Origin of the sequence: Streptomyces sp. NPDC004539 (genome assembly GCF_040610055.1) — a bacterium.
In the GTDB taxonomy this organism is placed as follows: Bacteria; Actinomycetota; Actinomycetes; order Streptomycetales; family Streptomycetaceae; genus Streptomyces.
In genome coordinates, this window is record NZ_JBEXLS010000003.1 from 1 (window position 1) to 230,686 (window position 230,686).

Genomic DNA, 230,686 nt, shown 5'->3' on the forward strand with positions numbered 1-230,686 from the left:
CGAGCCGCCGAGCCGCCGAGCCGCCGAGCCGCCGAGCCGCCGAGCCGCCGAGCCGCCGAGCCGCCGAGCCGCCGAGCCGCCGAGCCGCCGAGCCGCCGAGCCGCCGAGCCGGGGTGAGAGCGTGGGGCGCGGGGAGCCTTGAGAAGGGTTGCTGGTACGGAAGCCTCCGGACGATCGTGACGACCCCGGGCGCCCGCCCCGTACCGTCCGCCCCAACCCCCGTCCCGCCCCGCGGCGCCCGCCTTGCATTCGGCGGAGTCGCCAGGTCTGCTCGCGCCACCGCCACCGCCACCGCCACCGCCACCGCCACCGCCACCGCCACCGCCACCGCCACCGCCACCGCCACCGCCACCGCCACCGCCACCGCCACCGCCACCGCCGGCCCCGCCTTCCTGGCCCCGGCCGACCGAACCCCCGGCCCGCCCCGCTCCCGGCGCCTCCCACCCCCCGCACTGTCCGTCCCGGTGCCATCTCTCCCTTGTCCCCGCCCTGGCGCCTGCCTCACACTCTGTGGAGACGCCCCCGCCCCCCGCCCCCCCGCCAGCCGAGCCCCCGGCCCGCCCCCGGCACCCCTCCCCCCGCTGTCCCTCCCGGCTCCGTCTGCCCCTTGTCCCCGCCCCGGCGCCTGCCCCACACTCCGCAGAGACGCCCCCGCCCCCGCCGCACCGCCTCCCCGGCCCCGCCTGCCGAGCCCCCGGCCCGCCCACCCGGCGCCCGCCACCCCACCCCCACGTCCATGTCGGATTTCCGCCAGCCGAACCCCCCGACTGCCCCCATGCTGGACGTATGCAGAACGGGATGCACACCGACCGGGACCGCTGTGTGCGGGCCGTGCAGTCGAAGGACGCGCGGTTCGACGGGTGGTTCTTCACGGCGGTCCACACGACGGGGATCTACTGCCGGCCGAGTTGCCCGGCCGTACCGCCGAAGCCGCGGAACATGACGTTCTACCCGAGCGCGGCGGCGTGCCAGCAGGCCGGGTTCCGGGCGTGCAAGCGGTGCCGGCCGGACACGAGCCCCGGCTCGCCGGAGTGGAACCACCGTGCCGACGCGGTCGCCCGCGCGATGCGGCTGATCGCCGACGGCGTCGTCGACCGCGACGGCGTGACCGGCCTCGCCACCCGCCTCGGCTACAGCACCCGGCAGGTGGAACGCCAACTCCTCGCCGAACTCGGCGCAGGCCCCCTCGCGTTGGCGAGGGCACAGCGTGCCCAGACCGCGCGCATCCTGATCGAGACCAGCGAACTCCCCATGGCGGACGTGGCGTTCGCGGCCGGCTTCTCCTCGATCCGCACCTTCAACGACACCGTCCGCGAGGTCTTCGCCCTCTCGCCCACCGAACTCCGCTGCCGTGCGCCGAAGTCGGCGAAGGGCACCCCGGGCGCCCTCCAGTTGAGGCTGCCGTTCCGCGCCCCCCTCAACCCCGACAACCTCTTCGGCCACCTCGCCGCGACCGCCGTACCCGGCGTCGAGGAGTGGCGGGACGGCGCGTTCCGCCGCACCCTGCGCCTCCCGTACGGGCACGGCATCGTCGCCCTCACCCCGAACCCCGACCACATCGCCTGCCGCCTCACCCTCAGCGACCTGCGCGACCTGACCGTCGCGACGAGCCGCTGCCGCCGCATGCTGGACCTCGACGCCGACCCGGTCGCGGTGGACGACCAGTTGCGCACCGACCCGGTCCTCGCCCCCCTCGTCGACAAGGCCCCCGGCCGCCGGGTCCCCCGCACGGTAGACGAAGCGGAGTTCGCGGTCCGCGCGGTCCTCGGCCAGCAGGTCTCCACGGCGGCGGCCCGCACCCACGCCGCCCGCCTGGTCACCGCGTACGGCGACCCCGTGGACGACCCCGAGGGCGGCCTCACCCACCTCTTCCCGACCCCCGAGGCGCTGGCCGGCCTCGACCCCGAGACCCTCGCGATGCCCCGCACCCGCCGCACGACGTTCACCACCCTCGTCTCCCGACTCGCGGACGGAACACTCCACTTGGGGCCGGAGAGCGACTGGCCGCAGACCCGGGAACGGCTCCTCGCGCTCCCCGGCTTCGGCCCCTGGACCGTCGACGTCATCGCCATGCGCGCCCTCGGCGACCCGGACGCCTTCCTCCCCACCGACCTCGGAGTCCGGCGCGCCGCCCAGGAGTTGGGCCTGCCCGCCACCCCGGCCGCCCTCACCGCACACGCCGCCGCCTGGCGCCCCTGGCGCGCCTACGCCGTCCAGTACCTCTGGGCGACCGACGACCACCCCATCAACTTCCTGCCCGCGTAAGGATGTCCCCATGAAGCACCACAAGGTCGTCGACAGCCCCTACGGCCCGCTCACCCTCGTCGCCGACGACGGTGTCCTGTGCGGCCTCTACATGACCGACCAGCGCCACCGGCCGCCCGAGGAGAGCTTCGGCCCCCGCGACGACACGGCCTTCGCCGAACCGGAGGCCCAGCTGGAGGCGTACTTCGCGGGCGAGTTGAAGGAGTTCACCCTCCAACTGCGCCTGCACGGAACCGAGTTCCAGCAGTCGGTCTGGTCCCAGCTCCAGGCCATCCCCTACGGCGAGACCCGCACCTACGGCCAACTGGCCGAAGCCCTCGGCAACTTGGGCGCCTCCCGGGCCGTCGGCCTCGCCAACGGCAAGAACCCCGTCGGCATCGTCGTCCCCTGCCACCGGGTCATCGGCGCCTCCGGCGACCTCACCGGCTACGGCGGCGGCCTCGACCGCAAACGCCGTCTCCTGGACTTCGAACGCGGCACGGCACTGTTCTGAACGGCCCGTCCGGGCAGGCGTGTTCCGGCGGACCTGTGCCCGACAGGCCCGCCGGGCACGGGCCGAGAGAAACCCCGCCCGCCCCACGCGACCGGTCTGCCCCGCCTACCCCGCCCGCCCCAACTCCCGCAGCAGCCGCGGCAACGCCGTCCCGATCGGCTCCCGCACCACCTCGGCCGCGACCTCGTCGTACGGCGTCGGCTCCGCGTTGACGACCGTCAGCCGGGCCCCGTGCTCGGCGGCGACGCCGACCAGAGCGGCGGCGGGATGGACCTTGAGGGAGCTGCCGACGGCGTAGAAGACCTGGCACGCCTTCGCGACGGCGAGGGCGTCGCCCAGGACGCCCGGGTCGAGGTGCTCGCCGAACATGACCGTCGCCGACTTGAGGACGCCGCCGCACTCCAGGCACGGCGGATCGTCCTCACCGGCGTCGAGCCGGGCCAGGGCGTCCTCCATCGGCCCGCGCACACCGCACTTCGTGCACACGAACTGCCGTGCGGTGCCGTGGAGTTCGAGGACCTTGCGGGCGGGGAGCCCGGCGAGCTGGTGCAGCCCGTCCACGTTCTGCGTGAGGACCCGCACCGGTACGCCCGACCGCTCCAGCTCGACGATCGCCCGGTGCGCCGCGTTCGGCTCGGCCCGCAGCGTCGCGCCGTCCCGCCGCATCCGCCACGAACGCCGCCGGATCTCCGGATCGCCCATGTAGTACTCGTACGTGACGAGCTTCTCGGCCTCCGGGTCGCGTCGCCACAGCCCGTTCGGCCCCCGGTAGTCGGGAATCCCGGAGTCCGTACTGACACCTGCACCGGTGAGGATCGCGACGAGCGGCTTGGTCATGGCCCGAGCGTAGGACCCGAGCCCGACCCGGGCGACCGGATATCCGGACCGGCTCACGCTCCCCAGCACCGGCCCGCCCACGCTCCTCGGCACCGGGCCCGCCCCAACCCCCTCGGCATCCCCCCCAGCCCGGTGATAGCGTCACGCCATGGCAAAGGTCTCCGTCTCCCTCGACGCCGAACTCGTCGTCGAGGCCATGGTGCTGGCCGGCGTCGGCACCCCGCAGGACGCCGTCGAACTGGTCCTGCGGGACTACATCCAGCGCGGCCACCGCACGGAGGCCCGAGTCGCCGAACGGGACGAGGCGCTGCGCGAGATCGACGTCAGGCCCAACACCGAGCAGGGCTAGGCCGGTTCAGGACGCCGGCAGCCCGTTCTCCAGCTCGGCCGTACCGGTCCCCGCCAGCGCGTCCAGCGCCGCCAGTACCCGCAGCCCGAGTTCGCCGGGGAGATGCGTCGCCAGTTCCTCGCGGGGGACGAGCCGCCAGGAGAGCAGCTCCTCCTCCTGGAGCCGGATCGACTTGAGCGCCTCCTCGTCGAGCACGCCACCGTCGTACACATAGGCCACCAGCGGCGGGCGGGCGGTGCCGGGGACCCAGTCGACCGCGAGGAGACGGCCGAGGGGGCGGTCGAGGCCGATCTCCTCCAGGGTCTCGCGGCGGGCGCCCTGCCGGGGGGTCTCGCCGGTGTCCGACTCGATCGTGCCGCCCGGAAGCGCCCAGCCGTCACGGTAGTTGGGCTCGACGAGCAGCACCCGCCCCTCGGCGTCCCGGAAGAGCGCGGCGGCGCCCGCGAGGACCCGGGGCAGGGAGGCGATGTACTCGGCGTAGTCAGAGGTGCTCATCCCGGAAGCGTATCCACGAGCGAACTCCCGCACCCGTCCGACGAGTTCGTGTTCCCGACACCTTGTGCAACCGTTTCCCGCGTTTCTCCGTCGGCACGACCGCAGGCACGACCGCCTGCACAACCACCGGCATGACCGTCGGCACGACCGCCGCACGGCTCCCGCACAGCCCTCCCTCAGCCGGAATCCAGGCTTCGGACATGGCATGACTCCGGGGGCGTCCGCCGGTTAAGGTCACTGCGGCGTGACCGGTGCGGGGATGGGAGACAGGTGGCGGAGGCTTCGGAGCGGGGCGCGCGGCGCGTGCTCGTCGCGGCGGACAAGTTCAAGGGCTCGCTGACGGCCGTCGAGGTCGCCGAGCGGGTGACGGCCGGGCTGCGCACGGTGGTGCCCGGCGTCGAGGTCGAGGCGCTGCCCGTCGCGGACGGCGGCGACGGCACCGTCGCGGCGGCGGTCGCGGCCGGCTTCGAGCGTCGCGCGGTACGGGTCGCCGGCCCCCTCGGACACGAGGTGGAGGCCGCGTTCGCGCTGCGCGGTGACACCGCCGTCGTCGAGATGGCCGAGGCCAGCGGCCTCCAGCGGCTCCCGCGCGGCGTCTTCGCCCCCCTGACCGCGTCCACCTACGGCTCCGGCGAACTCCTGCGCGCGGCCCTCGACGCGGGCGCCCGCACGATCGTCTTCGGCGTCGGCGGCAGCGCCACCACCGACGGCGGCGCGGGCATGCTCTCCGCGCTCGGCGCCCGCTTCCTCGACGCGGACGGCGAGCCCGTCGCCCCCGGCGGAGGCGGCCTCACCGACCTGGCCCGCGCCGACCTGACCGGCCTCGACGCCCGCCTCCAGGACGTCGACCTGATCCTCGCCAGCGACGTCGACAACCCGCTGACCGGCCCGAAGGGCGCCCCCGCCGTCTACGGCCCGCAGAAGGGCGCCTCCCCGGACGACGTGGAGGCCCTCGACGCCGCCCTCACCCGCTTCACGGAGGTCCTGGAGACCGCCGTCGGCCCCCGCGCCCTCGAACACGCCGCCGCGCCCGGCGCCGGAGCGGCCGGTGGAATCGGTTACGGCGCGTTGCTGCTCGGCGCCCGTTTCCGCCCCGGCATCGAGGTCATGCTCGACGTCCTCGGCTTCGCCCCCGCCCTCGCCCGCGCCGACCTCGTCATCACCGGCGAGGGCTCCCTCGACACCCAGACCCTGCACGGCAAGGCCCCGGCCGGGGTCGCCGCCGCCGCCCGCGCCGCCGGCAAGGACGTCGTCGCCGTCTGCGGCCGTCTCGCCCTCACCCCCGAGGCCCTCACCGGCGCCGGAATCCGCCGCGCCTACCCCCTCACCGAGGTCGAACCCGACGTCTCCCTGTGCATCGCCGAGGCCGGCCCGATCCTGGAGAAGGTGGCGGAACGGATTGCCCGGGACTTGCTGAGCTGAGGCCGGGCCCGGCTGGGCCGAGGCTGAGCCGAGCGGCCGAGCCGGACGCGAGTTGATCACCGGATCACCGGATCACCTGATCACGGGATCAGAGGACTTCGGGGCTGTCGGATCGTACGACCATCACCTCGCGCGACCGGCTCGCCCCCCCGCCGCACCCGCCTCCGACCGCACCCGCCCCTCCACCGACACCCGCACCCCGCACCCCTACCCCCGCCCCACCCCGATCCCGTCCAGCTCCACCCCCGCCCCCTCCGGCAGCTCCAGCCCCGCCGCCGCCAGGTTCTCCCGCAGATGCCCCACCGACGACGTCCCCGGGATCAGCGCGATCGCCGGGGACCGCCGCAGCAGCCACGCCAGCGCCACCTGCTGCGGCGACGCCCCGAGCCGGGCCGAGACGTCCGACAGGGCCCGCGACTGGAGCGGGGTGAAGCCGCCGAGCGGGAAGTAGGGGACGTACATGATCCCCTCCGCCGCGCACCGGTCGACGAGCGCGTCGTCCTCCCGGTGGGCCAGGTTGTAGTGGTTCTGGACGGTCACGACCGGCGCGATCCCCTGCGCCTCGGTGAGCTGCGCGGAGGTGACCGTGCTGAGCCCGAGATGCCGGATCAGCCCCTCCTCGCGCAGCTCGGCGAGCGCGGAGAACGACTCCGCGACGGACTCGTCGTCCGGCCCCGCCTGGGTACCGAAGCGCAGATTGACGACGTCGAGCGCCTCCACACCGAGGTGCTCCAGGTTCTCGTGGACCTGTTTGCGCAGCTCAGCCGGGTCCCGGACGAGGTTCCAGGAGCCGTCGGGGCCGCGCCGGCACCCCACCTTGGTGACGATGCGCAGCTCGGCCGGGTAGGGGTGCAGCGCCTCGCGGATCAGCTCGTTGACGACCGTCGGGCCGTAGAAGTCGGCGGTGTCGATGTGGGTGACGCCCGCGTCGACGGCCGCGCGCAGCACCGCGACCGCGGTGTCGGGGTCCTTCGGCGGGCCGAAGACCCCGGGGCCGGCGAGCTGCATCGCGCCGTATCCCATCCGGGTCAGGGTCAGGCCGGCGGCGGGGGTGATCGTCCCGCCGGGCAGGGAAGTGGACATGCCGGTTCACCTGTTTCTGTATGCGGTTGCTGTCCGTCGATCGTGCGCCGGACGCCCCGTCCGTGGTTACGCCCCCGCGTTCCTGGGGGTGACAGGACCAGGCACCGGGGCGCGGGACGGCCGTACGGTGGGGCCATGGACGAGAACGCGCTCGGCGAGTTCCTGAGGGCCCGCCGCGCGCTGGTGCGGCCCGAAGACGTGGGGCTGCCCGGCGGCGGCCTGCGCAGGGTGCCGGGGCTGCGCCGGGAGGAGGTCGCGCTGCTCGCGGGGATCAGCGCGGACTACTACCTGCGCCTGGAGCAGGGCCGTGACCGCAACCCCTCCGCGCAGGTCCTGGAGGCCCTCGCGCGCGTGCTGCGCCTCGACGCCAACACCACCGCCTACCTCCTCGGCCTGACCCGCCCCCGCGCCCGCACCGGACGGCCCGCCGCCGAGCGGGTCCCCGACAGCCTCCGGCAGCTCCTCGGCACCTGGGACCGCCACCCCGCCTACGTCCAGAACCGGCTGACCGACGTCCTCGCCGCCAACCCGATGGCCGTCGCGCTCTCCCCGAAGTACCGCCCCGGCGGCAACCTGCTGCGCTCGCTCTTCCTCAGCCCGGCCGACCGCGAGAACCACCACGACTGGGAGCTGATCACCGAGGAGGCCGTGGCCGTCCTGCGGGCCAGGACCGACGCCGACGACCCCCGCCTGCACGCCCTGGTCGAGGAACTGTCCCGCGGCAGCGACCGCTTCCGCACCCTGTGGGCCCGCCACCAGGTCCGGCGCCAGATGGAGCACGCGATCAGGATGCGCCACCCCCAGATCGGCGAACTGGAGCTGTACAAGCACAAACTCTCGGTCGACGGGTACGACAGCCTGTCCCTGGTCGTCTTCCACGCCGCCCCCGGCAGCCGCAGCGCCGAACTCCTGGACATCCTCGGCAGCCTCAGCGCCCCCGCGCCCCAGGAACGCTGAAACGCCCCGGACCTCTTCGGTCCGGGGCGCCTCGGCGTCGTACGCGGGAAACGCGCGGCAAGCGGTTACGGCAGTTGTGCCGTGCGGGCCTCGCGGCGGTTGTCGCGGAAGTTGTTCACCCGGCGGGCCGTGGCGAACAGGGGGATGACCGCGCCCATGACGAGCTGGAGCGCGCAGCCCGTCTGGAGGAGGAGCTGGCCGCCGGGGGCGCCGAACGCCCAGGCCGCGAGCATCCCCATCGACAGGACGATCCACGCGAGCATGGCGCCCGCGAGCGGTCCGCGCGGCTTGGGGTACTCGACGCGGCTCACCATCAGCCAGGCCGTGCCGACGATGGCGAGAACTGTCGCCACGAACGGCAGCTCAAGCAGGACGATCGCGACGACCGTCAGCGCGCCGAACGGTGACGGCATGCCCTGGAACATGCCGTTCGCGGGCGTCACGCACGAGAAGCGCGCGAGTCTCAGCACCACCGCGAGCAGCACCACGACCGCGCCGACCGCCGCCACCCGCTGGTGGGCGTCGTTGGCGACCATGCCGTAGACCAGGACGAAGTACGCCGGGGCCAGACCGAAGCTGACCAGGTCGGAGAGGTTGTCCAGCTCCGCGCCCATCGGGGACGAGCGCAGCTTGCGGGCGACGAGGCCGTCGAACAGGTCGAAGACCGCCGCGCACAGCATCAGGATGACGGCGGTGGCGGCGCTGCTGCGCGCCATGCCGCTCTCCTGGCTGCCCGTGAGGTGCGGGATGAGGATGCCGGTGGTGGTGAAGTACACCGCCATGAAGCCGCAGGTGGCGTTGCCGAGCGTCAGGGCGTCCGCTATCGACAGCCGCAGCGAGAGGGGCATCTCCTCCTCTTCGTCGGCGTCGTCGGCCTCCGGCACCCAGCCGGTCTGCGTCTCAGGGTCAATCACGGTCAAGACGAGTCACCCCCGCCACGGTCTTCTGCCCGACCTCGACGGCGACCTCGATGCCCTCGGGCAGGTAGACGTCCACGCGCGAACCGAACCGGATCAGACCGATGCGCTCGCCCTGCTCGACCTTCGTGCCCTCGGGGACGTAGGGGACGATGCGGCGGGCGACCGTGCCGGCGATCTGGATCATCTCGATGTCACCGAGCTCGGTGTCGAAGTGCCAGACGACCCGCTCGTTGTTCTCGCTCTCCTTGTTGAACGCCGGGACGAAACCGCCCGGTACGTGCTCCACGGAGGTCACCGTGCCCGACAGGGGCGCGCGGTTGACGTGCACGTTGAGCGGGCTCATGAAGATCGCGACCCGGGTACGCCCGTCCTTCCACGGCATGATGCTCTGCACCACGCCGTCGGCGGGGGAGATGACCCGGCCCGAGGCGATCTCGCGCTCGGGGTCGCGGAAGAACCACAGCATGCCCGCGGCGAGCGCGGTGGCGGGTACGGCGACGGCCTTCGCGGCGCCGGAGCGGCGGGCGCGCAGGAGGCTGACGGCTGCGGTGGCGACGGTCGGGAGAAGCCACGGCGATGCTCCGCGCGCAAGGCGTACGCCGGCGAGGCTGTCGCGAGGTGCAGAGGTTTGGCTGTGGGGCATGGATGACCTTCGTAGCGGATGATGCCGCGCTCTGAACGGGGGACGGCGGCTTTCCGGCGATCGTAGCGGTTCAGGACCACAACTGGGTAAGCCAGGAAGACGAGTCGGCGGCTGAGAGCGATTGACGGGGTGTGACCTTCTTCTCGAAGAAAACACCCCCAACCGGTATATCTAGCCCTGGAACCGATACTCTTCGAGCAGTCGTCGGCCGATGATCATTTTCTGGATCTCGGCGGTGCCCTCACCGATCAGGAGCATCGGCGCCTCGCGGTACAGACGCTCGATCTCGTACTCCTTGGAGAAGCCGTAGCCGCCGTGAATCCGGAAAGCGTCCTCGACCACCTCCTTGCAGTACTCGGAGGCGAGGTACTTCGCCATCCCGGCCTCAAGGTCGTTTCGCTCACCCGAGTCCTTTTTGCGTGCCGCATTGACCATCATCGCATGGGCGGCCTCGACCTTGGTAGCCATCTCCGCCAGCTTGAACTGGATCGCCTGGTGCTGGGCGATCGGCTTGCCGAAGGTGTGGCGTTGCTGGGCGTACTGGACACCCAACTCGAAGGCACGCTGAGCGACTCCGCAACCACGGGCCGCCACATTGACGCGGCCAACCTCGACTCCGTCCATCATTTGGTAAAAACCTCGGCCGGTCTCCCCGCCCAGCACCCGGTTCGCCGGAATCCGCAGGTCAGACATGACCAGTTCGGTCGTATCGACGCCCTTGTACCCCATCTTCTCGATCTTCCCGGGGATCGTCAGACCCGGACGGACCTCCCCGAACCCGGGCTCCTTCTCCACCAGGAACGTCGTCATCGCCTTGTGCGGCTTGACCGGCGCCCCGTCCGGACCGTGTCCTTCGTCACTTCGTACGAGAACCGCCACCAGGGACGACGTACCGCCGTTCGTCAGCCACATCTTCTGACCGTTCAGGACGAAGTCGTCACCGTCCCTGACCGCTTTCGACGTGATCGCCGACACGTCGGAACCGAGCCCCGGCTCCGACATCGAGAACGCCCCCCTGACGTCCCCGGCGGCCATCCGCGGCAGGAAGTACTCCTTCTGCTCCTCGGTGCCGTGCTGCTTCAGCATGTACGCCACGATGAAGTGCGTGTTGACGATCCCGGACACCGACATCCAGCCCCGGGCGATCTCCTCCACGCACAGCGCGTACGTCAGGAGCGACTCGCCCAGACCGCCGTACTCCTCCGGGATCATCAGCCCGAACAGGCCCAGCTCCCGCAGGCCGTCCACGATCGCCTGCGGATACTCGTCCCGGTGCTCCAGCTCGGTCGCGACCGGGATGATCTCCTTGTCGACGAAGTCCCTGACGGTGGACAGGATCTCGTTCTGTACGTCCGTGAGGCCGGCGGTCTGCGCGAGGCGTGCCATGTCCCTCAGCCCTCCTGAAGTTCCGGGCGGCCGGGCTGTTCGCCGCCGCGCTCCTTGATGTACGTCTCCGTCGGCACCATGACCTTGCGGCGGAACACGCACACCAGCGTGCCGTCCTGCTTGTAGCCCTTGGTCTCGACGTGGACGATCCCGCGGTCGTCCTTCGACTTCGACGGCCACTTGTCGAGGACCGTCGTCTGCCCGTAGAGCGTGTCGCCGTGGAAGGTCGGCGCCACGTGCCTCAGCGACTCGATCTCCAGGTTGGCGATCGCCTTGCCCGAGACGTCCGGTACGGACATGCCGAGCAGCAGGGAGTAGATGTAGTTGCCCACCACCACGTTCTTGCCGAAGTCCGTCGTGTTCTCGGCGTAGTTGGCGTCCATGTGGAGCGGGTGGTGGTTCATGGTGAGGAGGCAGAAGAGGTGGTCGTCGTACTCGGTGACCGTCTTGCCGGGCCAGTGCTTGTAGACCGCCCCGACCTCGAACTCCTCGTAGGTGCGCCCGAACTGCATCTGCGTCACGCCTCCGGGATCTCGAACTTCGACGTCCGGGTCATGCCCGCCGCCCTGCCCTTGCCCGAGACGACCAGCGCCATCTTGCGGCTCGCCTCGTCGATCATCTCGTCGCCGAGCATCGCCGAACCCTTCTTCCCGCCCGCCTCGGACGTGTAGTACTCGTACGCGTCGAGGATCAGCTCGGCGTGGTCGAAGTCCTCCTGCGACGGCGAGAAGATCTCGTTCGACGCCTCGACCTGGCCCGGGTGCAGCACCCACTTGCCGTCGAAACCGAGGGCCGCGGCACGGCCGGCGACCTCGCGGTAGCCGTCGACGTTGCGGATCTGGAGGTAGGGGCCGTCGATCGCCTGGAGGTCGTTCGCGCGGGCCGCCATCAAGATCTTCATGAGGATGTAGTGGTAGGCGTCCGCCGGGTAGCCCGGCGGCTGCTCGCCGACCACGAGCGACTTCATGTTGATCGACGCCATGAAGTCGGCCGGACCGAAGATGATCGTCTCGACACGTTGACTGGCCTGGGCGATCTCATTGACGTTGTTGAGCCCCTGGGCGTTCTCGATCTGCGCCTCGATGCCGATACGGCCGACCTCGAACCCCATGGTCTTCTCGATCTGCGTCAGCAGAAGGTCGAGCGCCACGATCTGCTGCGCGTTCTGGACCTTCGGCAGCATGACGCAGTCAAGATTGGGGCCCGCTCCCTCGACGACCGTGACGACGTCCCGGTACGTCCACTCGGTCGTCCAGTCGTTGACGCGCACGACCCGCGTCTTGCCCGTCCAGTCGCCCTCGTTGAGGAACTTGACGATGGTGTGCCGCGCCTCGGGCTTCGCGAGCGGCGCGCACGCGTCCTCCAGGTCCAGGAACACCTGGTCCGCCGGGAGGCCCTGGGCCTTCTCCAGGAAGCGCGGGTTGCTGCCCGGCACGGCGAGACAGGAGCGGCGGGGGCGCAGGCGGTTGACGGGCGTCATGCGGGGACCTCCAGGGGGTCGAGCCGGTTCGCTTTGCGGATCTCGTCGACGATGCGGCCGATGATCCCGGTGATGTCGAAGTCCTTCGGGGTGAAGACCGCGGCCACACCTGCGGCCCGCAGCTCTTCGGCGTCACCGCTGGGGATGATGCCACCGGCGATCACCGGAATGTCTGTGGCACCGGCCACACGCAGCCGTTCCAGGACATCCGGCACCAACCGGGCGTGCGATCCGGACAGGATCGACAGGCCGACCGCGTGCACGTCCTCCGCAAGCGCCGCGTCCACGATCTGCTCGGGCGTCAGCCGGATGCCCTGGTAGACCACCTCGAACCCGGCGTCCCGCGCCCGCACCGCGATCTGCTCGGCGCCGTTGGAGTGGCCGTCGAGACCCGGCTTGCCCACCAGGAACCGCAGCCTGCCCGAGCCCAGGTCCCGTGCGGTGACGTCGACCCGGCGGCGCACCTCGGCGAGCGCCGAGCCCTCCTCCACGGGGACCGCCACCGGCGCCGACGAGACGCCCGTCGGCGCCCGGAACTCGCCGAACACCTCCCGCAGCGCGCCCGCCCACTCGCCGGTCGTGATCCCCGCGCGGGCGCACTCCAGGGTGGCCTCCATGAGGTTCTCCGTGCCCTGCGCGGCCTCCTTGAGCCGGTCGAGGGCCTGGCGGACCGTCGGGTAGTGGAACGGGTCGCCCATGCCCTGCCGGTCGGAGGACTCCTGACGGGTCGTCCGCCACTCCTCGACGGCCGCCACGACACGTTCCTCGACAGCCGGATCGACTGTCTGGATCGCTTGACCGAGATCGGCGGTGAGTGGATTGGGCTCGGTCGTGTTGAACGCGTTGACGCCGACGATCAACTCTTGACCGGACTCGATACGCGCCCGGCGCTCCGCGTGCGACGCCACCAGCTGCGACTTCAGGTACCCCGACTCCACGGCCGCCATCGCGCCGCCCATCTCCTGGATGCGCGCCATCTCCGCGAGGCAGTCCGCGACCAGCGCGTCCACCTTCTTCTCGACGACGTGCGACCCGGCGAAGATGTCCTCGTACTCCAGCAGGTCGCTCTCGTGCGCCAGCACCTGCTGGATGCGCAGCGACCACTGCTGGTCCCAGGGCCGCGGCAGCCCCAGCGCTTCGTTCCACGCCGGCAGCTGCACGGCCCGCGCGCGGGCGTCCTTCGACAGCGTCACCGCGAGCATCTCCAGGACGATCCGCTGGACGTTGTTCTCTGGCTGCGCCTCCGTCAGCCCCAGCGAGTTGACCTGCACGCCGTAGCGGAACCGGCGCTGCTTCGGGTCCTCGATGCCGTACCGCTCCCGCGTCACCTGGTCCCAGATGCGGCCGAACGCCCGCATCTTGCACATCTCCTCGATGAAGCGGACACCCGCGTTGACGAAGAAGGAGATCCGGCCGACGACGTCCCCGAACCGCTCCTCGGGGATCTGCCCCGAGTCACGGACGGCGTCCAGCACGGCGACCGCCGTGGACATCGCGTACGCGATCTCCTGGACGGGCGTCGCCCCCGCCTCCTGGAGGTGATAGCTGCATATGTTGATCGGGTTCCACTTCGGCATGTGGTTGACCGTGTAACAGATCATGTCCGTCGTCAGCCGCAGCGAAGGCCCCGGCGGGAAGACGTGCGTCCCCCGCGACAGGTACTCCTTGACGATGTCGTTCTGCGTCGTCCCCTGGAGCAGCTCGGGGTCGGCGCCCTGCTCCTCCGAGACGACCTGATAGAGCGCCAGCAGCCACATCGCGGTCGCGTTGATCGTCATCGAGGTGTTCATCCGCTCCAGGGGGATGTCCTGGAACAGCCGCCGCATGTCCCCGAGATGGGCCACCGGCACGCCCACCCGGCCGACCTCGCCGCGCGCGAGGATGTGATCGGGGTCGTAGCCGGTCTGGGTCGGCAGGTCGAAGGCGACCGACAGACCCGTCTGCCCCTTGGCGAGGTTGCGGCGGTACAGCTCGTTGGACGCCTCGGCGGTGGAGTGCCCGGCGTACGTCCGCATGAGCCACGGCCGGTCCTTCTGGCGCTCTGTCATCGGATGCCCTCAGACGTTCCGGAAGCGGTTGATGGCGTCGATGTGCCGCGCGCGCTTCTCCTCGTCGCGCACGCCGAGCCCTTCCTCGGGCGCCAGGCACAGGACGCCGACCTTGCCCTGGTGCGCGTTGCGGTGGACGTCGTGCGCGGCCTGGCCGGTCTCCTCCAGGGCGTACACCTTGGAGAGTGTCGGGTGGATCTTGCCCTTGGCGACCAGGCGGTTGGCCTCCCACGCCTCGCGGTAGTTCGCGAAGTGCGAGCCGATGATCCGCTTGAGGGACATCCACAGGTAGCGGTTGTCGTACTCGTGGTTGAAGCCCGACGTGGACGCGCAGGTGACGATCGTGCCGCCCTTGCGGGTGACGTAGACGCTCGCGCCGAAGGTCTCGCGGCCCGGGTGCTCGAAGACGATGTCGACGTCCTCGCCGCCGGTCAGCTCGCGGATGCGCTTGCCGAAGCGCTTCCACTCGCGCGGGTCCTGGGTGTGCTCGTCCCGCCAGAACTTGAAGTCCTCGGCGGTCCGGTCGATGATCGCCTCCGCGCCCATCCGGCGGCAGATCTCCGCCTTCTGCGGGCTGGAGACGACACAGATCGGGGTGGCGCCGCCGGCCAGCGCGAACTGCGTGGCGTAACTGCCGAGTCCGCCGCTCGCGCCCCAGATCAGGACGTTGTCGCCCTGCTTCATCCCGGCGCCGTTGCGCGAGACGAGCTGCCGGTACGCCGTCGAGTTGACCAGCCCCGGCGAGGCGGCCTCCTCCCAGCTGAGGTGGTCCGGCTTCGGCATCAGCTGGTTCGACTTGACGAGCGCGATCTCCGCGAGGCCGCCGAAGTTCGTCTCGAAGCCCCAGATGCGCTGCTCGGGGTCGAGCATCGTGTCGTTGTGGCCGTCGGACGACTCCAGTTCGACGGACAGGCAGTGCGCGACGACCTCGTCACCGGGCTTCCACGCGTTGACGCCGGGCCCGGTGCGCAGGACGACGCCGGCGAGGTCGGAGCCGATGACGTGGTACGGCAGGTCGTGGCGCTTCGTCAGCTCGCTGACCTTGCCGTACCGCTCCAGGAAGCCGAACGTCGAGAGGGGCTCGAAGATCGACGTCCACACGGAGTTGTAGTTCACGGACGACGCCATGACCGCCACCAGGGCCTCGCCCGGCCCGAGTTCGGGCACGGGGACCTCGTCCAGGTGCAGCGACTTGCGCGGGTCCTTGTCGCGGGTCCGCATCCCCGCGAACATCTCCGTCTCGTCCTTGTGCACGGTGATCGCGCGGTACGACTCGGGCAGCGGGAGGGCGGCGAAGTCGGCGGGGGTGCTCTCCGGCGACTGGATCGCCTCCAGGATGTCCTTCACGGTCACGGTGTTGCCTCCGGCGGTGTGCGCCCCTGAGGGGAGGGCGCGGTGAGGGTGCTGGCTTGTGAGGTGCGGCGGCGCTTTGTGGCGCGGGAGGTTGCCTGTGACGCAGGCGTCCGGATGCGCGGCGACGTGGTGCGCGGGGACAACCGGCGGACGGCTGTTCGCCGTGCGCCGGCCACCCGGACGACTTCAAGGTATGGCACCCCGTGTCACCCCGCAAGGCACTCGGTGCCAGGAATTGCGCTCAGGTGAAATCTTTACTTGACAAGTGAGCGATGATCGATCAGGTGGGGGTTCGGAGGTATGGGAAAACATGCCCTGACATGCCAAAACGGCCACCCCTGAGGGTGGCCGTCGTCACAGAGGTGTGCCCGGGTCAGCGTTCCTTGAGCGCCTGCTCGATCGCTCGCATGACCTCGTCCAGCGGCGCGTCCGTCCGCGCGACCGTCACCAGGACCTCGCCCTGCGCGGAGAGTGCCACCGGGGACGCCGCGCCGGCGGAGGAGGGGGGAACGGCCGCGCGGCCGAGCCCGATGCCGGTGCCGAACGTACGGCGCACGATCGCGAACGCGTGGTCGAGCTGCGCCTCCACGTCCCCCTGGCCGCCCGCGCGCAGCCAGCGCCGCAGGACGTGGTTGTGGGCGGTGACCACCGCGGACGCGGCGACCTCGGCGAGCAGCGGGTCGTCGTTCGCGTCGTCGTCGTGCGCGTGCTCGTCGAAGTGGCCCAGCAGATAGCGCGTGAACAGGCGCTCGTAGCGGGCCACCGAGGCGATCTCCGCCTCGCGCAGGGTGGGCACCTCGCGCGTCAGCTTGTAGCGGGCGACCGAGATCTCCGGCCGCGCCGCGTACATCCGCATGACCTCCTTGATGCCGCGGCACACGGTGTCGAGGGGGTGCTCGTGCGCCGGGGCGGCGTTCAGCACCGCCTCCGCGCGGACCAGGGTGTCGTCGTGGTCCGGGAAGATCGCCTCCTCCTTGGAGCGGAAGTGGCGGAAGAACGTACGGCGCGCGACCCCGGCGGCTGCCGCGATCTCGTCGACGGTGGTCGCCTCGTAGCCCTTCGTCGCGAACAGCTCCATCGCGGCTGCCGCCAGTTCTCGGCGCATCTTGAGCCGCTGGGCGGCGGCACGGCTGCCCGCCGCACTCTCCGGCGCGTCGGACGGGGCGGGGGTACGGGAGGACTTGGCGGGCTGGGACATGACCCGAACGTACTGCATGCGCGCAGCTCGATGCGCAGGTCCGGGGTCCGCCCGGCCTCCGGAACCGAGCAGTCCGCCCCAGTCCGCCCGTCCTCCGAAGGGATCAGCGCCTGGCATGTTCGCGGAAGCCGCGGCCCGTCTTGCGGCCGAGGCACCCCGCGGCGACCAGGTGCTCCAGGAGCGGCGCCGGCGCGAGGCCGGGGTCCCGGAACTCGCGGTGCAGGACCTTCTCGATGGCGAGGGAGACGTCCAGGCCGACGACGTCCAGGAGCTCGAAGGGGCCCATCGGGTAGCCGCCGCCCAGCTTCATCGCCGCGTCGATGTCGTCAAGAGACGCGTAGTGTTCCTGCACCATCTTGATCGCGTTGTTGAGATACGGGAACAGCAGGGCATTCACGATGAACCCGGCCCGGTCTCCACAGTTGACGGGATGCTTCTTGATCGACGCACAGACCTCGTCAACAGTTGATCGGGCATCCTCGGCCGTCAACACTGTACGGACGACCTCGACCAGCTTCATCGCCGGCGCCGGATTGAAGAAGTGCATCCCGACGACGTCCTGGGGCCGCGACGTCGCCCGCGCGCACGCGATCACCGGCAGGGACGACGTCGTCGTCGCCAGCACCGCCCCCGGCCTGCACACCTTGTCCAGCGTCGCGAAGAGCTGCTGCTTGACCGCGAGATCCTCCGCGACCGCCTCCACGGCGAGATCGACGTCCGCGAACGCGTCGTACGAACCGGCCGGCGTGATCCGCTCCAGCGCGCCCGCCGCCGCCTCGGGGGTGAGCCGGCCCTTGTCGACGGACCGGGCGAAGGACTTCCCGATGCGGGCCTTCGCGGCGGCGGCCTTCTCCTCGGTGCGGGCGGCGAGGACGACGTCGTACCCGGCCTTCGCGAAGACCTCGGCGATACCGGACGCCATGGTCCCGGACCCGGCGACGCCGACGGAGCGGACGGGGCGGCCGGGGACGCCGGAGCCGCCGGGGGCCGGGGTGAGGGCGTCGGGGACGACGGCCGGGCTGCCGGGGGCCTCGTACGTGTAGAAGCCCCGGCCCGCCTTGCGGCCCGTCAGGCCGGCCTCGCTGAGCTGCTTGAGGATCGGCGCGGGGGCGTGCAGCCGGTCGTGGGAGGCGGCGTACATGGCGTCCAGGACGGTGCGCGCGGTGTCGACGCCGATCAGGTCGAGCAGGGCGAGGGGGCCCATGGGCAGACCGCAGCCGAGCTTCATCGCCGCGTCGATGTCCTCGCGGGAGGCGTAGCGCGCCTCGTACATCGCCGCCGCCTGGTTGAGGTAGCCGAAGAGCAGGCCGTCCGCGACGAACCCCGGCCGGTCGCCGACCGCCACCGGCTCCTTGCCCAGTTCGACGGCGAGTCCGGTGACCTGTGCGACGGCCTGCGGGGCGGTCAGCACCGACGAGACGACCTCGACGAGCTTCATCGCCGGTGCCGGGTTGAAGAAGTGCAGCCCGAGCACCCGCTCCGGACGTGCCGACTCGGCCGCGAGCCGGGTCACGGACAGGGCGTTGGTCCCGGTCGCGAGGATCGCGTCGGGCCGGACGATCGCGTCCAGCTCACGGAAGAGCTGCTGCTTGATCTCGTACGACTCCGGCGCGACCTCGATCACCAGGTCGGCGCCGGCCGCCTCGCGCAGGTCGGTGCCCGTGCTGACCAGGGCGAGGGCGTCCGCGCGCTGCCGTTCGGTGAGCCTGCCGCGGGCGACGGCGCGGGCGGTGGAGGTCTCCAGGGCGGCGAGGCAGCGGGCCGCCTGGGCGGCGCTGATGTCGATGCCGATCACCCGGCGGCCGGCCTTGGCGAGGACTTCGGTGATACCGGCGCCCATCGTGCCGAGGCCGACGACGGCGACGGTGTGCAGGGGCGCGGGGGCGTCCGGAGAAGAGGCGGAGGAAGCAGAGGAAGCAGAAGAGGGGGACAGGGGAGTGGCCATCGAGGGACTCCAGGGAAGAGGTGACGACTGGGAGAGCGCCGGGTGCGCCGAAGGGCGCGCGGGGCGCGGAAGGTGCGGGTGATGCCGGGCTGCGAGCGCACACGCCCGGGGCCGCCGACGAGGGGCGCGCACACGCCCGCCGGTCGTACGGCGTCCTGCTGGAATCGACCGGCCCTGTCCCGGAGCCGGGTCGTGCTTCTCCCGGCGGCTGCGTCACCAGGCCGTCAGGAGGAGATACACGGGAGGGTGTCCCGCTCGTCTGAGCTTAACCGGTGAGTAACGAGCGCGCCAGCCCCCGGAGCAGGCGGACTTCGCGAACCGGCTCCCTTCCTGGTCGTACCCCGCCTACGCTCGGAATCATGGACGAGGAGTCGCGATCGCTCACGGAGCGCTTACGGCGGGAGTCGGGCGGGGGCGCGCTCTTCGAGCGGCTCGCGGGCGCCGACGACCCGGACGTACTGGCCGGCGTGCTGACCGAGCCCGGACAGCCGCTGTGGGCGCGGGAGCTGGCCGCGTTCCGGCTCGGCCTCGCGGGCGACCGGCGTGCCTTCGAGGCGCTCGTCCTCCTCCTCAACCACCGCGACCCCCCACGCTGCGCCTCCGCCGCGTACGCGCTGGCCCGCCTCGGCGACCCCCGCACCGCCCGCGCCGCCGCCGCCCTCGCCACCAACGAACTCCGCGTCGCCTACGCCCTGCACCCCGTCCGCCTCCTGGCCGCCCTCGCCGCCCCCGAATCCGCCCCGGCCCTGATCACCACCCTCCGCCGCCGCCTCACCCCCCACGACCCGTACCGGCGCGTGGCCCTGGCCTGCGTCGAGGGCCTCGGAGCTCTCGGCGACCCCCGCGCGCGGCCGGTACTGCGGGAGGCGCTGGCCCATCCGGCACTGGCGGAGGCGGCGGTGCTGGCGCTGGGGAGGATTCCGGGGGAGGGGTGAGGGGCGTGCATTCCGCCCCGGCCCGCGGCGCCCTCTCGACGAACCTCGCCCTCCCGGCGCCTCCATGCCCCGGGGTGTCAGCCGCCCACCTCCCCCACGTACCGCACCTCGGGCACCAGCGCCCCGCCCGCCTCGAACGGCTCCTCCGCGCCGTCCGGGTGCAGTCCCGCGCGCTCGTAGAACCGGCGCGCGCGGGTGTTGCCCTTGAGGACCCACAGGTACAGCCGGGTGTACCCCCGGGCGGCGAGTTGCCGTACGGACTCCTGGAGCAGTGCGTGGCCCACGCCCGAGCCGTGGTGCGCGGCGTCGACGTAGAGGGCGTACAACTCGGCGTCGTCGGTGCGGAGTTCACCCTCGCGGTAGGGGCCGTGGCAGGCCCAGCCGGTGACCGTGCCGGCCTGCTCGGCGACGAGGTTCACGACGTTCTCGCCCGCGTTCTCGAAGTGGGCGCGGCGGCGCAGGACCTCCTCGGGGAGGGAGAGGGCGTCCAGGTGGGCCTGCGGCATCAGGCCCCGGTAGGCGGACTGCCAGCCGCGGACCCGGAGTTCGGCGACGCGCTCGCAGTCGGCGAGGACCATGGGGCGGACCAGGGGCGGCGTCATCGCGCGACCACCGCCAGCGCCTCGATCTCCATGAGGAACTCGGGCCGGACCAGGCCCGCGACCTGGACGGCGGAGGCGGCGGGGAGCCGGTCGTCGGGCACATGGGCGGCGCGGGCCTCGCGGATGGCGGGCATGTACGCCATGTCCGTGACGAAATAGGTGAGTTTGACGACGTCGTCGAAGGTCGCGTCCGCCGCGGCCAGGCAGCGGCGGAGGTTCTCGAAGACCTGGCGGGCCTGGGCGGCGGGGTCGCCGGCGCCGACCGGCTCGCCCTTCTCGTCGAGGGCGAGCTGACCGGAGACGGCGACCAGGCGGCCGGTGCCGGTGACCACGTGCGTGTACTGCGCGGCGGGGGCGACGCCTTCGGGGGCGGTGATACGGGTCAGATCGCTCATGTGTCCATCATGGATCACGGGTCTGACAACGCCCCCGGCCGGTGGCTCAGCCCCGGAACCCCAGCAGCCCGTGCAGCGTCGAGCCGTGCGCCGACGGCGCCGCCACCTTGCTGGTCAGCGGCTTGGGGTCGGGCAGGGCCGCGCACACCGCGTCGACCGGGCCGCCGGAACGCGGGACCGTGCCGTCCTTCAGGTAGGCGGCGAGGTGCTTGTCGAGGCACGCGTTGCCGCTCAGCGTGATCCCGTGGTTCCCGCCGCCCTCCTCGACGACGAGGCTGGAGCCGCGCAGCAGCGCGTGTGTGAGCGCGCCGCCCTCGTACGGGGTCGCCGCGTCGTTCGTCGCCTGGAACAGCAGGACCGGCGGGAGCTTGCCGTTGGCCACGTTCACCGGGCGCAGCGACCGCTGCGGCCAGAACGCGCATGCCGCGTTGTACCAGGCGTTGTTCCAGGTCATGAAGGGCGCCTTCTCGTACGTCGCCCAGTTGTCGGCCCGCCACTGCTCCCAGTCGCGCGGCCAGGCGGCGTCACGGCACTGCACCGCGCTGTAGACGCTGAACCCGTTGTCCCCGGACGCGTCGACCGCGGCGAAGTTCTCGTACGCCTCGACCAGCGGGTCGGCGTTCTTCGTGTTCACGTACGCGGCGAACGCCTCGGCCAGGTAGGGCCAGTAGCCGTTGTAGTAGCCGCCCGGCAGGAACGTGTCCTCCAGTTCGGAGGCGCCCACCTTGCCGTCGGCCGGCTTCTTCGCGAGGGCCGCGCGCATCGCGTACCACTTCGCCTCGATCCGCTCCGGGTCGGTGCCGAGGTGGTAGGTGGCGTCGTACTTCGCGATCCACGCCATCAACGCGCGGTGGCGGTCGTTGAAGGCGAGGTCCTGGGAGAGGTTGTCGTCGTACCAGACGCCCGTGGGATCGACGATCGAGTCCAGCACCAGACGCCGCACCCGCTCCGGGTACAGCTTCGCGTAGACGGCGCCCAGGTAGGTGCCGTACGAGTAGCCGAAGTAGTTCAGCTGCCGGGAGCCGACGGCCGCGCGGATCGCGTCCATGTCGCGGACGGCGCTCACGGTGTCGATGTACGGCAGGAGCTTCGCGTACTTCTCGCCGCACGCCTTCGCGAAGGACTTCACGCGCGTGAGGTTGGCCCGCTCGATCGCCTCGGTGGCGGGCACCGAGTCCGGGCGGACGGGGTCGAAGTACCCGGGCTTGCAGTCCAGCGAGGGCGTCGACCTGCCCACCCCGCGCGGGTCGAAGCCGATGACGTCGTACTGCGCGGCGACGTCCTTCGGGAGCGTCGAGGCGACGAAACCGGCGAGGGACAGGCCGCTGCCGCCGGGGCCTCCGGGGTTGACGAGCAGGGGGCCCTGGGAGGTCTTCGCGGTGTGCGGGACCCGGGTGAGGGCGAGGGTGATCAGCTGCCCGCGCGGGTTGTCGTGGTCGAGCGGCACCTTCAGGGAGGCGCACTGGAGCGTCGGGTGGTCGGTCGTGCCGCAGCTCTTCCAGTCGAGCTTCGCGGCCGGCGCGGGGGTGGCCGGTGCCGGACCGGACGGCACCGGAGCGGCCTCGACGGGCGCGGCGGTGAGCGTCGCGGCCACGACGGCCGCGGCACCGCACAGTACGGCTGCGCGTTTTCTCATGGAGCCTCCCAGGGACTGCCGGGACCGTGTGGGTCGACGGTCCCCGCGGCATCGTCCCGGGATGCGCGGCCGGAGGAACGCGTTCCGCCGATAGTTGACCCGATCGGATCGCGCCGGGCCCCCGGACGCCGCTCACATGAGACTGAGCTGGACCGGTTCCGCCGGTTCGGGTTCCTCCGCGCTCTCCGGGAGCTCCGGTGGTCGAGCGGCGCGGCGCGGCATCCCCGCGCGCGTGGGGCCGATGCCGTACTCCCGGGCCAGTTCGTGGACCTGACGGGTGATCCGGCGCTGGTACCAGGTCGGGGCGTAGGCGCCGTCCGCGTAGAGGCGGTCGTAGCGGGTCACCAGATGCGGGTGGTGGCGCGCGAGCCAGCTCATGAACCACTCGCGCGCGCCGGGCCGCAGATGGAGCGTCAGCGGCGTCACGGACGTCGCGCCCGCGGCGGCGATCGCGCGTACGGTCGTCCGCAGCCGGTCGGGGTCGTCGCTCAGGAACGGCAGCACCGGGGCCATCAGCACCCCGCACCCGAGCCCCGCCCCGGAGAGCGCGCGCACGACGTCCAGGCGCCGCTGCGGCGAAGGGGTGCCGGGCTCCACCGAGCGCCACAGCTGTTCGTCCAGGAAGCCCACCGAGACGGAGACGCCGACGTCGGTCACCGAGGCGGCCTCGCGCAGCAGGTCGAGGTCGCGCAGGATCAGCGTCCCCTTCGTGAGGATCGAGAACGGGTTCGCGCGGTCCCGCAGCGCCGTCAGGATGCCCGGCATCAACCGGTAGCGGCCCTCCGCGCGCTGGTAGCAGTCGACGTTCGTGCCCATCGCGACGTGCTCCCCCTGCCAGCGCGGGGAGGCCAGTTCGCGGCGCAGCACCTCGGGGGCGTTCACCTTGACGACGATCTGCGTGTCGAAGCCGATGCCCGTGTCGAGGTCCAGGTAGCCGTGCGAGCGGCGGGCGAAGCAGTACACGCACGCGTGCGTGCAGCCCCGGTAGGGGTTCACCGTCCATTCGAACGGCATGCGCGAGGCGCCCGGCACCCGGTTGAGGACCGAGCGGGCCCGGACCTCGTGGAACGTGATCCCCCGGAACTCGGGCGTGTCGAAGGTACGGGTGGTCACCGCGTCCGCGCCGAACAGGGCGGGGTCCGCCGCCCGGCCGTGCTCGCCGGGCTCCTGGGTGAGGTTCTGCCAGCGCATGACGCCTCCTGGGTAGCACTGACCCCAGAATAGAACACTTGTTCCCATGATCGTGCGCGTGCCGTTTCCGATCGCTTTGGGACCCCCGATTTGAGCGGCCGACCGGCGGGGTGGTTGGCTTGTCCTGACCCCGATAAACAGGCCCTGGAGGAACACATGGCGCAGGTCGAGGCCACCACCGAGCGCGTCGTCGCGGCGGACCCGGAGACGGTGTTCGACACCCTCGCCGACTACAGCGGCCCTCGCGCGAAGCTGATGCCCGAGCAGTACAGCGAGTTCGAGGTGCGCGAGGGCGGCGACGGCGAGGGCACGCTCGTCCACTGGAAGCTCCAGGCCACCAAGAAGCGTGTGCGCGACTGCCTCCTGGAGGTCACCGAGCCCACCGACGGCGAACTCGTCGAGAAGGACCGCAACTCCTCCATGGTCACCGTCTGGCGCGTCACCCCCGCCGGTGAGGGCAGGGCGCGCGTCGTCGTCACCACCACCTGGCAGGGCGCGGGCGGCATCGGCGGCTTCTTCGAGAAGACCTTCGCCCCCAAGGGCCTCGCGCGCATCTACGACGCGCTGCTCGCCAACCTCGCCGCCGAGGTGGAGAAGTAGAACGCCGGTCCGGGCGGACAAGTTCCGCCCGGTCCACGGCCGTTGATCGAATTCACCGGTTCGAGTGGTTGTTCCCCCGAACCCGGTCGGCGCCGTAACTCGTCGCGCTTGCCAGGAGTTGTCGCTTTACGCGGGAATTGTGGCAAGTGCGACGAGGGGAGCGGTACGTGGGCGGGATCACTCTGGTGCAGGAGGGGCCGGCGGTCGCCTCGCCGCCCGCCGCCGCGCCCCCACCCCCGCGCCGGGACGAGGGGCTCAGCCCCCGCCGGGTGCGGCTCGTCTTCGTCGGCCTCATGCTCGCGCTGCTCCTCGCCGCGCTGGAGCAGATGATCGTCGCCACCGCCCTGCCGAAGATCGTCGGCGAGCTGCACGGCCTCGACAAGATGTCCTGGGCGATCACCGCCTACCTGCTGACCTCCACGGTCGGCCTGCCCGTCTACGGCAAGCTCGGCGACCTCATCGGCCGCAAGGGCGTCTTCCAGTTCGCGATCGTCGTCTTCGTCATCGGCTCCGCCCTCGCCGGCCGCGCCCAGACCATGGACCAGCTGATCGCCTTCCGCGCGGTGCAGGGCGTCGGCGCGGGCGGCCTCATGATCGGCGTCCAGGCGATCATCGCGGACATCGTGCCGCCCCGGCAGCGCGGCCGGTACATGGGCCTCATCGGCGCCGCCTTCGGCCTCGCCTCCGTCGCCGGCCCCCTCCTCGGCGGCTACTTCACCGACCACCTCTCCTGGCGCTGGTGCTTCTACTTCAACGTCCCCTTCGGCCTCGTCACCCTCGCCGTCGTCTCCGTCGTCCTCAAGCTGCCGAAACCCACGGCCCGCCCCCGGTTCGACGTCCTCGGGACGCTCCTGCTCGCCGCCGCCTCCACCTGCCTGGTCCTGCTGACCAGCTGGGGCGGCACCGAGTACGCCTGGGGCTCGCGCACGATCCTCGCCCTCGGCGCGGGCGCCGTCGCCGCGAGCCTGCTCTTCCTGCTCGCCGAGCACCGCGCGGCCGAACCCCTCATCCCCCTCAGGCTGTTCCGGGACCCCGTCTTCAACGTCACCGCGCTCATCGGCCTCGTCGTCGGCGTCGCCCTGTTCGGCGCGGCCAGCTACCTGCCGACCTTCCTCCAGATGGTCGACGGCGCCTCCGCCACCGAGTCCGGCCTGCTGATGCTGCCCATGATGGCCGGCATCGTCATCGCCTCCGTCGTCGCCGGACAGGTCATCACCCGCACCGGCCGCTACCGGCTCCACCCGATCCTCGGCGGCGCCCTGTCCGTCGTCGGCATGTGGCTCCTGTCCCGCCTGGAGACCGACACCCCCCGGCTGCACTACAGCGTCTGGATGGCCGTCCTCGGCGCCGGCATCGGCCTGGTCATGCCCGTGCTGGTGCTCGCCGTGCAGAACTCCGTGCGCCCCGCCGACCTCGGCACCGCCACCAGCGCCAACAACTACTTCCGGCAGATCGGCGGCAGCGTCGGCGCCGCCGTCTTCGGCACCCTCTTCGCGAACCGGCTCGCCGACGCCCTGCGCGAGCGCCTCCCCGCGCACGCGGACGGCGCCCCCACCGGCGGCGCCGAATCGATCACCCCGCAGCTCGTCCACACGCTGCCCCCGGCGCTGCGCGACGCCTACATCCGCGCCTACGCCGACGCCATGCCGAGGATCTTCCTCTACCTCGTGCCGGTGCTGCTCGTCGGCCTGTTCCTCGCCTTCTTCCTCAAGGAGAAACCCCTCGTGTCCCACAACGAGACGGAGACCGAGCCCCTCGCCCTCCCGTCGGCCCGCGCGACCTACGCCGCCGGCATCGCGGTCTGCGGCACCGTGCAGCATCCCGACGGCACCGTCGTCCCGCGCGCGGCGCTCACCCTCATCGACGTCGCCGGACAGCAGATCGGACGCGGCGCGAGCGGCGACGACGGCCGGTACGCGCTCGCCACCCCCGGCCCCGGCGCCTACGTCCTGATCGCCGCCGCCGGCGGCCACCAGCCGCAGGCCGTCTCCGTCACCGTCGGCGAGCGCCCCGTCGACCTCGACATCGTCCTCGGCGGGGCCGGCCGCCTCGCCGGGACCGTCGTCACCGCCGACGGCGCCCCCGTGCGCGACGCCACGGTCACCCTCACCAACGTCCACGGCGAGGTCGTCGCCGCCACCCGCAGCGGACGCGAGGGCGGCTACACCATGACCGAGCTGGTGGCCGGCGAGTACACCCTCGCCGCGAGCGCCCCCGCCTTCCGGCCCGCCGCCCTGCCCGTCACCGTCCAGCAGGCCCGCGAGACCCGCCAGGACGTCGAACTCGCGGGCGGCGCCGTCCTGCGCGGCACCGTGCGCGCGGGCGGCGGCCGGCCCGTCGAGGACGCGCGCGTGACCCTCCTCGACGCCGCCGGGAACGTCGTCGACACCCTCACCACCGGCCCCGACGGCGCCTTCCGCTTCGTCGACCTGTCCTCCGGCGAGTACACCGTCATCGCCGCCGGATACCCCCCGGTCGCCACCGTCCTCCAGGTCGCCGGCGGCGGCCGGACGGAACGGGACCTCCAGCTCGGGTACGAGGACTGAGGGGCGCGGGGGGCGCGCGTGGGCCGCCGGAGCCGTGAACAGGCCGTCGTACGGCGGGCGAACGCCCTGCCGGGCGGCGTGTGCGCCCGGCGGCGCCCCGGTCGCACCAATTCCAGCATTGCCGCACATCCCGGCCCGCCGCCCCCGTACCGTGGTGGCTGCGGGACAGATCTTGCGAAGCTCTGCGGAGAGAGGGCCTGGGCCATGGACCGTGGCACCGAGCGGGACACGCCTCCCGGCCCGGGACGCGTCCCGCTGGCCGTCGTCGTGGTCGACGACGCCGGTCTCGTCTCCCACTGGAGCACCGGCGCGCGCCGGCTCTTCGGCGTCCCCAAGGACGAGGCGATCGGCCGGCCCGCGCTCGACCTGCTGCCCGTCGCCGGCGCCCTCCCCGACCCCGACGACACCCCCGAACCCGCCGGATACGACGTCCTCGCCGCGTACGACGGCCACGGCGCCCCGCTCGACGCGGAACTCGGCTACCCGTCCTCCGGGCGGGCCCGCATCAGCGTCCCCGGCGAGGACCGCGCGGACGTCCTGTGGTGGGCCTACCCCCTCTTCGGCCCCGGCGGCGAACGGCTCCTGGTGCTCGCCGCCGACGCGGCCGTCCTCCACGACGACATCCCCGCGGACCAGGCGTGCGTCGAGCGGATCTCCCCGGGCTTCGCCCGGCACACCGAGTTCGACGCCGCCGACGACCTCGCCCGCCGGCTCCCCGAGATCCTGCCCAGCATGAGCGTGGGCGAGAGCGCCCGGATCGTCTCCCAGGTCCTCGAACTCGGCTACCCCATCCTGGAGTTCAGCCAGAACGAGAAGGTCCCCGTCACCCCCGACTGGGGCGTCTCCCGGCGCGCCGAGCGCAAGGTCCGCCGCGACCGCGCCGCCCGCGCGGTCGCCCAGGGCCTCCCGGTGCCCGACGAACTCGCCGACGACGGCGAGGACCTGGAGTACGTCGCCGTACGCGAGCGCCTGGAGTTCCTCAACGAGGTCAGCGGGAAGATCGGTACGTCGCTCGATCTCGCGCGGACCATCGTCGAGGTCAGCCGGGCCGTCGTGCCCAGGTTCACCGACGTCGCCGGGACGTACCTGCGCGAACAGGTCGTCGCCGGCGAGGAGTTCGACGAGGGCGTGCCGGACACGCGCACGATGTGGCACCGCGTCGCCCTGGAGCACACCGACGAACCCGGCCGCTGGGACGACGTCGTCCCCGTCGGCGAGGCCATGCCGTTCCCCGCGCACACGCCGTTCTTCCAATGCATGACCACCGGTGAGCCCGTCCTCGTCCCCCGGATCGACGAACAGATGGGGCACGCGATCGCCTCGCAGTTCGACAAGCGGGACATCCGGCCCCTCATCACCGGCCGGTCCATGCTCGTCGTCCCGCTCAAGGCCCGCAACGTCGTCCTCGGCTTCATGATCCTGCTGCGCCACCCGGCGCGCACCGAGTTCAACGACATGGACCGGGTCACCGGCGCCGAACTCGCCGCCCGCGCCGGGCTCGTGCTCGACAACGCGCGCATGTACACGTTCCAGGAGGCCGTCGCCGAGACCCTCCAGGACAGCATGCTGCCGCACATCGCGCCCCGCATGGCCGGCTGCGACATCGCCACCCGCTACCTCCCCGGCACCCAGCTGGGGCGCATCGGCGGGGACTGGTTCGACGCGGTCAAACTCCCCGGCGCGCGGACCGCGTTCGTCGTCGGCGACGTCATGGGACACGGGCTGAACTCGGCCGCGAAGATGGGCCAGCTGCGGACCGCGATCCAGACGATGGCGGGCCTCGACCTGCCGCCCGCGCAACTGCTGCGCAACTTCGACGACCTGGCCCAGCGGCTCGGCGGGGACTACCTCGCGACCTGCCTGTACGCCGTGTACGACCCGATCGCCGGTGAGCTGAACATCGCCAACGCCGGGCACATCCCGCCGGTGCTGGTCCGCGCCGACGGCGGCACCGAACTGCTCGATCTGCCGACCGGCGCGCCCGTCGGGGTCGGCGGGGTGCCCTTCGAGGCCGTCCGGGTGCCGGTCGGGCCCGGCGACCGGCTCGTCATGTGCACCGACGGGCTCGTCGAGGTCCGCGGCGAGGACATCGGTGTCGGCCTCCAGACGCTGTGCGAGTCCGCCGCGCACCCCGCCGCGTCCATGGACGACGCCTGCGACACGATCATCCGGGCGCTCAACCCGCGCGGCGGGCGCAAGGACGACGTCGCGCTCCTCATGGCCCGCCTCAACGGCATCGAGCCCGACGACGTCGCCGAGTGGCGGCTCGCCCCCGAGCCGGTCCAGGTGCGGCGGGCCCGCGCCGTCGCCGCCGAGCAGCTGTACGAGTGGGGGCTGGCCCGGCTCGTCGACACCACCGTCCTCCTGGTGAGCGAGCTCGTCACCAACGCCGTCCGGCACTCCCCGGGGCGGGCCGTCGTGCTGCGGCTCGTCCGGGGCGAGACGCTGCTGTGCGAGGTGGACGACGCGGGGCACGAGCTGCCGACGCTCCTCGACGCCGGCGGGACGGACGAGGAGGGGCGAGGGCTGCGGGTCGTGAGCACGCTGGCCCGGGAGTGGGGGGCCAGTCGGTCGGGAGCCGGGAAGAGTGTGTGGTTCGAGCTGACGCTGCCCCGGCGGTGAACGGGGGCCGCTGTCAGGGGAGTTGATGCCGCCGCGTTCTTGTGGGCGGGGGTCCGGCGGGGTAGACCGTATCCGGCCGTCGGGTGGCGGCGGCCCGGGGTCTGTCCTGGGGAGTCGGGCATGAGTGTGACGCAGCGGTATCGGGAGTCCTGGGAAGGGTTCTGGCGGGAGGCCCCCGAGGACGAGGGGGCGGTGTTCTGGGACGCGGAGGCCGGGGCCACCGTCGCGGGGCATCTGCCCCTGTTCGAGCCCCATCTCCTCGACGCGGGGCTGCCCGTCGTCGACCTGGGGTGCGGGAACGGCACCCAGACGCGGTTCCTCGCCGGGCGGTTCGCGCGGGTGATCGGGGTCGACCTCGCGGAGGCGGCCGTCGGGCGGGCCCGGCGCGCCGACCCCGAGGGCGTGGCCGAGTACCGGGTGCTGGACGCCGTCGAGAAGGGGGCGGCCGAGCGGCTGCACGGTGAGGTGGGGGACGCGAACGTCTACGTCCGGGGAGTCCTGCACCAGTGCGGGCCCGAGGACCGCCGGCCGCTCGTGGAGGCCCTCGCCGTGCTGGTGGGGGACCGGGGGAGAGTGTTCCTCGTCGAGCCGTCCGAGGCCGCCGGGGCGATCCTCGGAGGGCTCGCCGGACGACCCGAGGGCCCGCCCGCCAAGCTCGCCCCCGTCTTCCGGCACGGCATAGCGCCGGGAGCCGTCCCGGACACCGCCGTCCCGGAGTACCTGACGTCGGCGGGGCTCGCCGTGCTGGAGCTCGGGCGGGCGCCGCTCAGGACCACCGAGCACACGGCGGACGGCGAGCCGGTCGTCCTGCCGTCGCAGTGGGTCGTGGCGGGCCGCCCCGCCTGAGCATCCCCGTGAAGGACGGTCCCCTTCGGAGCCGCCCGCGCCCTTGCGTGGCGTGGATCACACCCCCGACAGTGAGCAGGTGCCGGGGGTGTTTTCCGTACCCCCGGCCGACGACCGGTCCCCGGATGGGAGGATGTGGCCCCATGACCGCCGGGTGGTGCGCGCGCACAGGAAGGGCTGCGATGTTCGCGGCCGTCTGTGTGGTGCTCGCGGCGCTCGGCCACGTCCTGATGGCCGGCCGGGGCCTGCCCGTGTGGTCGCTCGGTGCCGCCTTCGCCGTCACCGCCGCCGCCGGCTGGACGCTCGGCGCGCGCGAGCGGGGGACGCCGCTGATCGTCGCGGCCGTCGTCGCCGTCCAGGCGGCGCTGCACCAGGGGTTCTCCGCGGTGCAGAGCGGCGGGTCCGGCGCGGCGGGTGCGGGCGGCACGGCCGGTATGGCCGACATGCACATGGACATGGGCATGGGGATGCCCCACATGGACATGTCCCACGACGTCCACGACGGCACGGGATCGCCCCTCGCCGACGCCTCGACGGCCTCGTACGCCTCGTACGGCATGCTCCTCGCCCACCTGCTCGCCGCGCTGCTGTGCGGGCTGTGGCTGGCGTACGGGGAGCGGGCGGTGTTCCGGACGCTGCGGGCGGCCGGCGCGCGGCTGGCGGCCCCGCTGCGGCTCGTGCTGGCCGTGGCCGTGCCGCCGCGCCGGCCGAGTCCGCCCCGGCGCCGCCCCACGGAGGTGCGGGCGCCGAAGCAGCGGCTGCTCGTCCACTCGCTCACGTCCAGGGGTCCGCCCCGGGGATGCGCTGTCGCCTGACGACAGCCGGTGCCCCGAGCCGCCCCGGTGCGCCTCGGGTGACGGCCGTATGCGGCCGTGTCCCCCTTCACCGGGCCGCGCGTGCGCGGTCCCGGACGTGACCTCGAGAAGGACACCCCGAAGTGACTCTCTCCACGCTGCCCTCGTCACGCCCCGAGCCGGACGCCTCGACCACCGACGCCTCCGTCACCGCGTGGGCGCTCTCCGCGCGCGACGGCGACCCCGTCGCCGTCGACCGCTGGGTGCGGGCGCTCTACCGGGACGTGCTGCGGTACGTCCGCCACCTGAGCGCCGACCCCCAGGGCGCCGACGACCTCGTCCAGGACACCTTCGTGCGGGCCCTCGCCGGCCTGCACCGCTTCGAGGGGCGCTCCTCCTCGCGCGCGTGGCTGCTGACGATCGCCCGCCGCGCGGTCGTCGACAGCCACCGCAGGGCGGCCGTACGGCCCCGGCTGTGCGACTCCGACGCGTGGGAGGCGGTCGTCGTCCCCGGCTTCGAGGACGGCGTCGTCCTGCTCGACCTGCTCGCGGCGCTGCCCCGGGAGCGCCGGGAGGCGTTCGTGCTGACGCAGATCGCGGGCCGGCCCTACGAGGAGGTCGCCGCCCTGAGCGGCTGCCCCGTCGGGACGGTGCGCTCCCGGGTCGCGCGCGCCCGCGCCACGCTGGCCGCCTCACTGGCCGAGCGTCCGGCGGACGCCGTGGCGTAACGTGACGCCCCATGAAGATCCTGATCAGCGCGGACATGGAGGGCGCCACCGGGGTCACCTGGCCGGCGGACGTGCGGCCGGGTTCCCCGGAGTGGCAGCGGTGCCGGGAGATGTTCACCTCGGACGTCGACGCGGCCGTACGCGGCTTCTTCGACGGTGGCGCCGACCATGTGTTGATCAACGATGCGCACGCCACAATGCGCAATCTTCTGCTTGAGCGTCTTGACGAACGTGTTGACATGTTGACGGGCCGTCACAAGGACCTGTCCATGGTTGAGGGGGTCCAGTACGGCGACGTCGACGGCATCGCGTTCGTCGGGTACCACGGCGGCGCCGGCATGGAGGGCGTCCTCGCCCACACCTACCTCGCCAACACCATCACGGGCGTCTGGCTGGACGACGTCCGCGCGAGCGAGGGCCTCCTCAACGCGGCCGTCGTCGCCGAGTACGGCGTCCCCGTGATCCTGGTGACCGGCGACGACATCACCTGCGAGGACGCCCTCGGCTACGCCCCCGAGGCCCTCAAGGTCGCCGTCAAGGACCACGTCTCCCGGTACGCGGCCGTCTGCCGCACCCCCGCCCGCACGGCCGCCGACATCCGCGCGGCGGCCCGCGAGGCGACACCCCTCGCGGTGCGCCACGACCCGGTGAACGCGGGCCCGCACACGATCGCCGTCGAGTTCGACGCGGAACACCTCGCGTCGGCGGTGACGGTCGTCCCCGGCGTGGCACGCGTGGGGGAGCGCAAGGTCGCGTACACGAGTGCGCACATGTACGACGGTATCCGGACGTTCAAGGCGGTCACGACGATCGCCGCCGCCGCGATCGAGGAGCAGTATGGCTGACCAGCAGGCGCGGGACGAGGTCGTGGGGTTCACCTCCGACCTGATCCGCTTCGACACCACCAACCGGGGCGGCGGCGACGCCCGGGAGCGGCCCGCCGCCGAGTACGCGGCCGGGAAGCTCGCCGAGGCCGGCCTCGAACCCGTCCTGCTGGAGCGCACCCCGGGCCGCACCAACGTCGTCGCCCGCATCGAGGGCACCGACCCGTCGGCGGACGCCCTCCTCGTCCACGGCCACCTCGACGTCGTCCCCGCCGAGGCCGCCGACTGGAGCGTCCACCCGTTCTCCGGCGAGGTCCGCGACGGCGTCGTGTGGGGGCGCGGGGCCGTCGACATGAAGGACATGGACGCGATGGTCCTCGCCGTCGTCCGCTCCTGGGCGCGCGAGGGCGTCCGGCCCCGCCGGGACGTGGTGATCGCGTTCACCGCCGACGAGGAGGCGAGCGCGGAGGACGGCTCCGGGTTCCTCGCGGACGAGCACCCCGGCCTCTTCGAGGGGTGCACCGAAGGCATCAGCGAGTCCGGCGCGTTCACCTTCCACGACGGCACCGGGCGCGAGATCTACCCCATCGCGGCGGGCGAACGCGGCACGGCCTGGCTGAAGCTGACCGCGCGGGGCCGCGCCGGGCACGGCTCGAAGGTGAACCGCGAGAACGCCGTCACCCGCCTCGCCGCCGCGATCACCCGCATCGGCGAGCACGAGTGGCCGACCCGCCTGACCCCCACGGTCTCCGCCGCCCTCACCGAACTCGCCGCGCTCTACGGCATCGAGGCCGACCTCGACGACGTCGACGCCCTCCTCGGCAAGCTCGGCCCCGCCGCGAGCCTCGTCGAGGCGACCGTCCGCAACAGCGCCAACCCGACGATGCTGGACGCCGGTTACAAGGTCAACGTCATCCCGGGCGAGGCCGTCGCCTACGTCGACGGACGCTATCTCGCGGGCACCGAGGACGAGTTCACGGCGACCCTGGACAAGCTGACCGGCCCTGACGTCGATTGGGAGTTCCAGCACCGCTCGGTCGCCCTCCAGGCGCCCCTGGACACCCCGACGTACGCCGGACTCCGGGCCGCCGTACGGGAGTTCGCGCCCGAGGGGCACACCGTGCCGTACTGCATGTCGGGCGGCACCGACGCCAAGCAGTTCTCCCGGGTCGGCGTCGTGACGTACGGGTTCACGCCGCTGAGGATGCCGGTGGGGCTCGACTACCAGGCGCTGTTCCACGGCGTCGACGAGCGGGTCCCCGTCGAGGCGCTGCACTTCGGCGTCGACGTCCTCGACCGCTTCCTGCGCACCGCGTGAACGGCCCCCTGCCGTACGGCACCTGGCCCTCGCCCGTCACCGCCGCGCTCGCCGCCGCGCACGACGGCCGCCCCGACCACGTCGGCTTCGTCGGCGACGAGGTGTGGTGGACCGCGCCCCGCCCCGCCGAGGACGGCCGCCGCACTCTGGTCCGCCGCCGCCCGGACGGCACCGAGGAGTCCGTGCTGCCCGCGCCCTGGAACGTCCGCAGCCGGGTCCACGAGTACGGCGGCACCCCCTGGGCGGGCACCGTCCACGAGGGGCGGCCCCTCGTGGTGTTCACCCACTTCGCCGACCAGCGCCTCTACCTGTACGACGGCGGCGAACCCCGCCCGCTCACCCCGCCCGGCCCGCGCTGGGCCGATCCGCTGCTGCTGGCGGAGCGGGGCGAAGTGTGGTGCGTGAAGGAGGAGTTCACCGGCGACCGGCCCACCGACGTCCGGCGCGTCCTGGCCGCCGTCCCGCTGGACGGGTCCGGTGCCGTGCGCGAACTCACCGACGACAGCAGACGGTTCCTCACCGGACCGAAGCTGTCGCCGGACGGGCGGCGCACGGCGTGGCTCGCCTGGGACCATCCGAGGATGCCCTGGGACGGCACCGAACTGCTGGTCGCCGAGGACGGCGGGGAGCCCAGAGTCGTCGCCGGCGGGCCCGAGGAGTCCGTCGCCCAGGTCGAATGGGCCCCGGACGGCGGCCTGTTGTACGTGTCCGACCGGAGCGGCTGGTGGAACCTGTACCGGGACGGCCGTGAACTCTGCCCGCGCGAGGAGGAGTTCGGCGGGCCGCTGTGGACGCTCGGACAGCGCTGGTTCGCGCCGCTCGACAACGGGCTGATCGCCGTCGTGCACGGGCGGGGCGCGGCCACGCTCGGCGTCCTCGACCCCGCCACCGGGGACGTCACCGAACTCGCCGCCCCCTGGACCGAGTTCGCCCCCACGCTCGCCGTGCGCGGCGACCGGGTCGTCGGGATCGCGGCGAGCACGCGCAGCGGGTACGAGGTCGTCGAGACGGACACCGCGACCGGGCGGACGCGGGTGATCGGCGCCGCGCACACGGACGCCGTCGATCCCGGGTACTGCCCGAAGCCTGCCGTACGGACCTTCGCCGGGCCCGGCGGGCGGGAGATCCACGCCCAGGTGTACCCGCCGCGCCACCCCGAACACACCGCCCCCGAAGGGGAGTCGCCGCCGTACGTGGTGTGGGCGCACGGCGGGCCCACCAGCCGGGCGCCGCTCGTCCTCGACCTGGAGATCGCGTACTTCACCTCCCGGGGCATCGGGGTCGTCGAGGTCGACTACGGCGGCTCCACCGGGTACGGCAGGGAGTACCGCGAACGGCTGCGCGGGCAGTGGGGCGTCGTGGACGTCGAGGACTGCGCGGCCGTCGCCCTCGCGCTCGCCGAGGAGGGCGCCGCCGACCGCCGGCGGCTCGCGATCCGGGGCGGCAGCGCCGGCGGCTGGACCGCCGCCACCTCGCTGACCAGCACCGACGTCTACGCCTGCGCGGCGATCCGCTACCCCGTCCTCGACCCGGCCGCGTTCGCCGACGGCGGCACGCACGACATGGAGTCCCGCTACCTCGACGGGCTGATCGGGCCCCGCGAACGGTTCGCGCAGCGGTCGCCGGCCGACCACGCGGAACGCGTCACCGTGCCGTTCCTGCTGCTCCAGGGCCTCGACGACGTGGTCTGCCCGCCCGCGCAGTGCGAACGGTTCGTGGCCCGCGTCCGCGTCCCCCACACGTACCTCACCTTCGAGGGCGAGGGGCACGGCTTCCGCAGGGCATCCACGACCGTACGCGCCCTGGAGGCCGAACTCGCCCTGTACGCCGAGGCGTTCGGGTTCCGTACCGAGAAGGAACAGACACCGTGGACGAGTTGACCCGCCCCGAACGCCTCGCCCCCGGCGCCCGCGTCGCGATCGTCGCCCCCAGCGGGCCGGTGCCCGGGGAACGCCTCCAGGCAGGTCTCGACGTCCTGCGCGGCTGGGGCCTCGACCCCGTCGTCGCCCCCCATGTCCTCGACCGCCACACCGAGTTCCCCTATCTCGCGGGCACCGACGCCGACCGGGCGGCCGACCTCCAGGACGCCTGGTGCGACCCGGCCGTCGACGCCGTGCTGTGCGCGCGGGGCGGATACGGCGTCCAGCGCATGGCCGACCTCCTCGACTGGGACGCGCTGCGCGCGGCCGGCCCGAAGGTGTTCGTCGGCTTCAGCGACATCACCGCGCTGCACGAGGCGTTCGCCCGCCGCCTCGGCCTCGTCACCCTGCACGGGCCGATGGCCGCCGGCCTCGACTTCCTGAAGAACCCCGACGCGCAGCACCATCTCCGGTCGACCCTCATGGCCCCCGAGACGGTTCAGACCCTCACCGCGACCGGCGGCGGCGCGCTGGTCGGCGGGCGGGCCCGGGGCGTCCTCCTCGGCGGCTGCCTCTCCCTCCTGGCCGCCGACCTCGGCACCCCGTACGCACGGCCCTGCGCGCGCGGCGGGCTGCTGTGCCTGGAGGACGTGGGGGAGGAGACGTACCGCCTCGACCGCTACCTCACCCAGCTGCTGCGCGCCGGCTGGCTCGACGGGGTGCGGGGCGTGCTCCTCGGGTCCTGGGCGGACTGCGACGCCTACCCCCTCGTCCGGGCCATGCTCCTCGACCGGCTCGGGGGGCTCGGGGTGCCGGTCGTGGAGGAGTTCGGGTTCGGGCACGGGGCCGGGGCGCTGACCGTGCCGTTCGGGGTGGCCGGGACGCTCGACGCGGACGCCGGGACGCTCACGCTGGAGGCGCCCGCGCTGCGGTGAGGGGCGCCGCTCGCCGTGCGGATACCGGCCGGCGGGCGCACGCTGGTCGCATGAGCCCGAAGACGACCTCCGAGAGCGGGGCGAAGAAGGGGGCCGGCGGCCTGCTGACACCGGGGCGGATCGCCGTCGCGGTGCTGGGTGTGCTCGCCCTCGTCTTCATCTTCGAGAACACCCGCGCGACCAAGATCCGGCTGCTGATCCCCGAGGTCACCATGCCCCTGTGGACGGCGCTGCTGGCCACGGCCGTGGTGGGGGCGCTGTGCGGGGCGTACTTCGTGAGACGGCGCCGCTAGGGGGCGTCGTACGCTGGTCCGATGCCCCATGCTCAGCGCTACCTCGCCGAAGGCCCCCGCGTGGGGATACGTCACTTCACCTACGGGGACGGAACCGAGTTCACCACCCGGGCCCGGGAGAGCAAGGAGCTGCACCAGCCCTGGCTGTACCCGCCGGAGAGCGCCGCCGCGTACACGGCGTACGCGGCGCGGCTGATCGAGGACCCGTCCAAGGCCGGGTTCCTGGTGTGCACCAGGGACGACGGGGCGATCGCCGGGTACATCAACATCAACAACATCGTCGAGGGCGGCTTCCAGTGCGGGGCGCTCGGGTACGGGGCCTTCGCGCACGCCGCCGGACGGGGGCTGATGCGTGAGGGGCTCGACCTCGTCGTCCGGCACGCCTTCGGGCCGATGCGGCTGCACCGGCTGGAGATCAACGTCCAGCCGGGCAACACCGCCTCGATCGCCCTCGCGCGCGGCGCCGGGTTCCGGCTGGAGGGGCTGTCCCCGAAGATGATCTACGTCGACGGCGCCTGGCGGGACCACGAGCGGTGGGCGATCACCGTCGAGATGCGGGCTTGACGTTGATCTTCATGGTGTCCAGGTCGGTCACCTTGGACTTCAGCCCGGTGAAACCGTGGCCGAGCGCCCGCAGCGTCGTCTCCGCCCGGTCCTCCGCGATCGCCCCGGCCATCTCCTCGCCGTCCGCCGCGTCCGACACCACCACGTACCGCATCGAGAAGTGCTTCAGCGGACGCGGCTCGTAGGTGAGGGAACCCTCCTCGGTGAACCGCATGCTGGACAGGCCATGGTCGGCGGCCTCGGCGAGCAGCCGCTCCCGGGACTCCTCGGTCAGTCCGTCCCACGTGCCCCGGACGATCACCCGGTAGGTGTGCTGCTCGCTCATCGGTCGCCTTCCGTTCCTGTAGACCGGCCGACTCTACGGCCGTCGAGCCGGACCGCCCACGGAATTTCCGGCGCCCGCCCCACCGCCGGTCACGTCACTTCCGGCAGAGCACCTCGCCGTGCAGGACGGCGAACCAGGCGTCTTCCTGCCGCCCCCACTCCCGCCACGCCTCCGACACGGCCGCCAGCTCCTCCCGCGTCGCGTGCCCGCCCCCGGTCGCGCGGTCGGCGTACGCGGACGCCAGCGTGCGGTCCGCCCACAGCCCGCTCCACCAGGCGCGCTCGTCCGGCGTCGAGAACGTCCAGTTCGCCGAGGTGGCCGTGATGTCCGTGAAGCCCGCCGCCAGCGCCCACGACTTGAGACGCCGCCCGGCGTCCGGCTCGCCGCCGTTGGCGCGGGCCACCCGGCGGTACAGGTCGGACCAGGCGTCCATGCCGGCCGAGGCCGGGTACCAGATCATGCCCGCGTAGTCCGAATCGCGGACGGCGACGAGACCGCCCGGCTTCGTCACCCGGCGCATCTCGCGCAGCGCCTGCACCGGGTCGCCGACGTGCTGGAGGACCTGGTGGGCGTGGACGACGCAGAACGTGTCGTCCGGGAAGTCCAGCGCGTGGACGTCCGCGACCGCGAAGTCGACGTTCGTCAGACCCCGCTCGGCGGCGGTCGCGCGGGCCTGCTCCAGGACGCCCGGAGCCTGGTCGACACCCGTGACACGGCCGTCCGGGACCAGGGCCGCCAGGTCGGCGGTGATCGTGCCCGGACCGCAGCCGATGTCCAGGACCTTCATGTGCGGCTTGAGTGAACCCAGCAGGTATCCCGCCGAGTTGGCGGCGGTCCGCCAGGTGTGCGAGCGCAGGACGGACTCGTGGTGGCCGTGGGTGTAGACGGCCGTCTCCCGTGCCTTCGGCATGGCTGTGCCCCTTCGCGTCGTCGGGCCGGTGCGGACTTCACCGTAACGCGCTCATCCGTATGTTGGGACGATGTGTATCGCCATGTGGACTGACGGACCGTCAGTCCAGGTTCGTGATAACGGTTTGCCCTGCTGGTCGCGGAGCCGCAGAATGCGTTTTCATGGGACATCTGGAAGCCGCGCACCTCGAGTACTACCTCCCCGACGGGAGGGCGTTGCTCGGCGACGTGTCCTTCCGGGTCGGAGAAGGGGCGGTCGTCGCCCTCGTCGGCCCGAACGGCGCGGGCAAGACGACCCTGCTGCGGCTGATCTCCGGCGAGCTGAAACCGCACGGCGGCTCCGTCAACGTCGGCGGCGGACTCGGTGTGATGCGCCAGTTCGTGGGCTCCGTACGGGACGAGACGACCGTTCGCGACCTGCTCGTCTCCGTCGCCCCGCCGCGCATCCGGGAGGCCGCCGGCGCCGTCGACCGCGCCGAGCACGCGCTCATGACCGTCGACGACGAGGCCGCCCAGCTCCAGTACGCGCAGGCCCTCGCCGACTGGGCCGAGGTGCGCGGGTACGAGTCCGAGACCCTGTGGGACATGTGCACGACCGCCGCGCTCGGCGTGCCCTACGAGCGGGCCCAGTGGCGGCAGGTGAGCACGCTCTCCGGGGGCGAGCAGAAGCGGCTCGTGCTGGAGGCGCTGCTGCGCGGCACCGACGAGGTCCTCCTCCTCGACGAACCCGACAACTACCTCGACGTCCCCGGCAAGCGGTGGCTGGAGGAGCGGCTCAAGGAGACCCGTAAGACCGTCCTGTTCGTCTCCCACGACCGTGAACTCCTCGCCCGCGCCGCCGAGAAGATCGTCTCCGTCGAGCCGGGACCGGCGGGCGCCGACGCCTGGGTGCACGGCGGCGGGTTCGGCACCTACCACGAGGCGCGGCGCGAACGCTTCGCCCGCTTCGAGGAGTTGCGCAGGCGCTGGGACGAGAAACACGCCCAGCTGAAGAAGCTCGTCCTGACACTCCGTCAAGCCGCCTCCATCAGCCACGAATTGGCCTCCCGCTACCAGGCCGCGCAGACCCGGCTGCGGAAGTTCGAGGAGGCCGGGCCGCCGCCGGAGCCGCCCCGCGAACAGGACATCACGATGCGGCTCAAGGGCGGACGCACCGGGGTACGGGCCGTCACCTGCAAGGGACTTGAGCTGAGCGGCCTGATGAAACCCTTCGACCTGGAGGTCTTCTACGGCGAACGCGTCGCCGTCCTCGGCTCCAACGGGTCCGGGAAATCACACTTCCTGCGGCTCCTCGCCGGGGAGGAGGTCGCGCACACCGGGGAGTGGAAGCTCGGCGCGCGCGTCGTACCCGGGCACTTCGCGCAGACCCACGCCCACCCCGAACTCCTCGGCCGCACCCTCCTCGACATCCTGTGGACCGACCACGCGCAGGACCGGGGCGCCGCCATGTCCCGGCTGCGCCGCTACGAGCTGACCCAGCAGGCCGAGCAGAGCTTCGAGCGGCTCTCCGGCGGCCAGCAGGCCCGCTTCCAGATCCTCCTCCTCGAACTGCGGGGCTGCACCGCCCTGTTGCTCGACGAGCCGACCGACAACCTCGACCTGGAGTCCGCCGAGGCGCTCCAGGAGGGGCTCGAAGCGTTCGACGGGACCGTCCTCACCGTCACCCACGACCGCTGGTTCGCCCGCTCCTTCGACCGGTACCTGGTCTTCGGGAGCGACGGGAAGGTACGCGAGACGGCGGAGCCGGTGTGGGACGAGCGCAGGGTGGAGCGGGCGCGGTAGGGCGGCGCGGCAGAGGTGCGGACGGGGCCGGGCCGGTGAGGGGGCGTACGGCTCACCGGCGCCCTTCCGGCCGGCCCCGTCCCGGGTTTGCGGGGCGGGGGCCGGGGCAGGCGGAGTGACGTGCTTCGGACCGGAGGCACTCGGTGGAGCCCCGCGCCAGGCGGCTCCCGGCCGGCCGCGGGCCGCCCGGGACGCGCTCCCCGGTGAACCGTCCCAGAGCACCGGCAAGGGAGTTGCGACGCACCATGCGACAACACGCGAGCGCCAAACGCCATCCGCACGACGACGCCCCCGACACCGCCGCGGCCTTCCGCGCACTCGCGGACCTCCCGGCGGGCCACGACCACGACCGGCTGCGCGCCGAGATCGTCGAGGCGTGGCTGCCGATGGCCGACCGCCTCGCCGGCCGGTTCCGCAGCCGCGGCGAGAGCCTGGAGGACCTCCGCCAGGTCGCCGCCCTCGGCCTGGTCAAGGCCGTCGACCGGTACGACCCCGCGCGCGGCAACGCCTTCGAGAGCTACGCCGTCCCCACCGTCACCGGCGAGATCAAACGGCACTTCCGCGACCACCTCTGGACCCTGCACGTCCCGCGCCGCGTCCAGGAGCTGCGCAACCGGGTCCGCTTCGCCCGCCAGGACCTCGCCCAGGAACTCGCCCAGAGCGGCGGCCGGCCGACCGTCGCCCAGATCGCCGAACGCGCCCGGCTCAGCGAGGACGACGTCCGGACCGGCCTGGAGGCCCTCGACAGCTTCACCGCGCTCTCGCTGGACGCCGAACCGCCCGGCGCCGAGGACGGGTACTCCCTCGGCGACGTCCTCGGCGCACCCGACCCCGCGCTCGACGTCGTCGTCGACCGCGAGGCCGTGCGCGGGCGTCTCGCGGCGCTGCCCGAGCGGGAGCGGGCCATCCTGTACATGCGGTTCTTCGGGGACATGACGCAGAGCCGGATCGCCGAGCGGCTCGGGATCTCCCAGATGCACGTCTCCCGGCTGATCAGCCGTTGCTGCGAGCGGGTGCGCCGGCAGGTCCTCCAGGACGCCGCCTGAGCCGTCGTTCACCCGGTCGGGTGGAGCGGCTGCGGCCGAACGAGGGTGCACGCGCGCGTGGCGCCGTGCGGCGGGCTGTGATGGGTGTACGTCCCGCGCACCCGTCGCGTCCGTCGCATTCCGTCGCACCCGTCGTACCAAGGAGTCCCATGCGCCGCAGCGCCCGTGTCCTGTCCGCCGCGGTCCTCGTCGGCGGGGTGTTCGCCGTGACACCGGCCGCCGCCGCGGACCCCACCGCCGAGGTCACCCCGGCGACCGTCTCCCCCGGCTCCACCGTCACCGTCTCCGTCACCTGCGACCCCGTCGGCGGTACGGCCCCGGCGACCCTCGACGCGACGTCCCTGGCGTTCGCCGAGGACACCGTGAGCCTCCAGCAGGTCCCCGGCGGCGCTCCCCAGGGGCCCGGTGGCGGTCCCGGACCCGTCTACCGGGGCACCGCGCGGATCGCCGGGCCCGGCGAGTTCACCGGCCTGGAGGGCACCGGTCCCGACTCCGCGTGGACCGTCGACGGCACCTGCCCGGCGGGCCGGGGGGCCCACGGACGCGCCTGGAGCGCCACCTTCGACGTCTCCCGCGCGGGCGGCGGCGGACCGGCCCCCTGCACCCGGCCGCCCCAGCAGCCCTGGCCCGACTCCTGCCCCCCACCGGCCGTCCAGCACGGGGTGAAGGCGGGCGCGGGCGGTACGTTCACCGACTCCGTGCCCGCCCTGGTCGCCGGGGGGCTGTTCATCGCGGGGGCGTTCGCGGCGGCGGGCCATCGGCTGTGGCGGAGGGGGACGGCGGCGGGTGGGTGAGGGAGGTGCGGCCCGGCGGGAGCGGTGCGGGGGGCGGTGACGGGGGCAGTGACGGTGTGCGGTTCGGCGCCGGTGGCGGTTCGGGAGGCCGTGGCGGCGGGCTGCCGCGCGCGGGCGCCGAGAGCGGCGGCGGTGACGGTGGTGGTGGCGATGTGGGCCGCGCCGGGAGCGGTGGCGACGGGGGCCGTGACAGGGGCGGTGGCGGCAGTGGGCACGGCACCGTCCGGCACGGCCCTCCGACGCCCCCCGACGGCCTCCCCGTCCCCCCGGTGCTCGCCGGCGTGCTCGCCTCGGCGGCCTCCCGGGCGGCGGCCGAGCCGGTGGGCGGGGGAGCGGCGGTGCTGGAGGCGGCGCGCGGGTACTGGGGGCGGCGCGGGGTGGGGGACGACGCCGCGCGGGTCGTCGTCGCGCCCGGGGCGCCGTCCCTGCTGCTGGCGCTGACCGCCGCCCTGGGCGGGGACGTGCTGGTGCCCCGGCCGTGCGCGGCCTGGTGGGCGCCGTACGCGCGGCTGCTCGGGCGGCCCGTGTTCCATGTGGCGACCCCCGCCGAGTGCGGGGGCGTGCCCGACCCGTACGCCCTCCTGGAGACCGTCCGCAGGGTCCGCGCCGAGGGCGGGGAGCCCCGGCTGCTCGTGCTGTCCGTCGCGGACGACCCGACGGCCACCGTCGCCCCTCCGGAAGCCGTCCACGAGGCCGTGGAGGCCGCCGAGGGGGCCGGCCTGCACGTCGTCAGCGACGAGACCTGGCGGGACACCGTCCACCGCCCCCGCGACACCGTCCTCGTCAGCCCCGCCGAGATGCTCCCCGGACAGGTCACCGCCGTCAGCGACCTTTCGGGCGCCCATCTGCCGGCCGGCTGGCCCGCCGCGATCGCGAGGCTCCCCGGCACCCCCGCCGGGCACGACCTCCACGCGCGCGTGCTGGACGTCCTCACCGCGCTCGGCGCCCGCGTCGCGACCCCGGTCGCGGCAGCCGCCGCCCGCGCACTGGAGGAGCCCGCGGAACTCACCGCGCGCCGGGAGGCCGTCGTACGCCTCCACGCGCGCGTGGCGGACGCCGTGCACCGGACCGTCGTCACGGCGGGCGCCCTGTCCCGGCCCCCGCGCGCGGGACGGCACGTGTACGTCGATCTGGGCCCCCTGCGCGACGCGCTCGCCGCGCGGGGCGTCGGGGACGCCCAGGAGCTGGAGGACCACCTGACCGCCCGGCTCGGCATGCCCGCGCCCGGCGGACACCGGTTCGGCGACGACCTCGGCGCGCTGCGCGTCCGCCTGTCCACGGGCGCGCTGCTGGGCACGACGGACGCCGAACGGGCGGAATGCCTCACGTCACCCTCGCCGTTGGAACTGCCACACGTGCACCGCGCGTTGACGCTCGTGAGGTCGGTCTTCGACGGCCTCGGCGACGACGCTCAGCGATGGGAGCCTCGATGACGCAGCAGTCCGAGTCGACAGCGTCCACGACCGCGCCGGACACCCCGGACACCCCGGACACCCCGGACACCCCGGACACCCCGGACACCATGGTCCCGGCGGACCCCTCCTCCCTCGCGCCCCCGTCCCCGCCGCTCGCCGAACCCCGGCCGCTCGGGGAGCGCAGGGTGTGGCCGCGGGCGTTCCACGACCGGCTGACCGCGCCGCTGCCCGGCCTCAAGGCCCTGGCCCGCTTCGCCCGCGAGGGCTCCGTACGGCCCGGCAGGGACGGCCTCGCGGACGTCACGCGCGTCCCCGTCACCCCCGGTGCCCCGCCCCGCGCGGACGCCGGGACGATCGCCGTCACCTGGGCCGGACACGCCAGCTGGGTGGTGGGCGTCGGCGGGCTGACCGTCCTGACCGACCCGGTGTGGTCGCGCCGCATCCTCGGCACACCCGCGCGGATCACCCCCGTCGGCGTCCCCTGGGAGACCCTCCCGAAGATCGACGCCGTCGTCATCAGCCACAACCACTACGACCACCTCGACGCGCCCACCCTGCGCAGACTCCCGCGCGACACCCCGGTGTTCGTGCCGGCCGGCCTAGGCGCCTGGTTCCGGCGGCGGCGCTTCTCGCGCGTGACCGAGCTGGACTGGTGGGAGGCCGCCGAACTGTCCGGGGTGCGCTTCGACTTCGTCCCCGCCCACCACTGGTCCAAGCGCAGCCTCACCGACACCTGCCGGTCCCTGTGGGGCGGCTGGGTCCTCACCGCGCCCGACGGACGGCGCGTCTACTTCGCCGGGGACACCGGGTACGGCCACTGGTTCTCCCGCATCGGCCAGCGCTACCCGGGCATCGACCTCGCCCTGCTGCCGATCGGCGCCTACGACCCCCGCTGGTGGCTCAGCGACGTCCACTGCGACCCCGAAGAGGCCGTACGCGCCGCGCGGGACGTCGGCGCGCGCCGGATGGCGCCGATGCACTGGGGGACGTTCGTGCTGTCCGCGGAGCCCGTCCTGGAGCCCCTCACGCGCGTGCGGGCCGCCTGGGAGGCGGCGGGGCTGGACCGCGCGGACCTGTGGGACCTGCCGATCGGGGGGTCGAGGACGCTGGCCTAGCGGGGCCCGGCGGTTTCGGGCTCAGTGCGCCTGGGAAGGCCCCCGCAGCCGCCGCCACAGCATCGGTGCCGCGCTGATCGCCACGGTCAGCGCGACCGCCGCGACGACGCCCTCCCAGGGTTCCGCGAACAGCGAGCCGCCCAGGATGCCGATCAGCTGGTAGGTCACCGCCCACGCGAGACAGGCCGGCAGGTTGCCCCGGACGAAGCGGCGCAGCGGCCAGTCCGCGAGGAGACACGCCAGCATCACCGGGAGCCGCCCGGCGGGCACCAGCCGGGACAGCACGAGCACGGCGACGTTGTGCTCGGCGAGCCGCTCCTGCGCCTGCGTCAGCTTCTCCTCCGGCGCCCGCGCGCGGATCGCCGCCAGCCAGCGCGAGCCGTTCCGCGACCGCATCCCGCGCCGCCCCAGCCAGTACAGCGCCGCGTCCCCGCAGAACGCCGCCAGGGACGCCGTCACGAACACCAGCGCCAGCGCGAACGGCGCCGTCTGATGGAACGCCACCACGGCCGCCGAACTCACCAGCGCGCCCGTCGGCACCACCGGGACCAGCGCCCCGAGCAGCACCAGCAGGAACAGCGTCGGATACCCGATCGCCTGCTGCGCCGACTCGGTGGGCGCGTTCGTCGCACCCGCCGCCAGCCACCCCCAGCTCACCGAGCGACCTCCGGGCGCACGCTCTGGCCGTGCAGCAGCTTGTGCACGGCGACCTGGGGCGCGCGCTCGGCGGCCAGGCGCACGAACTCGTCACCCGGCGCATGGAACTCATGGGGGCGCACGGCATCCATCCCGATCGGCCAGTACGTGCCGTAGTGCACCGGAATCGCACTGCGCGGGCCGAGCAGCGCGAGCGCCTGCGCCGCGCGCCCCGCGTCCAGATGCCCCTCCCCGAGGTACGGCCCCCAGCCGCCCACCGGCAGCAGCGCCACGTCCACCGGCCCGACCTCCTTCGCCATCGACTCGAACAGCCCGGTGTCCCCGGCGAAGTAGGTCCGCGCCTCGCCCTCCACGACGTACCCCAGCGCGGGCGCGCGCTGCGGGCCCACCGGCAGCCGCCGCCCGTCGTGCCGCGCCGGAACGGCCCGCACCCGGACGTCGCCCACCGTCGTCTCGTCGCCCGGCGCGACCTCGCTGACGTGCAGATGGGTCAGGCGCCGCAGACCTGGGACGGCGCGCGGCGCGCCCCGCGGCACCAGCAGGCGCGTGCCCGGCGCGAGACGCGCCAGCGACGGGATGTGCAGATGATCGGAGTGCAGGTGGGAGACGAGCGCCAGGTCCGCCCGCGCCGCCTCCTCGGGCGGCGGCGCGCCTCGGCGGCGACGCAGGTGCGCGAGCCGGGAGGCGAACAGGGGGTCGGTCAGGAGGCGCATGTTCGAATCCGTGATCGTGCAGGTGGCGTGACCCCACCAGGTGATCTCCACCGGCACCCCTTTGCCTCCTTCGCGCGACTCCCCCGAAGCCTACGGGCAGGAGTAGGGTCGGCGGCGAAACCCGGAGGTGAGGGGGCGCCATGGGACCGGTGCGCGTCACGGCGATCGCGAGTCTGACGCCGCTTCAGGAGCTCGACGACGACCCCTTCCTCGTGGACTCCCGCACCCAGCACGCGATCTGCGCCCGCTGGGCCGAGGAGCGCGGCTGGACCGTCGTCCGCGAACTCGTCGTCAGCGGACTCCGCGCCGACCACTGCGTCCTGTGGGACGGCGTCCGCCCCGGGGCCGACCTGTTCGTCGCGCCCAGCGCGCGCGTCCTGGAGAGCGCCCTGTCCTCCGTCGAGGAGTTCACCGCCGAGTGCGCGCGCCGCGGCGTGCGGGTGGAGACCGTCGGGGGCGCGGAACCGGCGTACGACGCCCAGATGAAGGCCCGCGTCCACCGCAGACTGTCGATGCCGACGGCCGGGTACGACGGGCGGTGACGCCTTCCGCGCCGGGCGTTGTCGGTGGCGTGTGACAGGCTGGAGCCGTGAACAGCGCAGGGCGTTGGCGGAAGGCCGCGAGTCAGGCGGGACGCAGTGTCACGGTGTGGGCGGCGTCCACGCTCACCATGCTCGTCCTCGCCGGAATCCTGCCCGACTTCCGCCTCACGTCCAACGACGGCGACAGCGCCACCCGCATCGCCGTCACCGCCGGAGCCGGGGCCGCCGTGTTCGGTGTGCTCTCCGCGATCGCCTGGCCCGTCCTGGTCCGCCTCCTGCTGCTCGTGCCCGCGCTCGTCCTCGGCCTGCTCGTCTTCGCGCTCAACGGCTCGCTGCTGCTGCTCGCGCTGCGCGTCAACCCCACCGCGCAGGGCGCCGCCGCCCCCGAGACCGCCGTCATCGTCGCCGCCGTCATGTCGGCCGTCGCCTCGGCGACCGGCGGCGCGCTCGCCGTGCGCGACGACGACGCCTACCGCCGCCGCCTCTACCGCCTCGCCGACCGCCGCAGGCGCGGCGGCCCGGCCGGCCCCCACACCCCGGGGACGGTCTTCCTCCAGTTCGACGGCGTGGGCCACGACCTGCTGCACACCGCCGCCCACACCGGCCTCATGCCGACCGTCGCCCGCTGGCTCGACGGCGACGGCGGCACCCACCGCCTCACCCCCTGGCGCACCGACTGGTCCAGCCAGACCGGCGCCAGCCAGCTCGGCATCCTGCACGGCTCCAACCACGACGTCCCCGCCTTCCGCTGGTACGAGAAGGACACCCGGGAGGTCATGGTCTGCAACCGTCCCACCAGCGCCGCCGAACTCCAGCGCCGCGCCGTCGAGCGCACCCGCGACACCGGCCTCCTCTCGGCGGACGGCGCGAGCCGCGGCAACCTCTTCGGCGGCGGCGCCGACGAACAGGCCCTCGTGCTCTCCGTCGCCGCCCGCCGCCGGCGCGAGAACCGCTCCCGCGCGGGCTACTTCGCCTACTTCTCCGACCCCGCCAACGCCGTGCGCACGCTCCTGTCGTTCGCCGCCGAGGTCGGCCGCGAACTCGGCCAGTCCACCCGCGCGCGGATGCGCCGCAAACGCCCGCGCGTGAAGCGCGGCGGCCTGTACCCGCTGGTCCGCGCGTTCGCGACGGTCGTCGAACGGGACGTCGTGGTGGCCGCCGTCATGGGCGACATGCTCGCCGGGCGGACGTCCGTCTACGCCGACCTCGTCGCCTACGACGAGGTCGCCCACCACTCCGGGCCGCTCAGCCGCGACGCCGAGAAGGTCCTCGCCCGCCTCGACCGCTCCCTCGCCCTCATCGAGAAGGTCGCCGAGCACGCGCCGCGCCCGTACCGGATCGTCGTCCTCTCCGACCACGGCCAGAGCCCCGGCGAGACGTTCCAGGCCCGCTACGGCCTCACCCTCGGCGACCTCGTCCGGGCGGGCAGCGGACTGCCCGTGCCGCGCCGCGCCGAGCGCACCCACAGCGGCGCCGAGGCGCGCGCCGCCGTCCGCGCGGCCCTGCGGCGGCCCGTCGAGGAGCGCGGCGAGCGCCACCGCCCCTCGCGCCGCTCCGAGCCGGTCGTCCTGGCCTCCGGGAACCTCGGCCTGATCTCCTTCCCCGACGTCCCCCACCGCATGACGAAGGAGGAGATCGACGCCCGCCACCCCGCCCTGCTGACCACCCTCGCCAACCACCCCGGCATCGGCTTCCTCCTGGTGGCCAGCGCCGAGCACGGCGGGGTCGTCCTCGGGGCGCACGGCGCGCAGGTCCCGGTCGCCGACCTGACGGACTGCGCGGGACCGCTCGCCTCCTTCGGGCGCGGCGCCGCCGACGCCGTCCGCCGTACGCACGGCTTCCCGCACACCGCCGACGTCATGGTCAACTCCTTCCACGACCCGGCCGACGGGGAGGTCCTCGCCTTCGAGGAGCAGATCGGGTCCCACGGCGGGCTCGGGGGCGCCCAGGGGAAACCGTTCCTGCTGTCCCCGCGCGCGCTGTCGGAGCCGGTCGGGGAGGGGGAGGAACTGGTGGGCGCGGAGCAGGTGCACCGGGTGCTGCGGCGCTGGCTCAGGGAGGCGGACGGGCCGCAGGTGCCGGTACAGGACGTGGACGGGGACCGGCAGGCGGCGTAGGGGAGTGCGGGCGCGCTGAACCGTACGAAGGCGCGCGAGTGACGTCGTACAAGCCGAAAATGGGCTGCGAACCTCCGCGGAGCCTCCCCACACTGTCCTCGTGCAAGCAGCCGTCACCGTCACCCCGTCCCGCCTTCCGGAACTCCTCCTCGGGCTCGCCACCGTGCGGCCCGTGTTCGTGTGGGGTGCTCCAGGCATCGGAAAGTCCTCCCTGGTACGGGAGTTCGCCGCCTCCCTGGGCCTGGAGTGCGTGAGCCTGCTCGGCACCCAGCTCGCCCCGGAGGACCTGATCGGGGTGCCGCAGATCCGGGACGGCCGCTCGGTGTTCTGCCCGCCGGAGTCCATCGCGCGCGACGAGCCGTACTGCCTGTTCCTGGACGAGCTGAACGCGGCCACTCCCGATGTGCAGAAGGCGTTCTACTCGCTGATCCTCGACCGCCGCATCGGCGGCTACGAACTCCCCGAGGGCTCGATCGTCGTCGGCGCCGGGAACCGCGCCACCGACAACGCGCTCGCCCGCCCCATCGCCTCCGCGCTGGTCAACCGCCTCGCCCACGTCCACCTGGAGGTGTCCGCGAAGGACTGGCTGGTCTGGGCCGCGGGCGCCGGCATCCACCCGTGGATCGTCGACCACCTCACCGACCGCCCCGACCACCTCTGGTCGAAACCCCCGAAGACCGAGGAGCCGTTCTCCACGCCCCGCTCCTGGCACATGCTCTCCGACGCCCTGCACTCCTTCGGCCAGGGCCTCGACGAGGACACCCTCAAGGTCCTCGCGCACGGCACGCTCACCCCCGCCCACGCGACCGCGTTCAGCGGGTACGTCAAGATCGTGCGCAGCCGCTTCGGCATCGAGGCCGTCCTGCGCGGCGACGCCCGCTGGCCGCACCGGATCGAGGACCGCGACCTGCTGTACTACCTCGCCGAGTCGTTCCGCGAACGCCTCGTCAAGGAGCTGCCCGCGAACAAGGAGCACGTCTCGGCGAACGGCCGCCAGACCGCGTACCGCGCGAAGGCGCTGCTCGTCCAGCTCGCCGAGATCTCCGTGGAGATCGCCCAGGGCGTCATCGCCTCCGACGCCGACGGCAACCCCGTCCTGCCGTCCTGGTTCCTCGTCGAGGCGGCCCGCGACATGCCGCGTCTCGTCGAGGCCCGCTCATGAGCCGGGGGAGCCGGCAGAAGAAGCGGGACGTCGCGGGGGAGGCGTTCGCCGAGGGCATGCGGATCATGCGGGCCAACCCGGCGCTCAACTCCGTCCCCCTGTCCACCTGTCGGCGCGAGGACTGTGAACTCGCTCCCCGGGAGGGCCTGTTGCGCGTCGAGTCCGACGGCGTCGCCCACGCCCACCCCACCCGGCTCGCCGAACCCGCCGAGTGGGCCTGGGCGTTGGCCCACGCCGCCCTCCATCTCGGCTTCGGCCACCTCCCCGCCGCGCGCGGCGCACGCGTGCAGCCGGACCGCTTCGACCTCGCCGCCCGCTGCGCGGTCGTCAACCGCTTCCTGCTCAGCTTCCCCGTCGGCCGCACCCCCGACGACCTGCCCGCCGCCTACCCCGACGGCGACGAGGAGCAACTCGCCGCCCGCTGGCGGCGCGACGGCGTCCCGCTCGCTTACGAACGCTGCGGCACCGCCGGGAGCGAACCCGACCAGCTGCTCCTCACCTGGTACCACGCCTACCAGCAACCCCCGGACTGGCAGCCGGAGTTCGCGCACGCCCTCACCCGCACCATGAGCGCCGCCATGGACGTCGCGGGCGGCCGGCGCGACAGCGTCACCGGCGAGCGGGCGCCCCTGCGGCCCTGGCAGCGCGCCCTGAGCTGGTTCATCTCCTCCTACCCCCTCCTCGGCGGCATCGCCTCCGGCATCACCCTCGTCGCCGACGCCGAACTCGCCCGCGCCCACAGCATCTCCGTCGCCGCCGTGAACGCCGAGGCGGGCGAGATCTACGTCAACCCCCTCGTCCAACTCGACGACGAGGAATGGCGGTTCGTCCTCGCCCACGAGATGCTGCACGCCGCCCTGCGCCACGCCGACCGGTGCGGACCCCGCGACCACTACCTCTTCAACGTCGCCTGCGACTACGTGATCAACGGCTGGCTGCGTGAGATGCGGGTCGGCGTCATGCCCGAAGGGCCGCTGTACGACGCCGAGTTGGCGAGCCTGTCCGCCGAGGAGGTGTACGACCGGATCGCGGGCGACCTGCGCCGGATGCGGCGCCTCGCCACCTTGCGCGGCAAGGGGCTCGGGGACATGCTCGGCGCTCCGCTCGGGCCGCCCGGCGACCACGTCGACCTCGACGAGTTCTACCGGCGGGGCCTGTGCCAGGGGTTCGAGCTGCACGGCCGGCAGGAACGCGGGCTCCTGCCCGCCGGGCTGGTCGAGGAGATCCGCGCGCTCAGCCATCCGCCGCTGCCCTGGGACGCGCAACTCGCGCGCTGGTTCGACGAGTTCGTGCCACGCCCCGAACCCGTGCGGACGTACTCCCGGCCCTCCCGGCGGCAGGCGGCGACCCCCGACATCCCGCGCGCCGGACGGTACTTCCCACCGGAGGAGATCGCGCGCTGCACGTTCGGCGTCGTCCTCGACACCTCCGGCTCCATGGACCGCACCCTGCTCGGCAAGGCGCTGGGCGCCATCGCGTCGTACGCCGAGGCGCGGGACGTACCGGCCGCGCGCGTGGTGTTCTGCGACGCCGCGCCGTACGACGCCGGGTATCTGCCGGTGACCGAGATCGCCGGGCGGGTCCGGGTGCGGGGGCGGGGCGGGACCGAACTCCAGCCGGGGATCGACCTGTTGCGGCGCGCGGACGACTTCCCGGCGGGTGCGCCGGTGCTGATCATCACCGACGGGTGGTGCGATGTGCTGCGGGTGCGGCGCGAGCACGCGTATCTGCTGCCGCAGGGCCGTCGGCTGCCGTTCACCGCGCGAGGGCCGGTCTTCCACGTCCGCTGAGCGGGGAGTGTGATCGGATAGGGGCACGGAATCCCGGACTCGGGACCGACGCGACAGCGAAAGGATCAGCCGTGGCCACCACGCGCACCGCACACACCGTCTGGGAAGGCAACCTCGTCGAGGGGAACGGGACCGTCTCCTTCGACTCCTCCGGCATCGGCTCGCAGGCCGTGTCGTGGCCGTCGCGCGCCGAGCAGGCGAACGGCAAGACCAGCCCCGAGGAGCTGATCGCCGCCGCGCACTCCAGCTGCTTCTCCATGGCCCTCTCGCACGGCCTGACCGGCGCCGGCACCCCGCCCACCCGCCTGGAGACCAAGGCGGACGTCACCTTCCAGCCCGGCACCGGCATCACCGGCATCCACCTCACCGTCCGCGGTGAGGTCCCCGGCCTCGACGCGGACGGCTTCGCCGCCGCGGCCGAGGACGCCAAGAAGAACTGCCCGGTCAGCCAGGCGCTCGCGGGCACGACGATCACCCTGACGGTCGAGTCCGTCTGAACGACGGCGACTTGAGAGCGCGCGGGTTCCCTCCGGGGGCCCGCGCGCTTCGCCGTACGACGCCGGCGCCGCGCGATGCCGAAGCCGCCCGGCCGCGCCCGTGCAGCCCGAGGTCTCACCAACCCCCGCCCCCACAGGCCCTCTTGACAACCCCCCGCTCAAGTTTTGTGCTGGAAGCCGGAGGTCCGGGCGGAAGGGGGACGGTGATGGGACGGCCGGTCGGGATCGATCTGGGGACCACGAACTCGGTGGTGGCGGTGCTGGAGGGCGGAGAGCCCACGGTCGTCGCGAACGCGGAGGGCGCGCGGACGACGCCCTCGGTGGTGGCGTTCGCGAAGAACGGGGAGGTGCTGGTCGGGGAGGTCGCCAAACGGCAGGCGGTGACGAACGTCGACCGGACCGCGCGGTCCGTCAAACGCCATATGGGCGACGGGAGTTGGCGGTTCCCCGAACAGGGCTCGATCGGCGGGAAGCGGCTGCGCGCCCAGGAGCTCTCCGCACGGGTCCTCCAGAAGCTCAAGCGGGACGCGGAGGCGTACCTCGGCGAGGACGTCACCGACGCCGTCATCACCGTCCCCGCCTACTTCGACGACGCCCAGCGCCAGGCCACCAAGGAGGCCGGCGAGATCGCGGGGCTCAAGGTCCTGCGCATCGTCAACGAACCCACGGCCGCCGCCCTCGCGTACGGGCTCGACCGGGGCGACGAACAGACCGTGCTCGTCTTCGACCTCGGCGGCGGCACCTTCGACGTGTCGCTCCTGGAGATCGGCGGCGGCGTCATCGAGGTCAAGGCCACCAACGGCGACACGCTCCTCGGCGGCGACGACTGGGACCAGCGGATCGTGGAACACCTCGCCACCCGGTTCAAGGGACAGCACGGCGTCGACCTCGGCAAGGACAAGATGGCCGTCCAGCGGCTGCGCGAGGCCGCCGAGAAGGCCAAGATCGAGCTGTCGTCGGCCACCGAGACGACCGTCAACCTGCCCTACATCACCGCCTCGGCCGAGGGCCCGATCCACCTCGACGAGAAACTGACGCGCGCTCAGTTCCAGGAGCTGACCGCCGACTTGCTCGACCGCTGCCGCACCCCCTTCCACCAGGCCGTCAAGGACGCGAAGGTCAAGCTCGCCGCCGTCGACCACGTCATCCTCGTCGGCGGCTCCACCCGGATGCCCGCGGTGTCCGACCTGGTCCGGGAGCTGACCGGCAAGGACCCGCACAAGGGCGTCAACCCCGACGAGGTCGTGGCCCTCGGCGCGAGCCTCCAGGCGGGCGTCATCCGCGGCGACGTGAAGGACGTCCTCCTCCTCGACGTCACCCCGCTGTCCCTCGGCATCGAGACCAAGGGCGGCATCATGACGAAGCTCATCGAACGCAACACCACGATCCCCACCCGGCGTTCGGAGATCTTCACGACCGCCGTCGACAACCAGCCCTCCGTCGGCATCCAGGTCTACCAGGGCGAACGCGAGATCGCCGCGTACAACAAGAAGCTCGGCGTCTTCGACCTCACCGGACTGCCGCCCGCCCCGCGCGGAATCCCGCAGATCGAGGTCGCGTTCGACATCGACGCGAACGGGATCATGCACGTCTACGCGAAGGACCTCGCCACCGGCCGCGAGCAGAAGATGACCGTCACCGGCGGCTCCGCGCTGCCCAAGGACGACATCGACCGCATGATGCGCGACGCCGACCGGTACGCGGACGACGACCGCAGGCGGCGTGAGTCCGTCGAGACCCGCAACCAGGCCGAGCAACTCGTGTACCAGACCGAGAAGTTCCTCCGGGAGAACGAGGAGAGCGTGCCCGCCGACACCCGGGCGGAGGTCTGGGCCGCCGTGGCTGAGCTGAAGACGCTGCTCCAACGGGAGCCGGAGACCGCCGAGTTGCGGGCCGGGGTGGAGAAGCTGTCCGCCGTCAGCCAGCGGATGGGGCAGGCCATGTACGCGCGGGCCGGGGAGACGCCGCCCGGTGCCTCGCCGGACGGCGGCGCCTCTCAGGAGGACGGTGTGGTGGACGCCGAGATCGTCGACGACGAACGGGAGGGAGGCCGGGAGGGAAACCGGGAGGGAAAGGGCGGAGCGGCGTAGGAACGGCTTGCTGAAACACGGGTGGGGGAAACCGCCCTCAGGTGCGTACAGTGGCCGAAAGAGGTGCGAACAGGGGGAGCGGGACATGAGCAGCAGAGCACCGGCCGACGCCGAGCAGATGATCGCGGAGGCCCGCAAGGCGTTCTTCGTGATGTTCGCCTTCGTGGCCCTCGTCTGGCTGATCCAGCTCGCGAACTTCGCGGGCGACTACCGGCTCTCCCGCGAGTACGGCATCGTCTCCGGCGATCTCGGCTCGCTGACCCACATCGCCAGCGCGCCCTTCCTGCACTGGAACTGGGCGCATCTGGAGAGCAACTCGGGTCCGTTGTTCGTCTTCGGCTTCCTCGCGGCGTACCGGGGTGTCGCGAAGTTCCTCGTGCTGTCCGGGCTGGTCGTCGTGGTCAGCGGGACGACCGTCTGGCTGTTCGAGGCCGACCGGGTCTCGACCGTCGGCGCGAGCGGGCTGATCTTCGGGTACTTCGGGTACGTCGTCGTCCGGGGCCTGTTCGACCGGCACCTCATCGACAGTCTGATCGGCGTCGTCATGGGCGCGTCGTTCGCGTATCTCCTGACCGTCGCGGTGCCGGGCACCCCCGGCGTGAGCTGGCTCGGGCACCTCGGGGGGCTCGTCGGCGGGCTGCTGGGGGCGTGGCTGCTGCGGGACCGGCGGGCCAAGGCGGTCGAGGCACCTCAGCCGGAACCGGCGCTGGGCCCGGCACCGGCCACCACCCCCGCGGTGACGGACGGAGGCGGGGCGGGCGGGTCGAAGAAGAAGGGGGCCCTGCCGGCGTCGTCCGCAGACAGCCCCCGGGCCGACCTGCACAAGGAACTCAAGGACCTGGGGTTGATGTAGCAACCGGCAGCAACCGCTTGCCGGAATTTTCACACGGACCCCGTCCTCACCCCTTCCGCCCCACCCCCGCGTACACCGGCACGATCCCCTCCGCCTGCACCGCCACGTCCTCCGGGTCCGGCCGCCACCCCGACACCGGTATGACACCGGGACCGAGCAGCTCAAGCCCCTCGAAGAACCGGGCGAACTCGGGCAGCGAACGAGGGTGGAACGGCGTCCCGCCGCGCCGGAACTGCTCGGCGGCCTGCGCGATCGCCTCCGGGTTGAGGTCGGGCGTCACCTGGGACAGGATCAGCCAGCTCCCCGGCGCGAGGGCCGCGACGTACCGCTTCACCAGGGCGTACGCGTCGTCGTCGAGGTAGTGCGTCAGCGCGACCAGCGACAGCGCGACCGGCCGGGAGAGGTCGAGCGTGCCGGCGGCGCCGGCGAGCAGGGCCGCGTCGTCGCGGGCGTCGGCGTGCACGTAGTGCGTGACACCTTGCGGGGTCCCCCGCAGCAGCGCCTGCGCGTGCCGCAGCACGATCGGGTCGTTGTCGGCGTACACCACCCGCGCCTCGGGCGTGACCCCCTGCACGACCTGGTGGAGGTTCGGCTCGGTGGGGATGCCGGTGCCGATGTCGAGGAACTGGCGTATCCCCGCCTCGGCGGCCGTCCGCACCGCGCGCTGCATGAAGCGCCGGTTGGCCCGCGCCCCGCGCACGACGGTCGGGTCGACGGCGAGGATGCGGCGGGCCAGCTCCTCGTCGACCTGGTAGTTGTCCTTGCCGCCCAGCCACCAGTCGTAGACACGGGCCGGGTGCGGGCGGGTGGTGTCGATGCGGACGGGCTCGCCGTCGGGACCGGTCATGGTCGGGGCCGCTTTCAGTACTGGTCGCGCACGGCGCGCAGGATCGACTGGGTGCGCTGCGCCGACGCCGCGTGGGTCGTCATGTGGTCGAGGACTTCGAGGTGCGCCGAGACCTCCTTGCGGGAGTCCAGGTACAGCGCTCCCGTCAGGTACTCGGTGACGACCATGTCGGGCAGTTCCGGCTCGGCGAAACGGAACAGGGAGAACGGCGCGTACGTCCCCGGATGGGGGCCCGCGGCGAACTCGGCGACCTGGAGCGTGACCTTGTCGCGCTCGCTGAACTCCAGGAGCCTGTCGAGCTGTTCGCGCATCACCGCGCCGTCGATGCTCACCGGGCGGCGCAGCACGGTCTCGTCCATCACACACCACAGGTGCGGCGGGTTGGCGCGCTCCAGGAGGGTCTGGCGGGCGACGCGCAGCGTGACATGCCGCTCGATGGTCTCCGGGGTGGTCTGCCCGACCGTGCCCGCCTCCAGGACCGCGCGGGCGTAGTCCTCGGTCTGGAGGAGCCCCGGCACGAAGTGCGGCTCGTAGGAGCGGATCATCCGCGCCGCGCCCTCCAGGCTGACGTAGAGGCTGAACCACTCGGGCAGCACGTCGTGGAACCGCTGCCACCAGCCGGGCCGGTTGGCGTCCTCGGCGAGCATGACGAACGCCGCCGCCTCGTCGTTCGGGACGCCGTACGTCTCCAGCAGGACCTGGACGTAGGGGATCTTGAGGGCTACCTCGGCGGTCTCCATCCGGCGGACCGTGGCGGGCGCCACCCGCAGGGCGCGGGCCGCCTCCTCCCGGCCGAGACCGGCCGTCTCCCGCAGCTCCTGGAGCCGTCTGCCGAGTACCACTTGGCCCACGGTGGGCGCGGGTCGCCGCTCACTCACGCCACGTCTCCCCTACGCGTCGAGAACTGTGTGCAGTGTGTCATGTTCCGGTGTGCGTCTCACGGGTGTGAAGAGAGATTCAGGGGCGAGACTGTGGGTGCATGATGTGTGACATATCGTACGCCTCTTGTGCGGTGCGTGACATATCGCGTACCAGAGATTTACCTTCCGGACACTGGTTCACAACCTGACGGCATGTCAGGGAGCCGACGCCTGAAGGTACTTCACCGTCGCCGGGTCGGCCGGCAGGAGCGTCTCCACGGCCAGCTCGGCGACCGTCACGTCCAGCGGGGTGTTGAACGTGGAGATCGACGACACGAACGACAGGGTCCGCCCCTCGTGCGAGATCCGCAAGGGCAGCGCGAAACTCGGCGCCCCCGGAGCGGGCTCCGCCTCCGCCGCCCGCTCCGGCACCGGGTACGCGGCGACCTCGTCGTACAACTCCCGCAGTTTCGGCGAGCGTTGGAGCGCGAACTGGCGTTCCATCTGGTGCAGGAGATGCCCGCGCCACTCACGGAGGTTCAGGATGCGGGGCGCGAGGCCCTCGGGGTGCAGGGCCAGGCGCATCGCGTTCAGCGGGGGAGCGAGCAGGGTCTCGGGGAGACCGTCCAGCAGCATCGCGATGCCCCGGTTCGCCGCGACGACCGTGTAGACACCGTCCACCACCAGCGCGGGGTACGGCTCGTACCCCTGGATCAACTGCTCCAGGCCCGCCCGCACCCCCTCCAGCGCCGGGTCGTCGAGCGGGGTCTCGGGGAAACGCGGGGCGTAACCCGCCGCCAGCAGAAGGGCGTTGCGCTCCCGCATCGGCACCTCCAGGTGCTCGGCGAGCCTCAGCACCATCTCCTCGCTCGGCCGGGAACGCCCCGTCTCCACGAAGCTGATGTGCCGCGCCGAGGAGTCCGCCCGCAGCGCCAGCTCCAACTGGCTGACCCGGCGCCGCTCCCGCCAGGCCCGCAGCAGCGGCCCCACCCCTCGGCCGGGGGTGGCGGAAGGAGGCTCGGCACCACTCGCGACAATGGTCATGGGTACGACCGTAGCCGAACGCCCGTACCCGGAAACCGGTTGCGGAAAAGGGGAGTCGAGTCGATGACGGAGCCGTGGAAGCCGCGGTCGTTCGAGGCCGAGGCCGGTTACCGGGCGCGGGTGCGCGGCTGCCTGCTGGGCGGGGCCGTCGGTGACGCCCTCGGCTACCCGATCGAGTTCCGCTCCCTGGACCGCATCCGCGCCGACCACGGACCGCGAGGTGTCACCGGCTACGTACCGGACGGCCAGAACGCCACCGGCCGGATCAGCGACGACACCCAGATGACCCTCTTCACCGTCGAGGGCCTGTGCCAGATCAAGGAGAGCGAACGCCTCGGCCGGCGCACCGTCGACCGCACCCGCGTGATCCGCTGGGCCTACGACCGCTGGCTGCACACCCAGCAGGCCGTCCTCCCCGACGGCGGCCCCGCCTACGACGGACCCGCCGGCGGACTCGTCGGTGAACCCTGGCTGTACGCCCGCCGCGCCCCCGGCAACGCCTGCCTCTCCGGCCTCGGCGTCCCCCACTCCGACACCGGCTGGTCCGAACTCGGCAAGCCCGGCCGCGTCAACCCGAACTCCAAGGGCTGCGGCACCGTCATGCGGTCCGCGCCCTTCGGACTGACCGGCGCCGAACCGGGCGCCGCCTTCGGGTTCGCCGCCCGCTGCGCCCAGATCACCCACGGCCACCCGACCGGCTACTACGCGGCCGGCGCCCTCGCCGCGATCGTCGCCCACCTCGTGAACGGCGAGTCCCTGGAGGCCGCCGTCCTGCGCACCCTGCGCCTCCTCGCCCCCTACCCGGGCCACGAGGAGACGGGCACCGCCCTCCACCGCGCCCTCGACCTCGCCTCCTACGACACCGCCCACGCCTCCCAGGTCGAGGAGCTCGGCGCCGGCTGGGTCGCGGAGGAGGCGCTCGCGATGGCGGTGTACGCGGCCCTCGCCGAACCCGACGTGGAGAGCGCGCTGCTGCTGTCCGTCAACCACTCCGGCGACAGCGACTCCACGGGGTCGATCTGCGGCAACCTCCTCGGCGCGCTCCACGGCGAGGGGGCGCTGCCGCACCGGTGGGTCCGCGAGGTCGAGGGACGGGCCCGGATCGGGGTCCTCGCCGACGACTTCTGCGCGGAGTGGGCGGGGGTGGCCGGGTAGTGGCAGGCTGAAGGGGAGACCGGGCGAAGGGAGCCGTGCCATGTCCGCCGAACCGCTGTCCCAGAAGGAGATCGAGGAGCGGCTGGCCGATCTGCCGGGCTGGTCCGTCGAGTCCGGCCGCCTCACCCGCGCCTACCGGCTCCCCTCCCACGCGGACGCCGCCGCGTTCGTCGCCCACATCGCCCGCGTCCAGGACGAACTGAACCACCACTCCGAACTGACCCTCGGCTACAACACCGTCCGCCTCACCGTGTCGACACACGACGCCGGGGGCGCGCTGACCGGGAAGGACTTCGAGCTGGCGGACCGGGTGGAGGGGGCGGCGGGAGGGCGGGGGGCTGTGTAGTGCATCACGCATCACGCGGCACGCATCGCGCGGCACACGTCATGCAGCACACACCACATGTCACGCCTCACGCAGCGCCCGCCTCGCGCGGCGCACCTGATGCAGCACACATCACACATCACGCACCACACATCACGCACGACAACACCACCAAGGGGGGCGCCCGCACCATGCTCGACTACGACAAGGAAGCCGAACGCTACGACGCCCTGCGTGGCGGTGAACCCCGAGCCGAGGAGGCCGCCGGGGCCGTGCTGCGGCTGGTGCCCGAAGCCGCGCGCACCCTTCTCGACCTCGGCTGCGGCACCGGCATCGTCACCCGCCGCCTCGCGGAGGACCGCCCGGCGCTGAAGGTGACCGGTGCCGACCTCACGCACGGCATGGCGCGGCACGCGGCGGCCCGGATCCCCGGTGCGATCGTCCTCGGGGACAGCCGGCAACTCCCGTTCCGCCCCGGTACGTTCGACGCCGTCACCAGCGTCTGGCTGCTCCACCTCCTGCCCACCCCGGACGACGTCCGCCGCACGGTCGCGGAGTGCGCGCGCCTGCTGCGCCCCGGCGGGGTGTACGTCACGACGGTCGACAAGGGCCCCTCCCACAACGTGGGCAGTGACATCGACGCCCTCCTCGCCGCCCGCCCCGCCTCACCGGTGGCGGACAGGTCCGAGCTGGTCGAGGCGTACGCCGCCGAGGCGGGCCTGCGTCCGGCGGGGGAGACCCGGTTCACCGGCCGGGGACAGGGCCGCAGCCCGCGCCGCGCGATCACCGACCTCCGGCGAGGCTGGTTCATGACCCTGCCGCCGGGCCACCCCCTCGCGGACGGCTTCGAGCGACGGCTGGCCGAACTGCCGGACCAGGAACGACCGCGCCCCGACCCGGAGTTCAGACTGCGGGCGTTCGCGAAAGCGCCGTAGAAACCCGGGCCGACCCGGCAACTCCCGTATCCCCGGCGGCGACTGACGTGGCGGAACCCGTCCGTCCCTACGGGAGGTACCCCCACATGCAGCACCCGCACCGCACGAAGCACACCCCCCGCCACAGACACCGCCTCGCGCTCCTCGCCGCAACGGCCCTCACCGCGACCGGACTTGTCACCCTCGCCCCCCACCCCGCCGGCGCCGCCACCGCACGTCAGGTGGAGGCCCTCGACCGGGGTGTGGTGAGCGTGCACACCGATGCCGGGAACCTGGTCGGCTGGCGTTGGCTCGGGACCGACCCGAACGACATCTCCTTCAACGTGTACCGGGCCGGCACGAAGGTCAACTCCACCCCGGTCACCGGCTCGACGAACTACTTCCACTCCGGCGCCCCCGCCCAGGCCGACTACACGGTCCGCGCGATCGTGGGCGGCGTCGAGCAGGCCGACTCGGTGCACGCGGTCCAACTCCGCACCGGATACAAGGACGTTCCGATCTCCCCGCCCGCCGGCGGCACCACCCCCGACGGCGTCGCCTACACCTACGAGGCGAACGACGCGTCCGTCGGCGACCTCGACGGCGACGGCGCGCTCGACTTCGTCCTCAAGTGGCAGCCCACCAACGCCAAGGACAACTCCCAGTCCGGCTACACCGGGAACACGATCCTCGACGGGATCAAACTCGACGGCACCCGCCTGTGGCGCGTCGACCTGGGCCGCAACATCCGCTCCGGCGCGCACTACACGCAGTTCCAGGTGTACGACTACGACGGCGACCGCAAGGCCGAGGTCGCCGTGAAGACCGCCGACGGCACGGTCGACGGCGGCGGCACGGTCATCGGCAACTCCGGCGCCGACTACCGGAATTCGAGCGGCTACGTACTGTCGGGCCCCGAGTACCTGACCATGTTCAACGGGCAGACCGGGCGCGCGATGCAGACCGTCGACTACGTTCCGGCACGCGGCACGGTCTCCTCCTGGGGCGACTCGTACGGCAACCGGGTGGACCGGTTCCTCGCCGGTACCGCCTACCTGGACGGCGCCCGGCCCTCCCTGGTCATGGCGCGCGGCTACTACACGCGCACGGTGATCGCGGCCTGGGACTGGCGGAACGGGACGTTCACGCGCCGCTGGACCTTCGACACCAACTCCTCGACCAACACCGGCAAGGGCTACGACGGCCAGGGCTCGCACAGCCTCTCCGTCGGGGACGTCGACAACGACGGCCGGGACGAGATCGTGTACGGCGCGATGGCCGTCGACGACAACGGCAACGGGCTGTGGACGACCAGGACGGGCCACGGCGACGCCCAGCACCTCGGCGACCTCGACCCCGCGCACGCGGGCCTGGAGTACTACAAGGTGTCCGAGTCGTCGAGCCAGCCGGCCGCGCTGTACATCAACCCCGCGAACGGCTCGGTCAACTGGTCCCTCGCCGCCTGCTGCGACAACGGGCGCGGGGTCGCCGGGGACATCTGGGCGGGCAACGACGGCGCCGAGGTCTGGTCGGCCTCGGACGGTTCGATCCGGGACGAGGGCGGCGCCACCAAGGGCCGCAAGCCCTCCAGCACCAACTTCCTGTCCTGGTGGGACGGCGACACCGTCCGTGAACTCCTCGACGGCACGCACATCGACAAGTACGGCACCGCGTCCGACACCCGCATGCTGACCGGCTCGAACGTCCACTCCAACAACAGCACCAAGGCGACCCCGGCGCTGTCCGGCGACATCCTCGGCGACTGGCGCGAGGAGGTCGTCTGGGCGACCTCCGACAACACGGCCCTGCGGATCTACTCCACGCCGTACGAGACGTCCACGAAGATCACGACCCTGCTGCACGACACCATGTACCGCACCGGGCTGGCCTGGCAGAACACCGCCTACAACCAGCCCCCGCACCCCAGCTTCTTCATCGGCGACAAGATGCCGACGGCGCCGCGGCCGACGGTGTACACGCCGTGACGCCGCGCTAGTCCGGCACCCGTGCCGAGGCGGGCCGCTCCCACGAGAAGCGGCCCGCCTCTTCACACACCGAAGGTCACTGCACGGAAGCTCACTGCACCGAAGGCGCCGCAATCTCCTTGCCGTTCTCGTCGAGCGTCCGCGTCTGCCAGTACGTGTCCCACTTGTCCCCGACCTTCTCGGGAACCTTCCCCGCCGGGTAGCGGGACCAGCCCTTCTCCGGCTCCTGGCTGTTCGCGACACACGCGCTGCCCGCGTCGCCCACCGCCAGCACCGGGTACTCGCCGTCGGAGCAGATCGACTCCTCGATCGAGCAGCCGGTCAGCAAGGCGCCGGCCAGCCCGGCGAGGGCGAGCAGCGGCAGAAGGCGGTGGCGTGACATCGAGACTCCCTGGTCGGTGGATGCGACCAGCTTGCCGGGGACGCCACCGCCTCCTCATGAGTAGCCGTACTCATTCCTGATGGGCGATCAGACCACCGTACGGTTCAGACCACCGTGCAACTCTGGTCCCCCACCTTGAACGCGGCCGGTTTCCCGTTCGTCCCCGACCAGCTCGCCGTGAACCCGAAGCTCACGGCCGCCCCGGCGGCGACACCCCCGTTCCAGCCGACGTTCTTCGCGCTGACGGCGGCCCCGGACTGCGTGTACTCGGCGTTCCAGATCGCCGACACCACCTGCGAGTTGGGGAACGACCAGCCCAGCGTCCACGAAGTCCACGCCGAGGAACCGGTGTTGGTGAGTTTCACGTCCGCCTGGAAGCCCCCGGACCACTGATTGGTGATCGTGTAGGTGACCGAACAGGCCCCGGTGGGCGTCGGATCGCCACCCCCGCCCCCGCCTCCGCCGCCCCCACTGGTGTCGGACGTGTCCCCGTAGATCACACCCCGCCCGTTCGTGGACACGTACACCCGCCCGTACACGCGCGGGTCACCGGTGATCGCCGCCCCGGTCCAACCCCACTGGTGGGCATCGTCGTTGACCCGGACCCAGCTCACGCCCTTGTCCGTCGACCGGAAGATCCCGCGCACCCCGCCGATCTTCGCGCTGGTGAACAGCGTCTGGTACGAGGCCCCGGTCGCCGCCTTCCCGAAGCCGACCGTGTCGGCCTGTTCGACGTTCGACAGCTTCGTGAAGGTCGCCCCGGAGTCGGTGGAGTGCCACAGCCCGTACGCCGAGTCGCTCGCGCCGCCCGCCAGCCAGATGTCGCCCTTCACTCCGGGCAGCGCCTTGAAGCGGACGCTGTCACCGCTCGGCAGCCCGGTCGCGGCGGACGCCGTGAAGGTCGCGCCGCCGTCCGAACTGACGTAGAACTTGCCCGACTTGAACCCGTAGAAGGTCCGCGCGTCGACGCGGTCCGATTCGACGATCGCGCCCGCCGGGATGCCGCTCGACGCCTGCCAGGACGTACCGAACCCGGTCGTGTACTGCACGCCGGTCCCCGCCGGGGACCACACGAAGCGGCTGCCGTCGGAGCCCGCCGCGACCGTGCCGCCGCCGCTCACGCCCGAAGGGTCGGTCCCCGCGAACCAGTTGGCGCCGTTGTCGGTCGAAAAGGCCACGTGCGGACCGGAGTCGAGGTTCCCGACGCGCACGAACGTGTTCGGGTTCGTCTCGGCGAAGTCGAGGCTCGTGGTCGTCGTGAAGTTCGGCTGCGTGAACATCATCGGCGGTACGGCCGTCAGGCTCGTGTGCCGGAACCCGCCGACGTCACCGAGCGCGCTGAGCAGCGGGGCGCCGGCCGGCGGCGAGGCGAGGTCGTTGACGGCCGTCTCCTCCAGGCCCTGCACCATCGGCTTGACGGTGAACTGGCCGCCGGAGTCCCAGTTTCCGAGGTTCTCCGTGCCGTAGATCGTCGCGCCCGTCCCGTACATCATCCGGGCCGAGTTGAACGGGTCGATCTCCAACGCCTCGGTCATCCAGCCGAGTTTGGGGGTCTGCTCGGGCGGTGACGGGTTCGCGCCCCAGGTCAGCCAGGGGGAGGAGGAGACCTCCATGGTGAAGCGGTTCGCGCGGTTGGGGTACGACGTGTAGTCCCACGCCTTCGTCCAGGTCGCCCCGGAGTCCGTCGAACGGAAGAACTGCGTGTCCGGCCACCAAGAGCTGTACGCCGTCGCCATGACCGTACCCGGCTTCTGACGGTCGACTGTGAGGCCGCTGAAGCCGTAGTAGGTGTCGGCCTCGGCGACCGGGCTGATGTTCGTCCAGGTGCCCGTGGCCGTCGCGTACCGCCACAGCTGGCCCTTGCCGCCGTCGTACGGGCCGCCCTTGTCGCTGTAGGCGAGGTACAGGTTGCCGTTCGCCAGCACCCCCTTGTGCGGGAGGTAGCCGGTCGGCTGGCCGGTGAGGCGGGACCAGGTGGCGCCCGCGTCGGTGGAGCGGTAGACGGCGTTGTCCTTGTCGGCGACGCCCACGTAGATCGTGCGGGTCGCGTTCCCCGACGTCCCCGTCGACTCGTCGAACGTGACCCAGACGACGCCCTGGTTGTCGTTCGCGTACCCGCTCGTGTCGGTCGAATCCTGCACGTAGTTACCGGGGTTGGGGAACGCCGTCACCTGCGCCCAGGTCACCCCGGAGTCCGTCGAACGCCACAGCCCCTTGCCGCTCGGCGCCGCGAGGTACAGCACGCTGTTGCGGTTGGGGTCCACGGCGAGGCGCTCGCCCATGCCCCGGCCCGGCATGTTGCCGCCCAGCTTGAACGGCAGGTCCGTCTTCTGCCAGGTCGCGCCCCGGTCGCCGGAGCGCAGGACGGCGCCGTTGCCGGGGTCCCAGCTGTTCGTGTACGTGCCGACGGCCGCGTACACCTTGTTCGCGTCGACCGGGTCCGCCGCGAGGCTCGCGACGCCGGTGTGGCCCCAGTCCGTCCAGCCGACCGAGTCGAGCAGCGGCGTCCAGGTCTTCGAAGACTCCTGCCAGCGGTACGCGCCGCCGATGTCGGTGCGCGCGTAGGCGAGGTTCTTCTCCTTGCGGCTGAACACGATCCCGGGGACGAAACCGCCCCCGTCGATACGCGCGTTCTTCCAGGTGTACGACTCCGCCGCGAGCGCCGGCGCGGCACCGGGCGCGGTGGCGAGGGCGGACGGAGCGCCCGCGAGCAGCCCGGCGGCCAGGGCCAGGACGGTCGTGAGGATGCGGGTTCTTCGCACGGTGGGGGTTCCTTCCTCGTGCTGCCATGTGGGGGAAGAAAACGGGTACGACCGGGCGACCCCCTGTGCGGGTGGGGGTCGCCCGGCGGTTACACGGAGCCTCAGCGGGGACTTATTCGAGCAGCTCCGCGTACGAACCCAGGGCCAGTGCGATGTCGGCCTGGGCCCAGAACCGGTGGTACGTGAACGAGGGCGCCGCTCCGCCCGCGAGATACGCCTCGATCTTCGACCAGTTGGGGTCGTTCTTGTAGAAGGACCGCAGCGAGATGAACGTCGAGGACGAGTTGATGGTGTCGCCGTTCGGCATCTTGCCGCTCCAGCCGCTCGGGACGTACACGCCGTCGTCGAAGCGGTTGTAGTCGGCCCGGGTCTCCGGGGTCGCGATGCCCAGGCTGTCCTGGTAGTGCGACCACATGCCGTCCAGCAGCGCCTTGGCGACCGTCTTGGCCTGGGCGTGGCCGGACTTGGCGGCGTAGTACGTCAACGCCCGTGCGTACGCGCCCGCCACGCCGACGTCGTTGGTGTAGTCGACGACGTTGACGTGAAGTCCCGCGTTGGCGCCCGGAGTCGACGCGTTCCAGGTGTCGGGCTGGCCGGACCAGGAGAGCGTGCCGGGGAACCGGTAGGTGCCGTCGGGGTTGACGGTCGTCTGGGACAGCGCCCAGGTCACCCACTTGTCGAGGAGCGCCTTGGCGGTCGCGTTCCCGGTCTGCTGGTAGTACTCGGCGACCCGCTCCATCGACCACGCCTGGAAGCCGAACCACTGGTTGGACGGCGGGTCGTGGTAGACGGGCTGCTGGTCGTAGTACATGCCGTAGAAGGTCGACGTGCCGGCCGGGGGAGTGGCGTACCGCCCCGCCCAGCTGTTCGTCGCGCCACCGGCGATGGCGCCCTCGTTCGACTGGAGCCAGCGGTAGAACTCCAGCTGCCGGGTGAGCGAGGTCGCCCAGTCCGCCGAACCCGTCGCCGACTTGGGCTTCAGCGGCGCGTACGCGCTCAACGCGTAGGCGGCCAGGGGGTTCTGGTAGCCGCCGTGGGTGTGGCTGGAGCCGATACGCCAGGCCCAGCCGGCGCTGGCGTCGGTCGCGCCGCCCCACGCGTAGTACCAGGACATCAGGTAGTGCGAGGAGTTCTTGCCGGAGCCGGCCGCGCAGGCGGACGGACCGACACAGTTGCCGATCTTCTTGAAGTACTTGTCATACATCGAGTACCGCAGATAGTCGCCCATCTTCGCGGCCTTGCCGACGGCCGCCGAGACGTCCGCGCCCTTGCCCTGCTGCTTCGCCCAGACGTCCGCCCAGTACGCGGCCTGCACGGCGCGCGCGTCGGCGTCCGGGGCGTTGGTGAACTTCCACTGCTTCGCGTAGGAGGCGTCACCGGTGAACAGGTCCAGATAGCCGTTCGTGCCGCCGTACTTGAACTGGTCGCAGGTCGGCTGCGGCACGGTCTCCCACACGGATTCCTGCGAGCCCCGCTGGAAGGTGTTGATGTACGAGGGGCCCGTGTCCGTAGGTCCGGCCTCGCACTTGCCGGGCGCGTTGCCGTACCCGTAGACGTTGTCCACGTCCTGGAGCCAGTGCATGCCGTAGACGTCGTCCGTGCCGTACGCGGACTTCAGCTCGGCCGCGATCGGGTCCTGGCCGACCGACACCGAGGTGTCGAGGCGGGCCGGGTACTCGTTCGGGGTGTCCAGCTCGGGCGCGTAGGTGGCCGGCTTGGCGGCGTTGTAGAAGGAGTTCGTCGGCTGGTCGGCGTGGGTGGGGATCATGTACTTCTCCATGAGGTCCCACGCCCCGTTGAACTTCGTCCAGTCGCCGGTGATCCTGCCGTACGTCGCCTGGAGCCACAGCAGATAGCTGTACGCCTCGGACGTCGTCTCGTGGCCCTGGTCCGGCGCCTCGACGATCAGCGTCTCCACCGAGTGGTACGGGATGCCCTCGGGCGAGAAGTAGCCGTTCGCCGGGTTGGTGACCTTCCCGTACAGCTCCAGGAACCGGGCGTCGTACGTCTTCTGCCCGGCGATCTGGGTCGCCGTGACCGTCGCCTTCGCGAGGCCGGCCGCCGTCGAATCGAAGGCCGCCGCGCCGGTGCCGGTCGCGTTGCCGGTGATCGTCACCGTCTGCGGGGTGCTCCAGTTCGACGAGGTGAAGGTGAGGGCTGCGCCGCCGGTCACCGTGAGGCCGGTGTTGCCGGAGACGCGCGCGGTCGCCACCGTCACGTTCGACGAGGGCTGCGTCGACAGCCGCAGCGTGTACGTGCCCGTCTTGCCCTGCTGCACGGCGAGCTGCGTCACCGACGCGACGACCGCCGGGCCCGAGGCCACGGTGATCCCGACCGGCGTCGAGGTCCCGGCCGCGCCCAGGCTGTCGTACGCCTTCGCGACCAGGGAGTGCGCGCCGACGGCCAGGCCGGTCGCCGAGAACGTGTACGGCGCGGTGGTGTCCGTGCCGAGGAGGGTCGTGTCGTCGTAGAACTCGACCTTGCTGATCGTCGCGTTGTCCGCGGCGGCGGCCGTCGCGGCGAGCGGGACGGCGGTGCCCTGCGTGTAGATCGCGCCCGCGGTGGGGCTGGTCAGCACGGTGATCGGCGGCTGGTGCGCGCCGACGCAGGCGGTGCCGTTGATCGTGAAGCCGGCCGGCGCCGTGTTCGTGCCGGAGTAGGTGAACTGGGCGCCGGTGGTCACCGCCGCGCCGGCCGCGATGTTCGCGTTGTACGTGGCGTTCTGGACGGAGACCGTGCTGCCGGACTGCGTCCAGGTGCCGTTCCAGCCGTTCGACAGCTTCTGGTTACCGGTGTACGCGTAGCCGAGCGTCCAGCCGTTGATGGGGTCGGTACCCCGGTTGGTGATCGTCAGGTCGGCGGTGAAACCGCTGCCCCAGTCGTTCGTCTTGTAGTCGACGCTGCACTGAAGTGCCGCTGCCTGTGCGGTACTCGTGAGCGTGGTCAGGGTGGCCAGCGGGAGCGCGAGGGCCGCCAGGACGGCGGTCCACAGGCGCCGCGTCCTACGGCGTCTGCGTCGTGGGTCCATGTGCTGGTTCCTCCTTGCGGCTCGGGGAGTGCTCGGCGGAAGTGGGGGAGGAGCAACAAGCCTTGAACCAGTGGGAGCGCTCCCATAGTGGGGAAGGGGGTGTCTTCGGTCAAGGTGCTTGAAGAGTCGAAAAGATTCGACGCCCGTTCATTGAGGGAAAGTCAGTGACTCCCCTGTTCTTTACCGGGCCTTGCCGCTAGCTTCGTTGACACCAGTGGGAGCGATTCCATCAGTCGGTGCGTCCGCCTTGACGTGCCTGAGCTGCAAGGAGTCGCTCATGCGACACCCCCCGCGTTCAGTACTTTTAGCCGTCGCCGGCGCGGGCGCCCTCGTCGGAGGAGCGCTGTGGCCGGTCGTCACGGCCCAGGGAGCGGCGCCCGTCTGCACGGTGGACTACTCCGTCACCGGACAGTGGGACGCCGGCTTCCAGAGCGCCGTGAAGATCACCAACAACGGTGCGGCCGTGAGCGGTTGGACGCTCACGTTCGACTTCGCGAGCGGCCAGAAGGTCACCCAGGGCTGGAACGCCAAGTGGTCCCAGTCCGGTTCGACGGTGACCGCGCTGAACGAGTCCTACAACGGCACCCTCGGGACGGGGGCGAGCGTCGACACCGGGTTCGTCGCGTCGAAGTCGGGCGCGAACGGCGTACCCACGGCGTTCAGGCTCAACGGCGCGCTCTGCAACACCGATACGCAGCCCACGCCGACCCCGACACCGACGCCTCCCCCGGGCGGCGGTACGGCCCCCGAACTCCGCGTCTCCGGCAACAAGCTGGTCGACGCGTCCGGCACGGCCCGCAGGCTGCTCGGCGTGAACCGCTCCGGCGGCGAGTTCATGTGCGTGCAGGGCAGGGGCATCTGGGACGGTCCGGTCGACGACGCCGCGATCAAGGCGATCGCCGACTGGAAGGCGAACACGGTCCGCATCCCGCTCAACGAGGAGTGCTGGCTGGGTACGTCCAACATCCAGCCCGCCTACGCCGGGGCCAACTATGTCAACGCGGTCAAGGACCTCGTCGCCCGCGTCAAGGCGCACGGCATGACCCCCGTGGTCGAACTGCACTGGACCTGGGGCCAGTACACCGGGAACTCCGCCGGATGCGCCGACGTGCACGCCAGTTGCCAGAAGCCGATGCCCGACATGCAGTACACGCCCGCCTTCTGGACGTCCGTCGCGAACACCTTCAAGGCCGACCAGTCCGTCGTGTTCGACCTGTTCAACGAGCCCTACCCGGACCGCGCGACCCCCACCGCCACCCAGGCGTGGCAGTGCTGGCGCGACGGCGGGACCTGCCCCGGCATCGGCTACGAGGTCGCCGGCATGCAGGACCTCGTCGACGCCGTCCGCGCGACCGGCGCCCGCAACACCGTCCTCGTCCCCGGCCTCGCCTACTCCAACGACCTCACCCAGTGGCTGACGTACCGGCCGGCCGACCCCACCGGCAATCTCGCCGCCGCGTGGCACGTCTACAACTTCAACTCCTGCGCGAACGCCGCCTGCTGGAACTCCCAGCTCACCCCGGTCGCCGCCCAGGTCCCCCTGGTGGCGGGGGAGATCGGCGAGAACACCTGCTCCCACGGATTCGTCGACCAGGTCATGAAGTGGTTCGACGACCGGGGCCTGTCGTACCTGGGCTGGACCTGGAACACCTGGGACTGCTCCACGGGGCCGGCGCTGATCACGAGTTACGACGGCACGCCCACCGCGTACGGCACCGGGCTGCGCGACCACCTGCGCGCCCTGAACGGCTGAACCCCCCAAGGAAACGAGAGACACCCGCACCCCGAAGAGAAGGAAACCCGCACTCATGAGCCGTAGCAGAACAGCGATGCTCGCCGCCCTGGCGCTCGTCGCCGGCGCCTCCGGGACCGCGCTGGCGATGGTCCCGGACGCCGGATCGATCGCCGCGATCCCCTGCACCGTCGACTACCAGGTCCAGAGCCAGTGGAGCACCGGCTTCACCGCCAACGTCGTCGTCACCAACAACTCGGCCGCCAAGTCGAGTTGGGCCGTGAAGTGGTCGTACGGCGGCAACCAGCAGGTCACCAGCGGCTGGAACGCGAAGGTCACCCAGGCCGGGACGGCCGTCACCGCCGCCAACGAGACGTACAACGGGACGCTGCCGACCGGCGGTTCGGTCAGCTTCGGGTTCCAGGCGTCCTACAGCGGCAGCAACGCGCTGCCCACGACGTTCACGCTCGACGGCGTCACCTGCAACGTCGACAGCGGCACCGGCGGACCCACCGACCCCGGCACCCCCGGACCCGGCACCGGCTCGCGCGTCGACAACCCGTACGCGGGCGCCAAGGTGTACGTCAACCCGGACTGGTCGGCCAGGGCCGCGGCGGAGAGCGGCGGTTCGCGGATCTCCAACCAGCCCACCGGCGTCTGGATGGACCGCATCGCCGCGATCACCGGCACGACCGGCGCCCGCGGCCTGCGCGCCCACCTCGACACCGCGCTCACCCAGAAGGGCAGCGGCGAACTCGTCGTACAGCTCGTCATCTACGACCTCCCCGGCCGGGACTGCGCCGCGCTCGCCTCCAACGGCGAACTCGGCCCGACGGAGATCGACAAGTACAAGACGCAGTTCATCGACCCGATCGCCGCGATCCTCGCCGACCCCAAGTACGCCTCGCTGCGGATCGTCAACACGATCGAGATCGACTCGCTGCCCAACCTCATCACCAACACCGGCAGCCGGGCCACCGCCACCCCGGCCTGCGACACGATGAAGGCCAACGGCAACTACGTGAAGGGCGTCGGCTACGCCCTGAACAAGCTCGGCGACATCCCGAACGTCTACAACTACATCGACGCCGGGCACCACGGCTGGCTCGGCTGGGACGACAACTTCGCCCCGTCCGCGCAGCTCTTCGCCCAGGCCGCGACCGCCGAGGGCGCGACCGTCGACGACGTCCAGGGCTTCATCACCAACACCGCCAACTACAGCGCGCTGAAGGAGAACAACTTCTCCATCAACGACAACGTGGCCGGCAAGTCGGTGCGCGAGTCGAAGTGGGTGGACTGGAACCGGTACACGGACGAGCTGTCGTACGCGCAGGCGTTCCGCAACCAGCTGGTGTCGGCCGGGTTCCGCTCCAACATCGGCATGCTGATCGACACCTCCCGCAACGGCTGGGGCGGCACCGCGCGGCCCGCCGGACCGGGCGCGCAGACCAGCGTGGACACCTACGTCGACGGCGGGCGCTACGACCGCCGAATCCACGTCGGGAACTGGTGCAACCAGTCCGGTGCCGGGCTCGGCGAACGCCCGCAGGCCGCTCCCGCCGCCGGGATCGACGCGTACGTGTGGATGAAGCCGCCGGGTGAGTCCGACGGTTCCTCCTCGGCGATCCCGAACGACGAGGGCAAGGGCTTCGACCGCATGTGCGACCCGACGTACACCGGGAACCCGCGCAACAACAACCACATGTCCGGGGCGCTGCCCAACGCGCCGCTGTCCGGGCACTGGTTCTCCGCGCAGTTCCAGCAGCTGATGCAGAACGCGTACCCGCCGCTCGGCTGACCTTCCCCGCCTCGCGTCCGCCGGGGACCCCCCTCTCGCCCCCGGCCCCGGCGGACGCGGGTTCCACAGCCGGGCCGTGCCCCTCCGGCCGCTCCCGCCCCTACGGAGCGGCCGGGCCCAGGGGTTTTGCGGTTCCGGCAATTTTTTGCCGTCCCGGCAAGAGAAGTGGCCCCTTCCCGGTGCGGCGGCGCACGCTGGCGCCATCACCGAGGAGAGGCTGACCGGCATGGCACACCAGCACCACCACCACGGCACCGGCCACCAGGGCGACACCGGCATCGACTGGGCGGACATGGCCCACCACCTGGAGTCCCAGGCCGAGTTGTACGCCCCCTGGTACGAGCGCGCCCTCGCCTGGCTCGGCCGGGAGATCACCGAACCCGGCCTGATCGTGGACGTCGGCAGCGGCCCCGGCGTCGTCACCGGCCTGCTCGCCGAGACGTTCCCCGGCGCCCGCGTGATCGCCGCCGACGGCTCGCAGCCCCTCCTGGACCGGGCCCGCGAGCGCGCCGAACGCCTCGGGTACGGCGACCGGTTCGCGACCCTCGCCGGTGAACTCCCCGGCAGCCTCGCCGAGTTGGACTACCCCGCCGACCTGCTGTGGGCCGGTCGCAGCCTCCACCACCTCGGCGACCAGCGCGCCGCGCTCGCCGCCTGCGCCGAGCGCCTCGCCCCCGGCGGCACCCTCGCCCTCATGGAGGGCGGCCTGCCGACCCGCTTCCTGCCCCGCGACCCCGGCTTCGGCCGGCCCGGTCTGGAGTCCCGCATCGAGGCGCTCAGCGCGGACTGGTTCGCCCGGATGCGCGCGGACCTCCCCGGCTCGGTGGCGGAACGCGAGGACTGGGCGGCCCTCCTGACCTCGGCGGGCCTCAAGCACACCCGCACCCGCAGCTTCCTCCTCGACCTCCCGGCCCCCGTCTCGGACCGGGCCCGCGCCTACGTCACCGAGCAGTTCACCCGCGTCCGCGACGGCATCGGAGAACACCTCGACGCCGAGGACCGCGAGACGGTCGACCGCCTCCTCGACCCGCGGGACCCGGGGAGCATCCAGCGCCGCCCCGACCTGTACGTGCTGGCCGCCCACACGGTGCACACGGCGGTCAAGCCCGCCTGACCCGGCGGGACTTGACTTCGAGAGCACTCGAAATGGTGGACTCCCCCTCGTTCACGCACGACACAGGGGGTACACCATGACTCGCACAGCACTCATCACCGGCGGCGGCAGCGGTATCGGCGCCGCCGCCGCCCGACAGCTCCTCGCCAAGGGCTGGCAGGTCGCCGTCACCGGCCGGGGCGAGGACCGCCTCGCCGCCTTCGCGAAGGAACTCGGCGACCCGGAGGGCCTGTTGACGCTCCCCGGCAACGCGGCCGAGTACGCCGACGTCCAGCACGCCGTCACCAAGACCCTTGAGACGTACGGCCGTCTGGACGCCGTCGTCGCCAACGCCGGTATGGGCACGCACGACACGGTCGCCGAGGGCGACCCCTCCGGCTGGCCGGAGATGATCCTCACCAACGTGCTGGGTCCGGCGCTGCTGATCCGCGCCTCGATCGACGCGCTCAAGGAGACGAAGGGCCGGATCGTGCTGGTCGGCAGCGTCGCCGGGTTCGTCCAGACGCCGGGCAACCTGTACGGGGCGACGAAGTGGGCGATCACCGCGCTCGCCGAGAACACGCGCCGCCAGGTCACCGACTGGGGCGTGGGCGTCACCCTGATCGCGCCGGGCCGCGTCGAGACGCCGTTCTGGGACAACTACGGCGGCCTGCCGCCGGGCCACCTCCTGACGGCGGACCAGATCGCCGACTCGCTGGTCTGGTCGCTGGACCAGCCCGACGGCGTGGACGTCAACACCATCGTCGTCCGGCCGATCGGCCAGCCCAACTAGCGCGAAAGGGGCGGGACTCGGAAGTCCCGCCCCTCGACGCGCGTCACCTCAGGCGAGGTTGAACTCCGCCGGGTCCGGGCCGATGCGCCGGTCCTCGTTCAGCGCGCTGATCGCGGCCAGGTCCTCGTCGTCCAGGGAGAAGTCGAAGACCTCGATGTTCTCCTCGATCCGGGACGGGGTCACCGACTTGGGGATGACCACGTTGCCGATCTGGAGGTGCCAGCGGAGCACGACCTGGGCCGGGGTACGGCCGTGCTTCTGGGCGATCGCGACGATCGCCGGGACCTCCAGGAGGCCCTTGCCCTGGCCGAGCGGCGACCACGCCTCGGTGGCGATGCCCTGCTCGGCGTGGAACTCGCGCAGCGCCCGCTGCTGGAGGTGGGGGTGCAGCTCGATCTGGTTGACCGCCGGGATCACGGACGTCTCCGCGATGAGGCGCTCCAGGTGGCCGACGGGGAAGTTGGAGACGCCGATCGCCTTGACCCGGCCGTCCGCGTACAGCTTCTCGAACGCCTTGTACGTGTCGACGTAGAGGTCGCGGGCCGGGGTCGGCCAGTGGATCAGGTACAGGTCGACGTAGTCGAGGCCCAGCTTGCCGAGGGACTCGTCGAACGCGCGCAGCGTCGAGTCGTAGCCCTGCTCGGTGTTCCACAGCTTCGTCGTGACGAAGAGCTCCTCGCGGGCCACACCCGAGGCGGCGACCGCCTTGCCGGTGCCCTCCTCGTTGCCGTAGATCGCGGCCGTGTCGATGGAGCGGTAGCCGGCCTCCAGGGCGGTGGCGACCGCGCGCTCCGCCTCGTCGTCCGGCACCTGCCACACGCCGAAGCCCAGCTGGGGCATCTCGACGCCGTTGTTCAGGATGATCGGGGGGACCTTGCTGCTCACGCGCTCTCGATCCTTAGGTTGTCCGTCAGGGATGCTTCCATGGTCAACGGTCACGGTACGCGGCGCATTCCTCCCGGGGGAACCCGGCTCAGGACCCGTACAGCGCCTCGACCTCCTTCGCGTACGCGTTCTCGATCGCCTTGCGCTTCAGCTTCAGCGACGGCGTCAGCAGGCCGTGCTCCTCGGTGAACGGCTGGCCGAGGATACGGAACGTCCGGATCTGCTCGGCCTGCGAGACCAGCGTGTTCGCGGCGACGACCGCCCGGCGCACCTCGGCCTCCAGATCGCCGTCGCGCACGAGTTCGGCGGGGGACAGGCCGTCCGGCTTGTCCCGCATCCGCAGCCAGTGCTCGACGCCCTCCATGTCGAGGGTGATCAGCGCGGCGACGAACGGCCGGTCGTTGCCGACCAGGACGCACTGGCCGACCAGCGGATGGTCGCGCACCCGCTCCTCCAGCGGGCCCGGCGAGACGCTCTTGCCGCCGGAGGTGACCAGGATCTCCTTCTTGCGGCCGGTGATCGTCAGATAGCCGTCCGCGTCGAGGGCGCCCAGGTCACCGGTGGCGAGCCAGCCGTCGTGCAGCGCCTGGTCGGTCGCCTTCGGGTTGTTCAGGTAGGCGGGGAAGACGTTCTCGCCGCGCAGCCAGATCTCGCCGTCGTCCGCGATGTGCACGGTCATGCCCGGGATCGGCTGCCCGACGGTGCCGTAGCGGGTGCGGCCCGGCGGGTTCGCGGTCGCAGCGGCCGTCGTCTCCGTGAGGCCGTACCCCTCGTAGATCTGTACGCCCGCGCCCGCGAAGAACAGGCCGAGGCGGCGGTCCATCGCCGAGCCGCCCGACACCGCCTGCCGGACCCGGCCGCCCATCGCGGCCCGCACCTTCGCGTACACCAGCTTGTCGTAGATCTGGTGCTGCATCCGCAGCCCGGCGGACGGCCCGGGGCCCGTCCCCCACGCCTTCGCCTCCACGGCCTCCGCGTACGCGACAGCGATGTCGACGGCCTTCTCGAACGGCCCCGACCGGCCCTCGCGCTCCGCCTTGCGGCGGGCGGCCGAGAAGACCTTCTCGAAGATGTACGGCACGGCCAGGAAGAACGTCGGCCGGAACGCGGCCAGGTCGGGCAGCAGCACGGCCGCCTGCATCTGCGGCTGATGACCGAACCGCACCTTGGCGCGCAACGCCGCGACCTGCACCATCCGCCCGAAGACGTGCGCCAGCGGCAGGAACAGCAGCGTCGCCGGCTCGTCGCCGCGCCGGGAGCGGAAGATCGGCTCCCAGTAGCGGATCACGGTGTCGGCCTCGAACATCAGGTTGCCGTGGGTGATCACGCACCCCTTGGGGCGCCCGGTGGTCCCCGAGGTGTAGATGACGCTGGCCACCGCCTGCGGGGTGACGGCCTCGCGGTGGCGGTGGACCACCTCGTCGTCGAGGTGCGCGCCGCCGTCGTACAGCTCCTGGACGACGCCCGTGTCGAGCTGCCACAGCTCGCGCAGGGCGGGGAGGCGGTCGATGACGGTGGCGATCGTCATCGCGTGGTCCTCGTGCTCGACGACGGCGGCCACGCAGTCGCTGTCGTACAGCATCCAGTAGCACTGCTCGGCGGACGACGTCGGATACACCGGCACCACGTGCGCGCCGATCGTCCACAGCGCGTAGTCGAAGAGCGTCCACTCGTAGCGGGTGCGGGACATGATCGCGACGCGGTCCCCGAACCGGATGCCCCGGGCGAGCAGGCCCTTGGCGAGCGCCAGGACCTCGTCGCGGAACTCGGCGGCGCTCACGTCGCGCCACGCGCCGCCCTCGTCGCGGCGGCCCAGCGCGATGTGCCGGGGGTCCTCCTCGGCGTACCGGAACACGGAGTCGGCGAGGCCGCCGACGGGGGGTGGCAACGCCAACGCAGGGTTGGTGAACTCGCGCAACCTCGCACCCCGCTTCTTCCCGGCCGTTTTGCGCGGTGAAAGCTACCCCACAGGGACGAAAGGCGGGAGGGGGGTGAAAACGGAGTACTGCTCAGGTAGGGGCCGATCGGGGCGGGACGATTCGTGTACGGGGTGCGATAAGGGGCGAGGAACTGACGGTTCGGTAAGTGTCGGTGCCGCAATCTCCACGGAATCTGCGCGCGAACGGTCACGGTCGGTGCAGGCGTACGCCGCCCGCGAGGATCGCCGCGGCCAGCGCGCCGGCCGCCTCCGTCGCCGCGGGACGGCCGCGGCCGTGCACCAGGACGAAGTCCACCGGGCCCAGCTCCGGCAGCCCGAACCGGTCCGGCACCCGGACCAGCCCCGGCGGCAGCACCTTCCGGGAGTGCGCCATCACCCCGAGCCCCGCGCGCGCCGCCGCGATCAGCCCGTTCAGGCTGCCGCTCGTGCACACGATCCGCCACGCCCGGCCCTGCCGCTCCAGCGCCTCCAGCGCGAGCGCCCGGGTGATGCCGGGCGGCGGGTAGACGATGAGGGGGACGGGACGCTCCGGGTCGAGCCGCAGCCGTTCGGCGCCGATCCACACCAGCTCGTCGTGCCAGACCAGCTCGCCCCGGGGGTCCTCCGGGCGGCGTTTGGCGAGCACCAGGTCCAGCTTCCCGGCGGCGAGCCGCTCGTGCAGGGTGCCGGACAGCTCGACCGTCAACTCCAGGTCGACTTCCGGGTGTTCGTAGCGGAAGCCCTCCAGGATCTCCGGCAGCCGGGTCAGCACGAAGTCCTCCGACGCCCCGAACCGCAGCCGGCCCCGCAGCCGGGTCCCGGTGAAGAACGCGGCGGCCTGCTCGTGCACGGCCAGAATCCGCCGGGCGAACCCGAGCATCGCCTCGCCGTCCTCCGTCAGCTCGACGGAGTGCGTGTCCCGGGTGAACAGGGTGCGTCCGGCGGCGTCCTCCAGGCGGCGGACGTGCTGGCTGACCGTGGACTGGCGCAGCCCGAGGCGGCGGGCGGCCTGGGTGAAGCTGAGGGTCTGCGCGACGGTGAGGAAGGTGCGCAGGTGGGAGGGGTCGTACATGGACGCAGCGTACGCGCCTATCGTGATCGGCGATAACAGTGAGAGCGGTATGACGGATTCCCGATCACGGGCGGGAGGAGGACCATGGAGAGGGGCGTACCGGCCCCGCGGAACCAGTTGACGAACGCGCACGTGGAGCACAGTTGAAACGCCTGCGACGGCCCCTGCGGATGCCGATCGACCCCTACATCCTCCTGCTGCTGGGCACGGTCGGCCTCGCCGCCCTCCTCCCGGCCCGGGGCCAGGCCGCCGACGCGGTCTCCGGGGTCTCCACCGGAGCCATCGCCTTCCTCTTCTTCCTCTACGGCGCCCGCCTCTCCACCCGCGAGGCGATGGACGGCCTGCGCCACTGGCGTCTGCACGTCACCGTCCTGGCCTGCACGTTCGTGATCTTCCCGCTGCTCGGCCTCGCCACCGGCGCCCTGGTCCCCACGATCCTCACCGACCCCCTCCACCAAGGCGTCCTCTTCCTCACCCTGGTCCCCTCCACCGTCCAGTCCTCCATCGCGTTCACCTCGATGGCCCGGGGGAACGTCCCGGCGGCGATCTGCGCGGGCTCCTTCTCCTCGATCATCGGCATCGTCGTCACCCCGCTCCTCGCGGCGGCCCTGCTGGGCGGCGCGGGCGGCTTCTCGGCGGACTCGCTGCTGGAGATCGTCCTCCAGCTCCTGGTGCCGTTCCTCGCGGGGCAGCTGACCCGGCGCTGGATCGGCGGGTTCCTCACCCGGCACAAGAGGGTCCTCGGCCTCGTCGACCGGGGCTCGATCCTCCTGGTCGTCTACTCCGCGTTCAGCGAGGGCATGGTCCGGGGCATCTGGCACCAGGTCAGCCCGGCCCGCCTCGGCGCGCTCCTCGTCGTCGAGGCCGTGATCCTCGCGGTGATGCTGGCCCTGACCTGGTTCGGCGGCAAGGCCCTCGGCTTCGGCCGCGAGGACCGGATCGCCATCCAGTTCGCCGGCTCCAAGAAGTCCCTGGCCTCCGGCCTGCCGATGGCGAGCGTCCTGTTCGGCGCCCAGGCGTCGCTGGCCGTCCTGCCGCTCATGCTGTTCCACCAGATGCAGCTCATGGTGTGCGCGGTGATCGCGAAGCGGCGGGCACGGGACGTCACGGAGGACCCGGCCGCCACATCCGACCGGGAGACGGTGACGGCGGGCTAGCCACCGCCGTCGGCCGGCCTCACCCCTGGGGAACCTCCGCCCCCACCAGGACCCGCTCCGCCCCCGCGTACACGTTCATCGACGCCCCCCGCAGGAACCCCACCAGGGTCAGCCCCGTCTCCTCGGCCAGGTCCACCGCGAGGGACGACGGGGCCGATACGGCCGCCAGCATCGGGATGCCGGCCATCACGGCCTTCTGGGCCAGTTCGAAGGAGGCCCGTCCCGAGACCAGCAGGACGCACCGGGACAGGGGCAGGTCGCCGTTCTGGAGGGCGCGGCCGATCAGTTTGTCCACCGCGTTGTGCCGGCCTACGTCCTCCTTGACGTCCAGCAGCTCTCCCGCCTCGGTGAACAGGGCGGCGGCGTGCAGGCCCCCGGTCCGGTCGAACACGCGCTGGGCCGCCCGGAGCCGGTCGGGCAGTTCGGCCAGCAGCTCGGCGCCGACCCGCAGCGGCGGGTCGTCCGAGATCGTCCAGTGCGCGGTGGTGCGGACGGCGTCGAGGCTCGCCTTTCCGCACAGGCCGCAGGACGACGTCGTATAGACGTTGCGCTCCAGCGTGATGTCCGGCAGGACGACGCCGGGGGAGGTGCGGACGTCGACGACGTTGTAGGTGTTGACGCCGTCGGCGGTCGCGCCCGCGCAGTAGACGATGTTCTGGAGGTCGGCGGCGTGCGCGAGGACCCCCTCGCTCACGAGGAATCCGGCCGCGAGCGCGAAGTCGTCGCCCGGGGTGCGCATCGTGATGGCGAGGGGCTTGCCGTTGAGCCGGATCTCCAGCGGCTCCTCCGCCACCAGCGTGTCGGCCCGCGCCGACACGGCGCCGTCCCGGATACGGACCACTCTGCGGCGTTCGGTGACTCGTCCCATGCCCTTCATTGTCCCGCAAGCCCCCGGCCCTGCGGAAACGATCGGTCCGACCGTTCGGCGCTCGGCGCATACCGTTCACCGCATACGGTCGACCACGGGGTTCTCAACACCCGGCGGGATTCCTACGGTTCCGGATTCATGAGTCCCCCTGTCGCACCGCCCGGCTGGAGCCGCTGGCTCGTCCCGCCTGCCGCTCTCTCCATCCACCTCTCGATCGGCCAGGCGTACGCCTGGAGCGTGTTCAAGCCACCGCTGGAGTCCGCGCTCGACCTCAGCGGCACGCAGAGCGCGCTGCCGTTCCAGCTCGCCATCGTCATGCTCGGACTGTCCGCCGCGTTCGGCGGCACCCTCGTCGAACGCAACGGCCCGCGCTGGGCGATGACGGTCGCCCTGGTCTTCTTCTCCACCGGGTTCCTGGTCTCCGCGCTGGGCGCCGCGACCGGGCAGTACTGGCTGATCGTGTTCGGCTACGGCTTCATCGGCGGCATAGGACTCGGCATCGGCTATATCTCCCCGGTGTCCACGCTGATCAAATGGTTCCCGGACCGGCCGGGCATGGCCACCGGCATCGCCATCATGGGCTTCGGCGGCGGCGCGCTGATCGCCTCGCCGTGGTCCGCGCAGATGCTGGAGTCGTTCGGCTCGGACAGCGACGGGATCGCGCTCGCGTTCCTCGTGCACGGGCTGACGTACGCCGTGTTCATGACGCTCGGTGTGCTGCTCGTGCGGGTGCCGAGGCCCCGGGAGGCGGTCGCCGAGACGGCGGCGGCGAACGTTGTCACCGGGCCGCAGGTCTCCGCCGACAGCGCTGTGCGCACACCCCAGTTCTGGTGCCTGTGGGTCGTCCTGTGCATGAACGTGACCGCCGGGATCGGCATCCTGGAGAAGGCCGCGCCCATGATCAAGGACTTCTTCGCGGACACGTCCCAGACGGTGTCGGTGACGGCCGCCGCCGGGTTCGTCGCCCTGCTGTCCGCCGCGAACATGGCGGGGCGCATCGGCTGGTCGTCGACGTCCGACCTGATCGGCCGCAAGAACGTCTACCGCGTCTACCTGGGCGTGGGCGCGCTGATGTACGCCCTGATCGCGAGCTTCGGCGACTCCTCGAAGCCGGTGTTCGTGATCAGCGCGCTGGTGATCCTCTCCTTCTACGGCGGCGGCTTCGCCACGATCCCCGCCTATCTGAAGGACCTGTTCGGCACCTACCAGGTCGGCGCGATCCACGGCCGTCTCCTCACCGCCTGGTCCACGGCCGGCGTGCTCGGCCCGCTGATCGTCAACTGGATAGCCGACCGGCAGGAGGAGGCCGGCAAGAGCGGCGCCTCGCTCTACACCCTCTCCCTGTTCATCATGATCGGCCTGCTCGCCGTCGGCTTCGTCGCCAACGAACTCGTCCGGCCGGTCCACCCCCGCCACCACGTCACCACCACCCCGAAGGAGGCCGCCGATGTCGGAGCCCGACAGCAGCCCGAGTCCGCCTGACCGGCGTCCGCTGATCGTCTTCGCCTGGCTGTGGGTGGGGGCGCCGCTGGCCTACGGCCTGTACGAACTCGTACAGAAGGCCACGAAATTGTTTACCGGCTAGTACTCGCCGTTACGGCTCCGGAGCGCCCGCAGTTGTGAGGGAAGCTGACAACAGGTGCGCCGGAATCCTGTCGCTTCACCTGTCGGCGTACCCGTGAGTCACTGATCAGACTGGGGAATCCCGCTACCCGAGGCCACGAGGGGACCCCAGATGAACGGCTCTCGCATCGCCGCCGTAGGCCACTATCAGCCCGCCAGGCTGCTCACGAACGCGGAGCTGGCGGGCATGGTCGACACCAGTGACGAGTGGATCACGTCACGGGTGGGCATCCGCACCCGCCATATCGCGGGCCCGGACGAACCCGTCGACGAGCTCGCCGCGCACGCCGCCGCGAAGGCCCTCGCGGCGGCCGGGCTCGGTCCGGAGGACATCGACCTCGTCCTCGTCGCGACCTCCACGGCCGTCGACCGCTCGCCCAACATGGCCGCCCGGGTCGCGGCCCGCCTCGGCATCCCCGGGCCCGCCGCGCTCGACCTGAACGTCGTGTGCGCCGGGTTCACCCACACCCTCGCCACCGCCGACCACACCATCCGCGCGGGCGGGGCGAAGCGGGCGCTGGTCATCGGCGCCGACAAGATGTCCGAGGTCACCGACTGGACCGACCGCACGACCTGCGTCCTCGTCGGGGACGGGGCGGGCGCGGTCGTCGTCGAGGCGTCCGAGGAGTCCGGGATCTCGCCCGTGCTGTGGGGTTCGGTGCCGGAGATGGGGCACGCGGTGCGGATCGAGGGGCAGCCGGCGCGGTTCGCGCAGGAGGGGCAGAGCGTGTACCGCTGGGCGACGACCCAGCTGCCGCCGCTGGCCCGGCAGGCGTGCGAGCGGGCCGGGCTCGGGCCGGAGGACCTCAAGGCGGTCGTCCTGCACCAGGCCAACCTGCGCATCATCGAGCCCCTCGCGGAGAAGATCGGGGCGGTGAACGCGGTGGTGGCACGGGATGTCGTGGAGTCGGGGAACACGTCGGCGGCGAGCATTCCGCTGGCGTTCTCGAAGCTGGTGGAGCGGGGGGAGGTCTCGAAGGGGGACCCGGTGCTGTTGTTCGGGTTCGGGGGGAATCTGTCGTACGCGGGACAGGTGGTGCGCTGCCCCTGAGGGGTCGGGGCCAAGGAGTTCGGGGGCCGGGTTTTTTCGCGCCGTAGACTGTAGACGAAAGACAATCGATACTGGCTTCCCTGCCCAGGAGGGGGACCGCGATGTTGTCGTCCGGACTGCCGCACGGCTCGGTGCCCCGGCTGGAGCGGCCCGGTCCGCTGCGGGACCGCGTCTACGAGGCGCTGCTCGAACTGATCATCACGCGCGCGCTGCGGCCCGGCCAGCACCTCGTCGAGAGCGAGCTCGCCGGGCACCTCGGGGTCTCGCGCCAGCCCGTGCGGGAGGCGTTGCAGCGGCTCAACACCGAGGGGTGGGTGGACCTGCGGCCCGCGCAAGGGGCGTTCGTGCACGAGCCCACGGAGGAGGAGGCGGACCAACTCCTCACGGTCCGCACGCTGTTGGAGGCCGAGGCGGCCGGGCTCGCCGCCGCCGACCCCACCGAGGCGGGGCTCGCGGAGCTGCGCGAGATCCAGGAGCTCGGGCTCGCCGCCGTCGCCCGTGACGACGTCGACGCGGCCGTCGCCCTCAACGCCCGCTTCCACACGGCCGTCATGGAACTCGCCGGCAACACCGTCCTCGCGGAACTCGCCGCGCAGGTCGACCGGCGGGTGCGCTGGTACTACACGCCGATCGCCCGGCAGCGGGGGCGCAAGTCCTGGGACGAACACCGGGAGTTGATCGCGGCGATCGCGGGGCGGGACGGGGAACTGGCGACGCGGCTGATGCGGGAGCACACGGAGCATACGCGGCGGTCGTATCACGCTCGGGAGAAGTAGGGGCGGGAGAGGCGGGGCGGGTGCGGTGGGCGGTGCGGGGGCCGGCCGGGGCCGGTGGCGGTGACGCGGGTGGTGTCGGGGGCGGGCGCGGGCCGTGGTCGTCCGCGGCGCCGGGTGTCTGCGTGCCGTCGTCGTTCGCCGTGCCGGGCGGCTACTCCTCGCGTGCGCCGGCCACTTGGACCCACACGCCCATCTCCTGCTGCTCGACCCGGGTGACGGCCGCTGCGAGGCGGCGGTCTCTCGACTCGGGGTCGTCGTACGGTTCGTTGCCCGTGCGGTACAGGCGGCGTTCCGCCTCGACGGCCTCGCGGGCCTGGCTGAAGCGCAGGTAGTCGTCCTGCCAGTGGAAGACGGAGCGCAGGCCGGTGAGGATCACGACCAGGCCGCCGAGGACCGCGGGGACCTTGGCGTCGCCGGGGGAGAGGACCGCGCTGACGGGGATCGCGGCGGAGAAAACGATCTGGAGGCACTCCGAGATCCGGTAGTACGTACGGGCCTTGGCGGCGGCCTCGCGGTACCAGTCGTACGACGCGTTCGCGAGCGTCATCGCGTACCCCGGCCGGTCGGGCTGGTCGGATCGGTCGGGCCCGTCGGGTGTCCCCTGCGTCATGCGCTCCCCCTGCGACTCCCGCGCCCTGATGGACCACCAGCGTAGCCAACCCCTCGGACATTTCCGCCTCTTCGGAACCGACGGACGATCTCACCCCCTGCTTTGTCCTGTGAGTGGAGAAAGTTGACGGCAATCCGTGCACAACTTCTTCCCAGGTTCGGCGCCCACTGCTACGTTCCCTACGAAAGCCCGGAGTTGACGGCCGACGAGAGGCAGGGAGGGACGGACGTGAGACGCATGACCGCACGGCCCGCGAACGCCCACCAGGCCCGGCTGCTGCACCTCCTGAGGGACGGCGGCCAGAGCTCCCGGGCCCAGCTCGGCGATCAGGTCGACCTCTCACGGTCCAAACTGGCCGTGGAAGTGGACCGGTTGCTGGAGACGGGACTGGTCGTCGCCGACGGCCTCGCCGCCTCCCGGGGCGGACGGCGCTCGCACAACGTGCGCCTCAACCCCGAACTCCGTTTCCTGGGCGTCGACATCGGCGCGACCTCTGTCGACGTCGCCGTCACCAACGCCGAGCTGGAGATCCTCGGCCACCTCAACCAACCCCTCGACGTCCGCGAGGGCCCGGTCGCCGTCTTCGAGCAAGTCCTCGCCATGACCGCCAAGTTGCGGGCCACCGGCCTCGCCGACGGCATCGACGGCGCGGGCATCGGAGTCCCGGGACCGGTCCGCTTCCCCGAGGGCGTCCCCGTCGCCCCGCCGATCATGCCGGGCTGGGACGGCTTCCCCGTACGGGAGGCGCTCAGCCAGGACCTCGGCTGCCCGGTCATGGTCGACAACGACGTGAACCTGATGGCGATGGGGGAGCAGCACGCCGGGGTCGCCCGGACCGTCGCCGACTTCCTCTGCGTCAAGATCGGCACCGGTATCGGCTGCGGCATCGTCGTCGGCGGGCAGGTCTACCGCGGTACGACCGGCAGCGCGGGCGACATCGGCCACATCCGGGCGGTACCCGACGGGCGGCCCTGCGCCTGTGGCAACCGGGGCTGCCTGGAGGCCCACTTCAGCGGCGCGGCACTGGCCCGGGACGCGATGGAGGCGGCCCGCCAGGGGCTGTCCGCCGAACTCGCCGACCGGCTCGCCGCGCACGGCACCCTGACCGGCGCGGACGTCGCGGCGGCGGCCGTCGCCGGCGACACCACCGCCCTCGACCTGATCCGTGAGGGGGGCAGCCAGGTCGGCCAGGTCATCGCCGGTCTCGTCTCCTTCTTCAACCCCGGCCTGGTGGTGATCGGCGGCGGGGTGACCGGCCTCGGCCACACCCTGCTCGCCGCGATCCGCACCCAGGTCTACCGCCAGTCGCTGCCGCTGGCGACCGGCAACCTGCCCATCGTCCTCGGGGAACTGGGCCCCACCGCCGGAGTCATCGGCGCGGCCCGGCTGATCAGCGACCACCTCTTCTCACCCGCGTAGGCGGCCCGCGCCGCCTCTCCCGTACAGCGCAGCCTGCTCACAGAGCCGCTCTCCCGCAACACCCCTGAGCCTTCAACACGTCTGCCCGGCACCGGAGTTCACCCGTCCGGCAGTCCGACGCGCCCTGACACCGGCCCGCACCGCCCGCCGAGGGGAACCACATGGCACCACAACCACCGCTGCTCAGCATGTCCGGCATCACCAAGTCGTTCCCCGGCGTCCGCGCCCTGGACGGCGTCGACCTCGACGTCCAGGCCGGTGAAGTGCACTGTCTGCTCGGCCAGAACGGCGCGGGAAAGTCCACGCTCATCAAGATCCTGGCCGGCGCCCACCAGCCCGACGACGGCACGATCCGCTGGCTCGGCGAGGAGGTCACGCTGCGCTCGCCGATCGCCGCGATGCGCCTCGGCATCGCGACCATCTACCAGGAACTCGACCTCGTCGAGCACCTGTCGGTCGCCGAGAACGTCCACCTCGGCCATGAACCCACGGCCGCCGGGTTCGTCGTCCGCAGGAGGACGGCGAAGGAATCGACGGCCGCTCTTCTCAAGCGACTTGGGCATCCCGAGGTCGACCCGGGCAAGCTGGTCGCCGAACTGTCGGCGGCGCAGCGGCAGATCGTGTCGATGGCGCGCGCCCTCTCGCACGACGTACGGCTCATCGTGATGGACGAGCCGTCCGCCGCGCTCGACCCCGACGAGGTCGACAACCTGTTCCGGATCGTCGCCGACCTCACCGCAGACGGGGTCGCCGTCGTCTACATCTCGCACCGGCTGGAGGAGATCCGCCGGATCGGGGACCGGGTGACCGTGCTGAAGGACGGCCGGGCCGTCGCGGGCGGGCTGCCCGCCGAGTCGACGCCGACGCGCGAAGTGGTCGCGCTGATGACCGGCCGCAATGTCGAGTACGTCTTTCCGCCGCGGCCCGCCGAGGACGCCGCCGGGACCGCCGTGCTCCAGGTCCGAGGGCTCGCCAGGGAAGGGGAGTTCGAGGCCGTCGACTTCGAGGTGCGGGCCGGGGAGATCGTCGGACTCGCGGGGCTGGTCGGCTCCGGGCGCTCCGAGATCCTCGAAACCGTCTACGGCGCCCGGAGGCCCACGGCCGGTCAAGTCCTCGTCGAGGGAAAGAAGTTGAGGCCCGGCAGCGTACCCGCCGCCGTCCGCGCCGGACTCGGGCTCGCCCCCGAGGAACGCAAGGCGCAGGCCCTGCTGCTGCTGGAGTCCGTCACCCGCAACGTCTCCGTGTCCACGCTCCCCCGCTTCGCCCGCGCCGGCTGGATCGACCGCGGCGCCGAACAGGGCGCCGCCCGCGCCGCGACCCGTGAACTCTCCCTGCGCCCCGACAACCCCGCCGTCGCCGTCCGCACCCTCTCCGGCGGCAACCAGCAGAAAGCGGTCCTCGCCCGCTGGCTGCTGCGCGGCTGCAAGGTGCTCCTCCTCGACGAGCCGACCCGTGGCGTCGACGTCGGAGCCCGCGCCGAACTCTACGCAGTCGTACGCCGGCTGGCCGACGAAGGGCTCGCCGTGCTGCTCGTCTCCAGCGAGGTCCCCGAAGTCCTCGGCCTCGCCGACCGCGTCCTGGTCCTGCGCGAGGGACGTGTCGTCCACACGGCCCCCGCCCGCGAACTCGACGAACACCGTGTCCTCGACCTCGTCATGGAAGGAAGCCCCGCGTCATGACGCAGCCCGTCTCCCCGCCGCGGGACAGCGCCGACAAGCTGCCGGAAGTGGCCCAAGTCCCCTCCTGGCGCGGCCTGTTGGCCCGCGCGGACGTCCGTACCCTCTCACTGCTCGGCGTCCTCGCCGTGCTCGTCGTGATCGGCGGGATCACCAAGCCCGACGAGTTCCTCGACACCCGCAACCTCCAACTCGTCCTGACCCAGGCGTCGGTGATCGGCGTCGTCACCGTCGGGATGACCTTCGTCATCATGTCCGGCGGCATCGACCTCTCCGTCGGCGCGATCGTCGCCCTCGCCTCCGTCTGGGCCACCACCGTCGCCACCCAGGAGTACGGCTTCGCCGGCATCCTCTTCACCGCCGTCCTCGTCGGCCTCGGCTGCGGGCTCGTCAACGGGGTGCTCATCGCCTACGGCGGGATGGTGCCGTTCATCGCGACGCTCGCCATGCTGGCCTCGGCGCGCGGGCTCGCCCTCCAGATCACCGACGGGCAGACCCAGATCGTCACCATCGACAGCGTCCTGAAGCTCGGCGAACGCGACGCGTACGTCCTCGGGGTCCCGCCGCTCGTCCTGGTCTTCGCACTCGTGACGGTCGTCGGCTGGCTGCTGCTGAACCGGACCACGTTCGGCAGGCGGGCCGTCGCGGTCGGCGGCAACCCGGAGGCCGCCCGGCTCGCCGGCATCGACGTCCGCCGCCAGCGGCTCTACCTCTACCTGCTGTCCGGGCTGTGCTGCGGGATCGCCGCCTTCCTGCTGATCGTGCTGTCCGGCTCCGGCCAGAACACCAACGGCAACCTCTACGAACTCGACGCCATCGCCGCCGCCATCATCGGAGGCACCCTGCTCAGCGGGGGTCGCGGCACCATCGTCGGCTCCGTCCTCGGGGTGCTGATCTTCACCACGATCACCAACATCTTCGCCCTGAACAACCTCCAGAGCGACGTCCAGCAGATCGCCAAGGGCGCGATCATCGTCGCCGCCGTGCTGGTCCAGCGCCGTACCGCGAACGCGACCTGACGAAAGGTTCTCACCGCCATGGCACACCTCCCCAGCCGCAGAGGGCTGCTCTTCGGGACCGCCGCCGTCTCGGCCACCGCCGTCCTCGCCGCTTGCACCAGCAACGAGACCGGCGACGACAAGCAGGCCGCCGCGAGCAGCGGACAGCCCGCCGCGGACGACCAGCCCGGCAAGCAGGTCACCGTCGGGTTCGCCGGACCCCAGGCCGACCACGGCTGGCTCAACGCGATCAACGACCAGGCCAAGAAGCGCGCCCAGAAGTACTCCGACGTCACCCTGGAGATCACCGAGGGCTCCAACGACACCGCCCAGCAGATCGGGCAGATCGAGACCCTCATCAACAAGAAGGTCGACGTCCTCGTCATCCTGCCCGCCGACGGCAAGGCCCTCACCCAGGTCGGCCTCAAGGCGATGCGGGCCGGCATCCCCGTCGTCAACCTCGACCGGATCTTCAACACCCCGCAGGCGTACCGCTGCTGGATCGGCGGCGACAACTACGGCATGGGCTTCAACGCCGGGCAGTACATCGGCGAGAAGCTCAAGGGCAAGGCGAACGCGAAGGTCGTCGAACTCGCCGGGATCGACAACCTGGAACTCACCCGGCAGCGCACGCAGGGCTTCGACGACGCGCTGAAGAACTACCCGAACATCAAGAAGGTCGCCCGGCAGGCCGCCGAGTTCACCGTCGAGTCCGGCCAGGCCAAGATGGCCCAGCTCCTCCAGGCGCAGAGCCAGTTCGACGCCCTGTGGAACCACGACGACGACCAGGGCGTGGGCGCGCTGCGCGCCGTCGAACAGGCCGGGCGCGACGACTTCCTGATGGTCGGCGGCGCGGGCGCCCTCTCCGCCTTCCAGGCCATCAAGCAGGACAGCGGCGTCCTCAAGGCGACCGTCCTGTACCCGCCGACGATGGCCGCCTCCGCGATCGACCTCGCCCGCGCCCTCGGCCAGGGCAAGGGGGTCGGCGGGCTCGCCGAGTTCGAGATCCCCGCCTCGATCACCCTGTACTCGGCCGTCGTCGACAAGACCAACGTCGACCAGTACATGTCCACCGGCTTCAGGTGACAGATCCGGCCGGCGACGGCTGACGGCCGCCGGCCCGCACCCCCCACCGCGCGCACCACGACGAGGAGGACCACCGCATGGAACAGCCGCAGGAGCCGACGGGAGAGGCCGGGGAGCAGGGGAGGCCGCCGCTGCGCGTCGGCATGGTCGGCTACGCCTTCATGGGCGCCGCCCACTCCCAGGGCTGGCGCACCGCCGGCCGGGTCTTCGACCTCCCGCTCTCCCCGGTCCTCGCCGCGATCTGCGGGCGCGACCCGGACGCGGTCCGCGCGGCGGCGGACCGGCACGGGTGGGCGTCCACCGAGACCGACTGGCGGGCGCTGATCGCGCGGGACGACATCGACCTCGTCGACATCTGCACCCCCGGCGACAGCCACGCCGAGATCGCGCTCGCGGCGCTCGCGGCCGGCAAGCACGTGCTGTGCGAGAAGCCCCTCGCCAACACCGTCGACGAGGCCCGGGGGATGGCGCGGGCCGCCGAAGAAGCGTACGGGCGAGGCAAGTTGGCGATGGTCGGGTTCAACTACCGCCGGGTGCCCGCCACCGCGTTCGCCCGGCGTCTCGTCGCGGACGGACGGCTCGGCACGCTCCGGCACGTACGGGTGACGTACCTTCAGGACTGGCTCGTGGACCCGGAGTTCCCGCTGACCTGGCGGCTGATGAAGGAACTCGCGGGCTCCGGCTCGCTCGGGGACCTCGGCGCCCACATCGTCGACCTCGCGCAGTACCTCGCGGGGGAGCGGCTCGCGGGGGTGTCGGCGCTCACCGAGACGTTCGTGAAGGAGAGGCCGCTGCCGGCCGGTTCTGCGGGCGGTCTCTCCGCGGGCGTCTCCGCCGCCGGGACCGGTACCGTCACCGTCGACGACGCCGCCCTGTTCACCGGCCGGTTCACCTCCGGCGCCCTCGCCTCCTTCGAGGCGACCCGCTACGCCACCGGCCGCAAGAACGCGCTGCGCATCGAACTCAACGGCGAGAAGGGCTCGCTCTGGTTCGACCTGGAGCGCCTCAACGAACTCTGGTTCCACGACGGGACGCTCCCCGACACCGAGGGCGGCTTCCGCCGCATCCTCGTCACCGAACCCGACCACCCCTACCTCGGCGCCTGGTGGCCGCCGGGCCACGGCCTCGGCTACGAGCACACCTTCGTCCACCAGGCCCGCGACCTCGTCCACGCGATCGCCGAACTCCGGGCGCCCGAGCCGTCGTTCGCCGACGGACTCCAGGTGCAGCGGGTGCTCGCGGCCGTCGAGGAGAGCGCCGAGAAGAACTCCGTCTACACCCCCGTCCCGGACTGAGGAGGCCCCAGCATGCCGCGCCCGTTCACCCTGTTCACCGGCCAGTGGGCCGACCTGCCGCTCGAAGAGGTCTGCCGGCTCGCCCGCGACTTCGGCTACGACGGCCTCGAACTCGCCTGCTGGGGCGACCACTTCGAGGTCGACAAGGCCCTCACCGACCCCGCCTACCTCGACTCCCGCCGCCAGCTCCTCGACAAGTACGGCCTGAAGTGCTGGGCGATCTCCAACCACCTCGTCGGCCAGGCCGTCTGCGACGCCATCATCGACGAACGCCACCAGGCGATCCTGCCCGCCGCGGTCTGGGGCGACGGCGACCCCGAAGGCGTCCGGCGCCGCGCCGCAGGCCGGATGAGCGACACCGCCCGCGCCGCGTCGGCGTTCGGCGTCGACACCGTCGTGGGCTTCACCGGCTCCGCGATCTGGCACCTCGTCGCGATGTTCCCGCCCGCCCCCGAGGCGATGATCGAGCGCGGCTACGACGACTTCGCGGAGCGCTGGAACCCGATCCTGGACGTGTTCGACGCGCAGGGGGTGCGGTTCGCGCACGAGGTGCACCCCAGCGAGATCGCCTACGACTACTGGACAACTCACCGCGCTCTGGAGGCGGTCGGCCACCGGGCCGCGTTCGGCCTGAACTTCGACCCCTCGCATTTCGTCTGGCAGGACCTCGACCCGGTCGGGTTCCTCTGGGACTTCCGGGACCGGATCTACCACGTCGACTGCAAGGAGGCCCGCAGGCGGCTCGACGGGCGCAACGGACGGCTCGGCTCCCATCTGCCGTGGGGCGACCCCCGGCGCGGCTGGGACTTCGTGTCGGCCGGACACGGGGACGTCCCCTGGGAGGACGTGTTCCGGATGCTGCGCTCCATCGACTACCAGGGCCCGATCTCCGTCGAGTGGGAGGACGCCGGGATGGACCGGCTCCAAGGGGCGCCCGAGGCGCTCGCCCACCTCAAGACCTTCGACTTCGAGCCGCCGTCGGCATCGTTCGACGCGGCGTTCTCCAGCTGAGCCGACACCACGTCGACTCGGTACTCCCCGCCCCGGGATGACGGCGCATCCCGGTGTACGCACCCGCCCGCACCACCCTGGAGGCACCCGTGCACGGGAACGACCCCACCACCCGCACCCCGAGAAGACGCCCCACTCCACGCCGAGCCGTCGCGCTGCTGTCCGGCGCCCTGCTCGCGGCGGCGTCGCTCACCCTCACCCCACCCGTCGCCGGCGCAGCCGTCGCCCACGACCCCGCACCCACCGCCGCCGAGGACTTCCAGCAGGTCACCCTCGCCAAGGGCGAGGCGGAGGTCGGCGAGCCCATGTCGCTCGCCCTCCTCCCCGACCGCTCCGTCCTGCACACCTCACGCGACGGCGAACTCCGCCGCACCGACGCGGCCGGCAACACCCGGCTGATCGGCAAGCTCGACGTCTACTCCCACGACGAGGAGGGCCTCCAAGGCATCGGCGTCGACCCGCAGTTCAGCTCCAACCGCTTCATCTACCTCTACTACGCACCCAAGTTGAACACCCCCGCCGGCGACGCCCCCGAGACCGGCACCGCCGCCGACTTCGCCCCCTTCGACGGCGTCAACCGCCTCTCCCGCTTCACCCTCGACGCGGACGGCACCCTGAACACGGCCAGCGAGAAGCCGATCCTCGACGTCCCCGCCTCCCGCGGCCTGTGCTGCCACGTCGGCGGCGACATCGACTTCGACGCGGCCGGCAACCTGTACCTGTCGACCGGCGACGACACCAACCCCTTCCAGTCCGACGGGTTCACCCCCATCGACCAGCGCGACGGCCGCAACCCCGCCTTCGACGCCCGCCGTTCGGCCGGCAACACCAACGACCTGCGCGGCAAGATCCTGCGCGTCAAGGTGAACGCCGACGGCTCGTACACGGTCCCCGACGGCAACCTCTTCGCGCCCGGCACCGCCAAGACCCGGCCCGAGATCTACGCCATGGGCTTCCGCAACCCGTTCCGCTTCAGCGTCGACAAGGCCACCGGCTACCTCTACATCGGCGACTACGGCCCCGACGCGGGCGCCGCCGACCCGAACCGGGGCCCCGCCGGACAGGTCGAGTTCAACCGCGTCACCGGCCCCGGCAACTTCGGCTGGCCGTACTGCACCGGCGCGAACGACGCCTACCGCGACTACGACTTCGGCACCAAGACCGCCGGCGCCGCCTTCGACTGCAACGCCCCGAAGAACACCTCCCCGCACAACACCGGCCTCGTCGACCTGCCCCCGGCCCAGCCCGCCTGGATTCCCTACAACGGCGCGTCCGTACCGGAGTTCGGCGACGGCTCCGAGTCCCCGATGGGCGGCCCCGTCTACCGCTACGACGCGAACCTCGACTCACCCGTCAAGTTCCCCGAGGCGTACGACGGCGACTTCTTCGCCGGTGAGTTCGGCCGCCGCTGGATCAAGCGCATCACCAGCGACGCGAACGGCACCGTCCGGTCCATCAACGACATCCCCTGGTCCGGCACCCAGGTGATGGACATGGCCTTCGGCCCCGACGGCGCGCTGTACGTCCTCGACTACGGCACCGCCTGGTTCGGCGGCGACGACCACTCCGCGCTCTACCGCATCGAGAACGCCACCGACGGCCACTCACCCGTGGCGCAGGCGGCGGCCAACAGGACCTCCGGACAAGCCCCGTTGAAGGTGACGTTCTCCTCGGCCGGCTCGACCGACCAGGACGGCGACACCCTTACCTACCGCTGGGACTTCGGCGACGGCGCCACCTCGACCTCGGCGAACCCGTCGCACACGTACCGTCAGAACGGCACCTACACCGCGACGTTGACCGCCGAGGACCCCGACGGCCGCACCGGCAGCGCCAGCGTCCAGGTCGTCGTCGGGAACACCGCCCCCACCGTCGTCCTCCAGACCCCCCTGGACGGCCAGCTGTTCAGCTTCGGTGACGCGATCCCCTTCAAGGTGAAGGTCACCGACCCCGAGGACGGCAAGGCGATCGACTGCGCCAAGGTCACCGTCCGCTTCATCCTCGGCCACGACAGCCACGGCCACCCGATCACCTCCGCCACCGGCTGCTCCGGCACCCTCCAGACCAGCGCCGACGGCGGCCACGACCCCAACGCCAACATCTTCGGCGTCCTCGACGCCGAGTACACCGACAACGGCGGCGGCGGACAGGCCGCGCTCACCTCGCACGACCAGAACGTCCTCCAGCCCCGCCACCGGCAGGCCGAGCACTACGACAACTCCAGTGGCGTCACGGTGAGTTCACGGACCTCCGCGAACGGCGCGAAGACCGTCGGGTCCATCGAGAACGGCGACTGGATCTCCTTCACCCCGTACGCCCTGCGCAATGCCACCTCGGTCACCGCCCGGGTCGCCTCGGCCGGAGCCGGCGGCACCCTGGAGATCCGCGCCGGATCGGCCAGGGGCAAGCTCCTCGGCAAGGCCAAGGTGCCCGTCACCGGCGGCTGGGAGACCTACCAGGACGTCACCGCGAAACTCTCCCACGCACCGCGCGGGAGCACCGCCCTCTACCTCGTCTTCAAGGGCCGCGCCGGTCAACCCCTGTACGAGCTCGACGACTTCGCCTTCACCACGAGCTGAGAGGACAGCCCCATGATGCGCGCACTGAGCGCGGTCGCGGGCGCCACCCTGCTCCTCGGCGCCCTCGCCGAACCAGCCGCCCTGGCCCGCCCGGACCACGGCACCCCACGCGTCCTCGTCTTCTCCAAGACGGCCGCCTTCCGGCACGACTCCATCCCCGACGGCATCACCGCAATCCGCGAACTCGGCACATCCAGCGGCGAGTTCGAGACCGACGCGACGGAGGACGCCACCGCGTTCAACACGGCGAACCTCCGCCGCTACGACGCCGTCGTCTTCCTCTCCACCACCGGGAACGTCCTCGACGAAACCCAACAGGCCGCGTTCGAGGGCTACATACGCAAGGGCGGCGCCTACGTCGGCATCCACGCCGCCGCCGACACCGAGTACGACTGGCCGTTCTACGGCGGGCTCGTCGGCGCGTACTTCCGGTCCCACCCGGCCATCCAGCCGGCCGCCACGGTCGTCGAGGACCGCGCCCACCCGGCGACCTCGGCCCTCCCGCCGACCTGGCACCGCACCGACGAATGGTACGACTACCGCTCCAACCCCCGTTCCTCCGTACGGGTGCTGGCGTCCCTGGACGAGTCGTCCTACTCCGGCGGCGGCATGAACGGCGACCATCCGATCGCCTGGTGCCAGACCTATCAGGGAGGCCGCGCCTTCTACACCGGCGCGGGACACACCAAGGAGTCGTACGCGGACCCCGCCTACCGAGGGCACCTCCTCGGCGGCATCCGGTACGCCATCGGCGCGGCCCGGGCCGACTGCCGGCCGGAGAGCGGGTACACGACGCTCACCGACGGCGACTGGCGGCAGGCCGGCCCCGGCTCCTTCACCCGCGCGGCCGACGGCACCTGGACGTCGTCCGGCGGCATGGGGCTCCTCTGGTACGCCGGACGCGCCTTCACGTCGTACTCGCTGAAGCTCGACTGGAAGGTGACCGGGGACTCCAACTCCGGTGTGTTCGTGGGCTTCCCGCCCTCCGACGACCCCTGGTCGGCCGTCGACAACGGGTACGAGGTGCAGATCGACGCCACCGACGTGCCCGAACGGACCACCGGTGCCGTCTACGGGTTCAAGTCCGCCGACCTCACCCGGCGCGACCGGGCGCTGAACCCGCCGGGGGAGTGGAACACGTACGAGATCCGGGTGGAGGGGGAGCGGCTGCGCGTCTGGCTCAACGGCGTGCGGATCAACGACTTCACCAACCGGGACCCGGCGCGCAGTCTGCGCGACGGACACATCGGGCTCCAGAACCACGGAGCCGGCGACGAGGTGTCGTTCCGCGACATCCGCGTCAAGGAACTGCCCGTCAAGGGCCGTTGAACGGCGGCGGGCGGGAGCCGCCGGACTCCCGCCCGCCGTCCCCCTCAACTCGCGTTCGCAGCAACTCAGGTTCATCGCAAGGAGGTTGCCATGCCCAAGGTAGGTGTCTGGCTCATCGGCGCACGCGGGTCCGTCGCCACCACCGCCGTCGCGGGCTGCGCCGCCGTCACCGCGGGGCTGCGCCCGCCGACCGGACTCGTCACCGAGAAACCGGAGTTCGCCCACGCCGGACTCCCGCCCCTCACGTCCCTCGTCTTCGGCGGCCACGACGTCACGGACACGCCCCTGCCGAAACGCGCGGAGCAACTCGCGGCGGAGGGGGTGCTGCCGGCGGGGCTCGCGACGGCCGTGGGGGAGGAACTCGCCGCCGCGGACCGGGAGATCAGGTGGGGGCTGGGGGCGGGGCGGTTCGGCGGGGGCGGGGGCGGTCTTCGAGGGGGAGGGGGTGTGCCGGCTCCGGCGGGACTGGGGGGTTCGGCGAGGCCGAGCGGAGTGCCGGGTGACGAAGGGGCGGGCCTCGCGGGTGTCGGCTCCGGGGGTGGTGGGCGGTCCGGGCCGCCCGGCGATGACGAGCGGTCGATCGCCGCTCTCGCCGCCGACATCCAGGACTTCGTGCGGCGCCTGGGGCTCGACCGGGCGGTCGTCGTGAACGTCGCCTCCACCGAGGCCGTGTCCGACGGGCCCGCCCTGCCGCCGAGTTCGCTGTACGCGGCAGCGGCGCTGCGGGCCGGCTGCGCCTACGTGAACTTCACGCCGTCCACGGGACTGCACCACCCCGCCCTCGCGGGGCTCGCGGAGTCGTGCGGGCTGCCGTACGCCGGGCGGGACGGGAAGACGGGGCAGACGCTCCTGCGGTCCGTGCTGGGGCCGATGTTCAGCCGGCGCGCGCTGGACGTCCGCGCCTGGTCCGGCGTCAACCTGCTCGGTGGCGGGGACGGCGCGGCGCTGGCCGATCCGGGCGCCGCCGCCGCGAAGAACGCGGGCAAGGGGAGGGTCCTCGCCGACACGCTCGGCGCCGTCCCCGAGGGGCGGGTCCACATCGACGACGTCCCCGCGCTCGGTGACTGGAAGACCGCCTGGGACCACATCGCCTTCGACGGGTTCCTCGGCACGCGGATGACCCTCCAGACGACCTGGCAGGGCTGCGACTCGGCCCTCGCCGCTCCCCTGATCCTCGACCTCGCCCGCCTGGCGCTGCGCGCGCACGAGCGGGGGGTGTCGGGGGCGCTGTCCGCCTTGGGGTTCTTCTTCAAGGACCCGGTGGGGGAGTGCGCTGCGGGGTTGGAGGAGCAGTGGGGGGAACTTGTGGGGTTCGGGAGGGAGTTGGGGGTGGGTGGAGTCGGTGGGGTGCCGAGGGGGACTGGGTCGGTGGGCGTGACAGGGGCGGCGGCCTCGGCCGGCCCGGCGGAGTCCGCGAGCCGTGTGGGGGAGGCCGGGCCGTGTTCCGGTGCGAGGGGGGAGGGGGAGTGAGCCGGGGTGACGCGTGGGCGGGCGGTGCTCGTACGGGTTCCGGTGCCGGCGTCGGAGCCTCCTCGCCGCCGGTGTCCGGACGGGCCGGCGTACCCGGCTCCGTACCCGCCCCGACCCCGCTCCCCGACAGCCGTGCCGAGCACGCCGCCCCTCACCCCCTCCGCTTCGGCTACGGCACCAACGGCCTCACCGACCTCCGGCTGGACGACGCCCTCACCCTCCTCGCCGACCTCGGCTACGACGGCGTCGGCCTGACCCTCGACCACATGCACCTCGACCCGCTGGCCCCCGACCTCCCCGCCCGCACCCGGCACCTGGCCCGCCGCCTCGACGCCCTCGGCCTCGGTGTGACCGTCGAGACAGGCGCCCGCTACATCCTCGACCCCCGCCGCAAACACGGCCCCTCGCTCATCGACCCCGCCCCGGAGGACCGCGCCCGCCGGACCGCCCTGCTGATCCGCGCCGTGGAGATCGCCGAGGAACTGGGCGCCGAGGCCGTCCACTGCTTCAGCGGCGTCCTCCCCGAATCGGAACGGCGGCAGGGGCGCGAGCAGGCACGTGAGCAGGCACGCGAACCGGCATCGGCTCCGGAGACGACACGCGGACCGGCAGATACCCCGGAGCCGGCACCTGAGTCGGCACAGCCCCCGGAGCCGCCACGAAACCCCGCACAGCCGCCGAACGCGACCCCACCCCGGCCCCCGACGACCTCGGCGTCGCCGCACGAACCGCCCCCACCCCGCACCCCGAATCCGGCCCCCGCCACCCCCCACCCCCCGACACCCCCGCACCCCACCGCCTGGACCCGCCTCGCCGACAGCCTCACCCCCGTCCTCGCCAGAGCCGCCACCGCCGACATCCCCCTCGCCGTCGAACCCGAACCCGGCCACCTCCTCGCCACCCTCGCCGACTTCCACCACCTCCGCACCCTCCTGGACGACCCCGCGCACCTCGGCCTCACCCTCGACATCGGCCACTGCCAGTGCCTGGAACCCCTCTCCCCGGCCGACTGCGTCCGCGCCGCCGCCCCCTGGCTCCGGCACGTCCAGATCGAGGACATGCGGCGCGGCGTCCACGAACACCTCCCTCTCGGGGACGGCGAGATCGACTTCCCACCCGTCCTCGCGGCCCTCGCCGCCACCGGCTACCAGGGCCTGACGGTCGTCGAACTCCCCCGCCACTCCCACGCGGGCCCCCACCAGGCCACCCGCTCCCTCCCCTTCCTCACCGCCGCGGCCACTTCCTGAAGGAGGCCCCCCGATGCCAGACCCCGACCAGGCCCCCCTCCCGAAGCAGCCCGCCCGAAGCCCCGCCCCCACGCACAGCCCCGCCCCCGACCCGGCCCCCACTCCGGACCGCGCCCCCGCCCACACCCCTCCGGACACCCTCCACGCCCACCTCCGCACCCACCTGCCCCCCACCCCCCGAACCTGGCTCGACGAAGCCCTGACCCGAGCCGCCACCCCGCACACCGGCCCTGCCCAACCCCCCACCTGGCGACGCCACTTCACCGAGGCCGCCCGCCGCTGCGGCCCCCGGTACGCCGACGCCGCCCGCGTCCTCCTCCTGCACGCCGCCCACCCCGACACCCCCACCCTCACCCTCCTGTACACCCAGGGCACGGCGGCCGAACGCCGAGCGGTCCTGCACGCACTCCCGCACACCACCCCCACCCCCGACGCCCTCCCCCTCGTCGAGGACGCCCTGCGGACGAACGACACGAGCCTGATCGCCGCGGCCGTGGGCCCGTACGCCGCCCGGCACCTCGGCGCGCACGCCTGGCGGCACGCCGTACTGAAGTGCCTGTTCACCGGCGTCCCCGTCACCGAGGTGGCCGGGCTCACGGACCGGGCGAGCGGCGACGGGGAACTCGCGCGGATGCTCCGCGACCACGCGGCGGAACGCGCCGCCGCGGGCCGCCCCGTGCAGGAGGACCTGCGCCGGGTCCTGGCGATGGCCGAAGCCCCCCGACGGACGGAGCCGTGATGCGCCTCTACGACCCGCACCTTCCCCTGACGTCCCGCACGACCGACGACCACACCCCCGGCGTCGTCGCCCCGGAGCCCGCCTACGCGGGCGGCTGCCCGCCGCGCGGCGAGGAGTGACCGATGCGCTTCCGCCACCCCGACGGCTCGACCGTCCACCTCGCCTACTGCACGAACGTCCACCCCGCCGAGACCCTCGACGGCGTCCTCGCCCAACTGCGCGACCACTGCGAGCCCGTACGCCGCCGGCTCGGCCGCGACCGCCTCGGCATCGGCCTGTGGCTCGCCCGGGACGCCGCGCACACCCTGGACACCGACCCGTCCGCCCTGCGCGCCCTGCGCACCGCCCTGGACGGACGCGGCCTGGAGGTCGTCACCCTCAACGGCTTCCCGTACGACGGGTTCGGCACCGGCGAGGTCAAGTACCGCGTGTACAAGCCGGACTGGGCCGACCCGGAGCGCCTCGACCACACCACCGCCCTCGCGCGCGTCCTCGCCGGGCTGCTCCCCGACGACGTCACCGAGGGCAGTGTCTCCACCCTGCCGCTCGCCTGGCGGACCGCCCTCGACGAGGAACGCGCCGACAAGGCCCGCGCCGCCCTGCGCACGCTCGCCGAACGCCTCGACGCCCTGGCGGAGCTGACCGGCCGGTCCGTGCGCGTCGGACTCGAACCCGAACCTGGCTGCGTCGTCGAGACCACCGCCGACGCCCTCGCCCCGCTCGCCGCGATCGCGCACCCCCGGATCGGGATCTGCGTCGACACCTGCCATCTCGCCACCTCCTTCGAAGATCCGCACACCGCCCTGGACGCCCTCGCCGCGGCCGGCGTCCCCGTCGTCAAGTCCCAGCTGTCCGCCGCCCTGCACGCCGAGCGGCCCGGCCTCCCCGCCGTCCGCGAGGCCCTCGCCGCCTTCGACGAGCCCCGCTACCTGCACCAGACCCGCACGCTCACCCCCACCGGCCGGGCCGGCACCGACGACCTGCCCGAGGCCCTCACCACCGACGCCCTGCCCGTGGACGGTCCGTGGCGCGCCCACTTCCACGTCCCGCTGCACGCGACCCCCGCCGCGCCCCTCACCTCCACGCTCCCCGTCCTGCGCGCCGCGCTCTCCCGTCTCGTCGGCGGCCCGCACCCGCTCACCCGGCATCTCGAAGTCGAGACCTACACCTGGCAGACCCTCCCTCCCGCGCTCCGGCCCCGCACCCGGGCCCAGCTCGCCGACGGCATCGCCGCCGAACTGGCCCTGGCCCGCGACCTCCTGACCGACCTGGGCCTCAAGGAACTCCCTTGAACCCCCGCCGCCGGTCGCCGGCCCGCTCACCGCTCCCTCCGCCGCTCCTTCCCCCGCCCCTTCCCGCTGTCGTGACTCCACGTAACCACACCCCACTGACAACGGGGTCCGCACCCCACTGAGCGAACCCCGAGCACCGGCCGAAACCCCCAGCTCACCGGCCGGATAACCGATCCGTCACCCCCCGTGGCACACCCGCACCACCGACCCGAAAGCGAGACACCGTGACCGCGTTCAACGAAGAGTCCGGCACCGGCGAGGCCCTGCGCCGCACCCTCGGCATCGGCCGCCGCCGCTTCCTCACCACCTGCACCGCCGTCGCGGGCGCCGCGATCGCCGCCCCCGTCCTCGGCGCCCCGCCGGCCGCCGCCCAGAACCTCGGCAGAGGCCAGGGGCACGGCCACGGGCACGGCCACGGCCGCGACAGCCTCGTACCCGCCCACCGGCGCGGCATCATCCTGTACACCGTCCGTGACGCCACCGGCCGTGACCCGCTCGCCTCCGACCTGCCCTCAGGGTTCCGCGAGGTCTTCAAGCAGCTCTCCCGGTTCGGCTACCGGCAGGTCGAGTTCGCCGGGTACGGGCAGCACGCGAACGCCCCCGGCGGCGCGAGCCTGGAGTCCGTGCAGGGCGCACGGCTGCTGCGGTCCTGGCTCGACGACTACGGGCTGCGCGCCCGCGGCAACCACGGCTACATCCCGCCGTCCTGGCCGTTCGTCCCCGCCGAACTGGACACCTTCAAGAAGCACCTGGAGATCGCGAACATCCTCGGCATGCCCCACATGGGCACCGGCGGCGACCCCACGAACAGCTCCTACCGGGCCGACTGGGACGTCGCCGCCGACAAGTGGAACGCCCTCGGCGCGATCGCCCGCCGCGCGGGCGTCAAGCTCTACACCCACAACCACGACGCCGCCTACGGCTTCCTCCTCGACTCCGGCCCGCTCGACGCCCAGGGGAAGCCGACCCGCAGCTCCGGCATCCGCAAGCTGGAGTACTTCCTGAAGGCGACCGACCCGCGGTCCGTCTGGCTGGAGCTGGACGTCTTCTGGGCGCACGTCGCCCGCTACAAGTTCCACACCTACACCGCGCCCGACGGCTCCACCCGGGAGAAGGTCTTCGACCCCGCGGCCGTCGTCGTCCGCAACAGCCGCCGCTACCCGCTGTTCCACGCCAAGGACGGCACCGTCAACACCACCAACGGCATGGGCTACGACATGGTTCCCTTCGGCACCGGGGACATCGACTACACGACGTTCTTCTCCCGCATAGGCGACCGCGACTACCGCAACCCCATGGTCGAACAGGACAACGCCCCCAGCACCACCGACCCCGCCCAGTCCCTCACGTACGCCCGGATCGGGTACGACAACCTCGCGGCGCTCAGGGGCCGCCGCCACTGACAACCCGACAGCGCACGCGTACGCGCGTGGCGGGCCGCGAGAAAGCGGCCCGCCACGCGCGCGTGCCTCTCACACGGTCTTCGCGCCGGCCCTTCCCGGCTGCCGCAGCAGCAGCGCGATCAGCGCGGCCACCATCGACACGCCCCCGGCGAGCGCGTACGCCCCGTCGTACCCCCAGGAGGCGACGACCAGCGACCCGAGGCCGCCCCCGAAGAGACCGCTGACCAGCTTCCCGCTGTACACCAGCCCGTAGTTGGTGGCGTTGTAGTTCTCCCCGAAGTAGTCCGGCGTCAGGGCCGCGAACAGCGGATAGAACGCGCCCCCGCCGAACCCGGAGAGGAACGCGAAGAACAGGAACAGCGCCTCGCTGCGGACGTCGCCCGCCCAGATGACACCGAACTGGGCGAGACCGAGGACGACGATCACGAACACCAGCGTCGACTTGCGCCCCCACCGGTCGGAGAGCCAGCCGACGACACCGCGCCCGACGCCGTTGACGACGGCCATCACCCCCATCGAGGACGCCGCGACGAGCGGGCCGAAACCGACCTCCTTCGCGTAGTCGACCTGGAAGGAGATCCCGAAGATCGAGACGCCCGCCGTCATGACGATCGACAGCCACATCAGGGGCAGCATGCCGGTGCGGATCGCCTCCTTCGGGGTGAACTGGCGGACGGCCGGAGGGTTCTTCGCGAGGCCCGCCGCACCGGCGCCCGCGCGCGCGAGGGGATCGACGCCGGCGGGCCACCAGTTCTTCGGCGGGTCCTTGAAGAAGAACGCGCACCCGAACACGACGATCATGATGTAACAGCCGATGAGGTCCAGGACCCGGTGGTAGTTCGCGGTGTCGAAGCCGTAGTTGAAGACGAAGATGAACGGCAGCGAACCGTACGCGAAGCCGCCGTTGACGAACCCGGTGCGCGCGCCGCGCCGCTCGGGGAACCACTTGCCGACCATGTTGATGCAGGTCGCGTAGACGAGCCCGGCGCCGATCCCGCCGACCACGCCGAAGCCGAGGATCGCCATCAGGACGTCGCCGAGATGCGAGAGGGCCAGGAACCCCACCAGGCACAGCCCTGAGCCCGCGTACATGGCCTGACGGGCCGTGAGGAGCCCTTTCTCGCGCAGCCAGCCGGCCGGGAAGGCGACGCCCGCCTGGAAGAACACCCAGACGCTGAGAATCCAGAAGGTGTTCGACTGCGTCCAGCCGTGCGCGTGGGACAGGGTGTCCTCCGCGGAGCCGTACGCGTACTCGAAGACGCTGATCGCTATCATCGCGAGCCAGGGCAGCCAGATCATCAGATTCCGGGAGTGGCCGAGGATGTCCCGGTCGGTCTCCCCGATCCGGTACACGCGCCCGCGCGCGTCGGTCACCTCACGGTGGGCGGGGCGCCGCCGGGCCGCCCGCGCCGCGTACGGATCTGCCGTCATGTCAGGCCATCTCCTCACCGAGCGGATGCGGGTTCGGGACGATGCGACGCCGCGCGCGGGGTCTGCCCGGCGCCCGCAGGAACAGCGCCAGCACCGCCGACGCCAGCCCGATCCCGCCCGCCAGGACGAACGCGCCCTCGTAGTCCCAGACCCCGACGACGACCGAGCCGACCCCGGAGCCCACGAGACCGGAGACGAGCTTCGAGCTGTAGACCATCCCGTAGTTGCTGGCGTTGTTGTTCTCGCCGAAGTAGTCGGCCGTCATCGCGGCGAACAGCGGGAAGATCGCGCCGCCGCCGAACCCGGAGACCATCGAGCAGAACAGGAAGAACGGCATGCTGCCCATCTGGCCCGAGACCAGCACCCCGAACTGCGCGGTCCCGAGCACCACACACACCACGACCAGGGTGTTGCGGCGCCCGTACCGGTCCGAGATCCAGCCGATGACCCCGCGCCCGGTGCCGTTGACGATCGCCTTCAGGGACATCGCCGTCGCGACGATCCCGCCCGCGAACCCCATGTCCTTGCCGAACGGCACCTGGAAGGCGATCCCGAAGATGTTGATCCCGGCCGTGCACAGCAGGCAGAACCACATCATCCACAGCACGGGCGTCCGCGCCGCCTCCCGGGGCGTGTACTGCCGCACCGCGGGCGGGTTCTTCAGCAGCGCCCGGCGGATCTTCGGATCGGTGGTGGGCGCCAGCGGATCGACGTGCGGCGGCCACCAGTTCTTCGGCGGGTCCCGGAAGAACCACCCCGCGCACGCGACGACCGCGCAGCACACCAGCCCCACCGCGACCAGCACACCCCGGTAGTTGCCGAGGTCCATGTACGACGTGAACAGGAACACGAACGGCACCGACCCGTAGGCGAAACCGCCGTTGACCATCCCGGTCTTGCCGCCCTTGCGCTCCGGGTACCACTTGCCGACCATGTTCACGCAGGTCGCGTACACCAGGCCGGCGCCGATCCCGCTGCACATCCCGAAGCCCAGATAGGCGACGACGACGTGCGGCGCGTACGCCAGCGACACATAGCCCAGCACCGTGCCCAGCGCGCCGAGCAGCATCGCGTACCGCGCGGGCAGCCGCCCGCTCTCCCGTAACCTCCCCGCCGGGAAGGCCACGGCCGCCTGGAAGAACACCCAGACGCCCATCAGCCAGAAGATGTGCCCGCTGCTCCACAGATGCGCCTCGTGGAGCGTGTCCTCGGCGGACGTGAACGCGTACTCGGAGGAACTGATCCCCAGCATGCCGAGCCACGGGAACAGCACCATCGTCCAGCGGGGCCGCCCCATGACGTCCCGGTCGCTCTCCCCGATCCGGTACACGCGCCCGTGCCGGTCCGTCACCTCCCTGTACGGGACGGCGGCGGAGTCGTATCCGGTGGTCTTCATCTGTTGCGCACTCCTTGGCGTCGAAAGAACCGGTGGTGTCCGTGCCTTCCGTGCGCGAGCGGGTCCCCGGGGCCGGCCGACGCGCACCGTCGGCCGGCCCCCGACCGCCTCACCTCATGAACCACCCCCGAGCAGCCCCGCCGCCCGCGCCCACCGGTACTTCGCGCCCAGCACCGCCACCGGCCGCTCCGTCGTGTACGGGTACGCCACGACCCCCCGCTCGAAGAGGTACTGGCACGCTTCCTCCACCTCGACGTCCCCGGCGAGCGACGCCACCACCGGCTTGTCGACGCCCCGCGCCCGGAACTCGGCCACCACGCGCGCGGTGAGCTCCGCGAAGACCATCGGGGGAGTGACGATCGTGTGCCAGTAACCGAGCACCAGCGCGTGCACGCGCGGGTCCTCCAGACCCAGCCGGATCGTCGCCTCGTACGTCGCCGGCGGCTCGCCCCCGGTGATGTCCACCGGGTTCCCGGCCGCCCCGAACGGCGGGATGAACCGCCGGAACGCCTCGTCCAGGTCGGGCGGGATCTCCATCAGGGACAGCCCGTTGTCCGTCACGGCGTCCGACAGCAGCACCCCGCTGCCGCCCGCGCCGGTGATGATGACGACGTTGTCGCCGCGCGGCGTCGGCAGCACCGGCAACGCGCGCGCGTACTCCAGCATGTCGTGCAGCCCCGGCGCCCGGATCACCCCGGCCTGCCGCAGGACGTCGTCGTACACGGCGTCGTCGCCCGCCAGGGCGCCCGTGTGCGAGCCGGCGGCCCGCGCCCCCGCCGCCGTCCGCCCGGCCTTCAGGACGATCACCGGCTTCCTCGGCACGGTCGCCCGCGCCGCCTCGACGAACGCGCGCCCGTCCTTGAGGTCCTCCAGGTGCATCGCGACGCACTCGGTGTGCGGGTCCTGCGCGAACCACGTCAGCAGGTCGTCCTCGTCGAGGTCCGACTTGTTGCCGAGGCCCACGATCGCCGACACGCCCGTGCGCGTGCTGCGCGCGAACCCGAGGATCGCCATCCCGATGCCGCCGGACTGCGAGGTCAGCGCCACCCCGCCCTTCACGTCGTAGGGCGTGCAGAACGTCGCGCACAGGTCCTGCCAGGTCGAGTAGTAGCCGTAGATGTTCGGCCCCAGCACGCGCACGCCGTACCGCTCGGCGATCTCCACGATCTCCGCCTGGAGGGCGTGCTCCCCGGTCTCCGCGAACCCCGAGGGGATCAGCACCGCGTTCGGTATCCCCTTGCGGCCGGTCTCCTCCAGGGCGGCGGCGACGAACCGCGCGGGGATCGCGAACACGGCGACGTCGACCTCGCCCGGCACGTCCGTGACGCTCCGGTACGCCTTGCGGCCCAGGATGTCGTCCGCCTTCGGGTTGACGGGATGGATGTCCCCGGCGAACCCGCCGTCGACCAGGTTGCGCATCACCGAGTTGCCGATCTTGCCCGGCTCGTTCGACGCCCCGATCACCGCGACCGACCGGGGCCGCATCAGCCGCCCCGTCGACGCGAGGATCTCCTCCCGCGAGTAACGGCGCCGCTCCTTCACCGGTGCGTCGGACAGGATGATCCGGACGTCCGCCGCGTGCGCGCCCTCCGGCGTCGCGATCACCGGGTTGAGGTCCACCTCGGCGATCTCCGGGAACTCCGCGACCAGCAGCGACACCCGCCGGATCTGCTCCGCGAGCGCCCACCGGTCCACCCCGGCCCGCCCCCGCACCCCCGCCAGCACCGGCGCCGCCCGGATCGAGTCCAGCATCGACAGCGCCTCGTCCGCGCTCACCGGCGCCAGCCGGAACGTGACGTCCTTCAGCACCTCGACGAGCACCCCGCCGAGCCCGAACGCCACCACCTTCCCGAACGTCGGATCGGTCACCGCCCCGACGATCACCTCCAGACCCTCGGGCAGCAGCTCCTGGATCTGCACGCCGGTGACACGCGCGTGCGCGTCGTACGCGCGCGCGTTGCCGACGATCTCGTGGAACGCGGCCCGGACGGCCGCCGCCCCCTCGACCCCGACGACCACCCCGCCGGCCTCCGTCTTGTGCAGGATGTCCGGCGACACGATCTTCATCACCACCGGCCCGCCGAACCGCGCCGCCCGCGCGACCGCCTCCTCGACGTCCCGGGCCAGCGCCTCGCCCGGTACGGCGATCCCGTACGCGTCGGCGACCTCCTTGCCCTCCGGCGCCGTCAGCGTCGTCCGGCCCTCGGCGCGCACGGCGTCCAGCACCGCCCGCACCCGTGCCACCCGGTCCTCCGAGACCATCTCAGATCACCCCGTCCGACTTCAGCAGCCGCAGCTCGTCCGCGCCGAGGCCCAGCTCGGCGGCGTAGATCTCCTCGTTGTGCTCGCCGAGCAACGGCGAACTCCTCACCTCGACGGGGGACTCGGACAGTTTGAGCGGGCTGCCGACGGTCACGAACTCGCCGCGCTCCGGGTGCTCGACGCGCACGATCATCTCGTTCGCGATCAGCGACTCGTCCTCGACGATCTCCCGCGTCGACAGGATCGGCCCGCACGGCACGCCCCGGGCGTTGAGCCGGTCCAGGACCTCCCACTTCGGCAGGGTCGACGACCACTCCTCGATCAGCTGGAACATCTTGTTCAGCTTCGGCAGCCGGGCCCGCGGGGTCGCCCACTCGGGGTCCTCGGCCAGCTCCGGACGGCCGATCAGCTCGGCGATCGGCCCCCAGCCGACGGGCTGCACGATCACGTACACGTAGTCGTTCGGACCGCCCGGCGCGCACCTGACCGCCCACCCCGGCTGGCCGCCGCCGGACGCGTTTCCGGAACGGGGAACTTCCGCGCCGAAGTCGTCGTTCGGATATTCAGAGAGCGGCCCTCGTGCCAGGCGCTGCTGGTCCCGGAGCTTCACCCGGCACAGGTTGAGTACGGCGTGCTGCATGGCCACGCCGACCCGCTGACCACGCCCGGTTTTCTCGCGCTGGAGCAGGGCCGCGAGAATCCCCGCCACGGCGTGGACGCCCGTCCCCGAGTCCCCGATCTGGGCCCCCGTCGCCAGCGGCGGCCCGTCCTCGAACCCCGTGGTCGACATCGACCCGCCCATCGCCTGAGCGACGACCTCGTACGCCTTGAAGTTCGTGTACGGGCCGTCCCCGAACCCCTTGATGGAGGCATAGACGATCCGTGGATTGATCTCCTGGACCCGCTCCCAGGTGAACCCCATCCGGTCCACCGCGCCGGGCCCGAAGTTCTCGACGAGGACGTCCGAGCGCCGGATCAGCTCGGTGAGGATCTCCTTGCCGCGCTCGGTCTTGGTGTTGAGGGTGATGCTGCGCTTGTTGCAGTTCAGCATCGTGAAGTACAGCGAGTCGACGTCCGGGATGTCGCGCAACTGGCCGCGCGTGATGTCCCCGGACGGCGCCTCCAGCTTCACGACGTCCGCGCCGAGCCAGGCGAGGAGCTGGGTCGCGGAGGGGCCGGACTGGACGTGGGTCATGTCGAGGACCCGGATGCCGTCGAGTGCCTTGCCGGTCATGGGCGTCAACCTCACTTGTACATCGTCTGGTTCATGGTTCCGGGGGCGTACGCGTCCGGGTCGACCCAGACGTTGATCAGCGAGGGCTTGCCCGACTCGCGGGCCCGCCTGAGGGCGGGGCCGATGTCGGCGGGGTCGCGGACCTCCTCGCCGTAGCCGCCGAGCATCCGCGCGAACTGGTCGTAGTGGACGTCGCCGAGGGTGTTGCCGATCCGCTGGCGGGCCTCGCCGTACTTGCGGGCCTGGCCGTAACGGATCTGGTTCATCGAGGAGTTGTTGCCGACGACGCCGACGAACGGGAGGTCGTAGCGGACGAGCGTCTCGAAGTCCCAGCCGGTCAGGGAGAACGCGCCGTCCCCGAAGAGGGCCACGACCTCCTTGTCGGGGCGGGCCTGTTTCGCGGCGAGCACGAAGGGGACGCCGACGCCGAGGGTGCCGAGCGGGCCGGGGTCCATCCAGTGGCCGGGGGACTTGGGCTGGACGACCTGCCCGGAGAAGGTGACGATGTCGCCGCCGTCGCCGATGTAGACCGAGTCCTCGGTGAGGAAGTCGTTGATCTCGCTGACCAGCCGGTAGGGGTGGATCGGCGAGGCGTCCGACCGCAGCTGCGGCAACCGCTTCTCGATCGCGGCCTGTTCGACGGCGCGCAGCTCGTCCAGCCACTCCTTGCGGCCCGCCGCGCCGCCGTTGAGCCGCCCCGACGCGGCCTCGGTGACCTGCTTCAGGATCAGCCCCGCGTCACCGACGACGCCGAGGTCGATGTCCCGGTTCTTGCCGACGGTGCGGTAGTCGAGGTCGATCTGGACGACCGTCGCGTCGGGGGAGAGGCGTTTGCCGTAGCCCATGCGGAAGTCGAACGGGGCCCCGACGATGACGATGACATCGGCGCCGGAGAACGCGTAGCGCCGGGAGAGCTGGAAGTGGTGGGGGTCGCCGGGCGGGAGGGTGCCGCGGCCGGCGCCGTTCATGTACGCCGGGATGTTCAGGGTGCGGACCAGGTCGATCGCGGCCTGCGTGCCGCGTGTCGTCCACACCTGGCTGCCCAGCAGGATCGCCGGTTTCGCGGCGTGCACGAGGAGGTCGGCGAGGCGCTCGACCGCCGCGGGGTCGCCGGCCGAGCGGGTCGAGGCGCGGTAGGCGCCGGTCTGCGGGACACGGGCCCTGTCGACGGGGACCTTCGCGTCGAGGACGTCGCGCGGGATCTCCAGGAACGCCGGTCCCGGGGCGCCGTGGTAGCACTCGCGGAACGCCATCGACACCATGTCGGCGGCGCGGGCCGTGTCCGGGACGGTCGCCGCGAACTTCGTGATCGGGGCCATCATGTCGACGTGCGGGAGGTCCTGGAGGGAGCCCATCTTGTGCTGGGTGAGCGCCCCCTGACCGCCGATCAGCAGCATCGGCGACTCGGCGCGGAACGCGTTCGCGACGCCGGTCACCGCGTCGGTCGTGCCCGGTCCGGCGGTGACGACCGCGCAGCCCGGTTTGCCGGTGATCCGCGCGTAGCCGTCGGCGGCGTGGGCGGCGACCTGTTCGTGCCGGACGTCGACGACTTCTATCCCCTCGTCGACGCAGCCGTCGTAGATGTCGATGATGTGGCCGCCGCAGAGGGTGTAGATGCGGTCGACCCCTTCGGCCTTGAGCGCCTTGGCGACGAGATGGCCGCCGGAGACGGTGTTCTGGCTGTTCCGGCTGTTCCGGCTGTTCCGGCTGTCCTGGGTGTCCTCGGGCATGGCGAAACCTGTCCCTTCGTAGGGGTGGTCGCAGGAGGGGGGAGCGTTGTATGCGGCACATTGCATACAGTCGACGAATACTGTATGGACCTTGTTATCCCGCATCCCGGGGGTGCTGTCCAGGGGGCGTGCGGCACTTTCGGACACCGGGATTCCGGCCGCCCGCCACCCGGCCGCGCGACGGGTCCGAACCTCCCGGGTCGTCGCCCGCTCACGGAGCGTAGCGATCCCGCCGGTGTCCGGTTCCACCGCCCCGGCCTGCGGATATACAGGTGAAGCGCACTCCGAAACCTTGGTATTGTTGTCCGTGTCGCCGCGGGGAACACCCGCGAACGACAGACACCTTGTCCGGGTGGCGGAATGGCAGACGCGCTAGCTTGAGGTGCTAGTGCCCTTTATCGGGCGTGGGGGTTCAAGTCCCCCCTCGGACACCAGCGAAGACCCCTGTTGATCAGGGGTCTTTTCGTTTTCCCGGGTACGGCGTGACCGGCCGGGCGGCCGACGCGGTGCCTCCGCCGGCGCGGAACCCTCCCGGCGTCGAAGCGGAACCCTCCCGAAACTGATGCGGAACAAGGGCTTGTGGCGCAATTTGATCGAGGGTTAATTTAACCGCCACGCAAAGCCGCGGCTGGCTGATCGGCACGTCCTGCTGTTCCCTCACACACCTCAACCAGGGGATGAGTCATGCCAGTTGACAGAATTCAGATGTCGCGCCGAGGGTTCCTCGGCCTGGGCGCCGCGGCCGGCGTCATCACGCTCACGGCCTGCGGGAACTCCGCCTCGGGCTCCAGCGGCGGCCCGCTCGTGATGACCGTGTGGGGCGGCGACCCCGACCGCAAGGCGTACCAGGCGAGGATCGACCTCCTCGTGAAGAAGTACCCGGACCTGAAGGTGAAGCTCCAGCTCATCCCCAGCGACTCGTACCCGCAGAAGGTCCAGACGATGATCGCGGGCGGCAGCGGCCCCGACATCATGCAGGTCGCCGAGAGCGTCAACACCTACGCCAGCAAGAGCCAGTTGCTGCCCCTCGACGATCTGGCCAAGAAGGCATCCCTCGACACCACGCAGCGGTTCGGCCCGGTCGGGGACATCTACTCCTACCAGGACAAGAAGTACGCGATCCCGGACCGCTCCGGCGCCATGATCGTCTACTACAACAAGGAACTCTTCGCGAAGAAGGGCATCAAGCCCCCCACCGCGGACTGGACCTGGGACGACGCGCTCGCCGCGTTCAAGGAGCTGACGATCCCCGGCAAGCAGTGGGGATACGGCGGGGCCGGCTGGTGGCCGCAGTGGTGGAGCTTCGTCTACCAGAACGGCGGCCAGATCATCGACGACAACGGCCGCCCCGCCGTCGACAGCGACGCCGCGGTCGAGGCCCTCCAGTGGGCCGGCGACCTGCTCTTCAAGCACAAGGTCGTGCCCAGCGCCAAGGACTACGCCGACATGGGCGCGAACATCGGCGGCGACCAGGCGTTCGCCAACCAGAAGGTCGCCGTCAACGCCACCGGCTTCTGGGCCATCGCGGGCCTGACGACCACGAAGTTCGCCTGGGACATCGCTCCGTTGTGGCGCGGCAAGAAGCAGGCGGTGTCCGCGTTCGGCAGCGGCCTCGCGATCTCCCGCACCTCGAAGCGGTCCGAGGACGCCTTCAAGGCCATCGACTTCCTCACCTCCGCCGAGGCCCAGAAGGAGATCATCTCCTCCGGCCAGGACGTCCCGGCGAGCCTTGAGGTCCAGAAGAGCGACGCGTTCCTCAAGCCCGCCTGGATGAAGACCCAGGTCGACATGGGCGTCTTCGCCGAGTCCAGCGAGTTCGTCTTCCGCGCGCCCTTCATCCCCGAGTGGAACGAGATGCAGGCCGCGATCGAGAGCGGTCTCGCCGACTTCTGGCTCGGCAAGCAGACCGACGCCAAGAAGGTCCTGACGGCCGTCCAGAAGAACCTGGAATCCATCATCAAGTCCGCGGGATGACCGGCCATGGCGACCCCCACAGTGACGTCGACTCCGCCGAAGAAGCCGGGCAGTTCGAAGCGCCGCAGGCGTGAGGCCCTGGCCTTCTACCTGTTCATCTCCCCCTGGATCATCGGCTTCCTGGTCTTCCTCCTCGGCCCCATGATCGCGTCGGTCTACTACTCCCTCACCGACTGGGACTCCTTCACCCCGCCCAAGTGGGTCGGCCTCGACAACTACACCAGACTCCTCACCGACGACCCGGTGTTCTGGAAGGCCCTCTGGAACACCTTCTACTACGCGGCCGTCTCGGTCCCCCTCGGCCTGGTCCTCGGCCTCTGGCTCGCCAACCTCCTCAACAAGCAGGTCAGAGCACGGAAGTTGTTCCGCACCCTGATCTACCTCCCCACCCTCGTCCCCCTCGTCGCCACCGCGATGATCTTCAAGATGGTCCTCGCGCCCTCGGGCCCGGTCAACGACTTCCTCGGCGTCTTCGGCATCTCCGGCCCCGCCTGGCTCATCGACGGACCCTGGGTCAAACCCGCCCTCATCCTGATGTCCGTCTGGGGCGCCGGCAGCGCGACCGTCCTGCTGCTCGCCGCGATGAAGGGCATCCCCAAAGAGCTGTACGAGGCCGCCGAGGTCGACGGTGCCGGCGCCACCCGGCAGTTCTGGAGCATCACCCTGCCCCACCTCACGCCGATCATCTTCTTCAACCTCATCATGGGCCTGATCGGCGCGTTCCAGGTCTTCGCACAGGTCTACATCCTCACCCCGAAGTCCAACGCGGCGGCCTACGACGCCGCCCAGACCATGGTCCCGCTCCTGTTCGACCAGGCATTCGGCTTCTACCACATGGGATACGCCTCGGCGATCTCCTGGCTCCTGTTCGCCGTGATCCTCGTCTTCACGGCGCTCGCCTTCCGCACCGCCCGCCGCTGGGTGTTCTACGAGACCGAGGTGAAGTGATGGCCGGCCTGCTCACCGCCGCGCCGCCCGACGCGGACACGGCCCCCGAGCCCAAGCGGAAACGCAACCTGACGAAACGTCAGGAGAAGCCCGCCGTACGGGCGTTCCGCGCGACCCCGTTCACCTACGGCACCCTCCTCATCGTCGCGGCGATCCTCTCCACCCCGCTCGTCTTCGTCGGCTCGATCGCCCTCTCCAGCGACGCGACCGTCAACGCCAACACCTTCACCGTCATCCCCCGCGAGTTCCACTGGGACAACTTCACCCGGGTCTTCGGCACCGAACTCCCGATGGGCACCTTCCTCCTCAACTCCGTGCTCATCTCACTGTTCTCGGTCGTCGGCCAGGTCCTCTCCAGCGGCCTCGTCGGCTACGCCTTCGCCCGGCTGCGCGCCCCCGGCAAGAACGCGATCTTCCTCGTCGTCATCGCCACCATGATGATCCCGACGCAGATCACGATGATCCCCCAGTTCATCCTCTTCCGGGACCTCGGCTGGGTGAACACCTACCTCCCGCTGATCGTGCCGAACTTCTTCTCCAACGCCTTCAACGTCTTCCTGGTACGGCAGTTCGTCTCCCGGCTGCCCAGCCAGCTCGACGAGGCGGCCATGATGGACGGCCTCGGCTTCTTCGGGATCTACCGGCGCATCATGTTCCCGATGCTGCGCCCGGTCCTGATCGCCATCGGCATCTTCACCCTCACCCACACCTGGGGCGACTTCATGGGCCCCCTCATCTACCTCAACGACGAGTCCAAGATGCCGCTCTCGCTCGGCGTGCAGTACATCGTCAGCACCTCGGCCGCCATGCAGGCCCCGCCGTGGAACCTCGTCATGGTCGGCTCCATCCTGCTCGCCGCCCCGATGGTTCTCGTCTACTACATCGGACAGAAATACCTCTACGAGATGGACATCAGCGGCGGAAGCGCGGGGGTCAAGTGAGCATCCGTATCGACGGCCGAGGACTCTGGGTCGACGGCCGTCCCCGCACCCTCCTGTGCGCCTCCCTCTTCTACTTCCGCCTCCCCCGCGAACAGTGGCGCGCCCGCCTCGCCCAGGTGAAAGCCTCCGGATACACCTGCGTCGACGTCTACTTGCCCTGGAACTTCCACGAACTCGCCCCGGGCGACTGGTCGTTCGAGGGCCGCCGCGACGTCGCCGCCTTCCTCGACCTCGCCCACGAACAGGGCCTCTACGTCATCGCCCGGCCCGGCCCCTACATCTGCTCCGAGTGGGACGGCGGCGCCCTGCCCGCCTGGCTGGGCCTGGACGAGGAGTTGAGGGTCCGTCAGAACGAGCCGCGCTACCTGGAGCAGGTCGCCGCCTGGTACGACCGCGCGCTGCCGCTCCTCGCCGAACGGCAGTACCCGGCGGGCGGTTCCGTCGTCATGGTGCAGCTGGAGAACGAACTCGACTTCTTCGACTGCGCCGACCGCACCGGCTACCTGACCGCCCTGCGCGACATGGCGCTGGCCCACGGCATCACCGTCCCGCTGATCGCCTGCTCCGGACAGGGCGACCTCGCCGGCGCCACCGGTGACGTCCCCGGCATCGTCCCCGCCTGCAACTTCTACCCGGACGACGACTCCCCGGACATCGAGCCCGAAGTCCGCCACTACACCGACCTGTTGGCGAAACGGGACACCCCCCTGCTGGTCACCGAGACCAACCGCCGCCACCGCACCCTGCGCCGGCTCCTCGCGAGCGGCGCCAAGCTGATCGCGCCCTATCTCCAGGCGTCCGGCTGGAACTTCGGGCTCACCCCGTCCGCCGGCAACTGGGGCCGACCCGGCAACTTCATGAGCCACGGCTACGACTTCGGCGGCTACGTCTCCTCCACCGGCGTGGAGCGCCCCGAGTTCAGGGAGGCCCAGCTCCTCGCGAAGCTCCTCGACACCTTCGGCGACCGCCTCGCCCTCGCCACCCCGAGCAGCCAACCACCCGACCTGGACTGCGACTTCGCCACCAGCTCGACGACCGCCGCACTCGACCTCGACGGCGGCGGCCGGCTCCTGGCCGTACCCAACCTGGGGACGCGGAAGGGGACGGCCGTCGTGAACGGCGTCCCCGTCGCCGTCGCCCCCGACTCCTGCGCCCTCATGGCGCTCGACGTCCCCCTCACCCCCTGGGGACTCGACACCGTCCTCACCCTCGCCTCGGCCGACCTCGTCGCCGCCGCGGACGGCACCCTGGTGTTCGCCTCCGAGGTGCCCGTGACCGTCGTCGTCGGCGACGAGACCGCCGTCGTCCCCGCTCCGGGACGCACGACGATTGCGGGAGCGACGGTCGTCGTCCTGCCGCCGGCCGACGCGGTCCGGGTGCGTGAGGTGGGCGCGGACGGCGCCGTCGGCCTCGCCGGCGTCGTACCGGAACCCGTCCTGGCCGAGGACGCCGGTGTCTCGGAGGTGCGGCGGCGGGTGGACGCGGCGCCGGAGCGGGACGCCGGGACGCATCAGGTGCCGCCGGCGCTGGAGGCGCTCGGGGTGTACCGGGGCAGGGGCGCCTACCGGACCGTCACCGACCTGACCGGCGTCGACGAACTCCTGCTCACCGGGGCAGCCGACATCGCCGACCTGACGGTCGCCGGCCGCGCGCACCCCACGATCACTGGCTTCGGGGCCGCCCGGACCCTCGACGTCCGGGACGTCACCGGCGACGCCGACATCGAGGCCGTCGTCGAGATCTGGGGGCACGCCAACTTCGACGACTCCCGCCTCCCCGCCCTGCGCCTCGGCGCCCTGCGCGGACCCGGACGGCTCTGGAAGGTCCGGGAGACGGCCGACGTGTCCGCACTGTGGACGGTCGAGGGCCACTGGGCGGGCGACCCCGTGCCCCTGCGCACCCTCGGCGGCTGGAGCAGCACACGCGTCGGCGTGCCCGTCACCTACGGACGGACGCTGCGGACCGCGACCGACGCCGCGTTGCAGGTGCAAGGGATCGTCGAGCCGCTCCGGGTGAGCGTCGACGGGGGCGAACCGCGGACGCTGCACGCCGAGGACCCGTGGCTCCTGCTGCCGCCCGGCACCCACACCGTCGCCCTCACCCTGCCCCACCACCCGAGCGGACCGGGGCTGCGGGCACGGCTGCTCACCCTGGACGCCGTACCGCGCTGGTCGTGCGCCGTGCAGGACGACGCGCTGCTCACCGGGTTCGCCGGGGAGCGGGGGCTCGCCGAGGTCGTCCGGCTGCCGCTCGCCCTCAAGCCGGGCGAGGAGGCGTGGCTCGACTTCGAACTCCCCGACGACACCGGGCGGTTGATCCGCCTGGACGCCTCGCAGGTGCGGATCACCGGCTGGGCCGCCGGGGAGTGCCTCGGGCGGGTCTGGGCGGGCGAGCGGCCCGACTTCTCCGGCGGGAACCCGGACGTCCTGTGGATACCGCCCGGCTGGCCGGGACCCGTCACCCTGCTGGCGCGCGGAATGGAGGGGCGCGGTGAGCCCGAGATCCGTACGCTGACGCTGGAGCCGGCGACGAGAGAATGAACGAGGGGGACGCGTGGCGCGGCACACGGCACGGGATCTGCGCAGTGAGAACCGTTTCGAGGTGCTGCACGCGCTCTTCGACCTCGGCCCCTCCTCCCGGCAGGAGCTGGCCCGGCACACCGGGCTGAGCCAGGCGACCGTGGCGACCCTGGTCGGCCAGTTCCTGTCGGAGGGCGTCCTCACCATCGCCGCGAAGGAACGCAGCGGCGTCGGCCGCCCCTACGACCGGCTCGCGATCGACCCCGACCGGGGCCGGATCGTCGGCGTCGACGTCGCCGAGACGTACGTCGTCGCCACCGTCTACGACCTCGCCCTCGGCGTCCTCGGCCAGGGCGAGGTCGCCCTCGACGAGCACGAGAACGGGCAGCGGTACGTCGTCGACGGCATCGTCGACGCGATCGGCCTCGCCGTCGCCTCCGGCGGCATCGACCGGGAGCGGATCGTCGGCGTCGGCGTCAGCATGCCGGGGCACGTCCACCCCGGCGCGGGCGTCTCCGTGTTCGCCCCCAACTGGGACTGGCACGACGTCCGCATCGAGGAACTCCTCGCCGCCCGGCTGGAGTTGCCCGTCCACATCGACAACCCGCTGAAGGCGGTCGCGCTCTCCGAGATGTGGTTCGGGGTCGGGCGGAGCGTCGACAGCATGGCCGTCGTCAACCTCGGCACCGGCGTCGGCGCCGGGATCGCCCTCGACGGCTCGCTGATCCGGGGCACCACCAACAACGCGGGGGAATGGGGGCACACCCTCCTCGAACTCGACGGCCGCCCCTGCCGCTGCGGGCGGCGCGGCTGCGTCGAGGCGTACGTCGGGGCCGCCGGCCTGGAGGCGACGCTCACCGCGATCGACCCCGGGCACCCGGCGCTGCGGCGCCGAGGGCAGCGGGACTTCGTCGTCGCCGTCGCCGAAGGGCTCGCCGCCGGCGATCCCGCCGTACGGGAACTCCTCGCGCGGACCGCGCGTTATCTGGGTGCGGCGCTCGGGGACCTGGTCAATCTGCTGAACGTGCCGACGGTCACGCTCACCGGCTGGATGTCCCACGCCCTCGCCGACTGGCTCGTCCCGGCCGTCCGTGAGGAGCTGCCCCGGCATGTGCTGCCCGGCTCACTGCCGGGGCTGACGGTCCAGGCGTCGCCCGTGCCGGGGAACGCCGTCGCGCTGGGGATGGCCGCGTTCACGCTGGAGGAGTTCCTGACGCGGCTGGGGCTGGCGAGTCCGGCTCGGGCGCGGGTGCAGTGAGGGGAGGGGTGGGGGAGAGGGCGGGTGTGTAGGAGGTGCTTGAGGGGTGCTCGGGGGATGCTCAGGGGGGTGCTTGAGGGGGTGCGTCGTGCGGGTGTCTTCGGCGGCTTGTCGACAAGTCATCGGCGTCCCCGGGCGCTTCACGTACCGGTCAGCTGACTGACCGTCAATGTCCATTCGGGCCAGGGGATTGGCGGTCGTTGACCGGTTCTCGCGGTGATACGATCACGGCGCTTGCAGAGCGGGCGGATGGGTGCACGACGATGCCCCCGGTGCGGGCGGTCCGCCGGTCCTCCCGCAGTGACGGAATTCAGCTACTGGCCGTCAGTCGCCTGAAGAGAGTCTTATGACGGATTACATAGAGAACCCGGCCCTTTGGGCTTTCCTCGCCTTGTCGGCATTGTTTGTTCTCGCGATCGCCCTCGTCGTCCGCCTGCGCCGGACCGCACGAGAACTGAGGCAGGAAGTAGGCGGGCTCAAAACCCATTACGCCGAGCTGGAGAACCAGTACACGGAATCCGTCGAAGCCGCCCAGGAAAGGGCGGAAGAAGCGACGAAGACCGTACTGAAATCCGCCATGCGCACCCTCCAGGGCCTCGCCCTGGAACAGCAGCTCATCGTCTCCCGGCTCCAGAGCAAGTACGGCGACTCGGTCATGCTCCAGGACCTCCTGGAGATCGACCACACCAACTCCCAGTTCGGCCGCCGCGCCCAGTCCATCGCCGTGCTCTGCGACGGCTGGCTCGGCCGCCAGCGCGACGTCGCCTCCGTGTACGACGTCGTCCGCAGCGCGCAGGGCCGCGTCCGGCACTACCGCCGGATCGAGATCCTCTCGCAGGTCGACTTCGGCATCACCAGCCGCGCCGTCGAACCCGTCGCCCTCGCCCTCGCCGAAATCCTCGACAACGCCACCAGCTATTCCAGCCCGGACACCGTCGTCGAGATCAACATCCGTACCGTCCCCAAGGGGATCTGCATCGTCATCGACGACGCCGGTGTCGGTATGAACGACGAGGAACGCGTCAAAGCGGAGAAACTCCTCTCCAGCGAACGCGTCAACGGCGTCTCCGCGCTCGGAAATCCCCCGCAGTTCGGATTCGCGGTCATCGGCGTGCTCAGCGAGCGGTTCGGCTTCGAGGTGTCCGTCGACTCCTCCTCCCCGTACGGCGGCGTCCGCGCCGTCCTGCTCCTGCCGCACGACCTCCTCACCGGCGCCCCGCAGCAGAAGGAGCCCTCGCCGGTCGTCACCACGGTCAGCGCACCGGAGTACGGCGCACCCGAGGCCACCCCGCTGCCCACCACCACGACCTCCGACGGCCTGCCCAAGCGGCGCCGCAAGCGGCCGATGGCGATCGTGCCCGGCAGCTCCTCGGACGACGCCGGCCGAGGCAGCGGCTCGCGCGCCGGCCGGTCCGGCGCGGAGACCGCCGCGATCATGGGCGCCTTCCAGCGAGGCACACAGTCCGGCCGCGGCGGCCGGGGCGACGGAGCGGACCAGACGAGCAGCACAAGAGGTGCGAGCAGCGAAGGGCATGATGTCTCGTGAACGCCGATCTGTCATGGATGCTTGACAGCGCCCTGGAGATACCCGGGGCCCTGCACGCAGTCCTGATCTCAGCCGACGGGCTGCTGATGGCCCGCACGAAGGACTTCGACAAGGACAACGCCGACCGGGTGGCCGCCGCGATGAGCGGGGTCCAGTCACTCAGCCGCTCCCTCGCCTTCTTCTGCGAGGACCGCTCCCAGCAGTGGCGCCAGACCCTCGTCGAGTTCGACGGCGGCTGGGTCTTCCTCATCTCCGCGGGCGAGGGCGCCTACCTCGGCGTGTCCGCGAGCCCGGAGGTCGACATGCAGGACATCACGTTCCGGATGCAGCAACTCGTCGGCCAGCTCGGCAAGGCGCTCACCACGCCGCCGCGCGAGAACATCGGCGCCCAGACATGACCGGATACGGCGAACTCGAACCCCAGACGCCGGAATTAGTGCGACCGTACGTCATCACCCGGGGCCGCGGACTGCCCGACGAGGGCAAGCTCTCGCTCATCACCCTGGTCACGGCCGCCCCCGGCGACCGGCGCAGGCCGACCCGGCTCACCCCCGAGGAGCAGAGTCTCCTGGAGATCTGCGACGCTGGTTACCTGTCCGTCGCCGAGATCGCCGGTCACACCCAACTGCCCCTGGGCGTCGTGAAGATCCTCCTCGCCGCCCTCGTCGAGGCCGGCCACCTCGTCACCCGCCCGCCCGTCCAGCGGGCTCCCCTCGCCGACCGGGAAATCCTGGAGGAGGTGCTGAATGGTCTCCGCGCAAAGTTTGGATGAGAAGGCGTACGTCCGCGGCGGCGAGCAGCAGACGGCCGTCAAGATCCTCGTCGTCGGCCACTTCGCGGTGGGCAAGACCACGTTCATCGGGGCGATCTCCGAGATCGAACCGCTGACCACCGAAGAGACGATGACCCGGGCCGCCGAGTCCGTCGACGACCTCAAGGGCGTCCAGGGCAAGACCACCACCACGGTCGCCATGGACTTCGGCCGCCTCACCATCAGCGACCGCGTCGTGCTCTACCTGTTCGGCACCCCCGGACAGCAGCGCTTCGTCCAGATGTGGGAGGACATGGCACGCGGGGCGCTCGGCGCGCTCGTCCTCGTCGATCCCGAACGGCTCGCCGACTCCTTCGAAGTCATCGACCTCATCGAGCAGTTCGGCCTCGACTACGCCATCGCCGTCAACCGCTTCGACGGCACGACCCCGCGCGACGAGGCGGCTCTGCGCGAGGCACTCGACCTGCTCGACGACACCCCCGTCGTGACCTGCGACGCGCGCGACGAGAAATCCTCGGCCGACGCGCTCATCAAGCTGGTCGAGTTCCTGATGGCGCGGGCTCACTGACACGGCGTCAACGAGGCTTCTCCGACGGCGAGTCGATCAGTCGACTCGCCGTCACGCTTTCAGCGATCTGCTCGCCCGAAGGGGCGGACCCGGGAGACGTGGCGCTGGCGGGACGTCGTGAGCCGCGAGGTCGCCCCGAACAGCCCGGGGAACCCGCTGATCGCCTACCAGCCCAACTGAGTGTCGAGCGACGGCGCCGAACACCTGAGGCTGCGTCGGGCCGTCGCCGACAGCTTCGCCGAGGTCGACTTCCCCAAGCTCGCCCAGCGGTCCCGGCCTGGTGACGACGTCACCATCTGGCTGAAGCATCGTCAGTCGGCCCTCGACGACGAAGAGATGGCTCACCAGCTCACCCTCCTCCTCGGCGCCGGCATCGAACCCCTGCGCAACACCCTCCACTGGTTCCTCACCCACGACCGGTACGGCGGTGGCGGCGGACTCATCGAGGAGGCGATGGACGACACGCTGTGGGGAACCCCCGATCTCGAACTTCGCCCCCCACTACCCCTCCGCCGACCTGGAGTTCGCCGGCCACCAGGCCGTCGAGGGCGATCTCCTGCTCGTCAGCTTCGTCGCCGTCGACACCGGGCCGACGCTGACCGCCACCCGGCAGCAATCGCGTGCACCTCTCCTGGAGCGCCGGACCGCACCGGCGCCGCGCGCAGTCGGCCGCGCCCGCGCCGAGTGTGGCCGCGGGGCGGCGGCCGGAGCGTGGGGTGTATGGGCGGTGAGGCGGGCTGGAGTGCTTCTCCAACTGACCTGCCTGGTAAGGCTGTTGATCAACCAGCCTGCGTGGTGTGCCAGTTGGCCAACAGTTGTGTTTCGTCGGGTGGTTGTCTTTTCAGTGGCTGAGAACAGCTGGTTGGGCAACCGACTCGCGGGGTGATTCACACAACATCCACAGGGTTTGCGATACCCGCATGAAGCTTCGTCACCGGGGGTAGTGAGCAACGCGATATCCGTGTTGCTCACGAGACGAAGGAGGTGTCATGGACCTGAAGTTCCGTGATACCACTGCGCTGCGGCGTCCCGCAGAACAGGCCCGTACCGGGCCGTGCATAACCGGGGGGCGGTCCGGCGCCCCCGCCTCCACCGTCCAACTCCACAGCAGCGACCAGAAAATACCCGCCTCACAGGGCGGGTATCTTCATGCCCGCCCGGATGCGGGGGTGGCGCGATGAGTGTCACCCTGCCGCGTCCCGGTGCGGGGGCGCCGACTCTCGGGGCGCTGACAGTCGGGCAGCTGCTGCGGCTGTGCGATGTGGCCGGGCTCGGTCCCGCCGACGCCGAGAGCCACGCCGCCCTCCTCCTTGGGGCCCTCGGGCCCGTCGCCGAACGGCCGTTGGACCTGCCGCCGCCGACCCGTACCTTCCTCTCCGACGACCACACCCCCGTCGAGTTCTCCCTCGCCCACCTGCCGGACCGGCTCCCCACACTCCGTGTCCTCGTCGAACCGGGCTGCCTGGAACCGGACTTGGCGGGCAACGGCCGTACCGGACTCGCCGTCGTCCGCGAACTGGCCCGCGCCTGGAACTTCTCCACCACCCAACTCGACGCGCTCACCGACCTGTTCCTCCCCGACGACCCGCACGGGCCGCTCGCCCTGTGGATCGCCCTGGAACTGCGGGCCGGCGGGGTACCTGCCGTGAAGGTCTACCTCAACCCCTCCGCCTCGGGCCCCGAGCACGCCGCCGCGACCGTGCGCGAGGCGTTCCGGCGCCTCGGCCATCCCGACGCGTTCGCCTCACTGCCCGACGCGGACGGGTACCCCTTCCTCGCCCTCGACCTCGGGGAGTGGGACACCCCCCGGGCGAAGGTCTACCTCCGCCACGACGACCTCACCGCCGCCCGCGCCGGAACCCTCTCCCGGACCCGGCCCGGACCGTCCGCCGCGGAGATCGAGGAGTTCCTCACGCTGGCAGGGGGCTTCGACGACCGTCCGGACGGCACCGGCCTACACGTGCCACTGGCCGGCCGGCCCGGCCTGACCTGCCACGCCTTCACCGAGAACCGCACGGGGCTGCCCAGCGGGTTCACCCTCCACGTCCCCGTCCGTGACTACGTCCGCCACGACGGGGAGGCGTTCGGCCGGGCCGCGCGTGCCCTGCGCCGCTACGGCATGGACCCCGCGGCCCTGCGCCGCGCGATGGAGGCCCTCACCTCCCGCCGCCCCGAGGACGGGGCCGGCCTCATCGCCTACCTCGCCCTCGTCCACCAGGAGGGGCGGCCCGCCCGGATCACCACGTACCTCTCCGCCGAGGCGTACGAGGTGCGTGCGCCGAGGCTGGGGCTGCCGGCGTCTGTGCCGACGTCCGTGCCGAGTAGGCGGGCGGGGGTGGGGGCGTAGTGGGGCGGGAGTGCGGGGGGTTGGTGCCTGTGGCGCCTGCGGTGTCCGTGGTGTCCGTGATGGTTGTGGTGCGTGATGTATGACGTGTGATGTGTCATGTGGAGTGGCATGCGCATGACATGCTGCGCCGAGGGGGGTGGGGGGACTCCCCTCGGGGTGCGGGTGCGGGTGCGGGGGTGGGGTGCGGGGTGCGGGACGTTGGAGGGTGGCGTGTGATGTGTGATGTGTGCTGTGCGGGATGTGGGGGCCGTGATGTGTGGTGTGTGATGCATGACGTACCACCGCCGGGCCGGTGCCGGGGCTGATGCCGTCTCACTCCGCGCGGAGTTCCTCCAGGTAATGCGCGACACTCACCTGTGTCGACGAGCCTTCCGTCTGGCCGTACTGGCCGGCGATCCCGTCGAGGTAGTCCGCGATCTCCTTGCGCATGACCTCGGGTGCCGGGAGGCTCGCCTCGCCGGTGAGGACGCGGGCGATCCAGTGGGCCTGGGCCTCGACGAGCCGGGTGATCGAGCCGAGCGGACGGACCAGGCCGGCGAAGTACAGTCCCGGACGGTCGGCCGCGACGACCCGCTTGTACAGCTCCACCGCACCTTGCGGGCCGGTCGGGCAGCCGGCGGGCAGGAAGGGGAAGTCCATCCGGTAGCCGGTGCAGTAGACGATCGTGTCGGCGGCCACGGACGTCCCGTCGGTGAACACCACCCGCCCCCCGTCGAGGCGGTCGATCGCGGGTTTCGGGGTCACCTCGCCGTGCCGGATGCGACTGAGGATCTCGTCGGAGATGGTGACCGCCGAAGAGAAAAGAGGGTGGTCGGGCTCGGGCAGGCCGTAGTCGGAGATCTTGCCCCGCACGACGAGCAACGCCTGCTCGATCAGGCGCCGTTGGTCCTTCAGCTCCATGGCCGTCCACCACGGGGCGTCCGCTATCTCGTCCAGGGACATGCCGAAGAGCTGCTTGGGCAGCACGTGCAGCCCCCGGCGTACCGACAACACGGTGTGCTCGGCGTGCCGGGACAGGTCGGCGGCGATGTCCACGGCCGAGGCGCCGAGGCCGACGACCACGACGCGGCGGCCTGTGAAGTCGCTGCCGTCGCGGTAGTCGAGGGCGTGGAGAATCGTTCCGTCGAAGGTGTCGGCACCGTCCGGCAGGGCCGGCATCACGGGCTGGGTGTTGTGCCCCGAGGCGACGATCACCGCCCCGAAGCGCCGCGACACGCTCGCGCCGTCCGCACCCCGGCTGACGACGGTCCACGAACCGTCGTCCTCCTGGCGCACCGACTCGACCGCCGTGTCCAGCTCGATGTGGTCCAGCAGACCGGCCCACTCGGCGAACGACCTGAGATACTCGGCGACTTGGCTGTGCCGGGGGTAGAGCGGGTACGAGGCGGGCATCGGGAAGCCGGTGTAACCGGTGAGCTGCTTGGCCGTGTTGAGGTGCAGCGACAGGTAACCGGGGCCGCGTTCACCGGCGTTCGGCTGCCGCCAGAGTCCGCCGACCTCCGGTGCCTTCTCCAGGCAGACGAAGTCGACGCCCTTCTCCTTGAGCGCCCGTGCCGTCGCAAGTCCCGACAGGCCCGCACCGATCAGGCAAACTCGCACGCTGCTTACCCCACTTCCCCCACAGGAACGACACCATCCTTTCGCCCAACGGGGATTGACATGCCCATACAGCACTTCACTCACTCGTGGCACATCAGCGACAAGGATCACAGGAGGCGGTCTTGTGCTGGGGGTGGGGAGAGGGGTGGCGGGGGCGCGATACGTGATGTGTGATGCGTGATATGTCACGCATCACGCCCCACCGGGCGTCGCCGCTCAGTCGCTCTGCGCGGTCGCCCACAAACCCCGGACATGGCCCAGATGACGGGTCATGATCGTGCGGACGGACTCCTCGTCGCGGGCCAGCAGGGCGTCGAGGAGGTCGAGATGTTCAGCCGCGGAGGCGAGGAGACGGCCTGAGGCGGCGAGCGCGTTGAGACCGTACAGCCGTGAGCGGCCCCGCAGATCACGGACCACCTCCACCAGGTGCGCGTTGCCGGCGAGGGCGAGCAGACCCAGATGAAAGCGGGTGTCCGCCTCGACGTGCGCGATGAGGTCACCGGCCACCGACGCGGTGACGATCTCCCGCGCCGCGGGCCGCAGCGCTTCGAGCGACGTCGTGTCCGCCGTCCGCACCAGCCCCACCACCGTGGGAATCTCGATCAACGCCCGGATCTGCGTGTACTCGTCGAGCTGCTCGTCGGAGACGTCCGTCACCCGGAACCCTTTGTTCGGCACCGCGTCGAACAGCCCCTCCTTCGCCAGCGCCAGCATCGCCTCCCGCACCGGAGTCACCGACACCCCGAACCGCGCCGCCACCCCCGGCGTCGAATACACCTCCCCGGGCCGCAGTTCCCCCGCGATCACCGCAGCCCGCAACGCGCCGACGACCTTCTCCCGGTAACTGCTTGGCCGCCCGAGCACGGGGATGGTGGGGTCGGGGGTGGAAACCATGCTGCCGTACTGGGTGGTCATGGGAAGTCTCCGTACTTTCGCCGGGCGGGAGTTGGTTGGAATCGTCGAGCTGCGAGAGGCCAACGGCCGTGCGGAGCACCCTTGTTCGTCAGGGGTGCCGGCCAACGGGTCCCCGGCGGAGGCGGGATGTGGCAGGCCGTCGGCACGTTGCACTGACGACCCGTCATCTCCCCCCGGGTGTGCGGCGTTTCCCCCTCACAGGACGAACCCTGCCGGGAACGGGTCGGTCGGGTCCAGTAGGTACTGGGCTGTTGCAGTGACCCAGGCCCGGCCGGTGAAGCTGGGCAGGACGGCCGGGCGGCCGGCGACTTCGGTGGTGCCGAGGAGGCGGCCGGTGAAGCGGGTGCCGATGAAGGACTCGTTCACGAACTCGGTGTGCAGGGGGAGTTCGCCGCGCGCGTGGAGCTGGGCCATGCGCGCGCTCGTGCCGGTACCGCAAGGGGAACGGTCGAACCAGCCGGGGTGGATCGCCATCGCGTGACGCGAGTGACGGGCCGTGGAACCGGGCGCCCACAGGTGCACGTGATGGCAGCCGCGGATCGAGGGGTCCTCCGGATGGACCGGCTCCTCCTCGGAGTTGATCGCCTCCATCAACGACAGACCGGCCCGCAGAATGTCATCCTTTCGGGCACGGTCGAACGGCAGCCCGAACTCGTCCAGCGAGAGAATCGCGTAGAAGTTGCCGCCGTACGCCATGTCGTACGTCACCGTCCGCCCGTCGCCGAGCGTGATCTTGCGGTCCAGAGCGACCGCGTACGACGGCACGTTCCGCAGCGTCACCTCCTTCGCCGCGCCCCCCTCCACCGCGACCTCGGCGACGACCACCCCGGCCGGCGTGTCCAGCCGGATCGTCGTGACCGGCTCCACCACCTCCACCATCCCCGTCTCCACCAGCACGGTCGCCACCCCGATCGTGCCGTGCCCGCACATCGGCAGATACCCCGACACCTCGATGTAGACGACCCCCCAGTCGCAGTCCGGCCGAGTCGGCGGCTGGAGGATCGCCCCGCTCATCGCCGAGTGCCCGCGCGGCTCGTTCATCAGCAACTGCTTGATGTCGTCGTGGTGTTCGCGGAAGTAGAGCCGCCGCTCGTTCATCGTCGCACCGGGAATGGTGCCGATCCCCCCGGTGATCACCCGGGTCGGCATCCCCTCGGTGTGCGAGTCGACGGCGTGCAGGACGAGCTTGCTGCGCATGTCCGGTTCCCTTTCCCTGAGTTGAGCAAGTCACCGCCGAACCCGGCGAGTTCGCGCCTCACGCGAGCCCCACGGCCACCGCCTTCTCGGTCGCCGACCGCACTGCTGCCTCCTGCTCCGGCAGCAACGGCCCCCGAGGCGGCCGGCATCCGCCGCCGTGCCGCCCCACGACGTTCATGGACAACTTGATCGCCTGCACGAACTCCACCCGCGAATCCCACCGCAGCAACGGGTGCAACTGCCGGTACAACGGCAGTGCCGCCGTCAGGTCACCGGCCACCGCCGCCCGGTACAACTCGACCGAGGCGCGCGGCAACGCGTTCGGGTACCCCGCGACCCACCCCTTCGCCCCCGCCACGGCCAACTCCAGCAGCACATCGTCCGCGCCGATCAACAGATCGAGATCCGGTGCGAGTTCGGCTATCCGGTATGCCCGCCGGACATCACCGGAGAACTCCTTCACCCCCTGGATGTACCCCTCCCCGTGCAACCGCGCGAGCAGCTCCGGCACCAGGTCGACCTTGGTGTCGATGGGGTTGTTGTACGCCACGACCGGCAGCCCCGCCGCCGCGACCTCGGCGTAGTGACCGACCACCGCCCGCTCGTCGGCCCGGTACGCGTTCGGCGGCAGCAGCATCACCGCCCCGCACCCCGCCTCACCCGCCTGCTCGGCCCAACGCCGCGACTCCACCGCCCCGTACGCCGCCACCCCGGGCATCACCCGCTCCCCGCCGATCGCCTCTACCGCCGTCTCGACGACCCTCACCCGCTCCTCGGGCGTCAGCACCTGGTACTCGCCCAGCGACCCGTTCGGCACGACACCGTCACAGCCGTTGGTGACCAGCCAGGCACAGTGCTCGGCGTACTTGTCGAAGTTCACGGAGAGGTCGTCGTTCAGCGGGAGCGCGGTGGCGACGAGAACGCCGCGCCAGGGACGGTGCTCGGAAGTAGACATGGGGGGTCCCTTCAGGTCGGACGTGATGTGTGATGTACCACCGGGCGGGTGCGGGTGCGGGTGCGGGTGCGGGTGTCGTGGCTGGGCGTGGTGGTGGGGCGGACCGGGGTGAGGGGGCGGTGTGTGATGGGTGATGCGTGGCGCATGACATATCACGCATCACGGCCCGCCCCGGCTCCGCCGTCCCCCGCTTCTTCCCCCGCCTCCGCCAGCACCCCGAGCGGCACGGGCCGGGCCAGCAGCCGCCGCCCGGGGACGAGCGGGCAGCCCGCCACCCCGGCGACCCCCGGCTCGCACATCCGGCCCTGGCACCAGCCCATGCCGGCCCTGGTCAGCAGCTTCACGGTGCGCAGATCGCCCGCGCCGAGACCGGCCACAGCCTCGCGGACGGCGCCGGCGGTGACCTCCTCGCAGCGGCACACCACTGTGTCGTCCGAGACCTGTTCCGGCCAGCGGGCGGGTGGGGTGTAGGCGCTGTCGAGGGCGGCGAAGAACGTCCGCAGGCGTGTCCGGGTGCGGGCGGCGGGGGCCCAGGCGGTGGGGTCGGGGCGGGTTCCGCGCAGGCGGGCGGCGGCCGAGCGGCCCGCGATGTGGCCCTCGGCGAGGGAGAGGGCGGCCCCGCCGACGCCGGTGGCCTCACCGGCGGCCCAGACGCCGGGGACGTCGGTGCGCTGCTCGGTGTCGACGCGTACGGCGGGGCCGTCGAGGGTGCAGCCGAGGCCGTCGGCGAGGTCGGTGTGGGGGAGGAGGCCGTGGCTGACGGCGAGGGTGTCACATGTGATGTACCGCGTACGCCCCGGCACCGGCCGCCCCTCGGCGTCCAGCGCGCCGACGGTCACGCCCTCCAGCCGGTCGGTGCCGTGTGCCTCCAGTACTGCATGACACATCACCGCCTTCACGCCGTGCCGCAGGAGCCGCGCGGCGTACCCCGCGCCCTCGGCCACCTTTACCGGCTCCCGGACGAGGGCACCCGCCCGTCGGACGAACGCGCGGGGGTCGGCGGAGTCCACCAGGGCGACGACCCGTGCGCCCGCCGAGGCGAGGCCGGTCGCGACCGGCAGGAGCAGTGGGCCGGTGCCGGCGACGACCGCGGTACGGCCGGGCAGGACGAGGGCACCCTTGAGCATGGCCTGCGCACCGCCCGCGGTCAGCACACCGGGGAGGGTCCAGCCGGGGAAGGGGAGGACCTTCTCGTACCCGCCGGTCGCCAGCAGGACACCGTCCGCGCGCACGGCGACGGACCGCTCCTGCTCGGGACCGAGGAGAGCGTGCACGGTGAGACCCGTCGACTCCCTTTCCACGCACCAGACATGATGATCCATCAGGAGGCTGACCTGGCCTGCCGCGAGGTGGGTGTCGAGGGCCGCGCGAAGACGTTTCCAGGTGCGCCACTGGTGGTGCAGGGCCTGTGGGCGGCGGGCGCCGAGGGCCGGTGACGGCTGGCGGTAGAACTGGCCGCCGGGGCCCGGCCCCGAGTCGACGAGGGTGACACGGACCCCGCGCGCGGCTGCCGCCAGGGCGGCGGCGAGCCCGGCCGGGCCGGCGCCGATCACCGCGAGACGGGGTGGTTCAGTCATCGTCGTGGCCGGTCCCTTCCTGCGTGCGGACGTCCGCGCCGGGTTCGGCCGGGAGCAGGCAGGCCCGCTGGTTGGGGCGGCCGTCGACGGTGACGAGGCAGTCGTGGCAGACCCCGATCCCGCAGAACACGCCACGTGACGCACCACTGCCCCGGGTGGTGCGCCATGACATATCACCCGCCGACCAGAGCGCCGCCGCCACCGTCTGGCCGGGCAGCGCCTCGACCGGGCGGCCGTCGAAGGTGAGGGTGAAGGCGGCGCCGGGCCGGGCCCGGACCAGGTCCAGGGGGTTCATGCAGCGGCCTCCTCGGTGAAACGGTCCGGGCGGAACGGGGCCGGATCGAGGTCGGGCCGTTTGCCGCCCAGGAGTTGGGCGAGGAGATGACCGGTGCCGGTCGCCAGGCCGATGCCCGCGCCCTCGTGGCCGCAGGCGTGGTAGAAGCCGGGCGCCCGGGGGTCGTGGCCGATCGCGGGCAGATGGTCGGGGAGGTAGGGGCGGAACCCCAAGTACGTGCGCATCGCCCGGACTTGGGAGAGGAACGGGAACAGTGCGGTGGCCCCGGCGGCGAGGGCGCGTACGACGGGCAGGGAGAACGAGCAGTCGAAGCCGACGCGTTCGCGGCTCGCCCCGATCAGGATCGGCCCGGCGGCGGTCCCCTCGACGACCGGCGAGGTCTGGAGCGCCGCCGAGCCGCTGGCCACGTCCGCCACGTAGTCGGCGGCGTACACCTTCCGCCGGACCCGGCGCGGCAACGGCTCGGTGACCAGGACGAACCCGCGCCGAGGCAGCACCGGAAGACGCACCCCGGCCAGCGCGGCGACCTCACCGCCCCAGGTGCCGGCCGCGTTCACGACGGCCGGGGCGTGGAGGTCGCCCCGGTCGGTGCGTACGCCACGTACGGCGCCGTCGGACGTGCGGAGCACCTCCGTGACGGTCCGCCCGGTCTCGACCCGTGCCCCCGAGGCCCGCAGGAGGTGGGCGGCGGCGAGTGTCGGCATCACCTGGGCGTCCTGCGGATACAGCACCCCGCCCGCCAGGCCGGGTGCCAAGTACGGCTCCAGGGAGGGGAGTTCGTCGGCGGTGATCGTCTCTGTCGTGACCCCGGCCGCCTGCTGGGCGTGGGCCAGTTCCGTAAGGGCGGTGAGGCTCTCGGGTGTCGAAGCGACGACGAGGCCGCCTTTCGGCTCGTACTCGAAGGAGGGGCCCAGCTCCTGCGCCAGCTCGGTCCACAACTGGCCTGAGAGCAGGGCGAGTTCGAGTTCGGGGCCGGGTTCCTTGTCGGAGACGAGGAGATTCCCCTCACCCGCGCCGGTAGTCCCGCCGGCCACGGGGCCACGGTCCACCACCACGACGTCGAGTCCGGCACGGGAGGCGTACAGCGCACAGGCGGCGCCGACCATGCCGGCACCCACGACCACGACATCACAGCTGGACTGCTTGGCCACAGCAGTAATATGTCACACACCATTCAGGGTCGAAATACCCCGAACGTCAGGATCGCTGAAAATCCTGAGGTGGACGAGGCGCCCGAGGCGGCATCATGACCCTCCCGGGGTCAGGGACGACGACCGCCGGGCCGAGAGGAAACCACCACGGGGGCACGGCGTGACCGTCCAGAACATCCTGCTGTCCGGCATCGTCGGCTCGACGGCCTACGGACTCGCGCACGAGGGCTCCGACATCGACCGCCTCGGCATGTTCGCGACCCCCACCGACGACCTCCACGGCCTGCACCCGCCCAAGGAGTCCCACGTCACCACGGCCCCGGACCGCACCCTGCACGAGGCCGCCAAGTGGTGCCGCCTCGCCCTCTCCGGAAACCCGACGGTGATGGAACTCGTCTGGCTCCCCGACGAGTTGTACGAGACCCGCACCGCACTCGGCGACGAACTCATCGGCATCCGGGCCACGTTGCTCGGTGCCGGACGCGTCAGGGACGCCTACCTCGGCTATGCCACCCAGCAGTTCAAGAGACTCCAGGGCCGCGGCGACGGCTCGTTCTCGGCGGACACCCGCAAACGGACCGCCAAACACGCCCGCCACCTCAAACGGCTCTGCCACCAGGGATTCGAGCTGTACAGCACCGGCCGGCTGACCATCCGCGTCGAGGACCCGGAGAGCTACCACCGGTTCGGAGAGCAGGTCGCCGCAGACTCCGAGGCCGCCGAGCCGTTGCTGCGCCGCTTCGAGGAGGCGTTCGCGACGGCCCGCACCGTGCTGCCGGACGAGCCGGACGAACGTGCCGCCGAGGCGTGGCTGCGCCGGGTGCGGCGGCACTTCTACTGCTAGCCGAGCGGCCTGCGGAGCAGGTGAGCCGGAGCAGGCGACTCGCAGCGGGCGAGTCGTAGCGGAGAGCGCCGGTCGGGGGGCCGGTCGGCCGGGGCGGAAAACCATGTGACCCCGGCCGCCGGCCCTCCCTACACTCACACCTGTCGTTGCGCCGCCCACGACAGGGCCGCGCGTTCACCGAGTCGTAGAGGGGGAGTTGGCCATGCGTGAGCACACCGCTGCCGCCACCCCCCGAGCCCGGTACGAGGTGATCCTCGTGTCCTGGGCCGCCCGGTGCTCGCTGCGCGCCCGGCACCGGTCCATGTGACGAAGCTCTGATCCACCTCTGCACGCCAGCCCCGCAAGACATCTGACGCTTGGTCATGTCTCTGCTCGCAGGCGGGACTTCGTCCGTCCCCATCGCGCCGCCCCTCACCCGGACGCACCTCGAAAGGCCCAAGGCCGTGCGCGACAACCTCGACCTTCAGCTCGCCACCGTACGCAACCTCGGTATCCTCGCTCACGTCGACGCGGGCAAGACCACCGTCACGGAGCGAATCCTCTACGCCACGGGAACCACCCACAAACGGGGGGAAGTTCACGACGGCACCACCGTCACCGACTTCGATCCCCAGGAACGCGACCGCGGTATCACCATCTTCGCGGCTGCCGTCAGCTGCGACTGGGACGGCCACCGGCTCAATCTGATCGACACCCCCGGCCACGTCGACTTCGCCGACGAGGTGGAGCGCGCTCTGCGTGTCCTCGACGGGGCGGTCGCCGTGTTCGACGCGGTGGCCGGCGTCGAGCCGCAGAGCGAGTCCGTGTGGCGCCAGGCAGACCGGCACGGTGTCCCACGCATCGCGTTCGTCAACAAACTCGACCGCGCGGGGGCCGACCTCGACACGGCCGTCGCCTCGATCTGTGAACGCCTCCACCCGACGCCGCTGGTGGTCCAACTGCCCATCGGTGCCGAGGACACGTTCACCGGAGTGGTCGACCTCGTCCATCTGCGGGCGCTGACCTGGGCCGACGGTGACGACACCGTCGTATCGGGCGAAGTCCCCGAGGAACTGCTCGCCGAGGCGCTGCGCCGGCGGCGCCTCCTGGAGGAGGCCGTGGCCGAGCGGCATCTGGCGGCCCTGGAGGAGTTCTGCGAGCGGGAGACCGTGTCGGCGCCGACCCTCGTCGCCGCGCTGCGTGACATGTCACACAGCGGCGACGGCCTCGTCGTCCTGTGCGGCTCCGCCTACCGCAACCGTGGCATCGAACCCCTGCTCCACGCGGTGGTGTCGTACCTGCCGTCCCCGGCGGACGTGCCTCCCGTGCGGGGTGTCGCGGTGGCGGGCGGGCGGGGTGTGATGCGTGATGTACCACCGGCCCATCCGGCGGTGCGTGACACATCGGCGCGCGCCACAACGGCCGACGGACACATCACGCGTGATGTACCACTGACGTCCCAGCAACCTGTCACGCGTGATGTACCACCGACGCCCCAGCAGCCCGTCACACGTGATGTACCACCGCCCGCCCCCACCCCAGCCGCCCCCAACCCCGCTCCTTCCTCCGCCCCCACCGCCCTCGCCCCCACCGACTCCCGCCCCGCCCACCCCTCCGCCCCCTTCTCCGCGCTCGTGTTCAAGGTTGCCGTCACGCCCACCGGGCGGTTGACCTTCCTGCGGGTGTACTCGGGGACGGTGGTGAAGGGGGACGTGGTGTGGGACGCGGGGGCGGGGCGGAGTGAGCGGGTGGGGCGGATTCTGCGGGTGCAGGCGGACCGGCATGCCCAGTTGGAGCGGGCGGTGGCCGGGGACATCGTGGCGGTCGTCGGGATCAAGTCGGCGCGGGCCGGGGCGACTTTGTGCGCGCCGGACGCTCCGCTGGTGCTGGAGCCGCCCGGGGTGGCGGAGCCGGTGGTGTCCGTGGCGGTCGAGGCGTGCCGCGGCACGCAGAGCGAGCGGCTGGCGTCGGCGCTGGCCCTACTCGCCGAGGAGGACCCGTCGTTGGCGGTGCGGACGGACCCGGAGACGGGGCAGACCGTGCTGTCCGGCATGGGGGAACTGCATCTGGAGGTGGCGGTGGAGAAGATCCGCGGCACGCTCGGGGTGGACGTCAACATCGGCCGTCCCAGGGTGACGTACCGGGAGACCGTCGGCCGTGGTGTGTCCGGTGTCGTGTACCGGCATGTCAAACAGGACGGCGGGGCGGGGCAGTTCGCGCAGGTCGTGCTCGAAGTGGAGCCGTGGGAGGGGGAGTTCGTGTTCCGGTCGGCGGTCGTCGGCGGGCGGGTTCCGCAGGAGTACGTGCGGGCCGTCGAGGCCGGCTGCCGGGACGCGCTCGCCGAGGGGCCGCTCGGCGGGCACCCGGTCACCGGGCTGCGCGTCACGCTCACCGACGGGGCGACGCATGTGAAGGACTCGTCCGAGCAGGCGTTCCGCACGGCGGGCCGGTTCGGGCTCCGGGAGGCGCTGCGGGCCTGCGCGATGGTGCTGCTGGAACCGGTCGCCGAGGTCACGGTGACGGTGCCCGAGGCGGCCGTCGGCGCGGTCCTCGGCGATCTCGCGGCGCGTCGCGGCCGGGTCACCGGGTCCGAGACGCGCTCCGGTTCGGCGGTCGTCACCGCGACGGTCCCGCTCGCCGAACTCTTCGGCTACGCGACCCGGTTGCGCGGCCGTACCCAGGGGCGCGGCACGTTCACCGCCCGGCCCACCGGCTACGCCCCGGCGCCCGCCGCGGTGGCGGCCGGCGCATAGGGAGACCCGCTCCTCGACCGGGTCAACCCGGAATCCGATGTCCCTCCATCGAGTGACATTTCGATTTCTGGGCACGTGTGCGAGGAGCGGCCCGTTGGCCGGGTGTCGGGAGATTTCCCGGCACCCGGACCACACGGAGGAGAAGGCGATGGGATTCCGATCGGCTCAGCAGTCCCGGAACTCGGGCGACTGGTTGAGGAGCTGGGAGCGGACGGAGGTGAAGCGGGCGTACGTCTCGCCGGTGCGGGCGTCGGGGTGGAAGGCCGCCACGCGGTGGCAGTTCTGGAAGGCGAGGGCCACCCCGAAGTGGCGCTCCAGGCTGGTGCGGATGGCGTCGCTGGCGAGGGCGCGCAGGAGCTGCCCGCGTTCCTGCTCGGACGGGGGCGGGGTCTGGTTGTCGGCGAACTGGGCGTCGCCGCCCCGCAGTTCGGCGGCGAGGGAGGCGATCAGGTCGTAGGCGTAGGGGAGGGAGGTGCGGACAGTGTCCACGAAGTCCTCCTCGCGTACGTCCCCGGCTTCGGCCTGGGCGAGGAGGGTGGGGGAGACGTCGAGAGACATGGGGGTCCTGTTCGGGAGGGAGGGGGGAGCCGGAACTCGGGAGGGAGGCGGCACTCAGGAGGGAGACGGCACTCGGGAGGGGCCGAGGGACGGGCGAGAGACGGCTGAGGAACCGCTCGCGGTGGCGAGGGGCCCAGGTTCAAGGGGCCGTCGGCGGGCCCGGTACGTACTCGGGGTCGACCTGGTCCGCGAGGTCCCGCCCGGTCGCGGCGTTCGCCCAGGCGCGGGCGTTGCGGAGGTGGAACTCGACGGCGTGGCGGTGGAGCGCCGGCCAGTCCTTGGGGCGGGAGTCGACCGCGGCGCGCAGGACGTCCAGGGCGTGGCGGTTGGTGTCCTCCAGCTCGCCGGCGGGGGTGCCGCGTTCGGCGGAGCGGACCCAGGAGGAGTGGGTCAGGTGGGTGAGGAGGTGGTCGCCGGTCTCCTCTTTCAGGAAGAGGAGGTCGTCCTCGCCGGTGACCTTGTTGCCGACGACGGCGAGGGGGATGCCGAACTCCTGGGCGTGGTCGCGGTACTGGCGGTAGACGGAGACGCCGCGCCGGGTGGGTTCGGCGACGAGGAAGGTCATGTCGAAGCGGGTGAAGAGGCCGGAGGCGAAGGCGTCGGCGCCGGCGGTCATGTCGACGACGACGTACTCGCCGGGGCCGTCCAGCAGGTGGCTCAGGTACAGCTCCACCGCGCCGAGCTTGGAGTGGTAGCAGGCCACGCCGAGGTCGCTCTCGTCGAAGGCCCCGGTCACCATCAGCGGGACGCCGCCGACGGGGCGGACGTGGCGGGTGTGGAGCTCGTCGTCGCCGAGGAGGGTGAGGAGGTGTGAGCCCCGGCCGGGCGGGGTGGTCTTGACCATCGCGTCGCGGGACGGGACGCGGGGGTTGGTGCCGCGCAGGAGGTCCTTGATCTCGCCGAGGCGGGTGGCGAGCGGGGGAGCGGTGAAGGGGGAGGCGTCGGGGTCGAGGGCCTCGGCGAGGTGCTGGTTGATGTCGCCGTCCACGGCGAGGACGGGGGCACCGGAGCGGGCCAGGTGCCGGGCGAAGAGCGCCGACAGGGTCGTCTTCCCGCTGCCGCCCTTCCCGACGAACGCTACGCGCATCGCCGACCGCCTCCCGGGCACGGCGAAAGGCACCGCGTTTTGAAAATGGGTTTCATGTGACTACGTTTTAGGAGGGCGGATGAAGGCTGTCAAATCGGAGGTCCGTGGAGGTTGCGGGTATCCTCTTGATCGCACTGGAGTGCTAACTGCTTATGATGTGCAAGTGCGTGACTACTGCATAAGGCCGGCGGGCCCGGAGGACCTCGACGAGGCGCGGGCCGTCATGCTCGACACCGTGTACCGGGACTTCGGCACCGGATACGTACCGAGATGGCACGGCGACATCATCGACCTGACCGGGGCGTACCTGACGCCGGCGCGGCACACCCTGCTGGTGGCGGTGGACGGCGCCGGGGAGGTCGTGGCGACCGGGGCGCTCGACTCGCGCGGCCCCCTGTACCCGCCGAACCCCGCGCATCTCGCCGAGCGCTACCCGTCCGGGCCGACGGCGCAGCTCAGGCGGATCTACACCCGGCGCGAACACCGCCGCCGGGGCCTCGCGCGCCGGCTGGTCGGGGAGCTGCTCGACTTCGCGGCGGCGGACGGCGGCTACCGCTCCGTGTACCTGCACACCGACCCGTCGGTGGAGGGCGCCGAGGGCTTCTGGCGGTCGCTCGGCGAGGTGGTGCTCGACGAGCGGGACGACCGGGCGCCGGGGCAGGCGGGGACCGTGCACTTCGAGGTGCCGTTCGACGCCGTCCGGCCCGGCAGGACCCCCGCCGGACACGGCATGACCACTTCCCCCCTCCTCACAGACCGGTAGACCATGCGCATCCCCCACAGCACCCGGCTCCTCGCCGCCCTGTCCGCCCTCCCCCTCCTCGCGGGCTGCTTCGCCTCCGGCGGGGCCGACGACGACACCGCCTCGGCCGCGAAGGACGGCGCCCGGCTGCGCGTCGCCCTCGCCTTCCCGCCCGCCGAACGCCTCTCCCCGTACGGCGCCGACGCGACGCTCCTCAGCAGGCTCGGCGTCACCGAGGGCCTGACCTCCCTCGACGCGAACGGCGCCCCCGCCCCGGCACTGGCCCAGTCCTGGAAGCGGGTCGACGACCGCACCTGGGTGTTCACCCTGCGGGACGCCACCTTCCAGGACGGCACCCGCGTCACCCCCGCCGCCGTCGCCGCCTCCCTCGGCCACGCCGGCCAGGCCGAACCCGCCCCCGCGGCCCTCGCCGGAGCCGCCCTCACCGCGAAGGCCGACGGCGCCACCGGCGTCCGGATCACGACGACCGCCGCCGACCCCGTCCTCCCGCTGCGCCTGACCAGCCCGAGCCTCGCGATCCTCGCCCCGAAGGCGTACGACGCGAAGGGCGCCGCGAACCCCGTCGGCACCGCCACCGGCCCCTTCGAGGTCACCAAGCTCACCGGCACCACGTCCGCGACCCTGGACCGCTTCGACGACTACTGGGGCGGACGCGCCCAGGCCGCCGGCGTCGACGCCCGCTTCATCGCCGACGGCACCGCCCGCGCCAACGCCCTGCGCACCGGCGAGGTCGACGTCGCCGAGGCGATCCCCGTCGCCCAGGCCGCGACCCTCGACGCCGCCACCCGCAAGGAGACGGCGACCACCCGCACCACCAGCCTCCTCCTCAACACCGAGAGCGGCGCCTTCAAGAACCCCGCGCTGCGCGCCGCCGCCCGCGCCGCCGTCGACACCGCCACCCTCGCCGAGGGCGTCTACGAAGGCCACGCCGACGCGGGCGCCGGCATCTACGGCCCCGCCGTCACCTGGGCCGCCGGCAAGCGCACCGCCCCCACCGGCCGGACGGCCCCCGGCAAGCCGGCCGGCGCCGCCGTCACCCTCGCCACCTACGACAACCGCCCCGAACTCCCCGAGGCCGCCCAGGTCCTCAAGCAGCAGCTGGAGAAGGCCGGGTTCAAGGTCAAACTGGAGATACGCGAGTACTCGCGCCTGGAGAGCGACGCCCTCGCCGGCAAGTTCGACGCGTTCGTCCTCGCCCGCAACACCCTCGTCGACACCGGCGACCCCGTCGCCGTCCTCGCCAGCGACTACACCTGCGACGGCGGCTTCAACATCGCCCAGCTGTGCGACAAGAAGGTCGACCAGGCGGTGAAGGCCGCCCAGGGCATCGCCGACACCGGCAAGCGCCAGGACGCGGCCATGGCCGCCGAGACGGCGATCCTCGGCACCGACGCCGTCGTCCCCCTCGTCCACCAGCGGGTCATCACCGGCGTCGGCAAGTCCGTGCGCGGCGTCCTCCTCGACCCGTACGAGCGCACGCTCGTCGGCACCGGCACCCGGCGCTGACCCGTGGGACGGCTGACGGCGCTCCTGTGGCGGGCGGCCCTCGCCGCGGGCCTGGTCTGCGGCATCGGCCTCCTGCCCTGGCTGACGGACACCGACCCGGCGCTGACCGTCCTCAAGGCCCGCGCCGTCGACCGTGACCCCACCCCCCAGGTCCTCGCCGACATCCGCGAGCAGCTCGGCCTCGCCGACGGCCCCCTGCACCTCCTCGGCCAGTGGCTGTCCGGACTCCCGCGCGGCGACGCCGGCCGCTCCTGGATCTCCGGCGAGGAGGTCACCCCCGCGATCCTCCAGGCGCTCGGCGCGTCCCTCCTGCTGGTGACGGCGGCCCTCCTCGTCGCCCTCGCCACCGCCGCCCTGATCTGTGCGCCCACCCTGCGCCGGGGCGCCCGCCGCACCCTCGCCGGACACCCCCCGGCCCGCTCCGCGTCCGCGATGCTCGCCGCACTCCCCGAGTTCCTCACCGCGTCCGTGCTCGCCACCGTCGTAGGGGTCCAGCTCGGCTGGCTGCCGGCGCTCGGCTGGTACGGGCTCAAGTGGACGGTGCTGCCGGCGCTCGCGCTGGGGCTGCCCGCCGGGGCGGTGCTCGGCAGGCTCCTCGACGACCTGCTGCCCGCCGCGTTCGCCGAGCCCTGGGCGAAGGCGGCGACCGCGCGCGGCGTGCCCGGCGGCCGGATCGCCCGGCACGCGCTGCGCCGCGCCCTGCCCGGACTCCTGCCCAACCTGGGCCTGTTCGCGGTGGGCCTGACCGGCGGATCGGTCGTCGTGGAGCAGATCTTCGACATCCCCGGCCTCGGCCGCACCACCCTCCAGGCCGCCCTCGCCCAGGACCTCCCCGTCCTCCAGGCCGGCACCCTCGCCCTGGTCCTGTTCGCCGCGCTCGTCACCGGCGCCGCCCGGCTCGCCGCCCGCCCCCTCCTCGGCCCCGCCCTGCGCGACGACGCCCTCCCCGCCCTGCACCGCCCGGACCCGCCGGCCCGCAGACTCCCGCCCCTGGTCCACGGCGGACTCCTCGCCGCCGTCGTCGCCGCCGGACTGCCCCGCGACCCCCTCGCCGTCGACACCACGCGGCGCCTCCAAGGCCCGTCCCTCTCACATCCGTTCGGCACCGACGCCCTCGGCCGTGACCTCCTCGCCCGCGTCGCGCACGGCGCGCTGGACACGCTGCTGCTGGCCGGCGGGATCAGCCTCGCCGCGTACGTGGCCGGCGTCCTGCTGGGGCTCGTGCCGAGGCTGTCGGCGCCGCTCGTGGACACGGTCAACGCCGTACCGCCCGTCCTCGCCGCCCTCCTGGTCGCCGCCCTGTGGGGCAGCGGCGCGAGCACGCCCGCGCTCGCCGTGACCGTCGTCGCCTGGGCGCCCCTCGCCGCCCACACCTCCGCGCTCCTCGCCCAGGAGAAGGCCGCCGTCCACCTCACGGCGACCCGCGCCCTCGGCGCCGGACGCCGCCACCTGCTGCGGCGCGCGCTGCTGCCCGCCGTCCTGCCGCCCGTCGCCCGGCACGCCGCCCTGCGCCTGCCCGGCAACGCCCTCGCCCTCGCCACCCTCGGCTTCCTCGGCCTCGGCGCCCAACCACCCTCCCCGGAATGGGGGCTGCTGCTCGCCGAGAACCAGCCCTACGCCGAACGCGCCCCCTGGGCCGTCCTCGCCCCGGCCGCCGCCCTCGCCCTCCTCGGCGCCCTCGCGGTCACCGCGGGAGGACTCCGCAGGCGACGCGACAAGCACCCGGACGACGAGCTGCGGACCCCCGAACTCCCCGACCCCGTACGAGAGTTGGTGGCGGCCCGATGACCGCGACGACAGCCCTGTCGGAGACCGGCACCGGAAAGACCCCGCTCTCCCCGCTGCTGCGCCTGCTGATCCTCACCCAACTCGCCTTCAACATAGGCTTCTTCGCGGTCCTGCCGTTCCTCGCCGAACACCTCGGCACCGGCATCGGACTCGCCGGCTGGCTCGTCGGCTTCGTCCTCGGCCTCAGGACGTTCAGCCAGCAGGGCCTGTTCGTCGTCGGCGGCGCGCTCACCGACCGGTACGGGGTACGGCCCGTCGTCCTCGCCGGCTGCGCCCTCAGGATCGCCGGGTTCGCGTGGCTCGGGTACGCGGACCACATCGCCTCCGTCATCGGGGCCGTCCTGCTCATCGGGTTCGCCGCCGCCCTGTTCTCCCCGGCCGTCGAGAGCGAGGTGGCACGGCAGGCCGTCGTCTGGGAGGAGGACGGCAACGGACCCCGCACCCGGGTCCTCGCGCTGTTCACCGTCGCCGGACAGGCCGGCGCGTTCGTCGGACCGCTCATCGGGGCGCTCCTGCTGTCGGTGGACTTCAGGGCCGTGTGCCTCGCCGGGGCCGGGGTCTTCGTCCTCGTCCTCGCCGGACACGCCTGGCTGCTGCCGCAGCACATCCCCGGACGTCGGAAGACCCGGGTCAAGGGCGGCGTCGGGCCGATGCTCCGCAACCGCCGCTTCCTCGCCCTGTGCTGCGCCTACGGCGCCTACCTCCTCGCCTACAACCAGCTCTACCTGGCGCTGCCCGCCGAGGTCGAGCGGGCGGCCGGCTCGCAGGCGCCGCTGTCCTGGCTGTTCGCGCTGTCGTCCGCGCTCGTCGTCCTCGCCCAACTGCCCGTCACCCGCTGGGTGGGGGAGCGGCTCAGCCTGCGGGCGTCCATGGCGGGCGGGCTCGCGCTCATCGCCGCCGGGTTCGCGGTCGTCGCCGCCGCGCTGCCCGCCGGGGCGCGAGGCACGGCGGGGCTGCTGCCCGCCGCCGGGTTCGTCGTCCTGCTCACCCTCGGGCAGATGCTGGTCGCGCCCGCCGCCCGCGCCTGGGTCCCCGACCTCGCCGCCGAGGGACGCCTCGGCCTCTACACCGGGGCCCTGTCCTCCGTCTCCGGCCTGATCGTGCTGATCGGCAGCTCGGCCACGGGCACCCTCCTCGACACGGGCCTGCCGCCGGCCGTGCCGTGGCTGGTCCTGGCCGCCGTACCGGCCCTGGCTATCGCACTGCTGCCGCGCGGCGGCGAGGGCTCCGCGGAGAAGCCGAAGACCGCGCGGCCGTCGGCCAACGACACGGAGCAGGCCACAGCCCCGACCACCACCGCCGACGCCGTTCAGGCCCGAGAAGCCCCCGCCGAGAACACGCCCGCCCCCGCCGGCACTCCGCTCGCCCTCCCCGACCACCCCGCCGACTCCCGTCCCACCCCCACACAGAGCCCCGCCCCCGCCGAAACCCCGGTGATTCCCAAGAACCGTCAAGGCGGGTGAAGGCGCGCGGGCGGGCGTGGCAGTATCCCGGAGCATGAGCGCGTCGCCGGGAGTCCGCGGGCTGCGTGCCGCCGTGTTCGCGGCGGTGTGCGTGCTGCTGGCTGTCGGCGCGCACGCGGCGGCCGGGGGCCGGACGCCCTCGGCCGGTGCGCAGGGGCTCGCCTTCGGCGCCGTCTTCGCCGCCGGGTGGCTGCTCGGCGGACGGGAGCGGAGCCTCGCCGGGATCAGCGGGGCGACGCTGGCCGCACAGGGCGCGCTGCACGCCGGGTTCGGGGCGGTGACCCCGGGCGGAGGCGGGATGCCGGGCATGCGCATGCCGGGCGGGTCCGGCGCCGCGCACGACACCGTCGTCCACCGCGTGCTCGCGTACGGCACCGCCGGCCGGCACCCGACCAGCCACCCCGCCACTCACCCCAGCACTCATCCCGCCGTGCTCCACCAGGGCGTTCTGCACCACACCAACCCCCACACCCTCGCCGCCCACGTCCTCGCCGCGTTGCTCACCTCGTGGTGGCTGCGGCGGGGGGAAGCCGCGTTGTGGTCGTTGTTGCGGCGGGCCGTGGTGCTGGTGCCGGGGCTGGTCGCGTGGTGGCGGGGGCCCGTGCGGGTCGAACGCGTGCGGAGGGTCGTACGGCGTCGGAGGCATCTTCCCGGGCCGCGCGGGCTGTTGTTGCGGAACGCGGTGCGGCGCAGGGGGCCGCCCGGGGCGCTGTCTTACCCCGTCCGAAAGGAAAGAAACGACCACCCCGTACGGAGATCACCGACCCATGCACCGCACACGCACCGCAGCTCTCGCCGTCCTGCTCGCCGCAGGCGGGGTCCTCGCGGCGGCAGGAGCCGCGTCCGCGCACGTCACCGTCCATCCGGAGAGCTACCCCCAGGGAGCCACGGACGGGCTGCTCACGTTCCGGGTCCCCGATGAGGACGACAAGGCGGGTACCTCGCAGGTACAGGTCTTCCTGCCGACCGACCACCCCCTCCTCGGCGTCCTCGTCACCCCGCACGACGGCTGGACCCCGAAGGTCACCACCACGAAGCTGAAGACGCCCGTCAAGACGGACGACGGGACGATCACCGACGCCGTCTCCGAGATCACCTGGACCGGCGGGAAGATCGCCCCCGGCCAGTTCGAGGACTTCGACGTCGCCTTCGGCCAGCTCCCCGACGACGCCACGAACCTCACCTTCAAGACCCTCCAGACGTACGACTCCGGAAAGGTCGTCCGGTGGATCGAGGCGGCCGGACAGGGCGACGACGACCCTGAGAACCCGGCGCCCGTCCTTACCCTGACCCCGGCGAAGACCCTGACCCCGGCGAAGACCGGGACACCCGCGAAGACCGTGACGTCCGCGCCGGTCGCGAAGGCCGCCGCCCACGACTCCACCGCCCGGGACCTGGGCGTCGCCGGGATCGTGCTGGGCGCGGTCGCCCTCGGCGCCGGAGGGTTCGCGGTGGCACGCTCGCGCTCGACACGGCCGTAAAGCCCCAAAGCCGTACGACCGTGAACAGGAAAAGGCCCGGACTCCCCCCGCGGGGTCCGGGCCGTTCTCCGTCGGGTCGCGTGCCTCAGCGCGTCGCCAGCACCGGCCTGTCCTTGGCCGCGAGAGCCGCCACGATCGGCTCGGAGATCACGACGACCGGCACCGGCAGGGTGACAGTGACGGCGGGAGCCTCCGGCTCCGTCTCCACCTGCACCGGCGCCTCGGCAGCCGCCCCCGCCCCCGGCCGCGTCCGGAACAGCCACAGCACGTCCCGCCCGAACGACCAGACCAGCGCCGCCAGCGACGTCACCGCGATCGCCAGGTTCGCCGCGTACGGCAGCAGCTCGGAGCCGGCGAGCAGCAGGCAGATCCCCTGCGTCGCGGCGACCGTCTTGCGGGCCATGCTGTGCGGCAGCGCGGAGTTGAGCCACGGCCAGACGTACGCGGCGGCGACGAACACGTACCGCATGGCGCCCATCAGCAGCACCCACGGACCGAGCTGCGTGGCGACGTACACGCTGAGGACGAGGATCAGGAACGCGTCGACCTCCATGTCGAAGCGCGCGCCCAGCGGCGTCGAGGTGTTCGTGCGGCGGGCGACCTTGCCGTCCACGCCGTCCAGGATCAGCGCGACCGCCGTCAGACCGACCAGCAGCGTGACCGGCGGGGCGGACTCGAAGGAGTCGGCGACCAGCGCCGTCACCCCGCCGACCAGGACGGCGCGGCCGAGCGTGACCCGGTTCGCGGGGCCGAACGTGCGGATTCCCGAGCGGTGGCAGGCGCCGGACAGCAGGGCCCAGGTGCCGAGGGCGAAGACGAGGCCGGTCGCCCAGCCCGCCGTGCCCATGCCGATCACCGAGCCCAGCAGGGCCAGCAACAGGAGCTGAGCGCCCGCTCCCAGAGCGGTCTCCTGCTGGACCAGCCTTGCCTCGTACGTGTTGTTCAGGGCCACCGCACATCCTCCGGCCGAGTGACAGAGTCGATCAACGCCGCGTACTGTGCGCGGCCTGTGCCACATCTCGGTACGTGAACCGGATGCAGATCGTTCAGGAGGTTTTCTATGAAGGGCGCCGCACGAGCGTTCTGGGTCAGCCGTCCGGGTGAAGGGGAGGTGCGTGAGACGGCCGTCCCCGAGCCCGGCGAGGGGGAGGTGCTGGTGCGGACCCTGTGGTCCGGCATCAGCCGCGGCACGGAGACCCTGGTGTTCGGCGGCAAGGTCCCCGAGAACCAGCACACGGCGATGCGCGCGCCGTTCCAGGAGGGCGACTTCCCGGCCCCGGTGAAGTACGGCTACCTGAACGTCGGCGTGGTCGAGGAAGGCCCCGCGCACCTCGTGGGGAAGACGGTGTTCTGCCTGTACCCGCACCAGACGCGGTACGTCGTACCCGCGTCGAGTGTGATCGTCGTACCGCCCGAGGTCCCCGCCGAACGCGCCATCCTCGCCGGCACCGTCGAAACCGCCGTCAACGCCCTCTGGGACGCCGCCCCCATGATCGGCGACCGTGTCGCGGTCGTCGGCGGCGGCATGGTCGGCTGCTCGGTCGCCGCCCTCCTCGCCCGCTTCCCCGGCGTGAAGGCCCAGCTCGTCGACGCCGACCCCGCCCGCGCCGAGACCGCCGCGAGACTCGGCATCGACTTCGCGCTCCCCCAGGACGCGGCGGACGGCCTCGACCTCGTCATCCACGCCAGCGCCACCGAGGCCGGCCTCACCCGGGCCCTCGAACTCCTGCGCCCCGAGGGCACCGTCGTCGAACTCAGCTGGTACGGCGACCGCCGGATCGCCCTCCCGCTCGGCGAGGCGTTCCACTCCCGCCGCCTGACCATCCGCAGCAGCCAGGTCGGCACCGTCTCCCCGGCCCGCGCGAACCGCTCCTACGCCGACCGCCTCGCCCTCGCCCTCGACCTGCTCGCCGACCCCGCGCTCGACGCGCTGATCACCGGGGAGTGCGCGTTCGAGGAGCTGCCGCAGGTGCTGCCGAAGCTGGTCTCGGGGGAGATCCCGGCGCTGTGCCACCGGGTGCGCCACCCGGACTGACCTGAGAAAAGAGTGAGTGGCCGCTGAACACGGGGGAGCGGCCGGCCGTACTACACGGCACCTCCGGCGCGAAACGGCCGGGGGACCAGACGTGCCGCACCTGGAGGGTCGTCCGTTGTTCAGTGTCACCGTCCGCGATCACATCATGATCGCCCACAGCTTCCGCGGCGAGGTCTTCGGACCCGCGCAACGCCTGCACGGAGCGACGTTCCTCGTGGACGCCACGTTCCGCCGCGAGCAGCTGGACGACGACAACATCGTCGTCGACATGGGCCTCGCGAGCCAGGAACTGGGCGCCGTGGTCGCGGAACTGAACTACCGGAATCTGGACAACGAGCCGGATTTCGCCGGGGTGAACACGTCCACCGAGTTCCTCGCGAAGGTCATCGCCGACCGGCTCGCGGAGCGCATCGGCAAGGGCGCGCTCGGCGAGGGGGCGCGCGGGATCGCCGCCCTCTCCGTCACCCTGCACGAATCGCACGTCGCCTGGGCGAGTTACGAGCGTGCCCTGTGACCGACACGACCATCGAGCGGACGACCGTCCGCCTCGACAAGGCCGCGCTCGCCTACGTGCCGAAGCAGCAGCCCGTCGTACGGAAGAACGGCGACCTCATCCCGATGTCCCTGCGCACCGTCCACTTCGTGCTGCCCGCCGGGGTCGACGACCCCAGCCGGCCCAGCGGCGGCAACGCCTACGACCGGCGGGTCTGCCTCGACCTGCCCGGCTTCGGCTGGCAGGTGCGCAAGCACCTCGCGGACGGCGACTGGCCCCGGCCCGCCGAGGCCGACCGGGAGGCGCTCGCCCGCACGCTGCGCGACCTGCCCGACGGGACGGTCGTCCTGCTCGACGGGATCGTCGCCTGCGGGGTGCCCGAGGTCATCGTCCCCGAGGCGCAGCGGCTGCGGCTCGCCGTCCTCGTGCACCTCCCGCTCGGCGACGAGACGGGCCTCGCGCCCGAGGTCGCCGCCGAACTCGACGCCCTGGAGCGGACCGTGCTGCGCGCGGTGCCCGCCGTGATCGCCACCAGCGACTGGGCCGTGCGCCGGCTCGTCTCGCACCACGGCCTCGCCCCCGAGAAGGTGCACGTCGCCGCCCCCGGCGCCGACATCGCGCCCGTCGCCTCCGGGACCGACGGCGTCTCGCACCTCGTGTGCGTCGCCGCCGTCACCCCCCGCAAGGGCCAGCACCGCCTCGTCGAGGCCCTCGCCTCGGTCACCGAACTGCCCTGGACCTGCGACCTCGTCGGCGGTGTCGACCAGGACGTCGAGTACGTCGCCCACCTGCGCGGACTCATCGCCCGGCACGGCCTCGAAGACCGGCTGCGGCTCACCGGCCCGCGCTCCGGCGCCGCCCTCGACGCCAGCTACGCCCGCGCCGACCTGATGGTCCTCACGTCGTACGCCGAGACGTACGGCATGGCCGTCACCGAGGCCCTCGCGCGCGGCATCCCGGTCCTCGCCACCGACGTCGGCGGCGTCCCCGAGGCCGTCGGCCGCGCCCCCGACGGCGGCGTCCCCGGCATCCTCGTGCCCCCGGAGAACCCGGCCGCCCTCGCGGCCGAACTGCGCGGCTGGTTCGGGGAGGCGGACGTGCGCCGCCGCCTCAAGTCCGCCGCGCGCGGCCGGCGCGCCGCCCTGAACGGCTGGGCGTCCACCGCGAAGAGCCTCGCCGGCGTCCTCGGCCGGCTTCCCCGCGAGTCCTGGAGGGCCGCATGAGCAGCGCGGACGTCATCCCCGGCGCCGGACCCGTCGCCGAACGCGCCACCGTACGGCTGCGCGAGAGCGGCCCCGACGACCCGCCCCGCTACGCCCCCGAGTGGCTCCAGCTGCGCGAACCCGCCGACGCGGGCGCCCGCGCGCTGGACCTCCTCGACCCGCTGCGGATACGCCTCGCGAACCTGCCGCGCGGGAAGGCCGGGACCGTCGTGCACGACCTCGGCTGCGGCACCGGTTCCATGGGGCGCTGGCTCGCCCCCCGGCTCGACGGCGCCCAGCACTGGGTGCTGCACGACCGTGACCCCTACCTCCTGCACTTCGCGGCCGTCGCCTCGCCGCGCGCCGCCGCCGACGGAAGCCGGGTCACGGTCGAGACGCGGCGCGGGGACGTCGCCCGCCTCACGCCGGACGCGCTCGGCGGGGCGTCCCTGGTGACCGCCTCCGCCCTGCTCGACGTGCTCACCCGCGAGGAGATCGACGCGCTCGTCGACGCGTGCGTGGGCGCCGGCTGCCCGGCGCTGCTCACGCTCTCCGTCGCCGGGCGGGTCGAGTTCTCGGCCTCCGATCCGCTGGACGCCGAACTCCAGGACGCCTTCAACGACCACCAGCGGCGCGAGGGGCTCCTCGGGCCCGACGCGGCCGACGTCGCCGCCGAGGCGTTCGAGGCGCGGGGGGCGACCGTCAAGCTCCACCCCAGCGCCTGGCGGCTGGGCCCGGCCGAGGCCGCGCTGACCGCGCAGTGGCTGAAGGGCTGGGTGGGGGCGGCTGTCGAGGAGCGGCCCGAGCTGTCCGCTCGCGCGGAGACCTATCTGGAGGCACGGCTCGCCGCCGCTGCCGCCGGGGAGCTGCGCGTGGCCGTCCACCACACGGATCTGCTGGCGCTCGCACGGCCGGTGGGGAGCGTCTGATGACCGAGGGTCCGGGGGGTGTCGGAGCGGATGGGGCGGGGCGGGCCGATGCGGAACGCCCACCAGGCCGCTCCGAGGCTCCGGAGCTCGCCGAGGTCTCTGTGGTCTCCGGGGACCGGGCCGCCTCGGTACGGCCCTCCGGGGCCGAGTCCGTCGACGCGCGGCAGGACGTGGAGGTCCTGTCGCGGGGGGACGACGCCGGCGAGGCGGGCGGGATCGGTGCCGGGGCCCCGGCGGCCGACGCGGGCCGGGCCGGCGAGGGCGCTGCCGCCGACGGTGCGAAGGCCGGGCGGCGGCCCTGGGTACGGGCGCTCAGGACCCACTTCGGGACGCTCGCCGGGGTCGCGATCCTCGGGGTGCTGCTGTGGCGGATGGGCACCGGCGTCTTCCTCGACGGGCTGCGGCGGATCGACGCGTTCTCGCTGCTGCTCGCCCTGGCGATCGGCGGGGTGACCACCGCGTTCAGCGCCTGGCGCTGGGCGCTCGTCGCACGCGGGCTGAAGATCCGGCTGCCGCTCGGGGCCGCCGTCGGCGACTACTACCGGGCGCTCTTCCTCAACGCGGCGCTGCCGGGCGGGATTCTCGGCGACGTCCACCGGGCCGTGCGGCACGGGCAGAGCGAGGGAGACGTGGGGCGCGGCGTACGGGCCGTGTTCTGGGAACGCGCCGCCGGACAGATCGCCCTCGCCGTCGTGGGGCTCGCGGTCCTGCTGGCGGTGCCGTCGCCGGTCGCGGGGGAGGTACGGCACATCGTGCCCCTCGTCGCGCTCGGCGGGGTCGGGGCGCTCGCCGTCGTCCTCGCCGTCCGCATGAACCGGGCACCGTCCACCGAGTCACGGCGCGGACGGGCGGTGCGGGGGATGCTGGGGGAGGCGCGGGAGGCGCTGCTGTCCCGGCGCAACGGGCCCGGCGTCGCCCTCTCCTCGCTCGTCGTCCTCGCCGGGCACATCGGGACGTTCGTCCTCGCGGCCCGCGTCGCGGGGGCGTCCACCTCGGCGGTCCGGCTCCTGCCGCTCGCCGTCCTCGCGCTGCTCGCCATGGGCGTGCCGCTGAACGTCGGAGGGTGGGGGCCCCGGGAGGGGGTCACCGCCTGGGCGTTCGGGGCGGCGGGGCTGGGCGCCGACACCGGGTTCGCGGTGTCGGTCGTGTACGGGGTGCTGTGCTTCGTGGCCGCGCTGCCGGGGGCTGTGGTGCTGGTCGTGCGGTGGTGGGAGGGGGTGCGGGGGAGGTCGTTGCCTGGGGCGGTGGTGCATGACACCTCGTTGCCTGGGGCAGTCGTACATGACGCCTCCGTGCCGGCCGCGGTGGTACATGACACCGCGGTTTCACACACCACCGCCTCCGCCCCCGCGTCGCCCTACTCCCCGGCGCTCTCCTCGACCCGCGAACTCAGCAGCGAGAAATACGCGCCGAAAGAATCCACGAGGCTCGCCAGAAGCCGCTCCCCCTTTTCCGCGGAGCCCAGCGAAGGCCGGCCGATGACACCCGAATCGGTATAGGCGGACATTCCCGAGGTGAGGAGATGACGGCGGTCGTCGGCGGTGAAATCGGCGGACTCGTAGCCGGGCCTGACGACTTCGGGGTGCGCGTGCAGAAGGATCGACGTCTCGATTTCACCGGCGTGCATGTCGGTGAGGAGGGAGGTTTCGACACCCGCCGAGACGCGGGCCTCCTCCCAGTCCTCCGGGGCCGGGAAGAGCGCGAGGTGCTCGCCCCGCGCGGACGCCTCCTGGACGACGTTGCCGAGGACGTAGTTCCCGCCGTGCGCGTTGACCACGACCAGCGCCTCGACGCCGGAGCGGCGCAGCGAGGCCGCTATGTCACGTACCACCGCGTGCAGGGTCACCGAGGAGATGCTGACGGTCCCCGGCCAGTCCGCGTGCTCGTGCGAGCAGGCGATGGTCACGGGCGGAAGGAGGTGCACGGGATGCGAGGCCGCGATCTCCCGGGCGATGGCACAGGCGACGAGCGTGTCGGTGGCCAGCGGGAGGTAGGAGCCGTGCTGCTCGTAGCTGCCGACGGGAAGGACCGCGATCCGCGTTGAGACAGCAGCCCCCCGCGTCCGTACGTCATCGGTGGTGTCCGTCGGCAGTGCCGAGGCCACCGTCCCACGCCCCGCCGCCCGTATGTCCGGACCACTCATCCTTTTCCCGCCCTTTCGACTCCCCATCGGACTCTTAGGAACCAGATCATGACAGAAAAAATCGGTGTACTCGGCAAGAAGACCCCGCAGCGCACGGGCGTGGAACGCGTGGTGAATGCCCCTCTGCCCACGGTCTACGGGAAATTCCAGGCGGTCGGTTACATGGACCACGACCGGGGTGACGAACAGGTCGCCCTGGTCTACGGCGAGATCGGCACCGAGAACGTCCTGACCCGGCTGCACTCCGAATGCCTCACCGGTGACGCGTTCGGTTCGCAGCACTGCGAGTGCGGCGACCAGCTCGACTCCGCGCTGCGCGCCGTGGTCGCCGAGGGCAGCGGTGTCGTCGTCTACCTGCGCGGCCACGAGGGCCGCGGGATAGGGCTGCTCGGCAAGCTGCGCGCGATGGCGCTCCAGGCGGAGGGCCTCGACACGGTCGAGGCGAACGTCGCCCTCGGCTTCCCCGTGGACGCCCGCGACTACGGCGTCGCCGCGGAGATCCTGCGCGACCTCGGCGTGCGGTCGGTGCGCCTGATGTCCAACAACCCGCGCAAGCGCGAGGCGTTGACGGACAATGGCATCCAGGTCGCCGAGGAGGTGCCGCTGCTGATCCCGCCGTGCGAGAACAACATCACCTATCTGCGCACCAAGCGGGAGCGTCTCGACCACCGCCTGCCGCACCTCGACGCGGTGGCCCACTGGTCCTGAACTCCCGTCGGCAGGACGGCAACAGCAACTCCCCGGCCTCGGCACACGGGCCGGGGCCGCCGCCCACAAGGAGCCGCACGCTTGAACACGCATGCCTCGGTCGTCGTCATCGGCGGCGGGGTGATCGGCACCAGCATCGCCTGTCATCTCGCCGCCGCCGGGGTCCGCGACGTGGTGCTCGTCGAACGCGACGAACTCGCCGCGGGATCGACCTCGAAGGCCGCCGGCGGCGTACGCGCCCAGTTCTCCGACGAGGTGAACATCCGGCTCGGCGCCCGCAGCCTGGAGGCGTTCGCCCGCTTCGGCGAGGAGACGGGCCACGACATCGGACTGCACCGCACCGGCTACCTCTTCCTCCTCACCACCCCCGAGGAGGTCGCCTCCTTCGAGGCCGGCATCGCCGTGCAGAACGCCCTCGGCGTCCCGAGCCGCCTCATCGACCCGGCCGAGGCCCAGCGCCTCAACCCGCTGATCACCACCGACGGCCTGCTCGCCGCCGCGTACTCGCCCGACGACGGACACTGCACCCCGGAGGCCGTCGTCCACGGCTACGCGGCCGTCGCCCGCCACCACGGCGTACGGATACTGCGTCACACAGCGGTCACCGGCATCGAGCTGCGCGGCGACACGATCACCGGCGTGCACACCACGATCGGCCGCATCACCACCGGCACCGTCGTCTGCGCGGCCGGCGCCTGGTCGAAGTCGATCGGCGACATGGTCGGCGTGGACCTGCCCGTGCAGCCGCTGAGACGTCAGGTCGCGGTCACGGAAGCCTTCCCCGGGCTGCCGCCGGACCTCCCGATGACGATCGACTTCACCACCACCTTCTACTTCCACCCCGAGGGCCCCGGCCTGCTGATCGGCATGTCCGACCCGGACGAGCGCCCCGGCTTCGCCACCGACGCCCACGACCGCTGGATACCCCGCCTCGCCGCCGCCATGGAACACCGTGCGCCCGCCCTCCTCGACCTGCGCCGCACGGGCGGCTGGGCGGGCCTGTACGAGGTCACCCCGGACCACAACGCCCTGATCGGCGAGGCGAGTTCGGTCTCCCGCTTCCTGTACGCCACCGGCTTCTCCGGGCACGGCTTCCTCCAGGGGCCCGCCGTCGGAGAGGTCGTGCGCGACCTGGTCCTCGGCCGCGTACCCTTCGTGGACGTCACCCCCCTGAGCGCCGGCCGCTTCGCCGCCGACGCCCCGCGTCCGGAGGCCAACCGCGTATGACCGCCGTCCACCTGTGGCTCCGCCACGAACCCCGCCCCACCGAACGCCGCACCCCGGTCGTCCCCGCCGACGCCCGCCGCCTGGTCGACCACGGCATCACCCTGACGGTCGAGGACTCCGCCCAACGCATCTTCCCCACCGAGGAGTACGAGGCCGTCGGCGCCCAAGTCGCGCCCGCAGGCTCGTGGGTGTCCGCGCCGGACGACGCGATGATCCTCGGCCTGAAGGAACTCCCCGACGAACCCGCCGAGTTGACGCACCGGCACATCTTCTTCGGCCACGCCTACAAGCGACAGCCCGGCGCCGAGGCCCTGTTGACACGGTTCGCCGCCGGAGGGGGCGCCCTCCTCGACCTGGAGTACCTCACCGACGACACCGGCCGCCGCCTCGCCGCGTTCGGCTACTGGGCCGGCTACCTCGGCGCCGCCCTCGCCGTCCTCCACCACCGGGGCCGTCTCGCCGCCGAGTTGACCCCCACGGACGAGAAGGCCCTCGCCGCCCTGCTGGCCCCCGCCGCCGGCGACGAGCACATCGACGCCCTCGTGATCGGCGCCCTCGGCCGCAGCGGACGCGGCGCCCGGGACGCCCTCACGGCCGCCGGGATCGTCCCGACCGCCTGGGACCTCGCGGAGACCCAGGACCTCGACCGCGACGCCCTGGCGGCCCACGACCTCCTCGTCAACTGCGTCCTCGCGACGACCCCCGTACCGCCCTTCGTCCGCCCCCAGGACCTCGACGCACCCGGCCGTCGGCTGCGCACGGTGTCGGACGTCACCTGCGACGTCGGCTCACCCCTCAACGTCCTGCCGGTCTACGACCGCACCACCGAATGGACCGACCCGGTACGGCGCCTGCACGACACCCCGCCGCTCGACCTGATCGCGATCGACAACCTGCCCTCCCTGCTGCCCCTGGAATCGAGCAACGACTTCTCGGCCAGTCTCCTGCCCCAACTGCTCGACTTCCGTACGGACAGCGGGCCTTGGGAGCGCTGCCTGGTGCGTTTCGCGTCGGCGTCCCGCGAACTCGGCATCAAACAGGGTTAGTCGGGAAGGGTCACAGTCTCGGGAGTGACGTCGGGGAAGGGGAGGCAGCGGTGCCGGAACAGATACCCGCGAGCGGAACGGTCCACTGGATGGGCGCCGGCCTCTCCACCGGCAGCGGCTTCACCGCGCTCACCGCACAGGCGGACCGCGTTCGCCTGTGGCAGCGCACCGCGGACCGCGCCGCCGAGACCCTCGACCGCCTCGGCGTCGCCGACCGCGCCGAGCCCCGCGCCCTCACCCCGGGCGCCCTGGCCGCCGAACTCGCCCCGGGCGACGTCGTGGTGTCGATGCTGCCCGCCTCGGAGCACTCGGGCCTGCTCGCCGAATGCCTGGCGGGCCGGGCCCACTTCGCCTGCTCCAGCTACGTCACCGACGAGCTGACGGCGCAGGGCGAGGCGGCGCGGGCGGCGGGCCTGACGGTCCTCACGGAAGCCGGCCTCGACCCCGGCATCGACCACCTCTTCGCCCACAGCCTCGTGTCGCGGGCCCGGGCCGAGATAGGCCCCGAGAACCGCGCGGAGTACTCCCTCACCTCCTACTGCGGCGGCCTTCCCGCCGTCCCCAACTCCTTCCGCTACCGCTTCAGCTGGGCACCCCTCGGGGTCCTCAACGCCCTGCGCTCACCCGCCCGGCACATCGAGGGCGGCGTCGAGAAGGCGACCGTCCACCCCTGGGAGGCCACCCGCGAACTCACCCTGGGCGGCGAGACGTTCGAGGCGTACCCCAACCGCGACAGCGTCCCCTTCGCCGCCCAGTACGACCTGCCGTCCGGCTGGCGCGCCGACACCCTCGTCCGCGGCACCCTCCGCCTCGACGGCTGGCGGCATGCGTGGGACTCGGTCTTCGCCGAGCTGAAGAAGGGCGACGACGCGCGGATCGCCGAACTCGCCGGGGAGCTGGCCCGGACCTACCCCACCACCCGCGCCGACCGCGACCGCGTCGTCCTCGGCGTGTCCCTCACGGTCCGCGGCGCGAACGGGCGCATCTGGTCCGGGAGTTACCTCCTCGACCGGGTCGGTACCGCCGAGGAGTCCGCCATGGCCCACACCGTCTCCCGGCCCCTCGCCCTCGGTGTCCGCCACATCCTCGACTCCTCCCTGCCGCCGGGGCTGAGCCGGGCGGCGGAGACGGCGGTGCGGTCGGAGGAGTGGCTGAACGAACTGGCGGAGGAGGGGCTGGAGTTCACGATGCGGGTGGGGTGAACGGGGGTGGGTGGGCCGGCCGGGGCGGATGGCTTCGGCCGGGACGGTGGCCCGGCCGGGACAGTGGCTCGGTCGGGACGGTGGATCGGTGTCGGGACGGTGGCCCGGCCGGGGTGGCCTCAGCCGGCCAGCAGGGCCTCGTGGACGAACCGTTTGATCTCCGGGTACAGCGCGTGCGACGAACGCGGCCTGACCTGGGTCATGAACTGCACGGTCACGTCGTGCTCGGGGTCCACCCAGAACGTCGTGGTCGCGACGCCGCTCCAGCCGTAAGTGCCCTTGCCCGCCGGGGCCTTGGTGCGGTCGGGGTCGATGACGACGGAGACGCCGAGGCCGAAACCGAGGCCGTCCTTGCTGGGCTCGTCGTGGGAGGGGCGACTGCCGAAGGTCCGCATGTCGACGCCGCCGGGGAGATGGTTGCGGGTCATCAGGTCGACGGTCTCGGGGGCGAGCAGCCGTACGCCGTCCAACTCGCCCCGCCCGCGCAGGAACTCGGCGAACCGGTGGACGTCGTGCGCGCCCGCCACCATGCCGCCCGCCCCGGAGAGGAACCTCGGCCGGCCGCGCAACGGCAGCCCCGCAACTGGCCTGATGCCGCCGCCCTCCGTCTCCCCGTACAGTTCCGAAAGCCGCTCGGCCTGCGTGTCGCTCACACAGAACCCGGCGTCCGGCATGTCCAGCGGCCCGAACACCCGCTCGGCGAGGAACGCGTCCAGCGACTGTCCGGACACCACCTCCACGACCCGGGCGAGCACGTTCGTCGCCACCGAGTAGTTCCACTCGGTACCCGGCTCGAACTGGAGCGGCAGCGACGCGTACACGTCGACCGTCCCCGCGAGGTCCGTGCCGGGCGCCACCGACGAGTCGAGGCGTGCCTCGCGGTAGAGGGCGTCGACGGGGTGCGTGCCGTAGAACGCGAACGTCAGACCCGCCGTGTGGGTCATCAGGTGCCGGACGAGTATGGGTCCGTCGGCCGGGCGCGTCACCATGTCCCGCCCGCTGCCGCCGACGTACACCTGCGGCTCGGCGAAGGACGGAATGTGATGTGCCACCGGGTCGTCCAGCGACAGCTTCCCCTCCTCGACCAGCAGCAGCGCCGCGACCGACGTCACCGGCTTCGTCATCGAGTACAGCCGCCAGAGCGTGTCCGACTCCACCGGCAGACCGGCGGCGACGTCACGGTGACCGTGCGTGGTGAGGTGGGCGACCTTGCCGCCGCGCGCGACCGAGACGAGGTAGCCGGGCAGATGCCCCTCCTCCACCTCGTGCGCGATGTACCGGTCCATCCGGTCCAGCACCTTCGGGTCCAGCCCGACCTCGCTCGGGTCGACCTCTTGCCGCAGCACTGCCATCGTTCTCCTCCGGGGGCGACAGACGAGACGTGCCCCGGCCCGCCTGCTCCGGAGCGCCTCACTCCTCATCGTTCCGCAGCGAGCGCCACAGGGAACCCCTTTCGTAGGTGTGCCGTGTGTGGGGTGCGTCGCTTCTGGTATGGCGGGGGAGGGGGTGGGGGGTGGTATGTCACATATGACGCGTCATGTGTGACGCGCCGCGCATCTGGCATCGGGTGCTGGGTGCTGGGTGAGGTGTCATGTGTGAGGTGTCGTGTGCGACGCGTGATGTGTGATGTGTGATGTACCACCGGTCACCCCCGCAGCTCCCCCCTCCCCGGCAACCCCCGGCACACCGGCACCACCCCCACCATCAGCGCCGCCAGCACGACCAGCGGCGCGCGGCCCCCCTCCGCCGTCATCAGCAGACTCGCCCCGGCCACCCCGAGGGCCGGCCCCACGTTCATCGCCGTCTGCTGCAACCCGCCCGCCACCCCGGCCACCGCCACCGGGGCCTCCTTCACCACGACATGCGTCCCCGCCACCATCACCGCCCCGAACCCGGCGCCCACCAGGGCGAAGCCGACGCCGAACACCGCAGGTGCGGAGGCCGCGGCCAGCACGGACAGGCCCGCCGCGAGCAGCCCCACCGCCCCGGCGGTCGTACGCCGGCTCCCTGCCCGCTTCAGCGACATCGCGCACACCGGGGCCGATCCGATCAGCAGGACCGCCAACGGGGCGCCGACCAGGGCGCTGTGAAAGGGCGTCAGGCCCAGGTCTTCCTGGAGGAGGTAGACGCAGGCGAACAGGGCGCCGTTGACCGCGGCGGACGCCGCCACCAGTACCGCGAGCCCGGACCGCACGGCGGGGGAGCGGGCAACCTCCGGTGGGAGCAGGGGAGTCGGGGTCCGGCGTTCGTGGTGGGCGAAGGCGAGGGCGGTGGCGGCGCAGAGGGCGGCCGTCCAGGCGGTCAGGGTGACCAGGGCGTGGACCAGGGAGCCCAGGGTCACCGCCAGCAGGAGGGCGCCAGGGAGGTTCAGGGGCGGCGCGGGAGAGGGGCGCGGTGTGTCGTCCCGGCCGAGGAGCGCGAGCAGGCCGAACGCGAGGGTCGGGGCGAGGGTGAGGACGAACACCGCGCGCCAGCCGTACGCCGTCGCCAGGGCCCCGCCCACCAGTGGGCCCGTCGCGGCGGCCACGCCGATCGCCGCCGTGCGGATCGCCAGCGGTGTCCGCAGCCGGTCCGGCGGGTACGCGGCCCGCAGCATGCCCAGGGTGGCCGGCTGGAGCAGCGCCCCGAACACCCCCTGCACGACCCGCAGTCCGATCACCCACCCGATTCCCGGCGCCGCCACCAGTCCCGCCGAGGCCGCGCCGAAACCGAGCATCCCCACGGCGAACATCCGCCGGTGCCCGTACCGGTCGCCGAGCCGCCCCGCGAACACCAACAGCCCGGCGACGGCGACGAGATACCCCGTGCTCGTCCACTGCACCTCGGTGACGCTCGCCCCCAACTCCCTTCGCAGCGTGGGCTGGGCGACGGTCAGACATGTCCCGTCGAGCGCGACGACCATCGCGCCGGCGACGCTCGCGGCGAGCGTGAGGGTGCGTGTGCGTGTGCGTGCGCTGGTTCGTGTGTGCGGACGGTCCGCGAGTCCGCCGGTGCCGGATTCGAGGCGCGCCCCCACCTCAGGACCCGCCCCCCGACCCGCCCCTTGGTCCACCCCTCGACCCGTCCCCGGCCTCACGCCGTCCCCAGGTGCGCGTCCAGGACTGCCCGCAGTATCGGCCCGAAGTCCTCTGAGCCGGTGGCGAGTTGGAGGCTGCCCCAGCTCCAGAGCTGGGCGACGCCGTGCAGGTTGGCCCAGAGGGCGCCCGCGACGGCGCCGGCGTCCGCGTCGGGCCGTACCCGTCCGACCGACTCCATCAGGACGGAGAAGAGCGGCAGGCTGGTGTCACGCAGGCCCAAGTGGCCGCTTTCCAGTAGATCGTGACGGAACATCAGCTCGTACATGCCGGGGTTGTCGAAGGCGAACTCCAGGTAGATCCGGGCCAGTTGCTCCACCCGGGGGCGGACCTCCAGGATCACCATCGCCTCCTCCGCCCGCTCGGCGAGTTCGGTGAACCCGCGCCGGGCGATCGCGGAGAGGAGTTCCAGGTGGGTGGGGAAGTAGCGGCGGGGCGCGCCGTGCGAGACACCGGCCCGGCGGGCGATCTCCCGCAGGGTCAGCGCCTGGACCCCCTCGCGGGCCAGCAGCTCCACACCGGCGTCGACGAGACGCGCGCGGAGATCGGGAGAGCCCGGGGGATCGGCGGAGAGTGGCTGGTCGGCATGCATAGACAGTGTCTACCAGGCGGCCGTAGACACTGTCTACAAACTGTTCGCCGACAGTCGGGGGAATGCGGCGATCGCCCGTCGAGGTTGACATCGGACATGACTCAGGACACGACGGACGACGCCCTCCTCGCCCTGCTCTCCGACGTCCGGGGCGGGGTGCTCGTCACCCTCAAGCGCGACGGCCGGCCCCAACTGTCGAACGTGACACACCACTACTACCCGGACGAGCGCACCCTCCGGATCTCCGTCACCGCCGACCGTGCGAAGACCCGCAACCTCCAGCGCGACCCCCGTGCCGGCTACCACGTCACCAGTGCCGACCGCTGGGCCTACACCGTCGTCGAAGGCACCGCGGACCTCGCCCCGGTGGCCGCGTCCCCCGACGACGACACCGTCGAGGAACTCATCCGCCTCTACCGGGACACCCTCGGCGAACACCCCGACTGGGACGACTTCCGCGCCGCGATGGTCCGCGACCGCCGCCTCGTCCTGCGCATCAGGGTGGACCGGGCCTACGGCATCCCCCGCAAGGAGAAGGGGGAGTAGCGGATCGTCCCCCGGGGCTCGTCGTCGCGCCGGGCTCCGGGGCGGGACCGGTATGCGGAAGCAGCGGCACCCCGGTGAGGGTGCCGCTGCTCGGTGTCGAGGGTTCGGCCGGCGGGCCGGCGTCGTAGGCGTCCGGGTCAGGCGGAGACCGGCTCTCGGTCAGGCTGTTTTCCCGGGGAGCGGATGCCGAGGGACTCGGTCGGGACCTTCGCCGTCTCGCGGGCGGTGAGGACGGCGATGACCGGGGGGACGCAGAGGGCCGCGGTGAAGAGGGCGACGGAGAACCAGTCGTCGCCGTCCGGACCGGCGATCTCGGCCGCGAAGGTGACCGCGAAACCGGCGATGGCGAAGCCGATCTGGGTGCCGATGGCCATGCCCGAGAGGCGGACCCGGGTTGTGAACATCTCGCCGTAGAACGACGGCCAGACCCCGTTCGCGGCGCTGTAGACGACGCCGAAGGTCAGGATGCCGAGGAGCACGACCACCGGGTAGGACGCGGACGAGATCGACCACAGGTAGAGGAACATCATGCCCGCGCTGCCGGCCGCGCCGATCAGGAACACCGGACGGCGCCCGATCCGGTCGGAGAGCGTCGCCCACAGCGGGATCGCGGCCAGCGCGACGAGGTTGGCGAGCGCGCCGACCCACAGCATCGACGTCCGGCTCATGCCGACCGCGTCGCTCGTGGCGTACGACAGCGCCCACACGGTGAAGATCGTGCTGACCGAGGCGACCAGCGCGCCCGCGATCACCCGCAGGACGTCCGACCAGTGCTCGCGCAGCAGCACGAGCAGCGGCATCTTGACGACGCCCTCGGTCGCCGCGTGCTGCTCGAACGCCGGGGTCTCGTCGAGCTTGCGGCGGATCACGTAGCCCACCAGCGCGACCACGACGCTCGCCCAGAACGGCAGCCGCCAGCCCCACGACAGCAACTGGTCCTCGGGCATCGCGGCGACCGGGATGAACACCAGCGTCGCGATCAACTGCCCGCCCTGCGTACCGCTCAGGGTGAAGCTGGTGAAGAAGCCCCGCCGGTGCGACGGCGCGTGCTCCAGCGTCATCGAACCCGCGCTGGCCTGCTCACCCGCCGCCGAGATGCCCTGTAGTACACGACACAGCACCAGCAGCACCGGCGCGAGCGTGCCGACCTGCTCACGGGTCGGCAGGCAGCCGATCAGGAACGTCGACACGCCCATCAGCATCAGCGTGAAGACCATGATCTTCTTACGGCCGACCCGGTCCCCGAAGTGCCCGAGGAACAGCGCGCCCACCGGCCGCGCGGCGTACGCGACCCCGAACGTCGCCAGCGACAGCAGCGTCGCCGTCGCCGGATCGGACTCGTCGAAGAACACGTGCGGGAAGATCAGCGCCGCGGCGCTGCCGTAGATGAAGAAGTCGTAGTACTCCAGTGCGCTGCCGATCCAGGCCGCGGCGGCGGCCTTCTTCGGCTGGCCGGGCGGCGAGGCGGCGCCGGAGGCTGCGGGTGGCGGGGCGGAGGCGGGGACGGACACGGCGGCTCCTTCGGGGGACTCCACGGCGCGTGGAGTGAGCGGTGAGGGAAGGGGCGGGTCGGGGAGGGCGGGTCGCGCTAATTAACCCACTGGGTAGTTAGTCTCGGTGGGAAGGGATGTTGCGCCGACGTTTCCCGTGTGTCAAGAGGTCGCGCCGACAGTCGTCCCGGAGAGCGCCGGGTACGACCGTCAGTCCGCCGCGCGTTCCGCCGTCAGGTAGGCGATCACCATGTCGCCGAGCATCACCCGGTACTGCTCGCGGCGCTCGGGGTCGACCAGGTCGCGGCCGAACAGGGCGCCGAACGTGTGCCGGTTGGCGACCCGGAAGAAGCAGAACGAGCTGATCATCGCGTGCAGGTCGACGGCGTCGACGTCCGCCGTGAACAGGCCCGACTCCTGGCCGGCGCGCAGGATGCGGCGGATCACGTCGAGCGCGGGCGAGCCCATCCGGCCGAGCTTCTCGGAGGCCGCGATGTGCTCGGCGCCGTGGATGTTCTCGATGGTCACCAGGCGGATGAAGTCGGGGTGGGCCTCGTGGTGGTCGAAGGTCAGCTCCGCGAGCCGGCGGATCGCCGCGACCGGGTCCAGATGCTCGACGTCGAGCCGCTGCTCGGCCTCGCGGATCACGCCGTACGCCCGCTCCAGGACCGCCGTGAAGAGCTGTTCCTTGCCGCCGAAGTAGTAGTAGATCATCCGCTTCGTGGTGCGGGTGCGGGCCGCGATCTCGTCGACGCGGGCGCCGTCGTAGCCGGCCCGCGCGAACTCCTGGGTCGCCACGTCGAGGATCTCGGCCTGGGTGCGGGCCGCGTCGCGGATGCGCCCGTTCGGTCGTGCCGGTTCGTCGACGCTGGTCATCGGTGTCCTTCGGGAGTGCGGCCGGTGCGCAGATTGTAGAAGGCGGGGGCTCGGGGGTTCCCGGTGGAGGGGGCGGACTGCTATAGCTAACGTACTGGTTCGTACATTAGCTTTCGACTGCCGACCGGCTCAGGAGGTCCGCGTGGCCAAGGACTCGTATCTCGTCGGACTGATCGGCTCGGGGATCGGCCCGTCGCTCAGCCCCGCGCTGCACGAACGCGAGGCGGACCGGCAGGGGCTGCGGTACGTGTACCGGCTCATCGACCTCGACGTCCTCGGGGTCGGGCCCGAGGCGGTGGGGACGCTGGTGCGGGCGGCGCGTGACCTGGGGTTCGACGGGCTGAACATCACACATCCCTGCAAGCAGGTGGTGCTGGAGCACCTGGACGCGCTCTCCCCGCAGGCCGAGGCGCTGGGCGCGGTCAACACCGTCGTCTTCGGGGCGGACGGGCGGGCCGTCGGGCACAACACCGACGTCACCGGGTTCGCCGCGTCCTTCGCGCGGGGGCTGCCGGACGTGGCGCTGGAGCGGGTCGTGCAGTTCGGCGCGGGCGGGGCGGGAGCCGCCGTCGCGCACGCGATGCTGACGCTGGGGGCGGGGGTGGTGACCGTCGTCGACGCGATGCCGGAGCGGGCCGCCGCGCTCGCGGGGGCGTTGAACGGGCACTTCGGGGCGGGCCGTGCGTCATACACCACCGCCGACGAGCTGCCCGGACTCCTCGCGGACGCCGACGGGGTGGTCCACGCGACGCCCACCGGGATGGCCGCGCACCCCGGGCTGCCGTTCGCCGCCGAACTGCTGCGCGGGGAGCTGTGGGTCGCCGAGGTGGTGTACCGCCCACTGGAGACGGAACTCCTGCGCACCGCACGGGCACTCGGGTGCGCGACGCTCGACGGGGGCGGCATGGCGGTCTTCCAGGCCGCCGACGCGTTCCGGCTGTTCACGGGACGAGAGCCGGACAGCGGGCGGATGCTGGCGGACATCGGGGAGTTGGCGGGGGCGGTGAAGGTGCGGCGGTGATGCATCGTGCGTCACGCTTTGCCGCCTGGCTCGGTGGTGCGTCACACATCACGCATCATGCGTCACACATCACGCCTCGCCGCCCGCCCAGTAATACATCACGCACCACACCTCACTGCCTGCTCACCGTCCGCGTGACACCCGTGACCACCGTCGTCGCCAAGATCCAGCCCGTCACGATCAGGATGTACGAGAGGGTCCGGTAGACGCCCGTCGGGGCGAACGCGCCCTCCTGGCCGAAGGAGATGACCGGCAGGAGGAGGTCGAGGGTGTAGAAGACGGGGTCGAACTGGGGGGACTCGCCGGGCTTCAGTGGGGCGGGGTGGTGGTGGGCGAAGGCGAGGGAGCCGGCGGCGAGCAGGGAGAGGAGCCAGACGCCGGCCCGCAGGGGGCGGAAGCCGTAGCCGACGGTGACGTCCTGGACGTGGCCCCAGAGGCGGCCGTACCAGGGCAGGGTGCGGCGGTGCCGGCGCTGTTTGGCGAGCTGGACGCGGCGCGCGGAGGTGTCGTCGCCGGTGCGCCGGTAGGCGGCGGTGAGCTGCTCGTAGGCGTGGGGGTCGAACGGCGTGAAGGAGTCGTCGCGCTCCAGCATCGGGAGGCGGGCCTCGGCCGGTGCGTGCGGGGTGAGGAAGGTGTACGTCAGGTCCAGCAGCCGCACCTGGTCCGGGAGTTTCTCCGGGGCCAGGTTCAACTGGCCTATCTCGGTGGCCCGCAGGTTCAGCATCCCCTCGACGGGCGCGCCCTTGCGCAGCCACAACTCCCCGATGACACAGCTGCTCGCCCGCAGCGCCGTCCCGCCCGGGTTGGCCAGCGTGCAGTCGAGGAGGTCGATCCGCCCGGGGACCCGGGCACCCCGGAGATCGATCCGCCCCGTGGCCCGCAACCGGCGTGCGACGAGGTTCGCCCCCACCTCCAGCGCCTCGGCCTGGACGACGTTCGCCCCCGGATGCGACAGCTCCGCCTCCTCCAGATCGACCGACCCGGCGATCCGGGCACCGTCGAGCCGGATCATGCCGCGCACCTTCAGACCCCGCGCGCACAGATCGTCGTCCACCGACAGCTGGTTCAGCGCCAGCGCGGGCAACGGGCCGCCGTCCCCGGTGACTTCGGCGTGATCGAGGAAGAGCGCGCCCGAGATCTGCGTACCCCCGAGCCGCACCTGTCCGCCGATCCGGCACCGCGTCAGCCGCAGGCTCCCGTCGATCCGCGCCCGCGCCGCCGCGAGCCCCGGCAGCACGCTGTCCCGCAGGTTCAGGTACGGCAGCTGCGCCCCCGCGAACCGCGGAGTCTCCTCGAACCGGCAGTAGTTGAGCCGGATCACCTGCTCCACCACCGCGTACCGCAGATCCAGCTCCCCGGTGATCCGCGCCCCCAGCACCTTCAGCGCGGCCACCTCCTCGGGTTCCGCGGGCCCGTTGAGCAGCAACGCCCGCAACACGGCGGCCCGCACGGTCCGTTCGGCCCCCCACTCACCCCCGTCGTCCCCGTCCCCGTCCCGGTTCCGGAAGTCCACGGTCGCCCCCGTGGCGAAGGCCCGCCAGACACGCCGCTCGGCCGGCGTCAGCTCGTTGATCTCCATCGACCGCGACTCTGACGGCCCGGTGCCCGGGTGTCAACGAAGTGCTGTCACGGTACGGGCGGGCGCGAAACGACGCCGCTACCATCGCCGCACCGGTTCAGCCTGCGGTGATGATCAGGAGCGGACATGGACGATCACGGGGACGACTTCGGGCCGTGGGGATGGGAGAGCGTCACCACCGGCGTGCGGCGGACGGAGGAGGAGTGGGCGGCGATCGCCCGGCACGTCCGGCACGCGGCGAACAAGGTCGGTCCGCAGTTGCCGTTGTGCCTGCCGGGCGAGCCGAGGGAGTGCGGACGCCCCGCCCAGCAGCACGTCATCGCGTGGGCCGCGCATCTCAAGGCCGCGGCACACCACCTGATCGAGGAGTCCACGCCGAGCGGGGCACGGGGAGCGCACGCCGCGGGGCCGCTGTACCGGCGCCGGCTGTCGGAACTGAGGGGGCCGACCCCACAGGCCCAGGGCTGACCCCGTCCCCACGGACCCGCGCCGAACCGCCAGGCGTGACGTGCCGCCGGGCAGCGCCAAGGGGACCCGTACGGCAGGCCCGTACAGATCCCCTGTGCTGTGTCACACACCACGCGTCACACACCACGCGTCACACACCACGCGTCACACACCCTGCGTCACACCGTGCTGTCTCGCACCCCGCCGTGTCACACCCTGCTGTTCCACTCCGCGATCGCCGGCCACCCGTGCTCCAGCGTCAGCCGGCTCACCGTCGCCGTCGCCAGTTGGAACAACCGGCCCTCGGAGGGCGGGAGTCCGAGGCGGCGGGCGGTGAGGACGCGCAGGAAGTGGGCGTGGGCGACGAGGACGACGTCACCTTCGGCGAGGGCGGGGGCGACGCGCTCCAGGACCCGGTCCGCGCGGGCGCCGATCTCCGAAGGGGACTCGCCGGGGTGGCCCGAGGGGCCCGGCGGGACGCCGTCCGTCCAGAGGTACCAGTCGGGACGGGTCTTGTGGATGTCCACGGTGGTGATGCCCTCGTAGCCGCCGTAGTCCCACTCGTGGAGGTCGGGATCGGTCAAGGCCCCCGGGATGCCCGCGAGTTCGGCGGTGCGGACCGCGCGGGCCAGCGGGCTGGTGAGCGCGAGCGAGAAGGTCCGGCCGGAGAGGAGCGGAGCGAGCGATTTGGCCTGCTGCTCACCCTGGTCGGTGAGGGGCAGGTCGGTCCAGCTGGTGTGCCGGCCCGACGCGCTCCACTCCGTCTCCCCATGGCGGACCAGGAACAAGTCCCCCATGGCTGGACCTACTTGCTCTCGACGGCGTGCCCGCCGAACTGGTTGCGCAGCGCCGAGATCATCTTCATCTGCGGCGAGTCGTCCTGCCGGGAGGAGAACCGGGCGAAGAGGGACGCCGTGATCGCGGGGAGCGGGACGGCGTGGTCGATGGCGGCCTCGACGGTCCAGCGGCCCTCGCCGGAGTCCTCCGCGTACCCGCGCAGCTTGTCCAGGTGCTCGTCGCTGTCGAGGGCGTTGACGGCGAGGTCGAGCAGCCAGGACCGGATGACGGTCCCTTCCTGCCAGGACCGGAAGACCTCGCGGACGTTCTCCACGGAGTCGACCTTCTCCAGCAGCTCCCAGCCCTCCGCGTACGCCTGCATCATGGCGTACTCGATGCCGTTGTGGACCATCTTGGAGAAGTGCCCGGCGCCCACCTTGCCCGCGTGGACGTACCCGTACGGCCCCTCGGGCTTGAGGGCGTCGAAGACCGGCTGGACCTTCGCGATGTGCTCGGCGTCGCCGCCGACCATCAGGGCGTAGCCGTTCTGGAGACCCCACACGCCGCCGGAGACGCCCGCGTCGACGAAGCCGATGCCCTTGGAGCCCAGCTCCTCGGCGTGCTTCTCGTCCTCGGTCCAGCGGGAGTTGCCGCCGTCGACGACCGTGTCACCGGCCGCCAGGAGGTCACCGAGTTCGTCCACGACGGACTGGGTGGGGCCGCCGGCCGGGACCATCACCCAGACCACGCGCGGCGCTTCGAGCTTCTCCACCAGCTCCGACAGGCTCGCCACGTCGGAGAGTTCGGGGTTGCGGTCGTACCCGACGACGGTGTGGCCGGCGCGGCGGATGCGCTCGCGCATGTTGCCGCCCATCTTGCCGAGACCGATCAGTCCGAGCTGCATGGCTACTTCACTTCCTTGAACTTGAGGTCACGGTAGGCGGCGACGAGCGCGGCCGTGGAGGCGTCGAGACCGGGCACGTCGGCGCCGGAGGTGAGGGCGGGCTCCACGCGCTTGGCGAGGACCTTGCCCAGCTCCACGCCCCACTGGTCGAAGGAGTCGATGTTCCAGACGGCGCCCTGGACGAACACCTTGTGCTCGTACAGCGCGATCAGCTGGCCGAGGACCGACGGCGACAGCTCGCCCGCGAGGATGGTCGTCGTGGGGTGGTTCCCCTGGAAGGTGCGGTGCGCGACCTGCTCCTCCGGGACGCCCTCCGCGCGGACCTCGTCGGCGGTCTTGCCGAACGCCAGCGCCTGGCCCTGCGCGAACAGGTTGGCCATCAACAGGTCGTGCTGCGCCTTGAGTTCGTCGCTCAGCTCGCCGACCGGGCGGGCGAACCCGAGCAGGTCGGCCGGGATCAGCTTCGTGCCCTGGTGGATCAACTGGTAGTAGGCGTGCTGCCCGTTGGTGCCGGGCGTGCCCCACACGACGGGGCCGGTCTGCCAGGAGACCGAACGGCCCTCGCGGTCCACGGACTTGCCGTTGGACTCCATGTCCAGCTGCTGCAAGTAGGCGGTGAACTTGGAGAGATAGTGCGAGTACGGCAGCACCGCGTGCGACTGCGCGCCCAGCACGTTGCCGTACCAGACCCCCAACAGGCCCAGGATCAGCGGGGCGTTGGCCTCGGCGGGCGCCGTGCGGAAGTGCTCGTCGACGAGGTGGAACCCGTCGAGCATCTCCTGGAACGCGTCCGGACCGATCGCGATCATCAGCGAGAGCCCGATCGCGGAGTCGTACGAGTAGCGCCCGCCGACCCAGTCCCAGAACTCGAACATGTTCGCCGTGTCGATCCCGAAGTCCGCGACCTTCTCGGAGTTCGTCGACAGCGCGACAAAGTGCTTGGCAACGGCCTTCTCGTCGTCCAGGCCCCTGAGCAGCCAGGATCGCGCCGAGGTCGCGTTGGTGATCGTCTCGATCGTGGTGAACGTCTTCGAGGCGACGATGAACAGCGTCTCCTCGGGGTCGAGGTCGCGCACGGCCTCGTGGAGGTCGGAGCCGTCCACGTTGGAGACGAAGCGGAAGGTCAACTCCCTTGCCGTGAACGCCCGCAGCGCCTCGTACGCCATCGCCGGACCGAGGTCCGAGCCGCCGATGCCGATGTTGACGACGTTGCGGATGCGCTTGCCGGTGTGCCCGACCCAATCGCCGGACCGCACCTGAGAAGCGAACGCGGCCATCTTGTCGAGGACCGCGTGCACGGCCGGGACGACGTTCTCCCCGTCGACCTCGACCACCGCACCGCGCGGCGCCCGCAGCGCGGTGTGCAGCACCGCCCGCCGCTCGGTGATGTTGATCTTCTCGCCCCGGAACATCGCGTCCCGCAGCCCGAACACGTCGGTCGCGGCGGCCAGTTCACGCAGCAGGGCCAGCGTCTCGTCGGTGACGAGGTGCTTCGAGTAGTCGATCCGCAGATCGCCCACCCGGACGACGTACCGCTCGGCGCGCTCGGGATCGGCGGCGAACAGCTCGCGCAGCCCGGCCCGTTCGGACGAGTGCGCCAACAGCGCTTCCCACTCGGGCCGTTCGGTCAGCAGAGGTGTCTCAGACATGAGCGGGGATCTCCTTGGTGCCCTCGCCCCGCAGGGCGACGGCGTACATCTCGTCCGCGTCGAGGCGCCGCAGCTCCTCGGCGATCAGTTCGGAGGTGGTGCGCACCTTCAGCGCGAGGGTGCGGGAGGGCTGGCCGGGCAGCGACAGTGTCGCGAGGGGGCCGTCGGGGCGGTCGATGACGACGTCGCCGTCGGCCGTGCCGAGCCGGACCGCCGTCACGACCGGGCCGGCCGTGACCACGCGGTCGATCCTGACCTTGAGGCGGGCCTCCAGCCAGCGCGCGAGCAGCTCGGCCGCCGGGTTGTCGGCCTCGGCCTCGACCGCGCCGGACACGATCGGCACCCGGGCCTGGTCGAGGGCCGCCGCGAGCATCGAGCGCCACGGCGTGAGCCGGGTCCAGGCGAGGTCGGTGTCGCCGGGGGCGTACGACTTCACTCGTGTGGACAGGGTCCGCAAGGGGTTCTCGACCGCGTACAGGTCGGTGATCCTGCGCTGCGCGAGCGCGCCCAGCGGGTCCTTGGAGGGGTTCTCGGGGGCGTCCACCGGCCACCAGACGACGACCGGCGCGTCCGGCAGCAGCAGCGGCAGGACCACCGAGTCGGCGTGGTCGGAGACCTCGCCGTAGGTGCGCAGGACGACGGTCTCGCCGGCGCCCGCCTCGGAGCCCACCCGGACCTCGGCGTCGAGCCGGGACCGGGTGCGCTCGCGGGGGGTGCGGGCCTGGCGCTTGATGACGACCAGGGTCCGCGAGGGGTGCTCGTGCGAGGCTTCCTCGGCGGCCTTGATGGCGTCGTACGCGTTCTCCTCGTCCGTGACGATGACCATCGTCAGGACCATGCCCACGGCGGGGGTGCCGATGGCGCGGCGGCCGTCCACCAGCGCCTTGTTGATCTTGCTTGCCGTGGTGTCCGTGAGGTCGATCTTCATGGCCTGCGCCAGCTCCGTCCGTCTCGTGCGAGCATCTCGTCGGCTTCCTGGGGGCCCCAGCTGCCGGACGCGTACTGGGCGGGCTTTCCGTGGTCCGCCCAGTACCCCTCGATCGGGTCGAGGATCTTCCAGGACTCTTCCACTTCCTGGTGGCGGGGGAAAAGGTTGGCGTCCCCGAGCAGTACGTCCAGGATGAGGCGTTCGTACGCCTCGGGGCTCGACTCGGTGAAGGACTCGCCGTACGCGAAGTCCATCGTCACGTCCCGGATCTCCATCGAGGTGCCCGGGACCTTCGAACCGAACCGTACCGTCATGCCCTCGTCGGGCTGGACGCGGATGACGATCGCGTTGGAGCCGAGCTCCTCCGTCGCGGTGGAGTCGAACGGCGAGTGCGGTGCTGTCTGGAATACCACTGCGATCTCGGTCACCCGACGGCCGAGACGTTTTCCGGTGCGCAGGTAGAACGGCACCCCGGCCCAGCGGCGGTTGTCGACGTTCAGCTTGATCGCGGCGTACGTGTCGGTCGTGGACGACGGGGCGATGCCGTCCTCCTGGAGGTAGCCGATGACCTTCTCGCCGCCCTGCCAGCCCTCGGCGTACTGGCCGCGCACGGTGTGCTCGCCGATGTTCTCCGGGAGCTTCACGGCCTTGAGGACCTTGAGCTTCTCGGTGAGCAGCGACGCCGCGTCGAAGGCGGCCGGCTCCTCCATGGCGGTCAGCGCCATCAGCTGGAGCAGGTGGTTCTGGATGACGTCACGGGCGGCGCCGATGCCGTCGTAGTAGCCGGCCCGGCCGCCGATGCCGATGTCCTCGGCCATCGTGATCTGCACGTGGTCGACGTAGGACCGGTTCCAGATCGGCTCGAACATCGTGTTGGCGAAGCGGAGCGCCAGGATGTTCTGGACGGTCTCCTTGCCGAGGTAGTGGTCGATGCGGAAGACCTGGTCCGGGTCGAACACGTCGTGCACGAGGGCGTTCAGCTCCTCGGCGGACTTCAGGTCGTGCCCGAACGGCTTCTCGATGACCGCCCGGCGCCAGGAGCCCTCCGGCGGGGTCGCGAGGCCGTGCTTCTTCAGCTGCTGGACGACCTCGGGGAAGAACTTCGGCGGTACGGACAGGTAGAAGGCGTAGTTGCCGCTCGTGCCGCGCGCCGCGTCCAACTCGTCGACGGTCTGGCGCAGTTGCTTGAACGCGGTGTCGTCGTCGAAGGCGCCCGGGATGAACCGCATGCCCTCGGCGAGCTGCTGCCACACCTCCTCGCGGAACGGCGTGCGCGCGTGCTCGCGCACCGAGTCGTGCACGACCTGCGCGAAGTCCTGGTCCTCCCAGTCCCGGCGGGCGAACCCGACGAGCGAGAAGCCCGGCGGCAGCATCCCCCGGTTGGCGAGGTCGTAGACGGCCGGCATCAGCTTCTTGCGCGACAGGTCACCCGTCACACCGAAGATCACCAGACCGGACGGGCCGGCGATCCGGGGCAGCCGCCGGTCCCGGGGGTCCCGCAGCGGGTTCTCCCAGTCGGCCGGGTCCACGGCCACGGCGTTGACAGTGTCTACGGCGTTCATTCCGAGACCGCTCCCTTGCTTCCTTCGCTCTTCAGCGACTCCAGCGACTTCCTGACCGCGCTCAGCAGGTCCTCCCACGCGACCTCGAACTTCTCGACACCCTCCTGCTCCAGTCGGGTGACGACCTCGTCGTACGACACACCCCGCGCCGCGACCGCGTCGAGGTCGGCGCGGGCCTCGGCGTACCCGCCGGTGACGGTGTCACCGGTGATGACGCCGTGGTCCGCGACCGCGTCCAGCGTGGCCTGCGGCATGGTGTTGACCGTGCCGGGAGCGACCAGCTCGTCCACGTACAGGGTGTCCTTGTAAGCAGCATCCTTCACTCCGGTCGAAGCCCACAGCGGACGCTGCCGGTGGGCGCCGGCGCTCTCCAGGGCCGCGAAGCGCTCGGAGGTGAAGACCTTCTCGTACGCCTCGTACGCGAGCCGCGCGTTCGCCAGGGCGGCCCTGCCCTTGAGGGCGAGGGCCTCGGGGGTGCCGACGGCGGTGAGGCGCTTGTCGATCTCGGAGTCGACGCGGGAGACGAAGAAGGAGGCCACGGAGTGGATCACGGACAGGTCCCGGCCCGCCGCGCGCGCCTTCTCCAGGCCCGCGAGGTAGGCGTCCATGACCTCGGCGTACCGGGTCAGGGAGAAGATCAGCGTCACGTTCACGCTGATCCCGAGGCCGATGACCTCGGTGATCGCCGGGAGGCCGGCCTTCGTCGCCGGGATCTTGATCATCACGTTGGGGCGGTCCACGAGCCAGGACAGCTGCTTGGCCTCGGCGACCGTCGCCGCCGTGTCGTGCGCGAGACGCGGGTCGACCTCGATCGAGACCCTGCCGTCCCGGCCATGTGATGTGTCATATACCGGCCGCAGGACGTCGGCCGCGTCGCGCACGTCGGCCGTCGTCATCATGCGGACGGCCTCGTCGACCGTGACGCCGCGTACGGCGAGGTCGGTGAGCTGCTCGGTGTAACCCTCGCCGGAGCCGATGGCGGCCTGGAAGATCGAGGGGTTGGTGGTGACGCCGACGACGTGCCGGCCGGCGATCAGCTCGGCCAGGTTGCCGGACGAGATCCGCTCGCGGGAGAGGTCGTCCAGCCAGATGGAGACGCCTTCGGCACTCAGGCGTTCCACGGGTGTTGCGGTCACTTCGATCATCTTCTTTCTGGCGTTCTGATCAACCACGCGCGGCGGCAAGGGATTCCCGGGCCGCTGCGGCGACGTTCTCGGCGGTGAAGCCGTACTCGGCGAACAGGGTTCCGGCGTCGGCGGAGGCGCCGAAGTGCTCCAGCGACACGATGCGGCCGGCGTCACCGACGTACCGGTACCAGGTCAGACCGATGCCGGCCTCGACGGCGACGCGTGCCTTCACCGAGGCGGGCAGGACGCTCGCGCGGTACTCGGCGGACTGCTCCTCGAACCACTCCACCGACGGCATCGACACGACCCGCGCCCCGATGCCCTCCGCCTCCAGCAACGCCCGGGCGCCCACGGCGAGTTGCACCTCGGAGCCGGTGGCGATCAGGACGACGTCCGGGGTGGCCTTCGAGCTCTCCTCCAGGACGTAACCGCCCTTCGCCGCCTCGGGGTTGGGCGCGTATGCCGGAACTCCCTGACGGGTCAGGGCCAGTCCGTGCGGCGCCGGGTGCGTGGAGTGGCGCTTGAGGATCTCCGCCCAGGCGATCGCCGTCTCGTTCGCGTCGGCCGGGCGCACGACGTTGAGGCCCGGGATCGCGCGCAGCGAGGCCAGGTGCTCGACCGGCTGGTGGGTCGGGCCGTCCTCGCCGAGGCCGACCGAGTCGTGCGTCCAGACGTAGGTCACCGGGAGCTGCATCAGCGCGGACATGCGGACCGCGTTGCGCATGTAGTCGGAGAAGACGAGGAAAGTCCCGCCGTAGATACGGGTGTTGCCGTGCAGGGCGATGCCGTTCATCTCGGCGGCCATCGAGAACTCGCGGATGCCGAAGTGGACCGTGCGGCCGTAAGGGTCGGCCTCCGGGAGGGGGTTGCCCTTCGGGAGGAACGAACTCGCCTTGTCGATGGTCGTGTTGTTCGAGCCCGCCAGGTCGGCGGAGCCGCCCCAGAGTTCGGGGACGACCGGGCCGAGCGCCTGGAGGACCTTGCCGGAGGCGGCGCGGGTCGCGACGGACGTGCCCGCCTCGAAGACCGGCAGCGCGTCCTGCCAGCCCTCGGGGAGCTGGCCCGCCACCACGCGGTCGAACAGGGCGGCGCGCTCCGGCAGTCGGGTGCGCCACTCGGCGATCCGCTTGTCCCAGGCGGCGTGTTCCTCGGCGCCCCGGTCGAGGGCCCGGCGGCTGTGGGCGAGGACCTCGGGGGCGACCTCGAAGGACAGCTCGGGGTCGAAGCCGAGCAGGCGCTTGGTGGCGGCCACCTCGTCGGCGCCGAGGGCGGAGCCGTGCGAGGCTTCCGTGTTCCGGGCGTTGGGGGCGGGCCAGGCGATGATCGTGCGCAGGGCGATGATCGACGGGCGGCCGGTCTCGGCCTGCGCCGCCTTGAGCGCCGTGTGCAGGGCGGCGGTGTCGACGTCGCCGTCGGCTCCCGGGGCCACGCGCTGGGTGTGCCAGCCGTACGCCTCGTACCGCCCCAGGACGTCCTCCGAGAACGCCGTCGCCGTGTCGCCCTCGATGGAGATGTGGTTGTCGTCGTAGACGAAGACGAGGTTGCCGAGCTTCTGGTGGCCGGCGAGGGAGGAGGCTTCGGCGGAGACGCCCTCCTCCAGGTCGCCGTCCGAGACGATCGCCCAGATCGTGTGGTCGAAGGGGGAGGTGCCCTCGGGGGCCTCCGGGTCGAACAGGCCGCGTTCGTAGCGGGCCGCCATCGCCATGCCGACCGCGTTCGCGACGCCCTGGCCGAGGGGGCCGGTGGTGGTCTCGACGCCGGCCGTGTGGCCGTACTCCGGGTGGCCCGGGGTCTTCGAGCCGTGCGTGCGGAACGACTTGAGGTCGTCCAGCTCGACCTCGTACCCGGCGAGGAAGAGCTGCGTGTAGAGGGTCAGCGAGGTGTGGCCGGGGGAGAGGACGAAGCGGTCGCGGCCCGTCCACTCGGGGTCGGCCGGGTCGTGCCGCATCACCTTCTGAAAGATCGTGTACGCGACCGGGGCGAGGCTCATCGCGGTGCCCGGGTGTCCGTTGCCGACCTTCTGCACGGCGTCTGCCGCCAGCACACGGGCGGTGTCGACGGCACGGCGGTCGAGGTCGGTCCACTCCGGGGCGTTCGGTGTCTGCGCGCTCATCGTCAAGGGTCCCTCTTCAAGAAGTCACTTGTGCGACCGGTAACACGGCCGTTACGCGTTCAAAGTTAAAAGTCGGACTTTTCCTGTGGAAGGGCTGCGTGTGTCAGCCTGTGGTGAAAGTGGGACACGGAGATCACGAACGAGGCGGCGCGAGCGGGACATGGCGGACAGAACCATCCAAGGTGGCGAGGGTGACGGGCCGGTGACCGGCATCCGAACGTTCCCCTTTCCCGTCGATCTCAGCGTCGCGGGGGTGGGGATGCAGGTGGGGCCCCTCGGCGGCGGTCGCGCCTGGCACGCCGCCGAGGCGCGCCTCGACCGGGTCCACCGCATCGACTTCCACGTCGTCCTGCTGTTCGAGGACGGGCCCGTGCGGCACATGGTCGACTTCACCGAGTACGAGGCGCACGCGGGCGACGTCCTGTGGATTCGCCCCGGACAGGTGCACCGTTTCTCCCGGCCCGCCGAGTACCGGGGGACCGTCCTCGCCATGCAGCCGGGGTTCCTGCCGCGCGCCACCGTCGAGGCGACCGGGCTGTACCGCTACGACCTGCCCCCGCTGCTGCACCCCGACCCCGAACGGCTCGCCGCGCTGCGCGGCTCCCTCGCACACCTGCGCCGCGAGTACGAGGACGCCGTGACCCTCCCCCTCAGCCTCCACACGGCCGTCCTGCGCCACTCCCTGACGGCCTTCCTGCTGCGCCTCGCCCACCTCGCCGCCACCAGTTCCGCCGAGGCGGAACGCCGTATGGACACGACGTTCACCCTCTTCCGCGACGCGGTGGAACGGGACTTCGCGACGAACCACAGCGTCAGCGCGTACGCGGACGCCCTCGGCTACTCCCGCCGCACCCTCGTCCGCGCCGTCCGCGCCGCGACCGGCGAGACCCCCAAGGGCTTCATCGACAAACGGGTCGTCCTGGAGGCGAAACGCCTGCTGGCCCACACGGACCTGCCGATCGGCCGCGTGGGCGCGGCGGTCGGCTTCCCCGACCCCGGCAACTTCTCCAAGTTCTTCCACCAGCACACGGACACGACACCGGCGGCGTTCCGGACGGAGCTGCGCTAGCGGAGGCCGGCGGGGAGGGGTGGACTCCGTCGGTGACCCTCGGGGGTCTCCTACCGGCTCACCTGACCAGGAACTTCACCGAGTCGAAGCGATCGGGAGCGTTCTGGCCCGGCTCCATGAAGGTCACGACCGCGTCGTCCCGGCAGTCCCTGCCCCGGTACAGGACGGCGAGGCGGTCGGTGTGATTGGCCGAATGGTTCGCTTCGGCCAGAGTGTTGTAGCAGCGGCCGTCCTGCGGGTCGGGGAACTCGGAACCCGGCGGCCACCCCCCGTTCGCGAAGTAGTAGGCGAAGGTGCCTCGCGCCGCCTGGGCGGGTGTCGTGAACGCGGTGCACAGAGCCGTGGCGGCCACGGCCACGGCCAGCGTCTTGCGGAGATGCTTCATGGACTCGCTCTCTCGGGACGTCCTGCGGAGGGCCAGTGTGTTCGTCCGGACACGACCGCAGGACGTCCGTCACCCGAATGGCCGTGGAGGAAACGATCCCGCCTCACCCACCCGAGTCATGCCTGTCAGTGGCCGAAGTCGAACCAGTTGACGTTCACGAAGTCGTTCGGCTGGCCGCTGGTGAAGGTGAGGTAGACGTCGTGGGTGCCGGTGACGGAGGTGATGTTGGCGGGGACGGTCTTCCAGGTCTGCCAACTGCCGGTGCTCGCCAGGGAGAAGCTGCCGATGGGGGTGGCGGTGCGGCTGTCGAGGCGGACTTCGACCAGGCCGCTGATGCCCGATGACGCGCCGCTGGCCACTCGGGCGTAGAACTGGGTCGCTGGGGTGGAGCCGAAGTTGACGTTCTTGTACTGGGCCCAGTCTCCGTTGGCGAGGGAGCCGATGTTCTGGCCGCCGCCGGTGTCGGAGGTGGTCTCCGTGGTGGTGCCGGACTGGGTGTCGTAGGACTCGGCCTGGATGGGGGAGTAGGCGTCACGCGACCCTGTGGGCGGGGGAGTTGTCGTGCCGCCGCCGGACGCCTGGAGGACCTGGACGTAGTCGACGACCATGGGGTGGCCCGGTACCGTCGCGCTGTCGAGGCCGCCGCCGAACGCGTCGGGGAAGGCGCCGCCCATCGCCACGTTCAGGATGACGAAGAAGCCGTGGTTCGTGGCGTTGGCCCAGGTCGTGGCGTCGACCTGATTCGCCGTGACCGTGTGGTAGTTGACGCCGTCCACGGAGAAGCGGATCGCCTCCGGGGTGACCGAGCGGTCCCATTCCATCGTGTAGGTGTGGAAGCCGGACTGGCAGGTCGTCGTGGGACAGGTGGTGTTGTTGCCGATGCCCGTCGTCTCGTTGCAGGGACCGCCCGGGTTGGTCCCGCAATGGACCGTCGCCCAGACCCGGTTGAGGCCCTGGACGTTCTCCATGATGTCCAGCTCGCCCACGGCGGGCCAGTTCTGGTAGTTGCCCCGGTAGGGCGCGCCCAGCATCCAGAAGGCGGGCCAGTAGCCCTCGGCGGCGGTCCCGGTCACGTTCGGCATCTGGAGACGCGCCTCGACGCGCAGCTTGCCGCCGGCCGGGGGCTGGAAGTCGGTGCGGTTGGTCTCGATACGGCCCGACGTCCAGTTCCCGGCGGAGTCCCGCAACGGCGTGATGCGGAGGTTCCCGCTGCCGTCGAGGGACACGTTCGCGGTGCTGTTCGTCATCGTCTCGACCTCGCCGGTGCCCCAGTTCGCGGGCCCGCCGGGGTACGAAGTGCCGGTGCTGTACTGCCAGTTCGAGGTGTTGACGCCGGTCCCGGCGGCGCCGTTGAAGTCGTCGAGGAAGACCTGGGTCCAGCCGGACGGCGGCGTCGGGGCGGAGGCGCCCGCCGGGAGCGTCGCCGCCGTCGCGAGGACGGCCGCGAGGCCGAGCGTGGAGAGGACGGCGATCAGGGCGCGACGCCGTCGGGGGATACCGGAGGTTGCGGTCATGGGGGACCTCTCGGGTACGGGATGGGGGGAGTGCGGGTGCCCGGAGAGCCTTTGAGAGCGCTCTCAAGGTGCCGACAATGTCCACCCTGCCCCGAAGGTCGTCAAGAGTTGAAGCAAGGAATTGCCGTACGGGGCAGGCGAGTTCACCCGATGAAGTCGGTTATGTGACATGTGCGCGCCACGCCCGACCCCGCGAGCGCCACCTTCGCCCGCCACCTCCACCCCGACGCCCCCGCGCCGCGCGGCTACCCCAGCGCGCTCCCCGCCCTCCACTCCGCCCACGACAGGTTCCACCCGTTGAGCCCGTTGCTCGCCGTCACCGTCCGCTCCCCGGAGTTCGTCACGATCACGACGTCCCCGAGCATCGAACTCTCGTAGAACGCGTACCCCGGCACCGACGAGTCGTCGCCGCCCTTCGCGTCGTGCAGCCCGACGCACCCGTGACTGGTGTTCTCGCTCCCGAACACCCCTGTGGACGCCCAGTAGTTGCCGTGCACGAACGTCCCCGACGTGGTGAGCCGCTGGGCGTGCGGGACGTCCGGGATGTCGTACTCGTCGCCGAGCCCGACCGTCGACGACTCCATCCGCGTCTGGTGGAACCGCTCGCTGATGACCATGATCCCGGACCAGGTGGTGTGCTCGGCGTCGCCGCCGGTCACCGGGTACGTCGCGGTCGTCACCCCGTCGCGCCGGACGGTCATCTCCTTGGCCGCCAGGTCGACCGTACTGATCTGCTCGCGTCCGATGTGGAAGGTGACGTCCTTGTGCTGGGTGCCGTAGACACCGTCAGCGCCCTGGACGTCCTTGAGGCGCAGGCCGAGCGTGACGGTCGTGCCGCTCGCCCAGTACGTCTGCGGGCGGAAGTCGAGGCGGGTGTCGCTGAACCAGTGGCCGACGATCTCCACGGCCGGCTCGGACGTCACGGTGATCGCCTTCTCGACGGCGGCCCGGTCCGTCACCGCGTGCGTGAAATCGATCGACACCGGCATGCCCACGCCCGAGGTCGACCCTGCCTCGGGGGTGAAACGCCCGACGAACGTCGCGCCGGGCGCCTTCGTCGTGAACGTCGTCCGCCGGGCCGCCGCACCCTCCGGCTGGGCGGTGACGGTGTACGTCGTGCCGGAGTACGGGGGCGCGGACGACGTCCACAGGGTCCGTGCCGCGTTGAGGGAGCCGGCGAGGGTGGTGCCGTCGGCGGCGCTGACCCGCACCGAGGCGAGCGTGCCGTCCGTGACGGCGACCGTGACCGGCGTGGCGAAGTCCGCCCGCGCCGTCCCGTTCGCGGGGGTCACGGTGAGCGTGGGCCCCGCCTTCCCCGTCTTCTCCGAGGCGCTGGCACTGCCGGAACTGCACCCCGCGAGCACTCCCGCCGGGACCGCCCCCAGCGCCGCCAGGACCCCGCGCCGGGTCCACCCCCGCCCGGCCTGCCCCGCTATGTGCTCGTCGTCCACGGCACGCCTTCCTGAGTTGTCCGACTTTATTCGGGCATCGTGCACCCGGTTTCTGGGGGGTTCCTTTGAAACGGCGGTCCGGCGGCTGAGATTTCGGTAAGGGCGGGGGAGCGGAGGGGGAACATCCGGCACCGGCCGCACGGTTCAGCCGTACGAAACGATCACCGGCACCCTGGAGGTCCCATGTCCGTCCGTGAACTCCGCCTCGTCGTCACCGCCGACGACTACGACGCCGCCCTCGCCTTCTACCGCGACGTCCTCGGCATGCCCGAGCGCGCCGCCTTCTCCTCCCCCGACGGCCGCGTCTCCATCCTCGAAGCGGGCCGCGCCACCCTGGAGCTCACCGACCCCGGCCACGCGGCCTTCATCGACGACGTCGAGGTGGGCCGGCGCGTCGCGGGCCACCTCCGGGTCGCCCTCCAGGTCGACGACTCCACGGAGACCACCGCACGGCTGACCGAGGCGGGCGCGCACCTCGTCGCGGCACCGACCCGCACCCCGTGGAACTCCCTCAACTCCCGCCTGGAGGCCCCGGGTTCGCTCCAGCTGACGCTGTTCGAGGAGCTGGAGGGCTGACTCCCGGCAGCGCGGCCCGAGTTCACGGACCGCAGGCGGCCCGCCCCGGGGGCCGCCACCCCAGCGCCCGCGAGATCCCCCGCGCCGCCACCCGCACGGCGGGCGCCAGCACCGCGACCTGCGCGCCCTGTTCGGGGACGACGACCGACACCGCCGCGACCACCTCGCCGCCCGGCCCGCGCACCGGGGACGCCACCGACAGGGCGTCGTCGGTGACCTGGCGGTCGCTGACCGCGAAACCGGCGCGGCGGACGTCGGCGAGCAGGCGGCGCAGCCGGGCCGGGTCGGTGACGGTGTGGGGGGTGAAGGACGTCAACGGGCCGGTGCAGTAGGACTCCTGGAGCTCCGGGGTGCCGTGCGCGAGCAGCACCAGCCCCACGCCCGTGACGTGGAGGGGCCAGCGGGCGCCGACCCGGATGTGCACGCCCACCGAGGAACGCCCGCTGAGCCACTCCGTGTAGACGACCTCGTGGCCGTCGCGGACCGCCAGCTGGACGTTTTCGTGCGTGGCCTCGTAGAGGTCCTCCAGATAGGGGAGGGCGAGCTGGCGCAGGGCGAGGCCGCGCGGGGAGAGCGCGGCGATCTCCCACAGGCGCAGCCCCACGTGGTACGTGCCGGAGGCGTCGCGCTCCAGGGCGCCCCACGCGGTGAGGGCCCCGACGAGCCGGTGCGCGGTGGTGAGCGTCAGACCGGCCCGCCGGCTGATGTCCGTGAGACTGAGCGCCGTGTGGTCCTGGTCGAACGCGGCGAGGACCGACAGCAGCCGGTCGGGCGCGGAACGCGGGTTCATGTCGTCACCCCATCACCCCGAGGCGGTGATCGCCGCTCAGGTGAGGTCCTCCCCGGCCATCCGCAGCAGCAGGCCGTGCAGCACCTCGCGCTCGGCCGGGGTGAGCGGCTCCGCCAGCTCGTTGGTGACGCGCAGGCCCGCCTCGTCCGTGTCCCGCAGGAACGCGCGGCCCGCCTCGGTGAGCACGACGACACGGCTGCGGCGGTCGTCCGGCGAGGGGCGGCGCTCGGCGAACGCGATCCGCTCCAGGTCGTCGACCAGGCCGACGATCGCGCTCGGGTCGTAGCCGAGCCGGGCGCTCAACTCCCGTTGCAGGGCGCCCTCGCAGCCCGCGAGGTAGCGCAGCACCGCGTAGTGGCGCAGGCGCAGGCCGGACTCCTGGAGGAACTGGTTGAACAACTGGCCCGAGCGCAGGCCGAGTCGGTACAGCAGATAGCCCGTGTCCGCGTGCAGGCCGCGCATCCAGGGCTCGTTCGCGTCGATCGGGGCGGTGCTGGCTGCGCTGGTCGTGCTCGCTGTGTCCGGCCGGCTGGCGATGGCGGGCTCCTCGGTGTCGGCCCCGGGCGGGGGGATCTGGCGGGGGATGTGGCGTGACCGATTCCAGCATGAACCATTCATGTGACGGCAACAACTATTGACGTCAACAATCATTGCTCCTACCTTCGATTTCCACACCGCTCCTGTCGCATGACTCCTGTCGAAGGGACTCTCCGTGCCGCGCATCGATCTCACCGGCAAGGCCGCCGTCGTCACCGGCGCCGGCCGTGGCCTCGGCCTCGCCTATGCCCGCGCCCTGGCCGACCGCGGCGCGTCCGTGGTGGTCAACGACGTCGACGAGGAGGCGGCCGGGCAGGCGGTGAAGGCGATCACCGAGGCCGGCGGCACGGCCGTCGCCGAGGTCGTGCCCGTCGGGACCGCCGAGGCCGCCGACCGGCTCGTGGGACGGGCCGTCGAGGCGTTCGGCCGGCTCGACGTGCTCGTCACCAACGCCGGCATCCTGCGCGACAAGGTTCTGTGGAAGATGACGGACGACGACTTCGACGCCGTGATCTCCACCCACCTGCGCGGCACCTTCACCTGCGCCCGCGCCGCCGCCGTCCGGATGCGGGAGCAGGGCGAGGGCGGCACGCTGATCCTCGTCGGCTCCCCGGCCGGGCAGCGTGGCAACTTCGGGCAGACCAACTACGCGGCGGCCAAGGCCGGGATCGCCGCGTTCGCCCGGACCTGGTCGATGGAGCTGGCCCGCGCGGGCATCACCGTCAACGCGATCGTCCCCGTCGCCGCGACCGCCATGACCGAGACGATCCCCGCGTTCGCGCCGTACGTCGAGGCGCTGAAGCGGGGGGAGCCGCTGCCGGGCTTCCTCCGCAAGGGCGAGGGCTTCGGGACCCCCGAGGACTGCGCGGCCCTCGTGCCGTTCCTCGCCTCCGACGCGGCCCGGGGGATCACCGGTCAGGCGATCGGGATCGGCGGCGACAAGGTCTCCCTCTGGTCCCACCCGCAGGAGCTGCGCACGGCGTACGCGGACGGCGGATGGACGCCGGAGACGCTGGCGGAGGCGTGGGGGACGTCGGTCGGGGCCCAGCCGGAGACGGTGGGGATTCCGGCGCCGAAGGTGGGGGAGGCGTGATGGCGGAGCAGGCTTCTCACAGTGCGGAACAGGCTTCTCGCGGAGACGTCCCCGCCTCCCGTCCCGCCATGGACGTCGACGCCCTCACCGCCATCGACGTCCACACCCACGCCGAGGTCTCCTCCCGGGGCCACTCCTCCCTCGCCGACGACCTGCACGACGCGTCCTCGGCGTACTTCAAGGTCGAGGGGAAGCGGAAGCCGACGATCGAGGAGGCGGCGGCGTACTACCGGGAGCGGAACATGGCGGCCGTGATCTTCACGGTGGACGCCGAGTCCGCGACCGGCACCCCGCCCGTCCCGAACGAGGAGATCGCGGAGGCCGCCGCCGCCAACGCCGACGTCCTGATCCCCTTCGCCTCCGTCGACCCGTTCCGCGGGAAGGCCGGGGTGCGGCAGGCCCGGCGGCTGGTGGAGGAGTACGGCGTACGGGGCTTCAAGTTCCACCCCAGCATCCAGGGCTTCTTCCCCAACGACCGTGCCGTGGCGTACGCGTTGTACGAGGTGATCGAGGAGACCGGCTGCGTCGCCCTCTTCCACACCGGCCAGACCGGCATCGGCGCGGGCGTCCCGGGCGGCGGCGGCATCCGCCTCAAGTACTCCAACCCCCTCCATGTGGACGACGTCTCGGCCGACTTCCCCGAGATGAAGATCATCCTCGCGCACCCCTCCTTCCCCTGGCAGGACGAGGCGCTCGCGGTCGCCACCCACAAACCCGGCGTCCACATCGACCTCTCGGGCTGGTCGCCGAAGTACTTCCCGCCCCAACTGGTGCAGTACGCCAATACGTTGCTGAAGGACAAGGTCCTCTTCGGCTCCGACTTCCCCGTCCTCACCCCCGACCGCTGGCTCGCCGACTTCGCGAAGCTGCCGATCAAGGACGAGGTCAGGCCGAAGATCCTGAAAGAGAACGCCGCCCGTTTGCTGACGATCTAGAGGGGCCGCAGATGCGCAACGAGGGACTGGGCTCCTGGCCCGCCCGCCGGGCCCGGAAGACCCCGCACCGCACCGCCCTGGTCCACGGCGACACCGAGCACACGTACGCCGCCCTGCACGACCGCACCACCCGCCTCGCCCACGCCCTGCGCGCCCGGGGCCTCAGGCGCGGCGACCGGATCGCCTACCTCGGCCCGAACCACCCCTCCTACCTGGAGACCCTGTTCGCGGCCGGCACGCTCGGCGCGGTCTTCGTCCCGCTCAACACCCGCCTCGCCGGACCGGAGATCGCCTACCAGCTCGCCGACTCCGGCGCGAAGACGCTGATCTACGCCCCCGCGCACGCCGGTCTCGTGGCCGGACTGCCCGGCGGCACGGACGTCCGGACCTTCCTCGAAGTCGGCGCGGAGTACGAACAGGCCCTGGAACAGGCGCCGTTCGACCCCGTCGACGAACCGGTCACCCCGGACGACACCTGCGTCATCATGTACACCTCGGGGACCACCGGACGCCCCAAGGGCGCCATGCTCACCCACGGCAACCTCATCTGGAACGCCGTGAACGTCCTCGTCGACACCGACCTGATCGCCGACGAACGCGCCCTGGTCTGCGCCCCGTTGTTCCACACGGCCGGCCTCAACATGCTGACCCTGCCGGTCCTCCTCAAGGGCGGCGCCTGCGTCCTGGTCGAGGCGTTCGACCCCGACGCGACCTTCGGGCTGATCGCCCGGCACCGGATCACGTTCATGTTCGGCGTGCCGACCATGTTCGACCTGATGGCCCGTCACCCCGGCTGGCCCGAGGCGGACCTGACCTCGCTGCGGCTGCTCACCTGCGGCGGCTCCCCGGTGCCGACGCCGCTCATCGCCGCCTACCAGGAGCGCGGGCTGACCTTCCTCCAGGGGTACGGGATGACCGAGGCGTCCCCCGGGACGCTCTTCCTCGACGCCGAGCACGCGGTCAGCAAGGCCGGTTCGGCGGGCGTGCCGCACTTCTTCAGCGACGTCCGCGTCGTCCGCCCGGACCTGGTGCCGGTCGAGGTGGGGGAGACCGGGGAGGTCGTGGTGCGCGGGCCCCATGTCATGCCCGGCTACTGGGGGTTGCCCGAGGAGAGCGCGGCCTCCTTCAGCGACGGCTGGTTCCGCAGCGGGGACGCGGCCCGGGTCGACGAGGACGGGTACGTCCACATCGTCGACCGGATCAAGGACATGATCATCTCGGGTGGGGAGAACATCTACCCCGCCGAGATCGAGGACCTGATCCTCGCCCAGCCAGGGGTCGCCGAGTGCGCGGTCATCGGGGTCGCCGACGAGCGGTGGGGCGAGGTGCCGCGCGCCGTCGTCGTCCCCCGGGAGGGGGCCCGCCCCGATCCGGACGCCATCCTCGCGGCCCTCGCCGGGCGCCTCGCCAAGTACAAGATCCCCAAATCGGTGGTGCTCGCGGACGAACTGCCCCGCACCGCCTCCGGAAAGCTCCTCAAGTCCCGGGTGCGCAAGCGCTTCGGCAACAGCGAAGGAACAGCTCCATGACCATCACCGTCAACGGCCTCGACGAACTCAAGAAACTCGCCGGGGGCGACCTCGGGACGAGCGAGTGGATCGAGGTGACCCAGCGCTCCATCGACACGTTCGCCGACGCCACCGGCGACCACCAGTGGATTCACGTGGACGTGGAGAAGGCGAAGGAGGGACCGTTCGGGGCGCCCATCGCGCACGGCTATCTCACGCTGTCACTCTTCATTCCTTTGTTCTCCGGCCTGTTGGAGGTGGAGGGCGTCTCCACCAAGGTCAACTACGGCCTGAACAAGGTGCGTTTCCCCTCTCCGGTGAAGGTGGGTTCGCGGATTCGCCTTGCCGCGCGGCTCGCGGAGGTCGAGGATGTGGCGGGAGGGGTGCAGATCACCGTCGACGGGACGATCGAGGTCGAAGGGGGAACGAAACCGGCCGCCGTGATTCAGGGAGTGCTCAGGTTTCTTGCCTGAGATTCACCGAACTAGCCCATCGGATGCAATCCGTGCGGCTTCGAACTGTGCCAGGGTTCCGATAGCTGTAATCTCGCCCCACATGACGCTCCGCCGCTAGGGAACAAAGTGACCATTCCAGCAAGAACCCCTGCATCAACGGCCGACAGGCCGATGGTCGCCCACGCACCCCGCCGTGACGCCCAGGCCGACCCGAGGGACGTCCGGGGAGTGCGCCGGGCCCTCGTCGCCACCCGGTCCGCCGGGGAACCGCACGTCACCTTCCAGTCCTCGATCTGACCCGCCGCCCGACCGCCTCCGACATCCCCGACCCCACCCTCCCGCCTCGCCATGACCGATCCCGTCGTCCCGTTGCGCCAGCTGGTGCTCAAGGTGCACAGCCGGTGCGACCTCGCCTGCCGTCACTGCTACGTGTACGAGCACGCGGACGCGAGCTGGTCGGCGAAGCCGAGGGTGATCTCCGAGGAGACCGTCACCCGCACGGCGCGCAGACTCGCGGAACACGCCGAGGCACACCGGCTCGCCTCCGTCCAGGTCATCCTGCACGGAGGCGAGCCGCTGCTCGCGGGCCTCCCCCGGCTGCGCCACATCTGTGAGCAACTCACCGCCGCCTTACGGGGAATCGCCGCACCGGACCTCCGAATCCACACCAACGGCCTCCAGCTGACGCCCCGTCACCTCGACCTCTTCGACGAGTACGACGTCCGCGTCGGCGTCTCCCTCGACGGCGACCGCGTGGCCAACGACCGCTTCCGCCTCCACCGCGACGGCCGCAGCAGCCATGACCAGGTCCTCGCGGCGATCGCCCTGCTCAACGAGCGCCGCCGTCTGTTCGCGGGCCTCCTGTGCACGGTCGACGTCCGCAACGACCCCGTCCAGGTCTTCGACGCGCTCGCCGAACTGACGCCCCCGCGCATCGACTTCCTCCTCCCGCACGCGACCTGGCACACCCCGCCGTACCGCCCGCCCGGCAGCGCCACCCCCTACGCCGACTGGCTGCTCGCGGTGCACGCCCGCTGGAGCGAACGCGGCGCCCCCATGCCCGTCCGCCTCTTCGACTCCGTCGTCAGCACCCTCGGCGGCGGCCCGAGCCACACCGAGGCGATGGGCCTCGACGCGGCGGACGTCGTCGTGGTCGAGACGGACGGCAGCTACGAACAGGCCGACTCCCTGAAGACCGCGTACGACGGCGCCCCCGCCACCGGCCAGGACGTCGTCCACCACTCCTTCGACGACGTCTCCCGCCACCCCGGCATGGCCGCCCGGCAGCAGGGGCTCGCCGGGCTCTGCGCCGAGTGCCGCGCCTGCCCGGTCGTCCGCTCCTGCGGCGGCGGCCTCTTCGCGCACCGCTACCGCGCCGACGGCACCGGCTTCGACAACCCGTCCGTGCACTGCGCCGACCTGAAGGAACTCGTCGAACAACTCGCCCTGCGCACAGGCGCGGACGCCACCCGCCCCGTCGAAGGCTTCGACGCCCTCGCCGACGGCACCGACGACGGCACCGCCGTCCGCGCCCTGGCCCGCCGCCGGGAGTCGGTCACCCTCGCCCTTCTGAAGAACCTCGCCGAACTCCCCGACACCACCGGCCCGTCGTGGGAGACGGCCTGGCAACGGGCCCTGGACGAGCGGACGCTGGCCGGCGTCCTCGCCCACCCCTACACCCGCCCCTGGATTCTCGGCTGCCTCGACGGCACCGCCTCCCCGGACCACCTCGCGGCCCTCGTCGCCCCCCGGCCCCCGGCCCGCCGGCTGCGCTGCGGCGGACTCGACATCGCCCTCGACGACCACGACCCCCACCGCGACTGCTTCGGCGCCCCCGTCCACCCCGGCCTCACCCCGGACGAGGTCACCCGCTGGGAGCAAGTCCTCGGCAAGTCCTGGGAGTTGATCGACCGCGCCCTCCCCGCGACCGCCGCCGCGATGGCCGCCGTCGTGACGACCGTCACCCCCCTCACCGCCCCGCCCCGCACCGCCGGCGCCGGACCGGCCGCCCTCGGCGCCCGCCTCGACGACGAACCGGCGGAGGTGGCCGCCCAGTTGGCGCACTGCTTCCGCCTCGGCGTCCTCGACGCCCTCCTCGACGAATGCGAGCTGTACGACGAGGAGGACCCCCGGACCGGGGCCCTGCTCGCCGGCACCTACGCGGGCGCCGCCACCGACGCCCTCCTCGGGACCCGGCGAGCCGGCCCGCTGTGGCGGGAGTTGACCGGGGCCCCGGCGCTCACCCCGCTCGGGCGCCGCTTCGCCGACGGCATCGGGCGGACCCTGTGAACACCGCGCTCGACCGCCTCGGGGTCCGGGCCGGGGCCACGCTGCTGGTCCACGCCTCCCTCAGGCATGTCGGCGCCGGCCCCGCCGCCGTGCTGCGCGCGCTGCTCGCCGCCGTCGGCCCCCGGGGGACGGTGGTCGTCCCGACGTTCACCGCCGACAACTCCGACACCTCACCGTCGTACGCCTGGCGCACCATCCGGATGACCGAGGGGGAGATCCGTGAACTCCGGGCGCGGATGCCCGCGTTCGACCGGGAGCGGACGCCCTCGCAGGGGATGGGGCGGCTCGCGGAGGCGGTGCGGTGCTCGGCGGGGGCGCAGCGCAGCGCCCATCCGCAGACGTCGTTCGCGGCGCTCGGGGCGCGGGCGCGGGAGCTGATGGCCGGGCACGACGAGGCGTGCCATCTGGGGGAGCGGTCGCCGCTGGCCCGGCTGGAGGAGGCGGGCGCCCAGGTCCTGCTGCTGGGCGTCGGGTTCGAGGTGTGCAGCGCCTTCCACCTCGGGGAGTACCGGGTGCCCGGCGGGGCGCCTTCGCGGACGTACGCGTGCGTCGTGGACCGGGGCGGGGCGCGGACCTGGTGGCGGTACGAGGACATCGTCCTCGACGACCGGGACTTCGGGGCGCTCGGGGCCGACTTCGAGAGGACGTCCGGGGTGGTGCGACGGGGGACCGTGGGCGGCGCGGAGGCCGCGCTGTTCCCGCTCGCCGACGCCGTCGGCCACGCCGCCCGGTGGCTCGGCCGAAATCGTGGCCGAGGGGTTCTCACAGAGTCGTCACAAAACGAGGCAGGCTCCCTACACTGAGTGTCCGGGTGGGGGCACGGGGATCGGGGGAGCGTGTGCAGCCTACGGAACCGGTGGGGGAACGGGCCGACGGGCCGTACTTCTTTCTGAGCTACGCCCACGTGCCCCGGGACGGCTCCGACCGCGCCGACCCCGACCTGTGGGTGCACCGCCTCTTCCGCGACCTGTGCGAGGTCGTCCTCAACCTGACCACCGTGCCCGCCGGTTCGGCCGGCTACATGGACCGGTCGATGCGCGCCGGGGAGACCATGAGCGACGAACTCGCCCGCTCCCTCGCCCGCTGCCGGGTCTTCGTCCCCCTGTACTCGCCCCGCTACTTCATCAGCCCCTGGTGCGGCAAGGAGTGGACCATGTTCGGCCGCCGGCACGGCTCGCTGCCCGGCGCGGTCGTCCCCGCGCTGTGGGCGCCCGTCCCCGAGGAACGGCTCCCGTCGTGCGCCCGCGCGCTCCCCTACCCGGGACGCGAACACACCGACCGCTACCGGGAGTTCGGCTTCTACGGGTTGGCGAAGCTGCGGGCCTTCCGCAGCGACTACGAGAAGGACGTCCTGCGGCTCGCCCAGCGGATCGTGACCATCGGGGAGAGCGTCGACGTCCCGCACGGCGAGGACGACCTCGACTCCCTGCACGCCGCGCACGACGCGTTCACCCACGCCCCCGCCCCGCGGCCCGCGGCGCCCCCGCCCCGCCCCACCACCCGCCGCCGGCTGCGCATCAGCGTCGCCGCCGCCTCCCGCGCCACCCTCCCCGAGGGCCGCGCCCCCGCCTACTACGGCCCCACCCCCCTCGACTGGCGCCCCTACCAGCCCGAATCCCCGCACCCGCTCGGCAAGCTGGCCTCCGACATCGCCGAACGCCTCGACTTCCAGCCCGACGTACGGGAGTTCGACCACCTCGGCGGCCCCACCGACGGCCCCGAGGTGCTCCTGCTGGACCGCTGGCTGCTGCGCGACCCCGGACACCGCGCCCGGCTCGGCGTGTTCGACGCCGACGACGACCGGCCCGCCACCGGCGTCGTCGTCCCCTGGAACGGCGCCGACCGCGACGACGACGCGGACGGCCGGACCGTCGCCGCCGAGGTCGAGGCCGTCCTCCCGCTGCGCACCCGCCGCCAGCGACAGGCCGGCCGGCCACCCGTCCTCGGCCCCGACCCGGCCACCTTCGGCCGCCAGCTGCCGCGCCTCGTGCACTGGGCGGCCACCGAGTACCTCAGGCGGGCCCCCGCCCGCCCCCCGTCCGGCGACGGCCCGCAGCGCTTCCGGCTCGGCGGCGCGGGCCAGGGCACGAGCCCGGGACGTCCGGGCAGCCGACCAACGCCGGCCGACCGCCGCCGTGCCGAGGAGGAGGGACCGCGATGAACAGCCTCGACGAACAGGGCGGCCGGGCAGGCCGCATCGTGACGTTCTACTCGTACAAGGGCGGCACCGGCCGCACCATGGCCCTCGCCAACGTCGCCTGGATACTCGCCGCCAACGGCAAACGCGTCCTCGCCGTCGACTGGGACCTGGAGGCCCCCGGCCTGCACCGCTTCTTCCACCCCTTCCTCGACCCGGCCACCGTCGGCGCCACCACCGGCGTCATCGACCTCCTCACCGAGTACGCCTGGGCCGCCACCGACGACGACGGCGAGTCCCGGCCCGCCGACTGGCACCGCGAGTTCGCCCGCGTCCAGCGGCACGCCGTCTCCGTCGACTGGCCCTTCCCCGAACCCGGCACCCTCGACCTCGTCACCGCCGGCCGCCAGAACCGCGACTACTCCGCGATCGTCGCCACCTTCGACTGGGACAACTTCTACGACCGGCTCGGCGGCGGCCTCTTCTTCGACGCCCTGCGCGACGACATGCGCGCCCACTACGACTACGTCCTCATCGACAGCCGCACCGGCCTCTCCGACATCGCCGACATCTGCACCGCCCACCTGCCCGACGTCCTCGTCGACTGCTTCACCCTCAGCGACCAGTCCATCGACGGCGCGGCGGCCGTCGCCCGCGACATCGGCGAACGCTTCCGCACCCGCGACATCCGCATCCTGCCCGTTCCGATGCGCATCGACGAGGGCGAGAAGGAGAAGGCCGACGCCGGCCGCATGCTCGCCCGCGCCAAGTTCGACGGCTGGCCCGCCGGCCTCACGGACGACCAGCTCACCTCGTACTGGCTGTCCGTGGAGGTCCCCTACCGGCCCTACTACGCGTACGAGGAGACCCTCGCGACCTTCGCCGACGAGGCGGGCAACCCGATCTCCCTGCTCGCCGCCTTCGAACGCCTCACCGGCGTCGTCTCCGGACAGGCCGTCACCGCGCTGCCCCGCATGGACGAGGAGCAACGCCTCGGCGTCAAACGGAAGTTCGTCCGCACCCGGGCCGCCCTCCCCGCCGACCTGCACCTCAGCTACGTCTCCGAGGACCGCATGTGGGCGGAGTGGATCGCCGTCCTGCTGGCCCGCTCCGGGTTCCGGGTGATCCCCAAGTACGCGGGCTGCGAGGGCGACGGCGCCGACAAGCCCGCCGACCGCACCGTCGTCGTCCTCTCCCCGGCCTACCAGCGCTCCGCGCGCGCCCGCCAGGTCTGGGAGACCGCCACCGGCAACGACCCCACCGGACGGCGCCAGGTCCTCACCGTCCGCGTCGGCGACATCCGGCCCGCGCCCACGTTCACCGAATGGCCCGGCGTCGACATCGTCCGCACCAACGAGAAGAACGCCGCCACCGCCGTCCTGCGCGCCCTCGGCAAACCCCCGCTGCCCGCCGAACTCACCGACGACACCGTCACCACGGCCGCCGCCCGCTTCCCCGACACCGTCCCCCGGTTCTGGAACGTCTCCCCCCGCAACGCCTCCTTCACCGGCCGCAGCGCCCTCCTGGAGCGGCTGCGCGACAACCTCGGCGCCGGCGGCACCGGCGGACGCAGCGCCGCCTACGCCCTGTACGGCCTCGGCGGCGTCGGCAAGACCCAGATCGCCCTGGAGTACGTGCACCGCTTCGCCGCCGACTACGACCTCGTGTGGTGGATCTCCTCCGAGCGCAGCGAGTTCGTCGTCTCCGCGCTCGCCGACCTCGCCCCCCGGCTCGGCCTGCGCGGCGGGGAGGACGCCGCCCAGGTCGCCCAGGAGGTCCGCGACCACCTCCGCCAGTCCGGCCCCTCGCTGCGCTGGCTGCTCGTCTTCGACAACGCCGACGAACCCCAGGAGGTCAGCCATCTGCTGCCCGGCGGCAGCGGACACGTCCTGATCACCTCCCGCAACCAGACCTGGCTCCAGTACGGCGAGGCCCTGGAGATCGACCCGTTCCTGCGCGAGGAGAGCGTCGAGCACCTCCTGCGCCGCGCCGCCGACCTCAGCACCGAGGACGCCGACCGGGTCGCCGCCGCCGTCGGCGACCTGCCGCTCGCCCTCGAACAGGCCGGCGCCTGGCTCGCCGAGACCGCCACCCCCGTCGACGACTACCTCGTCGAACTCGACCGGCAGGCCGAACACGTCCTGTCCCTCAGCCAGCCCGCGAACTACCCGCAGCCCGTCGCCGCGACCTGGAACGTCTCCATCCAGCGCCTCAAGGAACGCTCCCCGGCCGCCGTACGGCTGCTGCAACTGTGCGCGTTCTTCGCCGCCGAGCCGATCTCCATGAAGCTCCTGTACGGCGACGAGATGATCCGCGTGCTGGCCGCCGAGGACCCCACGCTCCAGGAGAAGATGGTCCTCGGCCGCGTCATCCGCGAGATCGGCCGGTTCGCCCTCGCCAAGGTCGACCGCTCCCAGCAGTCCACCATCCAGGTGCACCGCCTCGTCCAGGCCGTCATCCGCTCCCAGCTGACCCCCCGCGAACAGCTGGAGGCGCAGCACGTCGTCCACCGCATCCTCGCCGGGGCCCGCCCCTCGGGCGAGGAACCCATCGACGACCCCGAGAACCAGCCCACGTTCGCCGCGATCTGGCCGCACCTCGACGCCTCCGAGGCGAGCGTCTGCGACGAACCGGAGACCCGCCAGCTCCTCATCGACCGCGTCCGCTACCTGTGGAAGCGCGGCGAACTCCCCGCCGCCGTCACCTTCGCGGAGAGCCTGCGCGCCCTGTGGGAGGAGAAGCTGGAGGACACCCAGACACGCATCGACGCACTCTCCCGGGAACCCGACGACGCGCCCCCGCCGCCGGCGCCCGGCGAACGCCCCCCGCGCTCTCTCGCCGAGGAGCGCCTCTACCTCACCAACCTCCGTATCCAGCTCCTCCACCTGCGCTTCCACATCGCCAACATCCTGCGCTCCTTCGGCAAGTACGTCGAGGCCGAGCAGCTCGGCTCCGACACCCTCGTCCAGCAGCGCTCCCTGCTCGCCCCGGACCACCCGCACATCCTCATGACCACCAGCGGCCTCGCCACGGACCTCGGCTCCATCGGCCGCTTCTCCGACGCCCTGAAGATGGCCGCCGAGGCTTACCTCGGCTTCAAGGAGAGCTTCGGCGAGGACCACCCGCGCACGCTCAGCGCCAACAACAACCGCGCGGTGTGCCTGCGGCTGCTCGGCCGCTACAACGAGGCCCGCGACGTCGACCAGGAGATCTACGACCGCCGCCGCAACGACCTCGGCGCCATGCACCCCCACACCCTGATCAGCGTCACCAACCTCGGCCGCGACCTGCGCGAGACCGGCGAGTACGACGCCTCGATCTCCCTGCTGCGCGGCAGCCACGCCTCGTACACCGAGCTCTTCGGCGAGCTGTACCCGGAGACCCTGCGCAGCGCCAAGAGCCTCGCGGTGTCGCTGCGCAAGGCCGGACTGGTCGAGGAGGCGCGGGCGCTGACCTTCCGCACCCGCGAGAACTACCGGCAGCGCGAGACCCCGGTCACCACCCCCGACGTCCTCGACTGCACCCTCAACTACGCGACCGACCTGTACGCCACCGGCGCCCGCGACGAGGCCCTCGCCCTCGCGCAGGACGTCGTCCGCCAGTACCGGGTGGCCCCCGGCGAACGGCATCCGGCGACCCTCGCCGCCCTCAACAACTGCGGGATCTTCCTGCGGGGCGGCGGGCGGGCCGACCAGGCGCGGACCCTGCTGGAGGGCAACCACGGCGTCCTGCGCGCCGTCCTCGGCGATGCCCACCCCTACACGCTGGGCTGCGCGGTCAACCTCGCCAACACCCTCGCCGAACTGGGGGAGCTGCACCGGTCGGAGGAGCTGGAGCGGATCGCGGTCACCGGGTTCCAGAAGGCCCTCGGGTACAAGCATCCCGACACGATCGTCTCGCGCGCCAACCTGGCCGTGACGTTGCGCGCGCTGCGCCGGATACCGGAGGCCGACCAGTTGCAGGAGAGCGCGCAGGCCGACCTGGAGCGGCTCCTCGGGGAGGCGCACCCGCACACGGTGAGCGTGCGCGAGGGCAAGCGCATCCACCGGGACCTGGAGCCGCCGGCGGTGTGAGGGTCAGGCCGGGTCCGGTTCCAGCCGGCTGTGCCCGCCCGACAGCCACGTCACGATCTCCGGCAGCACCCGCAGCGCCGCGAAGTGCGCGGCCCGCGGGTGCAGGACGACCGTCCGCCCCCGGATGTGCTGCGCCAGCCAGCGGGTGTGGCTGGCCGGGGCGAACACGTCCTGCTCGCCGTGCCACAGCAGGACGGGTACGGAGATGTCGTCCAGGGAGAAGCCCCACGGCGCGCAGAAGGACAGGGCGTCGTCGACCCAGCCGTCCGCGGAGACGCTGAGGGCCTCGGCGTAGCTGCGCACCAGCATGTCGCGGATACCGGCGTCCGCGATCACCCGGAGGTCCGACTCGGTGAGCTCCCAGCGGAGCTGGGCCAGCAGCCGGCGCGGGTCCTCGCGGATCTCGACGGAACGCCTGCGCAGGCTCGCGGCGAGCTGGTCGGGGCCGGCCAGGGCCTGGACGTACTCGTGGACGTTGGAGGCGGCCATCCCGGCGAACCAGTCGAGGCCGTCCGCGTCGCGCGGGGCGAGGCTCACGAGGACGGCGACCCGGGTCACCCTGCCCGGCAGCAGGGCGGCGCAGGCCAGCGCGTGCGGGCCGCCGCCGGAGCGGCCCACCACGGCGAAGCGCTCCACGCCGAGGGCCTGCGTGATCGCCGCGACGTCCTGCGCGACGTGCGCGACCGCGCGGCCCGGGAGGCGGTCCGAACTCCCGTACCCCGGACGGTCGTAGGTGATCAGACGGACCCGCTGGTGGTAGAGCAGCATCGGGCGGGGCGCCGGGCCGATCCGGCTGCCGGGCGTGCCGTGCAGGAGGAACACGGGGAAGCCGCGCGGGTCCCCCGCGATCTCCACCGCCAGCCGTCTGCCGTCCCCCGTCAACACCTCGGTACGCATTCCGCGGCCTTTCTCCGAGCCCCCGTCAACTGCGGTACACGCTGCGGTCATGTCCCATGGTGGCCCAGATCATCCTGCCTGGCACGGTTGTTGGCGCTTTAGCGCACCGACTCCGGCCGGGAACAGGTGTGTTGGGCGGGGTGGGGCGGGCGGGGGCGTCAACTCGGCGTGTGGGCGGGCGTCTTCGGGCGGGCCGCATCGAGAAGCCTGCGCGGGCCGGCGGGCGGGAGCGGCTTCGGTGGGCGGTGGACCTCACGGCCCTTCCCGACGGCACCGCATGGTCCTGGTGGGCGGCCGGTGCCGCGGCCTTCTCCGGTGGGCGGCCTCGTGTTGTCTCCCGGCGGGGGAGCCCACGCTTCCGGTCGGCGGTGCGGCTCGGCCGTGTCCGGGGGCGGGAGCCCGTGCGGCGGTGTCCGGCCGGGCTCAACTGCGTACGGCCACCAGTTCGATGAGCCGTTCCGCCGCCTCCTCCGCCGGCGGCGTCAGGCGTTCGTGTACGCGGCGGAACGTCTTCTCCGCGGCGTCGGCGGGCCAGTCGGAGGGGAGGTGGAGGACGGGGAGGCGGGGGTCGCGGCGGATGATGCGGAGCCAGTCGGTCTGGAGGAGGAGGCGGTGGGCGAGGGCGTCGTCGGGGGCGGGGAGGTCGGACTCCCAGCGCTGCCAGCGGGAGCTGAACGCGCGGTAGCGGGCGGCCAGTTCGCCCAGTTCCCAGGTCTCCTCGATCATCGTCCCGATGTCCGTGCCGTCGTCGGCCTGCGCCCGGAACACCTTCACGTGCGCGCTGAGGCCCAGCTCCTCGACCAGGCCGGAGACGTCCACCTCACCCGGCGCGATCCACAGCCCGCTGAACAGGGGGCCGAAGCCGTGCCACGCCAGCTTCGAGCGCAGGTCGTGCCGCTGGCGCTGCCACGACTCCGGCAGCGAGAAGCCGAGCAGCGTCCACGAGCCGTCCCAGCGCCGGTTCACCGCTCCGGTGTGCCACACCCGCCGTTCGCCGTCCCGCAGCACCGCCTCCGAGTGCGCGGTCAGCCCGAAGTACATCCGCCGGCCCTCCCGCTGCCGGCGCAGCAGTCCCCGGTTCACCATCCGCGTCAGCGTCGACCGCGTCGCCTGCTCCCCGACCCCGGCCCGCGCGAACACGTCGATGACGCTGCCGGAGTACACGCAGACGGAGCGCCCCAGCACCTGATCCCCGAGGAACGTCAGCATCAGGGACTGGGGCCGCACCGACTCTTCCGTGGTCACACGGCCAACCGTACGCCGACGGCAGAGGTCAGCCCACCACGTCCACGAAGATCGGGTTCGCGTAGAACCAGGTGTCCGTCCACGGGTCCCCGTCCCCCGGGGCGTGCGGGATCGGGCCGTGGGGGTCGGTCGAGGCGCCCAGGTAACCGGTGCCGTGCCGGTTGCCGTCGCTGCCGCGCAGGCGGAGGTAGAAGGAGTCGTCCTCGACCGCCACCGGGATACGGAGGGTGTACGTGCCCTTGAGCCCGGAGACGTCCTTCGTGCGGACGACCTTCGTGTCGGGGGCCTTCCAGGAGTCCGCGTCGGCGACCGGGCCGGTGACCGTGCCCCGGATGACGTCGACGTGGGCCAGCTTGGGCAGGACGCCGTGGGGGTTGACGCGGGACGCGGTCGTGACCGTGACCTCCAGGGTCAGCTTCTCGCCCCTGCGCACCCGCAGGCGCCCGCCGAGGGTGACGCCCCGCCCGGTGCTGTGCTGCCGCTTCAGGCGCACCTCCAGGCCGTCGATCAGGTGGCCGTGGTCGGCCCAGACCCGCCCCTCGCGCAGACCGGTCATCACCGCGCGGTAGCCGTACCGGGTGACACCGACGTGCGTCCGGCTGAACTGCCCCGGCCAGAAGTCGCTGCCCGGCTGCGGGGTCGTCGTGTTCACCGGGTCCGGCAGCTTGCCGGTGTTGTCGAAGTTCCGGCCGGCCGGCCAGTCCCCGTTCTTCCAGGTGTCGAAGACGATCCGGTGCGCGTCGGAGTTGCTGGTGACCGAGAACAGGCCGCCTTCTGCCAGCATCGAGTCCCAGAGCCCGCCGACCGTCGCGGTCGCCCAGTCGAAACCGCCGTACGTGAGGTACGCGTCCGCCGGATACCCCGCGAAGGAGTTCACCGACGGCTTGTTCTCGTACTCGCCCCGGATCGAGGTGGTCCCCCGCCAGCCGGGGATCGCGGCGCCCTGCGCGCCGGGCGCCCCCTCCATGCCGATCATGATCTCGGGGGCCGCGTCCCGCCACGCCCGCAGCTCGTGCGGGGAGTCGATGCCGAGGCGCAGCGGGTGGTTGGCGAGGACGAGGACGTCGTCGACGTATCCCGTACGGCGCTGCTCCGCCAGCCACTTGACCGCCTTGACGGCGTGGGCCTCGTTGCGGGCGGTGTTCGCGTTGCCGGGGGCGCCGTCCGTGTAGTTGAGGAGCTTGCCGTCGTAGGCGCTCTCGAACCGGGTCAGGACGTCGACCTCGTGGGGGCCGGGCGGGGTGAACACCGTGCAGTGCTCGGCGGCCGGGATGTACCACTCCAGGCCCTGGAAGATCAGCTGACGCGGGTTCTCCTTGCGGGCCCTGAGGATCTCCCCGTGCTCCAGGGCGGCGCCGAAGTCGGCGTGCCCGAAGTTGGAGTGCTCGGTGAACACCATCCAGTCGAGGCCGAACTCGGCGGCCTTCGAGGCGAGTTGGGAGAACGTGTACTTCGCGTCGTGGCTGTACACGGAGTGGATGTGGTGGTCGCCGACGAGGTAGGCGAGGCGCGGGTCCTCGCCGCCGTAGCCGCCGTGGCCCTTGCCGCTGGTGGCGGACGCCGGGGAGGCCAGCGCCGGGGACAGCGCGAACGCCGCCCCGAACAGGCCCGCGCTGCGCAGGAGTCCACGTCTGGAGACGCCCTGCGGATCGAGGTGGGCGGGCGCGACGTCGGGGTCGGCCCAGGTGGGGAGCTGCTGCTCGGTCATGACGGATCTCTCCGGAGGCTCAGTGGTTCATGAACGACGTGACGGGCAGCGCCCGTTCGGTGATCCGGACGTCGCCGAGGCGCGCGTGCAGGATCTGGTCGATCTTCCCGGCGTACTCGTAGCCGCCGAGCAGCCACGGCAGCCCGACGGAGGTGATCCCGGTCGAGACGGCCTTGGGGTTGCGGACGACCGGGCAGCCGTCGACGTACAGCGTGGTGTGCTTCCCGTCGTTCACGACGGCGACGTGCCACCAGGTCTCCAGCGGTGTCTGCTGGCCCCAGTTGGTGGCGATGCCCTCCTGGTTCAGCGGGCGCATCGCCCACTGCGGCTCACGGTCGTTGGACAGCGAGAGCGTCGCGAGGGGCTCGTCCGGGTCGTCCCCGGTCTTCCCGGCGGCCCCGCCCGTCCCGGTCCGGCCGACGATGCCCGACCACGCGTGGTGCGAGGGGTCCCAGTCGGCGGGGAGGCGGTAGAACGCCTCGATGGTGTAACCGTTCCTGAACACGGCCTTGTTGAGCGGCGCCGAGTCCACGGTCTTCAGGTAGGCCCCCTTCAAAGGCGACTTGAACCCCTGGAACTCCAGGCTGCCGTGGCCCGGCTGGTCGGGGTGGTGGTCGGCGGACCAGCCGAGCGCCCCGCCCGCGACGCTCACCAGCGTCAGGTCGTTGCCCTTGCCCGACAGGTCGCGGACCGTGCCGCCGGACACCGCCTTGTCGAACCGCCAGTACGCGACCGTCCCCCGCAGCAGCACCTCGGACACCGGCCGCGCCGCCCGGACCGGCGCGGGGTCGAAGCCCTCGAAACGCGCCGCGAAGTCGATGTCGACGCTGAACCGGTCGGCGTCACCGCTGAGTTCGATCTCCTGCCGCTCGAACTCGTTGAGCCCCTTCTTCGCCCGCCCGAGAATCCACGGCGACACCGTCTCGACGTCGATGACGTTCCGGTCGAGGTCGAAGCGGTACAGCCGGATCATCGCCGCGCCGCCGAAGTACCGGTTCTGATAGTTCGTCAGATGCAGGTGGACGTCATTTCCCGCGCTGTTCTTGCGCGTCGCCCGCCCGGCCGGCCAGTAGTGCCCGTTCAGCGTGAGGAAGATCTGGTCGTGGTCCTTGACCAGCCGGTCCCACAACTGCTGCCCGTACGCCGACAACTGGTCGTCGTCCACGACGAGTTCGTGCGTCGTGAGGATCACCGGCGTCCTCGGGTGCTTCGCGAGGACGTCCTTCGCCCACGCGTACCCCTGGTCGGAGAGCCGCCAGTCCAGCGCGAGGACGAGCCACTCCCGGCCGCCCGCGCCGAACACGTGGTACGTGTTGTACCCGTCCGAAGAGGCCCCGCCGAACGTGGACTTGGGCGCGAACCGCTTCGGCCCGAACGCGTCCAGGTAGGGCGAGGCCCCGCGCTGGTCGGTCGTCGAGGACTTCACGTCGTGGTTGCCGGCGAGGACGCTGTAGCCGACCCCCTTGCGGTCCAGCAGCCTGAACGCGTCGCCGATCGCGGAGAACTCGGCGGCGGCCCCGTTCTGGGTGAGGTCGCCGAGGTGCGACAGGAAGACGATGTTCTCGTCCTTCCCGTGCTCCAGCAGGTACTTGAGGGACGCCTCGACGGGCTTCGCGTCGATGCTGGGCCCGTCGAAGAGGTACTGCGTGTCGGGCATCACGGCGAGCGTGAACCGACGGCTCTTCGCGTCGGGCCGCCAAGAAGCCTGAACCTTCTCGGTGGCGGCGGAGGCGGTGCCGGCCGGCAGGGCTACGCCCGCGGTGGCGGCGGCGCCGAGCAGCGCCGTCGCCCGCAGGAAACCGCGCCGTCCGGCACCGGCCTGGGGAGCCTCGCAGGGCTCCCGGCCGTCAGAGTCATGGGCATGCGAAGTACACACAGGTGCTCCGGGTGGTGCGGGAAGAGTGGTGCCAGGACAGGGGAGTGGGGGGTTACAGCGCGCGCAGGGTCCAGCTCCAGTGATGGCAGCCCGTCGCGACCAGATAGGAGGGGAAGGTGTCGGGCCCGCACGACGCCGTGCCGAGCCCCCGGTGCGCCGCGTCGACGTGCACCACGCAGCCCGCGCGCGGCACGAGTTCGTCGTGGTGCGCGGCGGCCGTCAGATCGTCCGCGCGGTGACGCGTGACGGAGACCTGGCGCGGCTCGTCGAGCGTGACGGCGAGCCCGGTGGCGTCCGGCGCGGACAGGGTGAAACGCCGTACGCCGTGCAGACCGCCGCTCTCCTGCGGGCGCAGGTAGGGCGTGAACAGTGCGGCGACGGACGCCGCGTGGTGGCCGACCGGGGCGCCGTGCGCGCGGTCCGGGTACGACTCCCAGGGGCCCTGCCCGAACCACTCCAGCAGCTCCGGGCCCGGCACCGTCTCGAAGACCGTCCCGACCCGCGCCACGTCGTGGAACGCCTCGGGCACCTGCGCCGACTCGTCGACGTGGACGCCGCCCGCGACCGGCGTGAGGATCTGCCGGTGCCGTACGACGCCCTCGGTGCCCGTGTACTCGGCGTCCACGACGACCTTCGCGCCGTCCCGCTGCACCGACACCAGCCGGCGCACCAGCCGGTCGAGCCCCCAGCTCCGCCAGCGCGCCGCGATGCCGCCCAGCTCGTCGTTGTCGGTGGGCGCCCGCCACAGGGACAGGACCGGCGGCGAGGCGAGCAGCGGGTGGACGAGCAGCCCGTCGCCGTCGACCTCCACGCTCCCCGAGACGACCGGTTCCCCGCCCGCCACAGGCTCCCGGAGGCGCACCTGCGGCACGCAGATCTCCGTCCCCTCCGGCGCCCACGGCAGGTCCTGCGCCGTCGTCACCCGCAGGGTCAGCCACGCCTCCCCGCCGTCCGAGGGCACCTCGAACGGCACGGGCACGGCAGCGGACTCACCCGGCGCCAGCTCCGGCAGCTTCGCCGGTGCCGTCAGGGCGGTGCCGTCGGCGAGCGCGAGCCGCCACTCGCCGGTGAGCCACTCCAGGCCCACGAAGTGCTGGTGGTTGGAGATGACGACGTTGTCATGGCCCGCCGGAGCCAGCCGTACGGGCGCCGCGATCTCCCGGTGCTCGAACATCACCGGCTTCGGGGTCCGGTCCGGGAGGACGACGCCGTCCGCGATGAACGCCCCGTCGTGATCGGGTTCGCCGAAGTCACCGCCGTACGCCCAGCGGTGGCCGGGTCCGGCGACGCCGCTCTCGTAGAGCCCGGCGCCCCCACGCCCGGCCGGTCGTCCGTCGTTCACACGCTGGAGGATTCCGTGGTCCCAGAACTCCCAGATGAACCCGCCCTGAAGTCCCGGCGTTGACTCGATGGCGGCCCAGTGGTCCGCGAGCGTGCCGTTGCTGTTGCCCATGGCATGGGAGTACTCGCACCAGATCAGCGGCTTCGTCTGCGTCCCCGACAGCGCGTGCGCGACGACCTCGTCCAGCGAGGCGTACATCGGGCAGGCGATGTCCGAGGCGTCCGAGGAAGCGGCCCAGTCCAGCTTCGCGGCCCCCTCGTACTGAACCGGTCGAGTCGGGTCGTTGCGGCGCACCCAGCCCGCCGCCGCGTCGTGGTTCGCCCCGTAGTCCGACTCGTTGCCCAGCGACCACACGATCACCGAGGGGTGGTTGCGGTCCCGCAGCACCATCCGCGAGACCCGGTCCACGAACGCGTTCAGATAGCGCGGGTCGTCGGCGATCTCGTGCGCGTGGTCGTGCGACTCGATGTTCGCCTCGTCGACGACGTAGATCCCCAGCTCGTCCGCGAGGTCGTAGAACGCCGGGTCGTTCGGGTAGTGCGAGGTGCGGACGGCGTTGAAGTTGAACCGCTTCAGCAGCGCGAGATCGGCCCGCATGTCCTCGTACGACACCGTCCGGCCCGTCAGCGGGTGGAAGTCGTGCCGGTTCACGCCCCGCAGGAACACCCGCGCGCCGTTGACCAGCAGATCCCGGCCGGCGATCTCGACGTCCCGGAAACCCACCCGGTGCCGGGAGACGTCGGCGACGGAGCCGTCGGCGCGGTGCAGGCGTACCACCAGGCCGTACAGGACCGGCGTCTCGGCGCTCCAGGGCCGCACCCGCGCCACCTCGGTGGTCAGGCGGGCCTCGCCGAGGAAGTCGGAGACGCGGCCGTCCTCCTCGTTGAACCGGTCGAGCGCGGTGTCCCGGTCGAGCGGCACGCCGTCCAGCTCGCCGGTGACGTACCAGCCGTCCGGCAGGTTCCCGGCGGTGTGCCGGACCTGGCAGTCGACGCGCAGCGTGCCGTCGGCGCGGGCGCGCACGCCGACGTCGGCGAGGTGCAGGGGGTCGGTCGCGTAGAGGAGGACGGAGCGGGTGATCCCGCCGTGCCACCAGTGGTCCTGGTCCTCGATGTGCGTGGCGTCCGACCATTTGACGACCGTGAGGCGGACCAGCATCGGCTCGCCGGGCCGGGCGTGGTCCGTGACGTCGAAGTCGGCCGCGAGGTGCGAGTCCTTCGACAGGCCCACCGCACGCCCGTCGACGTGGACCAGCAGGACGCTCTCCGCCGCGCCCACCTGGAGGGTGATCCGCTTGCCGGACCAGTCCGCCGGGACGTCCACGACCCGCTCGTACACGCCCGTCGGGTTCGCGGCGGGGACGGCCGGCGGGACGTCCGGGAACGGCATCCGGACGTTCAGGTAGACCGGCAGGTCACCGGTGTCCTGCATGGTCCAGGCGCCCGGCAGGGTCTGCGTGGACCAGGTGTCGCCGAGCGGCGCGTCCGGGGCGGGCAGGAGCTGGAAGCGCCACTCGCCGTCCAGCGGGAGGGCGTTCGCCCGGCGGTCGACGGCGGACATGGGGGACCGCCCCCAGGAGGTCACCTCGGGTGACTCCCAGGGGCGGAGGACGGACAGCGGGTCCATTACTTGATGGCCCCCTTCGCTAGGTCTCCGATGATCTGGCGGGCGCCGATCGCGAACACGATCAGCAGCGGGACGAGCGCCAGCAGCGCGCCGGTCATGACCATCCCGTAGTCCGTCGTGCCGTGGCTGCCGTTGAGCTGCGACAGCGCGACCTGGAGCGTCACGTTGTCGGGGTTGGTGAGCGCGATCAGCGGCCAGGCGTAGTCGTTCCACTGGCCCATGAACGTGAAGATCCCGAGGAACGCGAGCCCCGGACGGACCACCGGGAGCGCGACGTGCCAGTACTGGCGCATGAAGTTCGCGCCGTCGATGCGGGAGGCGTCGAGGAGCTCGTCGTGGATCGCGCCCTGCATGTACTGGCGCATCCAGAAGATCCCGAACGCGTTCGCGGCGGCCGGCACGATCAGCGACGTCATCGAGCCGATCCAGCCCAGCTTCGCCATGATCACGAACTGGGGGATCGCCGCGAGCTGCGCCGGCACCATGAAGATGACCATCAGCAGCGCGAACATCAGCCTGCGGCCCGGGAAGTGGAACTTCGCGAAGACGAACGCGGCCAGCGAGTCGAAGAACAGCACCAGCACGGTCACGCTCGTCGCGACCAGCAGCGAGTTCCACATCGACCCGAAGAAGTCGATCGAGTCGAGGAGATTGCGGACGTTCTCCCCGAAGTGCGAGCCCGGCAGCAGCTTCGGCGGGTAGGAGAAGATCTCCGAGGAGGTGTGGGTCGACATGATGACGGCCCAGTAGAACGGGAACGCCGACAGCAGCAGCCCGACGACCAGCACGGCGTGCAGCGCGATCCCGCGCCTGCGGGAGCCCTTGATGGATGACATGGCGCGCGGCTCCTAGTCTTCGCCCCGGCGCTGCACCAGGCGCCAGTTGACGATCGAGAAGATGATGACGACGAGGAAGATGCCCCACGCCACGGCGGCGCCGTAGCCGAAGTCGTTGTTGTCGAAGGTCTGCTGGAAGAAGTAGAGGACCATCGTCTGGCCCGAGTGCCCCGGGCCGCCCGCGTACTGCGAGTCGTTGGACGCCGACTGGAGCAGCACCTGCGGCTCGGAGAACGACTGGAGCCCGGTGACCGTCGAGACGACCAGCACGAACAGCAGCACCGGCCGCATCATCGGCAGCGTGATCTTGAAGAACGTCTGGAACGGGTTCGCCCCGTCGACCTTCGCCGCCTCGTACAGCTCACTCGGGATCGTCTGGAGCCCGGCGAGGAAGATGATCGCGTTGTAGCCGGTCCACTGCCAGGTCATCAGCGTCGCGATGGCGACCTTGATGCCCCACGGCGTGTTCAGCCAGGCGATCTGGTCCAGCCCCACCGCCTGCAACAGGGCGTTCATCAGGCCGAAGTTGGTGGAGAACACCGACCCGAAGATGATCGCGACGGCGACCACCGAGGTCACGTTCGGCAGGAAGTACGCGAACCGGTACACGTTCTTGAACCGGACGGCCGAGTTCAGCATCACGGCCGTCACCATCGCCAGGAAGATCATCGGGAAGGTCGCGAGCGCCCAGATGATGATCGTCGTGCCGATGGAGTGCCAGAAGTCCGTGTCCCCGATGAGGTACCGGTACTGCGCGAGCCCGGCCCACTCCATCTTTCCGAGGCCGTCCCAGCGGTGGAACGAGACGTACAGCGAGAACCCGACCGGGATCAGCCCGAAGCCGAGGAACAGCAGGTAGAACGGCGAGATCGCGGCGTACAGGTGCCAGTACTTGCGCCAGCCCTTCTTCGGCCGGTTGCGCGGATCGTCCGCGACTCTCACGGGCGGCTTGTCCAGGGCGGTGGCCATCAGTAGCTCACCCCCAGGTGCTTCGCGATACGGCGGCACTTGCTCATGGCGTCCTTCCATGCCTGCTCGGGGTTCTTGCCGAGGACGCCGACGTTCTTGATCTCGTCCTTGAGGGGCTGGCCCAGCGCGATGTCGAACGGGCTGTTGTAGGCCACCGGGATCTTCTGCGCGGCCGGCCCGAAGACGTCCATGGTCACCTGCCCCCCGAAGAACGGGTCGGGCTCGGTGAGCTTCTTCATGGCGTACGACGCCGGCGTCGACGGGAACAGCCCCGCGTCCACGAACCCCTGCGCCTGGTTCTCGGCGTTCAGCAGCCAGGTGATGATCTCGAACGCCTTCTCCGGCTCCCGGCACTCCTTGGTGATCGCGAGGAACGAGCCGCCGATGTTCGAGGGCCCGCCGGGGCAGGCGGCCACCCGCCACTTCCCGGCGGTCTTCGGCACCCCCTGCTTGAGGTCGCTGCTCGCCCAGGAGGCGTTCAGGTTCGACGGGAGCTTGCCGTCCTCCTGCGCGGAGAGCGCGTCCGGGGTGCCGCTGACGATGCTGGAGACGATCCCGCGCTTCTTCGCCTCGACCGCCCGCGCCCACGCCGTACGGACGTGGTCCTCGTCGCCGATGAAACGGCGGTCCTTGTCGACGTACTGCTTGGTGCCCTGGTTCATCGACATCGTGAAGACGCTGGTGATGTCGGTCAGCAGGTAGGTGCCGGGGAGGCGCTTCCTCAGCTGCTCGCCGGCCGCGAAGAACTGCTCCCAGGTCGCGATCTCCCGCGACACGTCAGCCGGTTCGGAGGGCAGGCCCGCCTTCGCGAAGACCGCCGGCTGGTAGAAGTGCCCGACCGGGCCGCAGTCGATCGGGAAGGCGATCATCGAGCCGTCGTCGGCGACGCCCTGGTCCCACTTCCAGGACAGGTACTGGCTCTTCAGCTTGTCGGCGCCGAGCGTGCGCAGGTCCACGAACTGGTCCGCGTTCGGCAGGTAGGACGCCATGTCCTCGCCCTTGAGCCCCGCGATGTCGGGGATGTGGGCCTTGCCGGCCATGGTGGTGATCAGCTTCGAGCGGTAGTAGCCGCCGATCTGGATCGCCTTGAGGTCGACCGCCGGGCCGTAGCGCTTCTTGGCGTTCTTCACGACGGTGTCGCTCAGACCGCCGTTCCAGTACCACAGCACCATGTTGTTCCCGGTCGAACCGGCCGGTACCGCGCAACTGGACGCCAGGCCGCCGAGCGCACCGGCGGCACCGGTCGCCAGGCCCGCGCGCAGCAGACCTCTTCGTGAGAGCCGCACAGCTCCCACCGCCTTTCGGATCTGTTCTGGAGTAGCAGGGGGCATTACTGGGGCGTGGGGGGAGGGGGGTCTCAGGGGGGCCACGGGGACTTCACAGGGGGCTTCGTCTCACCCTCGGGGCGGCCCCGCGTTCCTCAGGGCAGCCGCGCCGGAGGAGTCACCGGCGCGTACCGCACCGGCCGTCCCGGGTCGGCGGGCAGCCGGTCCGTCAGGAAGCCGTACGCGTGCCGCAGCCCGGGATCGGTCACCGACCGCCACCAGCGGTCCACGCCGTACCAGCCCGGGGCCGCGAGCGCACCGCCGTGATGCTGTACGGAGAGCCCGGCGGCCAGCACCGCGAACTTCAGCCGCTCCTCCAGCGGCCACCCGCCGAGCGAGGCGGCGACGAAGCTCGCGCCGAACACGTCCCCCGCGCCCGTCGCGTCCAGCACGTCCACCGGGAGCGCCGGGACCTCCGCGTACTCGCCGGTCGTCTGGTCCACCGCGACCGCGCCGTCCCCGCCGCGCGTCACGACCGCCACCGGCACCAGCTCGGTGAGCGTGCCGAGCGCCGCGACCGCGCTGTCCGTGCGGGTGTAGGCCATCGCCTCGGTCTCGTTCGGCAGGAACGCGTGGCACAGCGCGAGCTGGTCCAGCAGATCGCTCGACCACTCCTGGGTGGGGTCCCAGCCGACGTCCGCGTACACCTTGGTGCCGTTCGCCGCGGCCTTCGCGATCCACTCGCGCGGCTCCGCCTCCAGATGGACCAGCGCGGTGCGCGCGGCGGGCGGGTCGGCCATCAGCGCGTCCTGCGAGTACGGCGGCTCCTGGCCGTGGGTGACGAGCGCCCGGTCGTCGCCGTGCGCGAGGGCCACCGTCACCGGCGTCGGCCAGTTCTCCGCGGTCCGGGAGAGCGAGAGGTCGACGCCCTCCTGCCCGGCGATCACCTCCCGGCAGTACGCGCCGTAGAAGTCGTCACCGAAGACCGTCGCGAGCGAGGTGCGCAGGCCGAAGCGGGAGGCGGCGACCGCGAGGTTCGCGATGCCGCCGGGGCCGCAGCCCATGCCGGCCGTCCAGACCTCCTCGCCGGGCGTGGGCGGCTTGCCGAGGCCCGTGAGGACGAGGTCGTAGAAGAGCAGCCCGGTCAGCAGGACGTCGGGAGTCCGGGGGGTGTCGTCCACGGGGTGGCGCCTCTCGTCGGAACGTTCTTCAGAACTGTTCACATTCGGTGCACGGAATCGTGCGCTCTCTTCCAGATCTGGTCAATAGTCGAGCAGAAATGAGCATGGATTTGATTGAAGATGACGAGTAGTGTTCGTGTCGTGCTGGCAGAACGACGACATCAACTCATCCTCCGGGCCCTGCGCTCCGGCGGCCCGGCAGCTGTCACCGACCTCTCCGAGCAGCTCGGAGTCAGTCCCGCGACGATCAGGCGCGACCTGGTCAAGCTGGAGGAGGACGGCCTGCTGACCCGGGTCCACGGCGGCGCGGTCGCCGAGGAGGGCGACCAGCCCTTCGCCGAGGTCGCCGAGGTCCGGGTCACGGAAAAGGACGCGATAGCCGCCCGCGCGGCGTCGATGATCGGCAACGGCCAGTCGGTCCTGCTCGACATCGGCACCACCGCCTACCGGCTCGCCCGGCAGCTGCACGGCCGCCGCCTCACCGTTATCACCAGCAACCTCGTCGTCTACGAGGAGCTGGCCGACGACGAGGGCATCGAGCTGGTCCTGCTCGGCGGCGTGGTCCGCCGCGACTACCGCTCCCTGGTCGGTTTCCTCACCGAGGACAACCTCCGCCAGCTCCACGCCGACTGGCTCTTCCTCGGCACGAGCGGAGTGCGCCCCGGCGGACAGGTGATGGACACGACCGTCGTCGAGGTGCCGGTCAAGCGCGCGATGATCCAGGCGAGCGACAAGGTCGTCCTGCTCGCCGACCGGGCCAAGTTCCCCGGCACGGGCATGGCGAAGGTCTGCGGTCCAGAAGATCTGGACGTGGTGGTGACGAACGCCCCGGTCGACCCGGTGACCCGCTCCTCCCTGGGAGAGGCGGGCGTCGAGGTGATCGTGGCAGGAAAGGCGCAAGCGTGAAGCTGACGATTCTGGGCGGCGGCGGGTTCCGGGTGCCGCTCGTGTACGGGGCGCTCCTCGGCGACCGCGGCGAGGGCCGGGTGACCGAGGTCGTCCTGCACGACCTGGACGCGGGACGGCTCGGGGCGGTGACGCGCGTCCTCACCGAACAGGCCGCGGGCGTCCCGGACGCGCCGTCCGTGACCGCGACCACCGATCTGGACGACGCCCTGCGCGGTGCCGACTTCGTGTTCTCGGCGATCCGCGTCGGCGGTCTCGAAGGCCGGGCGAACGACGAGAGGGTCGCCCTCGACCAGGGCGTCCTCGGCCAGGAGACGGTCGGCGCGGGCGGCATCGCCTACGGGCTGCGCACGGTCCCGGTCGCCGTCGACATCGCGCGCCGCGTGGCCCGGCTCGCCCCCGACGCCTGGGTCATCAACTTCACCAACCCGGCGGGCCTGGTCACCGAGGCGATGTCCCGCCACCTCGGCGACCGCGTCATCGGCATCTGCGACTCCCCGGTGGGCCTCGGCCGCCGCATCGCCCGGGTGCTGGGCGCGAACCCGAACGACGCGTACATCGACTACGTCGGCCTCAACCACCTCGGCTGGGTCCGCGGCCTCAAGGTCGCCGGCCGCGACGAGCTGCCCCGCCTCCTCGCCGACCCCGATCTGCTGGGCTCCTTCGAGGAGGGCAAGCTCTTCGGCACCGACTGGCTCGCCTCGCTCGGCGCGATCCCCAACGAGTACCTCCACTACTACTACTTCAACCGCGAGGCCGTCCGCTCCTACCAGGAGGCCGACAAGACCCGCGGCGCCTTCCTGCGCGACCAGCAGGCGCGGTTCTACGACGAGGTCGCGGCGCCCGGCGCGCACGCCCTCGACGCCTGGAACCGCACGCGCGCCGAGCGCGAGGCGACGTACATGGCCGAGAACCGCGAGTCGGCCGGCGCGGGCGAGCGCGACGAGGACGACCTCTCCGGCGGCTACGAGAAGGTCGCCCTCGCCCTGATGCGGGCCATCGCCCGCGACGAGCGCACGACCCTCATCCTCAACGTCCGCAACCGCCACACCCTCTCCGTGCTCGACACGGACGCGGTGATCGAGGTGCCCTGCCTGGTCGACGCCAACGGCGCCCACCCGGTCTCGGTCGCCCCGCTGCCCGGCCACGCGGTCGGCCTGGTCAGCTCGGTCAAGGCCGTCGAGCGCGAGGTCCTCGCCGCCGCCGAGTCCGGGTCCCGCACGACCGCGGTGAAGGCGTTCGCGCTGCACCCGCTGGTGGACTCGGTCAATGTCGCCCGGCGTCTGGTGGAGGGCTACACGTCCGTCCACCCGGGCCTCGACTACCTCAAGTAAGCTCCCCGGCGGGAAGCGCCTAGAAAGCGCTTTCCACGGTTGTCCCGGCATCCTTCTCTGGAGACCTCTCATGCACGACGAACGCCGTCGGATCGAGGAGCGCGTAGAGCGCCTCCACACCCAGCGCATCAAGCCCGCGATCTACGCGGCGACCGTCCCCTTCGCCGTCGAGGCATGGCAGGCCCCCGGGGAGCCGGTCTCCTTCGAGGAGGCCGCCGCGGCCTCCTACGAGCCGTTCGAGATGGACACCCCCTGGGGCCCGCCGTGGGGGACCACCTGGTTCCGGATGCGCGGCACCGTCCCCGCCGAGTGGGCGGGCCGGCGCGTCGAGTCGGTCATCGACCTCGGCTTCGTCGGCGACTGGCCCGGCAACCAGGCCGAGGCCCTCGTCCACCTCACCGACGGCACCCCCCTGAAGGCCGTCAACCCCCTCAACCAGTACGTCGCCGTCGCCAACCCCGCCGTCGGCGGCGAGGAGATCGACTACCTCGTCGAGGCCGCGTCCAACCCGGACATCCTCGCCGACAACTTCTCCAAGATCACGCCGATGGGCGACATCCTCACGGCCGGCGACAAGCCGCTCTACACCTTCCGGCACGCGAACCTCGCCGTCCTCGACGAGGAGGTCTGGCACCTCGACCTCGACGTCCAGGTCCTGCGCGAGCTGATGGTCGAGCTGAGCGAGCACGAGCCGCGCCGGCACGAGATCATGCACGCGCTGGACCGGGCGATGGACGCGCTGGACCTGGACGACGTGTCGGGGTCGGCGGCGGCCGTACGCGAGGTGCTCAAGCCGGTCCTCGCCAAGCCCGCCAACGCCTCCGCGCACATCGTCTCCGGCGTCGGCCACGCCCACATCGACTCCGCGTGGCTGTGGCCGATCCGCGAGACGAAGCGCAAGACGTCCCGCACCTTCTCCAACGTCACCTCCCTCGCGGACGAGTACGAGGAGTTCGTGTTCGCCTGCTCGCAGGCCCAGCAGTACGAGTGGGTGCGCGACAACTACCCCAAGGTGTGGGCGCGCATCCAGGAGTCCGTGAAGAAGGGCCAGTGGGCGCCCGTCGGCGGCATGTGGGTCGAGGCGGACGGCAACCTGCCCGGCGGCGAGGCCGTCGCCCGCCAGCTCATCCACGGCAAGCGGTTCTTCATCGAGCACTTCGGCATCGAGACCAAGGGCGTCTGGCTCCCCGACTCCTTCGGCTACACCGCCGCCTACCCGCAGCTCGCCAAGCTCGCCGGCAACGAGTGGTTCCTCACCCAGAAGATCTCCTGGAACCAGACCAACACCTTCCCCCACCACACCTTCTGGTGGGAGGGCATCGACGGCACCCGCATCTTCACCCACTTCCCGCCCGTCGACACCTACAACGCCCGCTTCAGCGGCGAGGAGATGTCCCGCGCGGTCCGCCAGTACCGCGAGAAGGGCAACGCCAACCGCTCGCTGGCGCCCTTCGGCTGGGGCGACGGCGGTGGCGGCCCTACCCGCGAGATCATGGAGCGCGCCCGGCGCCTGAAGGACCTGGAGGGCTCCGCCAAGGTCGAGATCGAGCACCCCGACGAGTTCTTCGCCAAGGCCCGCGCCGAGTACCCCGACGCCCCCGTCTGGGTCGGCGAGCTCTACCTGGAGCTGCACCGCGCCACCTACACCTCGCAGGCCCGCACCAAGCAGGGCAACCGGCGCAGCGAGCACAAGCTGCGCGAGGCCGAACTGTGGGCGACGACGGCCGCGCTGCACGCCCCGGACTACACCTACCCGGCCGAGAAGCTCGACCGCCTCTGGAAGACGGTCCTCCTCCACCAGTTCCACGACATCCTGCCCGGCTCCTCCATCGCCTGGGTGCACCGCGAGGCCGAGGCCGAGTACGCCCGCGTCGCCGAGGAGCTGGAGGAGCTGACCGCCGAGGCGATCGACGCCCTCGGCCACGGCGGCCTGCGCGTCTTCAACACCAGCCCCTACGACCGCGCCGAGGTCGTCCGCACCCCCGACGGCACCCGCGCCTACGTCGAGGTCGCCGCGAACGGCAGTGCCCCGGTGACGGACGCCGCCGCCCCGCACCCGGTGACCGTCGACGGGCTGACCCTCGACAACGGCCTGGTCCGCGTCGAGTTCGCCGAGGACGGCACGCTGAAGTCGGTGTACGACCTGGGCGCCGGCCGCGAGGTCCTCGCCGAGCCCGGCAACCTGCTGCGCCTGCACACGGACCTGCCCAACTACTGGGACGCCTGGGACATCGACAAGCACTACAAGAACCGCTACACCGACCTGCTCGACGCGGACTCGGTGGCGGTCGTCGAGGCGGACCCGCTGATCGGCGCCGTGCGGATCGAGCGGTCCTTCGGCAAGGGGTCGACGATCGTCCAGACGGTCACCGTCCGCGCGGGCAGCTCCCGGATCGACGTCGAGACGGACATCGACTGGCACGAGGCCGAGAAGATCCTCAAGGCCGCGTTCCCGATCGACATCCGCGCCCCGCACTCCTCCGCCGAGATCGCCTTCGGCCACATCCAGCGCCCCACCCACACCAACACCACATGGGAGTCGGCCCGCTTCGAGGTCTCCGGCCACCGCTGGGTCCACGTCGTCGAACCCGGTTACGGCGTCGCCGTGCTGAACGACTCGACGTACGGCCACGACGTCTCCCGCACGGTCCGTGAGGACGGCGGCACGACGACCACCGTCCGGCTCAGCCTGGTCCGCGCCCCGCGCATCCCGGACCCGGGCGCCGACCAGGGCCGCCACCGCTTCACCTACTCGCTGCTGCCCGGCGCGAGCATCGCCGACGCGGTCGCCGAGGGCTACTCCCTCAACCTGCCGCTGCGCCTCGCCGAGTCGACGGGCGCGGCCGACCCGGTCGTCTCCGTGGACGGCGAGGGCGTCACCGTCGAGGCGGTCAAGCTCGCGGACGACTCCTCCGGCGACCTCGTCGTCCGGCTCTACGAGTCGAGCGGCGGCCGGGCGCGGGGCGTGCTGCGGACGTCGGTGGCGCTCGCCGGCGCGCAGATCACGGACCTGCTCGAACGGCCGCAGGAGGAGGCCGAGTTGGCGGCCGACGGGTCGGTGGCGGTCGAGCTGCGGCCGTTCCAGATCCTCACCCTGCGCCTGCGGCGCGCATGACCCCCGCGGGACGGGCACTCGGCGGTGCCCGTCCCACGGGACTCCCCCAACACCCCTACGTGGCCTAGGAGTTCAGCCGTGCCCATGCAACCCTGGTTCACCGACGCCAAGTTGGGGATCTTCGTCCACTGGGGCATCTACGCCGTGGACGGCGTCCAGGAGTCCTGGTCCTTCTACGACGACATCGTCCCCTACGACCGCTACCTCTCCCAGCTCGACCGCTTCACCGCCTCGAAGTACGACCCCCGCGCCTGGGCCGACCTGTTCGCCCGCGCCGGCGCCCGGTACGCGGTGCTGACCAGCCGCCACCACGACGGCGTCGCGATGTGGGACACCGAGCACAAACACCTGGGCCTCGACCGGGACTTCCTCACCGGATACGCCGACGCGCTGCGGGAGAAGGACCTCAAGGTCGGCTTCTACTACTCGCACTCCGACTGGAGCCACCCCGACTACGCCTCCACCCGCAAGCCGGGCCGCCCGCCGGAGCAGGAGGACAACCGCTACTCCGAGTGCTCCGCCGAGGACGAGGACCTGGCGGCCTGGGAGAGGTTCATCGCCTACCGCGACGGCCAGATCCGGGAGCTGGCGTCCCGCTACCGGCCCGACCTGATGTGGTTCGACGGCGAGTGGGACCGCAGCGAGGAGCAGTGGCGCATCCCCGAACTCGCCGCGCTCATCCGCTCGTACGTCCCCGACGTCGTCTTCAACGCCCGGATGCTCAGTCAGGGCGACTACGCGACGCCCGAGCAGGGCGCCCCGATCGTCCCGCCGGACGGGCCGTGGGAGCTGTGCCTGACGATCAACGACTCGTGGGGCTACCAGCACCACGACGACAACCACAAGTCACTGGCCCAGCTGATCCGCTACTTCACGGAGACGATCGGCGGGGGCGGCAACCTCCTCCTGGACGTCGGCCCGATGGAGGACGGCACGATCCCCCAGCCGCAGGCCGAGCGCCTCGAAGGGCTGGGGGAGTGGATTCGCCGCCACGAGGAGGCGGTGTACGGGACCGGCCGCGGCCTGCCCGCCGGGCACCACTACGGGCCGAGCACCCTCTCCGCCGACCGGCGCACCCTCTACCTCGTCCTCTTCGACGCGCCGCGCGCGGAGATCGGCGTACGAGGGCTCGCGACGGGGGTGCGCAGCGTGCGGGTCGTCGGCTCCGGGACGGAGCTGGGGCATCGCGTGGTCGGCGGGCTGCACGACGCGGTGGGCGTGCTGTGGATCGACCGGCCTCAGGAGGCGGATCTCGATCCGTACGCGACTGTCCTCGCCCTGGAGCTGGACGGGGAACTGGAGCTGTACCGGGGGGCGGGGCGCTTCTGAGCCCCGGACGTCATTCGGGTCGGTCGGTCGCTCCCCGTGACAGCGGCCGACCGACCCGATCCCCCGATCGCTCCGCGGACTCCCGTACCCCGTTCGGTCCCCCGTGAGTTCCGCGGAACTGGTGGTGCTTCCCCCTTGTGGTGCTTCCCCCAGGAAACGCCGGCTCTTCCCCCAGTCGAGCCCCTTGCGCCCACATCAGTAAGAGCACCCACCCCACCCCCTGATACACCCCCGGACAAAAAAATCTCCCCCAGTTTTCGCGGCTGCCGCGAAAACTGAGGGAGACGGGGTCACTCACGCCCGTGACCTGGGCCGATACCGGCGAACTACGCGGGCGCGCCCGCCTCGGAGGCCAGCGTGGTCGCCACGGACTCGCTCTCCACCGGCGCGGCAGGCGACTGCACCGGCGCGAGCACCGGCTCCTCGGACCACTGCGCGGGCAGCGTCACCGGACGCAGCGGACGCGGCCCGGACACCACCGTGTAGTCCTGCCCGAGGAACGGCGGCGCGATCTCGCCCGGGTCCTCGCCCAGCGCCAGCTGCACGGCCGCCCAGGGGGCGTTGACCCCGCACAGCGACAGCTGGTGCAGCCCGCCGGCGGGCCGGCTGTTGACGTCCATGAGGACCGGCTCGTCACCGAACATCCGGAACTGGATGTTGGACAGGTAGTGCAGCCCGAAGCCCTCGGCGATCCGCCGGGCCGGCTCCAGCCACCGGTCGTCCAGCGTGAACCCGCGCCGGCGCCCGTTCTTCGTGCGCCCGATCGCCATCCGGACCAGGTTGTCGGGGCCGGTGAGGCAGTCCACCGACACCTCCGGCTGCTCCAGCCGGGGCATGACGATCCAGTCGACCTCCTCGTCGGCCTCCTCCAGCGCCGCCGTCACCATGTCCAGCGGCACGTAGGGCGAGGGGAACCCGCTGAGGTGGTTCAGCGAGAAGGGGGCGCGCGTCACGACGCGGAAACCCACCCCGCCCGCACCGGACGCCGGCTTGAAGCACGCCTTGTAGCCGTCGGCCTCCAACCGGTCGACAGCGGCGACGAGTTGTTCCGCGTTGCGGACCCGGAACCACGGCGGCACACCCACGCCGATCGCACGCACGGCCTCGTACGCGACGATCTTGTCCTCGAAGACCGCCACGGCCTGCGGCGTCGGGGCGAGGAGCGCGGTGCCCGCGGCCTCGAAGTCGGCGCGGTGCTCGACGATCGCGGACTGGTGCAGGCGCGGCACGAACACGTCGATGGAGCGGCGCGCGCACTGGTCGAGCGCGAACTCGACGTAGGCCGCGGGGGAGAGGCCCTCGGGCTCCAGGTCGGCGGTGTCGGCGGCGGCCAGTACGGGGGAGTCGGCGTCGCCGTGCGTCGCATGGATCTCCACGGCGCGGTCGCTGGGATTTCTCCGCAGCTGATCCATGAAGAAGACGTTCTCCGCGTACGTGCGGTTGAGCCAGACGCGTACGCGAGAGACCATGCGAGGCCGCCTTTCAAGGTTCGCGGGCAGGGCAAAGCGGGCCCGACCCGGGGCAAGGGAGTTTGGGGGACACCAAACCGCCCTGCGCGAAGGGAAGTTCATGGCGGTGGTGTTGGGGCGATCATACGGCCTGAGAGGGGTCCCGCGTGCAACACGCGTGTTACGGATTCCCCGGCGGTGACCGGCGGGTGCCCCGCGGCGGGGGTCCGCCCTTGTCGCGGCGCGCCGAATGTGTTGTCGTGGTGACCTTGGAGAGTGCCGGACCAGAGGGAGCGGGGGCGCGCGGTGACGACGACGGCCGGGGGAGCCGGACGACTGGTGGCCATCAGCGACCTGCACATCGGATACCCCGAGAACCGGGCCCTGGTCGAGGAGCTCCACCCCGACACGGACGACGACTGGCTGCTCGTCGCGGGCGACGTCTCCGAGAACGTCGCGGACATCCACTGGACCCTGAAGACCCTCGCGAGCCGCTTCCGCAAGGTCGTCTGGGCACCCGGCAACCACGAGCTGTGGACGCACCCCTCCGACCCGGTCACCCTGCGCGGCGCCGAACGCTACGACCACCTCGTCTCCGTCTGCCGCGACCTCGGCGTCGTCACCCCCGAGGACCCCTACCCCGTCTGGGAGGGCCCCGGCGGCCCGGCCGTGATCGTCCCGCTGTTCCTCCTGTACGACTACTCGTTCCTGCCGGCGGGCTCGGCGACGAAGGAGGAGGGCCTGGAGTACGCGCACGGCACGGGCGTCGTCTGCAACGACGAGTACCTCCTGCACCCCGACCCGCACCCGACCCGCGAGGCGTGGTGCCGGGAGCGGGTGGAGCTGACGCTGCGCCGTCTGGAGCGGGAGCTGCCGCCGGGCCTGCCCGTCGTGTTCGTCAACCACTACCCCCTGGACCGGCACCCCACCGACGTCCTGTGGTACCCCGAGTTCGCGATGTGGTGCGGGACGACGCTGACCGCCGACTGGCACCGCCGCTTCCCGGTGGCCGCCATGGTCTACGGCCACCTCCACATCCCGCGCACGACGTGGCACGAAGGGGTCCGCTTCGAGGAGGTCTCGGTGGGCTACCCCCGGGAGTGGAAGAAGCGCCAGCAGCCTCCGGGGCGTCCGCGGCTGATCCTGCCGGCGAAGGGCGAGGACGCGTGAACGGGCCCGCGGCCGGCGGAGCGGGCGGACGAGCACTGACGGAGGGGGAGAACCGGTGATCGAGCGGCTGCTGCCCGCGTCGGTGGCGGCGGTGGAGGCGATCGGCCCGGCCGCCGCCGATCCGGCCGCAGAGGCGGGGCTCTTCCCCGAGGAGCGCGCGGTGATCACCCGCGCGGTCGACAAACGGCGCCGCGAGTTCGCCACCGTGCGCGCCTGCGCCCGGCAGGCCATGGAGAAGCTCGGCGTCGCCCCCCGGCCGATCCTGCCGGGCGAGCGCGGCGCGCCCGGCTGGCCCGAGGGGCTGCGCGGCAGCATGACCCACTGCGCCGGGTACTGCGCGGCGGCCCTCGTACGCGGTACGGAGCTGGCGTCGCTCGGGATCGACGCGGAGCCCCACGACCGGCTCCCGGAGGGCGTGCAGTCCGCGATCGCCCTGCCCGCCGAGGAGGAGCGGCTCGCCGCGCTCGCCGCCGGGCACCCCGGCGTCCACTGGGACCGGCTGCTGTTCAGCGCCAAGGAGTCCGTCTACAAGGCGTGGTTCCCGCTCACCGCGAAGTGGCTCGACTTCGCCGAGGCGGACATCGTCCTCACCCCCGTCGACCACGCCTTCGGCACGCTCTCGGCGACCCTCCTGGTCCCCGGGCCGGTGGTCGACGGCCGGGAGGTCACCCGCTTCGAGGGCCACTGGACCGTCGCCGACGGACTCCTGGCCACGGCGATCACGGTGCCGCGCACCGCGTGACCACCGGGGGCACCGGCCCCGCGCGTATCAGGGACACCAGCCCCGGACGAGCCGGAAGAACTCCGCCTCGTTGCCCGTGAGGCCCGCCGCGCCCAGCGCCTCCTCCGCCTCGGCCAGCACCGACGCGGGGACGACGCGCACCTCGCCGTCGTACGCGGCGGCGACGGTGTTCAGGAGCCTCAAGTACGCCTGGACGGCGGCGCGTTCACGGTCGGTCAGTACGGCGGTGGTGGGCATCGGACGGCTCTCCCCTGGTCGGCGTCGGCTGGTCGGTCTCGTCGTGCCCTCCAGCTTGCCGCCCGTCACCGACAATCGCCCTCAACCCCGTTGCGATGCGCTCCGGTTCACCTGCATAGCGCACGGCAGGTTCCGGGCGCCGCCCCAAAAGAGGCCCAGGACCCCGTTTTTGGGGACCGGCGGCAGTGCCGCGGGTGCCTGGCGGGACTCTACTTCGCGTCCTGCCGCAGATAACCGAGCGACGCCTCGATCCGCCCCGCGAGCCGGTCCCGCTGCCCCTTCTCCGGGACCCCCGCGAGCAGGCCCCGGCAGCGGCTGGCCAGCAGCAGCCCGAAGCTCTCCGCCTCCCGCTCGTCCGCCTCGTCGAACCGGGTGCGCGCGGCGACCTTGCGCACCGTCTCCTGGAGGTCGGCGCCGTCGCACAGCAGCCGCGCGGCGACGACCGCCCCCTCGACGTGGTGGCCGTGGTGCCCGGCGGTCATGTGCCACAGCTCGTGCCCGAGGATGACCAGTTGATGGTCGGGCGCCGTCCGTTCCTCGATGACGACGAGGTCCTGATCGGTCATGTCAAGCCACAGCCCGCTCGCCGTGCCCACCGGGAACGCGGCCGTGCGGAAGTGCACGGGCCGTCCGCGCCGGCGGCTCATCCCGGCGCACAGCCCCGCGTACAGGTCCCGCGGCGTGGCGGGCACGCCGGGGGCGAGACCGGCGACGAGTTCGCCGCACAGCCGCCGCATCCGCCTGCTCATGCCCACCGCCCTCCACCGGTTCACGTGGTTCACGACTCGGGTCGCTTGACGCTCTCCAGGAGCATGTCCAGCCACTCGGCGACCTTGTCGCGGTGCTGGTCGGTGGGGAGTTGGGCCGCGCGCCAGGCGATCCCGCGCACGCCGTGGTCCTGGAGGAGCCGCTCCAGGGGGTCCGCCGCGGACGCCGCCTCCCGCGCGGCGAGCTGCTGGAGGAGCTCCTGCTCGGTGTGGAGCAGGACGCTGGTCAGCGCCTCCGGGTCGTCCGCCGTCAGGAAGCCCGCGTGGACGCGGAAGAACCGCTGGATGGCGTCGCAGTGCTCCATCGTGGGCCGCCGGTCGCCGTTGATCAGGGCGCCCGCCTGCTGCCGGGACATCCCGGCGCCGTCGGCGATCTCCTGCTGCGTGTACCGGCGGCCGTTCGGCTTGAGGCGCGTGCGCCGCAGCAGCCCGAGCCGCTGGAGGAACCGGGCCTGCACATCGGGCTCCCCGGCCGGCCTGCCGCCCAGCAGCGCCTTGACGACGGACTCGGGCACCCCGGACGCCGCCGACAGCCGGGGGACGTCGAAGACCTGCGCGTACGGCACGCCGAGCCGGTCGGCGAGCGCGGTGACACGGGCGACGAGAGCCGGCAGCGAAGCCGTCGCCGGGTCACCCGCGACCCCGTAGCCATCCGTCACGGAACAGGTCTCCTACATCTCTCGCGGACGCCCCGCGGCCCGACCGGCCGAAACCGCCTCCTCCGCACCGACGGTCACCCTCGGCCATACCGGCAGTCACGGTCAACTGACCGGAGGGTAGCGGGTTTTTCGAACTCACATCCAGGTCTCGCCACAACTGTGGCCTATTTCAGCCGTCAACCAACGCCGAATGCCACGATAGTTGACATGACGAGTGCGGGGGCCGGAGGATCGGGGCGCCGCGAGATGGCCGCATCAGGCAAGAGGGGTGACCTCCCGATGGCGTACAGGGCAGGTGGGCAGCGGTCCGTACCGCGGCCCTTCCCCGAAGGTTCCGAGGCCCACGCGTACCTCCAGGACTACGCCGCGCTGCTGGACGCGGTCGCGTTCCCGGCCGTCGTCCTCGACCAGCGCTGGGACACGGTCATCGCGAACACCGCTTTCCGGACACTTTTCCGCGAGATCGGCCCGCATCCGACGGCCATGCCGGACGAGAACTTCCTGCGCTTCGTCCTCTTCCACCCGGACGCCTCGACGGTCCTCGGCGACCACGAGTCGCGCTGGTGCCTGCCGATGCTCGCGCAGTTCGCGGCGGCCCTGGAACAGCGCGGCGACGACCGTGAACTCCAGGCCGTACGCCGGGAGATCGCCCAGGACCCGATCATGGAGGCCGCCTACCGGCACGGCCTGCCGCTGTGGATGCGCGAGGCCGGCCCGCGGGCCACCGCCCTCGACGGCGCCGTCCGCCCCCTCCTGCACCCCGACCCGCGCTGGGGCGCCACCGAGTGCCGTGTCGTCACCGAGGCGACCACGACCCTCCAGGACCTGGGGTGCGTCCGGCTGACCCTGGTCCTGCGCGAGCCGCGCCGGCCGCGCCCGCCGCACACCACGCGCCGCGGGGCGAGGACGGGGCGGCGCACGGCGGGACATCTCACGGTGGTGCCGTCGACGGACCTGTGACGGGAGGGAGCCGAGGGGCTCGCGGCGCAGCCGCGCCCGCCCCTCAGAGGTCCAGCACCAGCCGCTGCCCCCGGCACCGCGACACGCAGATCATCATCGTCTCCCCGGCCTCCCGCTCCGGCTCCGTCAGCACGGAGTCCCGGTGGTCGACCTTCCCGTCGAGGACGTCGGTCTCGCAGGTCCCGCACGTCCCCTCGGTGCACGAGTACAGCACCTCGACCCCGGCCGCCCGCACCGCGTCCAGCACGGACGTGTCCGCCCCGACGGCGACGGTACGGCCGCTGCGCTCCAGGACGACCTCGAACGCCCGCTCCTGTCCGGCGACCTGAGCCCTGGGCTGGAACCGCTCGACGTGCAGCACCCCCGCCGGGCACCGGCTCTCCACCGCGTCCAGCAACGGCCCCGGCCCGCAGCAGTACACGAGTGTGTCCCCGGGCAACTCGTCGAGCACCGGCCCGAGTTCGAGCAGCGCCCCGGTCTCGTCCTGCGGGGCCACGGTCACCCGCTCCCCGTACCGCCCGAGTTCACCGGTGAACGCCATCGACCGCCGCGACCGGCCGCCGTACAGCAGCGTCCACTGCGCGCCCGACGCCTCGGCGGCGGCCAGCATCGGCAGCAGCGGGGTGATCCCGATCCCGCCGGCGACGAAGCGGTAGCGGGCGGCGGGCAGCAGGGGGAAGTTGTTGCGGGGGCCGCGCACCCGGACCTTGGCGCCCTGCGCCAACTCCTCGTGCACGAAGGCCGATCCGCCTCTCCCGGCCGGCTCCCGCAGCACCGCGACCCGCCACTCGTACCGGTCCGCCGGGTCACCGCACAGCGAGTACTGCCGCTCCAGGCCGGGCGCGAGGAGCAGGTCGACGTGCGCGCCGGGCTCCCACGCGGGCAGCGGCTCGCCGAGGGGATGGCGCAGGGACAGGAGCCGGACCCCCTCGGCGGGCGTCCTGACCTGATGGACCGTCAGCTCGGCGTCGTACGTGGTCACTTGCCGCCCTCCGTCTCGTGCCCGCGCGGGTGCGCCAGCATCCACTCCCACATCTCCACCGGGTCCTGCGCGGTGTGTTCGCGCCCGCAGTGGCAGGTGCCGTGCAGGACGTCCGTGCCGGGGAGCCAGTCGACGCGGTAGACCTCGCCGGTCACAGCGCCCGCTCCAGCGGCTTGTCGCCCTCCTCGACCAGCCGGGCCAGGATGCGGCGGGCCGCGAGACCGCCGGTGTCGATGTTGATGCTCAGCTCCTGGTACCCGGAGCGCTCCGAACCGAGCGTGCGCTGAAGGAGGTTGAGGGCGTCGACGTCCTGCATGACCACCGTGTGGTTGTTGCCCCGCAGGAACGCGGTGACCTCCTCGTCGTCCGTCGCCCAGTCCCGCGAGACCATCCAGAAGTCGTACACCTTCCCGTCGCCGGACGGGGTGATCGCGTACGTGATCTCGGTGTGGAAGCCGTTCGGGTCGCTGCCGTCGGCCTCCGGCAGGACGCCCACCGGGGCGATCCGGCTGTGCAGGAGGTAGAGGCACGGCGCGTGGTACTCGATGTCCTGCCAGCGGGTGATCCGGCCCGTGATGCCGGTCGAACGGGCGTAGAACGGCGGGCACTCGGCGTCGTCCATGTGCCGGCTGACCCGGACGATCCCGGCGCCCTCGTCGACCTCCGTGGTGATCGGCGTCTCCGCGACCTCGGGGGTGCCGATGTACCCGCCGTGCAGATACGTCTCGTGCGAGAGGTCGAGCAGGTTGTCGACCAGCAGCCCGTAGTCCGCGTCGATCGGCTCCATGCCGCGTACGGTCGTCCAGCCGGGGGAGTCGAGGTGGCGGGCGCGCGGGATCACCGCCGGGTCGGCGAGCGCCGGGTCCCCTATCCACACCCAGATCAGCGAGTCCTGCTCGACGACCGGGTACGCGGCGACGCGCGCGGTGCGCGGGACCCGTTTCTGGCCCGGCACGTACACGCAGGCGCCGGTCGTGTCGTAGGTGAAGCCGTGGTAGCCGCAGACGATCCGGTCGCCGTCCAGGCCGCTCTCCGAGAGCGGGTAGCGCCGGTGCACACAGCGGTCGTGCAGCGCGACCGGGGTGCCCTCGTCCTCCGTGCGGTACAGCACGATCGGCTCGCCCAGCACGGTCCGGCCGAGGAGGTCGCGGCCGACCTCCTCGCCGTAGGCGATGACATACCACTGGTTCCTGGCGAAGGCGGTGATGTGCGGCATCGTGGCTTCCCGTCTCTCGGTCCTGCCGTCATCGTCTTCAGGGGGTGTGCGGGGCGGCAAGGGAACTTCCGCCTCGCGGAAGGGTCTTCGGGGTGGGGTGGGGCGGCGGTCCGGGCGCCGCGCTTCTCGGAAAAGGGATCGCGTGTTCGTATTCCGTGCCGTCCCGGGGATTGCCGAATTCCTCCCTGGCCCCCGTGTTCCCGTCGCTAAAGTGGCCGTGCCGCGAATAGGTCGGGGCGAGGGGGGTACGCGTGCGCGATGCGCGAAAAAAGGGGAACGGTGGCCCGACGGTCGTCGTTCTCACTGCGTCGGACGTCGAATTCGACGCGGTGGAAAGGCTGTTGGCGGGGGACCGGGACAGCGTGACCCGCGACGGAATGGAGACCCGCTACCGGCTCGGCTGGGTCGACGGGACACCCTGGCGGGTCGCTCTCGCGGAGATCGGCGAGGGCAACGGGAGAGCGGCGGTCGTCGTCACGCAGGCCGTGCAGCGGTTCCGGCCCCGGCTGGTGATGTTCGTGGGCGTCGCCGAGGGACTCAAGGAGACCGTGGCCGCGGGGGACGTGGTCGTCGCGACGAAGGTGTACGCCTTCCACGGCGGCAAGGCCACCGGCGGCGGGTTCCACGCCCGGCCCGAGACCTGGCAGCTTGCCCACGAGGTACGGCAGACGGCCACCGCCGCGCACCGCCACTGGCGCGGTGGACCCGGCGCCGCGCCCGTGCACTTCAAGCCGATCGCCTCGGGAGCCGCCGAACTCGAAGGGAAGGCGACCGCGCTCCACGCGTGGTTGCGCCGGCACTACGAGGACGCGGTCGCCCTGGAACGGGTGGGCGCGGGCGTGGCGGAGGCGGCGCAGCTGCTCCGGGAGCGCTCGCTGACCGTGTGGGGGATCGGCGACGGGACGCCCGGCGGTGGTGCGGGGACGGCGGCGCGCAACGCGGCGGAGTTCGCCGTGGGGGTCGTGCGGGAGCTGGAGCACGGGCGGGAGCGGCCGGCCGTGCCCCAGGTGGTTCCGGCTCCCGTGGAGGTCCCGCGAGGGTGGCGGGCCGGCGCGTCCGTCCGCTTCGCGAAGGCCGAGTTCCTGCTGGAGACGGGGCTGCTCGGGGAGGGGGACGGCGAGTTCTGGGCCCGGGCGTCCCGGCTCGGCCCGAGATCCCGGCCCGTGTGGCTGCGCCGGGCCGACGGCCCGGGGGAGGGGCGGGAGGCGCTGCGCCGGGAGAGCGAGTTCCTGACACGCCACGCCCAGGGGGCCTCCGGCAGCCCCGGTGCTCCCGGCGGCCCCGGCACCCACGGCGCTCCCGGCACCCACGGCGTCTCCGGCGCTCCCGGCACCCCTCCCGGCACCCCCACACTCCCCGGCCTCCCCCGCCACGACGCCTACGAGGTGCGCGGCGACACCACGCTCCTCGCCCTCCGCTGGCCCGCCACGGGCCCCGGCAGAGGCCGCCCGGTCCCGACCCTCGCGGAAGCCTTCGGAGCGGCCCCCCTGCACGGCGGTGCCCGGTACCGCGCCCTCGAAGGCTGCGCCCGCCTGGCGGAGACCCTCGCCGCCCTCCACGCGGCGGGGCTCGCCCACCGCGCCCTGTCCCCGGAGTCCGTGCTCGTGCCGGAGGCCGGGCGGATGCGCCCGCGCGACCTCGGAGCGGCCTTCCGCCGCCCCGCCCCCGGCGAGGGGCCCCCGGCCCACCGCGCCCCCGAGCAGGAGTACGCCGGGTACCGCCCCGGGCTGATCGGCCCGCCCGCCGACGTGTACCAGCTCGCCTCCCTCACCTACTGGTTGCTGGCTGCCGTCCCCCCGACCCCGCCCCACGTGTTCCCGCTCAGGACCTTCCTGCCCACGGCCCCCGCCGCCCTGGACGACCTCCTGCGCGCCGCCCTCGCCCCCGACCCCGCCGCCCGCCCCACCGCCCCCGAACTCGCCGTGCTGCTCCGCCGATCCGCCGCCGGCCTCACCGAGAACGCCACCTCATGCTGACCCGCACCCTGGACCTCCCCACCCCTCTGGTCCTCGTCCCCGCCCGCTCCCTCGACGGCCTCCTCACCCGCCTGCGCCGCGACCACCCCCATCTCCCCAGCAGCGTCGAGGAGCTGGAGTCGGACCTCGCGGCACGGGACGCGGTGCCCGCCGTGTTCCCGCCGCCGGGCGGACGGCAGCAGGCGCTGGCGCTGTACGGCAGGGGCTGGGTGGCGCTGCTCGTACCGGCGCCGGAGGGCCGCAGCTACCAGGTCCGTACGGTCACCGCGCTGCGCTTCGACGACCACCACCGGCTGGCCCGGGGCTGTCTCCTGCTGCGCCCCGCCGCGTGGACGGTCCGCTACACGCACGACACCGCCCCCGGCCACGCGGACACCCACTGGGACCGCCTGACCGCCGAGTGGGAGCTGCTGCGCAAGGAGACGGCGACGAAGGGCCACCGGGACCCGGACGACCGGGAGGCCCGCCATCTCGGCCTGCTGGCCAAGGCGGTCGACACCGAGCACGAGCTGCAACGCGAACGGGCGGCGGCACAGCGGCCGTTCACCTACCGGGACGTGCAGGCGACGGCGCGCGGGGCGACGTACACGTTCGTCCTGCACGGCCGCCGCGTCCCCGCCGAGGACGAGGTGCTCAGGGTCGGCGGCGAACCCGCCCTGCGCGGCCAGGTGGTGGCGGTCGACCAGCGGGGGGCCCGCGTCACGCTGGCCCTCGACCGTCCCGTCGACTGGGAACACCTCCCGAAGCAGGGCGAGCTGGAGCGCGTCGAGAACACGACCGTGCACGCCCGCCGCACCGACGCCCTCGCCGCCCTGCGCGACGGCCACACCCGCAACCCCCACCTCCTGCCGATCCTCGCGGGCACCCGCGCCCCCCGTCCGTCGCCACCGGCCGGCAAGCCGCGCACCCGCCCCGCGTCCCCCGCCCTCGACCAGTGGCAGCAGGCCGCCCTCACCACCGCCCTCACCGCCCCCGACCTCGCCGCGATCATCGGCCCGCCCGGCACCGGCAAGACCACCGTCATCACCCGACTCGCCGGGGAGGCGGCCGAGTCGGGCGAACGCATCCTCCTGACCGCCCACAGCAACACGGCCGTCGACAACGTCCTCACCCGCCTCCCCGCCGACCTGGTCACCCTCCGCGTCGGCCCCGAGCACCGCGTCGACCCGGCCGCCCGCCACCTCCTCCTCGACCACCGCGCGGCGGACCTCCGCAAGGGCGTCCTCGACCGGGTCGGCGCCCGCCTCACCGCCCACCTGGCGGGCGGCGGCAGCGGGGACCACTGGCCGAGGGTCCTGCACGACGCCGTCGGCGCCCTGGAGACGGCCCGCCGCCAGGAGGAGGCGGCGCGGGCCGCGCTCGCCGAGGCGCGGCGCGGGGTCGCGGGCCCGGCGCAGCTCCGGCTGGACCGGGCCGCCGAGCGCCTGCGCCGCACCCTCGACCGCAGGGCGCGGACGGCGGAGCGGCTGGAGCGGCTGCGCGAGGGGAGCCCGGGGTGGTGGCGGGGGCGCCGCACCGGGCGGGCGGAGCGGGCGCTGACCGCGTACGACGAGGCGATCGAGCAGGCCGCCCGGGACCGGCGCGGCGCCGAGGACGCCCTCGACGAGGCGACGCGCGACCACCCGGCCGTCCGCGAACGGCGGGCCGACGTCGAGCGGGCCGGCCGGGAGGCGGCCCGGTGCCGCAAGCGGGCGGAGGAGGCGGAGGCCCCCTGCCGCGCCCTCCTCGCGCCCGTCGGGGACGCGCCCGCCGACCTGTACGACTTCGCGCGCTGGACCCGCACCGCGCACCCCCTCCTCGCCGCCCGCCGGTCGCTGCTCAAGGAGTGGCAGCACGACGTGAGCGAGGCGACCGGACAGCTGCACGCCGAACTCCTGCGGTACGCCCACGTCGTGGGCGCCACCAGCTCCGGCGCCGCCGGACCCGCGCTGCTGACCGGCGTCGAGTTCGACCTCGTGGTCGTCGACGAGGCCGGGCAGATCACCACCGCCGACGCGCTCGTCCCGCTGGTCCGCGCCCGCCGCGCGGTCCTGGTCGGCGACCACCGCCAGCTCCCGCCCTACGCCGACGAGGAGACCGTCGCCCGGGTCCGTGCCGCACACGGCGAGCAGGCCGCCGAGCTGACCGTACGCAGCGTCCTGGAACTCCTCCAGGAGCACCTTCCGGAGACGGCCGTCGCCCGGCTGCGCACCCAGCGGCGCATGCCCCGCGAGATCGCCGACTTCTGCTCCCGGGCCTTCTACGACGGCGGGCTGCTCACCCCGGACGGCCCCGGCGTGCCCGGCGCCCGGGGGCCGCGCACCGCGCCCGCCTCCCCGCCGCCCACTCCGCAGCCCTTGTTCCGCACCCCCCTCGTCCTGATCGACACCTGCGACCGCCCCGTCGGCGACCGTGCCGAGGGCGGCGACCCCCGGGGCCGGGTCAACCGTGCCGAGGCCGACCTGCTCGCCGCGCTCGCCCGGCGCTGCGCGGCGGACGACGAGGAGTGGGCCGTCATCGTGCCGTACCGGGCCCAGGCGGCCCTGATCCGGAACCTGCTGAGGGACCTCCCGCCGGGCCGGGGCGACATCGCGACCGTCGACTCGTTCCAGGGCGGTGAACGGGACGTCGTGCTGTACGGGTTCACCCGCTCCAACCCGTCCGGCGCGGTCGGCTTCCTGGACGAACTGCGGCGCGCGAACGTCGCGTTCACCAGGGCCCGGCGCCGGCTGATCCTGGTCGGCGACTTCGACACCCTCACCCGGGCCGGCGACGAGGGGTTCCGCGACCTGGCCCGCGCCCTGCGCGACCACACCGCGACGGTGGGCGAGCTGCTGCCGTCCCTCGACCTCGAAGCACGGCTGGGAGCCCGCACCGCATGATCCCGCACCCCCGCAGCGGCTCCCCGCTCGGTTTCCCGCCCGCCCGCGCGGTCGAACAGGCGATGCTCGGGCCGGGCCCGGCGCCGGAGTCGGTCCACCAGCTCCTCGTACCGGTGTGGCGGGTGGAGGTCGAGGCGAAGGTCACCGCCGCCGAGCCCTACCAGCTCATCGACCGCTACCTGACCCGGGCCGTCGCCGAGGCCGGCGTCACCACCCCCGAGGGCCTCGCCTCGTTCCTCGCCCTGGACCCGGCGCTGACCCGGCAGGCCCTCGCCCACCTCACGGCGGTCGGCCATCTCACCGCCGAACAGGGCGACCTGAGGCTCACCGCGCTCGGCACCCGCTCCCTGGCGGACGGCGAGATGTACACGGTGAAGATCGGCGACCGCCGCATCGTGCACTTCGACGCCTGGACCGGCACCCCCCTGCCCGCAGGCAGCGCCGAACGCGGCCCGGCCGGCCCGGCCCCCCTCGACACCTGGACGTCGCCCCCGCCCCTCCTCGCCCCCGACCCCTTCCGCCCGCGGTGCGCGGCCGACCTCACGGAAACCGGCGTCCGCGACCCCCGCGCCCTGTCCTGGGACGTCGAGTACCTCCTCGCCCACGTCGTACGCACCCCCACCGGGCACCTCGTCTGCACCCGCCCCCACCGGGGCGCCCCCGACCCGGTCCTGAGCGAGGCGCTGGACCGCTCACCGGCCTGCCTCAGCGCCCTCGCCGAAGCGGGCGCGCACGCCCGCAAGCGGTTCGCGGAGGAGGCGGGCCGCTGGCTCAGCCGCCGGGGCCTCGCCGCCCACCAGCCGCACCGCGACCCCGACGGCGTCCACCGCGTCCGCCTCGCCGAGGAGGACTTCGGCGCGGCGGCGGACCTCCCGCCGCTCGGCTCGGTCGTCGTCCTGCGCTCCGGCGGCTGGTTCCAGGTGTGGTGCGAGGACCCCCGGGCCCGCCGCGCCGAACTGCGCCGCCGCCTGGACGCCTACCGGGCGGCCCGCCCCCGGGGCGAGGAGGCGCTGCGCGCCCAGGAGAACCGGCTGGCCGGACTTCTTGATGTACGAACCGATCAGAAATAGTCGCCGGAAATCGAGATCCGAACAGAATGAATCGCTGCTCGAATTCGAATCGAACTCCCCGCAACTAATTCGCCACGCTCTTATGGAAATCAGACACGGCGGCCCTCTTGTGGGATTAGCGTAATCGCCCACACGGAGTTGCCCCTGGGGAGAGGGGTGACTCCTGAGGTGACGCGCCACCGAGGCGCGCCGCAATTCAGGGGAGCATCCAGATTGACCAGTTCCAGGGGCCGGTACGTCCGGCTGGGGGCCCTGTTCGCCGTGACGGCAGCGAGTACGGCCGTCCTCACCGCCCCGCCGGCCGAGGCCGGCAAGAACACCGACCGTCCCGTCCACTACGTCGTCGCCGTCGACCAGTCCGCGAGCCTCGGCCCGGCCGACGTCGACCGTGAGCGCGAGGCCGTCGGCACGATCGCCGTCAGCGAGCCGTCCGACCGGTCCACGCTGGAGGTGCTCGGCTTCGCGAGCGCCGAGAAGGAGGGCCAGACCGCCGTCGACAAGGTCTGCCCGGCCCGCGCGCTGGACGCGCTGGCCCGCGAGAAGACGGCGGACTGCGCGAAACGCCTGCGCCGCCGCGCACAGACCGAGGGCGCGGGCACCGACTTCATCGAGGTGATCCGGCAGTCGGTCGCCGACCTGCGGACCGCGCCCGACGCCGACCCGCGCGTCCTGTTCCTGATGACGGACGGCGTCCTGGAGGTCGAGGACGCCCTCAAGTACCGGGACCTGGACCCCCGTACGGCCGAGGAGGCGGCCCGGAAGGACCTCGCGGACGCGCTCGCCGAGGCCGCCGCCGCGAAGGTGCAGATCTGGCCGCTCGGCTTCGGCAAGGCCGACGAGGACGCCCTCAAGGCGATGGCGGCGGCTGGCTACCAGTCGGGCTGCGCCGACCTGCCCGACGCCCGCCCCCGGCCCCACATGGCGGACGACCCGGCGAAGATCGGCGGCGCCCTCCAGGACGCGTTCGCCACCGCCCGCTGCTACTACCGCGACGAAGGGGGCTCGAAGCGTCCCCCCGGCGAACTCGCCGTGCGGATCTCGCCCCTGGCCACCGAGGGCACCATCGTCGTCGAGAAGGGCGACCCGGCGGTCACCGCCACCTACTACGACCCGCAAGGCAGGCGCGTCGGACCGGGCACCCGCGACCAGGACTCCACGTACACGTTCACCGGGCAGGGCGGCGCCACCGAGTCGCTGCGCGTCACCCGCCCGCTGCCCGGCGAGTGGAAGGTCCGCCTGGACGCCCCCGAGGGCCACCGCGGCCGGGCGGCCACCGTCAGCGTCCTGTGGCACGGCTCGGTGCGCTCCACGATCTCGCTCAGCGAGTACGCGCCCGCGCCCGGCACGAAGGTCGAGATGCGGGTCCCGATCCTGACCCGCGAGGAGTCCCTCCTCGACCCCCGCGACCTGCGCGGCATCACCGTCACCGGCACCCTCACCGGCAAGGGCGTCGAGCGGCCGGTGCCGTTCGCGCTCACCGACGACGGCCACGGCCGCTTCACGGGCGCCGTCACCGTCCCCCGGACGGCGTCCGGCGCCCTCACGTTCACGTCGAAGGTCTCCGCCGTCGGCCTCCAGCCCGACGTCCGCAGCCAGCCCGCCGCCGTCTTCACCCCCGGCCGCTCCCTGGAGGCGGCCCTCGCCCTCGGCGGCGCCGAACTGCGCCCCGGCGACACCCACGAGGCGCAGCTCACCGTCACCAGCACCGACACGAAACCCCGCACGCTGACCCTCGCCTTCGCCGACACCGAGGCCACCGGGCTCACCCTCAGCCCCCGCCACGTCACGGTCGAACCCGGCGCCGAGGCCCGCCGGTTCACGGTGAGACTGACCGTCGGCGACCACCTCGGCTTCACCGTCCGCACCGACCCCACCGCCCTCGGCGGCAAGATCGTCGTCACCGACGACACCGGCACCGTCCTCGACGACCAGCTCCTCGACACGGTCTCCGTGCGCACCGAGGTCAGCAGGTGGCCGTGGATCGTCGTGGGCGTCCTGGTGCTCCTCCTCGGCGCCGGCGCCTGGGGCGTCGTCCTGCTGCTGCGGCGCAGGGCGGCGGCCCGGCCGCGCGGGACGCTCGTCCTGGAGGACCCCTGGGGGCGGGAGCTGGGCAGCCGCCCGGTGCTGGACGTGCGGGGGGCCTGGTACCGGTTCGACATCCTCGACGACGGCGCCGACGGCGACAGCCCTCGGGTGCGGCCCGCCGCGCAGGGGGAGTGGGCGATGCGGCGCGCTCCCGGCGGGGACGTCGTGCTGCGGCGCGGCAGCGGAGAGCCGGTGACCGTACGGCCCGGGGAGGGCGTGAGCGCGGGCGACGACCTGGTGCTGAAGGTCGTCGACGGGACACCCCCGCCGCCCGCCGAGAGCTGGCCGTCCTACTCCTCCGAAGCCGGTCACCCCGATCTGTGAACCGCCCAGTGGAAGGCACCTCATGAAGATCAACCAGCCGATGCTGTACGTCGGTCTGGGCGGTACGGGAGGTCTCGTCGGGGCGGAGCTGGAACGCCGCCTGCGCGCCTCGCTGTGCGGCCCCGACGGCACCGCCCTCGCCTCACGCGGCATCAGCCAGCGCTACCAGCTGCCCGAATGCCTCCAGTTCGTGTACGCCGACTACAGCGAGGCCGAACTCGGCCGGCTGCCGCACCTGAGCGTGGAACCCGCGCTCCAGGCGGCGTACGCCCGCACCGCCCGCGCCACCCACGACCTGCTCCCGGGGTACGAGAGCTCCCCGAGCGTGACGCGCGAGCTGCGCGCCGCGATCCCGCGCGAGATCCGCGACTGGCTGCCCCCGCAGGCCACCGAGCCGAGGATCACCCCGCTGCGCAACGGCGCGGGCCAGCTCCCCACGGTCGGCCGCGCCGCGCTCTTCGGGACGCTCCTGCGCGACGACATGACACCGGTGATGGGCCCGCTCCAGCAGGCCATCGACATCATCGGGCGCTCCGGCGGCGAGCTGAGCCGGCTCGGCGGCGGCCCGATCTCCGGCTGCGACGTGTTCGTCGCGTTCTCCGTCGCCGGGGGCACCGGCACCGGGATCTTCCTGGACTACCTGCACTTCATCGGGCAGGCGTTCAAGGAGAAGAACTTCAGCGGCGCCCGCATCTACCCGCTCGTCGTCATGCCGTCCGCGTTCCCGCTCGCCAAGGGCGGCGGACGGGACGCCGAACTGAACGCCGCGCGGGCCGTCGTGGACCTGTTCCGGCTGGTCGACGAGCAGAACGTACCCGTCGCGGACGACGTGATCGGCGACGTCGAGCACGCCTCCGGGACCGCGATCCGCTACCCGCACGACCGCGTCGTACGCCTCGGCTCCGGGGTGATGCCGACGGCGTTCCTGTTCAGCCGGACCGCCGGCATCCGCCCGGACGACCTGCGGCGGTCGATGGTGTCGCTGATCATGTCGCTGATCGGCGCCGAGCTGGGGGACGCCCCGCAGCGCGACGACGAGCACCAGACGTTCGCGTCCAGCTTCATCAACTCCGACGCCAAACGCCGTATCCGCGCCAAGTCCGGCATCGGCTACCGGGGCGTCTCCACGAGCCTGGTCGCCGCGATGACCGTCCCCCTGGAACCCCTCGCCGACCTGGTGTCGGCCCGGCTCCTCGCGCACGGCGTGAGCCGCCTCGCCGACGCCTCCGCGCAGCACAGCCACGAGTACGCCGGGACGGTGCGCCGCATGTTCGCGGACGCCGGCCTGGAGGAGCTGTGGAACCGCGACCCCCTCCCGCCGCCCGAGACGCGCCCCGCGCAGCGCGCCGCCGGCATCGAGGAGTCCCTCCAGACCCGCCTCAAGGAGATGCAGGCGACCCTGGAGGACCTGCGGCGCCGGGTCGCGCGCCGGGTGCCGGTGCTCGCCGAGCAGTTCTCCCCGGCGACGGCCCTGGAGCGCGCCCTGCGCACCATGGACCCCTTCCAGGTCGAACGCGTCGTCAAGGGCGTCCCCGGCGACCCCGACCCGGTGACCCGGCAGGGCGTGGTCGGCATGCTGGAGAACCGGGGCCGCGAACCCGGCGGCGGCGAGAACCGGGCCCTGCTGCCGCCGGCCGTGCCGAAGTTCAAGGACGGCATCGCCGCCCGCCTCTCCCGAGCCCGGCACGACGAGCTGAAAGCCCGCACGGAGGCCGAGCAGGACGCCTGGTACGCGGCCCGCACCAAGGCGATCTGGCACGAGGCGTGGCGCAAGGAGGAACAGCGCTGGCGCCCCCGGGCCGCCGCCCTCACCGCCGAGGTCACCGCCCTCGTCGAGGCGTTCCACAAACACCGCGAGGAGGAGCCCCGCGCCTACAAGAGCCAGGTCATGGAGCTGTACGACGACCGCACCGGCGTCTCCTACCTCCTCCCGCCGCAGAACAACCTCACCGATTTCTACGACGACCTGCGCGAACGCCTCACCAAGCGGGAGAACCTGCGCGACAGCGACGACGAGGCGGCGCTCGTGCACGCCCTGGTCGGCGCCGAGGAGTGGCAGGCCGCCCGTACGACCGCCCGCCGCAACCCGGACGCGGCGGTCGCCCCCGTCAAGGCGGCGATCGAGCAGCGCATCAAGCAGCTCTTCGCGCAGAGCGGCACCCTGCACGACGAGAAGCCGCTCCTGCCGTCCATGGCGATGCTCCTGGAGGCGGCGGCCGGGGTCTCCGCCGCCGCCGAGTCCGTCGGGAAGGCGGCCCTCGACCAGTTCCGGTTCAAGATCGCCGGGCTGATCCCGCACGGCTTCGTCCCCGAGGGGAGCGGCCCCCTCAAGGTCCTCGTGGTGTACCCGCGTTCGTCGGCGAAGGACACCGTCGAGGACTACCTGCGCAAGCACCTCTCGCTGCCGCGCGGCTCCACCGAGTTCAACGGCGTCGAGACCGACTCGATCACCGTCGTCCTGTTCCGCCGCGAGATGAGCCTCACCGAGGTGCCCGAGGTCCGCAAGGTGCTGCGGCGCTGGGCGAAGGCCCGGGAGACGGAGGTCGCCGCCGACTACCTCGACTGGCGCCAGCGCCTCGGCCGGGGCGGGGAGTGGCTCGCGGCGACCGCCGAGGACCGGCGGGAGATCCTGCACCGGCTGCTGTGCGCCCTGTGGAAGGGGCAGGTCGAGGTCGTCGAGGGCACCGCCGACGAACCGGTGAAGGTCCTGGTCCGGCTGCACAGCAGCCTCCCCGACGACGTCACCACCGACGTCCCCGGCATCGAGCTGCGCCTCGGGGAGCGGCCCCGGCACGGCGTCTCCGGCTGGGCGCGGCTCCTGCACGCCTACGAGCAGATCGCCCTGCTCAACGAGGACGCGGTCGTCGAGACGTACTGCCAGGCCCTCATGGAGCGCAGCGCGAACGGCATCGCCGACGGTGCCGAGGGACCGCACCGGCTGTACACGCACGTCGTCGAGGAACTGGCGCCCCGTCAGATCGCCCTGATCCGGGACCGGCTGGCGCGCTCCGTGCACACCTCCGGCGAATGGGCCGACTCGCTCCTGGAGTTCTGGACCGAGCTGCTGCCCGCCGCCCTCGACACCCCGTTCACCGACAAGAACGCCGTCGCGCCGACCCTGCGCGCCCTGCGCCACGCCCTCCTGGAGATCGACGTGACGGACCGTCGGGTCCCGCGTCCGAAGGGCACGTTCCCCTGGGACGACCGCCCCGCCGCCGAGGAGCGGCCCCGCCGCGAACAGCCCCTGCCGCCCTTCGCCGGCCACGGCGCCGGAGCGGACGGCTGGCCCGGCGAGGAACCCGACACCCCGGTGCGCGCCCGGACCGCGGCGAGCCCGCAGGCGCCGGCCGGACGCCCCGGCGCGGGTGAGCCCGGCGACCCGTGGAAGGACGTCGAATGACGAGCCCCGGCCCCGTGATCGTCCTCGACCTGCGGCAGGGCGCGGACGCCCTCGCCGGGACGGCCGGGCTGCGGGCCGCCGTCGCCGAGCGGCTGCGCGAGGCCGACCGCAGCGAACCGGCCGACGAGCACTACCGGTTCCTCGTCGTCGACACCCCGGCGGGCCTCGCCCTGCGGCACGGCGTGTACGAGCGGGTCGTCGCCTACGGCAAGCGGGCCTCCGTACTCGTCCTGGCCGTCGGCGAGCTGAC

General features: G+C 72.2%; 188 protein-coding genes, 1 tRNA gene and 1 pseudogene (1 of these 190 cut by a window edge). 109 read left to right on the top strand and 81 right to left on the bottom strand.

Annotated features, from left to right (window positions below):
• Nucleotides 1-798 precede the first annotated feature (798 nt).
• The gene (locus ABZX85_RS06655; protein WP_355864133.1) at nucleotides 799-2,265 is read left to right on the top strand and encodes an AlkA N-terminal domain-containing protein; all 1,467 of its coding nucleotides are present in this window, start codon (nucleotides 799-801) and stop codon (nucleotides 2,263-2,265) included.
• Nucleotides 2,266-2,275: 10 nt separating this feature from the next.
• On the top strand, nucleotides 2,276-2,758 hold the full coding sequence (locus tag ABZX85_RS06660; RefSeq protein ID WP_355863125.1) for a methylated-DNA--[protein]-cysteine S-methyltransferase: 483 nt from the start codon (nucleotides 2,276-2,278) through the stop codon (nucleotides 2,756-2,758).
• Between the two features lie 105 nt (nucleotides 2,759-2,863).
• Here the strand turns inward: ABZX85_RS06660 and ABZX85_RS06665 are convergent, their stop codons facing one another.
• Nucleotides 2,864-3,595 (bottom strand): Sir2 family NAD-dependent protein deacetylase, encoded by a 732-nt coding sequence (locus ABZX85_RS06665; protein ID WP_355863127.1) that lies wholly within the window; start codon nucleotides 3,593-3,595, stop codon nucleotides 2,864-2,866.
• Between the two features lie 148 nt (nucleotides 3,596-3,743).
• Here ABZX85_RS06665 and ABZX85_RS06670 point away from each other — a divergent pair, with 148 nt between their 5' ends.
• The gene (locus ABZX85_RS06670) at nucleotides 3,744-3,944 is read left to right on the top strand and encodes a type II toxin-antitoxin system VapB family antitoxin (protein WP_355863129.1); all 201 of its coding nucleotides are present in this window, start codon (nucleotides 3,744-3,746) and stop codon (nucleotides 3,942-3,944) included.
• A 6-nt stretch (nucleotides 3,945-3,950) separates the two neighbouring features.
• Here the strand turns inward: ABZX85_RS06670 and ABZX85_RS06675 are convergent, their stop codons facing one another.
• Complete coding sequence (locus ABZX85_RS06675) at nucleotides 3,951-4,439, bottom strand: NUDIX hydrolase (RefSeq protein ID WP_355863131.1); 489 nt, start codon at nucleotides 4,437-4,439, stop codon at nucleotides 3,951-3,953.
• A gap of 270 nt (nucleotides 4,440-4,709) precedes the next feature.
• On the opposite strand from ABZX85_RS06675, the gene ABZX85_RS06680 reads away from it, so the two are divergent.
• Entirely contained in the window at nucleotides 4,710-5,861 is a 1,152-nt protein-coding gene (locus tag ABZX85_RS06680; RefSeq protein ID WP_355863133.1) for a glycerate kinase, read from the top strand.
• A gap of 207 nt (nucleotides 5,862-6,068) precedes the next feature.
• Here the strand turns inward: ABZX85_RS06680 and ABZX85_RS06685 are convergent, their stop codons facing one another.
• The gene (locus tag ABZX85_RS06685; RefSeq protein ID WP_355863135.1) at nucleotides 6,069-6,944 is read right to left on the bottom strand and encodes an oxidoreductase; all 876 of its coding nucleotides are present in this window, start codon (nucleotides 6,942-6,944) and stop codon (nucleotides 6,069-6,071) included.
• 135 nt (nucleotides 6,945-7,079) lie between these two features.
• On the opposite strand from ABZX85_RS06685, the gene ABZX85_RS06690 reads away from it, so the two are divergent.
• Nucleotides 7,080-7,901, top strand: a complete 822-nt coding sequence (locus ABZX85_RS06690) for a helix-turn-helix transcriptional regulator (protein ID WP_355863137.1) — start codon at nucleotides 7,080-7,082, stop codon at nucleotides 7,899-7,901.
• 65 nt (nucleotides 7,902-7,966) lie between these two features.
• On the opposite strand, the gene pssA is transcribed toward ABZX85_RS06690, so the two are convergent.
• From pssA to ABZX85_RS06735, 9 genes are all read right to left on the bottom strand, one after another.
• Nucleotides 7,967-8,821, bottom strand: coding sequence for a CDP-diacylglycerol--serine O-phosphatidyltransferase (gene pssA / locus ABZX85_RS06695; RefSeq protein WP_355863139.1), 855 nt, complete (start codon nucleotides 8,819-8,821; stop codon nucleotides 7,967-7,969).
• Complete coding sequence (locus ABZX85_RS06700; RefSeq protein ID WP_355863141.1) at nucleotides 8,808-9,464, bottom strand: phosphatidylserine decarboxylase; 657 nt, start codon at nucleotides 9,462-9,464, stop codon at nucleotides 8,808-8,810. The genes pssA and ABZX85_RS06700 overlap by 14 nt, the downstream gene beginning before the upstream one ends.
• Nucleotides 9,465-9,635: 171 nt before the next feature.
• Complete coding sequence (locus ABZX85_RS06705; protein ID WP_355863143.1) at nucleotides 9,636-10,850, bottom strand: acyl-CoA dehydrogenase family protein; 1,215 nt, start codon at nucleotides 10,848-10,850, stop codon at nucleotides 9,636-9,638.
• A 5-nt stretch (nucleotides 10,851-10,855) separates the two neighbouring features.
• Nucleotides 10,856-11,362, bottom strand: coding sequence for a MaoC family dehydratase (locus ABZX85_RS06710; protein ID WP_355864135.1), 507 nt, complete (start codon nucleotides 11,360-11,362; stop codon nucleotides 10,856-10,858).
• A 5-nt stretch (nucleotides 11,363-11,367) separates the two neighbouring features.
• Nucleotides 11,368-12,330, bottom strand: coding sequence for a CoA ester lyase (locus tag ABZX85_RS06715; RefSeq protein ID WP_355863145.1), 963 nt, complete (start codon nucleotides 12,328-12,330; stop codon nucleotides 11,368-11,370).
• Nucleotides 12,327-14,378, bottom strand: a complete 2,052-nt coding sequence (locus tag ABZX85_RS06720) for a protein meaA (RefSeq protein WP_355863147.1) — start codon at nucleotides 14,376-14,378, stop codon at nucleotides 12,327-12,329. Before ABZX85_RS06720 ends, ABZX85_RS06715 begins: the two co-directional genes overlap by 4 nt.
• A gap of 9 nt (nucleotides 14,379-14,387) precedes the next feature.
• The gene (gene ccrA, locus ABZX85_RS06725; protein WP_355863149.1) at nucleotides 14,388-15,731 is read right to left on the bottom strand and encodes a crotonyl-CoA carboxylase/reductase; all 1,344 of its coding nucleotides are present in this window, start codon (nucleotides 15,729-15,731) and stop codon (nucleotides 14,388-14,390) included.
• A gap of 373 nt (nucleotides 15,732-16,104) precedes the next feature.
• On the bottom strand, nucleotides 16,105-16,929 hold the full coding sequence (locus ABZX85_RS06730; RefSeq protein ID WP_355863151.1) for a TetR family transcriptional regulator: 825 nt from the start codon (nucleotides 16,927-16,929) through the stop codon (nucleotides 16,105-16,107).
• A 103-nt stretch (nucleotides 16,930-17,032) separates the two neighbouring features.
• Entirely contained in the window at nucleotides 17,033-18,874 is a 1,842-nt protein-coding gene (locus tag ABZX85_RS06735; RefSeq protein WP_355863153.1) for a 3-hydroxybutyryl-CoA dehydrogenase, read from the bottom strand.
• A 359-nt stretch (nucleotides 18,875-19,233) separates the two neighbouring features.
• Between ABZX85_RS06735 and ABZX85_RS06740 the strand changes: the two genes are divergently transcribed.
• Nucleotides 19,234-19,809, top strand: a complete 576-nt coding sequence (locus ABZX85_RS06740) for an adenylosuccinate lyase (RefSeq protein ID WP_355863155.1) — start codon at nucleotides 19,234-19,236, stop codon at nucleotides 19,807-19,809.
• Between the two features lie 77 nt (nucleotides 19,810-19,886).
• Here ABZX85_RS06740 and ABZX85_RS06745 read toward each other — a convergent pair whose 3' ends face one another.
• From ABZX85_RS06745 to ABZX85_RS06760, 4 genes are all read right to left on the bottom strand, one after another.
• On the bottom strand, nucleotides 19,887-20,411 hold the full coding sequence (locus ABZX85_RS06745) for a GNAT family N-acetyltransferase (protein ID WP_355863157.1): 525 nt from the start codon (nucleotides 20,409-20,411) through the stop codon (nucleotides 19,887-19,889).
• Complete coding sequence (locus ABZX85_RS06750) at nucleotides 20,408-20,806, bottom strand: RidA family protein (RefSeq protein WP_355863159.1); 399 nt, start codon at nucleotides 20,804-20,806, stop codon at nucleotides 20,408-20,410. The genes ABZX85_RS06745 and ABZX85_RS06750 overlap by 4 nt, the downstream gene beginning before the upstream one ends.
• Before the next feature lie 46 nt (nucleotides 20,807-20,852).
• Nucleotides 20,853-22,442: an alpha/beta hydrolase gene (locus tag ABZX85_RS06755; RefSeq protein WP_355863161.1), complete on the bottom strand. Its 1,590-nt coding sequence runs from the start codon at nucleotides 22,440-22,442 to the stop codon at nucleotides 20,853-20,855.
• Between the two features lie 132 nt (nucleotides 22,443-22,574).
• Complete coding sequence (locus ABZX85_RS06760; RefSeq protein WP_355863163.1) at nucleotides 22,575-23,633, bottom strand: Rv2578c family radical SAM protein; 1,059 nt, start codon at nucleotides 23,631-23,633, stop codon at nucleotides 22,575-22,577.
• A 156-nt stretch (nucleotides 23,634-23,789) separates the two neighbouring features.
• On the opposite strand from ABZX85_RS06760, the gene ABZX85_RS06765 reads away from it, so the two are divergent.
• The 12 genes from ABZX85_RS06765 to ABZX85_RS06820 all read left to right on the top strand — a co-directional run bounded on the left by ABZX85_RS06765 (nucleotide 23,790) and on the right by ABZX85_RS06820 (nucleotide 37,562).
• Entirely contained in the window at nucleotides 23,790-24,233 is a 444-nt protein-coding gene (locus ABZX85_RS06765; protein WP_355863165.1) for an SRPBCC family protein, read from the top strand.
• 167 nt (nucleotides 24,234-24,400) lie between these two features.
• Entirely contained in the window at nucleotides 24,401-26,779 is a 2,379-nt protein-coding gene (locus ABZX85_RS06770) for an MFS transporter (protein ID WP_355863167.1), read from the top strand.
• Between the two features lie 204 nt (nucleotides 26,780-26,983).
• Nucleotides 26,984-29,401 (top strand): SpoIIE family protein phosphatase, encoded by a 2,418-nt coding sequence (locus ABZX85_RS06775; protein WP_355863169.1) that lies wholly within the window; start codon nucleotides 26,984-26,986, stop codon nucleotides 29,399-29,401.
• Between the two features lie 120 nt (nucleotides 29,402-29,521).
• Nucleotides 29,522-30,247, top strand: a complete 726-nt coding sequence (locus ABZX85_RS06780) for a class I SAM-dependent methyltransferase (protein WP_355863171.1) — start codon at nucleotides 29,522-29,524, stop codon at nucleotides 30,245-30,247.
• Between the two features lie 143 nt (nucleotides 30,248-30,390).
• Complete coding sequence (locus tag ABZX85_RS06785) at nucleotides 30,391-31,062, top strand: hypothetical protein (protein WP_355863173.1); 672 nt, start codon at nucleotides 30,391-30,393, stop codon at nucleotides 31,060-31,062.
• A 122-nt stretch (nucleotides 31,063-31,184) separates the two neighbouring features.
• Nucleotides 31,185-31,769 (top strand): sigma-70 family RNA polymerase sigma factor, encoded by a 585-nt coding sequence (locus ABZX85_RS06790; RefSeq protein ID WP_355863175.1) that lies wholly within the window; start codon nucleotides 31,185-31,187, stop codon nucleotides 31,767-31,769.
• Between the two features lie 11 nt (nucleotides 31,770-31,780).
• Nucleotides 31,781-32,614 carry a M55 family metallopeptidase gene (locus ABZX85_RS06795; RefSeq protein ID WP_355863177.1) on the top strand — a complete coding sequence of 278 codons (834 nt, stop codon included), beginning with the start codon at nucleotides 31,781-31,783 and terminating at the stop codon, nucleotides 32,612-32,614.
• Nucleotides 32,607-33,911, top strand: a complete 1,305-nt coding sequence (locus ABZX85_RS06800) for a M20/M25/M40 family metallo-hydrolase (protein WP_355863179.1) — start codon at nucleotides 32,607-32,609, stop codon at nucleotides 33,909-33,911. Before ABZX85_RS06795 ends, ABZX85_RS06800 begins: the two co-directional genes overlap by 8 nt.
• The gene (locus ABZX85_RS06805; protein WP_355863180.1) at nucleotides 33,908-35,791 is read left to right on the top strand and encodes a prolyl oligopeptidase family serine peptidase; all 1,884 of its coding nucleotides are present in this window, start codon (nucleotides 33,908-33,910) and stop codon (nucleotides 35,789-35,791) included. Before ABZX85_RS06800 ends, ABZX85_RS06805 begins: the two co-directional genes overlap by 4 nt.
• Nucleotides 35,779-36,705, top strand: a complete 927-nt coding sequence (locus ABZX85_RS06810) for an LD-carboxypeptidase (protein ID WP_355863182.1) — start codon at nucleotides 35,779-35,781, stop codon at nucleotides 36,703-36,705. The genes ABZX85_RS06805 and ABZX85_RS06810 overlap by 13 nt, the downstream gene beginning before the upstream one ends.
• Before the next feature lie 50 nt (nucleotides 36,706-36,755).
• Nucleotides 36,756-36,998, top strand: a complete 243-nt coding sequence (locus tag ABZX85_RS06815) for a DUF1049 domain-containing protein (RefSeq protein WP_355863184.1) — start codon at nucleotides 36,756-36,758, stop codon at nucleotides 36,996-36,998.
• Between the two features lie 21 nt (nucleotides 36,999-37,019).
• Nucleotides 37,020-37,562, top strand: coding sequence for a GNAT family protein (locus tag ABZX85_RS06820; protein ID WP_355863186.1), 543 nt, complete (start codon nucleotides 37,020-37,022; stop codon nucleotides 37,560-37,562).
• Here the strand turns inward: ABZX85_RS06820 and ABZX85_RS06825 are convergent.
• Nucleotides 37,540-37,887: a DUF6204 family protein gene (locus ABZX85_RS06825; protein WP_355863188.1), complete on the bottom strand. Its 348-nt coding sequence runs from the start codon at nucleotides 37,885-37,887 to the stop codon at nucleotides 37,540-37,542. The genes ABZX85_RS06820 and ABZX85_RS06825 overlap by 23 nt on opposite strands.
• A 94-nt stretch (nucleotides 37,888-37,981) precedes the next feature.
• Nucleotides 37,982-38,797, bottom strand: a complete 816-nt coding sequence (locus ABZX85_RS06830; RefSeq protein WP_355863190.1) for a class I SAM-dependent methyltransferase — start codon at nucleotides 38,795-38,797, stop codon at nucleotides 37,982-37,984.
• A gap of 161 nt (nucleotides 38,798-38,958) precedes the next feature.
• Here ABZX85_RS06830 and ABZX85_RS06835 point away from each other — a divergent pair, with 161 nt between their 5' ends.
• The 5 genes from ABZX85_RS06835 to ABZX85_RS06855 all read left to right on the top strand — a co-directional run bounded on the left by ABZX85_RS06835 (nucleotide 38,959) and on the right by ABZX85_RS06855 (nucleotide 44,948).
• The gene (locus ABZX85_RS06835; RefSeq protein ID WP_355863192.1) at nucleotides 38,959-40,578 is read left to right on the top strand and encodes an ATP-binding cassette domain-containing protein; all 1,620 of its coding nucleotides are present in this window, start codon (nucleotides 38,959-38,961) and stop codon (nucleotides 40,576-40,578) included.
• Nucleotides 40,579-40,823: 245 nt separating this feature from the next.
• Nucleotides 40,824-41,624 (top strand): RNA polymerase sigma factor SigF, encoded by an 801-nt coding sequence (locus ABZX85_RS06840; RefSeq protein WP_355863194.1) that lies wholly within the window; start codon nucleotides 40,824-40,826, stop codon nucleotides 41,622-41,624.
• A gap of 149 nt (nucleotides 41,625-41,773) precedes the next feature.
• Nucleotides 41,774-42,418, top strand: coding sequence for a hypothetical protein (locus ABZX85_RS06845; protein ID WP_355863196.1), 645 nt, complete (start codon nucleotides 41,774-41,776; stop codon nucleotides 42,416-42,418).
• A 152-nt stretch (nucleotides 42,419-42,570) separates the two neighbouring features.
• Nucleotides 42,571-43,851 (top strand): aminotransferase class I/II-fold pyridoxal phosphate-dependent enzyme, encoded by a 1,281-nt coding sequence (locus ABZX85_RS06850; RefSeq protein ID WP_355864137.1) that lies wholly within the window; start codon nucleotides 42,571-42,573, stop codon nucleotides 43,849-43,851.
• Nucleotides 43,848-44,948, top strand: coding sequence for an MBL fold metallo-hydrolase (locus ABZX85_RS06855; protein WP_355863198.1), 1,101 nt, complete (start codon nucleotides 43,848-43,850; stop codon nucleotides 44,946-44,948). The genes ABZX85_RS06850 and ABZX85_RS06855 overlap by 4 nt, the downstream gene beginning before the upstream one ends.
• Nucleotides 44,949-44,969: 21 nt before the next feature.
• Here ABZX85_RS06855 and ABZX85_RS06860 read toward each other — a convergent pair whose 3' ends face one another.
• Together ABZX85_RS06860 and ABZX85_RS06865 are read right to left on the bottom strand one after the other, a co-directional pair.
• Complete coding sequence (locus ABZX85_RS06860; protein WP_355863200.1) at nucleotides 44,970-45,605, bottom strand: VTT domain-containing protein; 636 nt, start codon at nucleotides 45,603-45,605, stop codon at nucleotides 44,970-44,972.
• Nucleotides 45,602-46,375 (bottom strand): MBL fold metallo-hydrolase, encoded by a 774-nt coding sequence (locus ABZX85_RS06865; protein WP_355863202.1) that lies wholly within the window; start codon nucleotides 46,373-46,375, stop codon nucleotides 45,602-45,604. Before ABZX85_RS06865 ends, ABZX85_RS06860 begins: the two co-directional genes overlap by 4 nt.
• Before the next feature lie 83 nt (nucleotides 46,376-46,458).
• Between ABZX85_RS06865 and ABZX85_RS06870 the strand changes: the two genes are divergently transcribed.
• The 7 genes from ABZX85_RS06870 (at nucleotide 46,459) to ABZX85_RS06900 (ending at nucleotide 55,369) form a co-directional block, all read left to right on the top strand.
• Nucleotides 46,459-46,860, top strand: coding sequence for a hypothetical protein (locus tag ABZX85_RS06870; protein WP_355863204.1), 402 nt, complete (start codon nucleotides 46,459-46,461; stop codon nucleotides 46,858-46,860).
• Nucleotides 46,861-46,907: 47 nt separating this feature from the next.
• Entirely contained in the window at nucleotides 46,908-48,977 is a 2,070-nt protein-coding gene (locus tag ABZX85_RS06875; protein WP_355863206.1) for an alkaline phosphatase family protein, read from the top strand.
• Nucleotides 48,978-49,077: 100 nt separating this feature from the next.
• Entirely contained in the window at nucleotides 49,078-50,139 is a 1,062-nt protein-coding gene (locus ABZX85_RS06880; protein WP_355863208.1) for a MoxR family ATPase, read from the top strand.
• Complete coding sequence (locus ABZX85_RS06885; RefSeq protein WP_355863209.1) at nucleotides 50,136-51,929, top strand: hypothetical protein; 1,794 nt, start codon at nucleotides 50,136-50,138, stop codon at nucleotides 51,927-51,929. Before ABZX85_RS06880 ends, ABZX85_RS06885 begins: the two co-directional genes overlap by 4 nt.
• 71 nt (nucleotides 51,930-52,000) lie before the next feature.
• Nucleotides 52,001-52,426, top strand: a complete 426-nt coding sequence (locus ABZX85_RS06890; protein ID WP_355863211.1) for an OsmC family protein — start codon at nucleotides 52,001-52,003, stop codon at nucleotides 52,424-52,426.
• A gap of 206 nt (nucleotides 52,427-52,632) precedes the next feature.
• Nucleotides 52,633-54,516 (top strand): molecular chaperone DnaK, encoded by a 1,884-nt coding sequence (gene dnaK, locus ABZX85_RS06895; protein WP_355863213.1) that lies wholly within the window; start codon nucleotides 52,633-52,635, stop codon nucleotides 54,514-54,516.
• Nucleotides 54,517-54,601: 85 nt separating this feature from the next.
• On the top strand, nucleotides 54,602-55,369 hold the full coding sequence (locus ABZX85_RS06900; RefSeq protein WP_355863215.1) for a rhomboid family intramembrane serine protease: 768 nt from the start codon (nucleotides 54,602-54,604) through the stop codon (nucleotides 55,367-55,369).
• Between the two features lie 46 nt (nucleotides 55,370-55,415).
• Here the strand turns inward: ABZX85_RS06900 and ABZX85_RS06905 are convergent, their stop codons facing one another.
• The 3 genes from ABZX85_RS06905 to ABZX85_RS06915 all read right to left on the bottom strand — a co-directional run bounded on the left by ABZX85_RS06905 (nucleotide 55,416) and on the right by ABZX85_RS06915 (nucleotide 58,120).
• The gene (locus ABZX85_RS06905) at nucleotides 55,416-56,216 is read right to left on the bottom strand and encodes an SAM-dependent methyltransferase (RefSeq protein ID WP_355863217.1); all 801 of its coding nucleotides are present in this window, start codon (nucleotides 56,214-56,216) and stop codon (nucleotides 55,416-55,418) included.
• Nucleotides 56,217-56,230: 14 nt separating this feature from the next.
• The gene (locus ABZX85_RS06910; protein WP_355863219.1) at nucleotides 56,231-57,094 is read right to left on the bottom strand and encodes a helix-turn-helix transcriptional regulator; all 864 of its coding nucleotides are present in this window, start codon (nucleotides 57,092-57,094) and stop codon (nucleotides 56,231-56,233) included.
• Between the two features lie 198 nt (nucleotides 57,095-57,292).
• On the bottom strand, nucleotides 57,293-58,120 hold the full coding sequence (locus ABZX85_RS06915; RefSeq protein ID WP_355863221.1) for a helix-turn-helix transcriptional regulator: 828 nt from the start codon (nucleotides 58,118-58,120) through the stop codon (nucleotides 57,293-57,295).
• A gap of 63 nt (nucleotides 58,121-58,183) precedes the next feature.
• Here ABZX85_RS06915 and ABZX85_RS06920 point away from each other — a divergent pair, with 63 nt between their 5' ends.
• The 4 genes from ABZX85_RS06920 to ABZX85_RS06935 all read left to right on the top strand — a co-directional run bounded on the left by ABZX85_RS06920 (nucleotide 58,184) and on the right by ABZX85_RS06935 (nucleotide 62,499).
• Complete coding sequence (locus ABZX85_RS06920) at nucleotides 58,184-59,275, top strand: ADP-ribosylglycohydrolase family protein (RefSeq protein ID WP_355863223.1); 1,092 nt, start codon at nucleotides 58,184-58,186, stop codon at nucleotides 59,273-59,275.
• Nucleotides 59,276-59,315: 40 nt separating this feature from the next.
• On the top strand, nucleotides 59,316-59,621 hold the full coding sequence (locus tag ABZX85_RS06925; protein WP_355863225.1) for a 4a-hydroxytetrahydrobiopterin dehydratase: 306 nt from the start codon (nucleotides 59,316-59,318) through the stop codon (nucleotides 59,619-59,621).
• A 170-nt stretch (nucleotides 59,622-59,791) separates the two neighbouring features.
• Nucleotides 59,792-60,535: a class I SAM-dependent methyltransferase gene (locus ABZX85_RS06930; protein WP_355863227.1), complete on the top strand. Its 744-nt coding sequence runs from the start codon at nucleotides 59,792-59,794 to the stop codon at nucleotides 60,533-60,535.
• Between the two features lie 86 nt (nucleotides 60,536-60,621).
• Nucleotides 60,622-62,499 (top strand): rhamnogalacturonan lyase, encoded by a 1,878-nt coding sequence (locus ABZX85_RS06935; RefSeq protein WP_355863229.1) that lies wholly within the window; start codon nucleotides 60,622-60,624, stop codon nucleotides 62,497-62,499.
• Between the two features lie 91 nt (nucleotides 62,500-62,590).
• Here the strand turns inward: ABZX85_RS06935 and ABZX85_RS06940 are convergent, their stop codons facing one another.
• From ABZX85_RS06940 to ABZX85_RS06950, 3 genes are all read right to left on the bottom strand, one after another.
• On the bottom strand, nucleotides 62,591-62,881 hold the full coding sequence (locus ABZX85_RS06940; protein WP_355863231.1) for a hypothetical protein: 291 nt from the start codon (nucleotides 62,879-62,881) through the stop codon (nucleotides 62,591-62,593).
• A gap of 104 nt (nucleotides 62,882-62,985) precedes the next feature.
• Nucleotides 62,986-65,643, bottom strand: coding sequence for a cellulose binding domain-containing protein (locus ABZX85_RS06945; protein WP_355863233.1), 2,658 nt, complete (start codon nucleotides 65,641-65,643; stop codon nucleotides 62,986-62,988).
• 112 nt (nucleotides 65,644-65,755) lie between these two features.
• Nucleotides 65,756-68,671 carry a glycoside hydrolase family 48 protein gene (locus ABZX85_RS06950; RefSeq protein ID WP_355863234.1) on the bottom strand — a complete coding sequence of 972 codons (2,916 nt, stop codon included), beginning with the start codon at nucleotides 68,669-68,671 and terminating at the stop codon, nucleotides 65,756-65,758.
• Nucleotides 68,672-68,948: 277 nt separating this feature from the next.
• On the opposite strand from ABZX85_RS06950, the gene ABZX85_RS06955 reads away from it, so the two are divergent.
• From ABZX85_RS06955 to ABZX85_RS06970, 4 genes are all read left to right on the top strand, one after another.
• Entirely contained in the window at nucleotides 68,949-70,424 is a 1,476-nt protein-coding gene (locus tag ABZX85_RS06955) for a cellulase family glycosylhydrolase (protein ID WP_355863236.1), read from the top strand.
• 55 nt (nucleotides 70,425-70,479) lie between these two features.
• Complete coding sequence (locus ABZX85_RS06960) at nucleotides 70,480-72,201, top strand: glycoside hydrolase family 6 protein (RefSeq protein ID WP_355863238.1); 1,722 nt, start codon at nucleotides 70,480-70,482, stop codon at nucleotides 72,199-72,201.
• Nucleotides 72,202-72,427: 226 nt separating this feature from the next.
• Complete coding sequence (locus tag ABZX85_RS06965) at nucleotides 72,428-73,315, top strand: class I SAM-dependent methyltransferase (RefSeq protein ID WP_355863240.1); 888 nt, start codon at nucleotides 72,428-72,430, stop codon at nucleotides 73,313-73,315.
• Nucleotides 73,316-73,391: 76 nt separating this feature from the next.
• Nucleotides 73,392-74,087 (top strand): SDR family NAD(P)-dependent oxidoreductase, encoded by a 696-nt coding sequence (locus ABZX85_RS06970; protein ID WP_355863242.1) that lies wholly within the window; start codon nucleotides 73,392-73,394, stop codon nucleotides 74,085-74,087.
• Nucleotides 74,088-74,135: 48 nt separating this feature from the next.
• Here the strand turns inward: ABZX85_RS06970 and ABZX85_RS06975 are convergent, their stop codons facing one another.
• The 3 genes from ABZX85_RS06975 to ABZX85_RS06985 form a co-directional block, all read right to left on the bottom strand.
• Nucleotides 74,136-74,972 carry an aldo/keto reductase gene (locus tag ABZX85_RS06975; protein WP_355863244.1) on the bottom strand — a complete coding sequence of 279 codons (837 nt, stop codon included), beginning with the start codon at nucleotides 74,970-74,972 and terminating at the stop codon, nucleotides 74,136-74,138.
• Between the two features lie 88 nt (nucleotides 74,973-75,060).
• Nucleotides 75,061-76,890, bottom strand: a complete 1,830-nt coding sequence (locus tag ABZX85_RS06980) for a long-chain fatty acid--CoA ligase (protein ID WP_355863246.1) — start codon at nucleotides 76,888-76,890, stop codon at nucleotides 75,061-75,063.
• A 208-nt stretch (nucleotides 76,891-77,098) separates the two neighbouring features.
• On the bottom strand, nucleotides 77,099-77,962 hold the full coding sequence (locus ABZX85_RS06985) for a LysR substrate-binding domain-containing protein (protein ID WP_355863248.1): 864 nt from the start codon (nucleotides 77,960-77,962) through the stop codon (nucleotides 77,099-77,101).
• Between the two features lie 170 nt (nucleotides 77,963-78,132).
• Between ABZX85_RS06985 and ABZX85_RS06990 the strand changes: the two genes are divergently transcribed.
• The gene (locus ABZX85_RS06990) at nucleotides 78,133-79,119 is read left to right on the top strand and encodes a bile acid:sodium symporter family protein (protein WP_355864139.1); all 987 of its coding nucleotides are present in this window, start codon (nucleotides 78,133-78,135) and stop codon (nucleotides 79,117-79,119) included.
• 19 nt (nucleotides 79,120-79,138) lie between these two features.
• Here ABZX85_RS06990 and fdhD read toward each other — a convergent pair whose 3' ends face one another.
• Entirely contained in the window at nucleotides 79,139-79,987 is an 849-nt protein-coding gene (gene fdhD, locus ABZX85_RS06995; protein WP_355863250.1) for a formate dehydrogenase accessory sulfurtransferase FdhD, read from the bottom strand.
• 138 nt (nucleotides 79,988-80,125) lie between these two features.
• Here fdhD and ABZX85_RS07000 point away from each other — a divergent pair, with 138 nt between their 5' ends.
• The 3 genes from ABZX85_RS07000 to ABZX85_RS07010 all read left to right on the top strand — a co-directional run bounded on the left by ABZX85_RS07000 (nucleotide 80,126) and on the right by ABZX85_RS07010 (nucleotide 83,437).
• Nucleotides 80,126-81,469, top strand: a complete 1,344-nt coding sequence (locus tag ABZX85_RS07000) for an OFA family MFS transporter (RefSeq protein ID WP_355863252.1) — start codon at nucleotides 80,126-80,128, stop codon at nucleotides 81,467-81,469.
• Between the two features lie 253 nt (nucleotides 81,470-81,722).
• Nucleotides 81,723-82,661: a beta-ketoacyl-ACP synthase III gene (locus ABZX85_RS07005; RefSeq protein ID WP_355863254.1), complete on the top strand. Its 939-nt coding sequence runs from the start codon at nucleotides 81,723-81,725 to the stop codon at nucleotides 82,659-82,661.
• A 101-nt stretch (nucleotides 82,662-82,762) separates the two neighbouring features.
• Nucleotides 82,763-83,437 (top strand): GntR family transcriptional regulator, encoded by a 675-nt coding sequence (locus ABZX85_RS07010; RefSeq protein ID WP_355863256.1) that lies wholly within the window; start codon nucleotides 82,763-82,765, stop codon nucleotides 83,435-83,437.
• A 151-nt stretch (nucleotides 83,438-83,588) separates the two neighbouring features.
• Here ABZX85_RS07010 and ABZX85_RS07015 read toward each other — a convergent pair whose 3' ends face one another.
• A complete protein-coding gene (locus ABZX85_RS07015) occupies nucleotides 83,589-84,047 on the bottom strand; it encodes a DUF4231 domain-containing protein (RefSeq protein ID WP_355863258.1) in 459 nt (152 codons plus the stop codon).
• A gap of 237 nt (nucleotides 84,048-84,284) precedes the next feature.
• Between ABZX85_RS07015 and ABZX85_RS07020 the strand changes: the two genes are divergently transcribed.
• From ABZX85_RS07020 to ABZX85_RS07080, 13 genes are all read left to right on the top strand, one after another.
• A complete protein-coding gene (locus ABZX85_RS07020; RefSeq protein WP_355864141.1) occupies nucleotides 84,285-85,466 on the top strand; it encodes an ROK family protein in 1,182 nt (393 codons plus the stop codon).
• Nucleotides 85,467-85,627: 161 nt separating this feature from the next.
• Nucleotides 85,628-87,145: a sugar ABC transporter ATP-binding protein gene (locus ABZX85_RS07025; RefSeq protein WP_355863260.1), complete on the top strand. Its 1,518-nt coding sequence runs from the start codon at nucleotides 85,628-85,630 to the stop codon at nucleotides 87,143-87,145.
• Entirely contained in the window at nucleotides 87,142-88,161 is a 1,020-nt protein-coding gene (locus ABZX85_RS07030) for an ABC transporter permease (RefSeq protein ID WP_355863262.1), read from the top strand. Before ABZX85_RS07025 ends, ABZX85_RS07030 begins: the two co-directional genes overlap by 4 nt.
• An 18-nt stretch (nucleotides 88,162-88,179) precedes the next feature.
• Nucleotides 88,180-89,226, top strand: a complete 1,047-nt coding sequence (locus tag ABZX85_RS07035) for a substrate-binding domain-containing protein (RefSeq protein ID WP_355863264.1) — start codon at nucleotides 88,180-88,182, stop codon at nucleotides 89,224-89,226.
• Between the two features lie 77 nt (nucleotides 89,227-89,303).
• A complete protein-coding gene (locus ABZX85_RS07040; protein ID WP_355863266.1) occupies nucleotides 89,304-90,521 on the top strand; it encodes a Gfo/Idh/MocA family oxidoreductase in 1,218 nt (405 codons plus the stop codon).
• Between the two features lie 12 nt (nucleotides 90,522-90,533).
• On the top strand, nucleotides 90,534-91,532 hold the full coding sequence (locus ABZX85_RS07045; RefSeq protein WP_355863268.1) for a sugar phosphate isomerase/epimerase family protein: 999 nt from the start codon (nucleotides 90,534-90,536) through the stop codon (nucleotides 91,530-91,532).
• A gap of 89 nt (nucleotides 91,533-91,621) precedes the next feature.
• A complete protein-coding gene (locus tag ABZX85_RS07050; RefSeq protein ID WP_355863270.1) occupies nucleotides 91,622-94,111 on the top strand; it encodes a PQQ-dependent sugar dehydrogenase in 2,490 nt (829 codons plus the stop codon).
• A 15-nt stretch (nucleotides 94,112-94,126) separates the two neighbouring features.
• A complete protein-coding gene (locus ABZX85_RS07055; protein WP_355864143.1) occupies nucleotides 94,127-95,440 on the top strand; it encodes a ThuA domain-containing protein in 1,314 nt (437 codons plus the stop codon).
• A 90-nt stretch (nucleotides 95,441-95,530) separates the two neighbouring features.
• Nucleotides 95,531-96,910 carry an inositol-3-phosphate synthase gene (locus tag ABZX85_RS07060; protein ID WP_355863272.1) on the top strand — a complete coding sequence of 460 codons (1,380 nt, stop codon included), beginning with the start codon at nucleotides 95,531-95,533 and terminating at the stop codon, nucleotides 96,908-96,910.
• The gene (locus tag ABZX85_RS07065) at nucleotides 96,907-98,157 is read left to right on the top strand and encodes a sugar phosphate isomerase/epimerase family protein (protein ID WP_355863274.1); all 1,251 of its coding nucleotides are present in this window, start codon (nucleotides 96,907-96,909) and stop codon (nucleotides 98,155-98,157) included. The genes ABZX85_RS07060 and ABZX85_RS07065 overlap by 4 nt, the downstream gene beginning before the upstream one ends.
• A 13-nt stretch (nucleotides 98,158-98,170) precedes the next feature.
• Nucleotides 98,171-98,896: an EboA domain-containing protein gene (locus tag ABZX85_RS07070; protein WP_355863276.1), complete on the top strand. Its 726-nt coding sequence runs from the start codon at nucleotides 98,171-98,173 to the stop codon at nucleotides 98,894-98,896.
• Between the two features lie 122 nt (nucleotides 98,897-99,018).
• The gene (gene eboE, locus ABZX85_RS07075) at nucleotides 99,019-100,188 is read left to right on the top strand and encodes a metabolite traffic protein EboE (protein ID WP_355863278.1); all 1,170 of its coding nucleotides are present in this window, start codon (nucleotides 99,019-99,021) and stop codon (nucleotides 100,186-100,188) included.
• 224 nt (nucleotides 100,189-100,412) lie between these two features.
• Nucleotides 100,413-101,591 (top strand): sugar phosphate isomerase/epimerase family protein, encoded by a 1,179-nt coding sequence (locus ABZX85_RS07080; RefSeq protein WP_355863280.1) that lies wholly within the window; start codon nucleotides 100,413-100,415, stop codon nucleotides 101,589-101,591.
• Between the two features lie 69 nt (nucleotides 101,592-101,660).
• Here the strand turns inward: ABZX85_RS07080 and ABZX85_RS07085 are convergent, their stop codons facing one another.
• The 5 genes from ABZX85_RS07085 to ABZX85_RS07105 form a co-directional block, all read right to left on the bottom strand.
• Nucleotides 101,661-103,022: an OFA family MFS transporter gene (locus ABZX85_RS07085; RefSeq protein ID WP_355863282.1), complete on the bottom strand. Its 1,362-nt coding sequence runs from the start codon at nucleotides 103,020-103,022 to the stop codon at nucleotides 101,661-101,663.
• A 1-nt stretch (nucleotide 103,023) separates the two neighbouring features.
• Nucleotides 103,024-104,418 carry an OFA family MFS transporter gene (locus ABZX85_RS07090; RefSeq protein WP_355863284.1) on the bottom strand — a complete coding sequence of 465 codons (1,395 nt, stop codon included), beginning with the start codon at nucleotides 104,416-104,418 and terminating at the stop codon, nucleotides 103,024-103,026.
• Nucleotides 104,419-104,532: 114 nt separating this feature from the next.
• Complete coding sequence (locus ABZX85_RS07095) at nucleotides 104,533-106,680, bottom strand: acetate--CoA ligase family protein (RefSeq protein WP_355863286.1); 2,148 nt, start codon at nucleotides 106,678-106,680, stop codon at nucleotides 104,533-104,535.
• 1 nt (nucleotide 106,681) lies between these two features.
• Nucleotides 106,682-107,914, bottom strand: a complete 1,233-nt coding sequence (gene frc, locus ABZX85_RS07100; protein ID WP_355863288.1) for a formyl-CoA transferase — start codon at nucleotides 107,912-107,914, stop codon at nucleotides 106,682-106,684.
• An 11-nt stretch (nucleotides 107,915-107,925) separates the two neighbouring features.
• Nucleotides 107,926-109,644: a thiamine pyrophosphate-binding protein gene (locus ABZX85_RS07105; protein ID WP_355863290.1), complete on the bottom strand. Its 1,719-nt coding sequence runs from the start codon at nucleotides 109,642-109,644 to the stop codon at nucleotides 107,926-107,928.
• A gap of 346 nt (nucleotides 109,645-109,990) precedes the next feature.
• Here ABZX85_RS07105 and ABZX85_RS07110 point away from each other — a divergent pair.
• From ABZX85_RS07110 to ABZX85_RS07160, 11 genes are all read left to right on the top strand, one after another.
• A tRNA-Leu gene (locus ABZX85_RS07110) sits at nucleotides 109,991-110,078 on the top strand.
• A 271-nt stretch (nucleotides 110,079-110,349) separates the two neighbouring features.
• Nucleotides 110,350-111,618, top strand: a complete 1,269-nt coding sequence (locus ABZX85_RS07115; RefSeq protein WP_355863292.1) for a sugar ABC transporter substrate-binding protein — start codon at nucleotides 110,350-110,352, stop codon at nucleotides 111,616-111,618.
• A gap of 6 nt (nucleotides 111,619-111,624) precedes the next feature.
• Nucleotides 111,625-112,566: a sugar ABC transporter permease gene (locus ABZX85_RS07120; RefSeq protein WP_355863294.1), complete on the top strand. Its 942-nt coding sequence runs from the start codon at nucleotides 111,625-111,627 to the stop codon at nucleotides 112,564-112,566.
• The gene (locus tag ABZX85_RS07125) at nucleotides 112,566-113,507 is read left to right on the top strand and encodes a carbohydrate ABC transporter permease (RefSeq protein WP_355863296.1); all 942 of its coding nucleotides are present in this window, start codon (nucleotides 112,566-112,568) and stop codon (nucleotides 113,505-113,507) included. The genes ABZX85_RS07120 and ABZX85_RS07125 overlap by 1 nt, the downstream gene beginning before the upstream one ends.
• A complete protein-coding gene (locus ABZX85_RS07130; protein WP_355863298.1) occupies nucleotides 113,504-116,047 on the top strand; it encodes a beta-galactosidase in 2,544 nt (847 codons plus the stop codon). The genes ABZX85_RS07125 and ABZX85_RS07130 overlap by 4 nt, the downstream gene beginning before the upstream one ends.
• Before the next feature lie 13 nt (nucleotides 116,048-116,060).
• On the top strand, nucleotides 116,061-117,284 hold the full coding sequence (locus ABZX85_RS07135) for an ROK family transcriptional regulator (protein ID WP_355863300.1): 1,224 nt from the start codon (nucleotides 116,061-116,063) through the stop codon (nucleotides 117,282-117,284).
• 346 nt (nucleotides 117,285-117,630) lie between these two features.
• Nucleotides 117,631-118,830, top strand: a complete 1,200-nt coding sequence (locus ABZX85_RS07140) for an ATP-binding protein (RefSeq protein WP_355863302.1) — start codon at nucleotides 117,631-117,633, stop codon at nucleotides 118,828-118,830.
• Complete coding sequence (locus tag ABZX85_RS07145; protein WP_355863304.1) at nucleotides 118,827-119,228, top strand: roadblock/LC7 domain-containing protein; 402 nt, start codon at nucleotides 118,827-118,829, stop codon at nucleotides 119,226-119,228. Before ABZX85_RS07140 ends, ABZX85_RS07145 begins: the two co-directional genes overlap by 4 nt.
• Nucleotides 119,225-119,602 (top strand): DUF742 domain-containing protein, encoded by a 378-nt coding sequence (locus tag ABZX85_RS07150; protein WP_355863306.1) that lies wholly within the window; start codon nucleotides 119,225-119,227, stop codon nucleotides 119,600-119,602. The genes ABZX85_RS07145 and ABZX85_RS07150 overlap by 4 nt, the downstream gene beginning before the upstream one ends.
• Nucleotides 119,577-120,170, top strand: a complete 594-nt coding sequence (locus ABZX85_RS07155; RefSeq protein WP_355863308.1) for an ATP/GTP-binding protein — start codon at nucleotides 119,577-119,579, stop codon at nucleotides 120,168-120,170. The genes ABZX85_RS07150 and ABZX85_RS07155 overlap by 26 nt, the downstream gene beginning before the upstream one ends.
• Before the next feature lie 1,177 nt (nucleotides 120,171-121,347).
• Nucleotides 121,348-122,517: a tryptophan dimethylallyltransferase family protein gene (locus tag ABZX85_RS07160; RefSeq protein WP_355863310.1), complete on the top strand. Its 1,170-nt coding sequence runs from the start codon at nucleotides 121,348-121,350 to the stop codon at nucleotides 122,515-122,517.
• Between the two features lie 312 nt (nucleotides 122,518-122,829).
• Here the strand turns inward: ABZX85_RS07160 and ABZX85_RS07165 are convergent, their stop codons facing one another.
• From ABZX85_RS07165 to ABZX85_RS07195, 7 genes are all read right to left on the bottom strand, one after another.
• Nucleotides 122,830-124,116 (bottom strand): NAD(P)-binding domain-containing protein, encoded by a 1,287-nt coding sequence (locus ABZX85_RS07165; RefSeq protein ID WP_355863312.1) that lies wholly within the window; start codon nucleotides 124,114-124,116, stop codon nucleotides 122,830-122,832.
• Nucleotides 124,117-124,332: 216 nt separating this feature from the next.
• A complete protein-coding gene (locus tag ABZX85_RS07170; protein ID WP_355863314.1) occupies nucleotides 124,333-125,031 on the bottom strand; it encodes a GntR family transcriptional regulator in 699 nt (232 codons plus the stop codon).
• 195 nt (nucleotides 125,032-125,226) lie between these two features.
• On the bottom strand, nucleotides 125,227-126,228 hold the full coding sequence (locus tag ABZX85_RS07175; protein ID WP_355863316.1) for a proline racemase family protein: 1,002 nt from the start codon (nucleotides 126,226-126,228) through the stop codon (nucleotides 125,227-125,229).
• Nucleotides 126,229-126,286: 58 nt separating this feature from the next.
• A complete protein-coding gene (locus tag ABZX85_RS07180) occupies nucleotides 126,287-127,183 on the bottom strand; it encodes a dihydrodipicolinate synthase family protein (RefSeq protein ID WP_355863318.1) in 897 nt (298 codons plus the stop codon).
• Nucleotides 127,184-127,335: 152 nt separating this feature from the next.
• Nucleotides 127,336-128,760 carry an FAD-dependent oxidoreductase gene (locus ABZX85_RS07185; protein WP_355863320.1) on the bottom strand — a complete coding sequence of 475 codons (1,425 nt, stop codon included), beginning with the start codon at nucleotides 128,758-128,760 and terminating at the stop codon, nucleotides 127,336-127,338.
• The gene (locus ABZX85_RS07190) at nucleotides 128,753-129,055 is read right to left on the bottom strand and encodes a (2Fe-2S)-binding protein (RefSeq protein ID WP_355863321.1); all 303 of its coding nucleotides are present in this window, start codon (nucleotides 129,053-129,055) and stop codon (nucleotides 128,753-128,755) included. The genes ABZX85_RS07185 and ABZX85_RS07190 overlap by 8 nt, the downstream gene beginning before the upstream one ends.
• A complete protein-coding gene (locus ABZX85_RS07195; protein ID WP_355863323.1) occupies nucleotides 129,052-130,206 on the bottom strand; it encodes an FAD-binding oxidoreductase in 1,155 nt (384 codons plus the stop codon). Before ABZX85_RS07195 ends, ABZX85_RS07190 begins: the two co-directional genes overlap by 4 nt.
• A gap of 160 nt (nucleotides 130,207-130,366) precedes the next feature.
• Between ABZX85_RS07195 and ABZX85_RS07200 the strand changes: the two genes are divergently transcribed.
• Both ABZX85_RS07200 and ABZX85_RS07205 read left to right on the top strand, forming a co-directional pair.
• A complete protein-coding gene (locus ABZX85_RS07200; RefSeq protein WP_355863325.1) occupies nucleotides 130,367-131,050 on the top strand; it encodes a nucleotidyltransferase domain-containing protein in 684 nt (227 codons plus the stop codon).
• 443 nt (nucleotides 131,051-131,493) lie between these two features.
• Nucleotides 131,494-133,782 carry an elongation factor G gene (locus tag ABZX85_RS07205; RefSeq protein WP_355864145.1) on the top strand — a complete coding sequence of 763 codons (2,289 nt, stop codon included), beginning with the start codon at nucleotides 131,494-131,496 and terminating at the stop codon, nucleotides 133,780-133,782.
• A 165-nt stretch (nucleotides 133,783-133,947) separates the two neighbouring features.
• On the opposite strand, the gene ABZX85_RS07210 is transcribed toward ABZX85_RS07205, so the two are convergent.
• Together ABZX85_RS07210 and ABZX85_RS07215 are read right to left on the bottom strand one after the other, a co-directional pair.
• The gene (locus tag ABZX85_RS07210) at nucleotides 133,948-134,340 is read right to left on the bottom strand and encodes an SCO5389 family protein (RefSeq protein WP_355863327.1); all 393 of its coding nucleotides are present in this window, start codon (nucleotides 134,338-134,340) and stop codon (nucleotides 133,948-133,950) included.
• Between the two features lie 139 nt (nucleotides 134,341-134,479).
• The gene (locus ABZX85_RS07215; RefSeq protein WP_355863329.1) at nucleotides 134,480-135,427 is read right to left on the bottom strand and encodes an ATP-binding protein; all 948 of its coding nucleotides are present in this window, start codon (nucleotides 135,425-135,427) and stop codon (nucleotides 134,480-134,482) included.
• Nucleotides 135,428-135,584: 157 nt separating this feature from the next.
• Between ABZX85_RS07215 and ABZX85_RS07220 the strand changes: the two genes are divergently transcribed.
• The 5 genes from ABZX85_RS07220 (at nucleotide 135,585) to ABZX85_RS07240 (ending at nucleotide 142,428) form a co-directional block, all read left to right on the top strand.
• A complete protein-coding gene (locus ABZX85_RS07220) occupies nucleotides 135,585-136,190 on the top strand; it encodes a GNAT family N-acetyltransferase (RefSeq protein WP_355863331.1) in 606 nt (201 codons plus the stop codon).
• A gap of 3 nt (nucleotides 136,191-136,193) precedes the next feature.
• Nucleotides 136,194-137,696 (top strand): ABC transporter substrate-binding protein, encoded by a 1,503-nt coding sequence (locus tag ABZX85_RS07225; protein WP_355863333.1) that lies wholly within the window; start codon nucleotides 136,194-136,196, stop codon nucleotides 137,694-137,696.
• Between the two features lie 3 nt (nucleotides 137,697-137,699).
• Nucleotides 137,700-139,484, top strand: a complete 1,785-nt coding sequence (locus ABZX85_RS07230) for an ABC transporter permease subunit (protein ID WP_355863335.1) — start codon at nucleotides 137,700-137,702, stop codon at nucleotides 139,482-139,484.
• Nucleotides 139,481-140,947, top strand: coding sequence for an MFS transporter (locus ABZX85_RS07235; protein WP_355863337.1), 1,467 nt, complete (start codon nucleotides 139,481-139,483; stop codon nucleotides 140,945-140,947). The genes ABZX85_RS07230 and ABZX85_RS07235 overlap by 4 nt, the downstream gene beginning before the upstream one ends.
• Nucleotides 140,948-141,714: 767 nt before the next feature.
• On the top strand, nucleotides 141,715-142,428 hold the full coding sequence (locus ABZX85_RS07240) for a YcnI family protein (RefSeq protein WP_355863339.1): 714 nt from the start codon (nucleotides 141,715-141,717) through the stop codon (nucleotides 142,426-142,428).
• 85 nt (nucleotides 142,429-142,513) lie between these two features.
• On the opposite strand, the gene ABZX85_RS07245 is transcribed toward ABZX85_RS07240, so the two are convergent.
• Entirely contained in the window at nucleotides 142,514-143,380 is an 867-nt protein-coding gene (locus tag ABZX85_RS07245; RefSeq protein ID WP_355863341.1) for a CDP-alcohol phosphatidyltransferase family protein, read from the bottom strand.
• Between the two features lie 108 nt (nucleotides 143,381-143,488).
• On the opposite strand from ABZX85_RS07245, the gene ABZX85_RS07250 reads away from it, so the two are divergent.
• The 5 genes and pseudogenes from ABZX85_RS07250 to ABZX85_RS07270 all read left to right on the top strand — a co-directional run.
• A complete protein-coding gene (locus ABZX85_RS07250) occupies nucleotides 143,489-144,463 on the top strand; it encodes a dehydrogenase (RefSeq protein WP_355863343.1) in 975 nt (324 codons plus the stop codon).
• A 115-nt stretch (nucleotides 144,464-144,578) separates the two neighbouring features.
• Entirely contained in the window at nucleotides 144,579-144,977 is a 399-nt protein-coding gene (locus ABZX85_RS07255; protein WP_355863345.1) for a 6-carboxytetrahydropterin synthase, read from the top strand.
• Nucleotides 144,974-146,179 (top strand): glycosyltransferase family 4 protein, encoded by a 1,206-nt coding sequence (locus ABZX85_RS07260; RefSeq protein ID WP_355863347.1) that lies wholly within the window; start codon nucleotides 144,974-144,976, stop codon nucleotides 146,177-146,179. Before ABZX85_RS07255 ends, ABZX85_RS07260 begins: the two co-directional genes overlap by 4 nt.
• Entirely contained in the window at nucleotides 146,176-147,087 is a 912-nt protein-coding gene (locus ABZX85_RS07265) for a class I SAM-dependent methyltransferase (protein WP_355863349.1), read from the top strand. The genes ABZX85_RS07260 and ABZX85_RS07265 overlap by 4 nt, the downstream gene beginning before the upstream one ends.
• A pseudogene (locus ABZX85_RS07270) lies at nucleotides 147,087-148,256 on the top strand (lysylphosphatidylglycerol synthase transmembrane domain-containing protein); the annotation flags it as partial. The gene ABZX85_RS07265 and the pseudogene ABZX85_RS07270, both read left to right, overlap by 1 nt.
• A 188-nt stretch (nucleotides 148,257-148,444) precedes the next feature.
• Here ABZX85_RS07270 and ABZX85_RS07275 read toward each other — a convergent pair.
• On the bottom strand, nucleotides 148,445-149,230 hold the full coding sequence (locus ABZX85_RS07275) for a creatininase family protein (protein ID WP_355863351.1): 786 nt from the start codon (nucleotides 149,228-149,230) through the stop codon (nucleotides 148,445-148,447).
• Between the two features lie 48 nt (nucleotides 149,231-149,278).
• Here ABZX85_RS07275 and ribA point away from each other — a divergent pair, with 48 nt between their 5' ends.
• The 4 genes from ribA to ABZX85_RS07295 all read left to right on the top strand — a co-directional run bounded on the left by ribA (nucleotide 149,279) and on the right by ABZX85_RS07295 (nucleotide 153,413).
• Nucleotides 149,279-149,938, top strand: a complete 660-nt coding sequence (gene ribA, locus ABZX85_RS07280; protein WP_355863353.1) for a GTP cyclohydrolase II — start codon at nucleotides 149,279-149,281, stop codon at nucleotides 149,936-149,938.
• An 81-nt stretch (nucleotides 149,939-150,019) separates the two neighbouring features.
• A complete protein-coding gene (locus tag ABZX85_RS07285; protein WP_355863355.1) occupies nucleotides 150,020-151,165 on the top strand; it encodes an FAD-binding oxidoreductase in 1,146 nt (381 codons plus the stop codon).
• Nucleotides 151,162-152,211 (top strand): saccharopine dehydrogenase, encoded by a 1,050-nt coding sequence (locus ABZX85_RS07290; protein WP_355863357.1) that lies wholly within the window; start codon nucleotides 151,162-151,164, stop codon nucleotides 152,209-152,211. The genes ABZX85_RS07285 and ABZX85_RS07290 overlap by 4 nt, the downstream gene beginning before the upstream one ends.
• A gap of 50 nt (nucleotides 152,212-152,261) precedes the next feature.
• The gene (locus ABZX85_RS07295; protein ID WP_355863359.1) at nucleotides 152,262-153,413 is read left to right on the top strand and encodes a saccharopine dehydrogenase family protein; all 1,152 of its coding nucleotides are present in this window, start codon (nucleotides 152,262-152,264) and stop codon (nucleotides 153,411-153,413) included.
• A 119-nt stretch (nucleotides 153,414-153,532) separates the two neighbouring features.
• On the opposite strand, the gene ABZX85_RS07300 is transcribed toward ABZX85_RS07295, so the two are convergent.
• From ABZX85_RS07300 to ABZX85_RS07310, 3 genes are all read right to left on the bottom strand, one after another.
• Nucleotides 153,533-154,765, bottom strand: coding sequence for a serine hydrolase domain-containing protein (locus ABZX85_RS07300; RefSeq protein ID WP_355863361.1), 1,233 nt, complete (start codon nucleotides 154,763-154,765; stop codon nucleotides 153,533-153,535).
• Nucleotides 154,766-155,058: 293 nt separating this feature from the next.
• A complete protein-coding gene (locus ABZX85_RS07305) occupies nucleotides 155,059-156,315 on the bottom strand; it encodes an MFS transporter (RefSeq protein WP_355864147.1) in 1,257 nt (418 codons plus the stop codon).
• Between the two features lie 170 nt (nucleotides 156,316-156,485).
• A complete protein-coding gene (locus ABZX85_RS07310) occupies nucleotides 156,486-157,079 on the bottom strand; it encodes a TetR/AcrR family transcriptional regulator (RefSeq protein WP_355863363.1) in 594 nt (197 codons plus the stop codon).
• Nucleotides 157,080-157,175: 96 nt separating this feature from the next.
• On the opposite strand from ABZX85_RS07310, the gene ABZX85_RS07315 reads away from it, so the two are divergent.
• Nucleotides 157,176-157,625, top strand: a complete 450-nt coding sequence (locus ABZX85_RS07315) for a PPOX class F420-dependent oxidoreductase (protein ID WP_355863364.1) — start codon at nucleotides 157,176-157,178, stop codon at nucleotides 157,623-157,625.
• A gap of 137 nt (nucleotides 157,626-157,762) precedes the next feature.
• Here ABZX85_RS07315 and ABZX85_RS07320 read toward each other — a convergent pair whose 3' ends face one another.
• The gene (locus tag ABZX85_RS07320; protein ID WP_355863366.1) at nucleotides 157,763-159,136 is read right to left on the bottom strand and encodes an MFS transporter; all 1,374 of its coding nucleotides are present in this window, start codon (nucleotides 159,134-159,136) and stop codon (nucleotides 157,763-157,765) included.
• Nucleotides 159,137-159,325: 189 nt separating this feature from the next.
• On the bottom strand, nucleotides 159,326-159,991 hold the full coding sequence (locus tag ABZX85_RS07325) for a TetR/AcrR family transcriptional regulator (RefSeq protein ID WP_355863368.1): 666 nt from the start codon (nucleotides 159,989-159,991) through the stop codon (nucleotides 159,326-159,328).
• A 142-nt stretch (nucleotides 159,992-160,133) separates the two neighbouring features.
• On the opposite strand from ABZX85_RS07325, the gene ABZX85_RS07330 reads away from it, so the two are divergent.
• Nucleotides 160,134-161,012: a shikimate dehydrogenase gene (locus ABZX85_RS07330; protein WP_355863370.1), complete on the top strand. Its 879-nt coding sequence runs from the start codon at nucleotides 160,134-160,136 to the stop codon at nucleotides 161,010-161,012.
• 112 nt (nucleotides 161,013-161,124) lie between these two features.
• On the opposite strand, the gene ABZX85_RS07335 is transcribed toward ABZX85_RS07330, so the two are convergent.
• On the bottom strand, nucleotides 161,125-162,591 hold the full coding sequence (locus tag ABZX85_RS07335) for a membrane-associated oxidoreductase (protein ID WP_355863372.1): 1,467 nt from the start codon (nucleotides 162,589-162,591) through the stop codon (nucleotides 161,125-161,127).
• A gap of 126 nt (nucleotides 162,592-162,717) precedes the next feature.
• On the opposite strand from ABZX85_RS07335, the gene ABZX85_RS07340 reads away from it, so the two are divergent.
• Nucleotides 162,718-163,059, top strand: a complete 342-nt coding sequence (locus ABZX85_RS07340) for a hypothetical protein (RefSeq protein ID WP_355863374.1) — start codon at nucleotides 162,718-162,720, stop codon at nucleotides 163,057-163,059.
• Nucleotides 163,060-163,247: 188 nt separating this feature from the next.
• Here the strand turns inward: ABZX85_RS07340 and ABZX85_RS07345 are convergent, their stop codons facing one another.
• Genes ABZX85_RS07345 through tkt form a run of 7 tightly spaced genes read right to left on the bottom strand, consistent with a single transcriptional unit; the run spans nucleotide 163,248 to nucleotide 172,098 of the window.
• Complete coding sequence (locus ABZX85_RS07345; RefSeq protein WP_355863375.1) at nucleotides 163,248-163,835, bottom strand: histidine phosphatase family protein; 588 nt, start codon at nucleotides 163,833-163,835, stop codon at nucleotides 163,248-163,250.
• A gap of 8 nt (nucleotides 163,836-163,843) precedes the next feature.
• Complete coding sequence (gene gnd, locus ABZX85_RS07350; protein ID WP_355863377.1) at nucleotides 163,844-164,719, bottom strand: phosphogluconate dehydrogenase (NAD(+)-dependent, decarboxylating); 876 nt, start codon at nucleotides 164,717-164,719, stop codon at nucleotides 163,844-163,846.
• 2 nt (nucleotides 164,720-164,721) lie between these two features.
• The gene (pgi, locus tag ABZX85_RS07355) at nucleotides 164,722-166,368 is read right to left on the bottom strand and encodes a glucose-6-phosphate isomerase (protein WP_355863379.1); all 1,647 of its coding nucleotides are present in this window, start codon (nucleotides 166,366-166,368) and stop codon (nucleotides 164,722-164,724) included.
• A complete protein-coding gene (opcA, locus tag ABZX85_RS07360) occupies nucleotides 166,361-167,296 on the bottom strand; it encodes a glucose-6-phosphate dehydrogenase assembly protein OpcA (RefSeq protein ID WP_355863381.1) in 936 nt (311 codons plus the stop codon). Before opcA ends, pgi begins: the two co-directional genes overlap by 8 nt.
• On the bottom strand, nucleotides 167,293-168,858 hold the full coding sequence (gene zwf, locus ABZX85_RS07365) for a glucose-6-phosphate dehydrogenase (protein WP_355863383.1): 1,566 nt from the start codon (nucleotides 168,856-168,858) through the stop codon (nucleotides 167,293-167,295). The genes opcA and zwf overlap by 4 nt, the downstream gene beginning before the upstream one ends.
• The gene (gene tal / locus ABZX85_RS07370; RefSeq protein ID WP_355863385.1) at nucleotides 168,855-170,003 is read right to left on the bottom strand and encodes a transaldolase; all 1,149 of its coding nucleotides are present in this window, start codon (nucleotides 170,001-170,003) and stop codon (nucleotides 168,855-168,857) included. Before tal ends, zwf begins: the two co-directional genes overlap by 4 nt.
• A 19-nt stretch (nucleotides 170,004-170,022) precedes the next feature.
• Nucleotides 170,023-172,098 carry a transketolase gene (gene tkt / locus ABZX85_RS07375; protein WP_355863387.1) on the bottom strand — a complete coding sequence of 692 codons (2,076 nt, stop codon included), beginning with the start codon at nucleotides 172,096-172,098 and terminating at the stop codon, nucleotides 170,023-170,025.
• A 160-nt stretch (nucleotides 172,099-172,258) separates the two neighbouring features.
• Here tkt and ABZX85_RS07380 point away from each other — a divergent pair, with 160 nt between their 5' ends.
• Entirely contained in the window at nucleotides 172,259-173,167 is a 909-nt protein-coding gene (locus ABZX85_RS07380; RefSeq protein WP_355863389.1) for an AraC family transcriptional regulator, read from the top strand.
• A gap of 58 nt (nucleotides 173,168-173,225) precedes the next feature.
• Here the strand turns inward: ABZX85_RS07380 and ABZX85_RS07385 are convergent, their stop codons facing one another.
• The 3 genes from ABZX85_RS07385 to ABZX85_RS07395 all read right to left on the bottom strand — a co-directional run bounded on the left by ABZX85_RS07385 (nucleotide 173,226) and on the right by ABZX85_RS07395 (nucleotide 176,517).
• Nucleotides 173,226-173,552, bottom strand: coding sequence for a hypothetical protein (locus ABZX85_RS07385; protein ID WP_355863391.1), 327 nt, complete (start codon nucleotides 173,550-173,552; stop codon nucleotides 173,226-173,228).
• A gap of 125 nt (nucleotides 173,553-173,677) precedes the next feature.
• On the bottom strand, nucleotides 173,678-175,066 hold the full coding sequence (locus tag ABZX85_RS07390) for a glycoside hydrolase family 16 protein (RefSeq protein ID WP_355863393.1): 1,389 nt from the start codon (nucleotides 175,064-175,066) through the stop codon (nucleotides 173,678-173,680).
• A 245-nt stretch (nucleotides 175,067-175,311) separates the two neighbouring features.
• Nucleotides 175,312-176,517, bottom strand: a complete 1,206-nt coding sequence (locus ABZX85_RS07395) for an Ig-like domain-containing protein (protein WP_355863395.1) — start codon at nucleotides 176,515-176,517, stop codon at nucleotides 175,312-175,314.
• Nucleotides 176,518-176,700: 183 nt separating this feature from the next.
• On the opposite strand from ABZX85_RS07395, the gene ABZX85_RS07400 reads away from it, so the two are divergent.
• Nucleotides 176,701-177,093, top strand: a complete 393-nt coding sequence (locus ABZX85_RS07400; protein WP_355863397.1) for a VOC family protein — start codon at nucleotides 176,701-176,703, stop codon at nucleotides 177,091-177,093.
• Nucleotides 177,094-177,115: 22 nt separating this feature from the next.
• Here ABZX85_RS07400 and ABZX85_RS07405 read toward each other — a convergent pair whose 3' ends face one another.
• Nucleotides 177,116-177,883, bottom strand: coding sequence for an IclR family transcriptional regulator (locus tag ABZX85_RS07405; RefSeq protein ID WP_355863399.1), 768 nt, complete (start codon nucleotides 177,881-177,883; stop codon nucleotides 177,116-177,118).
• 36 nt (nucleotides 177,884-177,919) lie between these two features.
• A complete protein-coding gene (locus ABZX85_RS07410) occupies nucleotides 177,920-178,345 on the bottom strand; it encodes a MarR family transcriptional regulator (RefSeq protein WP_355863401.1) in 426 nt (141 codons plus the stop codon).
• Nucleotides 178,346-178,595: 250 nt separating this feature from the next.
• Between ABZX85_RS07410 and ABZX85_RS07415 the strand changes: the two genes are divergently transcribed.
• The 9 genes from ABZX85_RS07415 to fxsT all read left to right on the top strand — a co-directional run bounded on the left by ABZX85_RS07415 (nucleotide 178,596) and on the right by fxsT (nucleotide 190,910).
• The gene (locus ABZX85_RS07415; protein ID WP_355863403.1) at nucleotides 178,596-179,513 is read left to right on the top strand and encodes an SDR family oxidoreductase; all 918 of its coding nucleotides are present in this window, start codon (nucleotides 178,596-178,598) and stop codon (nucleotides 179,511-179,513) included.
• Between the two features lie 68 nt (nucleotides 179,514-179,581).
• Complete coding sequence (locus ABZX85_RS07420; RefSeq protein WP_355863405.1) at nucleotides 179,582-180,448, top strand: amidohydrolase family protein; 867 nt, start codon at nucleotides 179,582-179,584, stop codon at nucleotides 180,446-180,448.
• An 11-nt stretch (nucleotides 180,449-180,459) separates the two neighbouring features.
• Nucleotides 180,460-181,977, top strand: a complete 1,518-nt coding sequence (locus ABZX85_RS07425) for a long-chain fatty acid--CoA ligase (protein ID WP_355863407.1) — start codon at nucleotides 180,460-180,462, stop codon at nucleotides 181,975-181,977.
• Nucleotides 181,974-182,429 carry a MaoC family dehydratase gene (locus ABZX85_RS07430; RefSeq protein ID WP_355863409.1) on the top strand — a complete coding sequence of 152 codons (456 nt, stop codon included), beginning with the start codon at nucleotides 181,974-181,976 and terminating at the stop codon, nucleotides 182,427-182,429. The genes ABZX85_RS07425 and ABZX85_RS07430 overlap by 4 nt, the downstream gene beginning before the upstream one ends.
• Before the next feature lie 108 nt (nucleotides 182,430-182,537).
• A complete protein-coding gene (locus ABZX85_RS07435; RefSeq protein WP_355863411.1) occupies nucleotides 182,538-182,708 on the top strand; it encodes a hypothetical protein in 171 nt (56 codons plus the stop codon).
• Nucleotides 182,709-182,759: 51 nt separating this feature from the next.
• Nucleotides 182,760-184,700, top strand: coding sequence for an FxsB family cyclophane-forming radical SAM/SPASM peptide maturase (locus tag ABZX85_RS07440; protein WP_355863413.1), 1,941 nt, complete (start codon nucleotides 182,760-182,762; stop codon nucleotides 184,698-184,700).
• On the top strand, nucleotides 184,697-185,503 hold the full coding sequence (locus ABZX85_RS07445; protein WP_355863415.1) for an AAC(3) family N-acetyltransferase: 807 nt from the start codon (nucleotides 184,697-184,699) through the stop codon (nucleotides 185,501-185,503). Before ABZX85_RS07440 ends, ABZX85_RS07445 begins: the two co-directional genes overlap by 4 nt.
• 35 nt (nucleotides 185,504-185,538) lie before the next feature.
• On the top strand, nucleotides 185,539-186,861 hold the full coding sequence (locus tag ABZX85_RS07450) for a TIR-like protein FxsC (protein ID WP_355863417.1): 1,323 nt from the start codon (nucleotides 185,539-185,541) through the stop codon (nucleotides 186,859-186,861).
• The gene (gene fxsT / locus ABZX85_RS07455) at nucleotides 186,858-190,910 is read left to right on the top strand and encodes an FxSxx-COOH system tetratricopeptide repeat protein (RefSeq protein WP_355863419.1); all 4,053 of its coding nucleotides are present in this window, start codon (nucleotides 186,858-186,860) and stop codon (nucleotides 190,908-190,910) included. The genes ABZX85_RS07450 and fxsT overlap by 4 nt, the downstream gene beginning before the upstream one ends.
• A 3-nt stretch (nucleotides 190,911-190,913) precedes the next feature.
• Here fxsT and ABZX85_RS07460 read toward each other — a convergent pair whose 3' ends face one another.
• The 9 genes from ABZX85_RS07460 to ABZX85_RS07500 all read right to left on the bottom strand — a co-directional run bounded on the left by ABZX85_RS07460 (nucleotide 190,914) and on the right by ABZX85_RS07500 (nucleotide 203,855).
• Complete coding sequence (locus ABZX85_RS07460) at nucleotides 190,914-191,807, bottom strand: alpha/beta fold hydrolase (protein ID WP_355863421.1); 894 nt, start codon at nucleotides 191,805-191,807, stop codon at nucleotides 190,914-190,916.
• Nucleotides 191,808-192,230: 423 nt separating this feature from the next.
• The gene (locus tag ABZX85_RS07465) at nucleotides 192,231-193,052 is read right to left on the bottom strand and encodes a PaaX family transcriptional regulator C-terminal domain-containing protein (RefSeq protein ID WP_355863423.1); all 822 of its coding nucleotides are present in this window, start codon (nucleotides 193,050-193,052) and stop codon (nucleotides 192,231-192,233) included.
• A gap of 28 nt (nucleotides 193,053-193,080) precedes the next feature.
• Nucleotides 193,081-194,760, bottom strand: coding sequence for a PHP domain-containing protein (locus tag ABZX85_RS07470; protein ID WP_355863425.1), 1,680 nt, complete (start codon nucleotides 194,758-194,760; stop codon nucleotides 193,081-193,083).
• Between the two features lie 19 nt (nucleotides 194,761-194,779).
• Entirely contained in the window at nucleotides 194,780-196,636 is a 1,857-nt protein-coding gene (locus ABZX85_RS07475; RefSeq protein ID WP_355863427.1) for a LamG-like jellyroll fold domain-containing protein, read from the bottom strand.
• Nucleotides 196,637-196,688: 52 nt separating this feature from the next.
• Nucleotides 196,689-199,604, bottom strand: a complete 2,916-nt coding sequence (locus ABZX85_RS07480) for a glycoside hydrolase family 2 TIM barrel-domain containing protein (protein WP_355863429.1) — start codon at nucleotides 199,602-199,604, stop codon at nucleotides 196,689-196,691.
• Nucleotides 199,604-200,440: a carbohydrate ABC transporter permease gene (locus ABZX85_RS07485; RefSeq protein ID WP_355863431.1), complete on the bottom strand. Its 837-nt coding sequence runs from the start codon at nucleotides 200,438-200,440 to the stop codon at nucleotides 199,604-199,606. Before ABZX85_RS07485 ends, ABZX85_RS07480 begins: the two co-directional genes overlap by 1 nt.
• A 12-nt stretch (nucleotides 200,441-200,452) precedes the next feature.
• Nucleotides 200,453-201,409 carry a sugar ABC transporter permease gene (locus tag ABZX85_RS07490; RefSeq protein WP_355863433.1) on the bottom strand — a complete coding sequence of 319 codons (957 nt, stop codon included), beginning with the start codon at nucleotides 201,407-201,409 and terminating at the stop codon, nucleotides 200,453-200,455.
• Nucleotides 201,409-202,695: an extracellular solute-binding protein gene (locus ABZX85_RS07495; RefSeq protein ID WP_355863435.1), complete on the bottom strand. Its 1,287-nt coding sequence runs from the start codon at nucleotides 202,693-202,695 to the stop codon at nucleotides 201,409-201,411. Before ABZX85_RS07495 ends, ABZX85_RS07490 begins: the two co-directional genes overlap by 1 nt.
• A gap of 134 nt (nucleotides 202,696-202,829) precedes the next feature.
• Complete coding sequence (locus tag ABZX85_RS07500; protein ID WP_355863437.1) at nucleotides 202,830-203,855, bottom strand: carbohydrate kinase family protein; 1,026 nt, start codon at nucleotides 203,853-203,855, stop codon at nucleotides 202,830-202,832.
• A gap of 141 nt (nucleotides 203,856-203,996) precedes the next feature.
• On the opposite strand from ABZX85_RS07500, the gene ABZX85_RS07505 reads away from it, so the two are divergent.
• The 4 genes from ABZX85_RS07505 (at nucleotide 203,997) to ABZX85_RS07520 (ending at nucleotide 210,539) form a co-directional block, all read left to right on the top strand.
• Nucleotides 203,997-204,761, top strand: coding sequence for a DeoR/GlpR family DNA-binding transcription regulator (locus tag ABZX85_RS07505; protein ID WP_355863439.1), 765 nt, complete (start codon nucleotides 203,997-203,999; stop codon nucleotides 204,759-204,761).
• Entirely contained in the window at nucleotides 204,758-206,095 is a 1,338-nt protein-coding gene (locus ABZX85_RS07510; protein WP_355863441.1) for a 6-phospho-beta-glucosidase, read from the top strand. Before ABZX85_RS07505 ends, ABZX85_RS07510 begins: the two co-directional genes overlap by 4 nt.
• 70 nt (nucleotides 206,096-206,165) lie before the next feature.
• Nucleotides 206,166-209,210: a glycoside hydrolase family 38 C-terminal domain-containing protein gene (locus tag ABZX85_RS07515; RefSeq protein ID WP_355863443.1), complete on the top strand. Its 3,045-nt coding sequence runs from the start codon at nucleotides 206,166-206,168 to the stop codon at nucleotides 209,208-209,210.
• Between the two features lie 24 nt (nucleotides 209,211-209,234).
• Nucleotides 209,235-210,539 (top strand): alpha-L-fucosidase, encoded by a 1,305-nt coding sequence (locus tag ABZX85_RS07520; RefSeq protein WP_355863445.1) that lies wholly within the window; start codon nucleotides 209,235-209,237, stop codon nucleotides 210,537-210,539.
• A gap of 326 nt (nucleotides 210,540-210,865) precedes the next feature.
• Here ABZX85_RS07520 and ABZX85_RS07525 read toward each other — a convergent pair whose 3' ends face one another.
• Nucleotides 210,866-212,008 (bottom strand): ATP-grasp domain-containing protein, encoded by a 1,143-nt coding sequence (locus ABZX85_RS07525; protein WP_355863447.1) that lies wholly within the window; start codon nucleotides 212,006-212,008, stop codon nucleotides 210,866-210,868.
• A gap of 285 nt (nucleotides 212,009-212,293) precedes the next feature.
• Here ABZX85_RS07525 and ABZX85_RS07530 point away from each other — a divergent pair, with 285 nt between their 5' ends.
• Together ABZX85_RS07530 and ABZX85_RS07535 are read left to right on the top strand one after the other, a co-directional pair.
• Nucleotides 212,294-213,157, top strand: coding sequence for a metallophosphoesterase (locus tag ABZX85_RS07530; RefSeq protein ID WP_355864149.1), 864 nt, complete (start codon nucleotides 212,294-212,296; stop codon nucleotides 213,155-213,157).
• Between the two features lie 55 nt (nucleotides 213,158-213,212).
• Nucleotides 213,213-213,899 carry a 4'-phosphopantetheinyl transferase superfamily protein gene (locus ABZX85_RS07535; protein ID WP_355863449.1) on the top strand — a complete coding sequence of 229 codons (687 nt, stop codon included), beginning with the start codon at nucleotides 213,213-213,215 and terminating at the stop codon, nucleotides 213,897-213,899.
• Nucleotides 213,900-213,926: 27 nt separating this feature from the next.
• Here the strand turns inward: ABZX85_RS07535 and ABZX85_RS07540 are convergent, their stop codons facing one another.
• The 3 genes from ABZX85_RS07540 to ABZX85_RS07550 all read right to left on the bottom strand — a co-directional run bounded on the left by ABZX85_RS07540 (nucleotide 213,927) and on the right by ABZX85_RS07550 (nucleotide 215,562).
• Nucleotides 213,927-214,136 (bottom strand): hypothetical protein, encoded by a 210-nt coding sequence (locus ABZX85_RS07540; RefSeq protein ID WP_355863451.1) that lies wholly within the window; start codon nucleotides 214,134-214,136, stop codon nucleotides 213,927-213,929.
• Nucleotides 214,137-214,345: 209 nt separating this feature from the next.
• On the bottom strand, nucleotides 214,346-214,873 hold the full coding sequence (locus ABZX85_RS07545) for a toxin-antitoxin system, toxin component (protein ID WP_355864151.1): 528 nt from the start codon (nucleotides 214,871-214,873) through the stop codon (nucleotides 214,346-214,348).
• A 41-nt stretch (nucleotides 214,874-214,914) separates the two neighbouring features.
• Nucleotides 214,915-215,562, bottom strand: coding sequence for a helix-turn-helix transcriptional regulator (locus tag ABZX85_RS07550; RefSeq protein WP_355863453.1), 648 nt, complete (start codon nucleotides 215,560-215,562; stop codon nucleotides 214,915-214,917).
• 279 nt (nucleotides 215,563-215,841) lie between these two features.
• On the opposite strand from ABZX85_RS07550, the gene ABZX85_RS07555 reads away from it, so the two are divergent.
• Nucleotides 215,842-216,522: a hypothetical protein gene (locus tag ABZX85_RS07555; protein WP_355863454.1), complete on the top strand. Its 681-nt coding sequence runs from the start codon at nucleotides 215,842-215,844 to the stop codon at nucleotides 216,520-216,522.
• Nucleotides 216,523-216,565: 43 nt separating this feature from the next.
• On the opposite strand, the gene ABZX85_RS07560 is transcribed toward ABZX85_RS07555, so the two are convergent.
• From ABZX85_RS07560 to ABZX85_RS07570, 3 genes are read right to left on the bottom strand one after another with little or no spacing between them, the layout of a single operon-like run.
• Nucleotides 216,566-217,504 carry a PDR/VanB family oxidoreductase gene (locus tag ABZX85_RS07560; RefSeq protein ID WP_355863456.1) on the bottom strand — a complete coding sequence of 313 codons (939 nt, stop codon included), beginning with the start codon at nucleotides 217,502-217,504 and terminating at the stop codon, nucleotides 216,566-216,568.
• Nucleotides 217,501-217,659: a hypothetical protein gene (locus ABZX85_RS07565; RefSeq protein WP_355863458.1), complete on the bottom strand. Its 159-nt coding sequence runs from the start codon at nucleotides 217,657-217,659 to the stop codon at nucleotides 217,501-217,503. The genes ABZX85_RS07560 and ABZX85_RS07565 overlap by 4 nt, the downstream gene beginning before the upstream one ends.
• Nucleotides 217,656-218,720: an aromatic ring-hydroxylating dioxygenase subunit alpha gene (locus ABZX85_RS07570; RefSeq protein ID WP_355863460.1), complete on the bottom strand. Its 1,065-nt coding sequence runs from the start codon at nucleotides 218,718-218,720 to the stop codon at nucleotides 217,656-217,658. Before ABZX85_RS07570 ends, ABZX85_RS07565 begins: the two co-directional genes overlap by 4 nt.
• Nucleotides 218,721-218,971: 251 nt before the next feature.
• Here ABZX85_RS07570 and ABZX85_RS07575 point away from each other — a divergent pair, with 251 nt between their 5' ends.
• From ABZX85_RS07575 to ABZX85_RS07600, 6 genes are all read left to right on the top strand, one after another.
• Entirely contained in the window at nucleotides 218,972-220,696 is a 1,725-nt protein-coding gene (locus ABZX85_RS07575; RefSeq protein ID WP_355863462.1) for a hypothetical protein, read from the top strand.
• Nucleotides 220,690-223,557: an AAA domain-containing protein gene (locus tag ABZX85_RS07580; RefSeq protein WP_355863464.1), complete on the top strand. Its 2,868-nt coding sequence runs from the start codon at nucleotides 220,690-220,692 to the stop codon at nucleotides 223,555-223,557. Before ABZX85_RS07575 ends, ABZX85_RS07580 begins: the two co-directional genes overlap by 7 nt.
• Nucleotides 223,554-224,627 carry a hypothetical protein gene (locus tag ABZX85_RS07585; protein ID WP_355863466.1) on the top strand — a complete coding sequence of 358 codons (1,074 nt, stop codon included), beginning with the start codon at nucleotides 223,554-223,556 and terminating at the stop codon, nucleotides 224,625-224,627. Before ABZX85_RS07580 ends, ABZX85_RS07585 begins: the two co-directional genes overlap by 4 nt.
• Nucleotides 224,628-224,840: 213 nt before the next feature.
• Nucleotides 224,841-227,036 (top strand): VWA domain-containing protein, encoded by a 2,196-nt coding sequence (locus ABZX85_RS07590; RefSeq protein ID WP_355863468.1) that lies wholly within the window; start codon nucleotides 224,841-224,843, stop codon nucleotides 227,034-227,036.
• A gap of 22 nt (nucleotides 227,037-227,058) precedes the next feature.
• Nucleotides 227,059-230,436: a tubulin-like doman-containing protein gene (locus tag ABZX85_RS07595; RefSeq protein ID WP_355863470.1), complete on the top strand. Its 3,378-nt coding sequence runs from the start codon at nucleotides 227,059-227,061 to the stop codon at nucleotides 230,434-230,436.
• Nucleotides 230,433-230,686, top strand: partial view of a hypothetical protein gene (locus ABZX85_RS07600; RefSeq protein WP_355863472.1) — the start only. Its footprint extends 2,071 nt past the window's final position; only the first 254 of its 2,325 coding nucleotides appear in the window; the start codon lies at nucleotides 230,433-230,435; the stop codon falls past the right edge of the window. Before ABZX85_RS07595 ends, ABZX85_RS07600 begins: the two co-directional genes overlap by 4 nt.

Bases quoted from the DNA above. Each gene is read 5' to 3' on its own strand.
- ABZX85_RS07440 (WP_355863413.1), top strand. From the start codon at position 182,760: ATGACCGATCCCGTCGTCCCGTTGCGCCAGCTGGTGCTCAAGGTGCAC.
- ABZX85_RS07105 (WP_355863290.1), bottom strand. From the start codon at position 109,644: ATGCCCGAGGACACCCAGGACAGCCGGAACAGCCGGAACAGCCGGAAC.
- ribA (WP_355863353.1), top strand. From the start codon at position 149,279: ATGACAGAAAAAATCGGTGTACTCGGCAAGAAGACCCCGCAGCGCACG.
- ABZX85_RS06955 (WP_355863236.1), top strand. From the start codon at position 68,949: ATGCGACACCCCCCGCGTTCAGTACTTTTAGCCGTCGCCGGCGCGGGC.
- ABZX85_RS07430 (WP_355863409.1), top strand. From the start codon at position 181,974: ATGACCATCACCGTCAACGGCCTCGACGAACTCAAGAAACTCGCCGGG.
- ABZX85_RS07005 (WP_355863254.1), top strand. From the start codon at position 81,723: ATGAACGGCTCTCGCATCGCCGCCGTAGGCCACTATCAGCCCGCCAGG.
- ABZX85_RS06675 (WP_355863131.1), bottom strand. From the start codon at position 4,439: ATGAGCACCTCTGACTACGCCGAGTACATCGCCTCCCTGCCCCGGGTC.
- ABZX85_RS07040 (WP_355863266.1), top strand. From the start codon at position 89,304: ATGGAACAGCCGCAGGAGCCGACGGGAGAGGCCGGGGAGCAGGGGAGG.
- ABZX85_RS06925 (WP_355863225.1), top strand. From the start codon at position 59,316: ATGTCCGCCGAACCGCTGTCCCAGAAGGAGATCGAGGAGCGGCTGGCC.
- ABZX85_RS06670 (WP_355863129.1), top strand. From the start codon at position 3,744: ATGGCAAAGGTCTCCGTCTCCCTCGACGCCGAACTCGTCGTCGAGGCC.
- ABZX85_RS06830 (WP_355863190.1), bottom strand. From the start codon at position 38,797: ATGCCGAAGGCACGGGAGACGGCCGTCTACACCCACGGCCACCACGAG.
- ABZX85_RS06785 (WP_355863173.1), top strand. From the start codon at position 30,391: ATGACCGCCGGGTGGTGCGCGCGCACAGGAAGGGCTGCGATGTTCGCG.
- ABZX85_RS06755 (WP_355863161.1), bottom strand. From the start codon at position 22,442: ATGAGAAAACGCGCAGCCGTACTGTGCGGTGCCGCGGCCGTCGTGGCC.
- ABZX85_RS06935 (WP_355863229.1), top strand. From the start codon at position 60,622: ATGCAGCACCCGCACCGCACGAAGCACACCCCCCGCCACAGACACCGC.
- ABZX85_RS07300 (WP_355863361.1), bottom strand. From the start codon at position 154,765: ATGGCAGTGCTGCGGCAAGAGGTCGACCCGAGCGAGGTCGGGCTGGAC.
- ABZX85_RS07405 (WP_355863399.1), bottom strand. From the start codon at position 177,883: ATGAACCCGCGTTCCGCGCCCGACCGGCTGCTGTCGGTCCTCGCCGCG.
- ABZX85_RS07210 (WP_355863327.1), bottom strand. From the start codon at position 134,340: ATGTCTCTCGACGTCTCCCCCACCCTCCTCGCCCAGGCCGAAGCCGGG.
- ABZX85_RS07390 (WP_355863393.1), bottom strand. From the start codon at position 175,066: ATGACCGCAACCTCCGGTATCCCCCGACGGCGTCGCGCCCTGATCGCC.
- ABZX85_RS07030 (WP_355863262.1), top strand. From the start codon at position 87,142: ATGACGCAGCCCGTCTCCCCGCCGCGGGACAGCGCCGACAAGCTGCCG.
- zwf (WP_355863383.1), bottom strand. From the start codon at position 168,858: ATGAACGCCGTAGACACTGTCAACGCCGTGGCCGTGGACCCGGCCGAC.
- ABZX85_RS07595 (WP_355863470.1), top strand. From the start codon at position 227,059: ATGAAGATCAACCAGCCGATGCTGTACGTCGGTCTGGGCGGTACGGGA.
- dnaK (WP_355863213.1), top strand. From the start codon at position 52,633: ATGGGACGGCCGGTCGGGATCGATCTGGGGACCACGAACTCGGTGGTG.
- ABZX85_RS07570 (WP_355863460.1), bottom strand. From the start codon at position 218,720: ATGCCGCACATCACCGCCTTCGCCAGGAACCAGTGGTATGTCATCGCC.
- ABZX85_RS07315 (WP_355863364.1), top strand. From the start codon at position 157,176: ATGACTCAGGACACGACGGACGACGCCCTCCTCGCCCTGCTCTCCGAC.
- ABZX85_RS07345 (WP_355863375.1), bottom strand. From the start codon at position 163,835: ATGGGGGACTTGTTCCTGGTCCGCCATGGGGAGACGGAGTGGAGCGCG.
- ABZX85_RS06720 (WP_355863147.1), bottom strand. From the start codon at position 14,378: ATGACAGAGCGCCAGAAGGACCGGCCGTGGCTCATGCGGACGTACGCC.
- ABZX85_RS07125 (WP_355863296.1), top strand. From the start codon at position 112,566: ATGGCCGGCCTGCTCACCGCCGCGCCGCCCGACGCGGACACGGCCCCC.
- ABZX85_RS07525 (WP_355863447.1), bottom strand. From the start codon at position 212,008: ATGGTCTCTCGCGTACGCGTCTGGCTCAACCGCACGTACGCGGAGAAC.
- ABZX85_RS06960 (WP_355863238.1), top strand. From the start codon at position 70,480: ATGAGCCGTAGCAGAACAGCGATGCTCGCCGCCCTGGCGCTCGTCGCC.
- ABZX85_RS06665 (WP_355863127.1), bottom strand. From the start codon at position 3,595: ATGACCAAGCCGCTCGTCGCGATCCTCACCGGTGCAGGTGTCAGTACG.
- ABZX85_RS06815 (WP_355863184.1), top strand. From the start codon at position 36,756: ATGAGCCCGAAGACGACCTCCGAGAGCGGGGCGAAGAAGGGGGCCGGC.
- ABZX85_RS07470 (WP_355863425.1), bottom strand. From the start codon at position 194,760: ATGACCGAGCAGCAGCTCCCCACCTGGGCCGACCCCGACGTCGCGCCC.
- ABZX85_RS06685 (WP_355863135.1), bottom strand. From the start codon at position 6,944: ATGTCCACTTCCCTGCCCGGCGGGACGATCACCCCCGCCGCCGGCCTG.
- ABZX85_RS06950 (WP_355863234.1), bottom strand. From the start codon at position 68,671: ATGGACCCACGACGCAGACGCCGTAGGACGCGGCGCCTGTGGACCGCC.
- ABZX85_RS07020 (WP_355864141.1), top strand. From the start codon at position 84,285: ATGACCGCACGGCCCGCGAACGCCCACCAGGCCCGGCTGCTGCACCTC.
- ABZX85_RS06660 (WP_355863125.1), top strand. From the start codon at position 2,276: ATGAAGCACCACAAGGTCGTCGACAGCCCCTACGGCCCGCTCACCCTC.
- ABZX85_RS06715 (WP_355863145.1), bottom strand. From the start codon at position 12,330: ATGACGCCCGTCAACCGCCTGCGCCCCCGCCGCTCCTGTCTCGCCGTG.
- ABZX85_RS07090 (WP_355863284.1), bottom strand. From the start codon at position 104,418: ATGAAGACCACCGGATACGACTCCGCCGCCGTCCCGTACAGGGAGGTG.
- ABZX85_RS07585 (WP_355863466.1), top strand. From the start codon at position 223,554: ATGATCCCGCACCCCCGCAGCGGCTCCCCGCTCGGTTTCCCGCCCGCC.
- ABZX85_RS07420 (WP_355863405.1), top strand. From the start codon at position 179,582: ATGGACGTCGACGCCCTCACCGCCATCGACGTCCACACCCACGCCGAG.
- ABZX85_RS07385 (WP_355863391.1), bottom strand. From the start codon at position 173,552: ATGAAGCATCTCCGCAAGACGCTGGCCGTGGCCGTGGCCGCCACGGCT.
- ABZX85_RS06705 (WP_355863143.1), bottom strand. From the start codon at position 10,850: ATGGCACGCCTCGCGCAGACCGCCGGCCTCACGGACGTACAGAACGAG.
- ABZX85_RS07240 (WP_355863339.1), top strand. From the start codon at position 141,715: ATGCACCGCACACGCACCGCAGCTCTCGCCGTCCTGCTCGCCGCAGGC.
- ABZX85_RS07540 (WP_355863451.1), bottom strand. From the start codon at position 214,136: ATGCCCACCACCGCCGTACTGACCGACCGTGAACGCGCCGCCGTCCAG.
- ABZX85_RS06870 (WP_355863204.1), top strand. From the start codon at position 46,459: ATGGGACCGGTGCGCGTCACGGCGATCGCGAGTCTGACGCCGCTTCAG.
- ABZX85_RS06985 (WP_355863248.1), bottom strand. From the start codon at position 77,962: ATGTACGACCCCTCCCACCTGCGCACCTTCCTCACCGTCGCGCAGACC.
- ABZX85_RS07235 (WP_355863337.1), top strand. From the start codon at position 139,481: ATGACCGCGACGACAGCCCTGTCGGAGACCGGCACCGGAAAGACCCCG.
- ABZX85_RS06835 (WP_355863192.1), top strand. From the start codon at position 38,959: ATGGGACATCTGGAAGCCGCGCACCTCGAGTACTACCTCCCCGACGGG.
- pgi (WP_355863379.1), bottom strand. From the start codon at position 166,368: ATGTCTGAGACACCTCTGCTGACCGAACGGCCCGAGTGGGAAGCGCTG.
- fxsT (WP_355863419.1), top strand. From the start codon at position 186,858: ATGAACAGCCTCGACGAACAGGGCGGCCGGGCAGGCCGCATCGTGACG.
- opcA (WP_355863381.1), bottom strand. From the start codon at position 167,296: ATGAAGATCGACCTCACGGACACCACGGCAAGCAAGATCAACAAGGCG.
- tal (WP_355863385.1), bottom strand. From the start codon at position 170,003: ATGATCGAAGTGACCGCAACACCCGTGGAACGCCTGAGTGCCGAAGGC.
- ABZX85_RS07290 (WP_355863357.1), top strand. From the start codon at position 151,162: ATGACCGCCGTCCACCTGTGGCTCCGCCACGAACCCCGCCCCACCGAA.
- ABZX85_RS06990 (WP_355864139.1), top strand. From the start codon at position 78,133: ATGCCGATCGACCCCTACATCCTCCTGCTGCTGGGCACGGTCGGCCTC.
- ABZX85_RS06855 (WP_355863198.1), top strand. From the start codon at position 43,848: ATGACGCAGCAGTCCGAGTCGACAGCGTCCACGACCGCGCCGGACACC.
- ABZX85_RS07190 (WP_355863321.1), bottom strand. From the start codon at position 129,055: ATGAACCCCCTGGACCTGGTCCGGGCCCGGCCCGGCGCCGCCTTCACC.
- ABZX85_RS07485 (WP_355863431.1), bottom strand. From the start codon at position 200,440: ATGTCATCCATCAAGGGCTCCCGCAGGCGCGGGATCGCGCTGCACGCC.
- ABZX85_RS07555 (WP_355863454.1), top strand. From the start codon at position 215,842: ATGGCGTACAGGGCAGGTGGGCAGCGGTCCGTACCGCGGCCCTTCCCC.
- ABZX85_RS07025 (WP_355863260.1), top strand. From the start codon at position 85,628: ATGGCACCACAACCACCGCTGCTCAGCATGTCCGGCATCACCAAGTCG.
- ABZX85_RS07170 (WP_355863314.1), bottom strand. From the start codon at position 125,031: ATGACCACCCAGTACGGCAGCATGGTTTCCACCCCCGACCCCACCATC.
- ABZX85_RS07120 (WP_355863294.1), top strand. From the start codon at position 111,625: ATGGCGACCCCCACAGTGACGTCGACTCCGCCGAAGAAGCCGGGCAGT.
- ABZX85_RS07225 (WP_355863333.1), top strand. From the start codon at position 136,194: ATGCGCATCCCCCACAGCACCCGGCTCCTCGCCGCCCTGTCCGCCCTC.
- ABZX85_RS07275 (WP_355863351.1), bottom strand. From the start codon at position 149,230: ATGAGTGGTCCGGACATACGGGCGGCGGGGCGTGGGACGGTGGCCTCG.
- ABZX85_RS06930 (WP_355863227.1), top strand. From the start codon at position 59,792: ATGCTCGACTACGACAAGGAAGCCGAACGCTACGACGCCCTGCGTGGC.
- eboE (WP_355863278.1), top strand. From the start codon at position 99,019: ATGCGCTTCCGCCACCCCGACGGCTCGACCGTCCACCTCGCCTACTGC.
- ABZX85_RS06750 (WP_355863159.1), bottom strand. From the start codon at position 20,806: ATGAGCGATCTGACCCGTATCACCGCCCCCGAAGGCGTCGCCCCCGCC.
- ABZX85_RS07580 (WP_355863464.1), top strand. From the start codon at position 220,690: ATGCTGACCCGCACCCTGGACCTCCCCACCCCTCTGGTCCTCGTCCCC.
- ABZX85_RS07160 (WP_355863310.1), top strand. From the start codon at position 121,348: ATGAGTGTCACCCTGCCGCGTCCCGGTGCGGGGGCGCCGACTCTCGGG.
- ABZX85_RS07480 (WP_355863429.1), bottom strand. From the start codon at position 199,604: ATGGACCCGCTGTCCGTCCTCCGCCCCTGGGAGTCACCCGAGGTGACC.
- ABZX85_RS07400 (WP_355863397.1), top strand. From the start codon at position 176,701: ATGTCCGTCCGTGAACTCCGCCTCGTCGTCACCGCCGACGACTACGAC.
- ABZX85_RS07340 (WP_355863374.1), top strand. From the start codon at position 162,718: ATGGACGATCACGGGGACGACTTCGGGCCGTGGGGATGGGAGAGCGTC.
- ABZX85_RS06840 (WP_355863194.1), top strand. From the start codon at position 40,824: ATGCGACAACACGCGAGCGCCAAACGCCATCCGCACGACGACGCCCCC.
- ABZX85_RS06765 (WP_355863165.1), top strand. From the start codon at position 23,790: ATGGCGCAGGTCGAGGCCACCACCGAGCGCGTCGTCGCGGCGGACCCG.
- ABZX85_RS07140 (WP_355863302.1), top strand. From the start codon at position 117,631: ATGACGGATTACATAGAGAACCCGGCCCTTTGGGCTTTCCTCGCCTTG.
- frc (WP_355863288.1), bottom strand. From the start codon at position 107,914: ATGACCGGCAAGGCACTCGACGGCATCCGGGTCCTCGACATGACCCAC.
- ABZX85_RS07060 (WP_355863272.1), top strand. From the start codon at position 95,531: ATGCCCAAGGTAGGTGTCTGGCTCATCGGCGCACGCGGGTCCGTCGCC.
- ABZX85_RS07010 (WP_355863256.1), top strand. From the start codon at position 82,763: ATGTTGTCGTCCGGACTGCCGCACGGCTCGGTGCCCCGGCTGGAGCGG.
- ABZX85_RS06940 (WP_355863231.1), bottom strand. From the start codon at position 62,881: ATGTCACGCCACCGCCTTCTGCCGCTGCTCGCCCTCGCCGGGCTGGCC.
- fdhD (WP_355863250.1), bottom strand. From the start codon at position 79,987: ATGGGACGAGTCACCGAACGCCGCAGAGTGGTCCGTATCCGGGACGGC.
- ABZX85_RS06700 (WP_355863141.1), bottom strand. From the start codon at position 9,464: ATGCCCCACAGCCAAACCTCTGCACCTCGCGACAGCCTCGCCGGCGTA.
- gnd (WP_355863377.1), bottom strand. From the start codon at position 164,719: ATGCAGCTCGGACTGATCGGTCTCGGCAAGATGGGCGGCAACATGCGC.
- ABZX85_RS07425 (WP_355863407.1), top strand. From the start codon at position 180,460: ATGCGCAACGAGGGACTGGGCTCCTGGCCCGCCCGCCGGGCCCGGAAG.
- ABZX85_RS07095 (WP_355863286.1), bottom strand. From the start codon at position 106,680: ATGGTCTCGGAGGACCGGGTGGCACGGGTGCGGGCGGTGCTGGACGCC.
- ABZX85_RS06735 (WP_355863153.1), bottom strand. From the start codon at position 18,874: ATGGCCACTCCCCTGTCCCCCTCTTCTGCTTCCTCTGCTTCCTCCGCC.
- ABZX85_RS06730 (WP_355863151.1), bottom strand. From the start codon at position 16,929: ATGTCCCAGCCCGCCAAGTCCTCCCGTACCCCCGCCCCGTCCGACGCG.
- ABZX85_RS07185 (WP_355863320.1), bottom strand. From the start codon at position 128,760: ATGACTGAACCACCCCGTCTCGCGGTGATCGGCGCCGGCCCGGCCGGG.
- ABZX85_RS07325 (WP_355863368.1), bottom strand. From the start codon at position 159,991: ATGACCAGCGTCGACGAACCGGCACGACCGAACGGGCGCATCCGCGAC.
- tkt (WP_355863387.1), bottom strand. From the start codon at position 172,098: ATGAGCGCGCAGACACCGAACGCCCCGGAGTGGACCGACCTCGACCGC.
- ABZX85_RS07250 (WP_355863343.1), top strand. From the start codon at position 143,489: ATGAAGGGCGCCGCACGAGCGTTCTGGGTCAGCCGTCCGGGTGAAGGG.
- ABZX85_RS06800 (WP_355863179.1), top strand. From the start codon at position 32,607: ATGGCTGACCAGCAGGCGCGGGACGAGGTCGTGGGGTTCACCTCCGAC.
- ABZX85_RS06825 (WP_355863188.1), bottom strand. From the start codon at position 37,887: ATGAGCGAGCAGCACACCTACCGGGTGATCGTCCGGGGCACGTGGGAC.
- ABZX85_RS07115 (WP_355863292.1), top strand. From the start codon at position 110,350: ATGTCGCGCCGAGGGTTCCTCGGCCTGGGCGCCGCGGCCGGCGTCATC.
- ABZX85_RS06820 (WP_355863186.1), top strand. From the start codon at position 37,020: ATGCCCCATGCTCAGCGCTACCTCGCCGAAGGCCCCCGCGTGGGGATA.
- ABZX85_RS06965 (WP_355863240.1), top strand. From the start codon at position 72,428: ATGGCACACCAGCACCACCACCACGGCACCGGCCACCAGGGCGACACC.
- ABZX85_RS06920 (WP_355863223.1), top strand. From the start codon at position 58,184: ATGACGGAGCCGTGGAAGCCGCGGTCGTTCGAGGCCGAGGCCGGTTAC.
- ABZX85_RS07460 (WP_355863421.1), bottom strand. From the start codon at position 191,807: ATGCGTACCGAGGTGTTGACGGGGGACGGCAGACGGCTGGCGGTGGAG.
- ABZX85_RS07215 (WP_355863329.1), bottom strand. From the start codon at position 135,427: ATGCGCGTAGCGTTCGTCGGGAAGGGCGGCAGCGGGAAGACGACCCTG.
- ABZX85_RS06905 (WP_355863217.1), bottom strand. From the start codon at position 56,216: ATGACCGGTCCCGACGGCGAGCCCGTCCGCATCGACACCACCCGCCCG.
- ABZX85_RS07015 (WP_355863258.1), bottom strand. From the start codon at position 84,047: ATGACGCAGGGGACACCCGACGGGCCCGACCGATCCGACCAGCCCGAC.
- ABZX85_RS06900 (WP_355863215.1), top strand. From the start codon at position 54,602: ATGAGCAGCAGAGCACCGGCCGACGCCGAGCAGATGATCGCGGAGGCC.
- ABZX85_RS07085 (WP_355863282.1), bottom strand. From the start codon at position 103,022: ATGACGGCAGATCCGTACGCGGCGCGGGCGGCCCGGCGGCGCCCCGCC.
- ABZX85_RS06915 (WP_355863221.1), bottom strand. From the start codon at position 58,120: ATGACCATTGTCGCGAGTGGTGCCGAGCCTCCTTCCGCCACCCCCGGC.
- ABZX85_RS07545 (WP_355864151.1), bottom strand. From the start codon at position 214,873: ATGCGGCGGCTGTGCGGCGAACTCGTCGCCGGTCTCGCCCCCGGCGTG.
- ABZX85_RS07305 (WP_355864147.1), bottom strand. From the start codon at position 156,315: ATGGTCGTCGCGCTCGACGGGACATGTCTGACCGTCGCCCAGCCCACG.
- ABZX85_RS07335 (WP_355863372.1), bottom strand. From the start codon at position 162,591: ATGGAGATCAACGAGCTGACGCCGGCCGAGCGGCGTGTCTGGCGGGCC.
- ABZX85_RS06760 (WP_355863163.1), bottom strand. From the start codon at position 23,633: ATGCGCTGGCAGAACCTCACCCAGGAGCCCGGCGAGCACGGCCGGGCG.
- ABZX85_RS06655 (WP_355864133.1), top strand. From the start codon at position 799: ATGCACACCGACCGGGACCGCTGTGTGCGGGCCGTGCAGTCGAAGGAC.
- ABZX85_RS06710 (WP_355864135.1), bottom strand. From the start codon at position 11,362: ATGCAGTTCGGGCGCACCTACGAGGAGTTCGAGGTCGGGGCGGTCTAC.
- ABZX85_RS06775 (WP_355863169.1), top strand. From the start codon at position 26,984: ATGGACCGTGGCACCGAGCGGGACACGCCTCCCGGCCCGGGACGCGTC.
- ABZX85_RS07490 (WP_355863433.1), bottom strand. From the start codon at position 201,409: ATGGCCACCGCCCTGGACAAGCCGCCCGTGAGAGTCGCGGACGATCCG.
- ABZX85_RS06745 (WP_355863157.1), bottom strand. From the start codon at position 20,411: ATGACGCCGCCCCTGGTCCGCCCCATGGTCCTCGCCGACTGCGAGCGC.
- ABZX85_RS07035 (WP_355863264.1), top strand. From the start codon at position 88,180: ATGGCACACCTCCCCAGCCGCAGAGGGCTGCTCTTCGGGACCGCCGCC.
- ABZX85_RS07180 (WP_355863318.1), bottom strand. From the start codon at position 127,183: ATGTCTACTTCCGAGCACCGTCCCTGGCGCGGCGTTCTCGTCGCCACC.
- ABZX85_RS06970 (WP_355863242.1), top strand. From the start codon at position 73,392: ATGACTCGCACAGCACTCATCACCGGCGGCGGCAGCGGTATCGGCGCC.
- ABZX85_RS07310 (WP_355863363.1), bottom strand. From the start codon at position 157,079: ATGCATGCCGACCAGCCACTCTCCGCCGATCCCCCGGGCTCTCCCGAT.
- ABZX85_RS07150 (WP_355863306.1), top strand. From the start codon at position 119,225: ATGACCGGATACGGCGAACTCGAACCCCAGACGCCGGAATTAGTGCGA.
- ABZX85_RS07380 (WP_355863389.1), top strand. From the start codon at position 172,259: ATGGCGGACAGAACCATCCAAGGTGGCGAGGGTGACGGGCCGGTGACC.
- ABZX85_RS07045 (WP_355863268.1), top strand. From the start codon at position 90,534: ATGCCGCGCCCGTTCACCCTGTTCACCGGCCAGTGGGCCGACCTGCCG.
- ABZX85_RS07515 (WP_355863443.1), top strand. From the start codon at position 206,166: ATGCACGACGAACGCCGTCGGATCGAGGAGCGCGTAGAGCGCCTCCAC.
- ABZX85_RS06845 (WP_355863196.1), top strand. From the start codon at position 41,774: ATGCGCCGCAGCGCCCGTGTCCTGTCCGCCGCGGTCCTCGTCGGCGGG.
- ABZX85_RS07055 (WP_355864143.1), top strand. From the start codon at position 94,127: ATGCGCGCACTGAGCGCGGTCGCGGGCGCCACCCTGCTCCTCGGCGCC.
- ABZX85_RS06690 (WP_355863137.1), top strand. From the start codon at position 7,080: ATGGACGAGAACGCGCTCGGCGAGTTCCTGAGGGCCCGCCGCGCGCTG.
- ABZX85_RS06780 (WP_355863171.1), top strand. From the start codon at position 29,522: ATGAGTGTGACGCAGCGGTATCGGGAGTCCTGGGAAGGGTTCTGGCGG.
- ABZX85_RS06885 (WP_355863209.1), top strand. From the start codon at position 50,136: ATGAGCCGGGGGAGCCGGCAGAAGAAGCGGGACGTCGCGGGGGAGGCG.
- ABZX85_RS07000 (WP_355863252.1), top strand. From the start codon at position 80,126: ATGAGTCCCCCTGTCGCACCGCCCGGCTGGAGCCGCTGGCTCGTCCCG.
- ABZX85_RS06795 (WP_355863177.1), top strand. From the start codon at position 31,781: ATGAAGATCCTGATCAGCGCGGACATGGAGGGCGCCACCGGGGTCACC.
- ABZX85_RS07265 (WP_355863349.1), top strand. From the start codon at position 146,176: ATGAGCAGCGCGGACGTCATCCCCGGCGCCGGACCCGTCGCCGAACGC.
- ABZX85_RS07175 (WP_355863316.1), bottom strand. From the start codon at position 126,228: ATGCGCAGCAAGCTCGTCCTGCACGCCGTCGACTCGCACACCGAGGGG.
- ABZX85_RS07070 (WP_355863276.1), top strand. From the start codon at position 98,171: ATGCCAGACCCCGACCAGGCCCCCCTCCCGAAGCAGCCCGCCCGAAGC.
- ABZX85_RS07410 (WP_355863401.1), bottom strand. From the start codon at position 178,345: ATGCGCGGCCTGCACGCGGACACGGGCTATCTGCTGTACCGACTCGGC.
- ABZX85_RS07155 (WP_355863308.1), top strand. From the start codon at position 119,577: ATGGTCTCCGCGCAAAGTTTGGATGAGAAGGCGTACGTCCGCGGCGGC.
- ABZX85_RS06740 (WP_355863155.1), top strand. From the start codon at position 19,234: ATGGACGAGGAGTCGCGATCGCTCACGGAGCGCTTACGGCGGGAGTCG.